The organism is Amycolatopsis sp. NPDC051903 (genome assembly GCF_044452505.1).
Taxonomy (GTDB): domain Bacteria; phylum Actinomycetota; class Actinomycetes; order Mycobacteriales; family Pseudonocardiaceae; genus Amycolatopsis.
This window is the reverse complement of record NZ_JBITBT010000003.1, coordinates 114644-345329: the sequence shown is the minus strand read 5'-3', so window position 1 is coordinate 345329 and position 230686 is coordinate 114644. Positions and strand designations below refer to the sequence as shown.

The 230686-nt window shown below is 70.8% G+C and carries 198 protein-coding genes, 2 tRNA genes, 1 other RNA gene and 4 pseudogenes (1 of these 205 only partly in view); 114 read left to right on the top strand and 91 right to left on the bottom strand.

What is annotated here, in order from left to right; genetic code table 11:
• Positions 1 to 1084 carry the 5' portion of a YgfZ/GcvT domain-containing protein gene (locus ACIA77_RS09190; protein ID WP_395885273.1) on the bottom strand. It extends 59 nt beyond the left edge of the window, so only the first 1084 of its 1143 coding nucleotides appear in the window; the start codon lies at positions 1082 to 1084; its stop codon lies off the left edge, out of view.
• 84 nt (positions 1085 to 1168) lie between these two features.
• On the opposite strand from ACIA77_RS09190, the gene ACIA77_RS09185 reads away from it, so the two are divergent.
• The gene (locus ACIA77_RS09185; RefSeq protein WP_395885272.1) at positions 1169 to 2014 is read left to right on the top strand and encodes an aminodeoxychorismate lyase; all 846 of its coding nucleotides are present in this window, start codon (positions 1169 to 1171) and stop codon (positions 2012 to 2014) included.
• Here the strand turns inward: ACIA77_RS09185 and ACIA77_RS09180 are convergent.
• From ACIA77_RS09180 to ACIA77_RS09135, 10 genes are all read right to left on the bottom strand, one after another.
• Positions 2011 to 2448 carry a hypothetical protein gene (locus ACIA77_RS09180; protein ID WP_395885271.1) on the bottom strand — a complete coding sequence of 146 codons (438 nt, stop codon included), beginning with the start codon at positions 2446 to 2448 and terminating at the stop codon, positions 2011 to 2013. The two genes, ACIA77_RS09185 and ACIA77_RS09180, sit on opposite strands and share 4 nt — an antisense overlap.
• Positions 2448 to 3296 (bottom strand): biotin-dependent carboxyltransferase family protein, encoded by an 849-nt coding sequence (locus ACIA77_RS09175; RefSeq protein WP_395885270.1) that lies wholly within the window; start codon positions 3294 to 3296, stop codon positions 2448 to 2450. The genes ACIA77_RS09180 and ACIA77_RS09175 overlap by 1 nt, the downstream gene beginning before the upstream one ends.
• Positions 3296 to 3904 (bottom strand): 5-oxoprolinase subunit PxpB, encoded by a 609-nt coding sequence (gene pxpB / locus ACIA77_RS09170; protein WP_395885269.1) that lies wholly within the window; start codon positions 3902 to 3904, stop codon positions 3296 to 3298. The genes ACIA77_RS09175 and pxpB overlap by 1 nt, the downstream gene beginning before the upstream one ends.
• A gap of 31 nt (positions 3905 to 3935) precedes the next feature.
• Positions 3936 to 4550, bottom strand: a complete 615-nt coding sequence (locus ACIA77_RS09165) for an FABP family protein (protein WP_395885268.1) — start codon at positions 4548 to 4550, stop codon at positions 3936 to 3938.
• A gap of 315 nt (positions 4551 to 4865) precedes the next feature.
• Positions 4866 to 5174: a DUF1416 domain-containing protein gene (locus ACIA77_RS09160; protein ID WP_395885267.1), complete on the bottom strand. Its 309-nt coding sequence runs from the start codon at positions 5172 to 5174 to the stop codon at positions 4866 to 4868.
• Entirely contained in the window at positions 5175 to 6011 is an 837-nt protein-coding gene (locus ACIA77_RS09155; protein ID WP_395885266.1) for a sulfurtransferase, read from the bottom strand.
• A gap of 33 nt (positions 6012 to 6044) precedes the next feature.
• Positions 6045 to 6476 carry a DUF4395 domain-containing protein gene (locus tag ACIA77_RS09150; RefSeq protein ID WP_395885265.1) on the bottom strand — a complete coding sequence of 144 codons (432 nt, stop codon included), beginning with the start codon at positions 6474 to 6476 and terminating at the stop codon, positions 6045 to 6047.
• 82 nt (positions 6477 to 6558) lie between these two features.
• Entirely contained in the window at positions 6559 to 6657 is a 99-nt protein-coding gene (locus ACIA77_RS09145) for a putative leader peptide (RefSeq protein ID WP_395885264.1), read from the bottom strand.
• A 107-nt stretch (positions 6658 to 6764) separates the two neighbouring features.
• Positions 6765 to 7202 (bottom strand): TlpA family protein disulfide reductase, encoded by a 438-nt coding sequence (locus ACIA77_RS09140; RefSeq protein ID WP_395885263.1) that lies wholly within the window; start codon positions 7200 to 7202, stop codon positions 6765 to 6767.
• Positions 7203 to 7209: 7 nt separating this feature from the next.
• Complete coding sequence (locus ACIA77_RS09135) at positions 7210 to 8109, bottom strand: DUF2993 domain-containing protein (protein WP_395885262.1); 900 nt, start codon at positions 8107 to 8109, stop codon at positions 7210 to 7212.
• 176 nt (positions 8110 to 8285) lie between these two features.
• On the opposite strand from ACIA77_RS09135, the gene ACIA77_RS09130 reads away from it, so the two are divergent.
• The 6 genes from ACIA77_RS09130 to pstB all read left to right on the top strand — a co-directional run bounded on the left by ACIA77_RS09130 (position 8286) and on the right by pstB (position 14129).
• The gene (locus ACIA77_RS09130; RefSeq protein WP_395885261.1) at positions 8286 to 9029 is read left to right on the top strand and encodes a winged-helix domain-containing protein; all 744 of its coding nucleotides are present in this window, start codon (positions 8286 to 8288) and stop codon (positions 9027 to 9029) included.
• A gap of 28 nt (positions 9030 to 9057) precedes the next feature.
• Positions 9058 to 9963 carry a mycothiol synthase gene (gene mshD / locus ACIA77_RS09125; RefSeq protein ID WP_395885260.1) on the top strand — a complete coding sequence of 302 codons (906 nt, stop codon included), beginning with the start codon at positions 9058 to 9060 and terminating at the stop codon, positions 9961 to 9963.
• Between the two features lie 225 nt (positions 9964 to 10188).
• Complete coding sequence (pstS, locus tag ACIA77_RS09120; protein ID WP_395885259.1) at positions 10189 to 11319, top strand: phosphate ABC transporter substrate-binding protein PstS; 1131 nt, start codon at positions 10189 to 10191, stop codon at positions 11317 to 11319.
• Positions 11320 to 11511: 192 nt separating this feature from the next.
• Positions 11512 to 12432, top strand: coding sequence for a phosphate ABC transporter permease subunit PstC (gene pstC, locus ACIA77_RS09115; protein WP_395885633.1), 921 nt, complete (start codon positions 11512 to 11514; stop codon positions 12430 to 12432).
• A 2-nt stretch (positions 12433 to 12434) separates the two neighbouring features.
• Positions 12435 to 13349 carry a phosphate ABC transporter permease PstA gene (gene pstA, locus ACIA77_RS09110; protein ID WP_395885258.1) on the top strand — a complete coding sequence of 305 codons (915 nt, stop codon included), beginning with the start codon at positions 12435 to 12437 and terminating at the stop codon, positions 13347 to 13349.
• Between the two features lie 3 nt (positions 13350 to 13352).
• The gene (gene pstB, locus ACIA77_RS09105) at positions 13353 to 14129 is read left to right on the top strand and encodes a phosphate ABC transporter ATP-binding protein PstB (protein WP_395885257.1); all 777 of its coding nucleotides are present in this window, start codon (positions 13353 to 13355) and stop codon (positions 14127 to 14129) included.
• Positions 14130 to 14707: 578 nt separating this feature from the next.
• Here pstB and phoU read toward each other — a convergent pair.
• The 5 genes from phoU to ACIA77_RS09080 form a co-directional block, all read right to left on the bottom strand.
• Positions 14708 to 15379: a phosphate signaling complex protein PhoU gene (gene phoU / locus ACIA77_RS09100; RefSeq protein ID WP_395885256.1), complete on the bottom strand. Its 672-nt coding sequence runs from the start codon at positions 15377 to 15379 to the stop codon at positions 14708 to 14710.
• Between the two features lie 83 nt (positions 15380 to 15462).
• The gene (locus tag ACIA77_RS09095; RefSeq protein ID WP_395885632.1) at positions 15463 to 16911 is read right to left on the bottom strand and encodes an LCP family protein; all 1449 of its coding nucleotides are present in this window, start codon (positions 16909 to 16911) and stop codon (positions 15463 to 15465) included.
• Between the two features lie 3377 nt (positions 16912 to 20288).
• Positions 20289 to 20981, bottom strand: coding sequence for a GGDEF domain-containing protein (locus tag ACIA77_RS09090; RefSeq protein ID WP_395885254.1), 693 nt, complete (start codon positions 20979 to 20981; stop codon positions 20289 to 20291).
• Positions 20982 to 21092: 111 nt separating this feature from the next.
• Positions 21093 to 21659 carry an isopentenyl-diphosphate Delta-isomerase gene (gene idi, locus ACIA77_RS09085; protein ID WP_395885253.1) on the bottom strand — a complete coding sequence of 189 codons (567 nt, stop codon included), beginning with the start codon at positions 21657 to 21659 and terminating at the stop codon, positions 21093 to 21095.
• 368 nt (positions 21660 to 22027) lie between these two features.
• Entirely contained in the window at positions 22028 to 22861 is an 834-nt protein-coding gene (locus ACIA77_RS09080) for an alpha/beta fold hydrolase (protein ID WP_395885252.1), read from the bottom strand.
• 381 nt (positions 22862 to 23242) lie between these two features.
• Between ACIA77_RS09080 and ACIA77_RS09075 the strand changes: the two genes are divergently transcribed.
• From ACIA77_RS09075 to ACIA77_RS09025, 11 genes are all read left to right on the top strand, one after another.
• Entirely contained in the window at positions 23243 to 23578 is a 336-nt protein-coding gene (locus ACIA77_RS09075) for a WXG100 family type VII secretion target (RefSeq protein WP_395885251.1), read from the top strand.
• Positions 23579 to 23620: 42 nt separating this feature from the next.
• Positions 23621 to 23920: a WXG100 family type VII secretion target gene (locus ACIA77_RS09070; RefSeq protein WP_395885250.1), complete on the top strand. Its 300-nt coding sequence runs from the start codon at positions 23621 to 23623 to the stop codon at positions 23918 to 23920.
• 94 nt (positions 23921 to 24014) lie between these two features.
• A complete protein-coding gene (locus tag ACIA77_RS09065; RefSeq protein ID WP_395885249.1) occupies positions 24015 to 24590 on the top strand; it encodes a hypothetical protein in 576 nt (191 codons plus the stop codon).
• A gap of 48 nt (positions 24591 to 24638) precedes the next feature.
• Positions 24639 to 28025 carry a hypothetical protein gene (locus ACIA77_RS09060; protein WP_395885248.1) on the top strand — a complete coding sequence of 1129 codons (3387 nt, stop codon included), beginning with the start codon at positions 24639 to 24641 and terminating at the stop codon, positions 28023 to 28025.
• A 28-nt stretch (positions 28026 to 28053) separates the two neighbouring features.
• On the top strand, positions 28054 to 32058 hold the full coding sequence (gene eccCa / locus ACIA77_RS09055; RefSeq protein WP_395885247.1) for a type VII secretion protein EccCa: 4005 nt from the start codon (positions 28054 to 28056) through the stop codon (positions 32056 to 32058).
• Positions 32059 to 32113: 55 nt separating this feature from the next.
• Positions 32114 to 33490 (top strand): type VII secretion integral membrane protein EccD, encoded by a 1377-nt coding sequence (eccD, locus tag ACIA77_RS09050; RefSeq protein ID WP_395885631.1) that lies wholly within the window; start codon positions 32114 to 32116, stop codon positions 33488 to 33490.
• A gap of 18 nt (positions 33491 to 33508) precedes the next feature.
• On the top strand, positions 33509 to 33775 hold the full coding sequence (locus ACIA77_RS09045; RefSeq protein WP_395885246.1) for a type VII secretion protein EccB: 267 nt from the start codon (positions 33509 to 33511) through the stop codon (positions 33773 to 33775).
• Positions 33776 to 33832: 57 nt separating this feature from the next.
• On the top strand, positions 33833 to 37567 hold the full coding sequence (locus ACIA77_RS09040) for a hypothetical protein (protein ID WP_395885245.1): 3735 nt from the start codon (positions 33833 to 33835) through the stop codon (positions 37565 to 37567).
• Positions 37568 to 37586: 19 nt separating this feature from the next.
• Positions 37587 to 40892: a right-handed parallel beta-helix repeat-containing protein gene (locus tag ACIA77_RS09035; protein ID WP_395885244.1), complete on the top strand. Its 3306-nt coding sequence runs from the start codon at positions 37587 to 37589 to the stop codon at positions 40890 to 40892.
• A gap of 15 nt (positions 40893 to 40907) precedes the next feature.
• Positions 40908 to 41297 (top strand): YbaB/EbfC family nucleoid-associated protein, encoded by a 390-nt coding sequence (locus tag ACIA77_RS09030; RefSeq protein WP_395885243.1) that lies wholly within the window; start codon positions 40908 to 40910, stop codon positions 41295 to 41297.
• The gene (locus ACIA77_RS09025) at positions 41294 to 41731 is read left to right on the top strand and encodes a hypothetical protein (protein ID WP_395885242.1); all 438 of its coding nucleotides are present in this window, start codon (positions 41294 to 41296) and stop codon (positions 41729 to 41731) included. Before ACIA77_RS09030 ends, ACIA77_RS09025 begins: the two co-directional genes overlap by 4 nt.
• Before the next feature lie 79 nt (positions 41732 to 41810).
• Here ACIA77_RS09025 and ACIA77_RS09020 read toward each other — a convergent pair whose 3' ends face one another.
• The 5 genes from ACIA77_RS09020 to ACIA77_RS09000 all read right to left on the bottom strand — a co-directional run bounded on the left by ACIA77_RS09020 (position 41811) and on the right by ACIA77_RS09000 (position 45563).
• Positions 41811 to 42224 (bottom strand): hypothetical protein, encoded by a 414-nt coding sequence (locus tag ACIA77_RS09020; RefSeq protein ID WP_395885241.1) that lies wholly within the window; start codon positions 42222 to 42224, stop codon positions 41811 to 41813.
• A gap of 942 nt (positions 42225 to 43166) precedes the next feature.
• Positions 43167 to 44063 (bottom strand): hypothetical protein, encoded by an 897-nt coding sequence (locus tag ACIA77_RS09015; RefSeq protein ID WP_395885240.1) that lies wholly within the window; start codon positions 44061 to 44063, stop codon positions 43167 to 43169.
• Between the two features lie 105 nt (positions 44064 to 44168).
• Positions 44169 to 44567, bottom strand: coding sequence for a hypothetical protein (locus ACIA77_RS09010; RefSeq protein WP_395885239.1), 399 nt, complete (start codon positions 44565 to 44567; stop codon positions 44169 to 44171).
• A gap of 27 nt (positions 44568 to 44594) precedes the next feature.
• On the bottom strand, positions 44595 to 45116 hold the full coding sequence (locus ACIA77_RS09005; protein WP_395885238.1) for a hypothetical protein: 522 nt from the start codon (positions 45114 to 45116) through the stop codon (positions 44595 to 44597).
• Entirely contained in the window at positions 45117 to 45563 is a 447-nt protein-coding gene (locus tag ACIA77_RS09000) for a hypothetical protein (RefSeq protein WP_395885237.1), read from the bottom strand.
• A 262-nt stretch (positions 45564 to 45825) separates the two neighbouring features.
• On the opposite strand from ACIA77_RS09000, the gene ACIA77_RS08995 reads away from it, so the two are divergent.
• From ACIA77_RS08995 to ACIA77_RS08980, 4 genes are all read left to right on the top strand, one after another.
• Complete coding sequence (locus ACIA77_RS08995) at positions 45826 to 61173, top strand: hypothetical protein (RefSeq protein ID WP_395885236.1); 15348 nt, start codon at positions 45826 to 45828, stop codon at positions 61171 to 61173.
• Positions 61163 to 61687: a type VII secretion system-associated protein gene (locus tag ACIA77_RS08990; protein WP_395885235.1), complete on the top strand. Its 525-nt coding sequence runs from the start codon at positions 61163 to 61165 to the stop codon at positions 61685 to 61687. Before ACIA77_RS08995 ends, ACIA77_RS08990 begins: the two co-directional genes overlap by 11 nt.
• 38 nt (positions 61688 to 61725) lie before the next feature.
• Positions 61726 to 62619: an SDR family oxidoreductase gene (locus ACIA77_RS08985; protein WP_395885630.1), complete on the top strand. Its 894-nt coding sequence runs from the start codon at positions 61726 to 61728 to the stop codon at positions 62617 to 62619.
• Positions 62620 to 62848: 229 nt separating this feature from the next.
• Entirely contained in the window at positions 62849 to 64288 is a 1440-nt protein-coding gene (locus ACIA77_RS08980) for an amino acid permease (RefSeq protein ID WP_395885234.1), read from the top strand.
• 43 nt (positions 64289 to 64331) lie between these two features.
• On the opposite strand, the gene ACIA77_RS08975 is transcribed toward ACIA77_RS08980, so the two are convergent.
• The 5 genes from ACIA77_RS08975 to ACIA77_RS08955 are packed head-to-tail and all read right to left on the bottom strand — an operon-like array spanning position 64332 to position 68950.
• Complete coding sequence (locus ACIA77_RS08975) at positions 64332 to 64862, bottom strand: cysteine hydrolase family protein (protein WP_395885233.1); 531 nt, start codon at positions 64860 to 64862, stop codon at positions 64332 to 64334.
• Positions 64859 to 66319 (bottom strand): purine-cytosine permease family protein, encoded by a 1461-nt coding sequence (locus ACIA77_RS08970; RefSeq protein WP_395885232.1) that lies wholly within the window; start codon positions 66317 to 66319, stop codon positions 64859 to 64861. The genes ACIA77_RS08975 and ACIA77_RS08970 overlap by 4 nt, the downstream gene beginning before the upstream one ends.
• A 23-nt stretch (positions 66320 to 66342) precedes the next feature.
• Positions 66343 to 67266 (bottom strand): PfkB family carbohydrate kinase, encoded by a 924-nt coding sequence (locus ACIA77_RS08965; RefSeq protein WP_395885231.1) that lies wholly within the window; start codon positions 67264 to 67266, stop codon positions 66343 to 66345.
• A complete protein-coding gene (locus tag ACIA77_RS08960; RefSeq protein WP_395885230.1) occupies positions 67263 to 68252 on the bottom strand; it encodes an ADP-ribosylglycohydrolase family protein in 990 nt (329 codons plus the stop codon). Before ACIA77_RS08960 ends, ACIA77_RS08965 begins: the two co-directional genes overlap by 4 nt.
• Entirely contained in the window at positions 68249 to 68950 is a 702-nt protein-coding gene (locus tag ACIA77_RS08955; protein ID WP_395885629.1) for a GntR family transcriptional regulator, read from the bottom strand. The genes ACIA77_RS08960 and ACIA77_RS08955 overlap by 4 nt, the downstream gene beginning before the upstream one ends.
• A gap of 143 nt (positions 68951 to 69093) precedes the next feature.
• On the opposite strand from ACIA77_RS08955, the gene ACIA77_RS08950 reads away from it, so the two are divergent.
• From ACIA77_RS08950 to ACIA77_RS08940, 3 genes are all read left to right on the top strand, one after another.
• Positions 69094 to 69516 (top strand): Hsp20/alpha crystallin family protein, encoded by a 423-nt coding sequence (locus ACIA77_RS08950; protein WP_395885229.1) that lies wholly within the window; start codon positions 69094 to 69096, stop codon positions 69514 to 69516.
• Between the two features lie 182 nt (positions 69517 to 69698).
• Positions 69699 to 70334 (top strand): hypothetical protein, encoded by a 636-nt coding sequence (locus tag ACIA77_RS08945; protein ID WP_395885228.1) that lies wholly within the window; start codon positions 69699 to 69701, stop codon positions 70332 to 70334.
• Positions 70335 to 70724: 390 nt separating this feature from the next.
• Positions 70725 to 70934, top strand: a complete 210-nt coding sequence (locus ACIA77_RS08940) for a hypothetical protein (RefSeq protein ID WP_395885227.1) — start codon at positions 70725 to 70727, stop codon at positions 70932 to 70934.
• A 270-nt stretch (positions 70935 to 71204) separates the two neighbouring features.
• On the opposite strand, the gene dusB is transcribed toward ACIA77_RS08940, so the two are convergent.
• Both dusB and ACIA77_RS08930 read right to left on the bottom strand, forming a co-directional pair.
• Positions 71205 to 72350, bottom strand: coding sequence for a tRNA dihydrouridine synthase DusB (dusB, locus tag ACIA77_RS08935; RefSeq protein ID WP_395885226.1), 1146 nt, complete (start codon positions 72348 to 72350; stop codon positions 71205 to 71207).
• Positions 72351 to 72368: 18 nt separating this feature from the next.
• Positions 72369 to 73022, bottom strand: coding sequence for a hypothetical protein (locus ACIA77_RS08930; protein WP_395885654.1), 654 nt, complete (start codon positions 73020 to 73022; stop codon positions 72369 to 72371).
• Positions 73023 to 73049: 27 nt separating this feature from the next.
• Here ACIA77_RS08930 and ACIA77_RS08925 point away from each other — a divergent pair.
• Positions 73050 to 73277: pseudogene (locus ACIA77_RS08925) on the top strand (MFS transporter); the annotation flags it as partial.
• Positions 73278 to 73565: 288 nt separating this feature from the next.
• Here the strand turns inward: ACIA77_RS08925 and ACIA77_RS08920 are convergent.
• Positions 73566 to 74606 carry a zinc-binding dehydrogenase gene (locus tag ACIA77_RS08920; RefSeq protein WP_395885225.1) on the bottom strand — a complete coding sequence of 347 codons (1041 nt, stop codon included), beginning with the start codon at positions 74604 to 74606 and terminating at the stop codon, positions 73566 to 73568.
• A gap of 18 nt (positions 74607 to 74624) precedes the next feature.
• Entirely contained in the window at positions 74625 to 75233 is a 609-nt protein-coding gene (locus ACIA77_RS08915; RefSeq protein WP_395885224.1) for a TetR/AcrR family transcriptional regulator, read from the bottom strand.
• 332 nt (positions 75234 to 75565) lie between these two features.
• On the opposite strand from ACIA77_RS08915, the gene ACIA77_RS08910 reads away from it, so the two are divergent.
• Positions 75566 to 76858 carry an MFS transporter gene (locus ACIA77_RS08910; RefSeq protein ID WP_395885223.1) on the top strand — a complete coding sequence of 431 codons (1293 nt, stop codon included), beginning with the start codon at positions 75566 to 75568 and terminating at the stop codon, positions 76856 to 76858.
• 53 nt (positions 76859 to 76911) lie between these two features.
• Here ACIA77_RS08910 and ACIA77_RS08905 read toward each other — a convergent pair whose 3' ends face one another.
• Genes ACIA77_RS08905 through ACIA77_RS08890 form a run of 4 tightly spaced genes read right to left on the bottom strand, consistent with a single transcriptional unit; the run spans position 76912 to position 80559 of the window.
• Positions 76912 to 78156, bottom strand: a complete 1245-nt coding sequence (locus ACIA77_RS08905) for an LLM class flavin-dependent oxidoreductase (protein ID WP_395885222.1) — start codon at positions 78154 to 78156, stop codon at positions 76912 to 76914.
• A 27-nt stretch (positions 78157 to 78183) separates the two neighbouring features.
• Positions 78184 to 78945, bottom strand: coding sequence for an SDR family NAD(P)-dependent oxidoreductase (locus ACIA77_RS08900; RefSeq protein WP_395885221.1), 762 nt, complete (start codon positions 78943 to 78945; stop codon positions 78184 to 78186).
• 22 nt (positions 78946 to 78967) lie between these two features.
• A complete protein-coding gene (locus tag ACIA77_RS08895) occupies positions 78968 to 79741 on the bottom strand; it encodes an alpha/beta fold hydrolase (RefSeq protein ID WP_395885220.1) in 774 nt (257 codons plus the stop codon).
• Between the two features lie 20 nt (positions 79742 to 79761).
• Positions 79762 to 80559 carry an SDR family NAD(P)-dependent oxidoreductase gene (locus tag ACIA77_RS08890; RefSeq protein WP_395885219.1) on the bottom strand — a complete coding sequence of 266 codons (798 nt, stop codon included), beginning with the start codon at positions 80557 to 80559 and terminating at the stop codon, positions 79762 to 79764.
• Between the two features lie 150 nt (positions 80560 to 80709).
• On the opposite strand from ACIA77_RS08890, the gene ACIA77_RS08885 reads away from it, so the two are divergent.
• The 4 genes and pseudogenes from ACIA77_RS08885 (at position 80710) to ACIA77_RS08870 (ending at position 82260) form a co-directional block, all read left to right on the top strand.
• Entirely contained in the window at positions 80710 to 81282 is a 573-nt protein-coding gene (locus ACIA77_RS08885; RefSeq protein ID WP_395885217.1) for an NADPH-dependent FMN reductase, read from the top strand.
• A pseudogene (locus ACIA77_RS08880) lies at positions 81282 to 81488 on the top strand (AMP-binding protein); the annotation flags it as partial. The gene ACIA77_RS08885 and the pseudogene ACIA77_RS08880, both read left to right, overlap by 1 nt.
• Positions 81391 to 81777 (top strand): AMP-binding protein, encoded by a 387-nt coding sequence (locus ACIA77_RS08875; RefSeq protein ID WP_395885628.1) that lies wholly within the window; start codon positions 81391 to 81393, stop codon positions 81775 to 81777. The pseudogene ACIA77_RS08880 and the gene ACIA77_RS08875, both read left to right, overlap by 98 nt.
• A 222-nt stretch (positions 81778 to 81999) precedes the next feature.
• Complete coding sequence (locus ACIA77_RS08870; protein WP_395885216.1) at positions 82000 to 82260, top strand: hypothetical protein; 261 nt, start codon at positions 82000 to 82002, stop codon at positions 82258 to 82260.
• Between the two features lie 53 nt (positions 82261 to 82313).
• On the opposite strand, the gene ACIA77_RS08865 is transcribed toward ACIA77_RS08870, so the two are convergent.
• Both ACIA77_RS08865 and ACIA77_RS08860 read right to left on the bottom strand, forming a co-directional pair.
• Positions 82314 to 84260 carry a helix-turn-helix domain-containing protein gene (locus ACIA77_RS08865; RefSeq protein WP_395885215.1) on the bottom strand — a complete coding sequence of 649 codons (1947 nt, stop codon included), beginning with the start codon at positions 84258 to 84260 and terminating at the stop codon, positions 82314 to 82316.
• A complete protein-coding gene (locus ACIA77_RS08860) occupies positions 84257 to 86173 on the bottom strand; it encodes a helix-turn-helix domain-containing protein (protein WP_395885214.1) in 1917 nt (638 codons plus the stop codon). The genes ACIA77_RS08865 and ACIA77_RS08860 overlap by 4 nt, the downstream gene beginning before the upstream one ends.
• Positions 86174 to 86360: 187 nt before the next feature.
• Between ACIA77_RS08860 and ACIA77_RS08855 the strand changes: the two genes are divergently transcribed.
• Both ACIA77_RS08855 and ACIA77_RS08850 read left to right on the top strand, forming a co-directional pair.
• Complete coding sequence (locus ACIA77_RS08855; protein WP_395885213.1) at positions 86361 to 87152, top strand: alpha/beta fold hydrolase; 792 nt, start codon at positions 86361 to 86363, stop codon at positions 87150 to 87152.
• Positions 87149 to 87658: a 3,4-dihydroxy-2-butanone-4-phosphate synthase gene (locus ACIA77_RS08850; protein WP_395885212.1), complete on the top strand. Its 510-nt coding sequence runs from the start codon at positions 87149 to 87151 to the stop codon at positions 87656 to 87658. Before ACIA77_RS08855 ends, ACIA77_RS08850 begins: the two co-directional genes overlap by 4 nt.
• A gap of 1186 nt (positions 87659 to 88844) precedes the next feature.
• Here ACIA77_RS08850 and ACIA77_RS08845 read toward each other — a convergent pair.
• Positions 88845 to 89399 (bottom strand): isochorismatase family protein, encoded by a 555-nt coding sequence (locus ACIA77_RS08845; RefSeq protein WP_395885211.1) that lies wholly within the window; start codon positions 89397 to 89399, stop codon positions 88845 to 88847.
• 74 nt (positions 89400 to 89473) lie between these two features.
• Between ACIA77_RS08845 and ACIA77_RS08840 the strand changes: the two genes are divergently transcribed.
• The 3 genes from ACIA77_RS08840 (at position 89474) to ACIA77_RS08830 (ending at position 93612) form a co-directional block, all read left to right on the top strand.
• Positions 89474 to 90430: a Gfo/Idh/MocA family protein gene (locus ACIA77_RS08840; RefSeq protein ID WP_395885210.1), complete on the top strand. Its 957-nt coding sequence runs from the start codon at positions 89474 to 89476 to the stop codon at positions 90428 to 90430.
• Positions 90431 to 91470: 1040 nt separating this feature from the next.
• Positions 91471 to 93150, top strand: a complete 1680-nt coding sequence (locus tag ACIA77_RS08835) for a DUF2339 domain-containing protein (protein WP_395885209.1) — start codon at positions 91471 to 91473, stop codon at positions 93148 to 93150.
• Between the two features lie 60 nt (positions 93151 to 93210).
• Positions 93211 to 93612, top strand: coding sequence for a TIGR03667 family PPOX class F420-dependent oxidoreductase (locus ACIA77_RS08830; RefSeq protein WP_395885208.1), 402 nt, complete (start codon positions 93211 to 93213; stop codon positions 93610 to 93612).
• On the opposite strand, the gene ACIA77_RS08825 is transcribed toward ACIA77_RS08830, so the two are convergent.
• Positions 93613 to 94179, bottom strand: a complete 567-nt coding sequence (locus ACIA77_RS08825) for a superoxide dismutase (protein WP_395885207.1) — start codon at positions 94177 to 94179, stop codon at positions 93613 to 93615.
• Positions 94180 to 94404: 225 nt separating this feature from the next.
• On the opposite strand from ACIA77_RS08825, the gene ACIA77_RS08820 reads away from it, so the two are divergent.
• Complete coding sequence (locus tag ACIA77_RS08820) at positions 94405 to 94956, top strand: DUF6328 family protein (protein ID WP_395885627.1); 552 nt, start codon at positions 94405 to 94407, stop codon at positions 94954 to 94956.
• A gap of 470 nt (positions 94957 to 95426) precedes the next feature.
• Here ACIA77_RS08820 and ACIA77_RS08815 read toward each other — a convergent pair whose 3' ends face one another.
• Complete coding sequence (locus tag ACIA77_RS08815; protein WP_395885205.1) at positions 95427 to 95765, bottom strand: hypothetical protein; 339 nt, start codon at positions 95763 to 95765, stop codon at positions 95427 to 95429.
• Between the two features lie 101 nt (positions 95766 to 95866).
• Between ACIA77_RS08815 and ACIA77_RS08810 the strand changes: the two genes are divergently transcribed.
• Both ACIA77_RS08810 and helR read left to right on the top strand, forming a co-directional pair.
• The gene (locus ACIA77_RS08810) at positions 95867 to 96346 is read left to right on the top strand and encodes a LamG-like jellyroll fold domain-containing protein (RefSeq protein ID WP_395885204.1); all 480 of its coding nucleotides are present in this window, start codon (positions 95867 to 95869) and stop codon (positions 96344 to 96346) included.
• A gap of 153 nt (positions 96347 to 96499) precedes the next feature.
• Positions 96500 to 98683, top strand: a complete 2184-nt coding sequence (gene helR / locus ACIA77_RS08805; RefSeq protein WP_395885203.1) for an RNA polymerase recycling motor ATPase HelR — start codon at positions 96500 to 96502, stop codon at positions 98681 to 98683.
• Between the two features lie 738 nt (positions 98684 to 99421).
• Here helR and ACIA77_RS08800 read toward each other — a convergent pair.
• The gene (locus ACIA77_RS08800; RefSeq protein WP_395885202.1) at positions 99422 to 99919 is read right to left on the bottom strand and encodes an Lrp/AsnC family transcriptional regulator; all 498 of its coding nucleotides are present in this window, start codon (positions 99917 to 99919) and stop codon (positions 99422 to 99424) included.
• Positions 99920 to 100300: 381 nt separating this feature from the next.
• Between ACIA77_RS08800 and ACIA77_RS08795 the strand changes: the two genes are divergently transcribed.
• Positions 100301 to 100534, top strand: coding sequence for a hypothetical protein (locus ACIA77_RS08795; protein WP_395885201.1), 234 nt, complete (start codon positions 100301 to 100303; stop codon positions 100532 to 100534).
• Positions 100535 to 100608: 74 nt separating this feature from the next.
• Here the strand turns inward: ACIA77_RS08795 and ACIA77_RS08790 are convergent, their stop codons facing one another.
• Positions 100609 to 101475 carry a GNAT family N-acetyltransferase gene (locus ACIA77_RS08790; protein ID WP_395885200.1) on the bottom strand — a complete coding sequence of 289 codons (867 nt, stop codon included), beginning with the start codon at positions 101473 to 101475 and terminating at the stop codon, positions 100609 to 100611.
• Positions 101476 to 101523: 48 nt separating this feature from the next.
• A complete protein-coding gene (gene lysA / locus ACIA77_RS08785) occupies positions 101524 to 102858 on the bottom strand; it encodes a diaminopimelate decarboxylase (RefSeq protein ID WP_395885199.1) in 1335 nt (444 codons plus the stop codon).
• A gap of 210 nt (positions 102859 to 103068) precedes the next feature.
• Between lysA and ACIA77_RS08780 the strand changes: the two genes are divergently transcribed.
• The 3 genes from ACIA77_RS08780 (at position 103069) to ACIA77_RS08770 (ending at position 105044) form a co-directional block, all read left to right on the top strand.
• A complete protein-coding gene (locus tag ACIA77_RS08780; RefSeq protein ID WP_395885198.1) occupies positions 103069 to 103998 on the top strand; it encodes an RNA polymerase subunit sigma-70 in 930 nt (309 codons plus the stop codon).
• Between the two features lie 56 nt (positions 103999 to 104054).
• The gene (locus ACIA77_RS08775) at positions 104055 to 104528 is read left to right on the top strand and encodes a helix-turn-helix transcriptional regulator (RefSeq protein ID WP_395885197.1); all 474 of its coding nucleotides are present in this window, start codon (positions 104055 to 104057) and stop codon (positions 104526 to 104528) included.
• Positions 104529 to 104603: 75 nt separating this feature from the next.
• Entirely contained in the window at positions 104604 to 105044 is a 441-nt protein-coding gene (locus ACIA77_RS08770) for a VOC family protein (RefSeq protein WP_395885196.1), read from the top strand.
• A 39-nt stretch (positions 105045 to 105083) separates the two neighbouring features.
• Here ACIA77_RS08770 and ACIA77_RS08765 read toward each other — a convergent pair whose 3' ends face one another.
• The 5 genes from ACIA77_RS08765 to ACIA77_RS08745 all read right to left on the bottom strand — a co-directional run bounded on the left by ACIA77_RS08765 (position 105084) and on the right by ACIA77_RS08745 (position 108856).
• Entirely contained in the window at positions 105084 to 106103 is a 1020-nt protein-coding gene (locus ACIA77_RS08765; protein ID WP_395885195.1) for a fatty acid desaturase family protein, read from the bottom strand.
• Between the two features lie 179 nt (positions 106104 to 106282).
• Entirely contained in the window at positions 106283 to 107185 is a 903-nt protein-coding gene (locus ACIA77_RS08760) for a dihydrodipicolinate synthase family protein (protein WP_395885194.1), read from the bottom strand.
• Positions 107186 to 107265: 80 nt separating this feature from the next.
• Positions 107266 to 107847: a dihydrofolate reductase family protein gene (locus ACIA77_RS08755; RefSeq protein WP_395885193.1), complete on the bottom strand. Its 582-nt coding sequence runs from the start codon at positions 107845 to 107847 to the stop codon at positions 107266 to 107268.
• Positions 107844 to 108305: a dihydrofolate reductase family protein gene (locus ACIA77_RS08750; RefSeq protein ID WP_395885192.1), complete on the bottom strand. Its 462-nt coding sequence runs from the start codon at positions 108303 to 108305 to the stop codon at positions 107844 to 107846. Before ACIA77_RS08750 ends, ACIA77_RS08755 begins: the two co-directional genes overlap by 4 nt.
• An 83-nt stretch (positions 108306 to 108388) precedes the next feature.
• Entirely contained in the window at positions 108389 to 108856 is a 468-nt protein-coding gene (locus ACIA77_RS08745) for a heme-degrading domain-containing protein (protein ID WP_395885626.1), read from the bottom strand.
• Between the two features lie 154 nt (positions 108857 to 109010).
• On the opposite strand from ACIA77_RS08745, the gene ACIA77_RS08740 reads away from it, so the two are divergent.
• Complete coding sequence (locus ACIA77_RS08740) at positions 109011 to 111068, top strand: phosphocholine-specific phospholipase C (protein ID WP_395885191.1); 2058 nt, start codon at positions 109011 to 109013, stop codon at positions 111066 to 111068.
• Between the two features lie 1067 nt (positions 111069 to 112135).
• On the opposite strand, the gene ACIA77_RS08735 is transcribed toward ACIA77_RS08740, so the two are convergent.
• Entirely contained in the window at positions 112136 to 113368 is a 1233-nt protein-coding gene (locus tag ACIA77_RS08735; RefSeq protein ID WP_395885190.1) for a M20 family metallopeptidase, read from the bottom strand.
• Positions 113369 to 113445: 77 nt separating this feature from the next.
• On the opposite strand from ACIA77_RS08735, the gene ACIA77_RS08730 reads away from it, so the two are divergent.
• The 3 genes and pseudogenes from ACIA77_RS08730 (at position 113446) to ACIA77_RS08720 (ending at position 114521) form a co-directional block, all read left to right on the top strand.
• Complete coding sequence (locus ACIA77_RS08730; protein ID WP_395885189.1) at positions 113446 to 113928, top strand: tRNA adenosine deaminase-associated protein; 483 nt, start codon at positions 113446 to 113448, stop codon at positions 113926 to 113928.
• 23 nt (positions 113929 to 113951) lie between these two features.
• Positions 113952 to 114377: pseudogene (locus ACIA77_RS08725) on the top strand (nucleoside deaminase); the annotation flags it as partial.
• Between the two features lie 57 nt (positions 114378 to 114434).
• Positions 114435 to 114521 (top strand) — tRNA-Ser (locus tag ACIA77_RS08720).
• Between the two features lie 147 nt (positions 114522 to 114668).
• Here ACIA77_RS08720 and ACIA77_RS08715 read toward each other — a convergent pair.
• A complete protein-coding gene (locus ACIA77_RS08715; protein WP_395885188.1) occupies positions 114669 to 115370 on the bottom strand; it encodes an alpha/beta fold hydrolase in 702 nt (233 codons plus the stop codon).
• A 122-nt stretch (positions 115371 to 115492) separates the two neighbouring features.
• Between ACIA77_RS08715 and ACIA77_RS08710 the strand changes: the two genes are divergently transcribed.
• Together ACIA77_RS08710 and ACIA77_RS08705 are read left to right on the top strand one after the other, a co-directional pair.
• Positions 115493 to 116293 (top strand): SAM-dependent methyltransferase, encoded by an 801-nt coding sequence (locus ACIA77_RS08710; RefSeq protein ID WP_395885187.1) that lies wholly within the window; start codon positions 115493 to 115495, stop codon positions 116291 to 116293.
• Between the two features lie 96 nt (positions 116294 to 116389).
• Positions 116390 to 117139, top strand: a complete 750-nt coding sequence (locus tag ACIA77_RS08705; protein WP_395885186.1) for a class I SAM-dependent methyltransferase — start codon at positions 116390 to 116392, stop codon at positions 117137 to 117139.
• A gap of 12 nt (positions 117140 to 117151) precedes the next feature.
• Here ACIA77_RS08705 and ACIA77_RS08700 read toward each other — a convergent pair whose 3' ends face one another.
• Both ACIA77_RS08700 and ACIA77_RS08695 read right to left on the bottom strand, forming a co-directional pair.
• Positions 117152 to 117724 carry a hypothetical protein gene (locus ACIA77_RS08700; protein ID WP_395885185.1) on the bottom strand — a complete coding sequence of 191 codons (573 nt, stop codon included), beginning with the start codon at positions 117722 to 117724 and terminating at the stop codon, positions 117152 to 117154.
• Positions 117724 to 118023 (bottom strand): hypothetical protein, encoded by a 300-nt coding sequence (locus ACIA77_RS08695; protein WP_395885184.1) that lies wholly within the window; start codon positions 118021 to 118023, stop codon positions 117724 to 117726. Before ACIA77_RS08695 ends, ACIA77_RS08700 begins: the two co-directional genes overlap by 1 nt.
• Positions 118024 to 118338: 315 nt before the next feature.
• Here ACIA77_RS08695 and ACIA77_RS08690 point away from each other — a divergent pair, with 315 nt between their 5' ends.
• Both ACIA77_RS08690 and ACIA77_RS08685 read left to right on the top strand, forming a co-directional pair.
• Entirely contained in the window at positions 118339 to 119283 is a 945-nt protein-coding gene (locus ACIA77_RS08690) for a TauD/TfdA dioxygenase family protein (protein ID WP_395885183.1), read from the top strand.
• Positions 119280 to 119708 carry a limonene-1,2-epoxide hydrolase family protein gene (locus ACIA77_RS08685; RefSeq protein WP_395885182.1) on the top strand — a complete coding sequence of 143 codons (429 nt, stop codon included), beginning with the start codon at positions 119280 to 119282 and terminating at the stop codon, positions 119706 to 119708. Before ACIA77_RS08690 ends, ACIA77_RS08685 begins: the two co-directional genes overlap by 4 nt.
• 331 nt (positions 119709 to 120039) lie before the next feature.
• Here the strand turns inward: ACIA77_RS08685 and ACIA77_RS08680 are convergent, their stop codons facing one another.
• A complete protein-coding gene (locus tag ACIA77_RS08680; protein ID WP_395885181.1) occupies positions 120040 to 121077 on the bottom strand; it encodes a CapA family protein in 1038 nt (345 codons plus the stop codon).
• Between the two features lie 105 nt (positions 121078 to 121182).
• Between ACIA77_RS08680 and ACIA77_RS08675 the strand changes: the two genes are divergently transcribed.
• The 3 genes from ACIA77_RS08675 (at position 121183) to ACIA77_RS08665 (ending at position 125586) form a co-directional block, all read left to right on the top strand.
• Positions 121183 to 123678 carry an endonuclease/exonuclease/phosphatase family protein gene (locus ACIA77_RS08675; RefSeq protein ID WP_395885625.1) on the top strand — a complete coding sequence of 832 codons (2496 nt, stop codon included), beginning with the start codon at positions 121183 to 121185 and terminating at the stop codon, positions 123676 to 123678.
• Positions 123679 to 123762: 84 nt separating this feature from the next.
• Entirely contained in the window at positions 123763 to 124356 is a 594-nt protein-coding gene (locus tag ACIA77_RS08670) for a hypothetical protein (protein WP_395885180.1), read from the top strand.
• A gap of 111 nt (positions 124357 to 124467) precedes the next feature.
• Complete coding sequence (locus ACIA77_RS08665; RefSeq protein ID WP_395885179.1) at positions 124468 to 125586, top strand: S1 family peptidase; 1119 nt, start codon at positions 124468 to 124470, stop codon at positions 125584 to 125586.
• 18 nt (positions 125587 to 125604) lie between these two features.
• Here the strand turns inward: ACIA77_RS08665 and ACIA77_RS08660 are convergent, their stop codons facing one another.
• The 5 genes from ACIA77_RS08660 to ACIA77_RS08640 form a co-directional block, all read right to left on the bottom strand.
• Positions 125605 to 125973 carry a hypothetical protein gene (locus ACIA77_RS08660; protein ID WP_395885178.1) on the bottom strand — a complete coding sequence of 123 codons (369 nt, stop codon included), beginning with the start codon at positions 125971 to 125973 and terminating at the stop codon, positions 125605 to 125607.
• Positions 125970 to 128711, bottom strand: coding sequence for an FtsK/SpoIIIE domain-containing protein (locus tag ACIA77_RS08655; protein ID WP_395885177.1), 2742 nt, complete (start codon positions 128709 to 128711; stop codon positions 125970 to 125972). The genes ACIA77_RS08660 and ACIA77_RS08655 overlap by 4 nt, the downstream gene beginning before the upstream one ends.
• 129 nt (positions 128712 to 128840) lie before the next feature.
• Positions 128841 to 129089, bottom strand: a complete 249-nt coding sequence (locus tag ACIA77_RS08650) for a hypothetical protein (RefSeq protein WP_395885176.1) — start codon at positions 129087 to 129089, stop codon at positions 128841 to 128843.
• Positions 129090 to 129093: 4 nt separating this feature from the next.
• On the bottom strand, positions 129094 to 129354 hold the full coding sequence (locus ACIA77_RS08645) for a hypothetical protein (RefSeq protein WP_204092755.1): 261 nt from the start codon (positions 129352 to 129354) through the stop codon (positions 129094 to 129096).
• A 339-nt stretch (positions 129355 to 129693) separates the two neighbouring features.
• Positions 129694 to 130389 (bottom strand): alpha/beta fold hydrolase, encoded by a 696-nt coding sequence (locus tag ACIA77_RS08640; protein ID WP_395885175.1) that lies wholly within the window; start codon positions 130387 to 130389, stop codon positions 129694 to 129696.
• 509 nt (positions 130390 to 130898) lie between these two features.
• Between ACIA77_RS08640 and ACIA77_RS08635 the strand changes: the two genes are divergently transcribed.
• Entirely contained in the window at positions 130899 to 132104 is a 1206-nt protein-coding gene (locus ACIA77_RS08635; RefSeq protein WP_395885174.1) for an epoxide hydrolase family protein, read from the top strand.
• A 42-nt stretch (positions 132105 to 132146) separates the two neighbouring features.
• Here the strand turns inward: ACIA77_RS08635 and ACIA77_RS08630 are convergent, their stop codons facing one another.
• Positions 132147 to 132821 carry a GAP family protein gene (locus ACIA77_RS08630; RefSeq protein ID WP_395885173.1) on the bottom strand — a complete coding sequence of 225 codons (675 nt, stop codon included), beginning with the start codon at positions 132819 to 132821 and terminating at the stop codon, positions 132147 to 132149.
• Between the two features lie 596 nt (positions 132822 to 133417).
• Between ACIA77_RS08630 and ACIA77_RS08625 the strand changes: the two genes are divergently transcribed.
• Positions 133418 to 134704 carry a hypothetical protein gene (locus ACIA77_RS08625; protein WP_395885172.1) on the top strand — a complete coding sequence of 429 codons (1287 nt, stop codon included), beginning with the start codon at positions 133418 to 133420 and terminating at the stop codon, positions 134702 to 134704.
• 147 nt (positions 134705 to 134851) lie between these two features.
• Here the strand turns inward: ACIA77_RS08625 and ACIA77_RS08620 are convergent, their stop codons facing one another.
• The 4 genes from ACIA77_RS08620 to ACIA77_RS08605 form a co-directional block, all read right to left on the bottom strand.
• Entirely contained in the window at positions 134852 to 136087 is a 1236-nt protein-coding gene (locus tag ACIA77_RS08620; protein ID WP_395885171.1) for a hypothetical protein, read from the bottom strand.
• 193 nt (positions 136088 to 136280) lie between these two features.
• Positions 136281 to 136820, bottom strand: a complete 540-nt coding sequence (locus ACIA77_RS08615) for an rRNA adenine N-6-methyltransferase family protein (protein ID WP_395885170.1) — start codon at positions 136818 to 136820, stop codon at positions 136281 to 136283.
• A gap of 11 nt (positions 136821 to 136831) precedes the next feature.
• Entirely contained in the window at positions 136832 to 137899 is a 1068-nt protein-coding gene (locus tag ACIA77_RS08610; protein ID WP_395885169.1) for an XRE family transcriptional regulator, read from the bottom strand.
• A gap of 327 nt (positions 137900 to 138226) precedes the next feature.
• Positions 138227 to 138625, bottom strand: coding sequence for a winged helix-turn-helix domain-containing protein (locus ACIA77_RS08605; protein ID WP_395885168.1), 399 nt, complete (start codon positions 138623 to 138625; stop codon positions 138227 to 138229).
• 115 nt (positions 138626 to 138740) lie between these two features.
• On the opposite strand from ACIA77_RS08605, the gene ACIA77_RS08600 reads away from it, so the two are divergent.
• The 13 genes from ACIA77_RS08600 to ACIA77_RS08540 all read left to right on the top strand — a co-directional run bounded on the left by ACIA77_RS08600 (position 138741) and on the right by ACIA77_RS08540 (position 149698).
• Positions 138741 to 139031, top strand: coding sequence for a hypothetical protein (locus ACIA77_RS08600; protein WP_395885167.1), 291 nt, complete (start codon positions 138741 to 138743; stop codon positions 139029 to 139031).
• A 97-nt stretch (positions 139032 to 139128) separates the two neighbouring features.
• Positions 139129 to 139593, top strand: a complete 465-nt coding sequence (locus ACIA77_RS08595; protein ID WP_395885166.1) for a Pycsar system effector family protein — start codon at positions 139129 to 139131, stop codon at positions 139591 to 139593.
• A gap of 131 nt (positions 139594 to 139724) precedes the next feature.
• Positions 139725 to 139976: a hypothetical protein gene (locus ACIA77_RS08590; protein WP_395885165.1), complete on the top strand. Its 252-nt coding sequence runs from the start codon at positions 139725 to 139727 to the stop codon at positions 139974 to 139976.
• Positions 139973 to 140407 (top strand): SsgA family sporulation/cell division regulator, encoded by a 435-nt coding sequence (locus ACIA77_RS08585; protein ID WP_395885164.1) that lies wholly within the window; start codon positions 139973 to 139975, stop codon positions 140405 to 140407. The genes ACIA77_RS08590 and ACIA77_RS08585 overlap by 4 nt, the downstream gene beginning before the upstream one ends.
• Entirely contained in the window at positions 140407 to 140961 is a 555-nt protein-coding gene (locus ACIA77_RS08580; protein WP_395885163.1) for an RRQRL motif-containing zinc-binding protein, read from the top strand. The genes ACIA77_RS08585 and ACIA77_RS08580 overlap by 1 nt, the downstream gene beginning before the upstream one ends.
• The gene (locus tag ACIA77_RS08575) at positions 140961 to 141278 is read left to right on the top strand and encodes a hypothetical protein (protein WP_395885162.1); all 318 of its coding nucleotides are present in this window, start codon (positions 140961 to 140963) and stop codon (positions 141276 to 141278) included. The genes ACIA77_RS08580 and ACIA77_RS08575 overlap by 1 nt, the downstream gene beginning before the upstream one ends.
• Positions 141275 to 142219 carry a hypothetical protein gene (locus tag ACIA77_RS08570; protein ID WP_395885161.1) on the top strand — a complete coding sequence of 315 codons (945 nt, stop codon included), beginning with the start codon at positions 141275 to 141277 and terminating at the stop codon, positions 142217 to 142219. Before ACIA77_RS08575 ends, ACIA77_RS08570 begins: the two co-directional genes overlap by 4 nt.
• Entirely contained in the window at positions 142219 to 144603 is a 2385-nt protein-coding gene (locus tag ACIA77_RS08565; protein ID WP_395885160.1) for an FtsK/SpoIIIE domain-containing protein, read from the top strand. The genes ACIA77_RS08570 and ACIA77_RS08565 overlap by 1 nt, the downstream gene beginning before the upstream one ends.
• 244 nt (positions 144604 to 144847) lie before the next feature.
• A complete protein-coding gene (locus tag ACIA77_RS08560; protein WP_395885159.1) occupies positions 144848 to 145513 on the top strand; it encodes an HNH endonuclease family protein in 666 nt (221 codons plus the stop codon).
• A gap of 22 nt (positions 145514 to 145535) precedes the next feature.
• Positions 145536 to 146396, top strand: coding sequence for a bifunctional DNA primase/polymerase (locus ACIA77_RS08555; RefSeq protein ID WP_395885158.1), 861 nt, complete (start codon positions 145536 to 145538; stop codon positions 146394 to 146396).
• Positions 146397 to 146513: 117 nt separating this feature from the next.
• Positions 146514 to 147839, top strand: a complete 1326-nt coding sequence (locus ACIA77_RS08550; RefSeq protein WP_395885157.1) for a DUF3987 domain-containing protein — start codon at positions 146514 to 146516, stop codon at positions 147837 to 147839.
• A gap of 183 nt (positions 147840 to 148022) precedes the next feature.
• Positions 148023 to 148325 carry a helix-turn-helix domain-containing protein gene (locus ACIA77_RS08545; protein ID WP_395885156.1) on the top strand — a complete coding sequence of 101 codons (303 nt, stop codon included), beginning with the start codon at positions 148023 to 148025 and terminating at the stop codon, positions 148323 to 148325.
• A 14-nt stretch (positions 148326 to 148339) separates the two neighbouring features.
• A complete protein-coding gene (locus ACIA77_RS08540; RefSeq protein WP_395885155.1) occupies positions 148340 to 149698 on the top strand; it encodes a tyrosine-type recombinase/integrase in 1359 nt (452 codons plus the stop codon).
• Positions 149699 to 149789: 91 nt separating this feature from the next.
• On the opposite strand, the gene ACIA77_RS08535 is transcribed toward ACIA77_RS08540, so the two are convergent.
• From ACIA77_RS08535 to ACIA77_RS08525, 3 genes are all read right to left on the bottom strand, one after another.
• Positions 149790 to 149874: transfer RNA gene (locus ACIA77_RS08535), tRNA-Ser, on the bottom strand.
• 47 nt (positions 149875 to 149921) lie between these two features.
• Positions 149922 to 150671, bottom strand: a complete 750-nt coding sequence (locus ACIA77_RS08530; RefSeq protein WP_395885154.1) for a PP2C family protein-serine/threonine phosphatase — start codon at positions 150669 to 150671, stop codon at positions 149922 to 149924.
• A 59-nt stretch (positions 150672 to 150730) separates the two neighbouring features.
• Positions 150731 to 151630 (bottom strand): hypothetical protein, encoded by a 900-nt coding sequence (locus ACIA77_RS08525; protein WP_395885153.1) that lies wholly within the window; start codon positions 151628 to 151630, stop codon positions 150731 to 150733.
• Here ACIA77_RS08525 and ACIA77_RS08520 point away from each other — a divergent pair.
• Positions 151586 to 153121: a class I SAM-dependent DNA methyltransferase gene (locus ACIA77_RS08520; protein ID WP_395885152.1), complete on the top strand. Its 1536-nt coding sequence runs from the start codon at positions 151586 to 151588 to the stop codon at positions 153119 to 153121. The genes ACIA77_RS08525 and ACIA77_RS08520 overlap by 45 nt on opposite strands.
• Before the next feature lie 9 nt (positions 153122 to 153130).
• Positions 153131 to 154021: a serine/threonine-protein kinase gene (locus ACIA77_RS08515; RefSeq protein ID WP_395885151.1), complete on the top strand. Its 891-nt coding sequence runs from the start codon at positions 153131 to 153133 to the stop codon at positions 154019 to 154021.
• A 48-nt stretch (positions 154022 to 154069) separates the two neighbouring features.
• On the opposite strand, the gene ACIA77_RS08510 is transcribed toward ACIA77_RS08515, so the two are convergent.
• Positions 154070 to 154582, bottom strand: a complete 513-nt coding sequence (locus ACIA77_RS08510; RefSeq protein ID WP_395885150.1) for a hypothetical protein — start codon at positions 154580 to 154582, stop codon at positions 154070 to 154072.
• Positions 154583 to 154798: 216 nt separating this feature from the next.
• On the opposite strand from ACIA77_RS08510, the gene ACIA77_RS08505 reads away from it, so the two are divergent.
• The 3 genes from ACIA77_RS08505 to ACIA77_RS08495 all read left to right on the top strand — a co-directional run bounded on the left by ACIA77_RS08505 (position 154799) and on the right by ACIA77_RS08495 (position 159196).
• Positions 154799 to 155458, top strand: a complete 660-nt coding sequence (locus ACIA77_RS08505; protein ID WP_395885149.1) for a L,D-transpeptidase — start codon at positions 154799 to 154801, stop codon at positions 155456 to 155458.
• A gap of 157 nt (positions 155459 to 155615) precedes the next feature.
• On the top strand, positions 155616 to 158597 hold the full coding sequence (locus ACIA77_RS08500; RefSeq protein WP_395885148.1) for a PQQ-dependent sugar dehydrogenase: 2982 nt from the start codon (positions 155616 to 155618) through the stop codon (positions 158595 to 158597).
• Between the two features lie 167 nt (positions 158598 to 158764).
• Positions 158765 to 159196, top strand: a complete 432-nt coding sequence (locus tag ACIA77_RS08495) for a cupin domain-containing protein (RefSeq protein WP_395885147.1) — start codon at positions 158765 to 158767, stop codon at positions 159194 to 159196.
• 469 nt (positions 159197 to 159665) lie between these two features.
• Here ACIA77_RS08495 and ACIA77_RS08490 read toward each other — a convergent pair whose 3' ends face one another.
• Positions 159666 to 161186, bottom strand: a complete 1521-nt coding sequence (locus tag ACIA77_RS08490; RefSeq protein WP_395885146.1) for a 3-hydroxyacyl-CoA dehydrogenase — start codon at positions 161184 to 161186, stop codon at positions 159666 to 159668.
• A gap of 81 nt (positions 161187 to 161267) precedes the next feature.
• Positions 161268 to 161945 (bottom strand): TetR/AcrR family transcriptional regulator, encoded by a 678-nt coding sequence (locus ACIA77_RS08485; RefSeq protein ID WP_395885145.1) that lies wholly within the window; start codon positions 161943 to 161945, stop codon positions 161268 to 161270.
• A 125-nt stretch (positions 161946 to 162070) separates the two neighbouring features.
• Between ACIA77_RS08485 and ACIA77_RS08480 the strand changes: the two genes are divergently transcribed.
• Positions 162071 to 162523, top strand: a complete 453-nt coding sequence (locus tag ACIA77_RS08480) for a nitroreductase family deazaflavin-dependent oxidoreductase (protein WP_395885144.1) — start codon at positions 162071 to 162073, stop codon at positions 162521 to 162523.
• A 1-nt stretch (position 162524) separates the two neighbouring features.
• Here ACIA77_RS08480 and ACIA77_RS08475 read toward each other — a convergent pair whose 3' ends face one another.
• The 4 genes from ACIA77_RS08475 to ACIA77_RS08460 all read right to left on the bottom strand — a co-directional run bounded on the left by ACIA77_RS08475 (position 162525) and on the right by ACIA77_RS08460 (position 165822).
• A complete protein-coding gene (locus ACIA77_RS08475) occupies positions 162525 to 162722 on the bottom strand; it encodes a hypothetical protein (protein WP_395885143.1) in 198 nt (65 codons plus the stop codon).
• Entirely contained in the window at positions 162719 to 163387 is a 669-nt protein-coding gene (locus ACIA77_RS08470) for a response regulator (protein WP_395885142.1), read from the bottom strand. The genes ACIA77_RS08475 and ACIA77_RS08470 overlap by 4 nt, the downstream gene beginning before the upstream one ends.
• Complete coding sequence (locus ACIA77_RS08465; protein WP_395885141.1) at positions 163384 to 164541, bottom strand: sensor histidine kinase; 1158 nt, start codon at positions 164539 to 164541, stop codon at positions 163384 to 163386. Before ACIA77_RS08465 ends, ACIA77_RS08470 begins: the two co-directional genes overlap by 4 nt.
• A 645-nt stretch (positions 164542 to 165186) precedes the next feature.
• The gene (locus tag ACIA77_RS08460) at positions 165187 to 165822 is read right to left on the bottom strand and encodes a hypothetical protein (protein ID WP_395885140.1); all 636 of its coding nucleotides are present in this window, start codon (positions 165820 to 165822) and stop codon (positions 165187 to 165189) included.
• A gap of 174 nt (positions 165823 to 165996) precedes the next feature.
• Here ACIA77_RS08460 and ACIA77_RS08455 point away from each other — a divergent pair, with 174 nt between their 5' ends.
• The 3 genes and pseudogenes from ACIA77_RS08455 (at position 165997) to ACIA77_RS08445 (ending at position 170228) form a co-directional block, all read left to right on the top strand.
• A complete protein-coding gene (locus ACIA77_RS08455) occupies positions 165997 to 166746 on the top strand; it encodes a response regulator transcription factor (RefSeq protein ID WP_395885139.1) in 750 nt (249 codons plus the stop codon).
• Complete coding sequence (locus ACIA77_RS08450) at positions 166724 to 168247, top strand: sensor histidine kinase (protein ID WP_395885138.1); 1524 nt, start codon at positions 166724 to 166726, stop codon at positions 168245 to 168247. Before ACIA77_RS08455 ends, ACIA77_RS08450 begins: the two co-directional genes overlap by 23 nt.
• Before the next feature lie 66 nt (positions 168248 to 168313).
• Positions 168314 to 170228: pseudogene (locus tag ACIA77_RS08445) on the top strand (glycosyltransferase family 39 protein).
• On the opposite strand, the gene ACIA77_RS08440 reads toward ACIA77_RS08445, so the two are convergent.
• Positions 170215 to 171138: a serine/threonine dehydratase gene (locus tag ACIA77_RS08440; RefSeq protein ID WP_395885137.1), complete on the bottom strand. Its 924-nt coding sequence runs from the start codon at positions 171136 to 171138 to the stop codon at positions 170215 to 170217. The pseudogene ACIA77_RS08445 and the gene ACIA77_RS08440 overlap by 14 nt on opposite strands.
• A gap of 234 nt (positions 171139 to 171372) precedes the next feature.
• On the opposite strand from ACIA77_RS08440, the gene ACIA77_RS08435 reads away from it, so the two are divergent.
• From ACIA77_RS08435 to ffs, 3 genes are all read left to right on the top strand, one after another.
• Positions 171373 to 173928, top strand: a complete 2556-nt coding sequence (locus tag ACIA77_RS08435; protein ID WP_395885136.1) for a nitrate- and nitrite sensing domain-containing protein — start codon at positions 171373 to 171375, stop codon at positions 173926 to 173928.
• Positions 173925 to 174353, top strand: coding sequence for a roadblock/LC7 domain-containing protein (locus tag ACIA77_RS08430; protein WP_395885135.1), 429 nt, complete (start codon positions 173925 to 173927; stop codon positions 174351 to 174353). The genes ACIA77_RS08435 and ACIA77_RS08430 overlap by 4 nt, the downstream gene beginning before the upstream one ends.
• 28 nt (positions 174354 to 174381) lie before the next feature.
• Positions 174382 to 174476: signal recognition particle sRNA small type (ffs, locus tag ACIA77_RS08425), an RNA gene on the top strand.
• Positions 174477 to 174491: 15 nt separating this feature from the next.
• On the opposite strand, the gene ACIA77_RS08420 is transcribed toward ffs, so the two are convergent.
• Positions 174492 to 175358 (bottom strand): spermidine synthase, encoded by an 867-nt coding sequence (locus ACIA77_RS08420; protein WP_395885134.1) that lies wholly within the window; start codon positions 175356 to 175358, stop codon positions 174492 to 174494.
• 122 nt (positions 175359 to 175480) lie between these two features.
• Between ACIA77_RS08420 and ACIA77_RS08415 the strand changes: the two genes are divergently transcribed.
• Both ACIA77_RS08415 and ACIA77_RS08410 read left to right on the top strand, forming a co-directional pair.
• Entirely contained in the window at positions 175481 to 177070 is a 1590-nt protein-coding gene (locus ACIA77_RS08415; RefSeq protein WP_395885133.1) for an ALF repeat-containing protein, read from the top strand.
• A 45-nt stretch (positions 177071 to 177115) separates the two neighbouring features.
• A complete protein-coding gene (locus tag ACIA77_RS08410; RefSeq protein ID WP_395885132.1) occupies positions 177116 to 179374 on the top strand; it encodes a DNA polymerase III subunit gamma and tau in 2259 nt (752 codons plus the stop codon).
• 876 nt (positions 179375 to 180250) lie between these two features.
• On the opposite strand, the gene ACIA77_RS08405 is transcribed toward ACIA77_RS08410, so the two are convergent.
• Entirely contained in the window at positions 180251 to 181087 is an 837-nt protein-coding gene (locus ACIA77_RS08405; protein WP_395885131.1) for an N-acetylmuramoyl-L-alanine amidase, read from the bottom strand.
• 96 nt (positions 181088 to 181183) lie between these two features.
• Here ACIA77_RS08405 and ACIA77_RS08400 point away from each other — a divergent pair, with 96 nt between their 5' ends.
• Positions 181184 to 181537, top strand: a complete 354-nt coding sequence (locus ACIA77_RS08400; RefSeq protein WP_395885130.1) for a YbaB/EbfC family nucleoid-associated protein — start codon at positions 181184 to 181186, stop codon at positions 181535 to 181537.
• Between the two features lie 3 nt (positions 181538 to 181540).
• A complete protein-coding gene (recR, locus tag ACIA77_RS08395) occupies positions 181541 to 182137 on the top strand; it encodes a recombination mediator RecR (protein WP_204092779.1) in 597 nt (198 codons plus the stop codon).
• Positions 182138 to 182532: 395 nt separating this feature from the next.
• Here the strand turns inward: recR and ACIA77_RS08390 are convergent, their stop codons facing one another.
• A complete protein-coding gene (locus ACIA77_RS08390; RefSeq protein ID WP_395885129.1) occupies positions 182533 to 183642 on the bottom strand; it encodes a UDP-N-acetylglucosamine 2-epimerase in 1110 nt (369 codons plus the stop codon).
• Between the two features lie 71 nt (positions 183643 to 183713).
• Between ACIA77_RS08390 and ACIA77_RS08385 the strand changes: the two genes are divergently transcribed.
• The 11 genes from ACIA77_RS08385 (at position 183714) to ACIA77_RS08335 (ending at position 196033) form a co-directional block, all read left to right on the top strand.
• The gene (locus ACIA77_RS08385) at positions 183714 to 184739 is read left to right on the top strand and encodes a glycosyltransferase family 2 protein (RefSeq protein ID WP_395885128.1); all 1026 of its coding nucleotides are present in this window, start codon (positions 183714 to 183716) and stop codon (positions 184737 to 184739) included.
• Positions 184736 to 186031 (top strand): hypothetical protein, encoded by a 1296-nt coding sequence (locus ACIA77_RS08380; RefSeq protein WP_395885127.1) that lies wholly within the window; start codon positions 184736 to 184738, stop codon positions 186029 to 186031. Before ACIA77_RS08385 ends, ACIA77_RS08380 begins: the two co-directional genes overlap by 4 nt.
• A gap of 72 nt (positions 186032 to 186103) precedes the next feature.
• On the top strand, positions 186104 to 188071 hold the full coding sequence (locus ACIA77_RS08375; RefSeq protein ID WP_395885126.1) for a DUF6541 family protein: 1968 nt from the start codon (positions 186104 to 186106) through the stop codon (positions 188069 to 188071).
• A gap of 60 nt (positions 188072 to 188131) precedes the next feature.
• Positions 188132 to 188836, top strand: coding sequence for a glycosyltransferase family 2 protein (locus ACIA77_RS08370; protein WP_395885624.1), 705 nt, complete (start codon positions 188132 to 188134; stop codon positions 188834 to 188836).
• A gap of 10 nt (positions 188837 to 188846) precedes the next feature.
• On the top strand, positions 188847 to 189284 hold the full coding sequence (locus tag ACIA77_RS08365) for a DUF2304 domain-containing protein (RefSeq protein WP_395885125.1): 438 nt from the start codon (positions 188847 to 188849) through the stop codon (positions 189282 to 189284).
• Positions 189281 to 189808: a uridine kinase gene (locus ACIA77_RS08360; RefSeq protein WP_395885623.1), complete on the top strand. Its 528-nt coding sequence runs from the start codon at positions 189281 to 189283 to the stop codon at positions 189806 to 189808. The genes ACIA77_RS08365 and ACIA77_RS08360 overlap by 4 nt, the downstream gene beginning before the upstream one ends.
• 415 nt (positions 189809 to 190223) lie before the next feature.
• Positions 190224 to 191894: an ABC transporter substrate-binding protein gene (locus ACIA77_RS08355; protein ID WP_395885124.1), complete on the top strand. Its 1671-nt coding sequence runs from the start codon at positions 190224 to 190226 to the stop codon at positions 191892 to 191894.
• Positions 191895 to 191985: 91 nt separating this feature from the next.
• Positions 191986 to 192987, top strand: coding sequence for an ABC transporter permease (locus ACIA77_RS08350; RefSeq protein WP_395885123.1), 1002 nt, complete (start codon positions 191986 to 191988; stop codon positions 192985 to 192987).
• On the top strand, positions 192984 to 193919 hold the full coding sequence (locus tag ACIA77_RS08345; protein ID WP_395885122.1) for an ABC transporter permease: 936 nt from the start codon (positions 192984 to 192986) through the stop codon (positions 193917 to 193919). The genes ACIA77_RS08350 and ACIA77_RS08345 overlap by 4 nt, the downstream gene beginning before the upstream one ends.
• 3 nt (positions 193920 to 193922) lie before the next feature.
• Positions 193923 to 194918 (top strand): ABC transporter ATP-binding protein, encoded by a 996-nt coding sequence (locus tag ACIA77_RS08340; protein WP_395885121.1) that lies wholly within the window; start codon positions 193923 to 193925, stop codon positions 194916 to 194918.
• Positions 194915 to 196033 (top strand): ABC transporter ATP-binding protein, encoded by a 1119-nt coding sequence (locus ACIA77_RS08335; RefSeq protein ID WP_395885120.1) that lies wholly within the window; start codon positions 194915 to 194917, stop codon positions 196031 to 196033. Before ACIA77_RS08340 ends, ACIA77_RS08335 begins: the two co-directional genes overlap by 4 nt.
• 48 nt (positions 196034 to 196081) lie before the next feature.
• On the opposite strand, the gene ACIA77_RS08330 is transcribed toward ACIA77_RS08335, so the two are convergent.
• Complete coding sequence (locus ACIA77_RS08330) at positions 196082 to 196504, bottom strand: YybH family protein (protein WP_395885119.1); 423 nt, start codon at positions 196502 to 196504, stop codon at positions 196082 to 196084.
• Between the two features lie 104 nt (positions 196505 to 196608).
• On the opposite strand from ACIA77_RS08330, the gene ACIA77_RS08325 reads away from it, so the two are divergent.
• From ACIA77_RS08325 to ACIA77_RS08305, 5 genes are all read left to right on the top strand, one after another.
• Positions 196609 to 196989: a YciI family protein gene (locus tag ACIA77_RS08325; protein ID WP_395885118.1), complete on the top strand. Its 381-nt coding sequence runs from the start codon at positions 196609 to 196611 to the stop codon at positions 196987 to 196989.
• Positions 196986 to 198209 (top strand): RNA polymerase sigma factor, encoded by a 1224-nt coding sequence (locus tag ACIA77_RS08320; RefSeq protein WP_395885117.1) that lies wholly within the window; start codon positions 196986 to 196988, stop codon positions 198207 to 198209. The genes ACIA77_RS08325 and ACIA77_RS08320 overlap by 4 nt, the downstream gene beginning before the upstream one ends.
• Before the next feature lie 80 nt (positions 198210 to 198289).
• Positions 198290 to 198934, top strand: coding sequence for a DedA family protein (locus ACIA77_RS08315; RefSeq protein ID WP_395885116.1), 645 nt, complete (start codon positions 198290 to 198292; stop codon positions 198932 to 198934).
• 471 nt (positions 198935 to 199405) lie between these two features.
• Positions 199406 to 200047 carry a hypothetical protein gene (locus tag ACIA77_RS08310; RefSeq protein ID WP_395885115.1) on the top strand — a complete coding sequence of 214 codons (642 nt, stop codon included), beginning with the start codon at positions 199406 to 199408 and terminating at the stop codon, positions 200045 to 200047.
• Between the two features lie 11 nt (positions 200048 to 200058).
• Entirely contained in the window at positions 200059 to 202317 is a 2259-nt protein-coding gene (locus tag ACIA77_RS08305) for an N-6 DNA methylase (RefSeq protein WP_395885114.1), read from the top strand.
• Here the strand turns inward: ACIA77_RS08305 and ACIA77_RS08300 are convergent.
• Entirely contained in the window at positions 202297 to 203205 is a 909-nt protein-coding gene (locus ACIA77_RS08300; RefSeq protein WP_395885113.1) for an EamA family transporter, read from the bottom strand. The two genes, ACIA77_RS08305 and ACIA77_RS08300, sit on opposite strands and share 21 nt — an antisense overlap.
• 88 nt (positions 203206 to 203293) lie before the next feature.
• Here ACIA77_RS08300 and ACIA77_RS08295 point away from each other — a divergent pair, with 88 nt between their 5' ends.
• Entirely contained in the window at positions 203294 to 204205 is a 912-nt protein-coding gene (locus ACIA77_RS08295) for a LysR family transcriptional regulator (protein WP_395885112.1), read from the top strand.
• Here ACIA77_RS08295 and ACIA77_RS08290 read toward each other — a convergent pair.
• Complete coding sequence (locus ACIA77_RS08290; RefSeq protein ID WP_395885111.1) at positions 204202 to 204756, bottom strand: DedA family protein; 555 nt, start codon at positions 204754 to 204756, stop codon at positions 204202 to 204204. The two genes, ACIA77_RS08295 and ACIA77_RS08290, sit on opposite strands and share 4 nt — an antisense overlap.
• A gap of 151 nt (positions 204757 to 204907) precedes the next feature.
• Here ACIA77_RS08290 and ACIA77_RS08285 point away from each other — a divergent pair, with 151 nt between their 5' ends.
• Complete coding sequence (locus tag ACIA77_RS08285; RefSeq protein ID WP_395885110.1) at positions 204908 to 205807, top strand: SDR family oxidoreductase; 900 nt, start codon at positions 204908 to 204910, stop codon at positions 205805 to 205807.
• Here ACIA77_RS08285 and ACIA77_RS08280 read toward each other — a convergent pair.
• Both ACIA77_RS08280 and leuA read right to left on the bottom strand, forming a co-directional pair.
• Positions 205798 to 206769 (bottom strand): helix-turn-helix transcriptional regulator, encoded by a 972-nt coding sequence (locus ACIA77_RS08280; protein ID WP_395885109.1) that lies wholly within the window; start codon positions 206767 to 206769, stop codon positions 205798 to 205800. The genes ACIA77_RS08285 and ACIA77_RS08280 overlap by 10 nt on opposite strands.
• A 64-nt stretch (positions 206770 to 206833) precedes the next feature.
• Complete coding sequence (leuA, locus tag ACIA77_RS08275) at positions 206834 to 208621, bottom strand: 2-isopropylmalate synthase (RefSeq protein ID WP_395885108.1); 1788 nt, start codon at positions 208619 to 208621, stop codon at positions 206834 to 206836.
• A 243-nt stretch (positions 208622 to 208864) separates the two neighbouring features.
• On the opposite strand from leuA, the gene ACIA77_RS08270 reads away from it, so the two are divergent.
• Positions 208865 to 209242 carry a hypothetical protein gene (locus tag ACIA77_RS08270; protein WP_395885107.1) on the top strand — a complete coding sequence of 126 codons (378 nt, stop codon included), beginning with the start codon at positions 208865 to 208867 and terminating at the stop codon, positions 209240 to 209242.
• Positions 209243 to 209291: 49 nt separating this feature from the next.
• On the opposite strand, the gene ACIA77_RS08265 is transcribed toward ACIA77_RS08270, so the two are convergent.
• Together ACIA77_RS08265 and ACIA77_RS08260 are read right to left on the bottom strand one after the other, a co-directional pair.
• A complete protein-coding gene (locus tag ACIA77_RS08265) occupies positions 209292 to 209966 on the bottom strand; it encodes a hypothetical protein (protein WP_395885106.1) in 675 nt (224 codons plus the stop codon).
• A 107-nt stretch (positions 209967 to 210073) separates the two neighbouring features.
• Positions 210074 to 210670, bottom strand: coding sequence for a nitroreductase family protein (locus tag ACIA77_RS08260; protein ID WP_395885105.1), 597 nt, complete (start codon positions 210668 to 210670; stop codon positions 210074 to 210076).
• Positions 210671 to 210904: 234 nt separating this feature from the next.
• Between ACIA77_RS08260 and ACIA77_RS08255 the strand changes: the two genes are divergently transcribed.
• Together ACIA77_RS08255 and ACIA77_RS08250 are read left to right on the top strand one after the other, a co-directional pair.
• A complete protein-coding gene (locus ACIA77_RS08255) occupies positions 210905 to 212170 on the top strand; it encodes an aspartate kinase (RefSeq protein WP_395885104.1) in 1266 nt (421 codons plus the stop codon).
• Positions 212170 to 213210: an aspartate-semialdehyde dehydrogenase gene (locus ACIA77_RS08250; protein ID WP_395885103.1), complete on the top strand. Its 1041-nt coding sequence runs from the start codon at positions 212170 to 212172 to the stop codon at positions 213208 to 213210. The genes ACIA77_RS08255 and ACIA77_RS08250 overlap by 1 nt, the downstream gene beginning before the upstream one ends.
• A gap of 40 nt (positions 213211 to 213250) precedes the next feature.
• Here ACIA77_RS08250 and ACIA77_RS08245 read toward each other — a convergent pair whose 3' ends face one another.
• From ACIA77_RS08245 to ACIA77_RS08225, 5 genes are all read right to left on the bottom strand, one after another.
• Complete coding sequence (locus ACIA77_RS08245) at positions 213251 to 213748, bottom strand: hypothetical protein (protein ID WP_395885102.1); 498 nt, start codon at positions 213746 to 213748, stop codon at positions 213251 to 213253.
• Positions 213749 to 213896: 148 nt separating this feature from the next.
• Entirely contained in the window at positions 213897 to 215120 is a 1224-nt protein-coding gene (locus ACIA77_RS08240) for a hypothetical protein (protein WP_395885101.1), read from the bottom strand.
• A gap of 140 nt (positions 215121 to 215260) precedes the next feature.
• Positions 215261 to 216412 carry a DUF4034 domain-containing protein gene (locus ACIA77_RS08235; RefSeq protein WP_395885100.1) on the bottom strand — a complete coding sequence of 384 codons (1152 nt, stop codon included), beginning with the start codon at positions 216410 to 216412 and terminating at the stop codon, positions 215261 to 215263.
• A 16-nt stretch (positions 216413 to 216428) separates the two neighbouring features.
• Positions 216429 to 217895: a M48 family metalloprotease gene (locus ACIA77_RS08230; RefSeq protein ID WP_395885099.1), complete on the bottom strand. Its 1467-nt coding sequence runs from the start codon at positions 217893 to 217895 to the stop codon at positions 216429 to 216431.
• A gap of 341 nt (positions 217896 to 218236) precedes the next feature.
• On the bottom strand, positions 218237 to 219751 hold the full coding sequence (locus ACIA77_RS08225) for a M48 family metallopeptidase (protein ID WP_395885098.1): 1515 nt from the start codon (positions 219749 to 219751) through the stop codon (positions 218237 to 218239).
• 165 nt (positions 219752 to 219916) lie between these two features.
• Here ACIA77_RS08225 and ACIA77_RS08220 point away from each other — a divergent pair, with 165 nt between their 5' ends.
• Positions 219917 to 221107, top strand: a complete 1191-nt coding sequence (locus tag ACIA77_RS08220; protein ID WP_395885097.1) for an RtcB family protein — start codon at positions 219917 to 219919, stop codon at positions 221105 to 221107.
• Positions 221108 to 221157: 50 nt separating this feature from the next.
• A complete protein-coding gene (locus ACIA77_RS08215) occupies positions 221158 to 221535 on the top strand; it encodes a hypothetical protein (protein ID WP_395885096.1) in 378 nt (125 codons plus the stop codon).
• On the opposite strand, the gene ACIA77_RS08210 is transcribed toward ACIA77_RS08215, so the two are convergent.
• Positions 221532 to 222701, bottom strand: coding sequence for an MFS transporter (locus ACIA77_RS08210; protein WP_395885622.1), 1170 nt, complete (start codon positions 222699 to 222701; stop codon positions 221532 to 221534). The two genes, ACIA77_RS08215 and ACIA77_RS08210, sit on opposite strands and share 4 nt — an antisense overlap.
• Positions 222702 to 223389: 688 nt before the next feature.
• Between ACIA77_RS08210 and ACIA77_RS08205 the strand changes: the two genes are divergently transcribed.
• On the top strand, positions 223390 to 223914 hold the full coding sequence (locus ACIA77_RS08205; protein WP_395885095.1) for a hypothetical protein: 525 nt from the start codon (positions 223390 to 223392) through the stop codon (positions 223912 to 223914).
• 57 nt (positions 223915 to 223971) lie between these two features.
• Here ACIA77_RS08205 and ACIA77_RS08200 read toward each other — a convergent pair whose 3' ends face one another.
• Positions 223972 to 225021, bottom strand: coding sequence for an alpha/beta hydrolase (locus ACIA77_RS08200; protein WP_395885094.1), 1050 nt, complete (start codon positions 225019 to 225021; stop codon positions 223972 to 223974).
• Positions 225022 to 225142: 121 nt separating this feature from the next.
• Here ACIA77_RS08200 and ACIA77_RS08195 point away from each other — a divergent pair, with 121 nt between their 5' ends.
• The 3 genes from ACIA77_RS08195 (at position 225143) to ACIA77_RS08185 (ending at position 226788) form a co-directional block, all read left to right on the top strand.
• On the top strand, positions 225143 to 225709 hold the full coding sequence (locus tag ACIA77_RS08195) for an NADPH-dependent FMN reductase (protein WP_395885093.1): 567 nt from the start codon (positions 225143 to 225145) through the stop codon (positions 225707 to 225709).
• A 130-nt stretch (positions 225710 to 225839) separates the two neighbouring features.
• Positions 225840 to 226262, top strand: coding sequence for an organic hydroperoxide resistance protein (locus tag ACIA77_RS08190; RefSeq protein WP_395885092.1), 423 nt, complete (start codon positions 225840 to 225842; stop codon positions 226260 to 226262).
• Positions 226263 to 226311: 49 nt separating this feature from the next.
• The gene (locus tag ACIA77_RS08185) at positions 226312 to 226788 is read left to right on the top strand and encodes a Dps family protein (protein ID WP_395885091.1); all 477 of its coding nucleotides are present in this window, start codon (positions 226312 to 226314) and stop codon (positions 226786 to 226788) included.
• A gap of 24 nt (positions 226789 to 226812) precedes the next feature.
• On the opposite strand, the gene ACIA77_RS08180 is transcribed toward ACIA77_RS08185, so the two are convergent.
• A complete protein-coding gene (locus tag ACIA77_RS08180) occupies positions 226813 to 227145 on the bottom strand; it encodes a hypothetical protein (protein WP_395885090.1) in 333 nt (110 codons plus the stop codon).
• 219 nt (positions 227146 to 227364) lie between these two features.
• On the opposite strand from ACIA77_RS08180, the gene ACIA77_RS08175 reads away from it, so the two are divergent.
• Positions 227365 to 228852 carry a hypothetical protein gene (locus ACIA77_RS08175; RefSeq protein ID WP_395885089.1) on the top strand — a complete coding sequence of 496 codons (1488 nt, stop codon included), beginning with the start codon at positions 227365 to 227367 and terminating at the stop codon, positions 228850 to 228852.
• Between the two features lie 64 nt (positions 228853 to 228916).
• Positions 228917 to 230308, top strand: a complete 1392-nt coding sequence (locus ACIA77_RS08170) for a glutamate decarboxylase (protein WP_395885088.1) — start codon at positions 228917 to 228919, stop codon at positions 230306 to 230308.
• Positions 230309 to 230686: the final 378 nt, after the last annotated feature.

Genomic DNA, 230686 nt, shown 5'->3' with positions numbered 1-230686 from the left:
AGTCGGGGTCCACCACGGCCTGCACGACCCGGTCGGTCTCCTCGTCCTCCAGGCCGGCCAGCAGTTCCGCGGCCGCCGGTACGGACCGCTTGACCAGGGCGAGCGCGATCGGGCCGAGCTCGTGGTGCTGCACCACGCTCCCGACGCGTCCCACCACCCGCTCGCCCATGCGCACGGGATCACCCGTCTCGGGCGTGATCTCGGGTGACCCGTCGAGGTGCAGCAGCGCGAGGTAGCGCGGCGGACGGCCGACGTTGTGGACCTTCGCGACGGTCTCCTGGCCGCGGTAGCAGCCCTTCGCCACGTGGGCGGCGCTGCCGATCCAGCCGACCTCGTGCGGGATGGTCCGCTCGTCGGTGTCCACCCCGATGCGCGGGTGCCGCGATTCCACGCGCAGCGCGTCGAACGTCCAGCTGCCGGCCGGGCGCGCGCCCGCGTCCGTGAGCTTCTGCCACCAGGTGGCCAGCTCTTCGCGCGGCACGAGAAGGTCCACACTGGACCGCGACGGCCACGGCACCCGGCGCGTGAAACCGCCGCCCGGCAACGCGGTCACGGCGTAGGGCGCGCTGCCGATCTCGACGCCGACCGCGCCCAGCAGCCGGTCGACCTCGGGGCCGAGGAGGGTGAGGACCGCGAGTTCCGTTGTGGCGTCGCGGATCTCGACCTTGGACCAGAACTTCATCGCTTCGAGGTATTCGCGCAGCGTCTGCTTGCCGCCCTTGGGCAGCGCGCTCGTCGCGGTCGGGCCCGGGTCGCTGTCGAGCCAGACGGTGCCGTCGACGTGCGCCAGCAGGAAGTGCGTGTCGACGTGACCCTGGCTGTCGAGCACGAGCGCTTCCGTGCCTTCGCCTTCGGGCAGCTGCGTCACGTGCTGCGAGATCACGAGGTGCAGCCACGAAAGACGTTCTTCCCCCGTGACGGCCAGGACTTCGCGGTGCGAGCGGTCGATCACGACCACACCGCGGGCGGCGGTGCGCTGCTCGGCGAAGGGATCGCCCCAGTGCCACGGCACTCCCGACTCGGGGTGCCCTTCGGGTGGAGCGATCGCGCGAGGCGTTTCCAGCAGCGGCGAGCGGTAGGCCATGACACCAGACTAGCTCTGCCGGCTTCCGCGCCACCGAACAGAAACCCGGTGTCCGCGCCGGAGCTTGTGAGTACGGTGTGGAGCATGCGCGTGCTCGCCTTCCTCGACGGATCACTGGCCGACCCCGACGCCGCCCACTTGCGCGTGGACGATCTCGGGCTGCTGCGAGGAGACGGGGTGTTCGAGACCATCCTGGTAGCAGGCGGAAAACCGCGGGAATTGCGCCCGCACCTTGATCGCCTCGCCCGCTCCGCGGCGATGCTGGATCTCCCGGCTCCGGACCTCGCCGCGTTCGAGCGAGCCGCTCGCGCGGTGATCGACAACTGGGCCGGCGGCGACGAGATCGCGTTGAAACTCGTGTACACGCGCGGGTTAGACGGCGACCCGGCCGGCACGCCGACGGCGTTCGCGCTGGGCATGGAGATCGACGAGAAGGTGCGCCGCGCCCGCGCCGAAGGGGTTGCCGTCGTGGCGCTCGATCGCGGGTTCGGGCCGGACGTCGCCGAACGCGCGCCGTGGCTGCTGCTGGGCGCGAAGACCGTGTCGTACGCGGTGAACATGGCCGCGCTGCGCGAAGCCGCCCGGCGTGGCGCCCAAGACGTGATTTTCACGGCCGCCGATGGTTCGGTCCTCGAGGGCCCGACGTCGACGGTCGTGCTGGCGCGTGATCGAACGCTGTACACGCCGCCCTCGACCGTCGGGATCCTGCCGGGTACCACGCAGGCGGCACTCTTCCGCGGCGCGGAGAAGGCGGGCTGGACCGTGAAGGTGGAGCCGTTCTCGGCCGCCGACCTGGCCGGCGCCGACGGGGTGTTCCTCGCGTCCTCGGTGCGGCTCGTGACGCGCGTGCACACGCTCGACGGCACGGCGCTGAAGGATTCGGCGGAGCTGCACCGCGAGCTGGTCACGGCCTACGAGGGTGAGTACTAGGCCGGCGCTTCGCTGATCAGCACCGCGGACGCGCACACGCCTTCGGCTTCGTACGCGGCGATCTTGTGGTGGCCGTCGAGGATGAGCGGCCGCGCGCCGGACAGCACGACGGCCACCGGGCGGTGGCCCGTGCGGATCGCGGTGCGGTAGTAGGACACGCGGGCCTCGTCGCAAGGCGGCCACTCCGAGGTGGGCACGAGGTGGTGGTCGGCGGGCAGGCGCGCGGGCCCGGCGAGCTGGTACCGGCCGTCGACCAGCAGCGCGAGCACGTCGCGCAGGGTTTCGGCCAGCGGGCGGCGCACCTGGCCCGTGGCCAGCGCGATGCGCAGCGCCTGCGGCAGCTCCACGGTCCCGCCGCCGGGCGGGTCGAAGACGCCGTTCAGCTCCAGGACACCTGTCCCACCCGTCACTGTTACCTCTTCTTCCACACCCATCAGGACGGCTGGAACCGCACGGAGGTTCCGGGGCGTGCCTGCGCGAGTGCGCCGAGTGACACTCGTCTCACCACGGCGGCCACGGGGTAGCCGCCGGTCGTCGGGTGGTCGGCGAGGAACACGACGGGCTTGCCGTTGGGCGGCACCTGGATCGCGCCGGTCAGCAGGCCCTCGCTGGGCAGCTCGGCGGAGTTGGCGCGGCGCAGCGGCCCGCCCTCGAGCCGCAGGCCGACGCGGTTGGAGTCCGGCGTGACCGTCCACCACTGGCCCAGACCGCGTGCGAGGTCGGTGAACCAGTCGTCGCGCGGGCCGAGGACCACGGGCACGACGAGCCGTTCGGCCGGGTTCGGCGCGACCACGACGTCGGCACCCGCCGGCACGCCCGTGACCGGGCCGAGCGGGACGGTTTTCCCCTCTTCGAGTGGTTCGGGTCCGATGCCGGAGAGCACGTCGCGCGAGCGGCTGCCGAGCACGGGCTCGACGGCGATGCCGCCGGAAACCGCCAGGTAGCAGCGCAGCCCGGTGGGAGGGGTGCCGACCGCAAGCGTTTGCGCCACGTTCAGGGACACGGCCGCGTGTGAACCGACGTCACGCCCGTCCACCTGCACCCGCACGAGCGGTCCCGTCACGGCGACGGTGCACGGCGCGGTGGCTTCGACGGTCAGCCCGCCGAGCAGCGCCTCGATCCCGGCCGCGCCCTCGGGGTTGCCGACCAGGCGGTTGCCGAGTTTGAGGGCGTCGACGTCCAGCGCGCCCGACGGCGGCACGCCCAGGCGCGCGTAACCGGGGCGGCCGAGGTCCTGGACCAGCGCGAGCGCGCCGGTCCGCACGATCTCCAGCGCTCGCATCAGACGCTCCGGAACCGCACGCGGTCCCCGGGCGCGAGCAGCGCGGGCCGCTCGGCGGACGGGTCGAACAGCGTCGCGCCGGTGTGGCCCAGCAGCCGCCAGCCGCCGGGCGACTCGCGGGGGTAGACGCCGGTGAACTCGCCGCCGATGCCGACGGACCCGGCGGGGACCTTCGTGCGCGGCGATTCGAGACGCGGCTGCCGCAACGGTCCGGGCAGCCCGGTCAGGTAGCCGAAGCCGGGGGCGAACCCGGTGAACGCCACGGTGTACTCGGCGCCGGTGTGCAGCCCGACCACTTCGTCGGCGGAGAACCCGGCGTCGCGGGCGACGAGCGCGAGGTCTTCGCCGTCGTAGCGGACGTCCAGCGTGACCTCCCGCGGCGAACCGGCGGGCGGGTGCGTGAGGTCCGCGTGGTCGAGCAGCTCGCGGACGGCGCCGAGTGCCGTCGAGCCGGGGGCCGCGACCACGAGCAGGCTGCGGGCCCCGGGCACGAGCTCGGTGATCCCGTCGACGCCCGCGGCCTCCACGGTGGCGCGGGCGGCCGTCATCTGCGCGAGCGAATCGCAGTCGAGCAGGGCGGCGTGCTCGCCGCAGGGCCGCCAGAACATGGTGCCGAGCTTAAGAGTGGCTGCCGCGGGGTCAGCCGACGACGCGGCGGAGCAGCGCCGACGCGTGGGGCTGCATCTCCTGGCCCACCATCGCGCGCTCCTCCACGTAGCCGAGGTCGCCGTTGATGAGGCCGTAGAGCCGCTGCGCCGCGGTGACGTCCTTGGCCGTCGCGGTGCGGATGACCGCGTCCGTGCCGAGTTCCCACGAGGTCTGGTTGCGCGGCTTGCCGTAGTAGAGCTCCACGATGCCCGAACTGTGCGTGAGCAGCAGCTCGATCGTGTCGTCCTCCTGCGGGCGCCAGAAGCCGGTCTCGCGAGCGGCGGGGCGGATGACGTTCCCGTCGTCGTCGAGTAGCCACGCGCGGGCCTCGTGCGTGAGGAACGGCCGGCCGTCGTGCGCGATGGTGAGCTGCTGGGCGAACTTGATCGGCCCGTCGATCGTCGGGTAGTCGACCTCGCCCTCACCGCGCCACACGCCGACGAGCGGCAGCAGCGCGAGGCACGCGTCGTTCAGGTTCGGGCCCTCGCGCAGGTTCGCCGTGTCGTTGGGGATCGGCAAGTCGTCCCACAACGGCAGGTTGCGCGCGCGGGTGCTCGCCGCCCGCTCTTCGGCGGCCGTGATGGCTTCGTCGCCACTGGCGGTCATGGTGCTCAGCGCTGGTCGGCGTACAGGCGGTACACGACGTAGCAGGCGAACCACACGACAGCGACGGCCGCCAGGGCCAGCAGGATCGTAAACAGGGTCTCCACAGCGAGGAGAATAGTCCGCCACCGCCCGTCAGGCCTCGCGCAGGGTCGTAGCGGTGAGGACAGTCACGGCCGCGAGCACCGTCCCGGCCACCGCCATGGCCGTGTCCAGACCTGTCCTTCGCCACGGGCCTGCCCGCACCGGGTGCCGGCCGGAGACGCGTGAAGGGCCCCTCGGCGTGAACCGAGGGGCCCTTCAGCGGGAAAAACCGCGTCAGCCGACCGAAATCGCCAGCTGGTGCAGGCCGGGACCCTCCGCCGTGACGGAGGCTTCGCCGTTGCCGGAGCGGTGCAGGGCGCGCACCGTCCACGCGCCGGGCGCGGCGTAGAAGCGGAAGTCGCCCTCGGGGGACGAGACCACCTCGCCGGTGAAGTCACCGCCGCCGTCGAGGAGGCGCACGAAGGCGCCGCCGACGGGACCTTCGGTGCCCGTCACCTTGCCGGCCAGCACGACCTGGCCGTTGGTGTCGAAGTCAGCGGGGGTGGCCACCTGAACGGGGGCGCCGCAGCCGTCGTCAGCCATTCACTTAGCTCCCAACTCGACCGGCACGCCGACCAGCGAGCCGTATTCGGTCCACGATCCGTCGTAGTTCTTCACGTCCGCGTAGCCGAGCAGCTCGCGCAGGGCGAACCACGCGATGGACGAACGCTCACCGATGCGGCAGTACGCGATGGTGGCCTTCGACTCGTCGAGGCCCGCCTCCTTGTACAGCTCGCGGATCTCGTCCTCGGACTTGAAGGTGCCGTCTTCGTTGGCGACCTTGGCCCACGGCACGTTCAGCGCGCCCGGGATGTGGCCCGGCACCTGCGACTGCTCCTGCGGCAGGTGCGCCGGAGCGAGCAGCTTGCCCGAGAACTCGTCGGGCGAGCGCACGTCGATGTAGTTCTTCGCGCCGATGGAGTCGATGACCTCGGTGCGGAACGCGCGCAGGGACGGGTCCTGGTCCTTCGCCGCGTACGTGGCCGGCTCGCGCTTGACCTCGTCGGCGTTCAGCTCACGGCCGTCGAGCTCCCACTTCTTGCGTCCGCCGTCGAGCAGCTGCACCTTCTCGTGGCCGTACAGCGTGAAGTACCAGTACGCGTAGGCGGCGAACCAGTTGTTGTTGCCGCCGTAGAGGATCACGCGGTCGTCGTTCGAGATCCCCTTCTCCGAGAGGAGTTTCTCGAACCCGGCCTTGTCGACGAAGTCGCGGCGGACCTTGTCCTGGAGGTCGTTGCGCCAGTCGAGCTTCACCGCGCCACGGATGTGCCCGTTGTCGTAAGCGCTGGTGTCTTCGTCAACCTCGACGAACACCACGCCCGGGGTGTCCAGGTTGTCTTCCGCCCACTGGGTGGTGACGAGGGCGTCTTCACGGCTCATGGGAGTGAACTCTCCTTCTGGTGTCGGTACTGCTCAGGAAGCCCGGGCCGGGCTGAAGCGCTTGATCAGCAGGTACATCTCGCACCCGAGGCAGAAGTTGAACGCGGCGTTGAGGAAGGCGGCGAACAGCGCGAACGCCGTCGCGATGATGCCCAGCGGGGTCACGCCCGCGATGAAGCCGATCGTCCCCACGAGGGCGAACACGAAGCCCACGGCCTGCGCGAACCGCAGCGGCGCCGCGTCTTCGCGTTCACTCGACGGGCCGAGCCGCGGCGCGACCAGCGTGCGGTACAGCACCGAATACGGCGCGGGCTTGAGCCCGATGAACGCGCCGATCGCGAACACCACGGTCTGCAACGCCAGCAGTGGCCACCACTGCGTCACGAGCACCACGGCGAGCACCACGGTGGTGACGATCGCGGCAAAGCGCGGGCCACGCGGGTCGACAGCCGGTCCGGCGGGCATGGTTCCTCCTGCTTCGTGAACTGGGGCGTGCGCGCGCACGCGGACACAGGACGGGTCGAACGGGCCCGGCGCGGGACGTGCCTCAGCGCCGGCCGGCGGAACGCGGACACAAGCTGCTGCGCACGCGGCACAGGTCGACTGCGCGGCGCTGCGTCAGGAGGGTGATCGGCAGCTCGTCCACGCTCGGAGGGTACCGAGAGCTCACTGAGGGTGGGAACCACGTTCATACCTTGGGACGAGTCTCAACCGCTGAGAACTATTCGCGAACGTGCAGGTCAGCGGGCTGATTCAGTGGGCGTCGGCTTCGGTGAGGTGGGGCTGGAGGGCGGCCAGCAGCTCCGGCCCCTTCGGCACCCCGCCCACGCGCAGCAACTCGCGGCCGTCCGCGGCCAGCGCCAGCGTGGTCGGCGTGCGCAGCACCGACAGCGCCTGCGCGACCTCCGGCTGGTCGGTCACGTCGAGGTCCACGTGGTGCAGGCCCGGGGTCTTCTCGGCGAGCGACGAGAGGATGGCGCGCGTGTGGCGGCACGGCGCGCAGAACGTCGTGGAGATCTGGACGAGCGTCACGGCCGACGCGGGGTCCAGGGCGTCGGCGACCGGAGCGGGCAGGGCCCGGGAAGCGGCCGCGGGCTTGGCCGTCCGCACGCGGCCGTTGCGCGCGCGAAGCAGCAACCCGACGGCCCCCGCCACGACCAGCGTGGCCAGCAGCACCCAGACTCCGGTCACCGGGCACTCACCCCTTCGACGTCGACAGATCGGCGAAGGTCACGCCGGTCGCTTCCCCCTTGATGGTGACCGAGCCGCTGTCGACGCGCACCGCGGTCGGGGTGACCGAGAGCGGCAGCGTGCTCGTGTCGATCGAGGCGCGGAAGTTCGGCAGGAGCGCCTTCTGCACGGACTGGGGAACGATCGTCGTCTCCTGGTCATTCCCGAACTGCAGCCGGTGGGGCGTGATCGTGATGGTCTTGCCCTTGAGCTCGATCAGCGCGAAGCAGAAGATCTCCACCTTCTGCCCGGCGACCTGGACGTCGCCCGACAGCCGCACGCCGGCGGTGTTGGTGTCCTGCTCGTCGCCGTCCGCGTTGGTGGTGGTCGGGTCCGGCTGCTGGCCCTGCTCGGTGTCGCCGTACTTCACGTACGCCTCGGTGCTCTGGTCGATGCGCAGGTTCTGGATCTTGTCCAGCGGCGAGATGCGCGCGATGTCCGAAGCCTTGATCGTCACGGCTCCGGTGAGCTTGCCGATCTTCACGTTCTTCGTGTTGCCCGCGGTGAGGTCGGACAACGGCGCGGTTACGTCTTCGAGTTCGGCGCTCACGCCGAGGTCGCGCAGTTCACCCCCGACCGGGACGCCGTCGGCCGAGACGCTGATGTGACTGTAGTCACCCGAGAGGGCCTGCGTGAGGAACGGGAACCCGTGGATGTCGACCGACGGGTCGTCGCTGAGGCCGAGCTGCTCGCGGGCCTTCTGGGAGATCGTGTGCTCGGCGAACGCGGCGGCCCCGAAATCGGCTCCGACCAGCAGGATCACGAGGACCCCGAGCACGATCACCCACCGGCGGACCCGCCGTCCGCGACGACGGCCGTCCGGTCGCGGAGAAGGTCGGTCGTTCCGCGTCACGGGCCTGCTCACCATCGCGTCGGTTCTCCTGTTCGTCGGGGGCCGGGGCGCTCCTGGCGGTTCCGCCAGGTGTGATCGATCCAGCACGAGCTAGGTGACGTGTTGTTCACCCGGTATTCTCACTCAGCACCGACCGAGGCCACGTCCGCGCCCGTGTGCGAGGCCATGACTTGTGAAGGCGGTGTGGCTCCATGAGCCTGGACCTTCTGGTACTGACCGCGGAACCCGACCCCACCTCGGTGCTTCCCGCCCTGGATCTGCTGCCCCACACCGTACGCGTCCGCGAGCCCGAGGTGACGGCCCTGCTCGACGCCGGTCACCGCGACGTCATCCTGCTCGACGCGCGCAGCGACCTGGCGTCGGCGAAGAGCCTGTGCCGCCTGCTCAAGGGCGCCGGCGACGACGAGGGCAGCACCCCCGTGATCGCCGTGGTCGGCGAGGGCGGACTGGTGGCCGTCAGCTCCGAGTGGCGGATGGACGACATCCTGCTGCCCACGGCGGGCCCCGCCGAGGTCGACGCGCGCCTGCGCCTGGTCACGACCCGCGACGGCGCCGTCGGGCAGGCCGACGCCGAGCTGCGCGTCGGCGACCTCGTGATCGACGAGGCCACGTACACCGCGCGCCTGCGCCGCCGCACGCTCGAGCTCACGTACAAGGAGTTCGAGCTGCTGAAGTACCTCGCGCAGCACGCCGGTCGCGTCTTCACGCGCGCCCAGCTCCTGCAGGAGGTCTGGGGCTACGACTTCTTCGGCGGCACCCGCACGGTCGACGTCCACGTCCGGCGGCTGCGCGCCAAGCTCGGCCCGGAGCACGAGCAGATGATCGGCACGGTCCGCAACGTCGGTTACAAGTTCGAGCGCCCGGCCAAGTCGGCGTCGAAGCCCGTCGCGCCGGCCGAGGCGCCGGGGGTGCCGCAGCAACTGTCCACCCGCTGACCGCCTCCGCGTGGGTAATGTCGGCTTCGTGGCGGAAACAGAGCTGACCGGGTGGACGACCGACCCCGACGTGGCGGCGGTGCGCGAAGTGCTGCTCGCCGCGAAGGACGCGGATGGGCGGCCCGAGGTGGAGGCGACGGGGCCGTTGCCGCGCGAGTTCGCCGGCGGGCTGCACCTGCTGGCCCGGGTCGGCGGGCGCCCCGCCGGCTACGCGCACCTCGACACCGACGGCGATTCTCACGGCCGCCAGGTCGCGGAGCTCGTGGTGCACCCCGAGTTCCGCCGGCGCGGCGTCGCCACCGCGCTGGCGAAGGAGCTCGTGGCGAAGGCCGCCGACGGAGCCCGCGTCTGGGCGCACGGCGACCACCCCGGCGCGGCGGCGCTGGCGAACGGGTTCCACGTGGGCCGGCAGCGGGAGCTGCTCGTCCTGCACGCCACCGTCGAGGGCGCCGACTGGCCCGAACCCGTTGTGCGCCAAGGCTTTACACTGCGCACGTTCGTCGTCGGCCAGGACGAAGAAGCCGTGATCGGGGTCAACGCGCGGGCGTTCGACTGGCACCCGGAGCAGGGCGCGTTCACCGTCGACGAACTGCGGGCCGAAGAAGCGCAAGCCTGGTTCGACCCCGCGGGGTTCTTCCTCGCCGAAGACGAGAAGGGCGACGTCGTCGGGTTCCACTGGACGAAGGTCCACGAGCCGGTGCCGGGCCGCTTCGGCGGTGAACCGGTCGGGGAGGTCTACGTCGTCGGGGTCGATCCGGCCACGCAGGGTGGTGGCCTCGGCAAGGCGCTGACGCTCGCGGGTCTGCGCTACCTGCGTGAAAAGGGACTACGCCAAGTCATCCTCTACGTCGAAGGGGACAACGCCCCTGCGCTGGCCGTGTACACGAAACTGGGGTTCAAGCGTTTCGAAACCGACGTTCAGTACGGTCGGTAATCACAATCGACGCGATGTGCGACTCGTGTTACTTTCTGCGTACACACAGGTCACGACAGGGACACGGCACCCTTTCGGGCTAGTCGCCCCGGTCACATACCGTGTCTTGTTCACTTCGCGTTCATCTGGCTAAGGGAGGCCGTCCACCGAGGCTGCCTAATGTCCGGATCCGGCGTCGCTGAAACGCGCGCCGTTCCGGCGAAGTCTCCGAGTGGAGGAAATGCAGTGAAGATCATGCGGCCTCTGGGTGCCGTGGGCATCCTGGCGAGCGCCGCTCTGGTGCTCTCCGCCTGTGGAAGTGACCCTGCGGCGAGCAACAGCAGCAACGCGAGCTCGTCCGGCGCCCCCGCCGCCACCGGCACCGCACAGGTCGACTGCGGTGGCAAGAGCCCGCTGTCGGGTGAGGGTTCCACGGCGCAGAACAACGCCGTCGAGGTGTTCAAGCTCGCCTACGGCAAGCAGTGCTCCGGCCAGCAGGTCAACTACACCGCGAGCGGTTCGGGCGCGGGTGTCAAGCAGTTCAACGGCAACCAGGTCGACTTCGGTGGCTCGGACTCCCCGATCACCGGCTCCGACCTCGAAGCCGCCACCAAGCGCTGCGCCTCCCCGGCGTGGAACATCCCGATGGTCGTCGGCCCCGTCGCCGTCGCCTACAAGCTGCAGGGCGTCGACAAGCTCACGCTGACCCCGACCGTGATCGCGAAGATCTTCAACGGCCAGATCAAGAACTGGAACGACCCGCAGATCAAGGCGGTCAAGGGCAACGAGAGCGTCACGTTCCCGGACAAGCCGATCCAGGTCATCTCCCGCTCGGACGAGTCCGGCACCACCGACAACTTCCAGAAGTACCTCGGCGCGGCTGCCAAGGGTGTCTGGACGCAGGGCGCCGGCAAGAAGTTCAACGGCGGCGTGGGCTCCGGTGCGCAGGGCTCGAACGGTGTGGCCACCGCGGTGAAGGGTGCCGACGGCGCCATCACCTACGTCGAGGGCGCGTTCGCCAAGGACGGCATCACGCCGGCCCTGATCGACAGCGGCTCCGGCGGCGTCGAGCTGACCTCGGACAACGTCGCGAAGTCGCTGGACTCCGCGAAGTTCCTGCACGATGGTTCGAACGACCTGGCGATGGACCTGAACGCCATCTACGCGAGCAACGTCCCGGGTGCCTACCCGCTGCTGCTCACGACCTACGAGATCGTCTGCTCGAAGTACTCGAACGCCGACGTCTCCAAGGCGCTGAAGGCGTTCCTGACCGTCGCGGCCACCACCGGTCAGCAGCAGCTGTCGAGCAAGGGCTACGTGCCGATCCCGCAGAGCCTGCAGGACAAGGTGCTGACGGCCGTCAAGGCGATTTCCTGATTATCCTGACCTGACTAGCGAATACAGTCTGGACAAGCCCAGTCGATGAGCGAGTCATCCTCGACGCGAACGCCCACCGGCGGCCCCGGTGGGCGTTCGTCGTCCGCCCGAGAGTTCCCGGAGGATCCGATTTCGGAGACAACGTCCGCGCCGGCGCCCGATCGGCCGCCCGCGCGGGAGAAGCCGAAGAAGGTGCGGGCCGGTGACCGCATCTTCAAGAATCTGACCACCGGAGCCGGCCTCTTCGTCGTGGTGCTGATCGGCCTGATCGGACTCTTCCTGATCATCCAGGCCATCCCGGCGCTGCGGGCGGACAAGGTGAACTTCCTGACCAACCACGGTTGGTCGACGAACGACCCGACGAACATGTCGTTCGGCATCCTCGACCTGCTCGAGGTCACCATCGCCACGTCCGTGGTGGCGCTGATCATCGCGATGCCGGTCTCGCTGGGCATCGCGCTGTTCCTCACGCAGTACGCGCCGAAGCGGCTGGCCCGCGCGTTCGCCTACGTCGTGGACCTGCTCGCCGCGGTGCCGTCGATCATCTTCGGCCTGTGGGGCATCCTCGTGTTCGCGCCGACGATCGAACCGTTCTCCCAGTGGGTGAACTCCACGTTCTCGTGGTTCCCGCTGCTGGCGCCGGGCAACGTGCAGCCGAGCGTGCGCGGCACGATCTTCACCGCCGGGATCGTGCTGGCCGTGATGATCCTGCCGATCATCACGTCGCTCTCGCGCGAGGTCTTCGAGCGCACGCCGACCACGCACATCGAAGGCGCGCTCGCCCTCGGCGCCACGCGCTGGGAGGTCATCCGCACCACGGTGCTGCCGTTCGGCAAGGCGGGTTACGTCGGTGCGTCCATGCTCGGCCTCGGCCGCGCGCTCGGTGAGACCATCGCGCTCGCCGTCATCCTCCTCATCCCGCAGGGTCGGAACTTCGACTGGAGCCTCTTCGACGGTGGCTCGACGTTCGCGTCGAAGATCGCCGCGAACTACAGCGAGTTCAACAACCCGACCTCCGCCGGCGCGTACATCGCCGCCGGTCTGGTGCTCTTCGTGCTCACCTTCCTGGTGAACTTCGCCGCCCGGTCCATCATCGGCCAGAAGGGGGACTGAGCATGACCAGCACGCTCGAACGTCCCGCCACCACTCCGGCTTTCCAGCAGGTCAGCGCCGGCCGCAAGGCCAAGAACGCGCTCGCCACGGTGCTGGTGTGGCTGGCGTTCCTCGTCGCCGTGATCCCGCTGGTGTGGGTGCTGTACACGGTGGTCGTCGACGGCATCAGGCGCATCCCGTACTCGAACTGGTGGTCCGAGGACTTCGGTTCGGTGCTGCCGGACGAGGTCGGTGGTGGCGTGCTGCACGCGATCATCGGCAGCCTGCTGCAGGGTCTCGTGTGCGCCATCATCGCCGTGCCGATCGGTCTGCTGGTGGCGATCTACCTGGTCGAGTACGGCCGCGGCAAGCTCGCCCGCACCACCACGTTCATGGTCGACATCCTCTCGGGTGTCCCCTCGATCGTCGCCGCGCTGTTCATCTACGCGCTGTGGATCACCACGCTCGGCTTGCCGCGCAGCGGTTTCGCCGTGTCGCTGGCCCTGGTGCTGCTGATGATCCCGGTCGTCGTGCGCTCGGCCGAGGAGATGTTGCGGATCGTGCCGGACGACCTGCGCGAGGCGTCCTACGCGCTGGGCGTGCCGAAGTGGAAGACGATCATGAAGATCGTGCTGCCCACGGCCCTGTCCGGCATCATCGGCGGCGTCATGATGGCCCTGGCCCGCGTGATGGGTGAAACGGCTCCGCTGCTGGTGCTCGTGGGTTATTCGTCCTACGTGCACTGGAACATCTTCGAGGGCGAGCAGGCCGCCCTGCCGCTGTTGATGAACAACGAACGCGCGACCAACTCGATCGACCCCGGCAGCGTCGGGTTCGACCGCATCTGGGGCGCCGCGCTCACGCTGGTGCTCATCATCGCGATCATCAACCTGCTCGCCACAGTGATCTCCCGCATCGTCGCCCCGAAGAAGAAGTGAGTCATGGCCAAGCGAATCGACGTCAAGGACCTGGACATCTACTACGGCAAGTTCCACGCCGTGGACAGCGTCACCCTGGCCGTGCCGCCGCGGAACGTCACCGCGTTCATCGGGCCGTCGGGCTGCGGCAAGTCGACCGTGCTGCGCACGCTCAACCGGATGCACGAAGTCATCCCGGGCGCGCGCGTCGACGGCGAGGTGCTGCTCGACGGTGAGGACATCTACGCGTCCGCGGTGGACCCGGTGCAGGTCCGCCGCACGATCGGCATGGTGTTCCAGCGCCCCAACCCGTTCCCCACGATGTCCATCAAGGACAACGTCGTGGCCGGCCTCCGCCTGGGCGGCACCAAGAACCGCAAGCAGCTCGACGAGATCTCCGAGCGCGCGCTGCGGGGCGCCAACCTGTGGAACGAGGTCAAGGACCGCCTCAACAAACCGGGCGGCGGCCTCTCGGGTGGTCAGCAGCAGCGCCTGTGCATCGCGCGCGCCATCGCGGTGCAGCCCGACGTGCTGCTGATGGACGAACCGTGCTCCGCGCTCGACCCGATCTCGACACTGGCGATCGAGGACCTGATCGGCGAACTGAAGAAGGACTACACGATCGTCATCGTCACGCACAACATGCAACAGGCGGCGCGCGTGTCCGACCAGACGGCGTTCTTCAACCTGGCGGGCGTCGGCCAGCCGGGCCGGCTCGTCGAGCTGAACGACACGGAGAAGATCTTCTCCAACCCGGACGAGAAGGCCACCGAGGACTACATCTCGGGCCGCTTCGGCTGATCGGCCGTCGAGAAGAACGGCCCCTTCGTCCGGTGTGGACGGAGGGGCCGTTTCCGTTGGTGGGTAACGGAAAGGGCCGCCTCCCGGTGGGAAGGCGGCCCAGGGGTTGTTGTTGCAACACGACTGGTTGATTGGCTTGGTTGAGGAGTTCAGGCGAGGCGCTCGGCTGGGTTGTCCCAGCCGAGCGTTTGGGTGGGCGTTGGTTGAGTTCGGTGGCGACGAAGGTGCGGTGTGGGTGCGCTCATCCTCGTTGAGGTGGCGGCCCCGCACGCCCGGGGTGCCACCGAGGTGGCTGGTGGTGCCCCGCGATACGACCCCGGGCGACGCTGCCGTTGCGCCACTTGTGACCGGTCCGGACATCGATCCCGACGATCCGGCACGCTTGCTTACTGCTCACGCCCTGCCGCACAAGATCAAAATGTGCAGCACGCTACCGACTCAGCCGCTCACGTCCCTGAGGTGTCCGATCCCCGCGGATCTCGAAGCCCATCGCGTCCCCCGAACTGGAGCGTTGCAACGACTCCTGGAACCCGCAGTGGGAAGGCGGCCCTTCGGCGGAACGTGCCCGAAGTGGACGGTCAGACGTTCAGGTCCTCGTCGGAGTCGTAGCCGGGCATGCGGCCCGTGACCACGAAGATCATGCGCTTGGCGACCGACACCGCGTGGTCGGCGTAGCGCTCGTAGAAGCGGCCGAGCAGGGTGACGTCGACGGCCGCGGCGACGCCGTAGGGCCACTCGCGGTCCATGAGGACCGTGAACAGGTGGCGGTGGATGTCGTCGACCTGGTCGTCCTCGGCCTCGAGGTCCTTGGCGGCGTTGACGTCCTTGGACTTGATGACCTGCTCCGCCTGGCGCGCGAGCTTCACGGCCGCGCGGCCCATCTCGGCGAAGTACGGCTTGACCGACTCCGGCAGCACCGGGTCGGGGTGGCGGCGGCGCGCGGCCTTGGCGACGTGCAGGGCGAGGTCGCCCATGCGCTCGAGGCTTTCGGCGGCGTGGATCGCGGCGAGCACGGTCCGCAGGTCCGTCGCGACGGGGGCCTGGAGGGCGAGCAGCGCGTAGGCCTGCTCCTCGCACTCGGCGCGCGCGTCGTCGACCTTCGCGTCGTCGCTGATCACCTGCTCCGCGAGGGCGAGGTCGACCTCCAGCAGCGACTTGGTCGCGCGCTCCATGGCATCCGCCACCTGAGCCGACATGGCGGCCAGGTTCTCGGCGAGCGAATCGAGTTCGACATGGTAGGCCTCACGCATGGACACACCCTACGACGCGCCTTGTCCGAATGCCTCATCGCCGGGTGAACCGTGCGTGAACCCGGCCTAACGAATCCCGCGGCTCAGCCCGCGGTGCTGGTCTTGGCTTGGCCGGAGCCGGCCTTGGTCGTGTTGCCGGCGTCGGCGGCGGTCGTCGACGGGCCCGCGGCCTTGTCGCCGGGCAGCGGGGTGTTGTCGCGCAGGGCGTCGAAGAGCGAGTCGGTCTTCGACTCGACGAGGACCTCGTTGCCGCGCTTGTTCGCCGTGCCCGTGGTGGGCACGGTCATGAAGTTGATCTTGGACGGGTCGACTCCGCGCATCGACTGGGCGAGCGTCATCATCTGCTGCACACCCAGGTTGTCGCCGAACGTCGCCTTCGCGAACGCCGTGATGAAGTCCGACAGCTTCGCCGGGTCGAGCACCACGTCGGACGACATGACCTTCTTGAGCAGCGCGCCGATGAACGACTGCTGCCGCTTGATGCGGCCGTAGTCCGACGTCGGGTCGCCCTTCACGTGGCGGGCCCGGACGTAGTTGAGGGCCTGGTCGCCGGAGATCGTGACGTCGCCGGTCTGCAGCAGGACCTTGCCGAGCACCTCGTCGTCGATCGGCTGCTCGTTGTTGATGGTCACGCCGTGCACCGCGTCGACCATGTCCTTGAAGCCGTTGAAGTCGATGCCGACGAAGTGGTTGATCCGCAGGCCGGTGATCTTCTGGATCACCTTCGTCACGCACTGCGGGCCGCCCACGGCGTACGCGGTGTTGAGCTTCGCGATCTTCTCGCCGGACACGACCTCGTCGGTGTTCGCGGACTTCGCCGGGTCCCAGCGGTTGCAGTCGGGCCGGTCGATCTCCAGGTCGCGCGGGAACGAGACGACGACCACGCGCTTCCGGTCGGCCGGCACGTGCGCGACCATCACGGTGTCCGAGCGCGCGCCCGGGTTGCTGTCGGCGGTGCCGACGCCTTCCTCGGCCGTCGCGCCGTCGCGGCTGTCGGAGCCGACCATGAGGAAGTTCTCGTCGTTGGCCTGCGCCTCGGCGTTCTGGATGTCGGACGAGTTCTCGTCCAGCGCGGACACCTGCGTGAACTTCGCGTCGAACCAGTTCACCGCACCCCACGCGACGCCCGTGCCGATGAACACGAGGATCGCCAGCACGATGATCGTGATGCGGCCGATGCGGATGGCGCGCTCGTTGTGGCGCTGCTTCTTCTCCTGCAGCCGGGTCTGCGGCGCGCGCTCTTCGGAGTTTTCGTCCTCTTCGAGGTCTTCGGCCTTGATGGCCCGCTGGATCCCCGTGGGCGCCACGACGCGCTGCAACGCGGTACGCGTCTGCTCGAACAGGGCCGCCGGCCGCGCCGTCAGCCGCGTGAGCCGCTCGCGGCGCTTGTCCTCCTCCGCCAGCATCTCGTCGTGAGCGGCCGAGAAGCGGGCCAGGGAGTGGTCGATCTTCCTGCGGTACTGGGTGGCCTCGTCGATGGCCTCCATCTCGTCCGTCATGGTCAACGGATCGAGCTCCGACCGCGCGGGCACCCCGGCGGGCCGCGCGGGCGTGCGCCGCTGTTTCGGCGGCCGGTTGCCGTTGGTGGCGGTGCCGTCGGTGCCGCCGTTCACGGGCGGGGTCAGCTTCGTGCGCTCGCCGCCCTCTTCACCCGCCTCGGCGCCCTCCGCCGCCAGCACAGTCTCGATCGACTTGTTATTCGGCCCCGGCGCACCGTTCGCGGCTTGGCTGCCGTTTTGGCCTGGCACGCGGTCCGAGGTTTGGCTGCCGTTCGGGCCTGGCACCCGGTTCGAGGTTTGGTTGCCGTTCTGGCCCGGCATGCCGTCCGCGCCGCCCGGACCGTTGGGTCCTGGCACGGCATTGGGCCCGGTCTTGCCACTTCGCCCCGGCTTGCCATTCGGCCCGGCAAGCGCGTCCGGCCCCGGCACGCCATGGGCGCCCGTCTTGGGCCCGGGCTTGCCATTGGGGCCCGGCTTGCCGTTCGGCCCCGGAGCACCGTTGGCTCCGGGCACGCCGTTCAACCCCGTCTGACCACCGGACTTGCCATACGGCCCAACCTCGCCATTCGGCCTGGCACCATCCTCGGGCCCCGGCATGCCGTTGCGCGTTGGCACGCCGTGCGGCCCGGTCTTGCCGCTCCGCCCCGGCTTGCCATTCGGCCCGGCAAGCGCGTCCGGCCCGGGCACGCCGTTCAGCCCCGTCCTGGGACCCGGCTTACCGTTCGGACCGGCGTTGCCATGGGGCCCGGCACCGTCGTCAAGTCCTGGCATGCCGTTGCGCACGGGCATGCCACCGGGGCCCGAACTGCCATTCGGGCCGGGGTTGCCATTCGGTCCGGCACCGTCGTCGGGTACCGGCATGCCGTTGCGGGTCGGCATGCCGCCGGGGCCGGGCTTGCCGTTTGCACCGGAGTTGCCATTGGGCCCGGCAGCGTCGTCGAGTGCCGGCATGCCGTTGCGGGTGGGCATGCGGCCGGGGCCTGGGTTGCCATTCGGGCCGGGGTTGCCGTTGGGGTTGGCAACGCCGTCGGGTCCGGGCATGCCGTTGCGGGGTGGCACGCCATGGGGGCCGGTTTTGGGGCCGCGCTTGCCGTTCGGACCGAAGTTGCCATCGGGCCCGACACCGTCGTCGGGTCCGGGCGTGCCGTTGCGCGTGGGCATGCCACCGGGGCCGCGGTTGCCGTTCGGACCGGGGTTGCCATTGGGCCTGGCACCGTCGTCGAGTCCTGGCATGCCGTTGCGGGTGGGCATGCGGCCGGGGCCTGGGTTGCCATTCGGGCCGGGGTTGCCATTGGGCCCGGCATCGTCGTCGGGTCCGGGCATGCCGTTGCGGGTCGGCATGCCGCCGGGGCCGCGGTTGCCGTTCGGACCGGGGTTGCCATTGGGCCTGCCATCGTCGTCAGGTCCTGGCATCCCGTCGCGGGTGGGCATGCCGCCGGGGCCGCGGTTGCCGTTCGGGCCGTTGGGTGTGCGGTTGCCGTTCGGTCCGGCGTCAGGGCCGGGCAGGCCGTTCGGGCGGTCGGCGGGGTCGCCGCCGAGGCGGTCGCTGATCGCGTCGGGCGGGGGGCCTCCGTGGGGGCCGGGCGACGGGCGGAGGCTGTTCGGGCGTGGGCCGTCGCCATTGCCAGGCCTGGAGCCGGTGCCGTTGCGGGGCTGGGGGCCGCCGTTCTGCGGGTCGCCGGAAGGCAGATTGTGGGGGCCGGTGGCGCGGCGGCGGCCGTTCGGCGCCGGGTCGGCTGGGGCCGGGCCCAGGTCGGGGGTGCCGTGGCGGCCGGTGTCGGTGGCCGGGAGGTCGGAGAAGTCCGGGCCTTCGTCGGGGGCGTGACGGCGGCCCGTCGGGAGTGGCTGCGACGACGAATGCCGCTGCGACGGCGGCTCCGGAGCCGCGCGGCGCGGGCCGCGGGGCAGGGGCGGTTCGGGCGGCGCGTCGGCCGCGTGGGAGGCACGTGGCAAGGGGCCGCCCGCCGGCGGTGCGGCGGGCGGATCATCGTCGTCGGGGCGGGCGCGGCGGTTGCGCGGCGGCGGTTGCTGGTCGAGCTGCCGCTGGACCTGCGGCGACAGGCCACCGGGGATCGACGGCCCAGACCCCCCGCGCCGCGACCCGGAGTCGGCCGCCCGGCGGCCCCCACCCGACTCGACATCGGGCCCGGCGGCCCGGCGAGACCCGCGCGCAGCAGGGCCATCGGCTCGGCGGGAGCCAGGCGCCGGAGCGTGCCGCGAGCCGTTGTCAGCAGACAGGTGCGAGCTCGGTTCGGCGCCGAAATCGGGTGCGTCGCCGGTGGCCCGGCGGGAGCCGAAGTCAGATGAGTCCGGAGCGGCACGCCGGGCGCCGCCCGAACCGAAATCGGGTGCATCGCCAGCGGCGCGGCGCGAGCCCGGCGCGGGAGCGTGGCGCGAGCCGTTGTCCGTGGACAGGTGGGGGCTCGGTTCGGCGCCAAAACTAGGTGCATCGCCGTTGGCCCGGCGGGAGCCGGAGTCGGGTGCATCGCCGTCGGCGCGGCGCGAGCCGAAGTCAGGGGAATCCGGAGCCGCACGCCGGGCCGAACCCGAGTTGAAGTCCGGTGCATCCGCGGCGGCGCGGCGGGAGCCGGGTGCGGGAGCGTGGCGCGAGCTGTTGTCCGTGGACAGGTGGGAGCTTGGTTCGGCGCCGAAGTCGGGTGCTTCGCCGTTGGCTCGGCGGGACCCGGGTGCGGGAGCGTGGCGCGAGCCGTTGTCCGTGGACAGGTGGGAGCTTGGTTCGGCGCCGAAATCGGGCGCATCGCCGTTGGCGCGGCGTGAGCCGGGTGCGGGAGCGTGGCGCGAGCTGTTGTCTGCCGACAGGTGGGAGCTTGGTTCGGTGCCGAAATCGGGCGCGTCGCCGTTGGCACGGCGTGAGCCGAAGTCGGGTGCATTGCCAGCGGCGCGGCGGGAGCCGAAGTCGGGTGCATCCGCGGCGGCGCGGCGGGAGCCGGGTGCGGGAGCGTGCCGTGACCCGTTGTCAGCAGACAGGTGGGAGCTTGGTTCGGCACGTCGCGAGCCCGGGTCCGCGTCCTCGGTTTCGAAGACGGGGCGTTCGCCCGTGTGGCGGGCGACGACGTCGGAGACGCTGATGCCGCCTTGGGTGTCGAGGGAGCGGCGGCGGCGGGGGGTACCGCTGTCCGAGTGGCGACCGGTGCCGGGGGTGTAACGCTCGTCGGGCACTCAGTCTCCTTTCGCACTTCAGCCAACGTGTGAACCGGCGGCGGCGCCTTTCGCTCCAGCTCTCCCAGGACACGTCGTTCCCCGGGAGGATTTCGTTATCGTACGGATACCCGCCGTTCGTGACGACACCCTCCCGCGAATTTCTTCACCATGAGTCGACCTGAAAGGGCCTGAAGGGGACGAACAGGTGAAGCTCGGGTTCGGCAATGGGGAGCGCGACGGCCTTTACGTTACTCAGAGTGGGTAATGACGCGCGTCGTTTCGCGGTCGTGATAGGCGACTTTGTTGCGTCCCGCGCGCTTCGCCGCGTAGAGCAGGTTGTCGGCGCGCAGCAGTTGCCGCTGGGCGGAAACGCGGCCCGCCGGGCCGCTGGAAGCGTGCGCCAGCCCGGCGCTGATGGTGACTCTCAGTCCGGGCTGCAGTTCCGACCAGGGGTGACGAGCGACGCGCGTGCGCGCAGCGTCAACGATCCGCACCGCCCTCGACGCGTCGACGCCCGGCAGCACGAGCGCGAACTCCTCGCCGCCGTAACGCGCGCAGAAGCCGTCCGGCGGCAGCTCTTCCTGCAGGAGGTCGGCGACGCGGCACAGCACGCGGTCGCCGAGCAGGTGACCGTACGTGTCGTTCACGTGCTTGAAACGGTCGAGGTCGATGAGCGCGAGGGCGAGGCTGCGCCCCGCCGGCAGCCCGGGCAGCCGCTGGTCGAGGTACCGGCGGTTGTAACTGGAGGTGAGCGGGTCGCGCAGGCTGCCGGCCCGCGCGATGTCGAGCGCCGATCGCAGGTGCTCGTACGCGCGGCGCCAGTCACCCCGCTCGGCGAACATGCGCGCGATGGCCTCGTGCAGGCTCAGCAGATCCGGTCCGGAGGCCGCGGAGGTGCTCGCCGTGAACTCGTCTTCGGCCGCCACACCCACCTCCGCCACCTCTTGGTTGTCGTCGTAAAGGAGTGGCGTCTTGAGTCATCGGTACGCGCGAAAGCGAATATCGCTCAAGTGGACGACGAGCCCGCGGCGTTGTCACGCACCGAAGTCCCGCTATCCCAAGGCGGAAAAGGGCTTCTTGTCCTTGAGCTGCTCGAACTGGTCTTTGGCCCAGTAACTCACGTTCGCCTCATCGTCGGCCAGCAACTGTGCGTAGCCGGGCCACGAGAGCCACCGCCAGCCGCCGACCTCCTCGGGGTTCGGCTCCGGGTCGCCCTCGACCCACGCGACGAACACCGGGCAGAACTCGTTCTCCACGATCCCGTTGAACGGCGGCGTCCGGTACCGGTACTTCGGCAGCACGCACTCCAGGTCTTCGAGTTCCGGCAGCCCGATCTCGTACCGCGCGCGCCGGCGCACGGCGTCGGGCAGCGACTCGTGCGGCGCGGGGTGCCCGCACACGCTGTTCGTCCAGACGCCCGGCCACACTTTCTTGTCCAGCGCCCGTTGCGTGATCAGCAGCGCCTGGTCCGATCGGCGCAGCACGTAACACGAAAACGCGAGGTGCAGTTTCGTGTCCGCGTGGTGGCTCGCGAGCTTCGGTCCGGTCTCGCCCGTCGGTACCCCGTCCTCGGTGACGAAAACGACGTGCTCGGACTCGGGTTCGGTGATGGTGTCCACGCCACCACTGAACACCAGCGCTCCCCGTGAGGGGTACCGCGAGGCGGGTGGCCCGGCCGTTCCTCCCGTTTCGGGTGGTGGAACGGCACGGTCCGTGACGGTCGGGGCGCGCCGCTTCCCGCCTCGGGTGAACCCATCTGTCCAAAGTAGATAGACAGCGCGCCGGGCGCCCGGCGGCGAGCACCGTCCGTCACTGTCGCGCGGCCCGGGTGAACCGGCGGCCGAATCGGACCGGGCGGCCGCACCGTCCGGCGGCCGGGTCCGTGATCAGCAAAACCCGGCCCACCCCGGGTGAACGCTCTTCCGCAACGGTTCTAAATGGACAGATGTCGGCGGACAATCCCCCCGTGCCACCAAAAGCTCCTCGATCAGCGGCTGCCGAGGTGAGCCACGAGCAGCGCGGTGAGGGCCTCGGGGGCTTCTTCGGCGACCCAGTGCGACACGTCTTCGAGCATCTCGAACCGGTACGGCCCGCTCACCCAGTTGCCGGTGTCGAGCGCCGCGGTGGAGCCGAAGGCGACGTCTTCGGTGGACCAGACGTACAGCGTCGGCACGCTGATCTTGCCGATCTTCCCGCCCGGGCGGCCGGCGCGGTACCAGTTCAGCGCGGCGGTGAGCGCACCCGGTTCCGTCAGGCGCTGCACGTATTCGTCGATCCGGCTCGGCGGCACGCGGCGGTCGAAGATGTCGCGCAGCGCACGCGCTCCTTCGGCGAGCATCTTCCGCTCCGTGGCCGGAGTCGACCGCCATTCCGTCATGTACGCCGACCGCAGGTGCTGGTCCTCGTCGGTCTTCAGCGCCGCCGAAAGCGCGGCGGGGTGCGGGGTGGACACCACAGCGAGGCTGCGCAGCCGGTCCGGGTGGGCGTCGGCGGTCCACCACGCGACGGCCCCGCCCCAGTCGTGCCCGACGAGGTCGAACTTCTGCCACCCCAACGCGTCTGCCATTGCCACGGCGTCGTCCACCAGGGTAGAAATACCGTACTCCGCCGGTTGTTCCGGTCGAACGTCCGGCGAGTACCCCCGTTGGTCGGGCGCCACCGCGCGGTAACCGAGCACGCCGAGGGTCGCCACCTGGTGTTCCCACTCCACGGCGGCCTCGGGGAAGCCGTGGAGCAGCAGCACGGGGCGGCCGTCCTCCGGCCCGGAGGCGATCGCGTCGAAAGTGCCTGCTTCGGTCGGGATGCTCAGCTGCTCGATCACGGCTGGCACTCTACGGGGACGCACCGACAGTTCCGGGTCATGGCCTCTCATGCAGACCTCGGCGGAAAAAGAGGCAACGGGCCGGCCGATCCGCTCGGCTGAAGCCCCGTCTTGCTGCCTGACGTCGCGATTGTCCTGTCGATTGTCCGATTGCCCCGGCGTCCGCGACGTCGTGTCCATAAGGGAACAATGCTGCGCGCGCGGTCGGCAGCTCACTTACCGTTACCTCGCCGGCTCCGAATCAGCCTTCTCGAGCTCGGAAGTGTGAAGCGGCGTCACGGCAAATCGCGATGTTCTGTCCTCGCGGACGACTCCGTGTGGGCGGTGCAGCTTCGACTACATGTCGACAAATCGAAACACAACCAACCAGAGGAGAAGAGCATGGCTTCGCGTGACGGTGCCCATGTCGACACAACCGTGATGCGCTCCGGCGCCCAGACCATCACCAGCACCGGCGACGGCATCACGGGCGTCGACGGTCAGGTCAACTCCACCATGGAAAGCCTCTTCGGCACGTGGAGCGCCGACAGCCAGGTCAAGTTCGCCGGCGCCATGCAGGAGTTCCACGGCACGGTCAAGAAGATCGTCGACAAGCTCACCGAGCTGGCCGGGAACGTCAACACCTCGGCGAACGAGTACGACCACCGCGACTCGGACAACACGGCCACGGTCAACTCCGCGGCGGGCGCCATCGGCGGCGGCCTGCCCGGTATGTGATCGTCCCCCTCCCACTTTCGTCCGCAGGAAAGGAAAATCCTCATGGCGCTCGGCCAGTTCACGATCAACTTCACCGAGATGGGCACCACCACGGCGTCCGCGAAGCAGCAGTCGCAGCAGATCACCGAGCTGCTCGACCAGATGAAGAAGACCATCGACTCGCAGCGCGAGAGCTGGACCGGTGTCGCGGCCGACGAGTTCCAGGCCGCCTACACCTACTGCCACCAGCTGGCGCTGTCGCTGCCGCAGGCGCTCGACCACGCCGCCGCGACGCTGCAGAACATCAACGACGGCACCCACACCACCGAGCAGGGCAACGCGCAGCGCTTCGCCGTGCAGTGACGCCGGTGTCGCGGGCTCCTGGGGCGCGGCGGACCGCCTGCCGCGCCCAGGTGTCCCCACCGGGTCCGCAGACCTGAAAGGACAGTGAGCAGTCATGGCATTCGACCCCGTCGTCTTCGAATCCGCGAAGACGGTGACCGACTCCTTGCCGAACGGCACGGGGGACCACGGCCCGGCGACCACGAGCGGCGCGTTCAAGAGCCCCGGTGACCAGAACCCGCCCGACGTCCACGACCAGTGGATCCCCCAGGGCAACGTCACGACGCCGCCCGCGGTGCCCGGTGGTTCGGACCACCCCGGCAAGGGCGTCACCACGGTCAACACCGAGGCGATGAAGGTGTGGGCGAAGAACATGCAGACCCTCGCCGACGGCCCGATCAAGGACCTGCCCAACCAGCTCGACGGCATCACCGTGAAGCCGGGTATCTTCGCCACCGCTCAGAACAAGATCATCAACCCGATCGTCGGTTCGGGTGGCACGCGCGACAAGGTGCGCAGCGCCATCCAGGACCTGATCCCGGCGATGCACGACGCAGCCGAAGCCGCCAACAAGGCCGCGAAGGACTACGAGGACCGGGACGAGTTCAACAACATGGAAGTCGACAAGTACAAGACGTACTTCGGCACCGTGGACAACGAGATCAACAACGCGGGCAATTCGAAGAGCTGACCGGGCCCACGGGGGCGGCGGTCCCAGGTTCTAGGCGGACGAGGGAAGATGGGCGATTCGACCAACCCGAACAACAGCCACGGGTTCCAGGAAGACGATCACGGCATCTGGCCGGACTCCAGCAGCGGTCCGTCGGCCAACACGACCGGCGACCCCGGCAAGGACTTCGACGGGATGACGTGGAAGCAGATCGAGGCCGCGATCCTCGGCGGTGGTGCCATGACCGGCGGCCAGGACAACCTGGACCGGGCCTACGGCAACGTCAACTGGCAGTCGCTCCAGGCGGCCGCCGGCGTTTTCCAGACCACGCAGCTGAACCTCGCCGCCATCTCCCAGGCCATCAAGGACCAGTCCGCCGCCCTCGTCGGTGACGACGGGCCGTGGAAGGGCACCGCCGCCGACAACTTCAAGGTCATGACCGACAACCTGGCCGCGAAGTTCGACGCCCTCGTGCACATGATCAGCGACGGCGGAGGCGGCGCGCGCGACATCCCGACGCAGCTGGTCAACTCCGCCGCGTACCTCCAGTGGGCGCAGAACACCTTGCGCTACATCGACAGCTACTACGCCGCGCAGGTCAACGCCCGCGGCCACACGCTCAACGACGGGCGCGCGCACATCGCGGACTTCCCCGACGCCGTCGACATGATGACCAACGACATGCGCCAGGTCGGCAACACGCTGTCCGGGAAGTACAACACGTTCGCGACCGCGAGCTACGCCCCGCCGCCGCCCGGCCAGCCGCCGACGCCCGACCCGAGCAAGCTCCCGCCGCCGCCCGGTGGTGACGGTGGTGGCGGCGACGGCAACGTGCCGCCCCCGAACATCCCGCCGCCCCCCGGCGGTAGCGGTGGTGGTGACGGCGGTGGCGCCGGCGGCAACGTGCCGCCCCCCAACATCCCCCCGCCGCCCGGCGACACCGGTGGCGGCGCCGGCGGCAACGTGCCGCCCCCGAACATCCCGCCGCCGCCCGGCGACACCGGTGGCTCCGGCGGTGGGGGCACCCCGCCGCCGTTCAAGAACCTCGCCGTGTCGGACCCGAACCTCGATTCGGCCGGTGGCGGTGGCCCCGGTGGCGCGGGCCTCAACAACTTGACTTCGCCGAACCTGCCGCCGCCCCCGGGCGGGGACAACGGCGCAACGGGTGGCAACGGCCCGGGCGGCCAGAACCTCACCCCGCCGTTCAGCTCGCCCAACCTGCCGCCACCACCCGGCTCGAGCGGCGGCGGCACCAACGACCCGAAGGGCGGCGGCACCGGCAACATCAAGCCGCCGGCCTTGACGCCGCCGCCGGGCGACACCGGCGGCAACCTCGGCAACATCAAGCCGCCCGCCCTCACGCCGCCGCCCGGCGACGTCAAGGGCGGGGGCGGCCCCGGCCTGGGCGACACCGGTGGGTCCGGTGGCGACGGCGCCGGTGGCGGGCTCGGCAACATCAAGCCGCCCGCGATCTCGCCGCCGCCCGGCAGCACCGGGCTCGGGGGCAACAACCTGACCAACAACGCGCTGAACCCCGCCGACCTGCCGCCCGCCCTGCAGAACACGGGCGGCGACACCAAAGGCGGCGGGATCACGCCGCCGCCGATGGTGCCGCCGGGTGGCATGGGCGGCACCGGTGGCCTGGGCAACCAGGGCACGGACCGGCCCGACTCGTCGGGCCTGCTCGGTGGCGTGGACAAGCCGTGGCTCTCGAACATCCCGAAGGGCATCGGCGACCCGAACTCGCTCGGCGACACCCCGCCGCTGAGCCACGCTTCGTGGGCGCCGCCGCCTGCCGACGCCGGTGGTGACCCGGGCGGCACGGGTGGCGGCGGTCTCGGCGACACCGGCCTCGGTGGTGCCGGCGGTGACGGTCCCGGCTCGATCAAGGGGCTCGACTCGAGCGCCCTCGTGCCGCCGCCCGACCTGCCGGACGCGCTGACCGACCCCACCGCGAACGCGAACCACGGGCCGGCGACGGCCGGTGGCGGGACGCCGACCACGCCGATGATGCCGCCGGGTGGCACGGGCAGCGGCATGGGCGGCCTGGGCGCCAACCAGGGCACCGACCGGCCGGATTCCTCGGGTCTGCTCGGTGGCGTCGACAAGCCGTGGCTCGCGGACGTCCCGAAGGGCATCGGCGACCCCAACGCGTTTGGGGACACCCCGCCGCTCAAGGCGGCGTCGTGGGCGCCGCCGCCCGGCGCGGGTGGCGACATCGGCGACGGTGCCGGCGACGTCAAGGGCCTGGACTCCACCAACCTCGTGCCGCCGGACCTGCCGGACGCGCTGGCGGACCCGAACACCGCGAACCCGCCGGCGACGAGCGGCGGCGGGACGCCGGGGATGCCGATGATGCCGCCGGGTGGCATGGGCAGCGGGATGGGCGCCGCGAACACGGCGGCGGCTGACCGGCCCGACTCGTCGGGCCTGCTCGGCGGGGTGGACAACGCGTGGCACGCCGGCCCGTCCGCGGGTGTCGGCGACCCGAACTCGGCCGGGGACACCCCACCGTCGAAGGCGGCCGACTGGGCGCCACCGCCACTGTCCACGGTGGACACCCCGGCCGCGCCCGACGGCCCCGGTACCCCCGCGCCGCAGGTGGTCGCGGCGCCGCAGAACGGCGCCGGCCCGCTGCCCGCGGCGACGCCGGCCGGCCGGCCCGAGTCCGCGAGCCTCCTCGACGGCAGCACGCAGCCGTGGACGGGTGACCAGGCGCCGGCCGGCGAACCGGCCGTGGTCACGGACACCCCGGCCGCGACCGCGGCGTCGTGGTCCGCGCCGCCCGCCGAAACCGGGCCCGGCCCGGTGGTTTCCCCCGGTGACCAACCGGCTCCGGCTCCGTCCTCGGGCTGGGCGACGAGCGACGTCCCGGTCGTGGTGCCGCCCGTGCAGGCGGGCTGGGGCGTGGCCGGCTCACCCGCGCCGCAGAGCGGCACGCCCGCGCCGGCTCCGGCCCCGCACGCCAAGCAGGACAAGGAAGTGCCGCAGGGCGGCGTCGGTGGCGGCGAGCCGGACGAGGTGCGCATCGCCGTGGTCCAGGCCGCGGAGGTCGAGGACACCTCGGCGTGGGACACCGGCACGGAGGAGTTCCTGCCGGGCCTGCTGCCCTCGTCGCTGTTCGCGCAGCAGGAGGAGCGCGAAGACGACTTCGTGACCGACCTCGTCGAGCGCTCCGACAAACCGTGGCGCCCGGCCACCGCGGAGGAGGACACACCGCAGCTGGGGACGTACCAGCGCGTGAAGGGTGGCGACGGCGTGCCGTTCTTCGGCGACGAGATGCCCACCTGCGCCCCGGGGCCCGCCACGGAGCCGGGGGAGTCCGAAGAGGACGGTGCCGAAGCAGCTGACGGCGAAGAGGACGAGGAAGCCGAACGGACGATGGCCGACCTGCTGAGCCAGGACGAATCCGCGTGGGGCCGTCCGGCGAGCAAGCCCACGGGCGTGCTCGAGTGATGGGCCGAGCAGGGAAGGAGGTGCACCGGTGAGTACGGAAACGGTGAAGCGCGGCCCGCGGGTCGCGGGTCCGGAGCTGCCCGAGGGGCAGGAGGGCCTGCAGGAACCGCCGGTGCTCGCCGAGCCGGCGGCCCGGGACTTCAACTCGCTGCTCATGATGCTGCCGATGGGCATCGGGTCGATGGTGATGATCCTGGCGTTCTCGGGTGTCGGCGGCAGTTCGCCGATGACGTACGTGCTCGGCGGCGGCATGGGCGTGTCGATGATGGCGATGAGCCTGGGCCAGCTGTCGCGCAGTGCGGGTGAGCGCAAGCGCAAGATGAAGGCCGAGCGCCGCGACTACCTGCGCTACATCGCGCAGGTGCGGGAGCGGGCGCGGTCGACGGCGGAGCAGCAGCGGCGGGCGGTGGCGTGGAACAATCCGTCGCCCGATTCGCTGTGGTCGCTGGCGATGGGGCCGCGCCTGTGGGAGCGGCGCGTGAGCCACGACGACTTCGGGCGTGTGCGCATCGGGCTGGGCTCGCAGCAGTCGGCGCTGGAGCTCGTGCCGCCGGTGACGAAGCCGATCGAGGACCTCGACCCGCTGTCGGCGATCTCGTTGCGCCGCTTCACCGAGACGTACCGGACGCTGTCGGGCATCCCGACGGCGGTGGGACTGCGCAGCTTCACCAGCGTCGAGTTCGACGGCGACCCCGAGGCGGCGGTCGGCCTGGTGCGGGCGATGCTCGCGCAGCTGATCACCTTCCACTCGCCCGACGAGCTGCGCGTCGCCGTGCTCACGACCGAGGCCGCGCAGTCGCAGTGGGACTGGGTGAAGTGGCTGCCCCACAACAACCACCCGGCGCTGCGCGACGCGGCCGGTCCGCTGCGGCTGCTCGCGACCGACCACGACGAGCTGATGGACATCCTCGGCCCCGACGTCGCCGACCGCGACGACCACGACAAGTCGGTGGGCCCGACCACGACCGAACCGCTCGTGGTGATCGTCGCGCACCTGGCGCCGATCCCGGAGTCTTCGCGGCTGGTCGGCGCGGGCCTGCGCAACGTGGTGCTGCTCGACATCACGGGCGCGCTGCCCGGCGGACCTAAGGTGCTGCGACTGTCCACGAAGGACGATCTGGTCGGGTTCCCGGCCGGCACCGGCGTGGGTTCGGCGCTGCGCGACGAGCTGTCCGTGACGCAGGTCGAAGGCCTCGCGCGGCTGCTCGCGCCGAAGCGCACGAGCGGCACGCTGGAGATCGCGGAACAGCCGCTGGAGAGCGACTTCGGCCTCACCGCGCTGCTGAACATCAAGGACGTGCACTCGTTCGACGTTCCGGCGCAGTGGCGGCCCCGCGCCGTGCAGCGCGCGCGGATGTCCGTGCCGATCGGCGTGACCGAAGAGGGCGAGATCGTCGAGCTGGACCTCAAGGAGTCGGCGCAGGGCGGCATGGGCCCGCACGGCATGCTGATCGGCGCGACGGGCTCGGGCAAGTCGGAGCTGCTGCGCACGCTCGTGCTGGGGCTCGCGGCCACGCACTCGTCGGAGATCCTCAACTTCGTGCTGGTGGACTTCAAGGGTGGCGCCACGTTCCTCGGCATGGACCGGCTGCCGCACACCTCGGCGATGATCACCAACCTGGCCGATGAGCTGCCGCTGGTCGACCGCATGCAGGACTCGCTCAACGGCGAGCTGGTGCGCCGCCAGGAACAGCTGCGCGCCAGCGGGTACCCCTCGTTGTACGAGTACGAGAAGGCGCGCGCGGCCGGTGAGCAGCTGGCGCCGATGCCGACGCTGTTCCTCGTGGTGGACGAGTTCTCCGAACTGCTGAGCGCGAAGCCGGAGTTCATGGAGCTGTTCGTGTCCGTCGGCCGGCTGGGCCGAAGCCTCGGCGTGCACCTGCTGCTCGCGTCGCAGCGCCTGGACGAGGGCCGCATCCACCGCGTGGAGGGCCACCTGTCGTACCGGATCGCGCTGCGCACGTTCTCCTCCATGGAGTCCCGCAGTGTGATCGGCGTCGGCAGCGCCTACGAGCTGCCCTCGGAGCCGGGCAACGGTTACCTGAAGATCGACACGACGAACCTCGTGCGGTTCAAGGCCGCGTACGTCTCCGGCCCGGTGCCGGCCGGCAGCGGCGAGGCGCACGCGGACGCCGCGCGCGTGCGCCGCGAGGTGGTCCCGTTCTTCACCCAGGCGCGGCCCAGCCGCTTCATCGTCCGCGACGACGAGCCGGACCCCGCCGAGAAGAAGAAGTCCGATGTGGAGCTTCTCGAAGCGGCGGCACCCAACGGCCCGACGCTGGCGGACGTGTTCGTCGAGCGCCTCACCGGTGCGGGCCCGGCCGCGCGCCAGGTGTGGCTGCCGCCGCTGGCGGAGTCGCCGAGCCTCGACTCGCTGCTGCCCAGCGTGCTGCCCGACCCGGTCCGCGGCATGTCGGTGCAGGACCCGGCCCACTGGGGCCGCCTGCGCGTGCCGATGGGCATGATCGACCGGCCGTTCGAGCAGGTGCGCGAGCTGCTGCTGGCCGACCTGTCCGGCGCGGCCGGGCACGTCGGCGTGGTCGGCGGTCCGAAGACGGGCAAGTCGACCGTGGTGCGCACGCTCGTGCTGGCGCTGGCGATGACGCACACCCCCGAGGAGGTCCAGTTCTACGGGCTGGACTTCGGCGGTGGCGGCATCATGTCGATCAACGGCCTGCCGCACGTCGGATCCGTGGCCACGCGCCTCGAACGCGACCGCGTGGTGCGGACCATCGAGGAGATCTCGCAGGTCATGGAGTTCCGCGAGAACCTGTTCGCCGACCGCGGCGTCGAGTCGATGGAGGCCTACCGGCAGCTGCGCCGGCGCGGCCAGGTCGACGACCCGTTCGGCGACGTGTTCCTCGTGATCGACGGCTGGTACAGCCTCAAGAACGACTACAGCGAGCTGGAGCAGAAGATCGGCGAGCTGGCTTCGCGCGGCCTGTCGTTCGGCATCCACGTGGTGATCGCGTCCACGCGCTGGTCGGAGATCCGCCCGTACCTGCGCGACCTGCTGCAGACGCGGTTCGAGCTGCGCCTCGGTGACCCGATGGAGTCGGAGATCGGCTCGCGCAAGGCGAAGACGGTGCCGAACCAGCCCGGGCGCGGCCTCACGCCGGACGGCCTGCACTTCCTGGCGGCCCTGCCGCGCATGGACGGCAGCTCCGCCACCGACGACCTCGCCGCCGCGACGAAGGCCGTGGCCGAAGAGGTGCACACGTTCTGGCCGGGCCGCAAGGCGCCGGCGGTGCGGATGCTGCCGAACACGCTGCCGATCGGCGAGCTGCCCCGGCCCGACGGCGACCTGCGGATCGCGCTGGGCCAGGACGAGCAGCGACTGCTCCCGGTGTGGCACAACTTCGAGGCCACCCCGCACCTGCTGACGTTCGGCGACTCCGAAACGGGCAAGACCAACCTGCTGCGGCTGGTCCTGCGTTCGCTGCTGGCGCGCTACCAGCCGAGCGAGGCGAAGATCGTGCTCGCCGACCCCAGCCGCACGCTCGACACGGAGGTCCCGGAGGCCTACCGCGTCGGCTACGCCACCACGACGGAAGCGTTGCAGCAGCTGGCGAACCAGGCGAGCGTGTCGATGACCCCGCGCGTGCCCGACCAGTCCATCACCGCCGAGCGGCTCAAGCGCCGCGACTGGTGGACCGGGCCGCGGCTGTTCTTCGTGGTCGACGACTACCAGCTGCTCACCACCGGCCTCGGCTCGCCGCTCGACCCGCTGCTGTCGCTGCTGGCCCAGGGTTCCTACATCAGCTTCCACCTCATCGTGGCGCGCAGCACCTCCGGCGCGATGCGGGCGATGGCCGACCCGGTCATCCGCCGCCTGTGGGAGCTCGGCAGCCCGGGCGTCGTCTTCTCCTACCCCAAGGAGGAGGGCAAGTTCCTCGGCGAGGCCGCGCCGCGCACCCTGCCCGCCGGCCGCGCGCAGCTGGTCACCCGCCGCGGCGTGAAGCTCGTGCAGACCGGTTACGTGCCCCAGGGCGCGGAAGCCGGGCAGCAGCAACTGGTGGGCGGGCTCCGATGAGGACAGTTACCGAGAGGGTTACCGACGCTGCTGGAAGGAGCGGACGTTGACGACCATGCAGGGCGAGCTCTGCCGCATCACGGTGTACGGGCCGCAGGGCCGCGCCGATCTGGCCGTGCCGATGTCGGTGCCGCTCACGAGCCTGCTCCCGGTGCTGCTGCGCCACACCGGCGGCCGCGAGGACCTCGCCGAGACGTGGGTGCTGCAGCGCCTCGGTGAGGCCCCGCTCGACGCGGCGGGCACGCCGGAGTCGCTGGACTGGAAGGAGGGCGAGGAGTTCCACCTGCGCCCGCGCCAGGACCCGCTGCCGGAGCTGGACTTCGACGACATCGCCGACGGCATGGCCACGGCGGTGAGCCGCCGGCCGGGCCGGTGGAAGCCCGAGTTCAACCGCTGGCTGTTCCTCGGCTTCGCGATCTTCGCGCAGGCCGTGCTGGCGTGGGTGCTGCTCATGCCCGGTTCGCTCGGCCTGTCGTCGATCGGGTCCGCGGTCGTCGCGCTCGGCCTGCTCGTGGCCGCGGTGGCGTGCGGGGTCCGGTCGGACGACCAGGCGCTGCTCCTGCTGCTCGGCCTCGGCGGCTGCGGTTTCGCGGGCGTCGCCGGAGCCGTGGGCGTGGCCGGGCTCGACGCGGCGTTCGACCTGCAGGGCGCGCCGGTCCTCGTCGGCTCGCTGACCTTCGCCCTCGCGGGCGGCCTGGCGATCGGCGGGCGCGCCGCGTGGTCACCGGGGCTGCCGTTCGTGCCGTTCGGCACGGTCGTGGCGATCGGCGTCGCCGGCGCGATCGCGATGTGGCTGCACCTCGGCGCCGGGTTCACCACGGTGCAGACGGCCGGGCTCGTCTCGACCGTCCTCATCGGATTCATGGTGTTCGCGCCGCGCGTCGGGATCCGGTTCGCTCGCATCCGCGGGCCGCAGCTGCCGCGCACCGCCACCGAGCTGCAGTACGACATCGAGCCCGCGCCCGCCGAGCAGATGGTGAAGCAGACCGGCTACGCCGACGGGTACCTCACGATCTTCTCGATCGCTTCGGCGGTGGTGTTCACCTGCGCGTTCCCGTTCCTGGCCGAGCAGGACCTGTTCCCGAAACTGCTGGCGTTCCTGGTCTCCGCGGCGGTGCTGATGCGCTCGCGCGCGCTGCTCGGCGCGTGGCAGCGGGTGCCGCTGGCCGCCGCCGGCTCGATCGGGCTGGTGCTGCTCGCGCTGTCGCTGATCGCGCCGCTCGAGCCCAGCTGGCGCGGCACCTCGGCGGCCGGCCTGATCCTGGTGTTCTTCCTGCTGGTGCTGGCGATGCTGCGGCCGCCGCCGCGGCGCCTGCTGCCGATCTGGGGCCACCTCGCCAACTGGACCGAGACGTTGAGCGCGGTGGCGGTGATCCCGATCCTGCTGCAGCTCTACGGGGTCTACGGCTGGGCCGTCGGGCTCACGGCGTGAACGGGGTGAGCTGAAGTGGTGCAGACGCAGAAGGATCACGTCGAGGCGTACTCGTTCCTCATCGGACGGATGACCTCGGCGCTCGTGCTCGGCGACGCGAGCCACCTCGACGTCCCGGCGAAGCGGGCCTGGACGGGCCTGCTGGTCGGGGTCGCGCTGGCCCTGCTGATCGCGGTCGGGTTCTTCGTCTACGGCCTGATCGCGCACCACACCGGCGGCAGCGCGCCGTCCGCACCGGCGGGGGTGCCCGGCGGGCCCCAGCACACCGTGCGCCACGTGACCTGAACCGACCACTGTGGACATGACCGGCAGGCCCGGCGCGGGCCGTCAGGAAGGACGAAGGTGACCATGGACCTCTCGCTCGTGCGTCGCGGGACCGGTGCTTCGGGTGCCACCCTCGACAAGCAGACCGTCGGGAACGCGCTCGTCGTCCACCCCGCGTCCGGGATGACCGACGAGGCCCAGGCGCTGGCGCTGGGCGTCGCGGCCGACACCGAGCACGACCTGGTGGTCGTGGACCTGCCGGTCGATTCGCCGATCGCGCTGTGGGAGTCGGTGGCGAAGGTCCTGCCGCGCCGCCGCCGCGGCGTGCGGCTCGTGATCGGCGGGCGTTCGCGGGAGACGTCGGCGCTGGCCGGGCAGTGGCTGTCGGAGCGGATCAACCGCACCGTCGTCGCGCCCGACGGTTCCGTGATCCCGAGCGCCGGTGGCGCCCTGTTCGTCCACTCCGGACGCGGCAGCGGCTGGGTGAAGTTCCAGCCGGGCCGCCCGCCGAAGTGGGAGGCCAAACGCTTCCCGCGCCCGGCGTGGGACTCCGGCCTCACGGCGGAGCTCACGTCCACCAGCTCCCGCGGCGTCGCCGAACCGCTGCCCGGCGGGCTGTGGGTGCGTCCGGTCGGCTTCGACCAGCAGCAGCGCGCGCACCGCGCCGCGCTGGTCAAGGGCCTGCCCGCGCAGCACGACACGATGGCCATCGTGCTCGGCTGTCCCGGCAGCCCACCCCTGACGCTCGACGATGCGGCCCGCCTGTGGGTGCGCCTGCCCGAGAGCGTCCGCGCGAACGCCCGCTTCGTCCAGTACGGCCCGATGTCCGTGCCCGCCGGCACGACCCTGGGCCAGGCGCTGGCCGACCTGCTGGGTAAGGAGGTCGCGTTCTACAGCGGCCTGCCCGTCGGCTCGGCGCAGCTGCTCGACGTGCGCACCGTACTCTTCGACGGCCGCCTCGGCTGGACCACCTTCGCCCGCGAGATCGGCTACCAGCCGCGCTCGGCGCAGGGCGCGCCCGCCCCGATGCCGCGGCTGATCAGCCACCGGGCGCCGATCCACGGGCTCCAGGAAATCGCGCCCGCCGTGTACTGGTACTCGCCGGACGCCGTGATCGAGGTCGTGCAGTCGGGCCTGCTGGTGCGCTCGCCGTGCGAAGGCCGCGACACCCCGGCCGTGCGCGCGATAACGCTCGACACCTCCGTCAACAACCTCACGTTCGACGCCGAGGGCGACGATTCCGTCGTCCGCATGCGCACGCTGGCCGAAGACCTGCTGGCCCGCCTCGACGAGCACACGCGCCGCATGAGCCGCGTCCTGCCGGCGACCGCGCTGCTCGCCGAACGCTCGCGTAGCCAGGCCCCCACCAAGGCCCTCGCCGAAATCAGCCAGGGCGACCCGGCCCCCGCACTGGCCGAGCCGCGCCCGACGGAGGTCGTCGTCCCGCGCGCCTACCGGCCCGCCGCGGAGCTCGAGGTCGAGGCCACGCCGGAGCCCGCTCTGCTGCGCGCCGAGCCCACGATCACCCAGCGCCTCGACCCGGGCCTCGGCCTGCCGAACGCGCTGGCCACCGTCAACTCGCCGATCACGATCACCTCGGCGCGGCCCCCGCTGGTCCCTCCCCCCGCCGAGCTCGCGGGGACGCCGGCACCGCCGCGCTCCCCCGGCGGTCGCCACGCCGCGCCGGCTGGGCCGGAGAAGAAGGCTGCGGAGACGCCCGCGGACGGGAAGGTCGAAGCGCCGGAGGCTCTCGCGGGTTCTGAGGAGGAGAAGTCCCAGCAGCAGAACGGTTCCGCCGGTTCGGCCGTGCCGGTTCCTCCAGCTGTTTCTCCGGCTGGTGGGGAAGGCCCCGTGGCGGAGAAGTCCGGGCAGAACACGGGCTCGGCCGGCCCGACCACGCCTTCGGCCGGATTCGCCGTCGCCGGGGCCGGCCGGTTTGCCGGTCCCGCGGCGCCGGTTTCTCCGGCTGGTGTGGAAGCGCCCGCAGCGGAGGAGTCCCGGCAGCGGCGCGGTTCGGCCGAGCCGGCCACGGGTTCGGCTGGATCCGGCGTTGCCGGGGTCGGTGGGTTGGCCGGTCCCGCCGCGCCGGTTTCTCCGGCTGGTGTGGATGCCCCCATGGCGGAGAAGTCCCAGCAGCAGAGCGGCTCAGCCGAGCCGGCCACGCCTTCGGCCGGATCCGGCGTCGCTGAAGGCGGCAGGTTCGCTGGCCCGGCCGCACTGGTTCCGCCCTTGCCCGCGCCCGGGGCGGAGGAGTCCCTGCAGCAGAATGGCTCGGCGGGCCCGGCCACGCCTTCGGCCGGATCTGGCGTTGCCGGAGGCGGCGGGTTCGCTGGTCCGGCCGTGCTGGTTCCTCAGGCTGGTGTGGATGCCCCCGCGGCGGAGGAGTCCCGGCAGCGGCGCGGCTCGGCCGAGCCGGCGACGCCTTCGGCGGGATCCGGCGTTGCCGGAGGCGGCGGGTTTGCCGGTCCGGCCGTGCTGGTTCCTCAGGCTGGTGTGGAAGCGCCCGCGGCGGAGGAGTCCCTGCAGGAGAATGGCTCGGCGGGCCCGGCCACGCCTTCTGCCGGATCCGGCGTCGCCGGAGGCGGCGGGTTCGCTGGCCCGGGCGCGCCGGTTCCTCCGGCTGTTCCTCAGGCTGGCGCGGAAGGCCCCGCAGCAGAGAAGCCGGGCGCCGATGCGAAGACACCGAGCGGAGTCGCCGATCCGGGTGCGCCGGTGCCGGCCGCTGTTCCGCCTGCCGGGTTCGCCGGCCCCGCCGCGCCGATTCCGCCCGCCGCGCCGCCGGCCGGGATGCCGTCGCTGCCCGGAGGCGGGCCCGTGACCCCGCCGGCCCTGCCGCCGGTGGCCACGCCGCCCGTGGGGGTGCCGCCCGCCGCGACCCCGCCCGCCGGAGTGTCGCCGGTGTCGTCCACTGTGGAAGCACCGAAGGGCCCGGAACCGGCGGAGAGCGAAAAGCCCGCGCAGCCTGAGGTCGTCGAGCAGCCCGTTGAGCCGGTGCCGAGTGCGAGGGGCGAAGCGCGCCTCCAGCCCACCCCCGGTGCCGAAGCGACGGCGCTGCTCCCGAAGCGCGGCGCCGAGAAGGAGCGCGAGTGGCTGCGCAAGTCCCTCGGCGCCGAGTACGGCCTGATGTCCAACGCCGCCGCGCGGATCCTGTCCCAGCACCCCGGTTTCCAGGGCGCGCTGTCCACTTCGACGGCCGAGGTGCTGACCGACGCGGTGGCCGTGCAGCTGTACCTGTCGGTGAAGGGCGCGGCCATCGACGGCGGCCTGCGGACCGGCGCCAACGGCCCGCACGTGCCGATCGCGCGCTGCGTGGTGGCGGGGTTGAGCCGGCTGCCGTCGCACCGGGGGCCGGCGACGTTCGCGGCGAACCTGGCCCAGGGCGAATGGGAGCTGTACCGGTCGCAGAAGGTTGTGACCGAATGGGGTTTCCTCAACACGCTCACGCAGCCGACGTCCACTCTGGACGGTGACACCGACGTGCTGGTCTGGTCGATCACGGCGCGGCGCACGAAGCTGCTGGAACCCGCCCAGGGCGGGGTGGAGAACCGGGTGCTGTTCGTACCCGGCACGAGTTTCAAGGTGCTGGAGCTGCGCGAGCCCGCCGAGGGCTTGCGCGGGCTGGTGCTGCTGCGGGAACTGACGTCGAGCGAGGTGGACGAGACGGGCAAGGTCGCGTCCGACCGGATCTCGCTCGACGAACTGGCGCTGGTGTCGCTGCGCCGGGAGCTCGAGGTGTGGGCCGAGGCCGACGGCCGCGCGCCGATCGACGAGGTGGCCGCGCCGCGGTTCGGGGCGCTCCCGGGACTGGTCTGAGGGTGGAGAGGCGGATTCGATGAACCGACAGTTGCTCGTGGTCGCCGGTGATCGGGCGGGGGCGTACCCGACCATCGGCGCCGCGCTGGCGCAGGCGCAGCCGGGGGCGACGATCAGCGTGCACCCGGGCCGTTACGAGGAGAACCTCGTGGTGGACCGCATGGTGTCGCTGGTCGCCGAGCGGGGCGCGGGCACCGTCGAGGTCGTGGCGAGCGAGGGCAGCGTGCTCGTCGCCAACGCCGAAGCGGTGCAGCTGAGCGGGTTCACGCTCACCACCACCGACGCGAACCTCGTGGCCGTCGACGTCGTGCGCGGCGAGGCGGCGCTGGACGACTGCCGGATCTCCGGGGCTTCGTGGGCGACGCTGCTCGCGCGGCTGCAGGGCCAGCTGGCGCTGCGCGGCTGCACTGTCACGAGCACGGCGGGGGCCGGCGTGGTCGTCGCGTCGCCGGCGCAGAGCACGATCGAGGACACGGAGATCACCGACGCCGCGTCGTCCGGGATCGTGGTGGCCGAGGTCGGCTCCGTGGTGCTGCGCCGCTGCGTGGTGCGCCGTCCGCAGGGCAACGGGATCTGCGTGAACGGCGAGGCCGTCGCGGTCGTCGAGAACTGCGAGATCACCGGCGCGCAGAAGCCCGCGATGGTCGTGGAGCAGCAGGGCCGCGCCACGATCACCGGACTGACCGTGCGCGAGAGCGCCAACGTCGACCTCTACCTCACCAGCCAGGGCCGCGTGTCCGTGGCGAGCTCGCAGTTCCTGTCCGCGCCGATGCAGGCCGCGCACGTGGCCGCATCGGCAGCGCCGCTGCTGCGCGAGTGCGTGTTCTCCGGCGCGGAGCGCAACGCCGTGCAGGCGACGGCGAACGCGGCACCGCAGTTCGTGGACTGCACGTTCGAGGGCTCGCCCGTCGCGATCCTGGTGGACGGCGAGGCGACGCCGAAGTTCGAACGCGCGACCGTGCGCGGCTCCACCCAGACCGCCGTCGTGGTCAGCGCCGATTCGGCCGTGACGATCAACGGCTTGCGGCTCACCGTCGAAAGCGGGCCTGGCATCGTCCTTTCCGGACAGTCGCGGCTGGAGCTGGCCGACGCGTCGCTCGAGACGGGCCGCGAACTCGGCCTGGACGTCACGGAGTCGGCGGGCCTGACCGTGTCCGACATCCGCGTGGGCTCCAGCGCCGAGCACGCCGTGGTGCTGGGGGCGAGCGCGCCGTCGTCGCTCACCTCCGTGCTCGTGCGCGGCGCGGGCCTGAAGGTCGCGGGCACGGCCGAGAACTCGTTGCAGGACTGCGAAATCGCCGAGCCGGACGCCGACGGGATCACCGTCGCGCCCGGCGCCGTGCTCACGGCTTCCCGCTGCCGGGTGCGCGGGGCCCGGCGCACCGGGGTGGTGCTGCAGGACGGTTCGCGCGCGTCGCTCGTCGAGTGCGAGGTGCTGGGTGCGGGTGAGGACGGGTTCCGCGTGGACACGCGCGAGCCGGTGACGATCCGCGACTGCGTGGTCAACGACGCGGGCGGCGAGTCCGTGCGCCGGCTCGAGGACGACCAGGCGAGCGTCGAGAACGTGAGCACCGACCAGGTGCGCGGTGCTCTGTCCGTCGGGCTGCCCGCGATCCCGGACCAGCCCTCCGAGCAGACCGTGAGCGACGCCGCGGGTGAGGTGCTCGACGGGCCGCTGGGCGAGCTCGAGTCGCTGGTGGGCCTCTCGGGGGTGAAGAAGGAGGTCACGGGCCTCATCAACCTCATCAAGATGTCACAGATGCGCGAGCGCATGGGCCTGCCGATGCCGCCGATGAGCCGCCACCTCGTGTTCGCGGGCCCGCCCGGCACCGGTAAGACGACGGTCGCGCGGCTCTACGGCACCGTGCTCGCGGAGCTGGGCATCCTGTCGAAGGGCCACATGATCGAGGTCGCGCGCCAGGACCTGGTCGGCCAGTACATCGGTTCGACGGCGATCAAGACCACCGAGGTGGTCGAGAAGGCCATCGGCGGGGTGCTGTTCATCGACGAGGCCTACACGCTGGCCGCGGGCACGGGCGGGTCCGGTCCGGACTTCGGCCAGGAAGCCATCGACGCGCTGATGAAGATCATGGAAGACCAGCGCGATTCGCTGGTCGTGATCGTCGCGGGCTACTCCGAGCAGATGGAGCAGTTCCTGCAGTCGAACCCCGGGCTGGCGTCGCGGTTCACGCGCACGATCGAGTTCCCGAACTACAGCGTCGACGAACTCGTCACCATCACCACGGGCCTCACGCGCAAGCACTACTACGAGCTGACCGACGACGCGATCGGTGCGCTGCGCGAGTACTTCGAGCGCGTGCCGAAGGATTCGACGTTCGGCAACGGCCGCGTCGCCCGCAAGCTGTTCGAGGCCATGGTGAACAACCAGGCGTCGCGGCTGGCGCTGCACCCGCCGTCGAAGGATTCGGAGCTCAACCGGCTCACCGCCGACGACCTGGGCGCGGAGCTCTCGCAGCTGCCGGCGGCGGCCGCCTCGGCGATCTCGGTGGGGTCGGACCCCCAGGCGGCGGTCGGTGCGAGCACCGGCTGGAACCGGCTGCGGAACCTCGTCGGCCAGCTGTCGGTGCGGGAGAGCGCGCAGGCCCAGCTGGTTCGGCTGGGTGCGCTCAAGCAGGAGCGCCAGCCGTTGGGGCACTTGGCCAACCTCGTGATCAGCGGCGAACGCGGCTCCGGGCGCGCCGAGTTCGCGAAGCTCTACGCGCTGAGCCTGGCCGAGCTGGGGCTGGTGAGCGTCGGGCAGCTCGTGCGCTGCTCCGTGGCCGCGGATCTGTACCCGCGCTGGCCGGGGCAGGCCGAGCACCTCGTGCGCACGGCGCTGGACGACGCGAGCGGCGGGGTGCTCGTGCTCGATGTGGACGGTGACTGGGAGATCGCTCCGCACAGCTCGGGAGCCGAGGTCGTGGAGGCCGTCGCGGAGGCGGTGACACGGCGTCCGGCCGACCCGGTTGTGGTGCTGACCGGCGAGACGCGGCGTGTGGCGGACCTGCTGGGGCTGGTGCCATCCCTGCGGAGCTCGTTCACCGTCGGCTGGGAGCTCGGTGAGTACACAGTGGACGAACTGGCCGAGGCCGCCGTGCGGCTGCTGGTGCGCCGGGGCCACGACGTGCCCGATGACGTCCGCGACGCGCTGGGACACGAGCTGGCCGCGGCGTCGGAGCACACCGTGTACGCGGCGCACGAACTCGCGCGGACGCTGTCGATCGCGGCGGCTTCGCGCACGCTCGCGGCTGCCGACCTGCGCGGCATCCGCCCGCCCGAGACCGGAGCGCTGGCGCTGGGCCCCGGCCTGGCGTCGGTTGGCTGAGGTAGGAGGTAATCGATGAACGCGCCTTACCAGAAGATGTTGGAAGAAGCACTTGGGGCGTACCAACGGCAACGCGAGCGCTACGACGAGACCCGCAAGCACGTCGAGGCGCTCACCACCACCGTCACGTCGGCGCGGCGCGAGGTGACCGCGACGGTGTCGCGCACCGGCGAGCTGACGGACCTCTCGTTCCCCACCCCCGCGTACAAGCGGATGGCGCCGGCCGAGCTGGCGTCGGTGATCGTGAAGACCGTGGAGGAGGCGCGGCAGAAGTCGATTTCGGCGTCGGCCGAGGCGCTGGCGCCGATGCTGCCGCCGGGGCTGGACGCGCAGGACCTGGTGAACGGCCGCGTGGACGTGCGGTCGTTGTTCTCGGGACGGGTTCCCGGAATGGAGGAGTCGTGAGCGACGAGTTCTTCGTGGACGCCGACGGGCTCACCAGCAGCTCGAGCGGGTTCACCCAGAAGGCGGGCGAGCTGCACAACCTCGCGCAGCGCATCCACGACCTGGCGCAGCCGGGCCGGGTACTGGCCGCGACGGGCGACGACAAGAACGGCAAGAACTTCGCCAACGTGCACCTCGAGGCCGTGGGCAAGATCTTCACCGGGGTCGACGCGTGGGCCAAGGCGGTGGACGGCACGGCGGGCGCGGTGCGGGACACGGCCGACTCGTTCCGCGACGTCGACGAGGCCGCGACTAGGGCGGCTTCGCAGCTGTGGACGGCGTTCTCGCAGCTCAACGTGGACGCCGGTGGTGGCGGAGGTGGTGGGAACGCGCCGTTGGAGCCGGCGACGTTCCACCCGCTGGAGAAGCAGACGCCGCAGAAGCCGGCGAAGTGAGTTCCTAGCTCTTTCGGTGCCGTTGAGGAGGTGAACCCGCGATGAGCCTGATGGTGGATCCGAGCCTGAACTGGATCTTCTACATCATCGCGGGTGACGCCTGGCCGCAGGGCGACGAGGACGCGATGCGCGCGCTGGCCGACGAGTGGGACGACGTCGCCCAGCGCATCGCCGACGCCGGCACCGGCTTCAACCAGCTCGCGGAGCGCGTGGCCGCCAACGTCGGCGGCGACGTGCAGAAGAACTTCCTCGACTTCGCCACGAAGCTGGGCACGATGGGCGAGCAGTTCATCGCGAGCGCGCAGGCCCAGGCGCAGGCGTTGCGGCAGCAGGCGCTGGACGTCGAGAAGTCCAAGTACAGCATGCTGATCGCGATCGCGGTCACGGCGGCCGACATCATCTGGGCGCTGTCGAACCCGTTCACGATGCCGCTCGTGCCGGAGATCTTCGCGATGGGCCGCACGGCGATCGTCGAGATCGAGCGGACGCTCATGCAGCGCCTGATGAACCTCGCCGCGCACCTCGCGATGGCCACCGCGGAGGAAGCGGCGGAGGAGATCGCGGAAGAGATGCTCGCGCAGATCATCCAGATCGCGCAAGGCAACCGCCACGGCCTCGACGGCAAGGACATCTGGCAGTCCGGCGTGCTGGGCGGCATCGGCGGCGCGTTCGCCCACAACTTCCACGGCGCGCTCAACAAGCTCGACGGCAAGTTCGGCACGAAGTTCGGCAAGAACGTCTTCGGCGCCGCCGCCAACGAAGCCACCACCGAGGTCGTCGTCGGCGGCGCCGGCGCGGCCCTGTTCGGCGGCGACACCGACAGCCTCGGCTGGGGCGCCCTCAACGGCGGCCTCTCCGGCGCCGCCACCCACGGCGCCCACCACGCCGGCCAGCACCTCCACGACAAGTTCACCGGCGGCGACGGGCCGACCGCGAAGGGGCCGAATGGTGCTGGTGATCTGGGGGATGTTGGTGGGTTGGGGAATTCGAACATCACTCTGTCGGTACCTCCGCCACCTGCTGCTGGGGGTAGTGGCGGTGCCGGAGGTAGTGGCGGAAGCAGTGGCGCTGGCGGCACCGGCGCTGCCGGCGGTACTGGTGATGGCGGCGAAACCGGTGGTGGTGCCAACGGCGCAGCTGCCAACACCGGCGGCGGTGATACCGGCGGCAGCGCGAACACCGGCACCGGTGCCAACCACGGCACTGGCCCGAGCAACAGCAGCGCCAACAACAACGGCCCCGACAGCTCTGGCGGCGCCACAAACACCAATGGCGTGAACACGGGCGGCGACACCGGCACGAACACCGGCAGTGGTGCGAACTCTGGTACCGCCACAAACACCAATGGCGCGAACACCAACACCGATGCGAGCTCAACCGCCGGAGCGAACACCGGCGCAGGCACCAACACAGACGGCGGCACGAACTCCGGCGGTCACACCGGAGCCTCCAACTCCAACGGCACCAACCCCAACACGGCCTCCACCAACACCGCCACAAACAACTCCAACACCCACAACCCAGGCACCACCGCCGGCGACACCGGTTCGACCGCCAACCCGAACCCAGGCACATCCAACACCGGCTCAACCAGCGGCATCACCAACACCGAGACCACTGACACGAACACCAACACCGGCACTGACAACACCGGCACCACAGCAAACCCGAACACCACCACTGACACCTCCGGCACGAACACCACCGGCGGTGGCAACCCGCACACAGGCGCCGACAACACAAGTTCGACCACCGCGACCAACACCGGCAACACGGGCGCCGGAACCACCGGTACCAACAGTTCGAGCTCGAACACCACGACCGGCCCCGGCTCGAACACCGCGACCAACACCGGCGGACCCAACAACATCAGCACCAACCACCTCGGTGCGAACAACACCAGTCCTGGTAGCAGCGACACCAACATTGGTGCGAATAACACCAGCGTCGGCGACACCGGTGGCAACCACACTGGCGCAAATAACCTCGGCGCGAATAACACCAGTTCTGGCAACATCGGCACCAACACTGGTCCGAATAGCACCAGTCCCGGCGACACTGGTGTCAACCGCACTGGTGCGAACAACATCAGCTCGAACACCACCGGTCCTGGTAGCACCGGAACCAGCACCGGTGCGAATAACACCAGTGCCGGCAACACTGGCGCCAACCACACCGGACTTGGCAACACAGGCAGCAACACCGGTGCGAATAACATCAGCAGTGGCAACAACGATGCCACCACTGGTGCGAATAGCACCGGGCTGAACAACACCGGCACGAACACCGGGAACACTCCGGTTCCGCCACCGCAGGCGAGCTCGGTGAGCACGGGTGGACCCGCCCCCTCGCCGGTCACCAGTGGTAGCGAGGTGACTCCTCCACCAGCCGACGGAGGCAACCACTCGGCCACACCGCCCCCAGTTTCGGTAGGGGATCACTCAGCCACGCCCCCGCCCACCTCGAACTCCCACAGCGACCCCGGTCTCCCGGGCTTCGGCGGGAACCAGAACACCAATACCACCCCGAACACCAGCGCGAACCCCAACACCAGCACCGGCCCGATCATCGGCCCGAATACCACCGGCCCGAACACCACTGCAGGTTCGAATACGAACAGCACCGCGGGGCCGACCACCACCGGGAACCCCAGTACCAACATCACCGCCGGTTCGAACACCACTGCGGGTCCGAATACGAACAGCGCGGTGGGTCCGAGCACCACCGCTGGGCCCAACGGCGCAGCCAACCCGAACACCAATGTCAATTCGGGTTCGAATACGAACACGGGCCCGAACGGCCCCACGAGTCCGAGCACCAACACCAACACCAACACCGGCTCGAACCCGCGGGTGGGTGGGGATCAGAACGCCGGCTCCTCCTCGAACACTGACCCAGGTGCCAAGAACGGCCCTGCCACCACCGCCGGCCCAACGCCGGCGAAGTCGGTGCCGCCGCCGGTGGCGGGGAGTGTCGGCGGCGTCAAGGCGACCTCGGGGCCTGGGTCGAACATCTCGGTCAACCCGAACACCAGCACCAACGCCTCGACCGTAACCCCCACCAACACCCCTGCCTCGACATCACCCGCGCCGAACACCACCCTCGCGCCAGCAAGCAACACCAGCTCGCCGACCTCCGCGCCGACACCGAACATCGGTTCGCCGAACCCGGCGCCGAAAACCAACAGCGCGACAAAGGCCGACACCTCGACGAAGTCGGACCCGGCCACGACCTCCGACACCAACCCGAGCCCGAACGCCTCCCCAACACCAGCACCGAAGCTCAACACCACACCGACGCCCGCCCCCACCACTGCACTCAACACCAAGCCGACGCCCGCACCCGAACCCAAGGCCACCCCCCACCCGACGCCGAACGCGGACACTCAGGCCACTCCCGGCCCGGCAACCAACACGAACCCGGACTCCAAAACCGACGTCGGCAGCGACACGAAGACCAACTCGAACGTCGACCTCAAGACCAGCGCGAACCCCAACACCAACACGGCCGTCGACCCCGAAACCAGCGCCAACACCGGCACGAACATCGATCCCGAGACCACCTCAAAGATCGATTCCAAGGCCAACACGGATCTCAAGATCGGCGCGAACACTGATTCGAAGACCGGCACCGAGCCCGACCTGATCCCGTCTTCGTCTCCCGCGATCAAGACTGGCACCACCACTGACATCGGCAGCGACCCGAACCACGGCGGCAACGTCGGCCCGAAGGGCAGCGCGGACCCCAAGACCAGTTCAGATCGGAAGACCGGCACGAACGCCGACTCGAAGATCGGCACCGACCCCAAGACCACCAACAACACCAACCCCAAGCCCAGCACAAAAACCGGCCCAACCCCGGCTCCCTCGCCCGCAGTAAAGACCCACCGCGGACGCCCAACCCCGCACCCCGACCCCAAGCGAAACACCACCACCAACCCAACCCCCCACGTCCGCCCAGTGCGGTTCTCCGCGTCCCACGCCCCTCCGAAGCCGAAGCCCGACACCCCTGCGAAAGCCCACCAGAACTCGGGCCAGTCGCCGAAACGGTTGCCCGGGCCGGAGGAATGGGGGAACCGGCGCGACACGGCGCCGGTGGCGCGGTTGGTGCTGGAGCGGTTCGATCCGAAGAAGGCGATCGAGCGGCAGTTCGGCGGGGAGGGGCTCAAGGGGGGCCAGCTGGAAGGCGCCGTGACGCACGTGCGGTACGACGTGCGCCGGTTTGAGGTGGCGGCGGGGGTGTGGGTGCGGGAGTTCACCGTGCCGCTCGAGGTCACGTCGTCGACGCGGTCGGTGTCGGGGGACGCGCGCACGCGGCTCGTGCAGGAGCTGCAGGAGCACCTCGACAACACGGTCAACCAGCACTACACGCTGCCCGGTGGCGACCAGCTCCACGTGCGGATCGACGCCCGCGTCACCAACGAGCCGGCCGACGACAGCTGGACGGCCGACCCGTCGCGCGGTGTTCCGGTCAACGTCCACGACGCCACCAAGGACAAGGGCACGCCGCGGACCAACCAGACCAACTGGGACGTCAACGACAACCCCACGGGGCTCACCCACGAGATCATGCACTTCGTCGGCCTCGGTGAGGGATACCGCAACCCCGCGCTGCTGTTCAACCGCACCGATCAGCCCGGCGTCATGGGCCGCGACGCCTGGACGGATTCGTCGCTGACCGACGACAACCTGGCCAAGATCGAGGACCTCTCCAACCAGGCCGTCATCCACGACCACCACCTCGGCGACCCCGCCGCCAAGCCGAACCGCCCGTACCGGCCGCCACCGTCCACTCAGGACCTAACCCCGCGACCGAACCTGCACACGCCGACGGAGGCGCCGAGCCAGCACGTCCAGATCAACGGCAAGGACGTCACCGTCGAGCCGGGGTCCACCGTCGCGCGAGACGTCTTCGAGCCGGCTCAGCACGAGTTGCTCGGCACGCACGGGCTCGAAGGCGTCTACGTCGGCCCGCGCGGCGACGGCAACTTCCACCTCGCCGTGCGCGCCAGCATTTCCGCGGACGCGCCCCGCGAGCACGCGCGCATCACCGCCGACCTCGACAACGCCCGCACGCAGACCGATCCGGATGCCCTCGCCACAGCCGCCAACGTCCGCGTGCACGTGCTCAACCCCGACGGCTCCTGGACCAGCCACGGCCCCGAGACCGGGCGCCCGGTGCACGTCGTCATGTCCACCGTGAACGGCCACGACACCTATTTTGGCACGAAGGAGAACGTCCACATCGGACGCGCCAAGGTCAGCTACCCCGGGCCCACCGCGCTGCTCGACAAGAAGGACGTGAAGCCGGGCCAGCAGTTCGACAAGGACAAGCGCAAGGTCCTGCACCGCGGCGAGTTCGAGGTCGAAACGATCCGCGGCGAGCAGTACGTGCGGATGTACACGGCCGTGCTCAACCCGGCGGCTCCGAACTCCGACCACAAGGACGTGCACCAGGACCCCGACGGCAAAGTCACCCCGTTCTCGGGCGGCAAGGGCGGCATCTTCTGGGTCGGCGGCGGCCGCCCGATGCGCGCGGTGCAATGGACGTCGAAGTACGAGACGGATCCGAACCTCAAGCCGGGGATGCAGCCGGTCCTGCGGTCGTTCCTCGTGCCGATCGACACGTTCACCAAGGTCAGCAAGGAAGCGACGGTCGAGGCGCTGTCGCAGGACAACACGCTCGCCGTGAACGTGGACCAGACCGGTGACGTGAACCAGTTCGGCCTGCGCGGCGAGCACTTCGAGCAGATGCAGCAGAACGCGCTCAAGGGCTCGCTCGTCACGTACGCCGCGAACCCGAACTACGACCTGCCGCACCTGGCCGGGCGCCGCGAGGACCTCGCCGACCTGCACACGCGGCTCGGGCTTCCACCGAACTTCCGGTCCGACGAGCTCGGCAAGGACAACGACCCGTGGTTCGAGTGGACGAAGGACAAGGGCGAGGACCGCAAGTACTTCCGCAACGACCCCGAGAGCCTGCGCGCGCTCGCTAAGAAGCTGTCCGATCTCTACCACACGCACCTCGAGCTGAAGGGTGGGCCGAACCAGGACGCCTACTTCGCGCCGACGGCCGACTCGATCCCGGCCGACAAGGGCGGCAAGAGCAAGCACGCCGAACCGAGCACGCGCGAGCAGCGCGAGCAGGACCTGAACGTCTTCCTCAACACGCGCGGCCCGGCCGGTTCGGTGATCAAGCAGCTCACCGACGGGATCGCCGGCACCCTCGGCGCGGACCTCGACCGCGGGCCGGACACGGTGGCACTGGACGGGAACACCGTGCGCGCCGCGGTCGTGACCGCGACGAAGAACATCGGCGGCACGCTGAAGGACGTCGTCAACAAGGAGTTCCGCGCGCTGCACACCAACCCGGTGACCAACTACGTTTCGGCGGACGCCAAGATCGAAACGATCGAGAAGATGCGTGAGGTGATGGCCGACACGGCCTTGGTCGACGCCATCGCCAAGAACACGGCAGAGCAGGTCGTCAGGTCCACTCTGGACTCGATCGGCGCGAACCGCGGCGTCGAGGGCCCCGGCGGGTTCCGGGAACGGCTGACCACCGCCGTCGAGAAGGCGGTGAAGGACCAGTTCACCGTCACCGACGGGAAGTTCTCCCCCGCGATCGAGGACGGCTTCGAGAAGAACCAAGGAGCGAAGAAGAACTACTTCGCCGGCAACCGGGCCGACGCCGTCGCGGCCGAAGTGTCCAACGCGCTCAAGAACGCCGAGCTCGACAAGCACGTGCAGGAGTCGGGGCTCGGCTTCGACCGGGACACGGTGAAGCGCCGGCTCTCCGAGGGCGTCCTGCCGGAGGCCGTCTCCGACGTCACGACCAAGAACCTCGTCGGTCTCGATCAGAAGCAGCTCCAGCACGAGTTCGAGAACGGCCTGGCCAACGCCGCGGCCAAGGTGCGCGCGAGCCTCGACACCGACCCCGTGCTGAAGTTCACGACCGAGGCCCAGCGCACGAGCCTCGCCGACCAGGCGGGACAGGTGCTCAACCCCGACACCGTCAAGGGGATCACCTTCACCCCCGTGACTCAGCGCGAAGTCGACGACTTCATGGCGAAGGTCCCCGACCACGCCACCCAGGCGGAGATCGGCGCGGCCATCGCGACGGACGAGAAGCGCGTGAAGGTCGACTTCAACACGCGCGAGAACACCTACGACCCCGCGGGCAAAGCGGTCGACTCGAAGACGTTCGACAACGACTACAGCGAGTTCTCCGAGAAGGGACACTTGCAGTGGCACCCGAAGGACCAGTTCGGACGCCACCAGGCCATCGGCGCCGGGCTCGACACCGTGATCGGCGACGAACTCGCCAAACCCGACGACCACCGCGGCGCCGAGCGGATCCTCGACCACCTCCTCAAGGAACTCGACGCGAAGAACCCCGACTACCACGATTCACTCCGGCGCAAGTTCGACGAGGTCGTGGCGGTGGCCGGCAAACACAACCGCTACCGCGTCGACGCGCGAGCGACCAAGCCGAACACCTTCGGCGAGCACGCGCAGATGGTGCTCAACCAGTACCTGCGCCTCACCCGCGGCGAACAGGACGCCGGCCGGTTCGTCTCCCGTGACACGCTCGCCAAGGCGATCCTGTTCCACGACATGGAGAAGCAGAACTCCAAGAACCAGTTCGGCGGCGGACAGGAGCAGCACGACAACGAACCGGAGCACCGCGGCGCGGTCGAGCAGCTGAACCGCCACGAGAGCCTGTGGGAGTCCGAACGCGACTTCCGCATCGCGCGTGCGATGGTCGACGCCGACCCGTTCGGCTTCTACTTCCGCGGCAAGGGCGGCGTCGACGCGAAGGCCGCGTACGACTTCATCACCAAGCTCGCGCACGACGTCGGCGGGCCCGCCGGCAAACCGGTGCGGGCGAAGGACGTGCGCACCCTCTTCACCGAGTTCCACCAGTACTACCAGGCGGATTTCTCGTCGTACTACGCCGACAGCCACTTCGTCCGGAACGGGAACGTCGTCAAGTACGGCGACAAGTCGGGCCTATCGGGGCTCAAGGAGTCGAAGCCACACGGCCCGCTTGTCACGACCGACAACGGTCACCGGTTCGAGTACGGCACCGAGTACGAGGCCAAGTACCAGGAGCTGAAGAAGCTCTTCGACGACGCCGTTGAGAAGGAAGAGGAGCGGGAGCGCACCCCGCTGACCGAAGACACCGACGGCGGCCCGAAAGACGGCGGCCCTAAGGACGGCGAGCAGAAGGACTCCGCCGACAAGGAATCCGACAAGACGGACGAGCCCGACACCCGCCCCCTCACTCAGCGGCTCCCCGAATACGCCCGCGACGGCCAGGCCCTCGGCGCCGTCGTCGCCACCGGTCACCAGGGTGTCCAGGACGTCGGCACCGCCATCACCCGCCTGGTCCACGGCATGGACCGCCGCGCGAACCCGCCGGTGATCGCGGGCCTGGACGCGTTCACCGGGACGCTCGACGGCCCCGGGTTCGAGTCGTTCCTCGGGCCGGGCCGCCGGTCGATGGTGCGGGTCGGCGAGAAGTGGTACGAGGTCCACGTCAAGGCGAACCTCGACGTGGCCGCGGTGACGGCCGACGACATCACGAAGCAGCCGCACCCGACGATCGGTGACGTCAACGACCAGAACCAGGCCACGCACGCCCAGGCGAGCAACGACACGGTCGCCAAGACGATCGGCACGTCCTACTTCGCGCTGATCCCACCCGGCGCGTACGTGTCCGTGGCGCCGACGGTGCAGCTCGCGACCGCCGCGCAGGTGCACACGTCCACGGTCACCGGGACCGAGCAGCGCGTGATCCGCTCGGCCGGCGACGTGGACAAGGCCGACGTCGAGGTCACCTACTCGATCACGGTGACCAACCAGGACGGCAACCTCACCGGCTCCACTGTGGACGGCCAGGTTTCGCTGCTGCTGTCGAAGGACCTGGGCAACCTCGAACCCCACGAAGCCAAGACCCCGGCGAACCCGAAGGCCGAGTGGGCGCAGAACATCGAGCTCCTCACGCCCGAGGCGGTGCTGCTCGACGAGCAGGGGCTGTTCGACAAGGTCAGCAAGCTGCTGCACCCGTCGGTCACGAAGTTCGGGGCGCCGGGGCGCACGGCGTTGCGGGAATTCGTCAGCGGCGGCGGCATCCGGGGTGCGCTGGGCAGCGCGCTGCAGGGCGGCCCGGTCGTGTCGAACGACCTGCTCAGCCCCCACGGCAGCCACCGCGACGCCGTGCAGCTGCAGGCGCGGCCGAAGGACGTCGAGCTCGTCGGCGTGGTGCCGGGCGATTCCGAGCTGCGGTTCAACGATTCGTCGGTCAACGGCGGCAGCACGGCGGTCTCGTCGAAGTCCGGAGCGGACCTCGTCGTGACGGTCGGGGGCGGCGCCTACCTACCGGGCAAGGTCGGCGGGCTGGTCGGCGTCACCGGGTCCCTGTCGTCGAAGGTGACGGAGACCGCGACGGCCGGGACGAGCGTTACCACGAAGAACACGGTCGAGGCGAAGGGCGACATCGGGCTCTACAAGGTGAAGGTCGACGTCGACGTCGTCACCTCCAGCGGTGAGAAGGAAACCGTCGAGGCCATCGCGTACGTCCGCATGGGCCTGCCCGAGGCGAAGGCCCAGGGCCTGCCGGTGCCGGACGGCACCCGCCCGAAGCTCAGCGACGCCGGCAGCACGCGGCACGAGCCGCCGTACCTGGCCGCGGCCGCCGCGGCGGGGCACGTGCGTGCGGGCTCGTTCAGCCCGGCCGCGAAGGTGCAGCCGCAGATCGAAACCGCGCTGCGCGACCGGCCGGGCATGGCGAAGTTCCTGCCCCGCTGGGACAAGTTCCAGAGCGACGAACGCAAGGGCTCGAGCCGCGACATCGGCGAACGGCTGGCGAACCTGCGCAAGCTCACGGCGGGGTTCTCGCCGGCCGCGCTGAAGTCCAAGATGGACAGTCTGCTCGGCCCGGGGGTTTCGGTGCAGCTCAAGCGCCGCGGGTTGTTCACCGACGAGTACCTCAACGTCACGGTGAAGGCGAAGCTCTCGCCGGGCCGCCACCTCGGTCAGGCCACGGGTCGTTCGGTGAAGGGCTCCGTCGCCGCCAGTCCGTCGATGTCCAGCGCGACGGCGGTGGACCGGAGCTGGTCGCTCGGGGTCGAAGGCCGGATGGTCGTCCCGACCGCGTCGCCGCTCACGCAGGTGAGCGTGAGCCCCGCGGTCGTGCCGGTGCAGTACAGCAGCGCGAACACCTGGAAGAACTCCGGCGGCCCCACCGTCACGACGACCTTCGGCACGAGCGGCAGCCCCGATGCGCAGGTGTTCGAGCACGATGTCGAGTTCGAAGTCGAAATCACCAGCTACACCCGCAACCGCCCGTGGGTGAAGCGCCTCACGCCGGGCTCGCCGTTCCGCGTGACGCCCAAGGTGTCCACCGTGGCCAAGACCGGTGACAAGGCGCTGCCGAAGATCTCCGGCAAGGTCGACCTGTGGGTCAACGACGGCTCGGCGCTCAAGAGGGACCCGAAGGACTTCCTTCCCGGCGACCCGGACGTGCGGGACCTGACCGGCACCGTCCCGGCCATCGACGACCTGCTGACCACCAAACCGGCGGCACCGCCGAAGTTCCTGCACGTCGAGGCCTTCACCGGCACCGAGGCCCTGCGCGACGCGGCCCTGCACCAGCTCGAACGCGCGGCCGACGGCGACGGGGTGCTCGGCCTGCCCGGCGGCGAGGCCCGCAAGCGCGTGGACCGCATGTTCTCACCCGAGACGTTCCGCAGCGGCCTGCCCAAGTTCCTGCGGCAGGGCGCGCGCTCGGGCGGCTTCCGCTACGAACGGCGCGTGGCCGACCGCGTCGGCGGCCTCGGCATGGACGTGTCGCTCAGCAACCCGAAGGTCGTCGCCGCGACGGACGCGGGCGGCAGCGAGACGACGTTCGCCGGCGGGGCGAAGGCCGGGTTCGAGCACTCGAACAAGAAGTCGCTCGAGGGCAACGTGCAGCTCGGCGTGACCATCCGCCCCGACGGCAGCAGCGCGCACGGCCAGGGCCAGATCTTCACCACGGCCAAGTGGAGCCCGTGGACGCGCACGTCGGGCAGCTCGAAGGAACTCGGCGCGAGCGTCGACCACGTAAGCCGCGCGAACGCGAAGGGCCGCACCGTGCTGGTGCAGTACGACGCCGACGTGCGGCTGGTCGCCGAGAGCCGCCAGGAGAGCGTGGTCAACGGCTCGACCTCGCGCGCCGGTGCCGACGTGAAGCTGCCGGGCGCGGTCTACGTGCGGATGACCGAGGACCAGGCCCGTGAGCAGGGCCTGCTGCCGAAGGTCGACGCGCGGACCGACCCGCCGGGCACGGTGGCGCCGCCCGCGCTCGTCGGCGGGCACTCCAGCGCGCTCGGTGCCGCGGTCGTCGAGGACGCGCCGGACCTGTCGCAGCTCATCCGCGACGCCCGGGCGAACCTGGGCCGCACCGGCGACAAGCTGCTGCCGAAGTCCGTGCTCGACGACTCGATGACCAACCTGCAGCGCACGCTCGACCTCGCCGCACCCGACAGCGTCACCTCCCTGGTGGACAGTGCGCTCGACGGCGGCGCGCCCCTGCTGCTGCACGACGCCGGCGTGCTGTCCACCGACACCTACCAGGTGCTGCTCAAGGCGACGATCACCAAGACCGGCTTCGCGGGGCTCGTCAACGACGGCGGCGAGGTCGACCACGTCGTGAACGCGACGACGACGGGCAAGCAGAACTCCGGCCACGGTTCGTCCTACGGCGGCCAGTTCCGGGGCGCGGGCCGCGGCCTGTTCCGCGACAACGACCCGGACGTCAGCGGCTACGAAGGCCTGCGGCTCGGCATTTCGGGTTCGAAGTCCAAAACGGACCAGACGGTGTCGTCGGTAGCCACGACCACGGCCATCAAGTCCTCGCAGAGCGGCCCGGCGGTGCGTTTCCGGCACGAGGTGAAGTTCGAACTCGTGGTGCAGCGCGGCGGGAAGACCTACCCGGTCACCGAGCAGACCACGAACGTGACCGTGCGCGCCGCGGCCGATGACCACAAGATCGCGACCGACGGCGGGCCCGCCCCGAAAGCCTTCAGCGCGAAGACCCGAGAGCTCACCGCCGTCGACCGCACGCCCGAGAAGCTCGCCGAGTGGCAAGCGCACGGCGTGGGAGAACTGCCGCCGTCGTCGCTCACCGAGGGGCTGCGCGGCTCCTCGGCCGTGCGCGCCGGCGCCGTCCGCGCCCTGCGGCTCGCGGGCGCGGGCTCCGGGCTCACCGATCCCGGCACCGGTGCGAACAACACGCTCGTCACGTCGCTGACCAACGAGGTGCTGCAAGCGCACCTGCCCGGCATGCTCAACGGCCCGCTCACCGCGCCGGACCTGCACGAAGGGTCGCTGGTCAAGAGCGGCCACGGGTCGGTGAAGGTGTACGCGCGGCTGGTCAGCCCGGACCTCACCGGCTTGAGCGACAGCGTGAAGCTGGAACGTTCGGACCAGAACACCGCGACGTTCACGGGTGAGGCCAAGGAGACGCTCAGCGGCGAGAACCAGTACCAGCCCGGTGTCGGCGGCGTGACGGACCCGAAGGACGCCTCGCACTCCTGGACCGGCGCCGACGTGCGCAACCCGGCTCCGCTGAGCGACCCGGCGGCGAGCGTCGCGGGCGGGCAGCGCTCCACCGTCGCGAAGCCGAAGGGCCGCAGCGGGCTCGTCGGGTTCGACGTCGAGTACCGAGTGGTCGCCGACCTCGGCGGGGGCCGCACGGCCGCGGTCGAGGTCAAGGTGCCGGCGTCGGCCGTGGTCCGCATGTCCGACGCGGACCTGGAGAAGCTGCTCGGCGAGGCGCTGCCAGACGCCATCACCCAGGCTCAGGACGCGGTCAAGGACGCGGCCACGGAGTGGCGCGAGGCCGAAGAAGCCGTCGAGCAGGCGCAGCGCGGCGCCGACGACCGCTGGCTCGACGAGCGCGACAGCGTGAAGACGCTGACCACGGACGCCAACCGGCTCAGCGTGCCGACCAACGCCGACCCGGTCGGTGAGCTGCGTCAGGCGCTCGCGGACGTGGAGAACGACGCGAAGAACGCGGGCCGCGAGCTGCGTGAGGGCAACGCCGAGATCATCCGGCTCAAGGACGTCGCCGAGCAGTCGCGGACGCTGGCCGCGATCACCGAGGCGGGTTCGCCGGAGCGGCAGCGCCTGCTCGACCAGGCGGCGCGCGCCCGGCGGGACGCCCAAGCCATCCGCGACAACCAGCCGGCGCTCGTGCAGCGCCGGCAGGACGCGCAGGACCGCGCGGCGCGGATCGCGAACGTGCTCGACGAGCACCGCCGCGACCACGCCGACTTCACCTCGCTGCGTGAAGATTCGCTGCGGCAGGTTCGGGAAGCCCGGGCGAAGGCCGACGAAGCCCGGCAGAAGTGGTGGCGGGCCAAGGAGGAGGTCGACTGGCGGCTCGCCACGCACCGGTGGCCGACGCCGAAGATCGAGTCCCGCTTCGACCCGCGGTTCGACCCGGGCCAGAAGACTCCGGCTCCGAAGCCTCCCGATTCCAAGGTCCCCGTTTCCCGGTCCACTGTGGACACCACGAACAAGGCGAGCACGTCGAACCAGCGCGACGTCGTCGAAGCGCCGGACGCGGAACCCTCGACCACGATCTCGGGCTGGGACACCGCCGCCGATCGCCCGTACGACTTCGACGTCGCCGAGATCGAACTGCGCCCGGTCACCGACGCGTCGGGCAAGGTCGTCGCCGTGTCGTTCCTGCCCGCGGCGGAGAAGACGTCGAGCGTGGAACACGACTGGCTCGCCCACAACTCCGGTGAGGTCAGCAGCCTCGACGAGGGCGTCACCTCGAAGACGCTCGACCCGGTCGTGGCCGAGGCGCGCGAAAACGGCACCCGGCCGGACCTCGGCGGCCACCGCTTCGGCGAGTGGGCCGGCAAGTCCCCCGCGCCGTGGGACGGCGACTCGTTCTTCGTCTTCGCCCACGGCAAACCGCAGTCGGTGAAGCTGACGCTGCTCGGCGGCCGCACCGTTCGCGTCGACGGGGACACCTTCGCGCGGATCGTGGCGCGGTCGGCGCCGTTCGCGCAGGCCGGACCGAAGTCGTCGGTCACGCTCATCGCGTGCAGCACCGGCCAGGCCGACGAGAACGGCGGCGTCGCCCACGACTTCCAGCGCGCTCTCGCCGGGCTCGGTGGCCCGGCGACCGTGCACGCGCCGACGAAACCCACGCTGTTCGGCCGCGACACCGCGACGCTCGGGCAGGGACTCGGCTCGACCGGCGCGTTCACCGCGGTCACCGACGGCGGGCACTTCCGCACGTTCGGCGGCCGGCCGGAGGACACCGCGCTCGCCGGCCTCGTGCGCGACCTGGCCGGCACCCACCTCGCCGAGCCGCCGGCCGGACCGATCCCACTGGCGGACCCCGAAGCGACGCGGGCGCTCGCGTCCACTGTGGAGCGGCAGCTCGCGGACACCGCCGCGAGGACGGGGGAACTGCGGCTCGTCGACGTGCAGGACCTCGTGGCCCGCCACGAGCGGCCCGACGTCATCCTCTCCGCCGTGCTGACCCGGCTGGCCGAGCGGGGCGTGGCGGTGCACAGCGTGGTCGACGCCCGCCGCGACCCGGACACCGGTGTCTGGACGCGGGTGCCGGCCGCGCGCGGCCTGGTCACCGTGACGGGCAAGGGCACGTGGCACGACGGCGAGCTGTCCCGGTCCGCGCGGCTCAACCCCGCGTGGAGTGCCGGCCCGGCGCGCGAACCCGTTCGCCCGCGGGCGGACGCCGCGCACTACGCCGAGACGCTCGCCGAACACCACCTCGACGGCGAGCCGGCGCCGCCCGTCACCGTCCCCGCGGACCACGTGGACCGGTTCATGGCTGAGGTCACGCAGCACCTGGCCCACCTCGGCTTCGGCGACCTGCGGTTCGACGGCCTGGTGCACGCCGATCACCCGCGCTTGACCGGCGAGGTCGTCGGCGAACCCGGTGTCACGGTCGACTTCGCGCCGAGCGCGGTGACGACCACCGTGCTGACCGACCACACCGGCGCCGCGCGGGGCCTGACGTTCCTCGAACCCGCCGAGGCGGCGAAGGTCCGGACCTGGCTGCGGCAGACCGCCGGGGAGAACCTCCTCGTCGAGGCCGATCCGGACGAGCTGCGCGCGTTCGCCGCCGGACGCAGCGCGGACCTGCGCGGCCGGGGCCCCGGCGAGGGCGGGATCCGCGTGCTCACCCCGTGGGCGAACGAACTGGCCCAGGGCCGCACGTTCCTCGTCACCGGCCACGGCGAGGAGACGCGGGCCAAGGTCCTCGTGCCCGGCCCGGATGGCCGGCCGCGCGCGGTTTACGTCGACGGCGAGACGCTGGCGCGGATCGTCACGGCGGCGCCCGAGTTCGCCGACGCGGACCCGGACTCGGTCACGCTGTTCCAGTGCGGCGCCGCCCGCCGGCTCGCCCCAGGCGGGCTCGCGTACGACTTCCACACCGCGCTCGAAGCGACCGGCGGCCCGGCGATCGTCCACGCGGCCACCGACTCCGTCCTGGCCAACCACCGCGACGACAGCCCGGACGACGAACCGTCGGCCCCGCTCTTCGGCGCCACCGACGACGCCTTCACCGCGGTCGTCCGCGGCGGCCACTGGGAGACGCTCGGCCGCCCGCACGACGCGGACGCCGTGGTCGCCGAACTCACCGACGCGCTGCTCAAGGGCTGGCACTACGCCCCGGCCGACCCCGCCCCCGGCCCGATCCCGCTCAGCGACCGCGCCGCCACGCTCGCCCTGGCCGCCGAGGTCGTCAACGCGGTCTACGACGGGCGGTCGCCGGAAGAACTCGCCGAGGTGGCCGGCCGGCACCAGGAACCCGACCTCGTCACCGCGGTGGCCAACGCGTACTTCACGGCGACCGCCGCGCCCGAGCTGGTCATGCCGGAGCAGGGCCCGCCGTACGAGTCGGCGGAGCGGCTCGCGCAGGACCTGCACGCGGCGGCCGCGGATCGCACACCGCCGGACGGGGAGGCGCCGCTGCTCGGCCCGGACCTGTTCGGGCTGCTCCGCGCGCCGGAACCACCGGACTTCCTGCGCGGCCACGACTACCGGAACCTCACCGCCGCGCAGGGTGTGCTGCTGCTCAACACCCTCGACCTGACCGCCGACGAGCGCCCGACCGCCGAGACCACGGCGCCGGCGAACCTGCCGCACGAGGCTTCGTACGCGCTCGAGCAGGAACGTCCCGACCACCAGCTCACCGCGTGGGCGCCGGGCGAGGTCGACCCGCTGCCGAAGGTCAGCGAGACTCCGCTGCTCCTGCACGCCATCTGGCTCGGCGGCCCGCTGCGCGACGCCGGCACGATGCAGACTTTCCGCGCCAACTTCGGCTCCGCGGCGCAGCGGTTCACGGGCAACGTGCTGTCGGTGCTGTGGACCGACGTCCCGCGGTGGCAGACCGACCTCGCGCGGACGACCGTGCCGCCCGCCGAAGGTCCGGACCCGCTCGCGGACGTGCGCGACTTCGTCGCCTGGGCGCAGCTGCACAACGTGCACCTGGTGAACGTCGACGAGGTCTTCACCAGTGAGCACCCGATGCTGCTGCAGGAGTTCTACAACTCCGAGACCGCCCGCCGGGCCGGCCCCGGCTACGCGGCGGCGAGCGACATCCTGCGCATGGAGCTCATGCACCGCTTCGGCGGGCTCTACACCGACGGCGACAACGTGGTGCAGGGCCTCGACGACCTCGTCACCGCGGCGCACTCGCCGCAGGGTTACGTGACGCACCGGCAGGGCCAGAAGGTCGCCAACTCGGCGTTCGCGATGCCGAAGGGGCACCCGTTCGCGCGCGCCTACCTCGACCAGCAGCGCGAGAACTACGGCAAGACCCAGCGGAACCTGATGCCCGAGGGCGCCCGGACGCTGCCGCAGGCGTTCTTCGCGACGCCCCACGGGCGCGTGCACCGCAACTCGATCATGTACCGCACCGGGCCCGAGGCGCTGAGCCAGACCGCGCGCCGGATCGGCCTGGCGAACGCGCACCAGCTGCCGGAAATGGCGTCGGTGCTCATGAACAGCGACGCCAGCTGGCTCAAGCCGCCGCCCGCCGGCGAGGCGACGCGGCCGCAGCTCGGGCGGGAGGACACGCTGGCGCTCACCCAGCGCGTGGTGCAGACGCTCGTGCGGGGCCTGTACAACCGCAACGGCGACCTGCACCTGACCGCGGTCGAGCCGGCCGTGCGCCGCCACCCGGACCCGGACCTCGTGTGGCACGCGGCGTTGTCGTTCCTGGCGGCGGACCCGGACCTCGCACCGCTCGTGCGCACGGTGACCGACCGGCACACCTACACCGGCGACACCCACGACGTCCAGCTGCCGCCCGCCGCGCGCGCCCTGCTGGACATCGACGCGGACCGCGTGCACCACGCCCTCGGGGAGGTCCAGCACACGGCCACGCTGCGCAGCCCGGACGCCGTGCTCGTGTCCGATGTGGACAACGACGTCGAGCGCGGCGCGCACGACCTGGCCCGGTCGCTGGCCGCGCAGAACGGGTCGCCGCTGCCGCCGATCCACGTCACGGGGTCCGGTCCCGACGGCCGGGCGCGCGCCCGCGAAGCCGCGCGGGAGCTGGCGGCCCACCTCGGCCGGACGCTGGGCGATCGCGACCTGCTGGCGCGCGTGCCGGTGAAGATCCGCGCGGCCGACGGGCCCGCGGCCGGGGTCACCGTGTCGTTCCGCCCCGAGCACGGCGCCGCGGTGGAGTTCACCCTCGGTGCCCCACGGGTGCCGGAACCGCCGGTCGTCCCCGGTCTCGACGGCAAGCCTTACACGGATTCGCCGTCTTCCTTCGACGGTTACCGCGGTGGGGAGTCCACTGTGGTCACCGCGACCTTGCTCGACGGCAGTGGCGAGCTGACGAAGGCGGCCGATCGGCCGCCGACGCTCGTGCTCGCCCGGGGCGCCCTGGCCGACGGCTTCACGCGGCAGCTGCGCTCGCACGGCACCGACCTGCCGGCGTACGCCGAGCCGGTCGCCCTGCCGGATGCGGTCGTCGACACCTACCCCGCCGTGTCGTACCTGGTGGCGGGCGACCTCGCGGTGACGGCCGACGATCGCCGGGCGATCGAGGAGCTCGTCCGCACGGCCGAACTCGACTGGTGGTACCGGCCGGACCCGCCGGCCGGCCCGGTGCGCTTCGACGACCGGGCCGGCACGCTGGCCCTGCTCGGCAACGCGGTGAGCGCGCTGCGCCGCCCGTTCCGCTCCGGCACACCGGCGCTGGACTTCACGGCCGCGGCCGAGAGCGTGCACCGGCACGAACGGCCGGACCTGCTGTGGACGGCGGTGCTGGAGCTGGCGCCGCGCGACGCGCGGTTCGTGCTCGACCGGCGGCTCGTGGCCGGGCGCTGGCAGCACGTCGAGCTGCCGGAGTCCGCGCGCGAGCGGTTCACGGTGACGGGCAAGGGCGTTTGGCGCGACGGTGTCGTGCTGCGGCCGGTGCGCCTCGGCGCGCAACCCGGCCCGGCGGCCGACTACAGCGTCGAGCCCGTGCCCCTGCCGCTCGACGACACCGTCGCGCGGTGGGTCGCGGAGTCCACTGTGGAACGTACGGCGGACGGCCTGCCCGCGCCGCGCGTCGAGGTGAGCGGACCGGCCGAGGAACGGGCGCGGTTCATCGCGCGCGTCCAGGCCGCGCTGGCCGAGCTGACGCCCGCCGGCGTCACCCCGCACGCGGCGGCCGACCTGGTCGTCGCTGGTCGTGGCGACACCGCGGGGGTCACGATCTCGCTGCCGGCCACGCCGGTGCCGCCGACGCTGCCGCCCGCCGCGAAGGCCGCCGCCGTGGGGCTCGAAGAGGAGTTCATGCTGCTACAGCTGCACGGCGTCGCCGACACACTGCTCGCCAAGTCCGGCGTGGGCGCCGACGTGCTGCTGGACCTCGCCACCGAGGTCGCGCACGGCACCGGCGCCGGCGAGGCCGCCGACGCCGTCGAGGTCCTCGACCGCCACGGCGCCCTCGACGCGGCGTTGTCCGCGAAGGGCGGCCGGGCGCTGCTGCGTGAGCAGTTCCGCCGGCTGCTCGGCGCGGCGGACGCCGAGACCTACGCGAGGGACCTCGCCACGGCGCTGCGGGCGTTCGCCGGGGAGAAGGTGCCGCTCGACGTGCTGCGCGAGGCCGTGCGCGGCGCGCTCGAGGGCTGGCGCGGGGCGCCGGGTACGTTCGAGGGGCGCGTGGCGCGGACCCGCGAGACGCTGTGGGTGCTGCGCCGGTTCGGCGTCGTCAACCTGGCGTGGCTGCAGCGGTGGCGTACCGCGGAGCACATCCGGCAGTACGCCGAGCGCATGAAGGACCAGGCGAAGCGGCAGGACGAGCTGCTCACCGAGGTGGCGGAGGCCGAGGACGCGTTCGTCGCGTCGGTCGCCGAAGCGGGAGCCGGACCCCGGAGCGGAGGAGACCACGGCGATGGCGGATGACCAGTGGGTGCTGCTCGTCGACCCGGCTTGGCAGCCCGCGGCGACCGAGGACGGTGCCGAGGTGCCCGCGCCGCCGCTGCCCGCGGTCGTCGGCGGCTGGCTGGCGCGTGAGGACGGGTCCGTCGGCCGGTTCGAGGCGAACCCCGCGTACGAACCGTCGGGCCCGGGTTCGCCGACCGACCCGCTCGACGCCGTGCTGCGCCTCGTCGCTCGCGGCGAGGCCGGTACCGACCAGCTCGCGGCCATCCTGCGCGAGTCGACCGTGGCGCTCGCGCTGGACGTGGACGACGAACCGCTCGTGGCACCGTCGCCGGACAACATCCCGTGCGTGCTGGCCACGACCGCGCCGGCGCACCGCACGCGGGTGCGCGCGGCCGGGTGGCTGCCCGCGGCCGTCACCGATCTGCCCGCGCTGCTCGAGTCGCGCGACGGCGTCGACGTGCTGGTCAACCCCGGTGCGCCCGGCTGCACCCGGCTGCCGGCCGACACGATCCGCGACGCTCTGGGTGGCTGAGCGCTCGATCGGGTGTCACACTCGGACTCGTGCCCGATTTGCGCGATCGCGTTGCGGTGGTGGCCGGGTCGACGCGCGGCGCGGGCCGGGGCATCGCGGCCGCGCTCGGCGAAGCAGGCGCCACGGTGATCTGCACCGGCCGCAGTAGCAGCGAACGCGACGGCCACTCCGACTACGACCGCCCCGAGACCATCGAGGAGACGGCCGCGCTCGTCACCAGCCTCGGCGGGGTCGGTGTCCCGCTGCAGGTCGACCACCTCGAGCACGAACAGGTGCGCGTGCTGGCCGAACGCGTCCGCCGCGACCACGGCCGGCTCGACGTGCTGGTCAACGACATCTGGGGCGCCGAACGCCTCAAGGGCGGGCCCGCCGACTGGAACACGCCGATCTGGGACCACGACCTCGACGACGGCCTGCGCATCCTGCGCCTCGGCGTCGAAACGCACCTGGTGACGTCGCACTACCTGCTGCCGCTGCTCGTCGAGCGCCCCGGTGGCCTGCTCGTGGAGGTCACCGACGGCACGGCCGCCTACAACGCCGACCAGTACCGGATCTCGGTGTTCTACGACCTCGCGAAGGCCTCGGTGAACCGGCTGGCGTTCTCCCAGGGCCACGAGCTCGCGCCGTTCGGCGGTACGGCCGTCGCGGTGACGCCGGGCTGGCTGCGTTCGGAGATGATGCTGGAGAACTACGGCGTCACCGAGGAAACCTGGCGCTCGGCGCTGGAGCCCGACCGGCCGGGCGGCCTGCCGACGGCCCCGCCGCCGTTCGCGGAATCCGAATCGCCGCGTTACGTGGGCCGCGCGGTGGCGGCGCTGGCCGCGGATCCGCAGCGGGCGCGGTGGAACCAGCACTCGGTGACGTCGGCGCAGCTCGCGCGCGAGTACGGCTTCACCGACGTCGACGGGCGGCAGCCGGACAGCTGGGCCTGACCGTCCACTGAAGACTCTTCGCGCCGACGGCGCGAAAGACTCGCCAATTCCGGGAAATTCGGGCACCACCGCCGATTTCCGGGTGGCCCAGCTCAAATCAACCCTAAGTTATCGCCGCTTCCGTTGCGTCGCACTCGCGTTCGCCGACATCATGATCAGGCGCGACACAGCGGTCGGCCGGCCCCTGCGTCACGACCCGCACTTCTTCTTGTCAGAACAGGGGAATCCCATGTCGAACCCGTCGGGGCAGGCCGTCGCGGAGCCGCCGGACACGGCTTTCGCACACGAGGAAACCGGGTACCACAAAGGGCTGAAGAACCGTCAGGTCCAGATGATCGCCATCGGCGGCGCCATCGGGACCGGCCTGTTCCTCGGTGCCGGTTCCCGGTTGCACAGCACCGGACCCGCGCTCGCCGTGGTGTACGCCGTCGCCGGGATCATCGCGTTCTTCGTGGTCCGGGCGATGGGTGAACTGGTGATGCACCGCCCGTCTTCCGGCTCGTTCGTCTCGTATTCGCGCGAATTCCTCGGCGAGAAAGCGGCGTTCTTCGCCGGCTGGATGTACTTCCTGAACTGGGCCACGGCCGGTGTCGCCGACGTGACCGCGGTCGCGAAGTACACGCAGTTCTTCTGGCCCACCCTGCAGCAGTGGATTCCCGCGCTCATCGCGTTGTTCGCGATCCTCGCGGTGAACATGGTGTCGGTGAAGCTGTTCGGGGAACTGGAGTTCTGGTTCGCCGCGATCAAGGTGCTCGCGCTCGTGGTGTTCATGGTCGTCGCGATCGTGGTGCTCGTGACGCGCCACCCGGTCGACGGCGTGGTCACCGGCCCGAGCCTCATCAGCGACAACGGCGGCCTGTTCCCGACCGGGTTCCTGCCCGCGCTGCTGATCCTGCAGGGTGTCGTCTTCGCGTACTCCGGCGTCGAGATGGTCGGCGTCACCGCCGGCGAGACCGCCAACCCGCGCAAGGTGATCCCGAAGGCCGTGAACTCCGTCGCGTGGCGGATCGGCGTCTTCTACGTGGGTTCCGTGCTGCTGCTCGTGATGGTGCTCCCGTGGACGGCCTACAAGAGCGGTGAAAGCCCGTTCGTCACGTTCTTCTCCAAGCTCGGGATCCCCGCCGCCGGCGGCATCATGGACCTGATCGTGCTGACGGCTGCGCTGTCGAGCGTGAACTCGGGCCTCTACTCGACGGGCCGCATCCTGCGTTCGCTCTCGGTCGCCGGTTCGGCGCCGAAGTTCACGGCGAAGATGAGCAAGAGCGGCGTGCCCTACGGCGGCGTGCTGCTGACTGCCGCGGTGTACGTGCTCGGCGTGGTGCTCAACCTCGTGGTGCCGGGTGAGGCGTTCGAGGTCGCCCTGGAGTTCTCGGCGCTGGGCATCATCGGCATGTGGTCGATGATCGTCATCTGCCACCTCGCGATGACGCGCAAGGCCGCGCGCGGCGAGCTCGAACGGCCGAGCTACCGGCTCCCCGGCGCGCCCTACACCAACTACGTGACGCTCGGTTTCCTGTTGCTGGTCCTCACGATGAGCTGGTTCGGCGGCACGACCGGGCAGATCCTCATCTACAGCCTGCCCGTCCTGGCCCTCGTGCTCATCGCGGGCTGGCTGGGCGTCCGCGGCCGCGTGCGGCGCCTGGCGGCGGCGCGGGTCGAGGAGAACTGATTCTTCTGGGCCTCCGGCACCCTCCCCGCCGGAGGCCCAGTCGCTACCCGGCGAGCATCTCGTCGGTGGTGGCGACGTTGACGAGCGGGCCGTAGAGCCGGAGGATTTCGAGCGTTCGCTCGTGGCTCTCGTCGGAAACACCCGCGCACGCGTCCGCCACCACCGTCACCGGCGCGCCCGCATCGGCGGCGGCCAGCGCGGTGGACAGCACGCAGCAGTCGGTGGAGACGCCCGCCAGGACGAGCCCGCCGTCGCCCGCGAGGGCGGCGAGTTCGGGAGTCCACTTGCCGAAAGTATTCGAGTCCACGGTGGACTCGACCGGAAATTCGTCGATCACTGCGTAGGCTCGGGAATCCGCGGGCTGCAAGGCGAACGGCCACTGTTCGTAGTACTTCACCCACGCCCCGGCCGGCTGCTCGGGCGCCAGGAACCGCGTGAACGCCACGCGCGCGCCGAAGGCGCCGACCAGCCGCCGGATCCGCGGCACGATCTCGGCGAACCGCGGGGTGAACCACTCGCTGTCCGGCTCGCCGAAGATGTTCTGCAAGTCGATCACCGTGAGGAGCGGCTTCACGCCGCGGCCTCCTGCGCGCGCACGCGGGAGCGGCCGAGCAGCACCGTCACCACGAAGCCGAGCACGAGTGCCACCAGCACGCCGAGGTTCGCGAACGCCCACGAGCCCTCACGCCCGCCCAGGCCGAACGGTGCCAGCAGGTAGCCCTGCCAGTGCAGCCAGCCCGCCGACGCGTTGGTGACCAGGCCCCAGCCGAGGGCCGTCGCGACGACAACGAGGGCGATCGGGCCCCAGCGGACGTCGCCGTAGCGGCCGCGGCGGTCGTAGAGGTCGGCTTCGGCGTAGTCGCGGCGGCGCAGCAGCACGTCGGCGAGCATCACGCCGCACCAGGCGGCGACGGGGACGCCCAGCGTCGTCAGGAAGCCCTGGAACTGCCCGAGGAACGTGCCGCCGAAGAAGACGAGGTACACGGTGCCGGCGATCATGATCACGCCGTCGACGAGCGCCGCGGCGTAGCGCGGGATGCGCAGGCCCGCGGACAGCAGCGACAGGCCCGACGAGTAGATGTCCAGCACCGCGCCACCGACCAGGCCGAGCACCGCGACAACCGCGAACGGCACGAGGAACCAGACCGGCAGGATCGTCGTCAGCGCGCCGATCGGATCGGCCGCCACGGCCTGGTTCAGCTCGGGCGAAGAACCGGCCAGCAGCAACCCGAACACCAGCAGCACGAGCGGGGCGACGGACGCGCCGAACGTCGTCCACCCGATCACGCCGCGGCTCGACGCCGGGCGCGGCAGGTACCGCGAGTAGTCGGCCGCCGCGTTGACCCAGCCGAGGCCGAAACCCGTCATCAGGAACACGAGCGCGCCGATGAACTCCTGCGCCGAACCGGCGGGCACCGCGCTCACCGCCGTCCAGTGCACGTGGCCGGCGACCAGCACCACGTAGACCACGGTGAGGATCCCCGTGATCCAGGTGATCCACGTCTGCACGCGCATGATGACCTCGAAGCCGAGCACGCCGCTGAGCACGGTCAGCCCGGCGACCACGATCAGCGCGACGACCTTCGTCGTCGGGCCGCCGCCCCAGCCGAGGCGTTCGAACACGGTCGCGGTGGCCATCGTCGCCAGCGCGGTCAGCACCGTTTCCCAGCCGACGGTGAGGATCCACGAGATCGCCGACGGCAGGTGGTTGCCGCGCACGCCGAACGCGGCGCGCGAGAGCGCCATCGTGGGTGCGGAGCCGCGTTTGCCCGCCACGGCGATGAAGCCGCACAGCAGGAACGAGAACACGATCCCGAGCACCCCGGCGATCGTGGCCTGCCAGAACGAGATGCCGAACCCGAGCGCGAACGAGCCGTAGCTGAGCCCGAGGATCGACACGTTCGCGCCGAACCACGGCCAGAACAGGTCCCGCGGCCGGCCGTGGCGGTCGGCGTCGCCGATCACGTTGATGCCGTGCGTTTCGACCTTCAGCTTGCCGCTTTCGGGTGCCCGCGCTTCGGTCCTGGCCATGGCGACCGCCTATCCGGACTTGTTCAGACCTGTTCAGTTCGACCGTAGGAGCCGCCGGAGCCGGCGTCAACGTCCCGCCGGAACCGCGCCAGGTGCTCGCGCGTCGGGGCCGTGGCGGGTCCGCGTTTGGTCACGGAGAACGCGGCGGCGGCGTTGGCGGTGCGAGCCGCCTCCGGCAGATCTCGGCCGCGCAGGAGCTCGGCGGCCAGGACACCGCAGTGGGTGTCACCCGCGCCGTTGGTGTCGACGGCGGTGACGGGGAAGCCGGAGATCCGCCTGGTCTGGCCGCCGTGGTGGAGCACGCAGCCGGCGGGGCCGTCGCGGACGATGACGGTCCTGCGGCGGGCGAGCACGGCGACGTCGAGGGCTTCGGCTTCACGCGCGTTGCAGCTGAGGATGTCCACTGTGGACATCAGCTGTGCGAGGTCTTCGGGGTCGAAGCTCGTCACGAGCGGGCCGGGGTCGAACAGCACGCGCGAGCCCGGCAGGTGGGGCAGCCAGCGCAGGAGGGCGTCGCGGTTGGTGGCGTGCAGGAGGCTGTAGCCGGTGACGTAAACGAGGTCCCCGGGCTGCGCGACGACGCGGGCGAGCTGGTCGGCGCGCAACCGGCCCTCCGCGCCGGTGCCGGTGGCGAACGTCCGCTCGCCGTCCGCGTCGACGAGCGCCACGACGACGCCGGTGTCGCCGCTGGCCGTCGGTTCGTGCGCGACCGTGATGCCTTCGGCTTCGAGCGCCGCCCGCACGAGGTCGCCGAAGCTGCCCGTGCCGTGCGTGCCGGCGTAGACGACGTCGGCGCCGGCACGGGCGGCCGCGGCCATGACGTTGAAACCGCCGCCGGGCAGCAGGTTCGTCGACGTGGCCAGCACGTCGCCCCCGCGCGCGGGCAGGTGCGGCACGCCGAGCACGAGGTCGACCACAACCTGTCCCGTGTGGATCAGGCGGCTCACGGGATGGTCCGGCGCAGGGTGACGAGGCCGTCGACGAGCGGGCCGAGGTCGAGCCGGTTGAGCCGGACGACGGTGTTGCCCAGCTCGGCGGGGATCTCCTCGCCGCACGCGCCGAGCAGGGCCCCGCAGATCGCGGCGACCGTGTCGGTGTCGCCGCCCAGCGCCGCGGCGGTGGGCAGCGCGTCGGCGGGGTCGAGCACTTCGGCGAGCGCGAAGGCGGCGACCACGGATTCCTGCGCGGCCACGGACGTCCCGATCACGTCGGCCACGGCGTCGTCCAGCTCGGAACGGCGCAGGCCGCGCACCCAGTCACGGGCCCAGCGCAGCCGGGCGGAGATGGCCCCGCCCGCGCTCCAGTGCCCATTCGCCGCGCCGAGGGTCGCGGCGTGTTCGGCGAAGTCGAAGGCCTCCATGCGGTTCGCGCCGTCGACCCCCGCCGACACCGCGGCGGCGACGGCGGCCGCGGCCGCGAGGCCGAGGGACGTGTTGTGGGTGACGCGCGCGGTCTCGGCCACGGTGTCGACGAGCGTGGCCAGGTCGTCCGGCGGGGTCGCGATGCCGACGGGCGGCACGCGCATGGCGGCGCCGTTGGTGGTGCCGGTGCGGCCGGCTTCTTCGGGTGGGACGCCTTCTTCCAGGAGCTGGAGCGCTCGTTTCGTCGACGGGCCGAGGAGATCGGCCGAACCGCGGGTGATCAGGTCGGCCTCCCACGCGAGCAACGCGTCGGCGAACACGCGCGGATCGACGTGGCCACCGCCGTCGACGAGCAGGCGCGCGAGCAGCAGGGCCTGTTCGGTGTCGTCGGTGACCGAGCCCGCCGGCAAGCCGGGTGCGATGGGCTGGGCGGCGACGGCCTGGCGGAAGCCGGTGATCTTCCCGTAGGCCGCGCGGATCTCGGCGCGCGACATCGACTGCGTCGGCATGCCGAGCGCGTCGCCGACCGCGAGACCGGTCAGCGCGGCGAGCGCGCGGTCGCGGGGGCTCATGGGCGGCCGAAGGTGAGGTGGAAGCTGAAGCGCCCGGGGTCGAGCAGGCTCACGACGTGCTCGACCAACGCGCCGTCGGGGTCGACGGACGTGCGGGTGGCCTTGAGGAACAGCTCGCCGGCGGGCCGGCCCAGCAGCGCGGCGGCGCCGGCGTCGAGGGGCTGGGCGGTGATCCACTGGTCGCCGCTCGCGGGGTGGCGGCCGGCTTCCTCCAGGGTCGCCGTGAGGGAGCCGTCGACCAGGCCGCGGACCGGCAGGTCGGCGAGGGTGCCGACGGCGGGGACGGTGGCCACTTCCAGCGAGATGCCGCGGGAGTGCTCGTCGCGGCGCAGGCGTTTCACCAGGATGAACTTCGGGACGGCGAAGCGGCGCGTGAGCTCGGCGTCCTCGACCTCGGTCAGGCCCAGCAGCTCGGTGGTGACGGGCGACCCGGTGTCGGCGAGCGCCCGCGCCCAGCCGGCGCGCTGGTCGAGCGGCACCCCGTCGAACGTCACGAACGACCCGACCCCCGCGTGCGTCGCGATGAGCTCCTGCTGCTGCAGGTCGGACAGCGCGCTGCGCACCGTCCCGCGGCTGACCTGGTACTGCTCGGCGAGCTCGTGCTCGCCCGGCAGCTGGGCGCCGTGGACGAGGCGGCCGGAGCGGATCCGGTCGGCGAGGTCGCCGACCAGCTTCTGCTTCTTGCCGCCTACGTACATGTACATACCTGTACACCCCCACGCTACCCTGATTGTGATTTGAGTCATTCGGGAACAACTAAGTTGAGTCAGTCGTTAGCAACTTCGTAAGGTCCGGTCAGCCGCCGAGGAGCTGATCGAGGCCACCTGAAGGAGGAACCAAGATGTTGATCCGGACCGACCCGTTCGCCGAGTTCGACCGCCTGACCCAGCAGTTCTTCCGCGGACAGCCGACCAGCTCGCCGCGGACCATGCCGATGGACGCCTACCGCTCCGGTGACGAGTACGTCGTGCAGTTCGACCTCCCGGGTGTCGCCCGCGAGTCGATCGACGTGAGCGTCGAGCGCAACGTGCTGACCGTGAAGGCCGAGCGCGCCGCCGCTTTCGGTGAGGACGCCCGCGTGCAGGTTTCCGAGCGCTCCCGCGGCAGCGTTTCGCGCCGCCTGGTGCTCGCGGACACCCTCGACACCGACCGCGTCGCCGCGGAGTACGTCGACGGTGTGCTGACCCTGCGCATCCCGGTCGCCGAGAAGGCCCAGCCGCGCAAGATCACCGTGGGGGGCGAGCCGCAGCAGCTCGAGAACTGACGCTCTTCAGGCTCACCGCGGCCCCGCCGGCCCGATCGGACGGCGGGGCCGAACCGTGTCCACAGTGGATTTCTTTGGCGTGATCGGGACCACATTGGGGCCGTGAACCGGCTCCGGGGTGAGCGCCGTGTCGAGGGTGTCCGGCACCGAGTCGCGGAGCCAGCCACCACTCGGAGAATCCCATGCTGCGCAAGACTGTTCTGTCCCTCGCCGCCTTCGGCGCCCTCGCCGGCGCGATCTTCGGCGGTGCCGGCACCGCCCTCGCCGCTCCGGCTTCGTCCGGCGCCAGCGGCATCCTCGACTCGGGCACCCACTTCTCGGAACCGAAGGGCTCCCAGGGCATCAACGGCGACGAAGGCCAGTGCATCACGGTGAACATCCCGGACACCGGCTCCCTGCAGCACTTCGACGGCACCATGACCCTGTGGACCGGCGCCGGCTGCAACACGGGTGAGGCCGCCGTCCTCACCGACAGCGTCGCGGACATCCCGGCCACCTTCGGCGCCCAGTTCGCCCACGTGCAGTCCATTTACCTCGGCGACAACGCCCCGCCGGTTGCGGGCGCGAGCGCCATCCTGGACTCCGGCAAGAACTTCTCGGAACCCCAGGGCTCCCAAGGCATCGGCGGCAACGTCGGCGACGTCGTCAACGTGAACATCCCCGCGTCCGGCTCCATTCAGTTCGTCACGGGCACCCTCACGCTGTACACGGGCCCCGGCGCCACGGGCGACCACCTGGTCGTGACCGAGGACGTCAAAGACCTGGCAGCGCTGGGCTTCGGCCACGTCCAGTCGATCGTGATCGGTGCGGCCGCCTGATTTTGCTTGCGCGGAAAGGCCATCCCGAGTGGTTCGGGGTGGCCTTTCAGTCTTTGGGGGGTGGCCCATCGCGGCACAGGGGAGGACCGTTGGCGCTCGAGCACGACGCCTGCGCTCGTGAACGCACCCTTCCAGCAACCGTTCCCGCCCTACGGTGCGCGGAAGTAGCGACGACGGCAAATACGGCGCTGCACCCCTGCCGAACTGCGACGAGGTCGCGGGCCGGATCGGCGATCTGCCGGCGAAGAGTTATGAGCAGAAGATCGGCCGGGGCTGGGTGTGCCACTTCTCCGATGCGGGAGCGGGCCTCAGCGTCGATCTCGAGGTGGACGTGAGCACCGCGCAGCAGGAACGCACGGGCTTCGACGCCGTCGCCTCAACGGGGCGTACGTGCGCGACCCGGCGCTGCACCTGGGTGAGAGCGCGGCCTGGGAACTGGCTCCCACCGGACGGTCGTGCGGTCTGTTCGTCCTCGATAGCAACGCGAATTTCAAAGTCGGCATCAGCGACTGGTCGGCACCCAAAGACGACGTGGAGGGCTGTAAGGCCAGGGCTGCCCTCGCCGCGCAGGAGTTCTACTTGGCCGCGCAGCCGCACTGAACCAACGCACCAGCCCCCACTTATCCACAACCACCTGTGGACAACCTGGGGATGACTTGTGGACGACCGCCAAACCCGCAGGTCAGGGCTTCCGCCGCGATGATCCGGTGCGCCACGGTCAGCAGCTTCAACGGGGGACCGTCCGGCCACCAGTGCCTGACTTCCGCGATGCCCCACCCCGTCGCCGATGATCCAGCGCGGCTTGACGATGTCTCCCTCGACGTAGCGCGTCGAGCAGCGCAGGGCCGTGCGAGGTGGAGAACGGGCGGATCAGCCGCCCGAATGCATGTCCTCGGCTTCGGGGACGCAGTCGTCGTCGGGGTCGTCGAGCCAGCCGTGGGGCAGCGTGACCTTGCCCGGCGAGCCCTGCCGGCCGCGCGGGCCGGTGGCGGCCTCAGGGAAGGGCGCGTCGTGGTCGAGCTGGGCGATGAGGTCGTCCAGCTGCGCCATGGAGGACAGCATCGCGAAGCCGCGGCGCAGTTCGGAGCCGACGGGGAAACCCATCAGGTACCACGCCATGTGCTTGCGGATGTCGCGCATGGCCTTGTCGTGGCCGTCGTGCTCGACGAGCAGTTCCGTGTGGCGCCGCAGTACGCGCGCGACCTCGCCGAGGTTCGGACCGGCCGGGATCTCGCGCCCCTGGAACGCCGCCTCGAGCTCCCCGAACAGCCACGGCCGCCCGAGGCAGCCACGGCCCACGACGACCCCGTCGCAGCCGGTCTCGGCGACCATGCGCAGGGCGTCGTCGGCGGAGAAGATGTCGCCGTTGCCCAGCACCGGGATGCTGGTCACGGCCTGCTTGAGCTCGGCGATCTTCGACCAGTCGGCCTGGCCGGAGTAGCGCTGCGCCGCCGTGCGCGCGTGGAGGCTGACCGCCGCCGCGCCCTCGGCCTCGGCGATCCGCCCGGCGTCGAGGAACGTGCGGTGGTCGTCGTCGATACCCACGCGGAACTTGACCGTGAACGGCACCCCCGCCTCGGCCGCGGCCTTCGCGGATTCACGCACGATGTCCGCGAAGAGCCGCCGCTTGAACGGCAGCGCCGCCCCGCCGCCCTTGCGCGTCACCTTCGCGACGGGACAGCCGAAGTTCGAGTCGATGTGGTCCGCGAGCCCTTCGCCGACGATGATGCGCACGGCCTCGGCCATCGTCTTCGGGTCCACGCCGTACAGCTGCATCGACCTGGGCTTTTCGTTCTCGCCGAAGGTCATCATGTGCATCGTCCCGGGGTGCCGTTCGACGACGGCCCGCGCGGTGATCATCTCGCACACGTAGATGCCCGCGCCGTACTCCTGGCACAGCTGCCGGAACGCGACGTTCGTGATCCCCGCCATCGGCGCGAGCACGACCGGCGGATCGACCTGGTAGGGGCCGATCTGCAACGCGGGCTTGCTCAAGGTGGCGGTCACGTCCTCCATTGTCGCTTGTGGTGTCGATCACGTCGACTGGGGTCGGCGCGCAGCCGCGTCTTCTTCCTCCAGCTGCTCCGGCGCCGACGTCTCGGCCAGCGGTTTCTCCCGCGGGAACCAGACGAGGACGAAGCTGATCGTCACCACGATCCCGCCGATGAGGAACACCAGGCGCATCGAGGAGGCGAACCCGTCGAGGATCGGGCGCCAGCACGGGGTCGAGGGTGGTGAGGAAGGACGTGTCGTTGACGTCCACCTCCCGGTGCGCCGCCAACGCCGGGTGCCGCGCGAGCGCCGCACGGTAGGCGGGCGGCGCGGCAGCCGAGCCCACGGTGGCGGCGATCCGGTCGCCGACCGTGCTGAACAGGATCGACAGGGACACCGCGCACCGACCCTGCCGCCGATCTGGCGGGAGAACGTGGACGCGGACGTCGCGACGCCGATGTGAAGCACGTCGACGTCATTGGCGGCGGCCAGGGTGAGCGTCTGCATCGACGAGCCGAGCCCGATCACCATGATCACCGTGAGCGGCGTGCCGACGCCGATGGCCGCCAGCGCGAACGTCGCCGCCGTCATCAGGCCCAGCCCGGCGACGGCGAACGGCTTGTAGCGCCCGGTCCGGGTGATCACCCAGCCGCTCACGGTGCCGGCGACCATGATCCCGAACGTCAGCGGCGGCATCTGCCCTCCGGCCGCTGCGGGCGCCTGGCCGGGCGCAAGCCGATGTACCTCGCCGTGATCTCGATCTTCCTCGCCGGTTCGCTCGCGAGCGGGATGGCGGACTCGATGTACGAACTGGCTGCGTTCCGTCGACGGGTTCCTCGCCGGGGTGCGGTCGGTGCGAGCACCACGGGCTGGCGCTGGGTGTTCCTGGTCAACGTGCCGCTGGCGCTCATGGCGCTGGACGTGGTCAGCCACGTGCTGGACCTGGCGCACGGGTGCGTCGGAGAGCTTGCCGTACAACGGAGTCGAGAGCGTCGAGGTGATCAGCTACGCCGTGGTCGCCCGGGCTTGCAGGCTCTGGTCGTGCAGTTCGTCGGGTCCAGCGTCGCGAGCAGCGTGCCGAGCACCAGGCCGGACAGCACGGGCCGGAGCGGTGCTTCGACAGGCGTCCGGCCGGTTGCGCGGTGGTGTCGATGGGCTCTCCCGTGACGTGGTCGGCGTCGTCGTGGTCTGACCGGGCACCACCGTGCTGGACCCGCCAGCACGGTGGTGCGCCGACGGCTACGGGGACACCACCACCTTGATCGACGTCGCCGGGTCGCGCTGGGCTTCGAAGGCCGCCTTGATGTCGGCCAGGGCGAAGCGGTGCGAGATCAGGGGCCGGACGTCCACTCGGCGCGAAACGAGCAGGTCGAAGGCCTCCTGGCAGTCGCGGGCGGTGTAGGCGAAGCTGCCGAGCAGGCGGAGTTCCTTCTGCACCAGGTCGTCGACCGGCAGCGACAACGGGTGGGCCGCGAGGGCGATCGCGGAGATCGGCGCCGCGGCGCGGGCCAGCGAGAACGCCAGCGGCAGCACGGGTGCGGCGCCGGAGCACTCGAAGACGGCGCCCACCGCACCCGACGAGGGCTGGTAGGGCGAGGCCGTGGTGCCCCGCGAGGCGAAGAGTGAGGCGCGGACGTCGGAGTCGGCCGGGTTCAGGCCTTCGTGCGCGCCGGCCGCCAGCGCCGCGGCCAGGCGGCGGGGCGAGGTGTCCACCACGATCACGTCCCGCGCGCCCCGCGCGAGCAGCACCTGGACCACGCACTGGCCGATCGTCCCGAGGCCGAAGACCACGATCGGCTCGTCGAGGGGCGGCTCGGCGTGCTCGACCGCCCGCACCGCCACCGACAGCGGCTCCAGGAAAGCCGCCTCCTCCAACGGAAAATCGGCCGGCAGCACGAACAGGTGCTGCCCGACGACGGCGTCGCGGACCACCACCTGGTCACCGAAACCACCCGAATGGCCGGACCCGGCCGAACACAGGTTGTGCCGGCCCTCGGCGCACCGCGGACACGAACCGCACGGCGCCGCCGGGTTCACCGCGACGCGGTCGCCCACCGACACCCCGGACACCCGCGCACCCGCCGCGGTCACCGTCCCGGCGTACTCGTGGCCCAGCGGCACCCCGGGTGCGATCCACGCGCCCTCGGTGTAGGAGTGCACATCCGAACCGCAGATGCCGCACGCCCCGACGGACACGACCACATCGGACGGTCCGCACCCCGGTGCCGCCACTTCGTCGATGGAAAGGGTTTCGATCGCCTGCCACGTGACCACTCGCACGAGATGCCTCCTTGTGTCCTAAGTGGAACTCTTGATGCCCCTGAGGAACATGTCCCAGAACTGGTACGCGATCTGGCGCGGCTCGAGCGAACCGTCGCTGCGGTACCACTGGTAGGCCCAGTTGCACATGCCGAACACGGCCAGTGCGCCGAGCCGCGGGTCGACCGCGCGGAACGAGCCGTCGGCCGATCCCCGCTCGATCAGCTCGGCCACCTGCGCTTCGTACTCGTCGCGCTTGTGCCGGATGCTGTCGCGCTCGGCGGCGGGCAGTTCGCGGTGGTGCTCGAAGAACACGCGCACGTGCCCGCGGTGCGTTTCCATGAGCTCGAGGACGTCGGTCATCACCTCCAGCAGCTGCTGCTCCGGCGGCAACTGCGCCTGCTGACGCCGCCGGTGCCGGCCGAGCAGCAGGTCGATGAACTCCTCGTGGATCGACGCGAGGATCTCCTCCTTGCTGCCGAAGTAGTGGTACAGCGTGGGTTTCGCGATCCCGACGGCCTGGGCGAGGTCGTCCACCGTGGCGTTGGCGTAGCCGCTGCGGTCGAACAGCTCGGCCGCGGTCGTCACGATCTCCTGGCGGCGCTCGGTGAGCGTCAGGCGGCGTCGGTGAGGGTCCTTTGTGGGCACGGCGAAAACCGTAGCACCAGAAAACCGACCGTTGAGTAGCGAGCGTTGCGCCGCCTGGGTGACAGCTGTGCTCGCTGCGATAACCCTTGGAAAGCAACGACTTCCACCCGATAACGGCGAGTTCGAGAAGTTTCCCAGTGGCGCTTGACACACCACGAAGCCGAGCGCAAGCTGTCTCGAACCGACTAGTCGGTCGGGATCTTTTCGGCTGAGGCACCTCTTCCGCCTCCCTAACCACCACCTGCATCCGCACCCCTGTGTCCGGAGGGTCTGTCATGTCGTTCCCCGCACCGGTTCCCCGCGCGAAACTGTTCACCGGAAGGCGCGGGCTCATGCTCGCGAGCATCCTGATCGTCAACTTCGTGGTCTGGCTGGACAGCGCGAAGTTCAGCCTGCTCAACCCGTTCTGGTCCACCGACCTGCACCTGTCCCCGAGCCAGATCTCGAGCGTGACGGCGAGCTACCTGCTGGGGTACTTCCCCCTGCTCCTGCTCGCCGGGATCCTCGCCGACCGCCTCGGCGCCAAGCAGATGCTGATCATCTGCATCTCCGGCGTCACGGTGCTCTCGGCGACGATGGCGTTCGTCCACACCTACAACGAGATGTGGTGGCGGAACCTGATCTTCGGCGTGTTCTTCGGGTTCTCCTGGGCTCCGTCACAACGGCTCCTCTCCGTGTGGTTCCCGGGCGCGCTCGGCGCCAGGGCGACGTCGACGTGGATGAGCTCCACGCTCATCGCGGGCGTGCTCGCGCCGGCGATCGCGCTGCCGCTGGCGAACCACCTGTCCTGGCGGGACGCGTTCATCGTCGTGGCGGCGCTGGGTGTGCCGGCCTTGGTGATGCTCGTGCTGTTCACGGCCAACAAACCCGAGAAGCTGCGCGGGATCACCCCTCAGGAGGTCGCCGGCATCCAGGCCGAGCACCGCGGGGTCGAGGTCCGCGAGAAGCTGAGCTTCCGCGAACTGCTGCGGGCGCTGAAGAACCGCAGCATCCTCACGATGATCATCGCGACCGCGCTGGCGACCACCCCGACGTGGCTTTCGGGACCGTGGCTGCCCTACGGGCTCATCACCCTCGACAAGGTCAACCCCGACACCGTGGCCTGGGTCAGCCCGCTCATCGCGGTCATCCCGGTCCTCTTCGGACTCGTGAACGGCACGCTCGTGTCCCGGTTCTTCGGCGGCCGCACGAGGCCGTGGCTGATCCTCGGCCCGGCGTGCGGGGCCGTCGGGTTCCTGATGGGCGTGCTGTTGCACGATTCGACGTGGGTGCTGTGGGGCTTCTTCATCGGCGCCTTCGCCTTCCTGTGCGATCCGATGTTCTGGGGCACGGTCAACAGCTACTGGGCCGGCATCTCCCGGCCCGAGGTCACCGGCACGCTCAACGGCGCGTCGGCGGCCATGCAGGTCGCGGTCGGCTGGGTGATCACCGACCAGAGCGGGAAGTGGATCGACACGTCGGTGGCCGGCCGCGGCCAGCTGGACACGATCTGGCTGGTCGGGGCGATCCTGTTCGCCGTGTCGATCATCCCGGTGCTGCTGTCGAAGGAGGTGCGGGTGCACCAGGCGGTGGCGGGCAAGCTCGAACCGACGCTGCCGGCCCGGACCACCGATCCGGTGTCCTGAGCACCGTCCACTGAGGAGGGGCGTCCCCGCGAAGGGACGCCCCTCGTAGGTGTTCAGGCCGTGCGCACCGCGGCGGGGAAGCGCTCCGCGATCCGCTGCTGGGTGACCTTCGGCGTCCAGTGGTCGTCGAGGCCGGCCCAGATGTCGCGCAGCTTCGGGATCACCCGCGTGCCGAACAGGTCGTTGTTCATCGCCGCGACCTCTTCGGACAGGTTGCCCACGTGCATGCACGTGATGAGCTGGCCGATCCGCAGATCCGTCACCAGTTCGCGCACGCGCTGCTCGACGCGTTCTGGCGTGCCCGCGATGATGTAGCCGAGTTCGTCGTACTCCCAGAAGGACAGCTCCCCGGTCTGCGCCTTCATCCGTTCCTCGTTGGACATCGTGCGCGCCCGCGTGAGGTTGGCCTTGAGCGAGGGCAGGGAGTTGTACCCCGGCGGCGTCGCGAACTCCAGCGCCGTCGGGTTCTGCCGGTAGAAGTACTTCACAGCGTCGCCGTAGAGCCGTTCCGCCTCGGTGTCGGAATCCGCGCAGCAGATGATCTGCGTGAACGCCATGCGGTTCGGGTTCGTGTCGGCGCCCTGTTGCTCGGTGTAGTCCCAGAACCCCTTCACGATCGGCTCGGCGCTCTGCTTGCCGGAGAAGGACAGGTAGCCGTAGCAGTAGTTGAAGGCGTTGACCACGTCCCACGTCTCGACGCTGCCGCTGCCCGGGATCCACACGGGGATGTCGTCCTGCACCGGCCGCGGCCACGTGTTCACGTACCGCAGCTTCGTGTACTTCCCGTTGAAGGTGAACGGTTCCTCGGCGCGCCACGCCCGCGTGATGAGATCGCGGGCCTCGTGGAAGCGGTCGCGCAGTTCGATGGGCGGCACACCGTAGGAGAAGCCGGTGTCCATCGGGGTGCCGAAGACCATGCCGGCGATGATGCGCCCGCCCGAGAGGCAGTCGAGCATCGCGATCTCCTCGGCCACGCGCACCGGCGGGTTGTACAGCGCCAGCGAGTTGCCGCACAGCGCGATCGCCGAGTTCTCCGTGGTGCCGGCCAGGATGGCGGCGATCAGGTTGGGCGAGGGGGTCATCGCGAGTGAGGTCTGGTGGTGCTCGTTGAGCAGCAGCGAATCCCAGCCGAGCCGGTCGGCCTGCTGCATGAGCCGCAGGTAGAGGTGGTAGTCGTCGTGGACCTGGCCGGGTTCGGCCACCGACGCCGGCGGCGTGACCCACGAGCTGTGCACGGTGGAGCCGTAGTCCTCGGGGAGCTTCGTGTAGTACTGCTGGGCGAACCAGTGGAACTTCACGGGAACCTGCCTTTCGAAGTCGGGGTTTCAGCCGGCCGCCATGGCGCCGCCGTCGACGCGGTACGTCTCGCCGTTGACGAACGCGGACTCGTCGGAAGCCAGGAACAGCACCATGTTGGCGATGTCCGACGGCAGCCCGGCGCGCGGCGAAGCCGTGGTCTCGAGCGATTTGGCCGGGAGGTCGGGCACGGCGTCGAGCAGCTGCTGCGTCTGGATCACGCCGGGCGCGATCGCGTTGCAGCGGATGCCCTGCCGCCCGTGCTGGGCGGCGAGGTAACGCGTCAGCCCGATCACGGCGGCCTTCGTGCTGCCGTACGCCGTGAGCCCCGCGCTGCCGCGCAGGCCGCCGACCGACGCCATGTTGACGATCGAGCCGCCGCGGCCGGCCTCGACCATGTGCGGCAGCGCGTACTTGCACGTCAAGAAGATGCTCCGCACGTTCGTCGCGAACGCCCGGTCCCACAGCGCGAGGTCGGTGTCGACCACGGTGGTGTCGCCGAACCACGCGTCGGGCCCGACGAGCGCGGCGTTGTTGTGGATGACGTCCACGCGCCCGTACCGGTCGATCACCGCGGCCACCAGGTCCTGAATGGACTGCTGGTCGGTCGCGTCGTAGCGCACGGCGCTCGCGTCGCCGCCGAGCTCGCCCGCCACCTGCTTCGCGCCGGCCTCGTTGATGTCGGCGACCACCACGGTCGCGCCCTCGCGCGCCAGCGTGTACGCGGTCTCGCGGCCGATGCCCGCCGCGCTCCCGGTGACCAGCGCGATCTTGCCGTCTACCCTGCCCATCTGCGGTGTCCTCTCAGGAGACTCAGGAATCCAGGAAAGCGGTGACCACGGACACGAACTCGTCCTCCCGCTCGACCATCGGGTAGTGGCCGGCCTCGTCGATCACGGTGACCTTCGCGTCGGGCACGAGCCGCGCGAACTCCTCGGCGTACGCGGTGGGCACGAGCCCGTCGGACGCGCCGTTGACGACCAGCGTCGGCGCGGAGACCAGCGGCAGCCGGCGCCGCAGGCCGCGGTCGGCGATCGGCCACATGAACTTCGTGGCCGAGCCGAGGTTGCGGGCGGAGAACAGGATGGCCCCGTGCGGGTCTTCGGGGTCCGGCACGAAGTTCGTCGGCTCCTGCTCCGGCGGCCCGGCGTGCCACTTGGCCGCCTTGACCTCGGCGGCGGCGCCGAACGGGTCGAGTGCCGGCTGGTCGTCGAGCCACAGCCCGAACGGGTCCACGAGCACGAGCCGCCGCACGAGCTGCGGCGCGACCGCGGCCAGTTCGGCGGCGAACATCCCGCCGAGCGAGTGCCCGACGACGTCGACCTGGTCCAGACCCCACGACCGGACCAGCTCGCGGTGGAACAGCGTCACGTCGAGCACGTCGCTGAAGTGCTCGAACCCGGTCGAGGTCCCCCAGCCCGGCAGCTCGGGCGCGAGCACACGGCGGACTTCGGCGAGGCGCTTCAGGAACCCGGCTCCGCCGGGGTGGCGCTCGTACCCGTGCAGGTAGAGCAGCGGCGATCCGGTGCCGTCCTCCCAGAGGTCGACCTCGAACCGCCCGATGTTGGCGATGTCCAGCGTTGTCATGCGGGTACCTCCTCCATCCTTCAGTCGGTGAACTGGCCGCCCGCCGGGTGCAGCATCTGGCCGGTGACGAACGAGGACTCGTCGGACGCGAGCCACAGCACCGCGTTCGCCTGCTCTTCGGGGGTGCCGAGGCGGTTCATGGGCGTGATGCTCATGGCCGAGCTGTAGGCCGCCACGTTGTCTTCGAGGCCGGCGATCATCGGCGTCGCCGTGTAGCCGGGGCCGACGGCGTTCACGCGCACGCCGGTGGTGGCGAGCTCGAGGCCGAGGACCTTGGTGAGCATCCACACGCCGGCCTTCGACGTGCAGTACGGCGCCGCGCCGGCCAGCGGGATCTTCGCCGCGCTGGACGCGATGTTGACGATCGAACCACCGTCGCCCTGCGCCAGCATCTGCCGCGCGAGCGCGCGGTCGGTCATCATCACGCCGAGGACGTTGACGTCCAGCACGCGCCGGAACGCGTCCGTCGGCAGGTTCACCAGGTGCGTCGCGTCGCCGCCGTCCGCGCGTGCTTCGGCGTTGCTCATCCCCGCCGCCGTGGCGATCCCGGCGGCCGCGACACCGACGTCGACCCGGCCGAACTCGCTCACGGCCGCGGCGACCAGCGCGTCGCAGTCGGCTTCGCTCGTGGTGTCGGTGTGCACGAACGTCGCCTTGCGGCCCGTTTCCTCGACCAGCCGGACGGTTTCGCCCGCGTCCTGCACGTCGCCGAGCACCACGTGGGCGCCTTCCCGTGCGAAGCGCACCGCGGTGGCCCGCCCGATGCCGCTCGCGCCGCCGGTGACGACGGCGATCTTGTTCTCCAATGCCAAAACCATGCGCTCGACTGTGACCGCCGACACGCGCGCGCGACAACGGAAGTTCGTGCGCCTTGCCGCCCCCCGGCATGTGCGGATTCCCATTGCCGGTGCGCGGTGCTCCCGCTGACGATGGGCAGGGCCAAGACAGCGGATGACGGGTGGTGGGTCGTGAAACAGCTGCACGTCGTGGGGCTCGGGGGAACCGTGCGTCCCGGGTCGTCGAGTGAACAGGCGCTGAGAGTGGCGCTGCGCCACGCGGAAGAGCTGGGGGCGAGCACGCGGGCGTTCGCCGGCGCGGAGCTGGCCCGGCTGCCGATGTACGCGCCGGGCGGCGACGGCGGTGGGGTCGCGCGCGAGCTCGTGGAGCACCTGCGCCGGGCCGACGGCGTGATCATCGCCTCGCCCGGCTACCACGGGTCGATGTCGGGCCTGGTGAAGAACGCCCTGGACTACGTGGAGGACATGCGGGAGGACGCGTTGTCCTACCTCGCCGACCGCGCCGTGGGGCTCGTCGTGGCGGCCCACGGCTGGCAGGCGGGGGTGACGACGCTGGGCGCGTTGCGGTCGGTCGTCCACGCGCTGCGCGGCTGGGCGACGCCGTACGGCGCGGTGGTGAACTCCCTGGAAGCGCGGTTCGCCGACGGGGTGTGCGACCAGCCGCGGGTCACGCAGCAGCTGCACCTGGTGGCCGACGAGGTGGTGCGGTTCGGGAGCCTCGTCGCCGGGGCCCGGGTCGCGTGATGGACGCGCTGTCGTTCGAACCGCTGACGCCACTGTCCTTTCTGGACCGGGCGGCCGCGGCGCACGGGTCGCGGATCGCCGTGGTCGACGGCGCCTCGCGCTGGACGTATGCGGAGCTGCACGACCGGTGCCACCGGCTGGCCGGTGCGCTGGCGCCGTTGGCCGAGGGGCGGCCGGTCGCGGTGCTGGCGCCGAACCCGCACGTGCTGCTGGAGGCGAACTTCGGTGTGGCACCTGTGGACGCTCCCGATGTTCCACTGCAACGGCTGCTGTTTCCCGTGGGCGGTGACCGCCGCGGCGGCGACGCACGTGTGTCTGCCCAAAGTGGACCCGGCCGAGGTGTGGCGGCTGATCCGAGAGGAGGGCATGACGCACCTGAACGGCGCGCGCCGACCGTGCTGTCGATGCTCGCGTACGCACCGGAAGCCGCGCCCGTCACGCCGACGGTGCGTGTCGCGACCGGCGGAGCGCCGCCGTAAGGCGTCGGGAACATGATCGCGTGCGTGGTGCGGGTGGTCGGCGAGGATGGTGCCGACGTGCCCGCCGACGGCGCGACGGTCGGCGAGATCGTGTTGCGCGGCAACAACGTGATGCTCGGCTACTTCAAAGACCCCGCGGCGACGCGCGAAGCGGCACCCGACGGCTGGTTCCGCACCGGCGACCTGGGCGTGCTGCACCCCGACGGCTACGTGGAACTGCGCGACCGCAAGCAAGGACGTGCTCATCTCGGGCGGCGAGAACATCGCGTCCGTCGAGGTGGAGCAGGCCATCGCCGACCACCCGGCGCTGCTGGAGGTGGCCGTGGTCGCGGCGCCGCACGAGCACTGGGGTGAGGTGCCGGCCGCGTGCGTGACCCTGCACGCGGGCGCGTCCGCCACGGAGGAGGAGATCGTCGAGCACGTGCGGTCGCGGCTGGCGCGGTTACCAATCCGGCCAAAAGTAGGCGGACACCAACCGGCGGCTATCCGCGTGTGCTAACGGTTTCCGCCGTGACTGTGGTCGGATTGGTGACAATCGGCACAGTAAGGCGCCTAAGTCGGTGGTGTTCGGTGAGCTGCCGAAGACGTCGACGGGGAAGGTGCAGAAGTTCGTGTTGCGCGAGCGGGCGCGGGAGACGCCGGCATGAGCCGGTAGAGCTGCAGGGCGACCTGGAGGTCGAGCGTGTGCTCGGGTTCGCGCCAGCCGGCGCCGTCGAGCACGCGGTCGATGCGGTCGAGGCGCTGGTAGAGCGTGTTGACGTGGATGCCGAGCGCGCGGGCGGCGGCGGGTGGGCTCTGGCCGCGGTCGAAGTAGCACTCGACGGTGGCCAGCAGGGCCGAGCGGTGCTCGGCGTCGTAGTCGAGCAGCGGCCCGAGCGCGCGGCGGACCACCCGGTGCAGCTGTTCGGGCCCGGCGTGCTCCAGCACCACGCCGACCACTCCGAGCTCGTCGAGGCCCATCCCGTCACCGGCGCGGCCGAGGGCGAGCAGGAGGCGGTGGCAGCGAACGGCTTCGCGGTGCGTGGCGCGCAGGCGTTCGAGATCGTGCGCGGGCCCGGCCGCGCCCGCGGTGACCGAGGTGTTCGTCTTCGCGGTGAGGTCCGCCGCGACCGCGCGCGCGGTGGCGCCGGCGTCGCAGCCGGGCAGGAGCAGCACGACGTGCCCGTCGACTTCGCTCGCGAGGCCGGAGCGCGCGGTGGCCGTGCATTCCGCCGTCGCGGCGAGGTCCGGGGCGTCGCCGGAAACGACCACGGCGACGTGGGGTTCGCCGGGCGTGAGGATGGTGAAGCGGTCCGCGCGCCGCCGCAGTGAGGCCCAGTCGGGTTCGCGGTCGCCGAGCAGGTCTTCGACGAGTTCGTGGCGCAGGTCCTGCTCGACGGTCGCGGTCTGGCGTTCGAGCAGCACCAGCAGCGTCGCGGTCTGCGCGGCGCGTTCGAGCGTGCCGAGTTCCGTTTCGGTGAGCGGCTCGGCGCGGCCGAAGTACAGCCGCCCGTGCGTTTCGCCGCCGGCGCGCAGGGGGACGACGGTGCCGCCGCGGAACACGGCCTCGACCGGGATGCCGCCGGGCGCGGTGGCCGCGACGCGGTCGGTGCCGGTCTCGAGGGCGACGGTGCCGTCGAGCAGCCGCGCCATCGTGTCGGCCACCTCGCCGAGGTCGGCGCCCGCGAGGGCGAGCGGCATGAGCAGTTCGTGGGCGGTGGCGGCGAGTTCGAGCGCGTGGCGCTGCGCGGACAGCTGGGCGTGGGCTTCGCGCAGCTCTTCGGTCGTGCTGCCGACCTGGCCGAACAGCCGGGCGTTGTCGATCACCACGGACGCGTGGTGCGCGAGCGAGGTCAGCAGCGCGATGTCGTGCTGGTCGAAGGTGCGCTCGTGGCGGTCGGCGGCGAACAGCGCGCCGATCACGCGGGAACCGAGTTTCATCGGCACGCCCGCGATGCTGACCACGCCGTCCTCCCCGACGGCGCTCGCGACCTGCGTTTCGCGGTGGATGCGCGGGTCGGCGAGGTAATTGGTGGTGGCGAACGGACGGCCGGTCGCGATCACGCGGCCGCCGACGCCGGAGCCGGGCCGCTGGCGCACCGAGCGGATGGGTTCGGTCACCGTGCCGGCGGTGACGCGCATGTACGCGTCGCCGGTGTCGTCGTCGATCAGGGCGATGTAGGTGGAGTCGGTGGCGAGCAGGCGGCGGACGCGGTCGACGATGGCGCTGAGCACGTCGTCGACGTCCCTCAGTGAGGTCAGATCGCGCGCGGTTTCGTACAGGGCTTGGGTTTCGCGTTCGCGCTGCGCGCGGCGGGCGAGGATGCCGCGGACGGTGCGGGCGTCCCGGACGGCCCGGCGCAGGAGCGTTTTCCGGTCGCCTTCGGGGAGGGTGTGCAGGCTCGTTTCGACGGCGTCGAAGTCGGCTTCGGGGGCTTCTTCGGCGAGCAGGAACGTGAGGTAGGCGAGGACTTCGACGGGTGTGTCCACTGTGGAGGGACGCAGGATCTCGGCGGTCACGACGCCACCGGGATCTGGTCGAGCACGCGGCGCAGCTGCAGCGCGATGCGCAGCGTCAGCGCCCCGGCCGGCTCGCGCCAGCGGCGGTGGCCGAGCACCTGGTCGACGCGGTCGAGGCGCTGGTAGACGGTGTTGGCGTGGACCTGCAGCAGGCGCGCGGCCGCGCGCGGGTTCTCGCCGGCGGCGAAGTAGCCGTCGAGGGTTTCGGCGAGCGGGGAACCGTGTTCGCGGTCGTAGTCGAGGATCGGGCCGGCGGCGGTTTCGACGAGCGTCTTCACGTGGTCGCGGGAGGCGCCGTCGAGCACGAGGCCGAGCACGCCGAGATCCTCCAGGCTGGCGGCCGTGCCGGCGCGGCCGAGCGCGACGAGCAGGCGGTGGCAGCGTTCGGCTTCGCGGTGGAGTTTCCGCACCACGGGGGCCGTCGCGGCGGGACCCGCGACGCCCGCGGTGACGGTGCCGCCGGTGGCGCGTTCGAGGTGGCGGCGCGCTTCGCGGACGGCGGCGGTCGCGTCGGCGCAGGGGAGCAGGAGCACGACGTGGCCGCCGTGTTCGGTCGCGACGCCGGCGTGGGCGCGCACGTAGTCGGCGGCCGCGCGCAGCAGCCGCCGGCGGGTGGTGCCCGTCGCCGAGACGACGAGGACGGTCTGGCGGGCGGCGAAGTCGATGACCCCGGAGACCTTCGCGCGGCGGCGCAGGGCGGCCCAGTCGGGTTCGCGTTCGGCGAGCAACTCGTCCACGAGCTGGCCGCGCACTTGTTGTTCGGCCGCGGACGTCTGGCGTTCGACCAACACCACGAGCGCAGCGGTCTGCGCGGCGCGTTCGAGAATGCGCTTGTCGGTGTCGAGCGGTTCGGCGCGGCCGGCGAAGAGCAGGTGGCCGAAGGTTTCGGCGCCGGCGCGGACGGGGACGGTCCACGCGGGGCCGAGGTCGCGGGCGCGGCCGGGTCCGGGTTCGTCCGGTGGGTTCGCGGGGAGCCGGTCGCGCAGCTCGGGTGGACCGGCTTGGGCGAGGGGAGTGCCGTCGGGTTCGACGGCGAGCACGGCGCCGTCGAGGGTTTCCGCGACGGCCTCGACGAGCTCGGCCAGGTCGGCGCGGCGCAGGACCATGGCCATGAGCTGTTCGTGGGCGGTCGCGGCTTGTTCGAGCGCCTTGTTGTGCCGGGCGAGCTGGTCGTTGGCAGCGAACAGCTCCTCGGCCGTCGCCTTGGTGGCGGCGAACAGCCGTGCGTTTTCCAACACGACCGCCGCGTGATCGGCCAGCGAGCCGAGGAGATCGATCTCGGATTGTGCGAATGTTCGCTCGTCGCGGTTCGCGCCGAACAACACGCCGATCACCTCGTCGCCGACCCGCATCGGCACGCCGAGGATGCTCACGATCCCGTCCTCCGCCACGGCGGAGGCGACGGAGTGCTTGCGCCGGATCCGCTCGTCGCGCAGGTAGTTGGCGGTGGCGAACGGCCGGCCGGTCTGGGCCACCCAGCCGCCCACGCCGTAGCCGGGCGGCTGGCGCAGCGACTCGATGGGCCGGGTGATCGTGCCGAGCGTGACGCGCATGTACGCGTCGCCAGTGCCGGCGTCGACCAGCGCCATGTACGCCGCGTCCGTGCCGAGCAGCCGCCGCACGCGGGCGACGATCGCGTCGAGCGCCGCGTCGACCTCGCGAACCGAAGCGAGGTCACTGGCCGTGTCCAGGAGCGCCTGCATCTCGCGCTCGCGGCGCTTGCGGTCGGCCAGGAGGCCGCGGATGCGCGCCGCCCTGGTCAGCGTGAGGGCGACGAGCTCGCCGTCACCCTCGCCGGCCAGATCCTCGCCGAGCCGGTCGAACTCGCCCGTCGCGCCCGTCTCGTCGGCGAGCAGGTGCAGCAGCCTGGCCAGGTCCCGTTCCGTGGTGGTCACACCGCCGTTGGTGTCCATCTCGTCTCCTCGGTGCCTGTTGACATCTTGACCACAGATGTCCGGCCGAGTCGACCAAAAGCCGCTGGATGGCGCAGTGCGTGTGGATCCGTCCATGGTTTTCGCGCCGGTGGTGTGCGGCTTCCCGTTGTCGGTGCGCGGCCGGTTCGCCGAGAGTGGTCCTGCGTTTCGGCGGAAGGAGCCCGCGTTGGCCACAGCAACCGTGAACGGCGTGTCCCTGCACTACGAGACCGCCGGCGAGGGCCCGCCGCTGCTGCTCATCGCCGGTCTGGGCGCGAACTCGGCCGCGTGGGCCGGCGCGGTGCCCGTGCTGAGCTCCCGCTTCACCGTGATCACCTTCGACAACCGCGGCGTCGGGCGCAGCTCGGTGCCGCCGGGCCCGTACCCGGTCGATCTCCTGGGCGACGACGCGGCGGCCTTGGTGACGTCGCTGGGCCTGGGCCCGGTCGCCGCCGTGGGCTGGTCGCTGGGCGCGTCGGTGCTCCAGTCCATGCTCGTCCGGCACGGCTCGCTGGTGACGAAAGCCGTGCTGCTCAACGGTTTCCCTTCGTACACGCCCATCCAGGACGCCTGGCTGGACGCCGGCCTGGCCCTGCGCCGCGCGGACGCGGACCCGCTGGCCGTCGGCGTGAGCGGCATGGCGTGGGTCTTCACCCCCCGCGTGCTGACCGACCACGAAACCCTGGTGGAACAAGCGAAACTCGCCGCCTCGGACCCGTACCCCACGTCGCTGGCGGGTTTCGAAGCGCAGGCCGCGGGCCTGCGCGGCTACGACTCCCGCGCCCTCTTGCCCACGGCCACCACCCCGACCCTCGTTCTCGCCGGCGCCGAAGACGTGCTGACGCCGGTGTCGCAATCCGCGGAGATGGCCGCGTTGCTCCCGCAGGGCTCCTTGCGGGTCCTGCCGCGCGGCGGCCACGCCATGCTGCTGGAGTACCCGGACGACACGCTCGCGGCGATCACCGCGTTCCTCTCATGACCCTCACCGCCCACCACCCCACCCCGCTGGCCCACGACGCCCCGGTCCTGATCGACGACCACCTCGTCCTGCCGGCCGCGTCGGTCACGACGGCCTCGATGGCGTTCCTCATCCGCCACACCAGCGGCTTCGCCTGCGTCGCGCTGCCCCGCGACCGCCTTCGCGCGCTACGCATCCCCCTGCTCCTGGCCGACGACCCGGACCGCCCCCCGTACGCCGTCTCCGTCGACGCCGCCGCGGGCATCACCACGGGCATCTCGGCACACGACCGCGCCCTGACCGCCCGCGTCCTCGCCACCCCGCGCTCCGACTGGACCGACCTCATCCGGCCCGGCCACGTCGTCCCCGTCCTCGCCCGCCCCGGCTCCACCGGCATCCCCGAGGCAGCGGTGACGCTGTGCCGCCGCACCGGCCTGCCGCCGGCCGCGGTTCTGGCCGCTGTCGCCGACCCCACGGATCCCGCCCTGGCCCACCTCCCACGCCTCTCGGCCGCCGACCTCTGCTGACGCGCTGCTCGCGTCGGCCAACCGCTTCGCCGCGCCCTGGCCCACCTCCCGCGCCTCTCGGCCGCCGACCTCTGCTGACGCGCTGCTCGCGTCGGCCAACCGCTTCGCCACGCCCTGGCGCCGGGTCCTGGCCGCCGTCCGGCGGCTCGGCCAGTCTGCTGCCCGGGTTTTTGTCGTCGGCCGCCGACCCGTGCCGTCGTGCTCGTCGACTGGCCGCTTTACCGGCGGGGGTGCCTGGGTCGCCGGCCACTCCGGTGAGTACCGCCCTGTTCTTGGTCGTCGGCTGGCTGCGGCTCCTCCGCGCCAGACCGCGGTTGCCGACTTGTGCTGGCGGGACTGGCCTGGGTTTTGGTTGCCGCGTTGCTCCGCTCTGCTGTGGGGCTGTTTCGTCGGCTGGTGTGGTTCATCCGCAGCCGGTCAGGGTCGCCGGCTTGTGCTGGCGCGTCGGGCCTGGGTTGTGGGTGGCCTGTAGGTCTGCTCCTCTGTGTGGCAGCTCCGTTGGCTGGCGTGGCTCGTCTACTGCCGGTTGGCGGGCTTGCGGGATTGGCCTGGGTTGTGGTTGGCGCGCGGGTCCGCTCTGCTGCGTGGCCGCTTCGTTGGCGGTCCTGGTTCGTCTGTCGCCGGTCAGGGTCGTCGGCTTGTGCTGGCGGGACTGGCCTGGGTTTTGGTTGCTGGCTAGGTCCGCTCTGCTGTGTGGCGGCTTCGTTGGCTGGCGTGGCTCGTCTACTGCCGGTCGGTGGGCTGGCGGGATTGGCTTGGGTTGTGGTTGGCGCGTGGGTCCGCTCTGCTGCGTGGCCGCTTCGTTGGCTGGCCTGGTTCGTCCGTCGCCGGTCAGGGTCGTCGGCCTGGCCGGGCGGGTGGGCCAGGGCCTTCATTGCCGGGCCGGTCCGCTCTAGCGTCCGGCAGCTGTGCCGGCTGGCGTGGTTCGTCGGCGGCCGGTCAGGGGTGCCGGCTCGTGCCGGCGGGCCGGGCCAGGGTCTTGGTCGCCGGGCAGTTCGGTCCGACTTGTGCAGGCCTCGTCGGCTGGGCTCTTGCGGCCCGGTGGCCCGTCACGCGGGTCCGTCGCTGAGCGGACTCGGCGTCGCGCTTGTGTCACCGCGTGGCGTGGTCTGCACCGCCCACGGTCTGTCCGAACCCCGGTGGCGCCCGCGGTAGGTTCCGGCTCCCCGCGGCCGCGGTTGCCGCCTCAGGCGGTGAAGTCGACGTCTTGCGTGGTCACCGTTCCGGCCGTTCGCCCGGGGGCGCGGTGGTAGTTCCAGTACAGGTTCGTGTGCGCGATGACCTTGTCGGGCGTCGGGGCGCCGTAGGCGGACAGGTCCTCCGTCGTGTGGGCGTCGCCGACCAGGGTGGCGTCGTAGCCGCGCGCGATGGCGCCGTGGAGGGTCGAGCGGATGCACTCGTCGGTCTGCGCGCCCGTGACGAACAGGCGTCCGATGCCGCGCGCCGACAGCACGGACTCGAGGTCGGTGTCCTCGAACGAGTCGCCGTACTCCTTCTGCACGAGCGCTTCCGATTCGCGCCGCTCGAGTTCCGGCACGTACTGCCACTGGGCGCTGTCGCGGGGCATCTCGTCGCTGTTGTGCTGGATCCACACCACGTCGACGCCGGCGGCGCGCGCCTTGTCCACGAGCGCGCCGATGTTGGCGACGACCTTGTCCCGCTCGTGGGCGTGGCCGACCACGCCGTTCTGCACGTCGATCACGAGCAGCCCGGTCTTCGGGCGGTTGACGAGCGTGGTCATGGCGCCTCCTGCACTCGGGTCGCTCGATGGTATGTCTTCGCACCGACAGTTTCGGGCGATTTCAGGGAGGACGCATGACACCGCTGCGCTGGGGGATCATGGGCACGGGCGGCATCGCGCGGTCGTTCGCCGAAGACCTGCGGCTCACCGACTCCGGCGTGGTCGCCGCCGTCGGCTCGCGCACCCGCGCCACCGCCGACGCCTTCGCCGACCGCCTCGGCATCCCCGGCCGCCACGGCAGCTACGAGGCGCTGGCCGCCGATCCGGACGTCGACGTCGTCTACGTCGCCACGCCCCACCCCATGCACCACGACAACGCGATGCTCGCGCTGTCCGCCGGCAAGCCGGTGCTGGTGGAGAAGCCGTTCACCATGAACGCCGACGAAGCCCGCTCACTGGTGAAGTTCGCCCGCGACCGCGGCCTGTTCCTCATGGAAGCCATGTGGACGCGTTTCCTCCCGCACATCCACCACGTCCGCTCCCTGCTCCCGCAGCTCGGCGACATCGTCACCGTCACCGCCGACCACGGCCAGTGGTTCCCCCAGGACGCCACCTCACGCCTCTTCGCCCCCTCCCTCGGCGGCGGCGCGCTCCTCGACCTGGGCATCTACCCGGTTTCGTTCGCCTCGATGATCCTCGGCACCCCCTCGCGCGTGGTGTCCATGACCTCCCCGGCTTTCACCGGCGTCGACGCCCAAACCTCCATGCTCTTCGGCTACGAAACCGGCGCCCACGCCGTCCTCACCTGCACCCTCCGCGCCGCCACCCCCGCCACGGCGTCCATCGTGGGCACCGACGCCCGCCTCGACCTCGCCGGCGCCTTCTACGCCCCGACCACGATCACCCTGACGCCCCGCGGCGGCACCCCCACACCCCACCCCCACCCCGACGCGGGCCGCGGCCTCCGCCACCAAGCCGACGAAATCGCCCGCCTCCTCGCCGCCGGCGAAACCGAAAGCCCCCTCATGCCCCTGGACGAAACCATCTCGATCATGGCGACGATGGACGAGGTCGTCGCTCAGGCCGGCTGACCACCGGGCCTTCGGGCCGCGTCGTGGCCCAGGCCGGCTGGCCGCGGGGCCTTCGGGCTGGGTCGTGGCCCAGGCCGGCTGGCCGCGGGGCCTTCGTGCCGGTTCACCCGGCCCCCACCTGCGCGGCCCGCCTACGCGCCTCCCGCCGTGCCGCCGCTTCCGCCGCACCGCCGCCGGGCCGCCGGGCCGCCGAGCCCCCGCGGCTCGGCGGCGGTGCGGCACCGAATCGGGGCCCCACCCCCACCCCTCCCAGCCTGCCGAGATCGAAACCGTCCCGTGTCCGGGTTTGAGTAGTGCTACGGATCCGATCGTCACCACTCATCCCCGACCCTGTCGGCATGACCACGGACGCCGCCACGCTCCAGCGCCTCGCCGACGAGCTCAACCACCTCGGCCGGCACCTCGCCGACGTCGGCGCAGAGCTCCGCACCGTCGGGTCCACGCTCGCCTCAACGGCCGCGCAACCGCAGGCCGAGCCGGTGAACCCGCTGGTCCAGCCGACGGCACAGCAGTCCCCGCGCCCGGGCGACGTCGCCTGGCAGCGGTCCGCGCCTGCCGTCCAGCCCGATGCCGTCCAGGCCGCCGCCACACCCTCAGCCGACGCCACTCTTCGCCCGACAACGACGCCGCAGTCGGAAACGTCAGCAGACGTGACTCCGCGCCCGACACCGGAAACCCAGCCGGAGACGTCGACGGGCGCCACTTCGCTCCCGTCATCGGCAACGCAGCCGGAGACGGCAACCGACGCCACGCTGCGCCCGGCATCGACCCCGCAGTCGGAGACGTCAGCGGAAGCGACTCCGCTCCAGACACCGGCAGCGCAACCGGAGACATCGAGGCAGTCCGCTTCCCAGCCAGGGCCGCACTTCAGCCAGCAGCCTGTTCCACCGCAAGCCACCCAGCCTTCCCAGCCCGGGGCAGCGCCGACCGCGGCGCAGGCAGCGTCACCGCAACCGTCCCAGCCCGGGGCCCACCCGGGCGTGGCACAAGCAGCACCGCCCCTGACGACTCAACCAGCCCCGCCCGGCGCCCAGCCGCGCATGGCACAAGCGCCACCCCAGCCGACTCAACCAGCCCAGGCACAACCTCAGCCGAGCCACCCGACCACACAGCCACTGCCACCCCACCCCTACTCCGGTTACCAGCCCAACTGGCCCTACGCCGCCGCCCACCAGCCCTACCCGGGCCAGTACGCCTACCCGTACCCGGCCCCGCAGCCGTACCTCCCGCCGCCCACGTTGGGCGAGCGCCTCGGCAAGGAAGGCGCCGGCTCGCGGTGGCTGGCGTGGATCGGCGGCGCGGTGACGTTGCTGGGCATCGTGCTGCTGCTGGTGCTCGCCGTGCAGCGCGGGTGGCTCGGGCCGTTGCCGCGGGTGCTCGTGGGAGCCGCGTTCGGCGCCGTGCTCGTCGGGGCCGGCGCGTGGCTGCACCGCAAACCGGCCGCGCGCACCGGTGCGTTCGCCCTCGCCGCCACGGGGATCGCGACGCTCTACCTCGACGCGATAGCCGCCACCTCCTTGTACGAATTCCTGCCCGTCCCCGCGGGCCTCGCCACCGGCCTCGTGCTCGCGGTGGGCGGTCTGCTGCTCGCCGTCAAGTGGGATTCCCCTCTGCTCGCCAGTTCCGTCGTCATCGCCTGCGGCGTGTGCGCACCCGTGATCACCCGGGGCTTCACGGCCGAGCTCGTGACGTTCCTCCTCATCCTCCAGATCGCCACGACACCCGTCCAGTTGCGACGGTCGTGGTGGTCCCTTTCGCTCGCCTCAGCGATTCCACCCTTGACAACGTCGATGATCGCCACTGCGCTGCACACGCAGCACACCGCCGTTGCCCTCGCCGTCAGCGTCGTGAGCGCCGCGCTCTCGCTGATCTTCTTGCGGCGCAACGAAAACAACCCCTACCTGCTCGCCGTTCTGGCCGCCGCGCCGCTGCCCGTCCTGGTCGCCGCGTTGACGCTGCCGAAGCACCAAGCGGCCCTCTTGGCGGGTGGGGCAGCGGTCGTTCTCGGCGCGACGTGGCCGTTCGTGCGTAACCAATCGGGTGCTGTTGCCGGCGTTGCCGCCCTCGTCGCCGCATTGCAGGCCACCGTCACGGAGTTCGACGGCGGCTCCGTCCTCCTCGGTGAAGCCGTGGCGCTCGCGTTCGCCGCCCGCTACACGAAAAACCGTTATCTGCTCGGCGGTTCACTCTTCTTCGGCGTGCTCGGCGGCTTCCTCGCGATGAGTTCCGACGTCACGCCCGCACTCCTCGTCATCCCGCGCCCCCACACCACAACCGACCTCCTGGCCGCGTTGGCCGCCGCAACGGTGCTGCTCGGCGCCGCGGTTGCGTGGCCGTGGGCAGCCGCGCGCCTCGAAGTCCTCAAGCCCGCCAAGCTCTTGCCGTGGATTCCCGCGGGGCTGGCCGCGCTCTACGGCGCGGCCGGTCTCGTCCTCAGCGCTTCGCTGCTCGCAGTTCCCGGGCGGTCGGGTTTCCTGCTGGGCCACGCGCTGATCACCGTCTCCTGGACGATCGCCGCCCTCGCCCTGTTGCTGCGCGGCATCGCGATCGTCGCGTTGCGCGTGATCGGGCTCGTGCTCGTCGCCGCGGCCCTCGCGAAGCTCGTGCTGTTCGACCTCGCGGCGCTCGACGGGCTCGCCCGAGTGGGTGCATTTCTCGGCGCCGGCGTGGTTCTTTTGGTTGCAGGGACACGATATGCGCGGCTGGTCGCGTCGCGGTAGCGGAAACTGTCGGTGCCTTGTGGTTCTCTGGTTCTCACCACAACCGAGGGGAGACCGACCATGGCCTACACACCCGACCCGAAGCTGATCGACCGCGCCGCCGAGCCGGTGGCGTGGCTGACCACCATCACGCCGAAGGGGCGTCCCGCACCGCGCCCGGTGTGGTTCGTCCTCGACGGCGACGACATCGTGGTGTTCAGCCAGCCCGACACCGCGAAGCTCCGCCACATCGCCGCCAACCCGGAGGTGAGCTTCCACCTCAACAGTGACGAACACGGCGGCAGCATCCTCGTGGTCAACGGCCGCGCCCAGGTCGAGGAGGGCAAGGCCTCCGACGCGCCGGGTTACCTGGACAAGTACCAGTCCCGGTTCGCCGGCATCGGTTTCGCCGACGCGGCCGGGTTCGACGCGTCGTACTCAGTCCGCCTGCGGATCGTCCCGGAGCGCTCCTGGGGATTCTGATCAGAAGCCGACGTCCAGGCAGGCCAGCCGGGCGCCCGCGGTTCCGGCGTGTCCGGGGTCGGTGTGCGTGTGCATTTCGTGGATCACCACGGAGTGTGCGCGCCGAGAGCCGAATGTCCAGTCCACAGTGGACGTCGCGCGCGCCGTGCCGAAGCGGTCGGTGCTGAAGTCGAGCCAGATCTCGTTGCGCGGGTTGGCGTAGGCGGGGTCCACCGACGGCTTGACCGGGTCCGGCGTGTGCTGGAAGTGGGGGCCCGCGTCGTCGCCGGTGGGGCCGCAGGCGTTGACGTGGGCGTGGGCGCCGTACTCATGGCTGGGGAGCAGGCCGGTCACGATGAGCGTGGTGGTGGTACCGGTCCCGCGCGCGGAGGTGCCGAACACGTGCGCCTGGGCGCCGCCGGGCACGAGGTCGGTGCGGTAAGTGACGGCGTGGGCGCCCGGGGCGTACCCGGTGAAGGTGCCGTGCGCCGAGGTGAAGTGGACGGGTGCCGCCTGGGCGGTGGTCGCGGTGAGGCCGGCCAGACCGGCGACGACAGCAGCGGAAAGGAGCGTGGGAACGATTCGCATGGTCATTCTCTAGCCAGAGCACGGGCCGGGCCGCCACGGGCGCCACCCGAAGGTGTGGCCAGGTGTGCCGAGCCGGGCGTCTTTCGGCACGGGCCGCACGGGGTACCCGGCGGGCTAAGTGTTCCCGACGTAACCGATCCGTGCTGGAGCCTCCCGATGACCGACAGCGACGAGCACGACAGGGCCACCTCGCTCCCCACAGCGTGGGCGTACCGCGCACCAGCGGTGGAAGCCGACGAGGTCAACGAGAACACCGACCGTGAGCCCACCGGCGAGACGCGCAACCAGAAGCTGCAGCGCAACATCGGCGAGCTGCTGCAGGAGCTGCGCGTCGCGCAGGCCGGGGTGCAGATCCTGTTCGGGTTCCTGTTGACGGTGGTGTTCACGCCGCGCTTCGAAGACGCCAGCGGCTTCGAGAAGGGGCTGCACATGGCTGCCGTGCTCCTGGCCGTCGCGGCGACGGCGCTGCTCACGGCCCCCGCCGCATGGCACCGGCTGCTCTTCCGCACGGGCCGCCGCGACGAGATCCTGCGCGTCGGCAACCGCGTCGTTCTCGTCGGCTTCGGTTGCCTCGCCGGGGCGGTCACGCTGACCGTCGCGCTCATCGCGAAGGTCGTCTTCGGCACCACGGCTCTCGTCGCCACCGGCGGCTTCGTCGTGCTGCTCTTCGGCCTGCTCTGGTTCGTCCTCCCGTTCCGCCTCCCCCACGACGGCCAGCTCCCGAGACACCCAGCCGACTCGGCCTCGCCACGACGGGGGCTCACCCGGAAACCCTGACGTCGAAAGGGGACGCTCATGCCGAGTCGGCGCGCGAGGGGTCCCTCGAGCCCGTGCCGGCCGTGCGAATGGGCCGTTCACGCGAGGGCCAGGCGTGGCCGTGGGACCGCTCGTTCGGGGAGCCTGTGCGCGGAGCGCCGTTCGTCGCGGAAGCGCTGCCGCGAGCGGATCGCTCGCGCCGCAACAGCGGCGGGGGCCGGGGTGCTGAACCGGGGCACGAGCGGTCCGTTCGCCCTGTGAACCGCGGCGCGAAGGGACCGTTCGCGCCACGCCACCACCACGAAAGGACCGTTCACCCCACACCCGCCAGGTCACCTCACACCCGCCAGGTCACCTCACACCCGCCAGGGCACCCCAAGCCGGCCGCAAACGTGTTGTTCACCGGGGCGTCGCGCGGTGTTGCCGTGGGCGTCGGGCCGTAGGTAGCTTCCGGCGCGTGGCTGATCCGTCCCGCCGGACCACGCTCGTCGTCATGCCCGACACCTACTACGTACCTGTTCGACGAGGACCGCGGGGATGCCGCGCCCGTCGACGCGTCGCTCGAGCACGTGCTCGACCACCAGATTGACAACGTTGTCTCTCTCGCCCACCTCGGCGACATCCAGAACGGCGAGCCCGGCGAGTTCGCGGGCATCAGCAAGTCGTTCCAGGCGCGCGACCGGCGCCGCTTCCCGTACAGCACGCTCGCCGGCAACTACGACATCAACGCGTCCACCGACGACCAGCGCGGCCAGACCCCGTACCTCGACGCGTTCGGCTCCCAGCGGCGGAAGAACTCGCTGACGTTCCGCGAAGCACAGCGCCCGCACCTAGCTGCAGCGCATCGAGGTCGAGCGCAGCACCGACGCCGACTACTTCAGCCTCGAGATCGACTTCGCCCGGCCGCTTCGAGGGCTTCGCGCCGATCCCGGTGCCACCGACCCGCGCGGCGAAGCAGGAGCTCGCGCCGGGCACCGTCGCGTACTGGCGGTTCGACGGCGGCAAGGACGGCGCGCCGGTCACCGACGCGGTCAAGGACCTCACCGGCCACGGGAACGACCTCCGAGTGGACCGGCCGTCACACTGTCCCTTTCGGACAGTGTCGCTGTGGGCCGTCTTCCCGCTCAACCAGAACGGCATCTCCACCAACTGGGGGGGGCATGAACTGCCGCTGGACGAGTGGTGGCACGTCACCGTCGTCAACGACGGCCGGCACACCACGATGTACGTCGACGGCTGCCCGCTGCTGCGCAACCCGAAGATGGCGGCGATCGGCCCGGCCAACCCGGGCGGCGGCTGGTTCGTCGGTGCGTACGCCTACGACAGCAAGGTCGAGCAGGGCTTCTACGGGCTGCTCGGTGACGTGCGCGTGGACCGGCCCCTGGCCGTCTGCGAATTCATGCTCGGCTGAGCCGCGAAAAATGGCGAGCCGTGAATCCGCGGCACCCTTTTCGTGCCCGAAAGATCCGACTTGACAAGGCCGGGAGAATGGAAAATCGGCGTCCAGCTCAATGGTGAGTTCGGAGCGCCGATCGTGCCATTATTCTAAACGCTGCGAGGGAACTTGTCAAATCAGGGGTACGACGAGGAATTGCGAGCGGAACGCGCCTACATCGCGGCGCTGTACGAGCGGCTGGTGGCCGAGCGAGGCCGCGCGACCGCCGCGCACGCCAAGGCGGTGCGGGAACCCGACGATCTGCTGTGGGAGCGCGACGTCCAGGCCGTGCAGCGGGCGGAGGCCGTCACGCAGCTGAGCGTGGCGTACAACGGATTGTGCTTCGGCCGTCTCGACGCGCTTTCCGGCGAACGGACGTACGTCGGCCGGCTCGGCATTTTCGACGAGGAGAACGAGTACGAACCCCTGCTCGTGGATTGGCGCGCGCCCGTCGCGCGCGCGTTCTACTGCGCCACAGGTGCGTCGCCGGAAAGAATCGCGCGGCGGCGCCAGTTCCACACCCGGGGACAGCGCGTCCTCGATTTCACCGACGAATTCCTCGGCGCCAGGGGCGAGGCGCGGGGAGACGCCGCGCTGCTGGCCGCCGTCGCCGCGCCGCGCGGCGAGGGCATGCGCGACATCGTCGCGACGATCCAGGCCGAGCAGGACGAGATCATCCGGCTCGCGCATCCGGGCGTCGTGGTGGTCGAGGGTGGGCCGGGGACGGGCAAGACGGCAGTCGCGCTGCACCGCGTCGCCTACCTGCTGTACGCGAAGCGCGCGACTCTGCAACGGCGCGGCGTGCTCGTCGTCGGGCCGAGCCCCGCGTTCCTCGACCACATCAGCCGCGTGCTGCCGTCGCTCGGCGAGACCGACGTCGTGTTCCGGACGCCCGGCGACCTCGTGCCTGGGCTGGCCGTGACGGCCGAGGACGAGCCGGAACTGCAGCGCGTCAAGGGTTCGCTGGCGATGCTCGACGTGCTGGCGGCTGCCGTCGAGGACCGGCAGGAGCTGCCGGTCGAGCCGGTGCCGCTGGACCTCTCGGACGGTCCCGTCGCGCTCGACGCCGCGCTGGTCCGCGTCGCGCGCGACGAAGCCCAGGCAAGCGGGTTGCCGCACAACGAGGCGCGGCCGGTCTTCCGCGCGGCCGTCCGGCGGCTCCTGGCTGGGCGCGTCGTCGACCGCATCGGGGAGGGCTGGCTGCCGGCGGCGGACGCGCTGCGCGACGACCTGCGCGCGGAGGTTCTCGACGAACTAGCCGACCACGAGCAGCTGGCCGCGGCGCTCGACCTGTTGTGGCCCTTACTGACGCCGCAGCGGTTGCTGGCGCAGCTGTACTCGTCGCGCACGCGCGTCGCGGCGGCCGGCGGCGAACCCGCGCTGTACCGGGAAAACGGCGCGGCCTGGAAGGTGTCGGACGTCCCCTTGCTCGATGAGGCCGTCGAGCTCCTCGGCGACGACGGCTCGGCGCAGCGGGCGGCCGCGCGCCGCGCGCGGGCAGAGGAGGACTACGCGGCGGGTGTGCTCGACGTGCTCGCGGTCGAGGAGCACCTGGACGACGAGGACCACCTTGTCGCGGCGGACCTGCTCGACGCGTCGGCGCTGGCCGACCGCCCGCGCGAACGGGACCACCGCGACCTCGCCGAACGCGCCGGCGCGGACCGCTCGTGGACGTACGGGCACGTCGTCGTCGACGAAGCCCAGGAACTGTCCGAAATGGACTGGCGGGTGCTGATGCGCCGCTGCCCGAGCCGGTCGTTCACGGTGGTGGGCGACCTGGCGCAACGCCGCTCTGCCGCGGGCGCGCGCTCGTGGGCGGCGATGTTGTCACGCTACGTGGCGGACCGGTGGCTGTACCGCCCACTCACGGTCAACTACCGCACGCCGGCGGAGATCATGGCCGTCGCGTCGCGGCTTCTGGCGGAATTCGCACCGGGAGTGCGGCCGCCGGAGTCGGTGCGCGCGTGCGGGACGCGGCCGTGGTCGCGACAGGTCCCTTCGTACGCCGCGGGGATCTCGGCGTTCCTGGCTTCCGAGGCCTCGCGTGAAGGGACTTCGGTGGTGATCGGCCCGCCGGGCGTGCCGGGCACCGTCCCGCCGTCGGCCACGAAGGGCCTTGAGTACGACTCGGTGCTCGTCGTGGACCCCGCCGGCATCCTCTCCGCCAGCCCGCGCGGCGCAGCTGAGCTGTACGTCGCCTTGACGCGCGCCACGCAGCGGCTGGGGTTGCTGCACACGGGGCCGTTGCCGGATGCGTTGTCGGCCGGGGTGCGGTTGGAGGGTGGTTGGGTGAGTCATCGTCGGTACGTGTGATCGGCGGGCTGGGCTGGCTCGGGGTCAGCTCAGCGTGGGCGTGGTGTGGGTTGTGTCGGCGGTGAAGGGCGGCTGGGTAACCAAATTCTGCTTCGGGGGTTGTAGCCGGCTGGTCCTGGGTGCGCTGTGCGATGCGCCGCCGGTGAAGGGCGGATGGGTGGCCATGTCCGGGCACGCGGGGACGGCGGGCACGCGGGGACTGCTGCGCGTTGCGCCAACGGTGAAAGCCAGCTTGCTGGCCATGTTTGGTGCGCGTGGTCGGCGGACTGGTCTGGACACGCTGCGCGTTGAGCCGTCGGTGGAGAGTGGCTCGGCGGGTGTCGTCATCGCAACGTGTGGCTGGCGAAGCTCGGCCCGGCATACCTCACGGGTTCGAGCGGTCTGAACCAGCCGATTTGATCACGCCTGGTTGCCTGCGGGTCGCATCGCTTCCCAGCGGCGATTCATCGGCTTTTGTCAACCCTCGCACCCGAGTTGTCCACATCCCACTCATCCGACACCGCACTTGTCCACAATTTTCGCTTTCCCCACTTTTCGGGGCCCGGTCGCGATAGAATGGGACGGGGACGCCCCCCTGGGAGCGGTGGGGGCTGTCCGGTGAGGTGCAGGGGAGCGCGCAAAGGAGGTGGGAGAGTGGCGTGACCTGCGAAGAGAGCTGAGAAATGTCAGCGAAAGCCCCATCGAGAGAATCGGTGCAGCGGCACTGTGAGGCAGGGACCGGGCCTCACGAAGCCCGACTCAAACCGTCAGATTGCCCCACGCGTAATTCTGCTTGGCCAGCTTCAGGTAAACGAACAACTCGGTCGAAGTGACTCCTGGAATGGGCCGCACCTGGTCACCCAGGACGGCGAGCAGGTGCTCGTCATCCCGGCAGATCAGGGCGGCCAGCAGGTCGAACCGCCCCGCGCAGAGCACCACCTGGTGCACGTCCGGGAGATCCGTGAGGCGGTTCGCGACCTCCCGCGGGTCGCCGTTGACGGTGATGCCGATCATGGCCTGGCGGGTCAGGTCGACGTGCTCGGGGGCTGTCACGGCGACGATCTGCATCATGTCGTCGCGCAGGAGGCGTTGCACGCGTTGGCGTACGGCGCCTTCGGAAAGCCCCACGGCCTTGGCCAACGCGGTGAACGAGGCTCGGCCGTCGTGCTGCAGCAGGGCAATCAAGGTTCTGTCCGTGCCATCCAGCGCCTTCGGCGAGCGCTGGTCCTCTATCTTCGTACGGTTTCCATCAACCATGCCGTCCCTCCCTGTGTTTCGGCATGTGATTCCTTAGGCGCGCAGCGTATCTGCCATCGCGCCGAAACAGGAGTCTCTTTCGGGATTCACGCGATTCTCCGAACGCAACGCTGCCCGCAGCGAAATCAGTGGTCAAGACGCCAGTGGAGTGAGGTTTTCGGGGTCTCGGAGTGCTGTCGCGCACGCGGAGTGTCTCCCTCGCCGCGTCGCCAGGTACCTTCTGGCGGCACAAAACCCCCGAATGCCCTAAAGGAGGACCGAATCGTGACCGAAGCCGTCGCACTGGACGTTCCCGCTGTGCAGGACAGGGGGCCTCCGGTCGGGGACTCGGCGTGGTTTCGGCGAAGGTTCGCAGTCGATCAACGGAGAATCGGCCGACCCGTGGCGAGCCACGGTGCGCTGCCCCGGGCGTTCGGCCTCGTGCACCCGAAGTATCAGACGCCTTCGGTGCCGATCTGGAGGTTCGGCCTCGTCTCGCTCGCCTTGTCCGTGCCGCTCGCGATCTGGTGCGACAACGTGCCGTCGGACGCTGTCGGTCTCACCATCGCGATCGAGTGGGCGAAGGCGGACGCCGGTGAGACCACCGTGTTCGGCTCGGCGTGGTGCCGATCCTGATCGGGATCCCGCTGATGTTCGCCGCGCACCGCGCGGGCCGGTTCGCGCGGCGGCCGGGCGATCGAGAGCCGCGGCTAGGCGTCGCGGCGCCGGTCCCGGATCTCGGCCAGCGGCCGGAAACCGGCCGACGTGTAGGTGGCGACGGCGGCGACGTTGCGGCTCGGGGTGTTGACGAGCGCGCTCGACGAGCCCAGCTCCCGCAGCGCGGCCGCCCCGGCGACGGTGATCGCCCGGCCGTGACCGCGGCCGCGGTGGTCGCGGTGCACGCCCATGGGTTCCACCAATCCGGGCCGGCCCGCGCCGGCCGACCACACCGTCACGGCCGCGACCGCGTTGCCCAGTTCGTCGTACGCGACCAGGCACCGGGCGTCGGCGTAGGGCACTCCGGCGGCCATCGCGTGCCAGGCCTCGACGGACAGGGTCGAGCGGCCGAAGGACGCCCCGTGGACCTCCGTACGAACGTTCGCCCGCTCCGGCCCGACGACCTCGATCCGCAGGCCCGGGTCCTCGACCGGCTCCGCCAGGTCGCGGCGCAGCGGCGTCCACGGCTCGTCGGTGTCCCACCCGGCTTCGGCCAGCAAGTCCTGCAGCAGCGCGGTTTTCGGCGCTTCGACGTAAACCTTCCCCGCCGGCAGCACGCCGCACTCCGGGTTCGCCAGGTCGTGGACGAGCCGGCGCGCCAGCTCCTCGTCCCGCAGCGCGCCGGGCGCGATCGTCATCCGCAGCAGGTCGGCTTCGTCCAGCATCCCGACGGCGACGAGTTCCCCGTCCCGGCTCCAGGTCCGGACGGCGGCGGCCGTCGCCGCCGCCCCGAACCGCCAGAACCAGCCCAGGTCACCCGGATGCAGGTGCATCGGCGCGCCGTCGTGCTGCCACTCCCGCAGCGCGCCCACCGCGTCGCCCAGCCCGTCGATGCCCGGTGTGCCCAGCACGATCGCCATCGGCCGAGCACACACCACCGCGGCGCCGGGCCGCACCTCAGTTTTCGCCTAGCAGCGGCGAAGCAGGTCTTCCTCGGTTTCACGCGGCACCAGCAGCTTCGCGAACCCGTCGCGCACGCCGACGAGCGGCGGCCGGCCCACGAGGTTGTAGTTCGACGCCAGCGAGTGGTGGTACGCACCGGTGCACGGCACGGCCAGCAGGTCACCGGCGTGGACGTCGCCGGGCAGGCAGACGTCGTCGGCCAGCACGTCGCCCGACTCGCAGTGGCGCCCGACCACGGTCATCGGGGTGCGCGCGGACTTCGAGTGGCGCCCGACGAGCCGGGCGGTGTAGCGCGCGCCGTAGAGCGCGGGGCGCGCGTTGTCGCTCATGCCGCCGTCGACGGCGACGAACGTCCGGCTCCCGCGTTTGACGGCGCACACGCGGTACACGGTGATCCCCGCGGGGCCGACGATCGCGCGACCCGGCTCGATCGTCAAGCGGGGCAAGGGGAAACCGTGCGACGAGCATTCGTACGCCAGCGCCACCCGCAGGCGGCGCGCGTACCCGCCGAGGTCGAAGCTTGATTCGCGGTCCAGGTACGGCACGGCGTGGCCACCGCCGAGGTCCAGCTCGCTCAGCGTGACGCCGTACTGGTCGCGCACGCGCACCAGCACCTCCACCATGCGCCGCGCGGCCTCTTCGTAGCGGTCGACGCGCGAGACCTGCGAACCGATGTGGCAGTGCAGCCCGACGAGCCGCAGCCCCGGCTGCGCGAGCACGGCGGCGACGGCGTGGTCCACGTTGTCGCGGACGTCGGCGCGCAGCGAGAAGCCGAACTTCTGGCCTTCCGTGCCGGTGGTGATCGCCGCGTGCGTGTCGCCGGAGACGCCGGGCGTCACGCGGATCATGACCTGCTGCCCGCCGTGCGCGAGCGCGCCGAGCTGCTCGATCTCGTCGAGCGAGTCGAGCACGATGCGGCGCACGCCGTACTCCAGCGCCGCCTTGAGGTCTTCGGGGGTTTTCGCGTTGCCGTGCAACAGGATCCGCTCGGCGGGGAAGCCGACGGACCGCGCGACGGCGATCTCGCCGGCTGAGCACGTGTCGAGCGACAGGCCTTCTTCCGCGATCCAGCGCAGCACCGCGCGGGTGCACAGCGCCTTGCTCGCGAAGGCGACTTCGGCCTCCGGCAGCGCGTGGCGGTAGGCGCGGGCGGTGTCGCGAACTTGCGCCTCGTCGAGGAGGTACGCCGGGGTCCCGAACCGGGCAGCCAGGTGGCTCACCGGAGCACCCGCGAAGATCAGGTCACCGCCTTCGAGGCGGGTGCTCCGCGGCCAGAGCCCCGGCTCGAGATGGTCGGCGGCCTCGCAGCCGAGGCTGGGGAGGAGCTCGCTGAGCGTCACGGTTACCTCCGTGCGGTGCTTCGTAAATCGGACACCGCCAGCACACTGCTGTGGTGCGCTTCACGCGCGCGCCACCAACACCACCCTGACGCTTCCCCCAGCTCCGCTGACGCCTTCTTAACGCACGGGTAACTTCGGCCACACCCGGGTTGACCTGCGAACTGCCGAATTTCCCGGCTGCAGGGAGTCTCATGGGACATGGTTGAAGAGATGACAGACTTCGCGACCTCGGCGGAAGCGCACCGGCGCGAGCTGCGGGTGCACTGCTACCGGCTCCTCGGCTCGTACGACGAAGCAGAGGACCTGGTGCAGGAAACGCTGCTGCGCGCGTGGCGCGGGCGGGCGACCTTCGACGGCCGGGCTTCGCTGCGCGCCTGGCTGTACCGCATCGCGACGAACGCGTGCCTCGACCACCTCGCGGCGCACCCGCGGGAGGTGCCGGTGGTGGGCCTGCCTCCGTCGGCCTCGCCGGACCTGGCGCCGCGGCCGGACGTCGCCGTGCCGTGGGTGCAGCCGGTGCCCGACGAGGTGCTCGGCCGCGAGACGGTGGAGCTGGCGTTCCTCGCGGCGATCCAGCACTTGTCGCCGCGCCGCCGCGCCGCGCTGGTGCTGCGGGACGTGCTGGGCTGGTCGGCGCGGGAGGCGGCGACGGCGCTGGAGACCACCCCGGCGTCGGTGAACAGCGCCGTGCTGCGCGGGCGCGCCGAGCTGAAGGAACACCTGCCCGCGCGGCGCGGCGAGTGGACGGCAGCGGGGAGCGAGGAGGAACGCGCGGTCGTCGCGCGCTACATGGCTGCGCTCACTGCCCACGACGAAGCGGAACTGGCGGCGCTGCTACGCGCCGACGTCCGCTGCAGCCACGCACCCGGCGCCGGCGGCCACACCGGCACGGAACCGACTTGGTACGCCGGGCGCGACGTCGTCCTCGAAGCCTGGGCCCCCGCGTTGCGCGGCGACGGCGCCGTGGCGTTCCACCTCGTGCCGACCCGCGCGAACGGCCTGCCCGCGCTCGCCACGTCCCTCCGAGCGGACGGGGTGCTGCATCCGTTCGGCCTCAACACCCTGCGCATCGCCGACGGCCGGGTCGCCGAGGTGACGACGTTCTCCGCTGACGTGTTCCCGCTGTTCGGGCTCGGCTGACAGCGGACGGCCGGGTCCTAGACTTGCCGTCGCGAGGGGTGACGGGAAGGAGCCGGATGGACGTCGCGATCGCCGGTCCGCACCCCGTGTCCGCGGCCGACGCGCAGCTGGCCCAGCTGCGTCAGGTGCGGCTGGCCAAGGACATGATGGACCGCCACTGGGCCGAGCCGATCGACGTCGCCGCGGTCGCCGCTCGTGCCGGGTATTCGCGGTACCACTTCATCCGCGCCTTCCGGGCGGTGTACGGGCAGACCCCAGGGCAGTACCTGAGCCGCCGGCGGATCGAGCGCGCCGAGGACCTGCTGCGCACCGCGGACCTGTCGGTCACCGAGGTCTGCGTGCTGGTGGGGTTCAGCAGTCTGGGGACGTTCTCGACGAGCTTCAAGAAGTACTCCGGCCTCACCCCGACCCAGTACCGCGCCCGGCACGTCGGAGCCGGGGCGGCGCTGGTGCCCGGGTGCTACGCGCTGCTGTGGCACGGCGGGTTCAAGGCGTTCGAGCGCACTGCGGGAAAGGACCGCAATTCTTGAGAAGCCGCTCGGCCCGGGGCCCGGTTACGGTCCGTGGTGCGGGCGAGCGGCGCCCGAACGAACGCGGGAGGCAACGTGATCAACGGTCTGTCCATCGCCAACGTCTGGGTTCTCGACCAGGACCGGGCGAAGGAGTTCTACACGGAGAAGCTGGGCCTCGAGGTCCGCAGCGACCTGACCATGGGCGAGGGCGGGTTCCGGTGGCTCACCGTCGGCGCCAAGAACCAGCCCGGCCTCGAGCTCACCCTGATGGTCCCGGGCCCGCCCGCGCTGGACCCCGAGTCCGCCGACGCGCTGAAGAAGCTGATCGCCAAGGGCGTGCTCGGCGCCGGCGTGTTCGTCACCGACGACATCCAGGCCGACTACCAGACGCTGACGGCGCGCGGCGTGGAGTTCGTGCAGGAACCCCAGGAACGCCCGTACGGCACCGAAGCCATCTTCCGCGACGACTCCGGCAACTGGTTCTCCTTCACCCAGCGCCTGGTGGACCTGGACTTCAGCAAGGACTGGGCCTGAACAACGCGTTCGCGGTAGCGCTGTCCGGCCCCGCAGACGCTACGGCGCGGCCCGCAGCGGTGCGCCGACGGCGTGCAGGTGCTCGAGGACGTAGCCGTACGAGCGCGCCCAGCTGCACTGCGCGTACGAAATCCCCCGGCGCGCGCAGAAGTCCTGCACGATCGCCTGGGCCCGCTTGAGGTTCGGCCGCGCCATGCCGGGGAACAGGTGGTGCTCGATCTGGTAGTTGAGGCCACCGAGCGCGAAGTCGACGAACGCGCCGCCGCGGATGTTGCGCGACGTCAGCACCTGCTTGCGCACGAAGTCGAGGTCGTGGCCGGGCTCGAGCATGGCCATGCCCTTGTGGTTGGGCGCGAACGAACAGCCCATGTACAGGCCCCAGAGGAACTGGTGGACGACGATGAACACGACACCCGTGAGCGGCGACAGCACCACGAACACCGCCACCAGGTACGCCACGAGGTGCCCGATCAGCAGCGCCGATTCGAGCTTGTGCCGCCGCAGGTCGCCGCGCCAGACGGCCCTCACGCTCGACACGTGCAGGTTGAGGCCTTCCAGCAGCAACAGCGGGAAGAACAGGAACGCCTGGTACTTCGCGACCCACCGCAGGAAGCCGCGTTTGCCGCGGGCCTGCGCGCGCGAGAACGCCAGTGCGGCGATGTCCACGTCGGGGTCTTCGGCCTCGTGGTTGGGGTTCGCGTGGTGCCGGTTGTGGGTGGCGATCCACCAGCCGTAACTGAGCCCGGTGAGCCCGCCGTGGACGAGCCCCGTGAGGTCATTGGCCTTGCGGGTGCGGAAGATCTGCTTGTGCCCGGCGTCGTGGCCGATGAAGGCCAGCTGCGCGAACATCATCGCGAAGAACGCGGCGAGGAACAGCTGCCACCAGGAGTCGCCGAGGAACGCGAAGGCGACCCAGCCGCCCGCGAAGGCCAGCAGGTTGGCACCGATCCGCGCGCTGTAGCGGAACCGGCGGCGGCCCAGCAGGCCGGCGGCTTTGACCAGTCGTGCTAGCTCGGCGAAATCCGTGCCGGTGGTCGAGGGAGTGGGCGACGAGGTCATGAGGTGACCACCGCTCTGGGTCAGGCGGATCGCTCGTCCAGAGACGGTTGCCGGCCACACCGAGGGCGGGTCCGGTTCCGGTCCGAAGAAGGGCGCTGGGGCCTCGCCGCGGTGGCACCGCAACGTGCGTTCACCCTCTCACCCCGGACCCCGCGAGGGCAATTCCCCGCCAGTCAGCTCTACGAAAGTCCCCACGTGGACAACAGACTGGAGAGCTGTTCCCGTTCCGCAGCCGTCAGCAGGCGGCTCGGCGGGCGCACGTCGGGACGGCAGAGGCCGAGCTGGGACAACGCGTCCTTCACGACGCTGACGTTGTTGGCGTTGCCGTCGGCCGAGCGCATCTGTTCGAAGGGGCGGATGCGCTCCCAGATCTCCATGGCACCGCCGAAGTCGTGGTCGCGCAGGCGCGCGAACAGGTCCAGCGAGATCCGCGGGGCGACGTTCACCAGCCCCGACGTGAACCCCTGCGCGCCCACGGCGAAGTAGCCCGGCGCCGACAGCTCGGCCAAGCCCGCGATCCACACGAACCGCTCGAAGCCCGCGTCGCGCGCGACGGTGGCGAAGCGCACGGGGTCGGGCACCGCGTACTTCACGCCGATGACGTTCGGCGCGGCGTCGGCGAGGCGCGCGAGTTCCTCGCCGCCGATGCCGGGGTTGCGCACGTACAGCACCACGCCCAGCTCCGGCACGGCGGTGGCGATCGCGCGGTGGTACTCGACCCAGCCGTCGAGGGCGACGTACGGGTGCACGGGCTGGTGGATCATCACCAGGTCGGCGCCGGTGTCGCGGGCGTGGCGCGCGGCTTTCACGGCCGTGCGCACGTCGTGCCCGACGCCCGCCAGCACGCTCGCGTCGCGCGCCGCCTTCACGGTGACGTCGAGGCACAGCCGGGTCTCGTGGTCGTCGAGCGCGTAGAACTCGCCGGTGTTGCCGTTGGGGGTGACGACCTCGACGCCGCTCGTCACGAGCCGATCCACGAGCCGCCCGTACGTGTCCGCCTCGACGCCGCCGCTGCCGTTGAACGGCGTCACCGGGATCGCGACGACGCCGGCCAGCCGCCGTTTCTGCACTTCGAACGCCACTGGTGTGTCCGATCTGATATATGATGTGTCGCGCCGGAGGGTAGCACGAAGGGTGTGGGCCGGTTGTCCTGATCTTCGGGTCAGGCGGTCCGGTAGACCTGGACCGAGACGCCCTTGCCCGTCTCGCGGTGCTCGGTCAGCCGCAGCGTGCGCGGCGGCGCGCCCGGCGGGAAGAGCCGGCGGCCGCGGCCCAGCACCACGGGGAACACCCACAGCCGGTACTCGTCGACCAGGTCGGCGGCCATCAGCGTCCGCAGCAGGTCGCCACTGCCGTGCACCTGCAGTTCGCGGCCCGGTTCGGCTTTCAGTTCGGCCACCGCTGCCACGACGTCGTCGCGCAGGAACGCTGTGCCCTGCCACGACGAACGCGTGAGCGTCCGCGAAGCGACGTACTTCGGCAGCGTGTTGAGCGGGCCCGCGATCGGATCCGACCCGCCGACGGACGGCCAGTAGTCCGCGAAGATCTCGTACGTCCGGCGGCCGAGCAGGAACGCGTCCGCGCGCGAGAACCAGTCGGCGGTGTACTCGGCCATCACCGCGTCGTAGTGCGGGTACAGCCAGCCACCGAGGTCGAAGCCGTCGCGCGGGTCCTCGGTCGGCGTGCCGGGCCCCTGGACCACGCCGTCGAGGGACACGTACGCGGTGACGGTGAGGGTGGTCATGCCATCGCCCCGAACGTCGGCGCGCCCGCGGCGGCGTACTCGTGGATGACGACGCCGGTGCTCGTCGCGGTCGTCGACAACGGGCTCAGCGCGAGCGGCAGGACGCCGGCGGGGAAGAGCCGGTGGCCCTCGCCGAGGACGACGGGGAAGACGAGCAGGCGGTACTCGTCGACGAGGTCCTCCAGCGCGGCGACCAGGCTGCCGGTGGAGTGCAGTTGCAGCTCGCCGTCGTAGCGGGCCTTGAGCTCCCGGACTTCGGTGGCGAGGTCGCCCGTGACGACGTGCCGCGGCAGGCCGCCCGCGCCGGGACAATCGTCGGCGATGCCCTTGACCTGCAGGAACGCCGACGCGCGGCGGTGCCAGCGGGCGAGCGCCGCGCGCATTTCTTCGTCGATGAGACCCGGTCCGCGCACCACGCCGTCCAGGGTCAGGAACGCCGTGACGGTCAGCTTGCCCATGGGAGACCTCCCTCGTTCGTCGGCCTTCGCAGAACCGTCGAACGAGGGGGCCGCCGAATCGACAAACCGGCGGGGCGGGTTTTTCAGCCGGCCAGGAACGCGGCGAGCTGCTCGACCACGAACGCGTGGTCGTCGGCCTGGGGCAGGCCCGAAACGCCGACGGTGCCGACGGGTCCGACGTCCGCGACCAGCACCGGGAAGACGCCGCCGTGGGCCGCGTACAGGTCGGGATCGAGGCGCGAGTCCTCTTCGAAACTCCCGCCCTTCTCGCGGAACTGCGTGCCGACGAGGAACGAGCTGTGCCCGTAGCGGTCGACGACGCGGCTCTTGCGGTCGATCCACGCGTCGTTGTCGGCCGACGTGCCGGGCAGGGCCGCGTGGAACAGGCGCTGACCGCCCCGGCGCACCGAGATCGTCACGGGCAGGGCGCGTTCGCGGGCCGCCGCGAGCAGGTGCTGGCCCAGGGCGAGGGCGGTCTCGTTGTCGAACCGGGTGAACACCAGCCGGCTCTCCTGCTCGAGGAGCTCCTGGACGAGCTCGGTTTCGGTCATCATGTCCGATATTAAATCAACACTGTTGTTTAATTGCCACCTTGTTCAGCCGCGGTTCACACCCGCCTGCTTGAAGTGGTCGCTGACCTGCGGAAGCCTGCTTCGGTGCGCGTGATCATCCCCAGCGCCGCACATTCCGGACGAGGAGGCACGGATGGGTCAGGCGGAAGGGCGGCTCAGCCGCCGCTCGGTGCTCGGCGGCGCGGCGGCCGCCGGGATGGCCGGCGCGGCGGCGGGTCTGGGCGGGGCGTTCGCCGAAGCGGCGGCCGGCCCGCGGCGGCGCGGCAGCCTCGACGACGTCGAGCACGTCGTGGTGCTCATGCAGGAGAATCGGTCGTTCGACCACTACTACGGCACGATGGCCGGCGTCCGCGGCTACGGCGACCCGGTCGCCAAGCGGGACGTGTTCCGCCAGCCCGACGCCAAGCGCACCGACGGGGGCCACTTGTTGCCGTTCCACGTCGACACCGCGCTCGTCGACGGGCAGGACCTCGGCGACCTCGCGCACGACTGGGGCACGACGCACCAGGCGTGGGCCAACGGCGCCTACGACGCGTGGGTCCCGGCCAAGACCGAGATGACCCTGAGCTACTTCAGCCGCGACGACCTGCCGTTCCACCGGGCGCTGGCGAGCGCGTTCACCTTGTGCGACAACTACTTCTGCTCGCTGCAGGGGCCGACCACGCCCAACCGCCTGTACCACTGGACGGGCACGATCAACCCGGACGGCGACCTCGGCGGACCGGCCACGTGGAACCCGGCGGACTACAACCCGGTGTACCGCTGGACGACCTACCCCGAGCGCCTGCAGGCCGCCGGCATCTCCTGGCAGGTCTACGCCAACGACGAGGTCGGCGACGGCGACGACGGCTTCGTCGGCGACTACGGCGACAACCCGCTGTGGCTGTTCCAGCAGTACCACGACGCGCTGGCCTCGGCCGACCCGAAGAAGCGCCAGCTGGCGGAGCGGGCGAGCCTGCGCGCGCAGTGGAAGCCGGATTCGGGGCAGGGCAAGGACGTCGACCACGTGCTGACGCAGTTCATCGCCGACTGCGAGGCGGGCACGCTGCCCGCCGTGTCGTGGGTCGTGGCGCCCTACGCGTACTGCGAACACCCGGCCGCGCGCCCCGTCGACGGCGCCGCGTACACGCAGCGGGTGCTGAAAGCGTTGTGGGACAACCCGAAACTGTGGGAATCCACCGTCGTGCTCATCAACTACGACGAGAACGACGGGTTCTTCGACCACGTCGTGCCGCCCTGCGCCCCGGCCGGGACGCCAGGTGAACTGCTGCCGGTGAACCAACCCTCGGGTCCCGGTGGCGTCGGCACGGGCGCGCCGGCGCCCATCGGGCTGGGCCCGCGCGTGCCGATGACGGTGATCTCGCCGTGGAGCCGCGGCGGGTGGGTGAACTCGCAGGTGTTCGACCACACGTCGGTGCTGCGGTTCCTGGAGGTCTGGACCGGGGTGCGCGAGCCGAACATCTCCGCGTGGCGCCGGATGATCTGCGGTGACCTCACGAGCTGCTTCGACTTCGGCCAGGCCGACCGGTCGTTCCCCCAGCTGCCGGACGCCTCGGCGCTGCGGGCCGAGGCGGACCGGACGCAGTCGAAACTGCCGAAGCCGGCGCCCCCGCTGCCCGGCCAGCAGTCGATGCCGGCCCAGGAGAAGGGGACGGCTCCGGCGCGGGCGCTGCCTTACCAGCCGGTGGCTTCGCTTTCGGTCGGCGCCGGCGCGCTGGCGCTGACGGCCGCGAACCACGGGTCGGCTGGGCTGCAGCTGTCTTCGTACGCCTACCACGCCGACGGGGCATCTCAGCGGTTCGACGTTCCCGGCGGCGGTTCTTGCTCGGGGAAGATCACTTTCGCCTCTTCGTACGACGTGGCGGTGCATGGACCGAACGGCTTCCTGGTGGAGGCCTCGGGCGATGAGAAGACTTCGGGCTTGGACGTCTCGGCTGCCGTGTCGGGACCCGCGGCGCACCCGGTGTTCGCGGTGACGGTGAAGAACTCGGACACCTCCCCGGCGACCCTGACGGTGAAGGGGCGCCCCGGCTTCGTCGTCGCCGCGCACGGCTCGCACACCCTGACGGTCGACGCCCTCGACGGCGCCGACGGCTGGTACGACGTCACGCTGTCGCTGGTGGGACACCCGGAGTGGCACCGGCGGTTCGCCGGCCACCTCGAAAACGGCAAGCCCAGCCGGACGGCTTGAGGTTCGGGTGAGGGGTCCCTTCGTGCGGCGGTGGTTGTGCGAGGGGACCTTTCGTGCTCGCTTGGTGGCGCGAACGGTCCCTTCGCGCTCGCTTGGTGGCGCGAACGGTCCCTTCGCGCTCGCTTGGTGGCGCGAACGGTCCCTTCGCGCGTGCTGACCTCGCGCGAACGGTCCTCTCGACACCGTCGCACGGTCGCGAGTGGACCGTTCGTGCCTTTGGCGCTGCGCGAGTGGACCGCTCGAACTGCGGCTTGTGTGTGAAGGGACCGTTCGCGCGGTAGTGGTAGTGCGAGTGGACCGTTTGTGCCGTTGCGGATGCGCGAGTGGACCGTTCGTGCCACCGCACCGGCGCCGTGGGACCAGTCGCGCCCTCAAGCGCGAAGGGACCGTTCGCGCGGTTGTCATAGTGCGAATGGACCGTTCGTGCTGTTGCGGATGCGCGTGCGGACTGTTCGTGCCACTACACGGGCGCCGTGGGACCAGTCGCGCCCTCAGGCGCGAAGGGTCCCTTCGCACCTGCCGCCGCGAAGGGACCGTTCGCGCCCTTGTGGATGCGCGAGTGGACCGTTCGTGCTGTTGGCACTGCGCGAGTGGACCGCTCGAACTGCGGGACCGTTCGCGCGGTTGTGGTAGTGCGAGTGGACCGTTTGTGCCGTCGCGGGTGCGCGAGTGGACGGTTCGTGCCGTTGGCGTGGCGCGAGTGGACCGTTCGCGACGCTGAACAGCATGACCTGACCGTTCGTGCGGCGGTGGTTGCGCGAGTGGATCTGTCGTGTCGCTTCGCCGGCATCAACGGTCCGTTCGTGCCAGGCGGCACGAACGGACCTTTCGCGCCCGCGCCGGCGCGCGAGCGGACCGCTCGAACTGCGGCTTGTGCGTGAAGGGACCGTTCGCGCGGTTGTCGTAGTGCGAATGGACCGTTCGTGCCGTTGGCGTGGCGCGAGTGGACCGTTCGCGCCATCGCACGGGCACCGTGGGACCAGTCACGCCCTCCGGTGCGAAGGGACCGTTCGCGCCAATGCAGCACCGCGAGTGGACCGTTCACACCCCAGACACGACCGGTCCCCTCACCGGCCCAAAGCGTCCAAAGCGAACGCCGCGTACATGGCCACCCCGGCGGGCATCGCGGCCTCGTCGAAGATCACGCGGTTCGAGTGGTTCGCGGGGGCCTCCGAGGGAACCAGGTCCGGCGGGCAGGCTCCCAGGAACGCGAACGCCCCCGGAATCCGCTGCAGCACATACGAAAAGTCCTCCGCTCCCATGATCGGGTGGGGGATCGCCTCGACGTTCGCGGCGCCGAGGACCGTCTGGCCGAGGGCGAGGACGTCCTGGGCCAGCGCGTGGTCGTTCACGGTCGGGGGGTAGCCCGGTTCGATGTCCGCCAGGACGCGGCAGCCGTGGGCGGCGCCGACGGACTCGCAGACGCGCGGGAGTTCCTCGCGGATCACCGCGCGCGTCGTTTCGGACAGGGTGCGGATGGTCCCTTCGAGCACGGCCGTCTCGGGGATGATGTTGGTCGTCGTCCCGGCGGCGATGCGGGTCACCGAGATCACGGCCGGGTCGAAGACACCGATGCGGCGCGTCACCATCGTCTGCAGGGCGCCCACCATCGCGGCGGCGGCCGGGACGGGGTCGATGGCTTCCTGCGGGGCGGAGCCGTGGCCGCCGCGGCCGATGACGTCGACGTGGAAGGTGTCGGCGGACGCCATGATGGTGCCGCCGCGGACCTGGAGGCGGCCGCTGGGCGTGTTGGCCATGACGTGGAGGCCGAAGGCGCGCGAGGCGCGCGGGCCGGCGGCGTCCAGCACGCCCTCGTGGATCATGAACCGCGCGCCGTGGTGGCCTTCTTCGCCCGGCTGGAACATGAAGACGACCGAACCGGCCAGCGATTCCACGCGCGAAGCGAGCAGGCGGGCGGCGGACGCGAGCATCGCGACGTGCAGGTCGTGGCCGCACGCGTGCATGGAGTCGGCGACGTCCGACGAGAACTCCAGGCCCGTGTCCTCGTGCAGCGGCAACGCGTCCATGTCGCCGCGCAGCAGGACGGCCGGGCCCGGGCGCGCGCCGCGCAGCACCGCGGTGAGCGACGTCGTGGCGCGGCCCGCCGTGAACTCGAGCGGCAGGTCGGCCAGCGCCGCGCGGATGGTCTGCTGCGTTTCGGGCAGCTGCAGCCCCTGCTCCGGCCGGCGGTGCAGCGCGCGGCGGAGCTCGACGGTGCGGTCCTGCAGCTCCCGCGCGGCGTCGAGCAGCCCGCTGTAGCGGGCGTCCGGGAGAGTCGGCAGGTCGGTGGGTCCGGTCATGGCCTCGATAGTGGCACTCCGGACGCTTCGGGTGCACCGTGCGTGCGTTCGCTTCCGCGGCGGAATACGGTGTGCGCATGGCGGTGCAAGAGCCGGTCACGGGCTTCGCGATGGCAGTGGTCCGAGAAGACGGTCGGTGGCGGTGCAGTGCGTTGGATCCCGCGGCGCTCACGGAGCTCGACGCGGCGATCACCGAGCTGGGGAAACTCCGGTCGACGGGTGCGGCGTTCGGGCTGCTGGCCGTGGACGACGAGTTCTTCGTGATCGTCCGGCCGAGTCCGCGCGGGCCGTCGCTGCTGCTGTCGGACGCGGCGGCGGCGCTGGACTACGACATCGCGGCCGACGTGCTCGACGTCCTGCGCGTCGACCCGCCCGACGAGGACGACGACGCCGTCTGGCCCGAGGGCGACCTCGACATCCTCGCCGATCTCGGGCTGCCGGGCGGCGAGCTTGAAGTTATCGTCGGTGAGGTGGATCTCTACCCCGACGAGCAGCTCCAGATGATCGCCCAGCGCTGCGGCTTTTCGGCCGAGTTCTCGAAACTGCTGGACGAGCTCTGAGACGCCCGGCCGACACCGAAGCCGTGCAGGCAGCGCTCGAAGCCGCCCGCGGCCCAGGCGCCGATGTGCCCATCGGCGCCGTGGTGTTCGGCCCGGACGGACGTCTTCTCGCCGCGGCGCGCAACGCGCGCGTCGAACTCGGTGACCCCACGGCGCACGCGGAGATCCTCGCGCTGCGCGCCGCGGCCCGCGTCCACGGCGACGGGTGGCGGCTGGAGGGCTGCACGCTCGCCGTCACGTTGGAACCCTGCACGATGTGCGCCGGGGCGCTCGTCCTCGCCCGCGTGGCCCGCCTGGTGTTCGGCGCGTGGGAACCCAAGACCGGCGCCGTGTCCTCTCTCTGGGACGTCGTGCGCGACCGCCGCCTGAACCACCGCCCGGAAGTCCACGGCGGCGTGCTGGCCGACGAGTGCGCCGCCCTGCTCGAGGCGTACTTCGCCGCCCGCCGCACCACGGCCGACAGCCCCCGCGACGTCGTCGGCGGGGGGTCCGGTATTGTTCTCGGCGGTGGCGTGTCCGAGCGGCCGAAGGAGCACGACTCGAAATCGTGTGACGGTTAACCCCGTCCGTGGGTTCAAATCCCACCGCCACCGCTCGCGAGTGGGCGAGGTATGTCGGCGGAAAGCGTCGACATACCTCGCTCGCTGTGTTTTCTGGGGGTGCAACCCCCAGACCCCGCCCGGGGGCTTCGCCCCCGGACCCCCGTGGTGGTCGGCCGGGCGGGCGTCAGTGGGAGTCACTCACCGCACGGGCTGGACGGCGTCGACCGCGTTCGCGATGAGGTGCAGCACGTCTTCGGGGTGGGAGACCATCGCCACGTGGTTCGTCGGGACCTCGACGGTCGTGGCGTTCATGCGAGCGGCGAACTGGCGCTGCGCCGCGGGCGGGATCGCCTGGTCGCCGTCGGCCACGAGGAACCACGACGGGTGCGACCGCCAGGCCGGCGCCCCCATCACCTCTTCGAGCGCCGAGCCCGCCAGCGGTTGCTGGACGGCGTACATGACCCGTGCCTTCGTCGGCTCGACGTCGGCCGCGAAGTGGTTCACGAAGTCGTCCTCGGGCAGCCACGCGAACCCCTGCGCGTCGAATTCGAGGTGCGCCAGCGCCGGGGTCGGCGGGCCCTGCGACAGGAGCGCGCCGATCGATTCGCCTTCGTCCAGACCGAACGCGGCGATGTAGACCAAGGCGACGACGTTCGGGGCGTCCTGGCCGAGCGCGGTGACGATCTGACCACCGTAGGAGTGCCCGACGACGACGGTCGGGCCGTCTTGGCGGTTCAGCACCTGCCGCAGCCGGGCGACGTCCGCGGCCAGCGAAGTTTCGGGGAACTGGGGCGCGGTGACCTTGAAGCCATCGGCTTGCAGCCGCTCGATCACGGCGCTCCAGCACGAGCCGTCGGCCCAAGCACCGTGGACGAGGACGATGTTCGGTCGGTGAGCCATGGGTGGTTCCTTCCCGGACAGTCGGTTCTGGACAGCTGAGCGTTCACGGTCGCGCGGGGGCCCGCTTCACCCGCGGGGGACGAACTTCGGCTCGGCGGCCGGGAAATCTCTACGCTGGACGCATGGCTGCCGCACCCGAAGATCTCCCGCCCGTCGGCAAGACCGCCGTCGGCGTCGCGGCGTTGCGGGCGCTGGAGTCGCGGCGACCGGACCGGTTGTTCGAGGATCCGTACGCCGGGGCGTTCTCCGTGGCCGGGCGGGCGGTGCTCGGTGGTTCGGACCGGCCCGACGGCGGGCTCCGGGAGGTGTTCGCGCAGCAGGTGGCGGTGCGCACGCGCTTCTTCGACGACTTCGTGCGCGGCGCGCGCCAGGTGGTGCTGCTCGCGGCCGGACTGGACGCGCGGGCGTTCCGGCTCGAGTGGGCGGCCGGGACGCGGCTGTTCGAGCTCGATCTACCGGATGTGTTGCGGTTCAAGGACGAAGTGCTCGACGGTGCCCAGCCCGCGTGCGAGCGGATCGAGGTGCCGGTCGATCTGCGGGACGACTGGGGCGCGAAGCTCGTCGAGGCCGGGTTCGACGCCGGCGTGCCCACCGCGTGGCTTGCCGAGGGGCTGCTGGTCTACCTCGAACACGCCGAGGCCGCGCGGCTGCTCGAAGAGGTCACCCGGCTGTCGGCGCCCGGGAGCCGCGTGTCGTTCGAACACCGGCCGGAGGGCGACGCCGACGGGCTGCTGCAACGCGCGCGCGAGGTCGGCGGCCGCGTGACCCAGCTGTGGCGCGGCGGGCTCGGCAGCGAAGCACCGGACTGGCTGACCCGGCACGGCTGGCACCCGGAGACGTTCACGATCAAGGCCCTCGCCACCGAATACGGTCGCCGGCCACTGGACACGTCGAACGGCGGCTTCGTCATCGGGACCCGGTAGCTCCACCCCGCGCCGTTCCGCGTGGCGCGGGCGGGACGACTGGCGGTCGAGATGATCTCCTGGCGCCCTGGTTGATCCGTGGGCAGGATCGGAACCATGACTGCCCATCCTGAGACCTCTGGCGGGGACGGCGACGTGGCCGTACAAAACGACTACGACGCCTTCGCCGAGGCGTACACGGCCGAGAACGAGACCAGTCTGATCAACGCCTACTACACCCGGCCCGCGATCGTGGACCTGGCCGGGGATGTGGCCGGCCGGCGGATTCTCGACGCCGGCTGCGGCGCCGGCCCCGTGTCGGCGGCGCTGCGCGACCGGGGCGCCGTCGTGACCGGCTTCGACCGCAGCGCCAAGATGGTGGAGCTGGCCCGGCAGCGGCTCGGCGACGACGCGGACCTGCGGGTCGCCGACCTGGCCGCTCCGCTGCCCTATCCCGACGGCGCGTTCGACGACGTCATCGCGGCCCTGGTGCTGCACTACCTGGAGGACTGGACCGCACCACTGGCCGAGCTACGGCGCGTGCTGAAGCCCGGCGGCCGGCTGATCGTGGTCGTCAACCACCCCATCCTCTTCAAGGTCGAGCATCCCGAAGCCAGCTACTTCGGCACCGCCAAGTGGTCCGAGGAGTACACCTTCAACGGCCAGCAGGCCGTGCTCACCTACTGGCACCGGCCGCTGCACGCGATGACCGACGCCTTCACCGCGGCCGGCTTCCGCACCGCCGTCATCAGCGAACCGCCCCCGGCGCCGGAAGCCCGCGAACTCTTCCCCGACGAGCTTGCGAACTTCCCCTCCGGGGCCTTCCTGAGCTTCCTGTTCTTCGTCCTGGAGGCCGGCCAGGGGTGAGACCCCGGGTGCTCAGTCGAACGGGAGGACCGGCGTGCCGAAGGGCTCCAGGAACGAGATCGTCTCCGCGATCGTCGTCACGCCGGCTTCCACGGCGCGCACCACGGCCGCGCACGCCGCCAGCACCGGCTCCACCACGTCCGTGGACCGGTCGCCGGCTTCGACGGCCACGGCGGCGGCCACGGCGGTGCCGGCGATGCGGGTGACCTCGGTGGCCGTTTCCGACGCCAGGCGGTCGAGTAAATCGGCCAGGTCCAAGCCGACGGCGGCGGTCCGGGCAGCGGCTTCGGCGGCCTGGCGGTAGTGCACGTCGAGCTCGTCCGCGCGGGCCCGGAACAGCGCGGCCGGCTCGCCGCCCCAGCGGCGTTCCGCGCGGTGGGCGCCGCTTTCGAAGGCGAGGCGCGCGGTGACGAGCACGTCGCGGCCGCTGGAGAGGGTGCGGGCGGACTCGCGGATGGCCGGCGGCGAGCAGTCGATCTGCCGGAGCGCGGCGACGGGGTCCGGGGCGCCCAGGCGCTCGCCGGCCGTGCGCAGCGGCCCGAGCGTCGCGGCGGCTTTTTCGAGCGCGGGGTGGAGGAAGGGCATCAGGTGAACAGCGCCGTCGCCACCGCCGGGCGGATCTTCTCCGCGTGACCACCCGCGGCCATGCGCAGGCGGCCGGCCAGGTCGGACGTCGCGTCGCCGAGGACGCGGGCGTCGACGTCGCGCGCGGCGAGCGCGGCTTCCCAGCGCGAGGCCAGCTCGCGCGCCGGCGCGGAGATCCCGAACGGCGTGGACTCCAGCCGCGCCTCCGCGAACCGGCCGGCCGCCTGGTCGGCGTCGGCCGCGGCGTTGTCCAGCGAATCGGCCGCGGCGCGCAGCCGCTCACTCGTCGAGCTCGCCAAAGGGAACCTCCCCGTTTGTGTGAGTGGCCAGGCCCCCACCTCGTCACCCTGTAGGGGGAGATCTAACCTCATCACGTCCTGTGTGGTCACTCGGCCGGGCGTAGGACGGGTCCACATCGTGAAGCGAGTTGCCCCCGGAGGCCCCCGCTCACGATCATCGGGCCCATGCCCGCGCTCCTCCCGCTCCCGTCCGCCGCGACGCCGGCCGGCGAAGGCGTGGCCGCGCTCCTGCTGCGCCGCGGCCGGCTCGGCTCCCCGCCAGCGTAGGCCGGATTCCGCTCAACCAAGCCGAAGCGCCGACCACGGGAGCCGTTCGTGACCCTCGACCTGCCCGCTCGCCCACGCACCGCCACGACCCCCGCCGACGGTCTCCTCGAAGGCCCGCGCGTGCTGCGCCGCCTGCCCGAAGGCGTCGAAGAACGCCCCTACGAGCTGTTCACGCTCCGTCCCCTCGGCCGGGTGATCGGGGCCGAGGTCGAGGGGGTCGACCTCGGAGCGTCATCGACCCCCCGGCTGCGCGCCGAGCTCAACCGCGCCCTCCTGGAGTGGAAGGTGCTGTTCTTCCGCGACCAGGACCTCACCCCGCGGCAGCAGCGAGCGTTCGCCCGCCACTGGGGTGAGCTGGAGACCAACCCGTTCATCGCGCGGGGCGACAGCGACGAGGTCGTCCGCTTCTCGCGCGGCGCCGCCACGCCCGGCTTCGAGAACATCTGGCACACGGACGTGACTTGGCGCCCCGAACCCGCGCTCGGCTCGGTGCTGCGCCTGATCGAGGTCCCGCCCACCGGCGGCGACACGATGTCGGCCGACATGGCCGCCGCCTACGACAACCTGCCCGCTGACGTGCGGGAACGCATCGACGGGCACACCGCCGTCCACGACTTCGTCCCCGGCTTCGCGCGCTTCGCCGACCCGGAGCTGCTGGCCGCGCACCAGGACCGCTTCCCACCGGTCGAGCACCCCGTCGTGCGCGTCCACCCGGAGACGGGCCGCCGGACGCTCTTCGTGAACCAAGCCTTCACGACCCGCATCGTCGGGCTGGAGGAAGCCGAGAGCGACCGGCTCCTGCGGTACCTGTTCCTGCAGGCCCACACACCCGAGTACCAGGTGCGGTTCCACTGGACCCCCGGCGCCGTCGCGTTCTGGGACAACCGCGCCACCCAGCACTACGCCGTGAACGACTACCTTCCCCACGCGCGGGTGGCCGAACGCGTCGCGATCGTCGGAGACCGCCCGTACGGGCTTAACCTGGAGCCATGAGCGAACCCAAGGCCGTGGTCACCGCTTTCCTGCACGCCCTCGAGGACCTGGACATCGACCGGGCGCTGAACCTCGTCGCCGTCGACATCACCTACCAGAACGTGCCGCTGCCGGCCGCGCGCGGGCTCGCGGCCGTGGAGAAGCAGCTGCGGCTGCTGACCCGGTTCGGCACCGGGTTCGAAGCGCGCACGCACCACATCGCCGCCGACGGCAACGTCGTCCTCACGGAGCGCACCGACGTGCTGCGCCGCGGTTCGTTCGAGGCGGAGTTCTGGGTGTGCGGCACGTTCGAGGTCGAGAACGGCCGGATCGTGCTGTGGCGCGACTACTTCGACTGGACCACGTTCTTCGCCGCGAGCGCGAAGGGCGCCGGCCGCGCCGCGGTCGCCGGGGCGAAGACGCTGATCGGCAAGTACCGCTCGTGAGTGGTGCGGCCGGAACCGACCCGGCCACACCACCCCGAGACCCCCGGGGCGAAGCTCCGGACGCCGCGGTCGCGGGAGAAGCGGAAGGATCCCGCGTCCGCGGCGTTCCCCAGCGAGGCGCGGCACCGCGCAAGCCGAGCACGATCAACCCCCATGTGATCGTGTCGCCTCCCCCACGCGGTAGCACCCCGTGAGCTGCCGGGGAAGTGGTCTGGGCCACTTTCTCGTCGGCTCGCGAGTAAAGGTACCCCCGGTGCAAACCACCCGCGCCAAAGCTTGACCTGCATTTAAGGCAGATGGGCCGTCCGGGTGACGACCGGCCCGGACGCCCTCACCGCTTCGGCGAGACGAGCCCTTCGACCGTGCCCATCCCGGCGCCCACCACCACGCGCGTCGACCGTCGCGCCGACAGTTCGGCCACGTGCCGCAGCGCCGTCGCGGCCGCTTCGCCCGCGAGCGGTTTGCACTCGTTGTCCTCACCGCGGCGCACCGGGATCAGCTCGAGCCGCGGCTGCTCGCCGAGCAGGCAGCCGGCGAGCAGGCCGTCGACGTGGCGGCCGTGCATCGCGGGCCAGTCGAACACGAGGTTGCCGAGGCTGTAGAGGATCGGGCGGCCGCGGTAGACCTCCACCGCCTGCACGCTGTGCGGGCCGTGGCCCACGACGAGGTCGGCGCCGGCGTCGATGATCGCGTGGGCGTAGGTCACCTGGTACTCGGTCAGCTCGTCGCCGGGCAGCCCCCAGTGCACGGACACGACCACGTGCTCGGCGCTCGCGCGGGCGCGGTGCACGTCGGCGACCAGGCGCTCCAGGTCCGCGGCGACCGGACTGGTGTGGACGATCGGCGGACGGCCCGGCACGTCGAGCACCCGCGGGTCCGGCTGGTACGACGTATACGCGGCGGCGACCGCGACGCCCGGCGAGTCGGCCTTCGCTTCCTGACCGACCGGCCAGCACAGCGACGTGTACGCGAGGAACGCGACGCGGCGCCCGGCCCGTTCGAGCACGGACGGCGTGTGCGCGGCGGTGAGGTTGGCGCCCGCGCCGCAGTAGGCGATCCCCGCCTGGTCGAGCACCGACAGGCTCGCGAGCGCGGCTCCCGACGGGTACGTCACGTCGTTCGCGACCGACACCACGTCGATCCCGGCCGCGGTGAGCGCGCCGACCATTTCCGGCGCGGAATGGCGCCAATTCGGCTTGTGCGGGATGTCCAGACCGCCGTGCTCGCTCATCGATCCGGACAGCGGTCCTTCGAGGTTGACGAACCGCAGGTCGGCCCCGTTCAGCAACGGGATCAGCGCCCGGAATGCCGTCTTCGGATCCGTTCTGCCTTGTACGTTGACGTCGCCGCCGAGTACGAGAGAGATCATTCTGTCAACCCGTCCCTCGGAGGTAATTCCGCAAACTCGTTACGAATCGTTGCCTCTTAGTCTTCCTTGCCTTCGCTTGTTCGGGGGACGATGCGTCGACCGTTCATGCAAAGGGGACTCAGGGTGACCATATCCGGTCGAAGAAAGGGCGTGCTGACCGCCGCCGCCGTTGCTGGTCTAGTCGTGAGTGGTGCGCCCGCCGCACTGGCCGCACCCAGCGCTGACGCGGTCATCGCCGAGGTGTACGGCGGTGGCGGCAACTCCGGCGCCACGCTCACCAACGACTTCATCGAGCTCGCCAACCGCGGCGGCGCGCCGCTCGCGCTCGACGACTACAGCGTTCAGTACCTGCCGGCTTCGCCCAGTGCGTCGAGCACCTGGCAGGTCACGAAGCTCGCCGGTTCGGTGGCCGCTGGGGGCCGCTACCTCGTCGGCGAGGGCAAGGGCAGCGGCGGCACCGTCGCGCTGCCGACGCCGGACGCGAGCGGGAACATCGCGATGTCCGCGACCGCCGGCACCGTCGCGCTCGTCACCGGAACCACCGCGCTCACCTGCAAGACCGCCGCCGACTGCGCCGCCGACCCCCAGGTCAAGGACCTCGTGGGCTTCGGCTCGGCCGTCGTGCGCGAAGGCTCGGACGCCCCGGCGCTGACGAACACCACGTCGGCTTCGCGCGCCGCTTCGCTCGCCGACACCGACGACAACAGCGCGGACTTCACCGCCGGCGACCCGACGCCGACCAACGCCAAGGGCGAGACCACGGGCGGCGACACCGGCCCCGTCGACCCGGGCACCCCCGCGAAGATCCACGACATCCAGGGCACCACCCGGATCTCCCCGTTCAAGGACAAGAAGGTCAGCGACGTCACGGGCATCGTGACGGCGGTGCGGACCTTCGGCTCGTCGCGCGGGTTCTGGCTCACCGACCCGAACCCCGACAGCGACCCGCGCACCAGCGAGGGCCTGTTCGTGTTCACCGGTTCGACCTCGCCCGCCGTCGCCGTCGGCGACGCGATCACCGCGACCGGCACGGTGAAGGAGTTCTACCCGGACGCCCCGGCGACGTCGAACTACCAGTCGCTCACCGAACTCTCCAGTGCACAGTGGACGGTCGGCTCGCACGAGAACCCCGTGCCCGCGCCGACGAAGATCACGCCGGACATGGTGCCGGACGTGCTCGCGCCCAACGCCGGCGGCAACATCGAGCCGCTGCCGCTGGAGCCGGCGAAGTACTCGCTGGACTTCTGGGAGTCGCACGAGAGCGAGATCATCAGCATCTCCGACGCCCGCGTGGTCGGCCCGAGCAACGACTTCGACGAGCTGTACGTGACCACGAAGCCGCAGCAGAACCCCACGCCGCGCGGCGGCACCGTCTACCTCGGTTACGACAAGATCAACACCGGGGTGCTGAAGGTCCAGTCGATCATCCCGTTCGACCAGCAGCCGTTCCCGAAGGTCAACACCGGTGACGTGCTCACCGGCGTCACCTCCGGCCCGGTGGAGTACAGCAGCTTCGGCGGCTACACGCTCTTCGCGTCGCAGCTGGGTCCGGCCAAGGACAACCACCTGCAGAAGGAAGTGACGGCGCGGCAGCGCCCGGGCCAGCTCGCGGTGGCGACGTACAACGTGGAGAACCTCGCACCGTCCGACCCGGACACGAAGTTCGCGCAGCTCGCGCACGGTGTCGTCGACAACCTGGCGGCCCCGGACGTCGTGAACCTGGAGGAGATCCAGGACAACGACGGCGCCACCGACGACGGTGTGGTCACCGCCGAAGTGACGCTCAAGAAGTTCACCGACGCGATCGTCGCGGCGGGCGGCCCGCACTACCAGTGGCGTGAGATCGACCCGGCCAACGACCAGGACGGCGGCGAACCGGGCGGCAACATCCGCGTGGGCTTCCTGTTCAACCCCGCGCGAGTGTCCTTCGTGGACCGTCCGGGCGGCAGCTCGACGTCGTCGGTCGGCGTCGTGAAGGACCACGGCAAGGTGCACCTGACGCAGTCCCCGGGCCGCGTCGACCCCACCAACGACGCGTGGACCGACAGCCGCAAGCCGCTGGCCGGTGAGTTCGTCTTCCAGGGCCGCACGGTCTTCGTGATCGCCAACCACTTCAACTCGAAGGGCGGCGACCAGCCGACGCACGGGCGGTTCCAGCCGCCGGTGCGCAGCTCGGAGGTCCAGCGCCAGAAGCAGGCGACGGTGCTGCGGGGCTTCGTCTCGCAGCTGCTTTCGGCCGACCGCAACGCGAACGTCGTGGTCGCCGGTGACCTGAACGACTACCAGTTCTCGCCGGCGCTGGCCCAGCTGACGTCCGGCGGGCTGAAGGACCTCATCTCGACGCTGCCGGCCGCCGAGCGGTACAGCTACGTCTTCGAGGGCCAGTCGCAGGTCCTGGACCACATCCTGGCCTCGCCGGCGCTGCGCGGCGTGGACTACGACGTGGTCCACATCAACGCGGAGTTCGCCGACCAGGCGAGCGACCACGACCCGCAGATCGTGCGCTTCCGGCCCTCGGCGGGGAACAAGCTGGAAGACGCGGCGTACGACGTGCTGGACTACCTCGACCAGCTGCTGGGGCGGACCGCTCCGCGCAAGTAGTTCCATCTTTTCCACACTGAAGGCCACCGTTTCCGCGAACGGTGGCCTTCGGCGTGTCCGGGGCTGGCTACAATCGGGCGGCTGGTGACGGATGGGGGCGTGGTGGCGGACGAGGACGAGGCCAAGGCCAAGAAAACCGGCTGGGGCACACTCGGGCACCAGTGGATCACCGCGATCGCCGCGCTGATCACGGCGTTGACCGGAGCCGGGTTCTTCGTCGGCCGGGCCAGCGCACCCAGCACCAGCCCGGCGCCGCCGACCGCGACGGTCACGGTCACGGCAGGCAGTGTCAACCACCCCGCCGCACCGGCGGCGACCACCAAGTCCCAGGCACCCGCGGACCCGGCCGTGTACTCGTCGGGCCCGGTCACGTTCGGCACCGTCAACCTCGACCTGAACCCACCCGCGACCGCGGACCAGAGCGACATCACGTCCATCGGCGTCGGCGACCTGCAGACCGCAGGCGGCACCCGGCTGCGCAACTGGGTCGACCACGGCCTCCCGGGCCGCGACGACTGCCACACCCTGGCCGCTGCCGACGGCGGCGCCGAATTGGGTTCCCTCCACGCCGGCAGCATCGTCTGCGGCCTCACGGCCCAGGGCCGTCCGTTCCGGCTGACCGTGAAGGTCGCGAGTGCCGACGGCTTGGTCACCGACGCGGTGGTGTGGAACAACTAGCCGATCGGCGCGCAACCGCTAGCCGAAAGGCGTACGGCGTGATCATTCCGGCGAGCGTTGTCCGCGGTGGGCCGGGATTCGTACGTTCGGACCAACGACGAAGGAGGTCCGATGCGGAGGATTCTGACCGTGTGCGCCGCGGTCCTGGCGGCCGGCACGGCGCTGGCGGTGCCCGCGCTGGCGGTGTCCGGCGGGGAGCCCGCGCCGAGCGGGGCGGCGCCGTGGATGGCGACGATCACGTTCAAGGGCGACCAGCCGCTGGTGCAGCGCGAGAGCTGCGGCGGCGCCCTGATCGCCCCCGATCGCGTGGCGACGGCGGCGCACTGCCTCGACCACGTGGACCCCACGCACCTCGAGGTGCACGTCGGGGACGGGGCGCTGTCGCAGGACCCCGGGCGGATCGTGCCGATCGCCGGGTGGTCGGTGGATCCGGCGTTCCGGCTGATCCCGTCGCCGCTCGACCCGCAGAGCTTCGAGGAGTCGAGCGCGGCCGACGACGCCGCGGTGATCAAGCTGGCGCACCCCGTGTTCGGCGTGCCGACGCTGCCCGTGGCGCGCACGGCGCCGAAACCCGGGTCCACTGTGGACGTCTACGGTCACGGTCTCACCCAGGCGCCGGACCCGAAGGACCCGACGGCCGCGCTGGGTGACCAGCTCAAGCACGCCCGGCTGAACGTGATCGACGACCGGGCGTGCGCCGCGGGCCTGGCCGACCCGGCGATGCTGGACGGCTCGTCGGTGCTGTGCACGCAGGGCACCGCGACCGTCTGCCCCGGCGACAGCGGTGGGCCGCTGGTCGAGAAGACCCCGCTCGGCGACCGGCTGGCCGGCATCGTCAGCTTCGCCGGCGAGACCGCGGGCAAGAAGTGCGGTGAGCCGACCGTCGACGGGTTCGCCGACGCGGCCGCGATGCGCTCGTTCCTGACGCAACCCCGGCCCCCGCTCGCGCCGATGGCGGACACGGAGCCGGCCATCACGGGCACCAAGGCCGCCGGCGAACAGCTCACTTGCGAGGCTCCGAAGTGGAGCACGCCGCCGGCGAAGGCGGACTACGCCTGGTACTACAACAAAGTCGACCCGTCGAACGGTTTCGAGTTCTACGTCCCGGTCGAGGGCGCGACGAGCCCCACGCTCACCGTCACCCCGGACCTGGCCGGTCACAAGCTCAACTGCGGGATCACCGCGAGCACGGCCGGCGGCACGGTCCTGCTCGACAGCAACATCGTCTGACCGTTCGGCCGCATCTCCTCAGCGCTTCGCTCGCCAGCCCAGAGCCAGCACAGCCTGCACCAGCTCCTGGTAGGACGGCTTCACTTCCTCCAGGTACCGGTCCAGGTACTGCGGCCGCGCGGTCGGCACCGGCTGCGGATCGTCGAGGGCCTCGATGAAGTTCAGGCGCGCGACGTTGTGCAGCGCCATCTTCCACCAGCGCGTCGCGCGCTCGGCGGCCTTCTCCTCGCGTTCCTTCGCGGCGGCGACGGCCGCGTGGGCGTCGGCGAGCTGGTGCTCGATCTCCTCGGCCCGGGCGAGCTCCCAGGCCCGCAGGTTGTCGGCCGAACCCCGGGCCAGTCCGACGATCTCCTTGTAGCGCATGGCCGCGCCGGCGCCGTCCGTCATGTCGTTTCTCCGGAGGTCTCGGGCCGCTGGAACGGGATGATCACCTCGGGCGCACCGTGCGTGGTGCGGTCGAAGAACAACGCGCGCCCCGGCCGGGGCGACCAGTGCACGACTTGCCCGGCGGCGAACGGCGAGAGCTCGTTGCCCTGCACGTCGAGCGCCGCCCAGGTGCCGATGTCGTCGGTGCCGCCGAAGCCGAGGGTGTCCTTGAGCCGCGCGATGCTGCGCCACCAGCCGATGGTGTGCACGCCGTGGCCCGGGCCGGTTTTCAGGACCGTGCGCAGGTGGTCGAGGCCGCTCTTGAGCTGGCCCGGCGCCTTCGCCTCCAACGCGGGCAGGGCCGCGTCCACGCCGTACAGCAGCAGGATTCGTGCCGCGCCGCCGAGCTCGCCGTCCACAATGGACGTCATCAGTGCCGTCGCGTCGTCGACCAGATCCGCCACGTGGCCCTCGGCCCGCAGCCGCTCCGTCAGCTCCAGCACGGCCGGTGCGCACGCTTCGATCGGGCAGTGCAGCACGAACTCGACCTCGCCGATCTCGAACTGACGGGCGAGCGACCGCGCCGCGGAGTCCATGATGGACAGTGCTTCGGCCGACGCGCCGCCCAGCACGGCGACGTTGCGGCCCGGTGCCCGCGGCAGCTCCACCCCCTGCGCCGCCTCCGTGACGTCGATCGACTGGCCCAGCAGCGCGCGCGGCCGCGAGTTCGGCTTGAGCTCGGTGTAGGCCGGGAACTGCTCCAGCACGGGCGAATGCGCGCCGTCGAACAGCCGGGGCCGCGGGAACCGGCCCGAGTAGAGCTCCCACAGCTTGTGCTGGAGCTCCACGAACACGTTGCGGCTGCTCGCGTCGGGGATGTGCGCCAACAGGTTGCCGTGCGCCACACCGGAATCGTGGTTGATCACGGCGTGCCACTTCGGGGCCGACACCGCCGCGTTGTTGGTCTCCGCCAGCACGCGCCGCGCCTTCGGCATCGCGATGCGCAGCGTGCACTGCTCGAACACGGCCGGCTTGCCCCAGAACGCTTCGATGCCGGCGACGTCCTGGCTCGCCAGCACGAGGTGGATGCCCTGCGAACGCCCGCGCCGCGCGATGTCCTCCAGCAGCTGCGTCGCCGTCGCCGTGACCTGGTCGCGGCCGGCGAACAGGTACTGGAACTCGTCGATCACGGCGACGATCCGCGGCCAGTGCCCGCCCGGGTCCTGCTCGCGCAGGTCGGCCAGGTTCGTGACCTCGTGCTCCTTCGCCGCCGCCGACCGGCGGCGCAGTTCGTCGGCCAGGAACCGCAGCAGCGCCAGGCCGAACTCGCGGTCGGTGTTCACGTTGACCCCCACGAGCCGCGCGTGCGGCAGCCAGCTCGCGTCCTTGCGGCCGGGCGCCAGCCCCGCGAACGACACGCCCTCCTTGAAGTCCAGCAGGTACAGCGACAGCTCGTCGGGCGAGTAGCGCGCGGCGAGGCTGCCCAGCAGCGCGTACAGGAAGTTCGTCTTGCCCGAACCGCTCGGGCCGCCGATCAGCGCGTGGGGGCTCGCGTCGCCGATCACGACCTCGATGGCCTCGCCCTCGTAGAACCCGACGGGCGCGCGCAGTTCCCGCGCCGAGCTCTCCCGACCGAACTCCGCGGGCAACAGGTCGGCGAACGACCGCGGCCCGCCCTGCTTGGCGATCAGCGCCTCGGCGATCCGGCCCGCCGCGCGGATCACCTGGCCCGACGGCAGCGGCGGATCGAGGTCCACGACGAGGTCGGTGCCCGTCATGCTGCTGACCGCGCGGCGCTCGTCCACGAGGCTGAGCGATTCGACCGACGCGCTCACGGCCGTCGGCACGTCGATCAGGATGAGGCAGATCCCAGCGGCGAGCGCGCCGCTGGCCACGCGCTTGAGGTCGCGCGCCAGCTCGGGTTCCAGCGTCTCGCCGTTGCCGTAGAGCACCGCGATCCGGTACGGCTCCACGCGCTGGCCGCTGGCCCGGCGCAGCTCGCGCAGCGACGTGTGGCCGGCCTGCATGCCCGTGGCGTGGATGCGGCGGATGTGCCCGGCGAGCTCGTCGAGCAGGTCCTCCAGCCGCGTCGGGTCGTACAGCGACAGTGCGCTGGTGCGGCTGAGCGGGTAGAGGTCGGGCAGGATCGCGGTGAGCTGCCCGACGTCCCACAGGTGGATCTTCACGGCGCCCGGCTCGAACGTCGAAAGCACCCGCATCAGGAGGTTCTGCACGATTCCGTCGATCACCGGCCGGGTCTTCGGCGCCGACGTGATCTGCAGGTGCGATTCGTCGAGCAGGGGCACGGCGACGTCGAACGTCCGCGAGATGTCGCGGCCGGCCGCCGTCGCCGAGCCCACGCGCCACAGCCCCGGCGCGGTGATGCCGGGGTTGGTCCCCACCCGGCCGAGCCACTCGCTCGGCGGCCGCCCCGCGGGCCCCGGGGCGGCCGCCGCCACCAGGTCCCGCAGGGCGCCCGGGCCCGAGCTCCAGTCGGTGTAGAACGCGTTGCGCACCCCGCCGAGCGACGCGAACACCTCGTGCGCGGCCGGGTGGCGCGCCCACTCGGTCTGCTGTTCGGTGTCGGCCTGGTTCATGCCGACCTTGACGATCTCCTGCTCGAGCGCGAGCCGCGCCACCTCGGCCTCGGCCGCTTCGCGGGCGCCGGCGGCAGCACCGAGCACGAGCCCGATCTGGTGCCGGACCCGGTCCAGGGCCGTCTGCACGCGGTTGCGCTGCTCGGCGGACTTACTGGCCATCGGTGTCGCTCATACTGTGCCGTTCGTTACTAGTCCGGCCACAGTCACGGCCGCTTGACTTGCGTAGCAACGGTCACCTCTTCCCGAGGGGCCGGCCTGCTTTTGGCCGGATTAGTAACAGAGTCGTCTCTACAGGCGTGACTGGTATCCGCTCACCAGGTCGTCGGCGGCGGCTAGGTGGGTGAGGAGGTGGTCGAGTCCCTCGTCGGCCTGGTCCAGTTGCGTCGGCAGCCACGGATCGGCTTTCGCCTGCGCTTCGACGAGCGCCCGGCGGGCGTCCCCGAGCAGGGCCTTGGCTCGCTCGGTGTGCGCGCGGCCGTCGGTGAGCCCCGCTTGCGCGGCGGTCAGCAACTGGTGGATCTCGGCGAGTCCCGACATGGAGCTACAGCCGGCTCGAGTAGGAGTCGGCCGACGAGATCGAGGCCTGGATGGTGCTCTGCATCCCGGTGATCCCGTTCAGCGCTTCGGCCAGCAGGCCGTGGGCCTGGTTGACCTCGTGCTGGCTGCTGCCCTGCGTCGCCTGCGACAGCGACAGCTGGGCCTCTTCGAGAGATTGCGCTGCCTGCTGCAAGGCGGCGATGCTCGCGGACGCTTTCTCGTTCGCGAGTGCGATGCCAGCGCGGATCTCTTCCACTCCGGGCATGGGGGCGGACTCCTCGGTGCGTCGGGGCTGGAACGACCACGTACAAACTTAGCGTGATCAGGTGTCTTCGGTAAGTGAGGAAAAGGGGGAGAATCGACAAGGCCCCGGACGCGGGTGACGTCCGGGGCCTCGGGGGCGGGCCTCGCGTGAGTGAGCCTCGAGCCGTGTTCCAGCCTTGGTGACCTGCGGGTTTCGAGGTTCGCGCGCGAGCGGCCGCGCCCAGGTCAGGCCGGTATTCGTGACACCGATGAACCTCTCCGAACTTCTACGATCAAGTCTGCGAAGGAGCGTAGCGGGTCCCTTCGCGACGGCTTCCGCCAGTCCTCGGCTACCCCTTCGCTAGTCCTTCGAAGCGATCAGCAACGCTTCGGCCACGGCGTCGGGATGGGTCAGGAGTGCCTCGTGGGGGCCCGCGCACTCCACCCGCCGCGGGTCGCCGAGCCGGGCCGCCATGGCTTCGAACGAGGCGCGCGGCGCCGACCGGTCGTCGGTGAAAAACACGTAACTGGAAGGTAATTCGGCTTTCCAGAACCGCGGAAGGGTGACGCGGTCGGTGACCCAACGGGCGGGGATCGGCACGAGCGGCGCCGGGGTGGCGGCGCCGTTGGTGAAGAGTTCCGACCACATCCCGGGGTACATCGGAATGGTGCCGTCGGCGTTCTTCGCCGCCTCGCCCTCGGCTACGTTTTCCCGGGGCGCCAGGTCGTTCACGCACTCGCCGTCGCGCAGCACGAACGCGTCGGCGAACACCACGCGCTTGACCTTCTCCGCGAGCCGATCCGCTGCGAACTGCGCGACGGGACCGCCCGCGCTGTGCGCCACGAGCACGAACCGGCCCGGCTCCGCGGCCTGGATGTCCTCGACGAGCCCTTCGCCCATCGCGGCGAGCGTGACGGCCGCGCGCCCGGGGTGATCGGCTTCCGCGCCACGCAGCGTCGGCGCGAACACGCGGTGCCCCGCGTCCCGCAACCGGCCGGCCACTCCGGCCCACGCCCACCCGCCTTGCCACGCACCGTGGACGAGAACGAACTCCATCACGCACTCCTCGGACCGAGACGGTTGACCCACTACCGACAACGGAGGGCAGGAGCTGCCGGTTGCCGGTGTGCGGTGGGCCGGGACGATCGGGCAAGCGGGACGGGCGATCGCGGGCTGCGACGGCGGAGCACGGGACAGCGGCGGTCCGAAAAGCCGGCAGTTCGCCCGCCGGGCCGTGGTGCACCGGTCCGGCTGTTCGATCACCAAGGGGCGAATTTCGATCGGCGCGGTCGGTGAACCGGTTCCGCAGAACTGTGGCCCGCGGTCCACCTGCGCCGGACTCATTCCGTGACAACCGTAATGAGTGCTTTTCAGGTATTCGGTCCGGTCATTTTCAGACCGCGTATCACTCGTTTCGGGTGAGGGAACGCTGGTGGTCTGATGGCATAGTCGCAGGCTTCGCCAAGGGCGCGCGGACTGAGTTCCCGCTCCGCTTCCGGGTCGTTCGGCACCTCCGTCGCTTCCGTCGGCGACTCACCGATAAACCACTTCAACCGAGGAGACGCATGTCTGTCACGACCAAAAGGGCAGCGCACGACCAAGCCATCCGGCCGTTCAAGATCGAGACCCCCGAAGCGGACCTCGCTGATCTGCGGGCGCGTATCTTGGCCACCCGGTGGCCTGAAAAGGAGCCCGTCGCGGATATTTCTCAGGGTGTGCCGCTCGCGACGATGCAGGCGCTCGCGCGCTATTGGGCGAACGAGTACGACTGGCGCAGGTGCGAAGAGAAACTCAAGGCACTGCCCCATTTCATCACCGAGATCGACGGCCTCGACATTCATTTCATCCACGTTCGCTCGAAACACGAAGACGCGTTGCCGCTGCTCGTCGCGCACGGCTGGCCCGGTTCCGTCATCGAGCAGCTGAAGATCATCGCTCCGCTCACCGATCCGACGGCGCACGGCGCGAGCGAAGCGGACGCTTTCCACCTGGTGATCCCGTCGATGCCCGGCTACGGGTACTCGGGCAAGCCGGACACCACCGGCTGGGGCCCCGAGCACATCGCGCGGGCCTGGGCCGAGCTGATGGAGCGCCTGGGCTACGACCGCTACGTCGCCACGGGCGGCGATTGGGGCGGGCAGATCGTCGATCTGATGGGTGCGCAGGCGCCTGCGGGGTTGATCGCCATCCACACCAACTTCCCCGGAGCCGTCCGGCCCGACGTCGCCCGAGCCGTGCAGTCCGGTGGTCCGGCGCCGGCCGATCTGTCCGGCGAGGGAACGCGCCTGTACGAGAAGCTGAAGGAGTTCTTCACCACGGACGTGGCCTACGCCCTCGAGATGGGCACCCACCCGCAGACGCTGTACGGGATCGCGGATTCACCCATCGGCCTCGCCGCCTGGATGCTCGACCACGACTCGGCCAGTCTGGCGCTGATCGCCCGCGTCTTCGACGGACAGGCCGAGGGACTGACCCGAGACGACGTGCTCGACAACATCACCCACTACTGGCTGACGAACACGGGGGTCTCTTCCGGCCGGCTCTACCGGGAGAACAAGCTCGGCTTCTTCGACCCGAAGGGCGTCTCCGTGCCGGTCGCGGTGAGCGTCTTCCCGGACGAGCTGTACCAGGTGCCGCGGAGCTGGGCCGAGGACGCTTATCCCAACCTGATCCACTACAACCGGCTCGACAAGGGCGGCCACTTCGCCGCCTGGGAGCAGCCGAAGCTGTTCGCCTCCGAGGTCCGAGCCGGGCTGCGGCCGGTTCGTTAGACACCCCGAGATGCGGGACGCCGGCCTCGATGGCCGGGCCGTTCAGCCCAGCAGGCCCACCAGTCCCTTGACCGAAAGGTAAATCCCCACCACCCCGAACACCCCGGTGATCACGGGCCGGCTGTGGCGGACGGCCCAGTCGTGGATCGCGTCGATCACCGTGCGCGTGGTTTCGGGCCGCAGGGCGAGCAAGGCGAGCGCGGTGACCGGCACGGCGAACCGCAACAGGTTGAAGACGACGACTTGCACGACGCTGTTCAAGAGGGTGGGTGCGGTTTCCAGGATCGCGGCCAGCCCGGCGATGTAGAACAGGCCGGGCAGGTTCGTCAGCGCGCCGGTCGCCAGCGCGCCGGCGATCGTGGGTTTGCGCAGCCGCTGGGCGACGGCGCCGTCGGGGTTCGTCAGCCCGCGGCTGGGGCGGTCCGCGGAGCCGTTGCCGATCCGGCCGCTCCAGAAACCGCCCGCGTAGGACAGCGCCCCGACCCCGACCACGACGTAGACGACCTCGCGCGCGGTCGACGACCCGGCCGACGCGGCCCGCGCGTCGAGCCAGCCCACCACCGCGATGCCCACGCCGAGGCTGACGATCGCTCCGGCCGCGAGGTAGGCCGCCAGCAACCGCCGCGGGTTGCGCGCCCTCAGCAGTGCGTAGACCACCGCGAGCGGCACCGCCCGTACCGCGCAGAGCAGGCCCAGCACCACCGCTTCAGCACTCACAGCCCTCCCTGCGAACCGCGTGTCGGGATCGTCCCCGCGGTCGCCCATCCCCGGCCGGGTGACTCGAGCGGACTCGAATCACTGTGCCCCGGGCCCCCACGGGGCGCAATCCTCCCCGCGGCTGGGCGGGTTCCGGACCATTCGCACGGCGCCGAAAGACGCCGACTGAGACGGGAAAGGAGACTGAAACGGAAAACGCCGGGCTGCCCGTGAAGGCTGCCCGGCGTTTGCCTGGTAACTCGGCGGAGGATACAGGATTCGAACCTGCGAGGGCGTGAACCCAACACGCTTTCCAAGTCTGCACACGGCCGTACGCGAAGGTTCGGCGAACCATGAGCCGCAGGTCAGAGCCTTGCATGCCGTTCGGTGAACGCCGGTGGACTGGGGCGAATGAGACTAGAACTGAGACTAGCTCGTGGCTCTGCAAGTTGCTCCAATTGGGTGAATTTGGCGGGGTCGGTCGAGCTGTGCTGAGTGTGGAGGGGACGGTCCGGTGAGCGCAGCCTGGGTGACCTGCCGCGCGCCTCGAAACGTTCGGTAGCTGTCCGACGACTACCATCGACACGCGGCGTACTTGATCAGTGAGGACTACCTGGATGTCACTCTGGACGGCGATCGGATACTCGGGTAACCCGTATGGGGTCGAGCCCTTGAAGGCGACAGCCGTTGGAGCCGACCTCATGGTCGGACGCGAGCGTGAGCTTCGCACACTGACGAGCAAGTTGAGGTCGACCGACACGCATCCGACCATCGAGGGCGAGAATGGCGTCGGTAAGACCAGTCTCGTCTCGGTCGCCGCCTACCGTGCGCAAAGTGACTTCGAGGCCGGACGAGAAGGTTATCTGCTTCTGCCGACTGCGAACCCGCTGCAGATCGCCGACAGCGCGGAATCCTTCGAGCGCTCAGCGCTTCTGGAAATCATCGAGTCATACATCGCGCATGAGCAGTTTCTTCAAGAGCATCTAATGCCCACACCCCCGCTGGAAGACTTGAAGCGGTGGTTGACTGAACCGCTCATCAAAGCGGGCGGCATGGGGGCGTCGGTTCTTGGTTTCGGGGTAAACGGGTCAACTTCCGCCAGCGCAAACACGACGGCTGGTTTTGGTACAACTGGTCTTCGAATGCTTGTCAAAAGTTGGCTTGCTGAGACGTTCGATGCTGGCGAGAGCGGCGCTTTCGTTGCTGTCATCGATAACTTGGAGCTTCTTCAGACGTCGGTTGAGGCGCGCCGAGTGCTTGAAGAGATGCGTGATGGCATGTTGAGCATGTCGGGAATACGCTGGGTATTGTGTGGTTCTAAAGGTATCGTAAGGAGCGCTGCTTCGTCTCCTCGGATGTCTGGGAGACTGAGCAGTCCAATCGAACTTTCCCCAGTAGGCGACGACGACGTGCCAGAGCTTATCCGTCGTCGACTTGCACATTTTTCGAGCCGACCAGACCCGGAAGCTCCGGTTAGCCCCAAGAGCTTTAGTCACCTGTATCAGGTGGCAAACAAGAACCTTCGTAATGCCCTGAAGCACGCCCAGGATTTCGCGATATGGCTGGAATCGGAGGATGAACTTCACGCCTCTCAAGAGGACAAAGAAGCTTACTTAGAAGCGTGGATGGCGCAGGTTGCAGATGAATACACGCTAGCTGCAGACCTTCAGCCGGCGCAGTGGAGACTCTTTGACAAGATCGCTGATAAGGGCGGTTCGATTGCGCCCGGGGACTACGAGAGCTTCGGCTTCAACACGCCCCAGGCGATGCGCGCTCACCTTGTGAGGCTTGAGCAGGCCAACTTGATCGACAGTACGGTGGACGAGACGGATCAGCGTCGAAGGACCATCTCTATAACTAGTACTGGCTGGCTGGTCAGGTATCGCCGTCAGGGCTTTCAGTAGCCCGTTCGCGTTAAGTAGGCGGCACGACGAGACAGTGGTGACGTAGGGCTATCAGGTCGGGCTGGGCGGATTTTGAACGCGCTCGGAAAGGTGCCCTCGACCTGGCCTAATGCGCTGAATTCTCTGGCGTGGGGGGTGAATGGGGGGCTACTTGTCAACCTTTCGCATTGGCACGCTGCCAAGCAGCATCAGCCTGACGTTGCCCTTCTCGCCGAAGTCAACGGTGGCAGTTGTCCGCGAGCCTGTGCCCTCGACGATGCGGACCGTGCCGAAGCCGTACTTGGCGTGCTCGACCCTGTCTCCTACGCTCAGCTTGAGACTAGGGCTTGATTGCCACGGGTCCCGGTCCCGTGCGACTTGCGGCCGTTTCCGACGGAGTTCCAGCTCGCGAGCTTTGGAGTTGGTTGTGCGCCCAGATTGCTCGATTGCGTCACTGGTTGGTTGCTCAGGCGCTTCGTCTGCCTGTTCGTCGGTAACTCGATGGGTGACGATCGACTTGGGAATGATCCGCATGGTCCTTCGCCGTAGCAGCCATGTGAAGCCCAACACGGAAAGTACGGCGAGTAGGGCGAACACGTAGACGGTGGGTATTGGGCCAATGGAATCGTTGATTCGGTTTATGGCTCCCGCAAAGTCTTTCTGTCCATCTAAGGTTTGCAGGTTGTATTTACTTACCGGAACCAGGGAGTCTTTTGGCGAATTAACGTAGTTGGCGATGTAGTAAGCAAGCACGGCTGTGATGAACGCGATCTGCGTTGATCCGGAAATTAGGAATCCTACGCCTTGGCGGGAAAACCAGTTCTTGATTCGAGTGATTCGCGACTTCTCCGTCATGTAATCCAAGGTTGCTGCTGTCAACGTGCCATTGCCGATGGATACGAGGCGCGCACCCCGCATTGTGCCTTCCATGGTGGGCTTGTCAGGGCCGGGGTGGATCACTTCTACAATGAAGCCATCACTAGGGTCGAGAAAATCAAAGTCCAGGATGACCTGGTTGGCTTTATGCTGCGCTCCTGTTGTCAGCGTTGCCTTAATCTGCGGGCGGCTGAACGCGACGATTCGAGCCCGTAGCACGATGTCTTTGTCGCCTAGCTGCAGGCGGAGCTTATCTTCGGGTACGACGTCTGTCCCTAGGAGTGTGCTACCGCGACGGTTCCAGACTGCGAAGATTGTGCGGCTGACGGTATTGATATTTCGACCATTGAACTGTAGTTCCAACCCGCGATTTAGCAAGGCATCTTCGGGGCTGATGACGACGTCGAAATCTTCCAGATGGCGAATTTCTGGTCTCTCTCGCCCCCTTTTGGCAAGGAAGAAGGATATAATGATTCCGACAACGCCTAGTGCGGTGCCGATTATGCCAATCAGTCTGTCAAATGGCAATGTAGTCTACCTTGTATGAGGAGTGATATCGAGTTTGACGTTATCGTTGCGGCTTGGCTAGGAGAAGTATTGTCCGGGTGCGGCGACGTTATTGGATTGGCTAAGTAGCCGGTTGGAGCGGCATCTGTTTCATGCGTGGCCGAGTAGTTGACGTCCGTCAATGTCCGTGGCGTCCGTGGCGTCCGTGGCGTCGTCAGGCAGTCGACGCGTTGTCGCGGTGACCACGTGAAGCAACCTTTACGATGCGCGACACACTTGGCTGAGGTGGCGCGAAGTCATCCCCCGAGATGGTCGTCACCTCGCTGACGTCAAACTGCCTTCCAAGCTTGCTCACGTCTGTGTGCTCGCCGACGGCTAGCACGGCCGTCCGGAAGTCGAGGTCCGGTAAGATCGGTAGGAGCTCCTCCGTGATGGTGTTGGGTAGGTTCGCGATCAGGACATCGAATTGCAGATCGCGGATTACATGCAAGGCGTCTCCGTGGATCAACTTGGCGTTCGCTGGGGCATGGCGACGCAGTAGATCCAGCAGGCGGTCGTCTAGCTCGACTACGGTCAAGGATTTCGTTGGGGGCATCTCATGGGAAACTGTCCCTGCGCCAGCGCCGACCTCGACCACCCGATCCTCCGCCGTGATGGCTGCGGCGTCATATATCTTGGAAAGCTTCTCGGGTGACACGAGGAAATACTGATCCATGGCCGCGTCCGCTATCGAGTGCAACTCTTCTCGGCTCACCGGGTGCTTCATCATACCGCCGCCCTGTCCATTTCGAGGCTCAAACGAGTCATGCTGGTCTGTGCGTCGTCTGGTACCGATTTGAGTACTACCACCTTTTCGATTACGTTACGCAAAATCAGCACTGTGCGTGGAGATGCTACTTGGGAAACGAGTGGAATGAGTGAATCGACAGTGCTTACGACATCGACCCACGAGCCGACCTCAACCTGAGCCTGAAGTAGATAAGCGCGGTGGAGGTACTGGCTGCGAGTCTCCGTGTTCGGGGTCGCCTCCACGGAATGCTCAAATTCACTTATCGCGATGTTCTCCTGCTGTAGGTCACGTTTCGCCATCGCCTCGTGCCATGCCAATTCGCGCTCGTCGATCCACCAAGCCCACGCCGGATCGTTGTCCTGTACGCCCTCTAGAAAAAGGGATCGAACCTCATCGAATCGGCCGATCGAAGACGGGTCACCGGCCTGAGCTAGCGCCCGAGATTCGCGGGTTAGGAAAAGTGCTCGTAACCGTGGTGACAATTTCTCGCGGCCGTTGAGAACTGATCGAGCAAGTTGGAGTGCTTCGCGTGGTCTTCCCATTGCACCCGCGTGCATGCTCGCGTTCTGAATGGTGAGTAGTTCGATGGTTCGATCTCCGGCGAGGCGGGTGTAGTAGAGGGACTCCTGATTCATTCGGCGTACCAAGTCATGCTGTTCGGCATCATAAGCGAGCCAGCCCACGACCTCAGCCAGCTCGCCCGCGGCGGCGTTCAGGTCGTTTTCGATGCCTACATCGTATGCGCCAGTGCCGATGAGATCGTGGAGTGAATTGAAGAACCTGACTGACAGCCTCACGAGGTCCGCGCCGCCGAATCGGTTGTCGAGCGAGACCAGATTCTGAATGTAGCCCCGGACTGATTCAAGGTAGGCATCGTCGCCGTACCCGGTCACGGCTGGTGGGGTGGCGGGCAGGATCAGCGGCGATGGCGGTTGTTCGTCGCCGGCGAGCCCCAGCTCTCCGGCGGTCACGCCGAACACTTCACACAGTTCGTCGCGCCAGTCTGTCGGTGCGACCTCGCCTGTCTCCCATGACGTGTACATCCGCTTGAGGCTGGAGTCTTTGGGGGGCATCTTGTTGCGGGCTGCTCGGGCTCGCGTCAAGCGCTGGCGAACTTCCCCCTGGGTTAAGCCTGCCGCCATGCGAACGCGTCGGAGGTCCGTGGTCGGACGCCCCTCTGCTGTCACGGCCAGTACCTCCGCAATCACGTTTTGCCTGGTCAAACCTGGTGAGCCGATCGACTCACCTCCGACTCACCAGCGACTCATCTCCCGGATCAAGGTCATCTCGCCGATTCTTGAAGCACGGGCAGCGAACCGCCGGCCCCACGAGATCGGAAGGGAGGAGAAGCGATGGTGACGGGATGGTTCTCAGGTAGTTTCGCCGGCCACGCGACGACTCAGGTCCGACACGCGCGACTCGAGCGTGCTGATGTCGGTCGCGAGTCGCTGTGCGGATGTTCGCAGTTCGGACAGGTCGTTTTCCATGACTGCCAGTTCAGCGGCGACGTCTGTGTGTTCGGCAGCAGAACGGTCAAGCACGCGGGCTCCGGAGTTGGGCTTGATCGAGACGTAGCCCTCGTCGCGCAGGAGTCGGACGGCAGCCATGGCGGTATTCGGCACGACACCGTAAGCGTTCGCGATCTGGCGATATGGCGGCAGAGGCTCGCCCGGCTGCAGCGTCCCGGCCTGGATCTGCCGTAGGAGCAGGTCGGCGACGCGGCGGCTCGCTCGTCTGCTGTCGGGTTGTGCTTCCTCGATGTCGCTCACAGGCACAGCGTAATCCCAATCGTCTTAAGACGGAGGCTTGACAGGGGTAGCCCTGTCTCATAATGTCTTGAGACACCAGGATGTCTTAAGACATTCCCGACCTGAAGGGCTCTCAATGAATTCCGCACGAATCACGAACCGCGTCGTCCGGACCGCCGTTGACGGCGTTCCTGCTGGTCAGGGCTTCTGCCCGGATGGGCTGGACGAGTCGGCCATTGATGCGTTGCTGGCGGAGGTGGACCAGGAGTTGACCGCCGCAACGGCGGTGGCGGAGGTCCGTACTCGGCACGCGTTCACCGACGCGCAGCACGCCCACCGCACCCGCCGCCGGGCCGACCGAGCCACGTTGCGGGTGCTGCCGACCCGGCTGGACACCACCGCTCCGGCCCGAGGGGAGGCCGCGTGAGCGAGAGCGATTCCGGCGCCTTTCACCGCGAGGTGCAGCGCCAGCAGGAAGAGATCGAGCGAGTACGCCGCGAAGCCGCCGCCAAGGAGGAGAACCGATGACCTACGCCGACGCGATGCCGCATGTGCACATGGCCCACGAACAGGCTCGGAGCGAGCTGGGCAAGGCGGATACGAAGGTGACCACGCTGCTCGGGCTGGTCGGTCTGGCCTTCTCCGGGGTGGTGGCCTTGACGACCCGGCAGATGTCGGTTCCGGCGACGGTCGGGCTGTGGCTCGCCGCTGCGCCGATCTTCGCCTCGGTGCTGGTGCTGCTGTCCGCGGTCCGGCCGCGGCTGACCCAGTTCCCCACGCCGGGCTCGTGGCTGCACGCCGCCTACAACGGCCCGGCCGCGCTGCTGGAAGCCGGCAGCGTCCCCGTTACCGAGACGCTGGCCGACGACACCGCCCACCTGGGTGGCATCGCGGTCCGCAAGTACCGGCAGATCTCCACCGCGATGGGACTGCTGGTGGTTGGGCTGTCGCTGCTGGCCGTGGCGCTGCTGCTGGCGGTGCTGACATGACCGCCCCGCACGGCATCCCCACCGTATCCGCCGTTTCTGACCCCAGCCTGGGCGGCTCGAACCGCCAAGAACGCTCCGACCAGGCCGGGACTCCCCACCACCACGCAGGTAGCAACTCGGAGAGGTTTCCCATGGTAGGCACGACCACCGCGCTCAGCGCGGGACAGTACAAGGACATCACCGCTCTGCTGGCCCAGCGGCCGGGCTCGGTGTCGAGCTTCCGCAACGAGAGCGACTACGTGGCCGCGCGGGTGACGTGGCTGTTCGCGATGGCCGACGCCCTGGACGACGCGTGCCTCAGCGACGACGCGCAGGACGTCCGCGAAGCCGCGCTCACGCTGGTCCGTGAGTCGGTCGAGCTGGTCTCCGGCGGTGTGGCATGACCGCCCGCACGCTGCTGCGCCGGCGGCTGACCGCCGGGACGGTGATCTGCCCGGCCGGCGGACCGGCCCTGGACGGCGGGCATCGTACGGTCACGCTGACCTACCGGGCGTCGGACCCGTTCGCGGTCGAGCTGGACGTGCCGGACGGCGCGATCTCGGTGGTGTGGCTGCTGTCTCGGGACCTCCTGGCCGACGGGCTCAACGCGCCGGCCGGGATCGGGGACGTCGAGGTCACCCCCGCGACGAAGGATGACGCGGTGATCTGGGTGTCGCTGTTCGACCCCAAGGGCTCCGGTTCCTGCAACCTCGCGTTCAAGCGCGCCGAGCTGGAACGGTTCCTGGACGACTCGGACGCGATGGTCCCGGCCGGCACCGAAGCCACCCGGATCAACTGGGACCGGGAACTCGCGCTGTTGGCGGGTGATCGGTGATGGCCCGTCGATTCCCGTGGGTGCTCGCGGCCGTCGCGTGGTCGCAGGACCTGGAGTACACCCGGGGCCGCTGGCACGGCCGGCCGCTGCTTTCCCGCAACACCGCCCCGCGTCACCTTCTCGCGACGCGTCGGCAGTTGCGGGCTCGGGACCTGCGTCCGGGTGGTCAGGACCCGGTGGCGTTCCTGTACTTCCGGTGCCGCAAGGCCGGGAAGCTCGTGTACGCCAACCTCTACCTGATCGCCGATGCGAAGCCGGTCCGGCCGATGACTCCGGCCCGTCAGTCCGCTTTGGACAAGGCGCTGGCCGCGCGCCGGACCTGCCGGCAGTGCGGCGAGATCGGGTGGGCGGAGCTGCCGAAGTTGCACCGCACGTGCGAAGCCTGCCTCTACTCCGTTGGGCTCGCCCCGGATTCCTACCTGCACGAGTACGTGATCGGCGAACCCACCGTGTCGCCGACCGACCTTCCCGTCTACTCCGCCGGGCTGGCCCCGGTGATCCCGCTTCCGACCGCGCACACCGCGCGCGTCGACGTCCCGAAGGTGGTGGCCTGATGCCCGCGACAACCCTCTACGTCCTCGGTGGACTCGCCCTGATCGGCGCGTTCTCGGTGTGGCGCGCCGGCCGCAAGTCCGCCACCAAGAGCCTGCGCGGGGTCCGCGAGGTCACCCGCATGACCGCGAACCTGGTCCGACTGGTGCTGTGCACCGCGGGCATCGCGTTCGTCCAGTGGCTCGTGGTCGTCAAGATCGGCAACACCACGGCCACCTGGATCACGCTCATCGTCCCGGCCCTGCTCGCCGCCAACACGATCGTGCGGCTGATGGCCATCACCGAAATCGTCACGCACCACGGGGGTGGTCGCCGATGACCAGCACGGAACTTGCCACGACGTCGACCGACGCGCGGCACGTGCCGCTCACGCAGGCGGACAAGCTCGCGCAGGACGCCGCCACCGCCGCGCAGGTCCGCCGGCTCTCGAACCACCCGGACGTGGTGGCCCTGCGGGTGGAGAAGGTCCGCACGCAGATCGACGCGGTGATCTGGCTCGGGATCGCCCTCGGGTTGGCGTTCACGATGGTCAACGTCCAGAGCTTTGCTGCTGCCGGCGCGGCCACCTGGTCGGCCGGGTGGGTCGCGGGGTGGCTGCTGGACCCGATGGTCTCGCTGGTCCTGGTCGCGGTGCTGCGGGCAGAGCAGGTGACCGCCCGCTACCAGGTCTCCACCGGGATGTGGGCGCACCGGACGAAGTGGTTCGCGTTCCTGGCCACCTACGTGATGAACACCTGGAAGTCCTGGACGCACTTCGACGTGGCCGGGGTGGTGCTGCACTCGGTTCCGCCGGTGCTTGTGTTCCTCGCCGCGGAGACCGCGCCGGTGCTGCGGGACAAGCTCACCGAGGCGGTCAAGGCCGCCGCCGGCACCGCGTTCACGGGCCAGGCGGACACGGCCGACGACCACCCGGCCACCCCCGCCGCCGAGTCGGCACCCGCCGCGCCCGGCGACACCGAGGCCGCCCCGGTCGTCGAGCCGCCGGCCCCGGCCCGGCCGCCGCGGCGACGCCCGGCCGCACGCAAGGCCACGGCGAAGCCGGTCCGCAAGCTCCGGACCGACTACCTCGCCGAAGCGCGCGCAGCGTGGGGGCCCGGAGTCGAGATCACCCCGGCATGGGTCCGCAGCGTCTGCCCGGACATCTCCCGCGGCACGAGCAAGAACGTCGCCGACGACCTGACCGCCGAAACCGCCACCCGCCCGGCTGTCGCGCCGGTGCCTGCCGACCAGCCCGCCACCACCGAGAGGGAGGCCGCCTGATGTCCACCACCGCCGACCACACGCCCGACCCCGTGAACGACACCAACCCCGAAGGGCTCACTTCCGTGAACACCACACCCAACCCGTCCACGAACACCCCGGCCGGCCCGGCCGTGAACACCCACGCCGACGCGTCCATGAACGGCGACGACACCGCGGCCACCGACACGGCCGTCACCCGCTCCGGCACCGTCGTCCCGATCCGCCCGGACACCGCCCGCACCGCCGACGACATCCCCGCCCAAGACCGCACCGACACCGCCCCGGACGTGGTGGACGGCATCGTGGTCAAGGGGGTCATCGTCGACGACGAGGACCCGGCCGCCCCGGTGAACCCGCTGATGGTCGACCAGCCCGCGCCGAAGGCCGCACCCTCGTGGTGGGCCGGGGCGCGGGAAGCCAAGACCCGCGAGGTGATCCCCGGGTGGGCCCGCTCGCGCAACGAGCTGCTCTCGCGGGCGAAATGGCTGGCCGGCTACGCCGGACACACCTGCGCCTACCACGCCGTCCGGACGCCGCGCTACGTCGGCGTGCTGGTGCTGCACTCGCCGCGCGGTGCGGCGCGGATCGTCGTGAACACCCACCGCTGGGTGTTCGACGCGGAGGCGAAGCCGTTGCGCGCGAACGCGGTGGCCACGGGCAACACCGAGGAGTACCGCAAGCTCGCGGAGATCCGTGAACAGCGGGTGCGCAAGCGCTCCGCCGCGGTGTTCCTCGCGTTCCTGCTCCTGGTGGCCGGGCTGTACCTGTTCGTCGGCGCGGTGACCGGGTGGGGCTGGTACCTCGCCGCGGGCACCACCGCCGCGGCGCTGCTGGGCACCGTCGGCGGCCGGGCGGACAAGCCGATCGTGTCCCGCGCGGTCATCGCCGCCCGGGTGCCGAAGCTGACCTCCGACGTGGTCCTGAACGCGCTCGGGTCACTCGGCATCGCCAAGATCGACCAGGCCATGGCCGGCAAGGGCGAGAAGATCCACTTCCCGGCGCCCATCGTGCGTGACGGCGACGGCTGGCGCGCCGAAGTCGAACTCCCGTACGGCGTCACCGTGGACATGGTGATGGAACGCCGGGACAAGCTCGCCTCCGGTCTGCGCCGTCCGCTCGGGTGCGTGTGGCCCGAGCCGGTCTCCGACGAACACCCCGGGCGGCTGGTGATCTGGGTCGGGGACAAGCCGCTGAACAAGCAGAAGGCCCCGACGTGGCCGCTCGCGCGCCGCGGCCGGGTGAACCTGTTCGAGCCGATCCCGTTCGGCACCGACCAGCGCGGCCGGCCGGTCACAGTAACCCTGATGTTCGTCGCGATGCTGATCGGCGCTATGCCGCGCATGGGCAAGACGTTCGCGCTGCGCATCCTGGTGCTCGCCGCCGCTTTGGACCCGATGGCCGAACTGCTGCTGTTCGAGCTCAAGGGCACCGGTGACCTGGGCATGTGCAAGCCGGTCGCGCACCGCTACGCCTCCGGCGCGGACACCGCCACCCTGGAAGAGGTGATGGACGGGCTGCGGTACTTGGTCAAGGAGATGGACCGCCGCGCCAAGGTGCTCTCCCGCATCGCCGAGTCCGACCCGAAGCTGTGCCCGGAAAACAAGGTCACCCCGCACCTGTCGAGCACCCGTGACCTGGGGCTTCACCCGATCTTCGCGGTGATCGACGAGTGCCAGGAAGTGTTCTCCCACGAGGACTTCAAGGAGGAAGCCAACAAGCTCGCCGAGGCCATCACCAAGCGCGGTCCGGCGATGGGGCTGATGCTGGTTCTCGCGACGCAGCGCCCGGACGCGTCCAGCCTGCCCAAGGGCATCTCCGCCAACGCCGGGCTGCGGTTCTGCCTGCGGGTGATGGCACAACCCGAAAACGACATGATCCTCGGGACCGGCGCGTACAAGCGCGGGATCAACGCGGCGCTGTTCTCGTTCAACGACAAGGGAATCGGCTACCTCGTGGGCGAGAGCGACGACCCGAAGATCACCCGCACCTACCTGATCGACGGCCCGGCCGCTGAAGCGATCGTGCAGCGCGCCCGCGTCGCGCGCGAGGCCGCCGGCACCATCACCGGCTACGCCGCCGGGCAGGTCGAGACGGACGGCGAGGACACCAAGGCCGGGCACGTGCTGATCCTGGACGTGGCCGCGGTGCTCAAGCCCGGCGAGAAGAAGGTCTGGTCCGAGTCCATCGTGGACCGGCTCGCCGCGCTGCGCCCCGACGTCTACGGCGCGTGGGGCACGCTGGACGGCCGCGGCAAGGCCAACCAGCTCGCACAGTCCCTCGCCCCGTGGGGCGTCGACACGATCCAGGTCTACGGCAAGGACGAGACCGGCAAGCCCGCCAACCGGCGCGGCGTCAACCGCGTCGACGTGTTCACCGCGGTCGACAAGCACAACCAGAAGTAGCACAGAGTGTAATCGGCGCGGGGGTTAGCGTTGATCACCGACCTAGCGTCACCCGATGCTAGATCTAGCATCCCCGCTAGCACCCCGCGCCGGCCCTGACCAGGACACTAGCAACCTAGCGCCCACCTGCAGAAACACCCACCGAGCCCTCGAAAACCCGGGATCGAGACAGCTCCGGATTTCTAGGGCTAGGTTCCGCGCACTCCAAAGCTGTCACACAGTGTGACTGACGTGAGGACTCGTCTTGACCACGCACACCACCGTCCGCGCCCTGCTCACTGCCGCACCCATTGCCCTCGCGACCGCCACCACCCCGGCCGCCTGCCACGTTCCCGATCACACCACCGTCACCCCGGCGGCTGGCACCGCGCCGACCGCCACGGCTGTCGACGTCGCCGGCGCGCGGCGACAGCTCGCCGGGCTGCGCGTCGCGCCGGCCGACACCGGAGCGCACTACTCCCGCGCCGACTGGCCACACTGGAGCATCGTCGCCGGCGACTGCGACGCCCGCGAAACCGTCCTGCGCAACCAGGGCCGCGGCGTGACGACCGGTGCGCACTGCACCGTCACCGCCGGCACCTGGACCAGCCCCTACGACGGGACCACCGTCACCCGCCCAGGCGCGCTCGACATCGACCACATGGTCCCCCTTGCCGAAGCCGCCCGCTCCGGCACCCGCGGCTGGACCCGAGCCCAGCGGGAACGCTACCCCAACGACACCCGCCTGGTCCTGGTCGCGGTGACCGCGAAGTCCAACCGCAGCAAGGGCGACCAGGATCCTGCCCACTGGCTCCCGGCTCGGGACCGGTGCGGCTATGTCGCCCACTGGGTCGCGGTCAAAGCCACCTACGGCATGACCGTCGACACCGCCGAACACGACGCCATCGCCTCCGTACTCACCCACTGCTGACCGGCCGGAAGGACTGTCCACTATGGAACGCAACGACTTGCTTGAATGGGCGCTCTACCTCGCCGGGATGGGCTGGCCGATCTTCCCGCTCGCCCCCGGCACCAAGAACCGCCCGATGGTCAAAGACTGGGAGAACCGCGCCCACCGCGACACCGACCGCATCCGCCGATGCTGGAACACCGGACGGTTCAACATCGCCGTGGCGACCGGCCCGGCAGGGCTGGTGGTGCTGGACCCGGACGTGCCCGACGAAGGCAAGCCCGGCCCGGACGGCTGGACCAACCTCACCGCGCTCGCGGCGGAGCGGGGCGGACCGCTGCCGACCACCTACACCGTGGCCACCCCGTCCGGCGGCCGGCACCTGTACTACCTCACCCCGGCCGGCACGAGCCTGCGCAACTCGCAGAGCGCCATCGCGGCCTATGTGGACGTTCGGGCGGGCGGCGGATACGCGGTAGGACCGGGGTCGGTCACCGCCGCCGGCGCGTACGAACTGCTCGACGACACCGACCCGGTGGAGCTGCCGGGATGGTTGGTCCAGGCTGCCGCCGAACGGGCGTCTACGGCCAACTCAGCGCCCGTTCAGATCCGCTCTGTCGACACCACCCGCTACGGGTCGGCCGCACTCGCAGGGGAATGCGACCGCGTCCGTAGGGCCGGACCAGACACCCACAACGCCGTCCTGTCGGCCGCGGCCTACACCATCGGCCGCAAGGTCGGGGCCAACCTGATCGACCACGCCACCGCCCGCGCCGCGCTGATCGACGCGGCCGGACACATGGTCACCGCCGGATGCGACTGCACCGCACGGGAAGTCGCCCGCGTGGTCGACGCCGGGCTGTCCGCCGGCGCCCGCAACCCCGTCGCCCACCGGGCCGCGTGACCACCGCGCCGGCCCTCGCCTGACCGCCCACCGATCGGAAGGGACGCCACGCCGATGACCAGCCCCGCCCGGCCCCTGCGGTCGGTCCCACCCCAACCCGCCTCCGAAGGAGGTGACATGCCCGCGACCGCCGACCTGACCGACCTCGAACGCCGCGAGCGTGAGCAGGTCACCCACGCCCGCAAGGCGTTGCCCGGTCTGGACTCCGTCGTCTACGACACCTATCTGGGGTGGATCACCCACCAGATCGCCCCGACCACCGAGGCGGACCCGATCGGCATCCTCGCGTCGCTGCTCTGCGCCGCGGGTGTCCACTTGGGACGCTCGCCGCACGTGCGGGCCGGGGACGACTCGCACCCACTGTTGGTGTGGCCGCTGATCGTCGGCCGCACCGGGGGCGGGCGGAAAGGGGCCGGGTGGGGCTCGGCACGGCGGGTGCTCACCGCCGCCGATGCCGAGTTCATGACGGTCAACGTCCGCTCCGGGCTCACCTCCGGGGAAGGGCTCGCTGCGATGTTCGCCGCCGACGAAGACGGCCCCGACGACGATGGCAAGCGCGCACCCGGCGCGCTGCCGCCGGGGGACAAGCGGCTGTTGGTGTTCGAAGCGGAGTGGGCCGGGGTCATGCAGCGCATGAAGCGCGAGGGCAACTCGCTCTCCGCCACCCTGCGCAACGCGTGGGACGGCGGGGACCTGTCCACCCTCGCCGTGTCCGCCCGCATCGCTAAGGACACCCACGTCGGCATCCTCGGCCACATCACCCCGAAGGAGTTCCGCGCCAAGGTGTCCGCCTCCGACCTCGCCGGCGGCACCTACAACCGGTTCCTGCCCATCGCCGTCGCCCAATGCCAGTTCCTGCCCTTCTCCCAAGGCGCGGACCCCAACCTGATCGAGCGACTCGGCTCCGAGCTGCGCAAGCGGCTCACCGAAGGGGCGCGGTTCGGGACTCTCGGGTTCACCGACGACGCGATCCAACTGTGGCGACGGCTCTACATCGAACTCGGCGGCGACCACGGCGACGCCGAAGGTGGACCGGTGGAGGAGTTCTCCTCCCGTGCGGCCCCGAACTGCCTGCGCATCGCCGGCATCCACGCCGCTCTCGACGGCACCCCCACGATTGGGGTCGCGCACCTCACCGCGGCCGCCGCGCTGGTCCGCTACTCCATCGCCTCCGCCCGCGCCGTCTTCACCGACACGTCGGCCCTCGCGAAGCTTGCCGCGTGGATCGGCGCGGCCGGCGCGGACGGACGGACCCGGAAGGCGATTACGGCGGAGTACTTCCGCGGCAACACCCCCGCCGCCGAGATCACCACTCTGCTCGACCAGCTCAAAGCCGCCGGGCAGATCACCGTCACGACCCGACCGCCGGCCAGCGGCCGGGGCCGTCCGAGCGAGATCTACACGGCCCGCGCCCCCGACGCGCCGACGAACCAAACGAACTAACGAACAAACTCGCTGACCAGCACAAACGCCCTCGACCCGACCGACTTAGTTCGTTCCGTACGAACTAAGGACCCAGAGAAAACCCAGGTCAGGCACTTCCTTCGTTCCTTCGTTTCCTACGTACAGAGGAGGACTCATGGCCATCGCTGCCACCCGCACCGCGACCCGAAGGGCTCACCACCCATGGCTACCGCCAACGACATCGCCCAACTCGCCGCCGGCCTCGCCCAACTCGCCGAACGCCTCGCAGCCCAGCGCCCCGACGACGCGCAGCCGACACCCCGGCCGCTACCACCGCGCGTTCTCCTGACCGTCGAAGAAGCCGGGGAACGGCTCGGCATCGGCCGCACCACCGCCTACAGCCTGGTCCGCTCCGGAGAACTGCAATCCGTCCGCATCGGCCGACTCCGCCGCATCTCCGTATCCGCCATCGACGAATTCGCCGCCCGCCTGGTCGCCGAGTCCAGCGGCAAGGCTGCCGCCTGAGGGGAGGACATTCAATGGCAAGGAAAAAGCGTCCCGAGGGCACGCGCGCGCCGAACGGCCAGAGCAGCGTCTACTTCAGCGAATCCGACGGTCACTGGCACGGCCGCGTGACGGTCGGCAAGAAGGACAACGGGGACCCGGACCGTCGGCACACCATGTCCAAGGACGAAACCAAGGTCCGGAACCGAGTTCGTGAGTGGGAGAACGAGCGCAATGAAGGACGCGTTCGCACGGCGGGGCAGAACTGGACCGTTGAAAAGTGGCTGAACCACTGGCTGTACGAGATCGTGGCGCCGCCGACGATCACCGAGAATGCATGGGAGGCGTACGAGGTCGCGTGCCGGGTGCACCTGATCCCTGGTGTTGGGGCGCACCGCCTCCAGCGTTCGCACGCCGAAGACAAGCTGGAGCCCGAACACTTGGAGAAGCTCTACCGGAAGATGATCCGGGCGGGCGCCGCGCCCGGGCGAGTGCATCAGGTTCACCGCACGATCCGTACGGCGCTGAAGGAGGCGAAGAAGCGCACGATCATCACGGACAGCCCGGCGGAGCTCGCCCGCGCTCCGAAGGTGGAGGAGCAGGACTACGAGCCGTACGACGTCGATGAGATTCAGCGCATTCTGGAGACCGCCGACTGCAAGCGGAACAGCGCCCGTTGGGCCATCGCTCTCGCCCTGGGGCTCCGCCAGGGCGAGGCGCTCGGCATCCAGTGGGCGGACGTGAACTGGGACCGCTGGGACCGGCCGTGCGAGACGCACGGGTCCCCGTTCTGCGCCAGGTGTTTCGAGCACCACGCACCCGAAATCGGCGTGCGACGGAACCGGCTCCGGCCGAAGTACAAGCACGGATGCGCGAATCCGTGCGGCCGGAAGTTCGCGGGCTACTGCCCGCAGCGCGTTTCGACACGGCGGGAGACCGCGCCCACGAAGTCGCGGGCCGGTAAGCGGTACATCGGGCTCCCCAAGCAACTCGCGCTTCTGCTGGTGCGGCACCAGGCGGCCCAGGCCCAGGAACGCGCCCTGGCGGCCGACCTATGGGAGGAGACCGGCTACGTCTTCACCAAGCCGACCGGTCAACCGCTCGTGCCCAACACGGACTACCACCACTGGAAGGAGCTGCTGCGCGACGCCAAGCTGGGAGAGCGACGCCTGCACGATGCCCGGCACACCGCTGCGACGGTTCTCCTACTTTTGGAGGTCCCGGAGCGGACCGTCATGTCCATCATGGGGTGGTCGAGCACGGCCATGGCCGCGAGGTATCAGCACGTGACCGACCGCATCAGGCGGGGCGTGGCCGGCCGGGTCGACGGGCTGCTCTGGGCACCCCCGAGCGACGCATCGGACGACGGCGACGAGGCGCCAGAGGTGGCCTAACCAGGGGCGAATGAGACTAGAACTGAGACTAAGACGGAAAACGCCGGGTGTCCCGAAGCGGGGCACCCGGCGTTTTGCCTGGTTACTGCGGCGGAGGATACAGGATTCGAACCTGCGAGGGCGTGAACCCAACACGCTTTCCAAGCGTGCGCCTTAGGCCGCTCGGCCAATCCTCCGTGGGGAAGAGTACCGGATGGGGTGCTGTGGCTTCGCAGGTGGGCCGTCAGGCGGGGAGGACGTCGGCGACCACGATGGTGATGTTGTCGGGCCCGCCGCCGTCGTTGGCGAGGGTGATCAGGGCCGGGACGGTTTCCTCGGGGGTGCCGGTGGCGAGCACCTCGGCGATGGCGGGTTCGGCGGCGCCGGCGGTGAGGCCGTCGGAGCAGAGCAGGAGGCGGTCGCCGGCGGCGGGGGTGAACTCCCAGACGTCGGGCTCGCCCGAGCCGGTGCTCTGCAGCGCCTTCATGAGCAGCGAGCGGCGCGGGTGGTCGGCGGCGTCGGCCTGCGAGATGCGGCCGTCTTCGACGAGAGCCTGCACGAGGGTGTGGTCACGCGTGATGCGGTGGAGTTCGCCGTCGCGCAGGAGGTAGCCGCGGGAGTCGCCGATGTGGGCGGCGGCGAAGCGGACGCCGTCGAAGAGCAACGTGGTGAGCGTGGTCCCCATGCCGTGCGTGGCCGGGTCCTGCTCGGCGATCTCGGCGAGGCGCTCGCCGATGCGCCGGACGCCGTCGGCGAGGGTGGCCTGCAGGTCGAGCGACTCGAGGTCGAGCGAGCGCAGTTCCGAGTCGAGGCTCGCGAGCACGCCGACCGCCGTGGCACTGGCCACTTCCCCGTGGGGCTGACCACCGATACCGTCGGCGACGGCGAGCAGCCGCCCGCTGGCGTAGACGGAGTCCTCGTTGATCGAGCGTCGTCGCCCGGTGTCGGAGCCCGCGGCGTACCGCAGGGTGAACCGGGTCTGGTTGGTGACCATGCCACCATGAAACCATTGGTTGACTGAGTTAACAAGCAAAACGATGGAAACCCCAGGCGTCAGCTATCGTGCTGACCATGGACGACTCCGCGACGGTCAACGCCGCCGACATCGCCCGGCTCGCGGGGGTGCGCCGCGCCGCGGTGAGCAACTGGCGCCGCCGCCACGGCGACTTCCCGCGGCCCGTCGGCGGCACCGCGTCCAGCCCGCTGTTCTCGCTGCCCGAGGTGCAGGAGTGGCTCAGCAGCCGCGGCCGGCCCGTCGAACTCGCCCCGGTCGACCGCGCGTGGCAGCGCCTGCGCGCCCTCGGCGACGACCTTGAACTGGGCGAACGGCTCGCCGCCGCCGGCGAGTACCTGGAACGCCTCGCCGCAGCCGGCGGTGGCCGTGGCCCGGGCGGCAACGGGGGTCGCAGCGCTGCCGGCGATGTGCGCGTTGACGACGGCGTCACCTCTGGTCGATACGGCGCCGATGGGGACAACGCCGGAGGTACCGCCGAAGGTGGCGACCGCGGTTCGGCCGGCGGTGGTGCCGGCGGCGCGGACGCTGTCGGCAGTCGCGGCAGGAGCGGCGGTGCTGCCGGTGGTGTGGACCTGGCCCGTGGCACCGCCGGGGCCGGTCGCGGGGTGGGTGGTGGTGTGGACCTCTCCGATGGCACTGCCGGCGATGGCCGCGGTGGTGATGGCCGTACTGCCGGCGATGAGCGCCTCGCCGGTGGCACGGCCGGTGCCGGCCGTGGGGTGGGTGGTCGTGCGGCTGGTGGTGTGGACCCCTCTGATGGCACTGCCGGCGATGGCCGCGGTGGTGATGGCCGTACTGCCGGCGATGAGCGCCTCGCCGGTGGCACCGTCGCCCCCGGCCCGGGGTCGGGTGGCAACGCCGCCGGCGGTGCCGTCGTCAGCAGCGGCCCCGGCGTGGCGAACCGCGGTGACGACTTCGGAGACGCTGGTGACGGCCACCGGCCGGTGGCCGGTGCCGCCGCGGTGTTCGTGCGGGCCGCCGCGGCGCTGGCCGCCGACGCCGAGCTGCGGGCGTTCCTGGCCGAAGCGGCCGAAGACGACGGCGCTGCCACTGTGTTCGAGCAGCTCTGCGAGCGCTTCTTCGAAGCCCACTCCCGCCGCGTCTCGCCGACGGCTCCCGCGCACGCGCGCCTGATGGTCAGCCTCACCGGCGCGAAGGGGACCACCGTGCTCGACCCCGCGTGCGGCTTCGGTTCCCTCCTGCTCGCCAGCGGAGCGGCCCGCGCGCAGGGAGAGGACCGGGACCTCACCACGGCCCGCATCGCCGCGCTTCGGCTGCGGCTGGGCGGCGCCGACACCGAAGTCCACGCCGGGGATTCCCTGCGCGAAGACGCTTTCGCCGGTCAGCAGGCCGACGTCGTCCTCTGCGACCCGCCGTTCAACGCCCGCGCCTGGGGCCACGAAGAGCTCGTCGGCGACGCGCGCTGGGAGTACGGCCTGCCGCCGCGCGGTGAATCGGAGCTCGCGTGGGTGCAGCACTGCCTGGCGCACGCCAAACCCGGCGGCACCGTCGCGATCCTGATGCCCGGTGCGGCCGCCGGACGGCGCAGCGGCAAGCGCATCCGCGCGAACCTCCTGCGCGCCGGTGCCCTGCGCGCCGTCTTCACCCTCGCCCCCGGCGCCGACCTGTGGCTGCTCACCAGACCCGGGCCCGGTGCGCGCCCGCCCGCCACCGTCCTGCTCGCCGAGTCCACCGTGGACGCCGCGGAAGAACTCTGGCGCGAGCACGTCGAAACCGGCGCCGGTGAACGGATCATCGACCTCCTCGACGACGACGTCGACCTCACCCCGGCCCAGCGCCGCACCGCGCGCGAGGACCCCGGTCAGGCTTTCCTGGCCGCACAACGGCTCTTCGGCAGCGTCGGCCTCGACCTCCCGCCGCTGGAACCCACCGGCGAGGAACCCGCGCACACCACCGTCGGTGAGCTCGTGAAGGCGGGCGCGCTCGAGATCCACCACGCGCCCGCGCGCACCGCCGAGGGCGACGAACCCGTTCTCACCCCCGACGACGTCCTCGCCGGCGGCCCGCCCACCGGGCGCGCCGCGCCCGACGACGCGGCGGTGATCGCCGAAGCAGGCGACGTGATCGCGTCCGTCACCGGCGCCGTCGCTGTCCACAGTGGACCACCGGTTCGCCTCGGCTCCGCGCTTTCGCTCTACCGCGTGGATCCCGCCCGGCTCGACGCCGAATTCCTCGCCGGGTGCCTGCGCGCCGCCGACTTCCCGGTGCACTCCGCGTCGACCCGCATCGACGCGCGCCGGCTGAAGGTGCCGCGCTACCCGTTGGCCGAACAACGCGCGTACGGTGCCGCTTTCGCCGCGCTCGCGGAGTTCGACCGGGCCCTGCGGCAGACGGCCGAAATCGGCCGTGACCTGGTCCGGCTAGGCTTTGCCGCGCTCGCCGAAGGACGGCTCCGGCCCGGCGCCTGAAGGGAACCCATGCTGATCGCCGATCGCTACGAGGTCGACGAGCTGCCGCTGGGCCGCGGCGGTATGGGAGCGGTGCACCGCGGGCACGACCGGCTCCTCGGCCGCCGCGTCGCCCTCAAGCTGCTGCGGCTGCCCGGCCGTGACGAAGAGCTCGAAGAGCGCTTCGCCCGCGAAGCCCGCATCCTCGCGACGCTCGATCACGCCGGCGTGCCGACGCTGTACGACTTCGGCACCCACGACGACCGGTTGTTCCAGGTCATGCAGTTCGTCGACGGCGTCACCGTCGCCGACCTGCTCGCCGAGCACGGCCCGCTGCCCGTGCCGTGGGCGGCGGCCATCGCAGCCCAGACGGCGGCCGTGCTCGCCGCGGCCCACGCCCGCGCCATCTGCCACCGCGACCTCAAACCCGCCAACCTCATGCTGTGCCCCGACGGCAGCGTCAAGGTGATGGACTTCGGCCTCGCCGTGCTGCGCGAAGCCGACGTCGCCCGCTTCACCCGTGCCGGCCAGCTGCTCGGCACCCCGTCGTACATGGCGCCGGAGCAGATCCAGCGCGGTCAGTCGGAGCCGCGCAGCGACCTGTACGCGCTGGGGTGCGTGCTGCACGAGATGCTCACCGGTCGTCAGCTGTTCACCGGGCCCACCGCGTACGCCGTGTTCGACAAGCAGGTGAAGGACGCGCCGCCCGCCGTGTTCGGGGTGCCGGCCGCGCTGAACGGAGTGCTCGCCGCCACGCTCGCGAAGGACCCGGCGGCCCGCCCGGCCGGCGCCGACGTGCTCTACGACCAGTTGTGCCCCTTCGTCGGCGACTTGCCGCCGTTGCCCGGGTTCCTCCACCCGTCGCCGGCCCCGAGCCCGGCGCGGATGTACGCCCGCGTCGTCGGACTGGTCCCGGGATGACGAAATCCTCCCGGTCCGAGCGGACCGGGAGGATGGTTGTGAAAACGGTCAGGCGCGCACCGCCGGCCGGCTCTGCTCGGCGAGCGGCAGGCCGCGCTGCTGGATGCGGTAGTAGGTGAGCGCGTTCTGGACGCCGATGCTCAGTCCCAGCGTCAGCATGATCGAGGCCGAGGTCAGGCTGCCGTCGACGCCCAGGTAGCCGCCGAGGAAACCGAAGCCGACGCGGGCGCCGATCGTCGCGAGCCACAGCACGAGGGTGAGCGCCGAGCCCTTCTGGAACGTGGTGTTGCCCTGCTTCGAGAGGGTGGTGCTCGCGCTGCGGCCCAGGCCCAGCACGACCAGCACCGCGATGTCGGCGCCGAGCAGTGCCAGCTCGCCGGTGCTCGCATTCGGCAGCGCGTCGGCGATGGTCACCACGCCGATCGCGGTCAGCAGCAGCGGCAGCGTCACGAGCGACTTGCGGCTCAGCAGCGTGCCGCGCAGTTGCTTGTAGACGACCCGGTACAGGACGAGGGCGGCGAGAGCGACGTAGACGACGAGGGTCAGCGGGCCGAAGTTCATCGGGACTCCTTGTTCGGTGGTGTCTCCAGACTCGCCGGTTCCGCTCCCGATCTCGTCGGCTCCCGGGCGGGTTCCGGGTGGATCCCGGACTCCACCCGGGGGTGGAGGAGCCCGCTCCACCCGAATCGTGACCTTCGGTCCGCAACCACCGCAGGGGGCCGCTCGTCTATCCCGGTGACCGTTCGACCCGACCGATTTCGCTGGGGGTACCTGATCGTGAAGAGGCTTCTCGTGGGCCGGCTCTCGGTGGCCGCGGTGGCGGCCGCCGGCGCGTTCCTGCTGGCCGCGTGCTCCGGCGGTTCGGCCGCCCCCGAACCGGTGACCGGCGGTGGCGCCGTGGCCGCGGGGGCCGAGGCCCCGGTGACGACCACGTCGAGCAGCGCCCCCGCCACGACGTCGACGACCCCGACGACCGCGTCTTCCCCGGCCACCTCGACGTCGAAACCGGCGAGCACCAAGCCGAAGCCGTCGACGACCACCAGCAAGCCCAAGCCGAAGACCACGTCCGCGAACGTGCCGTGCGCGAAGGCCGCCGCGGCGTCCGGCACCGCCGCGTGTGTGGACATCTCCGCGCACAGGGCGTGGCTGCTGCAGGACGGCAAGGTCATCTACGGCCCCGTCTCCATGCTGCCGGGCCGCAAGGGAAACCCGACGCCGACGGGCACCTTCTCCGTCCTCAGCAAGGAGAAGATGCACTACAGCCGCGAGTTCGACAACGCGGAGATGCCGAACTCCGTCTTCTTCTACCCCGGCGACGCCTTCCACACCGGCAGCCTGAAGACGTACTCGCACGGCTGCGTGCACCTGTCGGCGACGTCGTCGCTGCGGTTCTTCAACACCCTCCACGTCGGCGACGTCGTGCAGGTCGTGCCCTGACCCGGGGGTGAGCGCGAAGCGGGGGTGCCGGAGAGCCGGCGCCCCCGCTTTCTGCCCCTTGATCACGGTTTGGTCCGGACTTCACTGGCTTCACCCGGATGAGGTAACGACGTCCCCTTTTCGAGCGATATCCGGTCGCTCACGAGAGGGGGCCTTGATGGCCTGGAAGAAGTTCCGTTCACTGGTCACGGCCGCGATCTTGGCCGTCGCGCTGGCCCCCGTCGCCGCGGTTCCCGCGGTGGCCGACGACGCGGCGCCGACGCTGCCCGCCGGGTTCGTGCTGCGCGACACGCCCACCGGGCTCGCGCCGTACGACTTCACCGACTTCGCCTGGCTCCCCGACGACAGCGTGCTCGCGCTCGGCAAGACCGGGGTCGTCAACTGGGTGCCGGCCGCCGGGTCGGGTGCGCCGGTGAAGATCGCGACCTTCGCGGTCGAGACGCAGGGCGACATGGGACTCACGAGCATCGCGCTCGCCGCGGACTACGCGACGACGCACCAGATCTACCTCAACCGGTCCGTGAGCACGGGTGACGGCAAGTACGTGCTGCGCGCCGCCCGCTTCACCGTGACCTTCGACGGCGCGGGCCACCCCGACGGCCTCACCGGCGAGAAGGTGCTGTTCGACCTGCCGGGCAGCGCGTATTACATCCACGGCCTCGACACCGTGATCCCCGCGCCCGACGGCACGCTGTGGTACTCCGTCGGCGACAACGGCGACGCGGGCAAGACCAACGAGGTCGCCTTCGCGGCGCAAGACCTCGACTCGCCGCACGGCAAGATCCTGCACATCACGCCGGACGGCAAGGGTGTGCCGAGCAACCCGTACTACAACGCCGCGGCGCCGGATTCGACGCGCAGCAAGGTGTTCGCGAGCGGCTTCCGCAACCCGTTCCGCTTCTCGCTCGACCCGAAGAGCGGCTTGCCCGTGGTCGGTGACGTCGGCTGGTACCTCTGGGAGGAGGTCGACGTCGTGCAGCCCGGCGCGAACCTCGCGTGGCCGTGCTTCGAGGGCAACCACCCGACGCCCGGCTACTCGACCGACGCGCGCTGCGCCAGCGTCGTGAACACCCCGCCGCTGTGGGAGTACCAGCACGGCACGGGGCCGGCGAACGGCAACAGCATCACCGGCGGTGTTGTCTACAGTGGAACGTCGTACCCGGCGGAGTACCAGGGCGCGTACTTCTTCGGTGACTACGCGGGCGAGAAGCTGTGGACGCTCAAGTACGACGCGCAGGGCAAGCTCGCGCAGCAGCCGGCGAACCCACCGCCGTTCGCGAACATCGGCGGGGTCACGCGGATCTCGGCGGCGCCGAACGGCGACATCGTCTTCGCCGACCTCAACGGCAGCCGCCTGCGCCGTCTGAGCTACTCCACCGCCAACTCCGCGCCGGTCGCGAAGGCGACGTCGTCGACGGACCCCGGCACGCGCACGGTTTCCTTCGACGCCAGTGATTCCTACGACTTCGACGGCGACGCCCTCACCTACACCTGGGACTTCGGCGACGGCACCACCGCGACCGGCGCCACCGCCGTCCACCAGTACGGCGCCGGCTCGTCGTTCACCGCAACCCTGACCGTGCAGGACCCGTTGGGCGCCAAGGGGACCACGACCGTCGCGGTCGCGCCCGGCAACCACTCGCCGGAGCTGACGCTGTCCACTCCGGACACGACGTTCGCCGTCGGCGAGCCGGTGTCGCTCACCGCAACGGCGACCGACGCCGAGGACGGCACCTTGCCCGTCACGTGGACGTCGCTCATCCGGCACTGCCCGGACCTCGGCACGTGCCACGTGCACCCGGACGACGGCGCGACCGGTCCTTCGATCTCCGTGCCGTTCACCGATCACACCGATTCACGCATGGAGTTCACCGCGACGGTCACCGACAGCGCCGGCGTGCAGGCGAGCAAGACGTACGTCGCGTTGCCGCGCCAGCACCGGCTCACGCTCGTGAGCACGCAGCCCGCCGCGCTCAGCATCCCGAGTGAGGGTGGCGTGAGCAGTGCCCTGGTCACCGAGGGCGCGACGTTCGACGTCGCCGCGGCGCCAGTGGGCAGCGACGGCGCGTCGAAGTTCACCGGCTGGCAGGACGGGCCGGCCGCCGCGTCGTGGTCGATCACCGTGCCCGCGGGCGACGTGACGCTGACCGCGAACTACGCGAGCGCCATCGACCAGCGCTACGCCGCGGAACCCGCGCTGCGGGCGCTGGTGGGCACGGCGACCGGCCCCGAGGTCGTCGACGGCCCGGTGCACTACCGCGGTTACGCCGACGCCCGGCTGTACTGGTCGGCGGCGACCGGCGTGCACGAGATCGGCGGCCCGATCCTGGCCGAGTACCTGGCGATCGGCGGCCACCAGGCGTACGGGACGCCGGTGACCGACGAGACGCGCACCCCCGACGGCGTCGGCCGGTTCAACCACCTGCAGGGCACGCCGGGCACGATGGCGGCGTCGATCTACTGGACGCCGAGCACGGGCGCCCACGAGATCCAGGGCCTGATCCGGGCGAAGTGGGCGGCGCTGGGCTGGGAACGCTCGATCGGCTACCCGACCACCGACGAATCCGGCACCCCGGACGGGACCGGCCGCTACAACCACTTCACCGGCGGCGCTTCGATCTACTACACCGTGGCCACCGGCGTGCACGAGATCGGCGGCGCCATCCGGCAGAAGTGGGCGGCGTACGGCTGGGAACGCGGCCTGGGGTACCCGGCCACGGACGAGTCGACCACGCCCGACGGCGTCGGCCGCTACAACCACTTCACCGGCGGTGCCTCGATCTACTGGACGCCGGGCACGGGCGCGCACGAGATCGGCGGCGCGATCAAGCAGAAGTGGGCCGCGTACGGCTGGGAACGCGGGTTCGGGTACCCGACCACCGACGAATCCGTGACCCCCAACGGGATCGGGCGCTACAACCACTTCACCGGCAACGTGTCGATCTACTGGAGCGCCGCGACGGGCGCGCACAACGTGCAGGGCGAGATCCGCAAGCGCTGGGCCGCGCTCGGGTGGGAGAAGTCGTACCTGGGGCTGCCGACGTCGGACGAGTACCGCTACGGCAGCGGGTACCGCAGTGACTTCCAGGGCGGGTACATCGTCTGGACCACTGCCGGTCCGGTCGACCGGCGCTGGTGACGTGAGCTGAGGGAGCGGGGCGCGGGGGTACCCCGCTCCCTCGGTGTCCACTGTGGCCGAACCGGGGTTCCCGCGTGGTGAGAACTGCCCCGATGATCATGAACTCGGGACCTTTCGTACAGCGGCCGGTGCGGTAGCTTCACGGAAGATCACGAGAGGGGTCTTCCATGCGCAAGCTCGCCCTGGCGGTCGTCGCCGGTGCCGCCACGCTCACCACACTGCTCACCCCGGCCGTCGCGTCGGCTACCCCCGCGCGCGGCGTCAGCGCGACCGTCCTGGCCCAGTGGACGGCCGGCGACACCGACTACGTGCTCCGCGAGATCACCATCGACCCCGGTGGCTCCACCGGCTGGCACTTCCACGAGGGCACCCTCCACGGCTGGGTCCGCTCCGGCACGCTCACGCACTACCGGGCCGACTGCTCCGTCGACGGCGTCTACCACCGCGGCGACAGCATCACCGAACCCCCCGGCGACGACCACATCCACGTCGGCCGCAACGAAGGCCCGACCCCGATGATCCTCGACGTCCTCTACGTGCTGCCCCACGGCGCCCCCCTCGCGGACGACGCACCGAACCCGGGCTGCAGCTTCGACTGACCGAACCGGCGCGTGACGCTGCTCGGCCGAGCCGGCTCTGCCGTCCGCCCGTCAGAGGCGGTCGGCGGGGCGCGTGCCTGCGGCGGTGAGCGGCAGGCCGAGCGCGACGCGCTCCGTCAGCCAGCTGCTCGGCCGGGCCGGGCCGCGAGTGTCGAACTGGCGCGCACGGCTGTGGTTTTCGCGCGGCGCAATGGCCAGGCCCGGGCCGGATCAGTTCGCCCGAGATACCACGCCTGCACCGCTGCGGGCCGGCTTCGGCGCGACACCGGTGAGGTGGCCGCCATGCGTGTCTTCGCACGGGAGCCCGGCTTGGCCCGAACCGGTTCGGGGGGCCTGACCGGACGGGCGACGCCGATGCGCGGTTCCCGTCAGGCTCGCCCTCAACCCGACTGCATCCACGCCACCGCCGATCGGCCGAGCGCGACGCCGCGTGACGCTGCTCGGCCGAGCCGGCCCTGCCGTCCGCCCGTCAGAGGAGGTCGGCGGGGCGCGTGCCCTGAGCCGTGAGCGGCAGGCCGAGCGCGACGCGTTCCGTCAGCCAGCTGCTCGGCCGGTACCGGGGATCGCCGGTGGTGGCGCCGAGGCCGGTGAGGACGCGGAGGATTTTTTCGGGCCCGACGAAGTCGCCCCATTCCAGGGGGCCGCGGGGGTAGCCGAGGCCGAGGCGGACGGCGGTGTCGATGTCGGCGGGGTCGGCGAGGCCCTGGGCGGCGATGGAGCAGGCCGTGTTGACGATGGAGGCCAGGAGGCGCTGCGCGATGGGCGCGGGGCCGTCCTTGACGATCGTCACCGGGCGGCCCGTGGCGGCCAGCGCGCCCCACGCGGCGCGGCCCGCGGCGGGGTCCAGTCCGGGGTGGACGGACAGCGTCAGGCGTCCTTCGTAGCCGCCGAGGGCGTCGACGCCGGCGACGCGGGCGGCGGGCAGGCCCTGGCGTGCGGCGACGTCCACTGTGGACTCTCCGCGGAGTGACACGAGGAGCAGCGCGTCCGGGTACGCGTCGGGGACGATCTGCACCCGCGCGGCCGTCAGGAGGCGCGCGAGGCGTTCGTCGGCGGTGTACACGGGGGTGTCGGGCACGGGTGGCGCGGCGGGTTCCGGCGCCACTTCCTGCTTGCCGTCGACGTAGCGGTAGAAGCCCTCGCCGTTCTTGCGGCCGAACAGCCCGGCCGCCACGCGCGGGCGCGTGAGCCACGACGGGCGCAGCCGCGGCTCGGAGTGGAAGCCGCTCCAGATGCTTTCGAGCACGGCGTGCGACACGTCCAGGCCGGTGAGGTCCAGCAGCTCGAACGGCCCGAGCTTGAGCCCCAGGACGTCGCGCGCGATGCGGTCGACGTCGGCCGGTTCGGCGAGCGATTCGGACAGGATCTGCAGGGCCTCGGTGTTCAGGCCGCGCCCCGCGTGGTTGACGAGGAAACCCGGCGCGTCCTTGGCCAGCACCGGCACGTGGCCCCACCGCCGCACCAGCGCGGCGGCCTCGTCGGGCAGCCACGCCGCCGTGCGGACGCCCGGCACCACCTCGACCAGGCGCATCAGCGGCACGGGGTTGAAGAAGTGCAGTCCGATCACGCGCGTCGGGTCGCTCAGGCCCGCGGCGATCTCCGTGACCGACAGCGAACTCGTGTTCGTCGCGAACACCGTGCCGGGCCGGCAGTGCTGCTCCAGCTTGCCGAACAGCACGCGTTTGGCTTCGAGGTCCTCGCGCACGGCCTCGACCACGAGGTCGACGTCGTCGGCCGGCGCCATCGGCGAGTCGACCATCACGAGCCGCTCCTTGGCGGCGCGGCCGGCGTCGCCGTCGAGCTTGCCCTTGGCCACGAGCTTGTCGACCATGCCGTGGACGTGTTCGAGCGCGGAGCGCACGGCCTCGGCGTCGAGGTCCGCCAGCTCCACCGTGACACCCCCGGTCGCCGCCAGCTGCGCGATTCCGCGCCCCATCACGCCGGTCCCGACCACCCGGATCCTGCTGACCCGCTCGGCCCATCCCGCCACGTCGAACCACCTTCCCCGCGAAGTCGTCACCGGCGAACGTACCGCCTCACCGCCCCGACCGGCCCGGCTCGCACGACTAGTTCACAGCCCCACGAAGTCCGCCATCTGCCCGGTCAGGTGCTCGAAGTACGCGTCGGTGGGGTCGACGCTGCCCACGTACTGCCCGAACAGTTCGAAGCTGATCGCACCGAACAGCTGCGTCCACGCGCCGATCAGGCGCGTCACGATCTCCGGCGGCGTGGTGGCGCCCAGCGCCACGGCGAGCTCTTCGGCCTGCGTGCGCAGCTCGGCCGACATCGGCGCGGTCACCGCCGGCTGGTGCGGATCGGCTTCGAGCAGCACCTTCACCAGCGCCTGCGCGACGCGCGCGGCCGGCACGACGGTGTCCCGCGGCGCTTCGTACCCGGGGATCGGCGAGCCGTAGATCAGTGCGTACTCGTGTGGGTGCGCCTTCGCCCACGCGCGGGTCGCGTGCCACACCTCGCGCCAGCGCACGCGCGGGTCGCCGTTGCCCGGGTCGGCCTTCTCGGCGGCTTCGCCGACGGCGTCGTACGCGTCGATGATCAGCTCGGTGAGCAGGCGGTCGCGGCTGGGGAAGTAGCGGTAGAGCGCCGAGGAGACCATGCCCAGCTCGCGGGCCACCGCGCGCAGCGACAGCCCGTGCGCGCCGACCTCGGCCAGCTGGCGGCGGGCTTCGTCCTTGATCTCCTGGGTCAGCTCGGCCCGGGCTCGTTCGCGGGCGGTCCTCGTGGCGGTCATTGGGTCAGTGTGCCACTTCTGAGAACGCTGCACCAAATAGAGAGCACCGCTCTTGACTCTTCGGGCAAGGAGGTGTTCACTGATCTCAACAGAGAGCACCGCTCTCGAAACCTGGGAGGCAGACCATGAACACCGAACAGCCCCGCTACATCAAGCCCGCCAAGGCCACCAACGCGTTCAACAACCTGGTCCAGCGGCTCACCAAGATGGGCGTCAGCGTGCTGGGCAGCCGCGTGTTGCGGGTCCGCGGCCGCAAGACCGGCGAGATCCGCGAGGTGCCGGTGAACCTGCTGCCGTTCGAAGGCCGGCAGTACCTGGTCGCCCCGCGCGGCGAGACGCAGTGGGTGCGCAACCTGCGCGCCGCCGGCCAGGGCGAGCTGCGCGTCGGCAAGCGCGTGGCGGGATTCACCTACCGCGAGCTGACCGACGACGAGAAGCCGGTGCTGCTGCGCGCGTACCTCAAGCGCTGGAAGTTCGAGGTGGGCGTGTTCTTCGACGGTGTGGACGCGAAGGCGCCGGAGGCGAAGCTGCGCGAGATCGCGCCGGGTTACCCCGTCTTCGAAGTCCTGCCGGCCTGAGTCACTTCCGCCGCGACGTGCGCCGGGCCGTGGCCGCCACGAGCACGACCCCGACGAGGAACGCGACCAGCCCGATCAGGAACCACAGCTTCTGCCCCGTCATGAAGCTGCCGGTGAGCACCCCGGCGCCCTGCAACACCCAGACGGCGCCGACCAGCACCAGCACCGCCCCGACGGCGAGCGAGATCCAGCGTTTCACCGACGTTCCTCCTCCGTTGTCACCAACCCGTTGCGGTACGCGTAGACGACGGCGTGGACGCGGTCGCGCAGGCCGAGCTTGGCCAGCACGCGGGAGACGTGCGTCTTCACAGTCTCCTCGCCGACGTGAAGGTGGCGTGCGATTTCGGCGTTGCTGCGCGCGTCGGCGATGAGGAGCAGCACCTCGCGTTCGCGGGACGTGAGCCGGGCCAGCTCCGGGGGTTCGGCGGCGCGGGGTTCGAGGCTCGTCGCGAAACTGGCGACGAGCCGGCGGGTGACCGACGGGTCGATCAGCGCGTCACCCCTCGCCGCGACGCGCATCGCGGCCACGAGCTCCTCCGGCGCGAGGCTCTTGAGCAGGAAGCCGCTGGCTCCGGCGCGCAGGGCGCGGTAGACGTACTCGTCGGCGTCGTAGGTGGTCAGCACGAGCACGCGGGTGTCGTTGCCGGGGGTGGCGAGGATCGCTTCGGTCGCGGCGAGGCCGTCGAGGCGCGGCATGCGCACGTCGAGCACCGCGACGTCCGGCTTGAGCCGCTTCGTCTCGGCGACGGCTTCGCGGCCGTCGGCTGCTTCGCCGACGCACTCGAAGTCGGGCTGCGTGTCGAGGAGGGCGCGCATGCCGGAGCGGAACATCGCGTGGTCGTCGGCGAGCAGCACGCGGATCATGCGACCTCCAGGGGGAATTGGGCTTTGACGCGCCACTGCTCGCCGTCGGGGAGCTGACCGTATTCGACTTCGCCGCCGAAGAGCGTCACGCGCTGGCGGATCCCGGCCAGACCCCGGTGGGCACCGTCCCGGCGCGGGGCGGGCCGGCCGGTTTCGTTGGTGACGGTGAGGACGATCTCGGTGCGCCGCCGGTTGAGTTCGAGTTCGACGGGGCCGGTGCCGTGGCGCAGCGCGTTGGTGAGGGCTTCCTGCGCGATGCGGTAGAGCGCGATGTCGAGGGAGCCGGGGATTTCGCGGATGTCCCCGTGCACCGTCAGGCGCGCGGGCAGGCCGGCGGCGCGGACGGTGTCGAGCAGCTCGTCGAGGTTGTCCAGACCGGGCTGGGCGGCTTCGTCGCCGCGGGCGTGCAGCAGGTCGAGCAGCCGGCGCAGATCGGCCATCGCCGAGCGGCTCGCCGACTCCACGGCACCGAGCGACTTGTGGACGGCGCCGTCGCCCCCGGGCAACCCGAGCCGCGCCGCGCCCGCGTGGACGCCGATCGCGCTGACGTGGTGGGAGATCACGTCGTGCAGGTCCCGCGCGATCGTCTCGCGCTCTTCGAGCACGGCGCGCCGCACGGCCTCCGCTTCGTGGCGCCGGCGCTCCTCCGCTTCGCGCTCCAGGTCGGCGATGTAGGCGCCCCGGGCCGTCGTGTACCGCCCGACGAGCCACGGCAGGACGCTCGACACACCCACGCTGATCGCGATGAGCGCCGGGTTCGCGCCGCGGCCCCCGCCGAGCAACTCTCCGGTCCCGACGCCCGCCATCGTCGCCACCAGCGCCACCACCCCGGGCCCCGTCCGCAACCACGCCCCGGCCCGATACCCGGCGACGAGGATGCCCGCGTTGTTGGCCACGACGTACCCCGTGCAGGTGCAGAGCAGCAGCGGCGCCACGGTGAAGAGGACCGCGTGCGCGCCCGCCACCCACCCCGCGTACCGCGCCGCCCCCGCGAGCGCCGCGTCGACCAGCACCCCGGCCCCCAGCACCACCCACGCCCGCCACCCACCCTCCGGCACCGGCCCCCGCAACGCGAACAGCGCGGCGTCACAGACCAGACAGACGACCGCGACCAGCAGGGATTGCCGTGCCAGTGATCCGCTGATGTCCCGCACCCGGTCACCTAAGCAGGTGTGGGTGGGTTCGGGGGTGGGTTTCGGGGCGGTGGCACGTTCGGTTGTGTGAGTGGACCTGTGGCGTCGGGTGTTGTGGTGCGCGGGTCCTTTCGTGCCGGACTGGTAGCGCGAGCGGTCCCTTCGTGCCGGGTGTGCGGCGCGAGTGGGCCGATGGTGCCGGGTGCGAGTGGGCCGGTGGTGCCGGGTGTGCGGCGCGAGTGGGCCGATGGTGCCGGGTGCGAGTGGGCCGGTGGTGCCGGGTGCGCGGCGCGAGTGGGCCGATGGTGCCGGGCTCGAGTGGGCCGATGGTGCCGGGCGCGAGTGGGCCGGTGGTGCCGGGTGCGCGGCGCGAGTGGGCCGATGGCGCTGGGCGCGAGTGGGCCGGTGGTGCCGGGTGCGCGGCGCGAATGGACCGAATAGCGCCGGGCGCGAGTGGACCTGTGGTGCCGGGCCGAGGGCGCGAGTGGACCTGTGGCGTCGCGGTTGGTGGCGCGAGTGGACCGACGAAGCCGCACCCGCGGCGCGAGTGGACCGGTCGAGCGCCGACCCACGCACCCGCGGGACCACTCACACCCCGGAAACGACACCGCCGGCTCCCGATCGTGAAGCGGGAGCCGGCGGCGGAGCCAGGCGAGGCGAGCCGGGTCAGTTGCCGTAGTGGCGGCGGCCCTGGCCGGGCTGGCCGGTGCCCCCGAATTGGCCGCCGCGCTGGGTGGCGGCGGTGGCGGATTCGAGGGAGGTGGCGGTGGCGGTGGTGCCGTTGACCTTCGCGATGACCGTGACGTTGTCGCCGGTCTTCGGGGTGGTGGCGGACTTCTGGGTGGACGCGTCGAGGGTGTAGGTCTGCTTGTAGCCGTCCTTGCTGGTGAGCGTGACGGACGTGGCGCTGATCTCCGTGATGGCGCCGGTCTGCAGGCGCTCGGTGACGTAGCCGCCATTGGGGTCGCTGACGACGAAGTCGCCGTGCAGGGCGTCGCGCAAGGCGGCCGCGCCGCCGAAGCCGCCGCGGGCGAAGCCGCCCGGACCGCCCGGGCCTTGGCCGGGGCCGCCGAAACCGCCCGGGCCCTGCTGCTGCGCCGACGCGTTGTTGGAGCTCGTCCCCGCCCAGATCGCGAGCCCGCCGCCCACGGCGATCACCACGGCGACGCCCGCGGCGATCGCGGTCTTGCGGCCCGACCACCCCTTCTTGGGAGCAGGGGCGCCCGGCGTCGCAAGCGAGGGAGCGGGAGCACCCGGCGTCGGCTCGCCCCACGTGGCGCCCTGTGCTGGATCGGTCGTCATGGTTTCCTCCGGGTCTTGACGGACGACCCGAGCGTCGCGGCCGCCGCTGTGCGCGAGCTGTGTCCGTGGTGGGTTCCCGCTGTGCACCCACCCCGATCGGCTGACCGCCGGGCGCACAGGAAACCCACAGCCACCGCACAGCTCGGGCTGAAAGGCGGACCGCAGGATGGCACCATGAGCAGTATGAACGCGACGTCACCCGGCCGGGGCAAGGACGAGCTGCGCCGAGCCGACGGCAGCGCGGTCCGGGTGCTCGTGGTCGACGACGAGGCGACGCTGGCCGAACTCGTCGCCATGGCGCTGCGCATGGAGGGCTGGGAAGTGCGCAGCGCGGGCAACGGCACCGAGGCCGTCCGCGTCGCGCGCGACTTCCGGCCCGACGCGGTGGTGCTCGACGTGATGCTGCCCGACTTCGACGGCCTCGAGGTGCTGCGCCGCATGCGGGCGGAGGCGCCGTACCTGCCCGTGTTGTTCCTGACGGCCAAGGACGCGGTCGAGGACCGCATCGCCGGGCTCACCGCGGGCGGCGACGACTACGTCACCAAACCCTTCAGCCTCGAAGAGGTCGCGCTCCGGCTGCGGGCGCTGCTGCGGCGCGCCAGCGGCGTCACGGGCGCGAGCGGCTCCCAGCTCGTCGTCGGCGACCTGACGCTCGACGAGGACAGCCGCGAGGTCCACCGCGGCGGCGAGCTCGTCTCCCTCACCGCCACGGAGTTCGAGCTGCTGCGCTACCTCATGCGCAACCCGAAGCGCGTGCTGTCGAAGGCCCAGATCCTCGACCGCGTCTGGAGCTACGACTTCGGCGGTCAGGCCAACATCGTCGAGCTCTACATCTCCTACCTGCGCAAGAAGATCGACGCGGACCGCGAGCCGATGATCCACACGATGCGCGGCGCGGGGTATGTCCTCAAGCCCGCCGGCTGATCCGGCCCCGCGGCCGGTGCGACGGCCGTGGTCGCTGCGCCGCCGGCTGATCGTGCAGCTGGCGGCGCTGCTCGCGCTCGTCTGCCTGGTCGTCGGCGTGGTCACGGAGTTCGCGCTCAACGACTTCCTCGTCGGCCAGCTCGACAAGCGCCTCGCCGCGACGACCGACCGCGGGTTCCGCTCCGGCGACCGGCCCCCGTGGATCTACGGCGACAAACCGCCGCCCGACCCGCTGCGAGTGCTCGGCCAGGGCGACGGCACGCTCGCCGTCCAGGTCCACAACGGCACGGTCCGCGCGGCCGTGCTGAACTTCGGTTCGGTGCCGCCGTCGAAGGCGAAGCCGCCGCTGGAGCAGATCAGCACGGCGCAGCAGAAGCTCCTGCTGAGCCTGCCGCCCGACGGGCACCGCCGCACGATCGACCTCGGTGGCGAGCTCGGCGAGTACCGGGTGATCGCGTCGTTCGCGCCGAGCGGGGACTTCTCGGTGGTCGGCCTGCCGCTTTCGGACGTCTCGGACACGTTGTGGCGCTTGGGGTTCATCTTCGGCGGCGTCGCGCTCGGTGGCATCTTCGTGGCCGGGATCGCGGGTGCGGTCACGATCCGCCGCACGATGGCGCCGCTCGACCGGCTGGCCGCCACCGCGTCACGCGTGTCGGAGCTGCAGCTCGACCGCGGCGAAGTCGCGCTGTCCGAACGCGTGCCCGAAGTGGACACCGATCCGCGCACGGAGGTCGGCAAGGTCGGCTTCGCGCTCAACCGCATGCTGGGCCACATCGCCAACGCGCTGAAGGCCCGGCACGCCAGCGAGAGCCGCGTGCGCCAGTTCGTCGCCGACGCGAGCCACGAGCTCCGCACACCGCTGGCCGCGATCCGCGGCTACGCGGAGCTCACGCGGCGCAGCGGCGAGCAGGTGCCGCCCGACGTCGCGTTCGCCATGAGCCGCGTCGAATCCGAGTCGGCGCGCATGACGACGCTGGTGGAGGACCTGCTGCTGCTCGCGCGGCTCGACGCCGGCCGGCCGGTCGTGCCGGAGCCGGTGGACCTCTCGCGCCTGGTGGCCGACGCGGTCGCCGACTCCCACGTCGCCGGACCCGACCACAAGTGGCGCCTCGAGCTGCCGGGCGAGCCGATCAGCGTGCTCGGCGACGCGGGCCAGCTGCACCAGGTGGTGCTCAACCTGCTCGGCAACGCCCGCACCCACACCCCGGCGGGCACCACCGTGACCACCGCACTGTCCACACAGGACGGCTGGGTGCGGCTGTCGGTGCTCGACGACGGCCCCGGCATCCCGCCGGAGATCCTCCCGGACGTCTTCGAACGCTTCGCGCGTGGCGACACCTCACGCTCCCGCGCGGCCGGCAGCACGGGCCTGGGCCTGGCGATCGTCGCCGCCGTGGTGGCCGCGCACCGCGGCCGCGTCTCGGTGTTCAGCGAGCCCGGCCGCACGGAGTTCGTCGCGGTGTTCCCGGAGTACCGAGACCCGGCTCTCACCCGGTCGTGAATTTCTCACAGGCCGCGCACAGCGAGCGCACACCGCGACCACAAACGGCGTCGTGAGCATGGCGCCATGACGAGTGCCGCCACCGCGCCCGGACCGACCACTGTGGACCCCGTGAAGGAGGCGCCACCGGCGCCGGGACCGAGGTGGGTGCGGCCCGCGGTCGCTTTGCTCCTCCTCGCGACGGCCGCTCTGTACGTCACGGATGTCGCGATTTCCGGCTGGGGCAACGACTTCTACGCGATGGCCGTGCAAGCGGGCACGGAGAGCTGGAAGGCGTGGTTCTTCGGGGCACTGGATCCGGGCAACATCGTCACGGTCGACAAACCGCCGTTTTCGCTGTGGGTCATGGGGCTTTCCGGCCGGCTCTTCGGGTTCTCCAGCTGGAGCCTGCTCGTACCGGACGCGCTGGCGGGCGTCGCGTCCGTGGGCCTGCTGTACCTCGCGGTGCGCCGGCTCTCCGGTCCCGGCGCCGGCCTGCTCGCCGGTGCGGCGCTCGCGCTGACGCCCGTCGCCGCGCTGATGTTCCGGTTCGACAACCCCGACGCGTTCCTCGTGCTGCTGCTGGTCGCCGGCGGCTACTGCGTCGTGCGCGCGCTCGAAGCGGCGAGCACGAAGTGGCTGGTGCTCGCGGGCGTCGCGATCGGGTTCGGGTTCCTCGACAAGATGCTGCAGGCGTTCCTGGTGCTGCCCGCGTTCGTGCTCGCGTACGCCGTGGCGGCACCGACGTCGCTCGGCCGCCGCGTGTGGCAGCTGCTCGCCGCCGCGGGTGCGGTGGTCGTGTCGGCGGGCTGGTGGGTGCTCGCCGTCGCGCTCTGGCCCGCCGCGGACCGGCCGTACATCAGCGGCTCGACGGACAACAGCGTGCTGCAGCTGGCCTTCGGCTACAACGGACTCGGCCGGATCTTCGGGCAGGGCCGCGGCGGCGGTGGGGGCGGGCGTCCGGACCTCCCGGCGGGCCTCGACCTGCCCGCGCGCACCGGCGGAGGCGGCGGGTTCCGCGGCTTCGGTGGCGGCACCGGCCTGACGCGGCTGTTCACCGAGCAGTTCGGCGGCGAGGCGTCGTGGCTGCTGCCCGCCGCGCTGATCGGGCTCGTCGCCGGGCTCTGGTTCACCCGCCGCGCGCCGCGCACCGATCGCACGCGCGCCGCACTGCTGTTGTGGGGCGGCTGGACCGTGGTGACGGTCGTGGTCTTCAGCTACATGAGCGGGATCATCCACCCGTACTACACGGTGGCGCTCGCCCCCGGCGTCGCCGCGACGCTCGGTATCGCGACCCGCGAGCTGTGGCGCGGCCGAGTCCACCTCGGCCCGCGCGCGGTGCTCTCGCTGATGCTCGCGGCCACGGCCGTGTGGGCGTTCATCCTGCTCTCCCGCACGCCCGAGTTGGCAGCCGTGGCTGCGCTTCCTCGTGCTCGCGCTGGGGGCGATCGGCACCGCGGCGCTGCTCTTCGGCGCCGACGCGCTGCGGGGCGCGGCTCCGGTCGTGGCCGTGTTCACGCTGGTCGCGGCGCTGCTGGGCACGGCGTCGTTCACGATCGTCACGGCCGCGTCGGCGCACACGGGCGGCCAGCCGTCGTCGGGTCCGGCCAGCCAGCGCGGTGCCGGCCGTGGCGGGTTCGGTGGGCTCGGTGGGTTCGGAGGCGACACAGAATCCACAATGGAGCTCGATCACCTGCTCCAGGCGACCACCACGAAGTGGGCCGCGGCGCAGACCGGTGCCATGCAGTCCGCCGGCCTCGCGCTCGCCAGCGGCAAGCCGGTCATGGCCATCGGCGGGTTCAGCGGCAGCGACCCGGCGCCGACGCTCGCGCAGTTCCAGCAGTACGTGAGCGCCGGCGACATCCACTATTTCGTCGCGGGCGGCCGCGGCGGCTTCGGCGGTAACCGCGGCACAGCCGGCCAGATCACCACCTGGGTCGAGCAGCACTTCCCGGCGACGACCGTCGGCGGGACGACCGTCTACGACCTCACGCGAAACTGACGGTGGTGTTCGCTCCACAGAGGACGAAACAGGGCCGCGCGGCCGGCACCCGCCCGGCGAGCCACGCCGCAAGCGGGACAGCCGCGGCCGGCTCCACGGCCAGCCGGAACTCGGCCCACAGCCAGTCGCGCGCGGCGAGCAGCTCGGTGTCGCTGACCAGCACGGACGTGACGTTCGGGGCCGTCAGGATCCGGAAGGGCACGTCGCCCACGCGGGTCGCGCCGAGCGCCGACGCGGCGACCGAGTCGAGCTCGACGTCCACCGGCTGCCCGGCCTCGAGCGCGGCGTGCAGGGCCTGGCAGCGCTCTGGCTCGACGGCGAACACCCGCCGGCCGCCGGCGGCGAGCGTGGTGCCCGCGGCGAGCCCGCCGCCGCCGACGGCGACCACCACGGCGTCGACGTCCGGGTCGTCGGCGACGATCTCCGCGGTGACCGTGCCCTGGCCGGCCACGACGTCGGGGTCGTCGTAGGCGGAGAGGTAGCGCGTGCCCGGTTCGTCGCCGACGGCCAGTGCCGCGGCCGCCGCTTCCGCGTACGTCGCGCCGTGGCGGATCAGCTTCGCGCCCGCGGCCTCGATGCCGGCCGCCTTCGCCTCCGGGACGGACTCGGGCACGTACACGACCGCGGGCAGGCCCAGCGCGTGCGCGGCCGTGGCGACACCGAGCCCGTGGTTGCCGCCGGACGCCGTGACGACGCGGCGCGGAGCCGGGCCGGCGAGCAGTGCGTTGACCGCGCCGCGCAGCTTGAACGAGCCGCTGCGCTGGAGGTGCTCGAGCTTGAGCACCACGGGACGGCCGTCGATTTCGGTCCGTAGCTGCGGCGTCCTCCGAACGTGTGGCCGGATGCGGTTCGCGGCCGCGGCCACGTCGGCGGGCTTCGGAGTGCGCGGTGGTGTGGTCATGCCGTCCATCTTCGTCCGGGGACACGCGGTCTTGAAGCGTTGTCGGGATCTTGTGCCAGTCGCTAAGCTCTCGCGCGGAAGAGCCAGGGTCCGGCCAACCTCGTGCACAACGGTACGGGTCTCACTGTTCGTGTTGGGTTCCGTGCACTGTCCTCCTTCCTGATGTCCACCGTTCGGTGAGCTCCTTTGTGTACAGAGCGCGCCCGCGGTGCCGTGAGCGGACTGGAACGGAAGGTGACGCTGATGCGGCACGGCAGGACCCGGCCCTCGTGGGCCGGTGCGCGGGTGCTGGCCAAGCTGGGCATCCGGGGCAAGCTCAACCTGCTGCTCGTGCCGCCGCTCGCCGCGGTGCTGCTCGTGTCCGTGCCGTTCGTGATCAAACAGGCCGAAAGCGCCTCGGGCGCGGCGGACACCGCGCAGGCCGCGCGCAACACGCAGGCCGTCGGCGGGCTGATCTCCCAGGTGCAGCGCGAAGGCCTGCTCGCCGCCGCGTTCGTCGCGGCGCCGGGTTCGTCCGACGCGGACCTGGTCCGCCAGCAGCAGACCGTCGACGCGACCGCGGACCGGGTGCGCGCCCAGCTCGGCCCGGCCGCGCCCGACGAGCTGACGACGGCGCTCGCGCGCGTCGCCTCGCTGCGCGACGAGCGGCAGAACACCCTGCACCGCAGCATTTCCGCCGAACGCGTCGCGCGCACGTACGACACGGTGGTGAGCTCCGTGATCGACGCGCTGCGGCTCGTGCCGCGCAGCACCGACGACGCCGAGGGCGTCCGCCAGCTCACCGCGCTCGAAGCGCTGCTGCGCGCGGACGAGGAGGAGTCACTGCGGGTCACGGCGCTGGTCGTGGCCGCCCAGTCGCAGCCGGCCGGCCAGAGCCTGCTGGCCGAAACCACCCAGCGCGCAGAAGTCCACACCGACCGCTTCACGCGGCTGGCCGAGGACGACCAGGCCGCGCTCGTCGTCAACGTCGACTCCGGCGCCGCCGCGCACCGCGTCGACCAGCTCGCCACGCAGCTGCCCGGACCGGACCAGGCCGACGCGTTCGTGCGCGACGTGCTCGCGGCCGGGCAGCGGCAGGCGGACGAACGCCGCACCGTGCAGGACCGGGTGACCGGCGAGATCACCGACGCCGCCGGCGGCCGGGCGGCCGCGGGAGCCCGGCTGGCGTGGCTCGTGGGGACCGGCGCGGCCGTCCTCTTCGGACTCGTCGCGTTCCTGGCGATCGCCGTCAGCCGCTCGATCGCCGACCCGCTGCGCCGCCTGACGTCCGCGGCCACGTCGGTCGCCGACCTCGCCGACGCCGAGCTCGTGCGCGTCGGCGACACCGAAGCCGTCGATGACCACACGCCGCGCCTGGCGACCATCGACGTCGCGTCCGACGACGAGCTCGGCGCGCTCGCCACCGCGTTCAACCGGGTCCAGACCACTGCCGCCGCGCTGGTCGAGCGCCAGATGCTGACGCGGCGCAACACCAGCCTGATGTTCGCGAACGTCGCGAAGCGCACGCAGAACCTCGTCGGCCGCCAGCTCGCGCTCGTCGACGAACTCGAGCGCCACGAACAGGACGAGGGTGCGCTCACCGGCTTGTTCCGGCTCGACCACCTGTCCGCCCAGCTGCGCCGCACGGCCGACAACCTCCTCGTCGTCTCCGGCATCCGTGACGACAACCCGATCGGCGGCCCGATCCACCTGACCACGGCCGTGCGCGCGGCGCTGGCGGAGATCGAGGACTTCCCGCGCGTGCAGCTGGGGGAGATCCCCGACGTGCAGCTCGCTTCGTCGCTCGGTGCCGATCTCGTGCGGCTGTTCGCGGAGCTGCTGGAGAACGCGACGTCGTTCTCCGCGCCGACCACGACCGTCGAGGTCGAGACGGCCTTCCTCGACGACGGCGACCTCGTGGTGAGCGTCGTCGACCACGGCATCGGCATGGCGGCGGAAACGCTCGGGCAGGAGAACCGGCGCCTGGTGGAGCGCGAACGCCTCGAGCTGGCGCCGACGAGCGCGCTCGGCCTGTTCGTCGCCGGCCGGCTCGCCCGGCGGCACTCGCTGCGCGTCGAGCTGACCACGACGGAGGACACCGGCGGCGTCACCGCGCGGGTCACGGTGCCGCGGGAGTTCTTCAGCCGCACGGACGCGCCGGCCAAACCGGCGCCGGTCGAGACCGCGCCCGCCGCGGAAGCCGCGGGCCTGTTCGACTCCGCGCGGCAGCCGGAGCCCCTCCCGGCGCCCGCGATCGCCGCCCTCGTCGTGACGGCGGAGGGCGAATTCACGTGGTTCAGGGACCCGGAGCCCGAACCGGAGTGGCCGGCCGCGGAACCGGCGAATCCCGCGAAGCCGGCGGACTCGGCCGAACTGGAAGAGGCTGCGGAAGCGGCTGAGCCGGAGGCTCGGCCCAAGCCGGCCGAGCCCGCGGAGTCGTTCAGCGGCAGCCTCGACGGTGACGACCTGGCCACCGAACTGTTCGCCGACCCGTCGCAGGCCGTGCCGGAGCAGCAGACGGTGGAGCAGGTCGTCGCCCGCGCCAAGGCGCTGGCCGAGCGGCTGGGCCGGGGGAAACCGGACGCCGCGACGCAGCAGTTCGCGCCCGTCCGCCGCGTTCCCGGCGCCCAGCTGGCGCCCGGGCTGCGCGCCCAGCAGACGATCCGCATGCCGGTCCGGGCACTCACCCGGCGCGGTTTGCGTGATCCGGCCGCGGAACGGGCAGTCTTCGATTCGTACAGCGACGGCGTGGCCAAAGCGGACGCGATCGCCGGTGCTGGTGTCGCCTGTGTCGACCAAAGAGGAGAGAACTCAGCATGACGGTTCCCGCAGTCAGCGCCGAGGCGCAGAACTTCAACTGGCTGGTCAACCGCTTCGCGCTCCACACCGCCGGCGCGATCGCCGCGCTCGCGGTGTCGTCCGACGGGCTGCTGATCGCCATGTCGCAGGAGCTCGAACGCGCCAACGCCGACCGCCTCGCCGCCATCTCCTCCGCGATGCTCGGCCTCGCCCAGGGAGTTGCCGACAGCCACCCGCTGGGCGCCCCGGACAAGGTCGTCGTCGAGCTCGAGCGCGGGTACCTGCTGGTCTGCACCATCAGCATCGGCTGCTCGCTGGGCGTGCTGGCGAACAAGCAGGCGAGCCTGGGCACGATCGCGTACGAGATGGCCATGTTCGCCAACCGCGCGACCGAGGTGCTGACCCCGAGCCTCATCGAGGAGCTCAAGAACGTGGTCGGCAGCTAGCGGCCGGACCGCCTCCGGTACACTCGACGACGGACCCCGCGCGGCGTCCACCCTGTGAACTTCCCCAGGGCCGGAAGGCAGCAAGGATAAGCAGGCTCTGACGGGTGCGCGGGGTCCCCTTCTTTTCCCGGGCTGTCCTCAGAAGAGCCCGAGCAGGTCCTCCGGCGGCTGCGGCACCGCGACCTCTTCGCCGTCGCGGATCGGCGCGGCCTTGCCGCGGAGCTTCTCCACGTCGGCGCCGGCCACGCAGCGGGCCGGGTAAGCCGCCGAAGCCGCTTTGCGCGTCAGCACGTCCACCGGCAGCTCGACCTTCGCCGCGGCCACCACGAGGTTCCCGAACCGCCGGCCCCGCAGCACGCCGGGTTCGGCCAGCAGCACGACCTGGGGGAAGACCTCCGCCACCGTCGCCAGGAACCGCCGGACGAACGGCAGCCCCCGGCCGTCCGTCACGTTCGCCAGCAGCACGCCGCCGCCGCGCAGCACCCGGGCCACGTCCGTGATGAACTCGACCGAAGCCAGCCCGCCCGCGAACGACGCCCGCTCGAACGCGTCGAGCACGACCAGGTCCGCCGACGCGTCGCGGCGGGACCGCACGCCCTCGCGGCCGCCCTCGATCCGCACCTTCAGCCGCGGCACGCTGCGCAGGTCGAGCTGTTCGCGCACGAGGTCGATCAGCGGGCCGTCCGCGTCGAACACCAGCTGCCGCGAGCCGGGCCGCGTCGCCGCGACGTACCGGGCGAGCGTGCAGCCGGCGCCGCCGACGTGCAGCGCGTCGAGCGGACCGGCCGGCAGGGAGTCGACGACGTCGCCCAGCCGCCGGACGTAGTCGAACTCCAGGTTGGTCGGGTCGTCGAGGTCGACGTACGACTGCGCGACCCCGTCGACGGAGATCAGCCACGCGTTCGGCCGGTCGGCGTCGGCGAGCAGCTCGGCGGTGCCGAAGCGCACGGGGTACTGCCCGGGCCTCGGCCCGCCCTTGTCGCGGCCTCGGGCGGAGCGGCTCACGGGCGTCCTTTCGTCAGGGGTCCGTTCGAGCGTACTTGCGCGGAATCGGCGAAGGCGCGAAACGGTCGTTTCCCCCGATCGATACCTCTTCGGAAGATCCTTTACCGAAGTGGGGGAACCCTGTGAACGGGACAAGACTGCTCGTCGCCGGAGCCGTGCTCGCGCTCGGCCTGGGCGTCGCGGTGCCGGCGAGCGCCGACGTGCCGAGCGACCGCGCCCAGGCCGTCTCGCTGTACGAAACCGGCGGCCCGGTGGTGTCGGCCGCGGCGGGCAAGGCACTGCTCGGCACCGCCGGCGAGCTGCGGGAGTTCCTGGCCACCGGACGGCAGAGCGCGCAGGAAACGGACGAGCGGCTGCTGGTCGACCAGGCCATGGCGGCCGGCGGACCGGTGGTGAAGCAGGAAGCGCAGCGGGCCCTCGACGGCACCCCCGACGACATCCGCGCGTTCCTGGCCACCGGTCTGCGGAAGGCCCGCGAGATCGACGAGAACCTCCTGGTCAACCAGGCCATGTCGGCGGGCGGCCCGGGCGTGAAGCGGGCCGCGCAGATCGCGCTCGACGGCACCCCGGCCGACGTCCACGAGTTCTTGCAGACCGGCCTCGCCCAGGCGCAGGCCGACGACGACCGCGTGCGTGCCACCCAGGTCATGTCCGCCGGCGGGCCCGAGGTGCGGGCCGCGGGGCAGCAGGCGCTGAACGGCACGATCGAGGACGTCCGTTACTACCTGTCGGTCTGGAGCGGCGTCGCCGCGGCGGGGGACACCGAACTCACGGCCGTCACGCACCAGCGCGACCTCGCGCTCCAGGCGTTCGTGCACCGGGGCAAGGCCGAGGCGCTGGCGGCGGCGGACGCGGCGGCGAAGCTCGCGCGCGACGCCCGCCAGGCCAACGCCGATCGGCTCACCACCCAGCTGGCGGCGGGCCAGACCGCCGGGCAGGCCGCGTCGGCGGCCGACGCCAAGGCGAAGGCGGACGCACAGGCCAAGGCCGACGAAGCCGCCCGGCTGCTGGCCGAGAAGGACCGGCAGCTGGCCGAGGCCGTGGCGCCGCGCACCGACCCCGCCCTCTCGCTGACCGACGGCCGCTCGGCCGCGCTGTACCTGCTGCGAAACGGCGGCACGGCCGTGCGCACCGCCGCCCGCGCGGCGCTGAGCGGCACCGATGGGGACGTCACCGCGTTCGTCCGCACCGGGCTGGACACCTCGCAGGAGGCCGACGACCGCGCCGCCGTCACGGCCATCGCCAACGGGGACGGCAAGCCCGCGCTGAAGCAGGCCGCGGCCGACGCGCTGGCCGGGACCTGGGCCGACGTCAAGGAGTTCCTGCGCACCGAGCAGTACCCGGGCAAGGACACCGACGACCGCGTCGCGGTCGACCAGATCATGGCCGCCGGTGGCCCGGCCACGCGCGACGCGGCGCAGCGCGCGCTCGACGGCACGCCCGAGGACATCCGCGAGTTCTTGGCGACCGGGCAGTACGCCGCGAAGCTGATCGACCAGCGCATCGCGGTCGACCAGGCCATCTCGGCGGGCGGGCCGGAGGTCAACGCCGTCGCGCAGGGCGTGCTCGACGGGCCCGACTCGGGTCTCGCGCCGTTCCTGGTGGGCGAGCTGCCGCGCGCGCAGCAGCGGGACGCGTTCACCACTGACCACGTGACGAAGGTGAACGCGCTGGTCGCGGACGCGGCGCGGATCGCGGCCGCGGTGCGCTGAGCTGGCCCGGCGAAGGTTGTCGGCCGGTGCCGGTAGTCTCGCGGGGTGGCTCTCGCGCTGTACCGCAAGTACCGTCCGGCGACCTTCGCCGAGGTCGTCGGCCAGGAGCATGTGACCGAACCGCTGCGGACCGCGCTCAAAGCGGGCCGCATCAACCACGCGTACCTGTTCTCCGGTCCGCGCGGCTGCGGCAAGACGTCGAGCGCGCGCATCATGGCGCGATCGCTCAACTGCGTCGAAGGGCCCACGCCGGACCCGTGCGGCAAGTGCAACTCGTGCCGCGCGCTGGCGCCCGAGGGCCCCGGCAGCGTCGACGTCACCGAGCTCGACGCCGCCAGCCACGGTGGTGTCGACGACGCCCGCGAGCTGCGGGACAAGGCGTTCTACGCGCCCGCCGAATCGCGCTACCGCGTGTTCATCATCGACGAGGCGCACATGGTCACCACGCAGGGCTTCAACGCTCTGCTGAAGATCGTGGAAGAGCCGCCCGAGCACCTGATCTTCATCTTCGCGACGACCGAGCCGGACAAGGTGCTCACCACCATCCGCTCGCGCACGCACCACTACCCGTTCCGCCTCATCCCGCCGAGCTCGATGCGGGAGCTGCTGGAGCGCAACGTCGCGGCCGAAGGCGCACAGGTCGAGCCCGCCGTCTACCCGCTGGTGATCCGCGCGGGCGGCGGCTCCGCCCGCGACACGCAGTCGGTGCTCGACCAGCTGCTGGCGGGGGCGGGGCCGGAGGGCGTCACGTACCAGCGGGCGGTGTCGCTGCTGGGCGTCACCGACGTCGCGCTGATCGACGACATGGTCGACGCGCTGTCGGCCGAGGATTCGGCCACGGTGTTCAGCACGGTCGAAAAGCTGGCCGAAGCGGGCCACGACCCGCGCCGGTTCGCGACGGACCTGCTCGACCGGCTGCGCGACCTCGTGCTGATGCGGTCGGTGCCCGAAGCCGGCGAACGCGGCCTGGTGTCCGCGCCCGCCGAAGAGCTGGCGCGCATGGTCGCGCAGGCCGAGCGCATCGGGCTGGCCACGCTGTCGCGCTACGCGGACATCGTCCACAACGGACTCCTGGAGATGCGCGGCGCCACCTCGCCCCGGCTCGTGCTCGAGCTGCTGTGCGCGCGGATGCTGCTGCCGTCGGTCACGGAGGCCGAAAAGGCTTTGCTGGCAAGGATCGAACGTCTCGAACGCCGCGCCGTGGTGACCGGCGGCGGGGGCGAGGCGGGGGTCGAACCGCCGGTGCGTCCGGCGGCGGAGCGGGAGTTCCAGCGACCTTCGCAGCGGGCTGCCGTGCCGGAACCGGCTGCTGCTGCTTCGCCGGTTCGGGAGCAGGCGCCGGTTCGGGAGCAGGCGCCTGCTCGGGACCAAGCGCCGGTTCGGGACCAGGCGCTGACTCGGGAGCAGGCGCCGGTTCGGGACCAGGCGCCGGTTCGGGCTCAGGCGGCCGCCGCGCCGCCGACGACTGAGGCTGCTGCGCCGGCCGCCCGTCAGGCCGGCGTGCCGGCCGGTCAGGCGCCGGCCGCGAGCCAGTCCGGTGCCCCGCAAGGACAACCGGCGAGCCGGCCCGCACCGGCGGCCCAGACGCCGGCCGACGACGGCTGGAGCACCCCGCGGACCCCGGGCGGTGGCGAGCCTTCCGGTGGCGCGGCCCAGCCCGAACAGTCCCCGGAGCCGGCAGCCGCGGTCGGTGGCATCGACGCAGCCGGGATCCGCAACGTCTGGCCCCAGCTGCTCACCGCGTTGCGCAAGTTCACCGGCGGCCGCAGCCTCGAAGCCATGCTCACGCAGGCGACCGTCGCCGAGGTCGACGGCTCGCACGTGACGCTCACACACAAGTCCGAGCCCCTCGCCCGGCGCCTCTCCGACCAGGACAACGCCCGCAAGATCGCCGGCGCCCTCACCGACGTGCTCGGGGGCGAGTGGCAGGTCCGCTGCGTGCACGGCACCGGCGCCGCCGCGGCCCCGGCCCGCTCGGCTCCGCAGCGCCAGCAAGCCGCGCCCGCGCCCGAGCGGTCCTTCACGCGCCCGTCCGCGGCCCCGGCCCAGCAGCCGCCCGCCGCGGCCCCGCAGCCGGCCGCCCCAGAGCCCCCGCGCGCGCCGGAGCCGCCCGCGCGCCCCAAGGTCACCACGTCCGAGCCGGACATCCCGCTCCCGCCGGAACCCACCGACGAGGACGACGACATCTACTCGGAGGACTCGAGCCCGGTCCCGCCGCCCCCTCCGCCCGCCCCGGAGGAAGACCCGGACGAGATCGCCCGCAAGCTCATCTCCGACCACCTGGGCGCCCGCCCGCTCGACTGACCCCGCGCCGCCGCCGGGACGATGACGGGTCGCCGCCACCGGGCCCGCCGCCCCGTGCGCCGCGCCGTCGCGGCGGGGCCGGCCAGGACGGCGTCCTGCCCTCGCCGCCGCGCCGCGGGCGCCCACCCGCCGGACGACTTCACCTCGCGAAGGCCCCGCTGTGGTGATCTGCCGCCGCTACCGGGCCCACCGCCCTGTGCGTCGCGGGCGCCCGCTCGCCGGGCTACTTCACGCCGCGAGGGCCCAGTACGGTGATCAGCCCCGCCACCTTGCCCGCCGCCCAGTGCGTCGCGCCGTCGCGGCGGGGCCGACCAGAGCGGCGTCCTGCCCTCGCCGCCGCACCTCGGGCGCCCACCCGCCGGACGACTTCACCCGCGAGGGCCCCGCTGGGGTGATCTGCCGTCGCCACCGGGCTCGCCGCGCCGTCGCCGCCGGGCCGACCAGGACGGCGTCCCGTCCTCGCCGCTGCGCTGCGGGTGCCCGCTCGCCGGGCTGCTTCACCTGCGAAGGCCCCGCTGTGGTGATCTGCCGCTGCCACCGGGCTCGCCTCGCCGCCAGGCCGACCCGGGCGACATCCCGCCGCGCCGCTGTCCGCGCCCGGGCATCGTTGACGTCCCGATGCCCGAACCCAGGCCCGTGTCGGCAGGGCAGATCGCCGCACGAATGGCCCGTTCGCGCGGCGAACAGACCCGGCCGCGCCTGAGTCGTGTCGCGGTTCCGGGGTGCCGATCGAAACCCGGTCTCGGGCCGTTCGATGCCCGGACATCTGCCCGCCGCATCGGCCGACCGGCATCCTTTTCCCGTCGTGGGAACGAGTTACCGGCCGGGTCAGGCTTGTGCGTGAATGGTTCCCGGCCCCTCGGCCGGACAGACGCGTCAGCCGAGGTAGGTCTCGATCGCCTCCGCGATGGCGGCCGCGTACTTCGCGCGGCCCGCGGCGGACGTCATCAGCGCCGCTTCGGCCGAGTTGCGCATGTTGCCGCACTCGACGAGGACGGTGGGGCGGGTCGAGAGGTTCAGGCCGGCCAGGTCGGAGCGCGGTGAGAGGCCCGCGCTGCCGATGTAGGTCGACGTGGTGAAGCCGGCGGAGCGGAGGCCGTCGCGGAGGGCGTGGGCGAGTTGCGTGGACGGGGCACCCTGGGCGGCGTTCAGGGGCGGCGACGAGTAGGCGACGTGGAAGCCGTGCGCGCCCGCGGACGTGGCGCCGTCGGCGTGGATGGACACGACCGCGTCGGCGTGGGCGTCGTTGCCGATTTCGGCGCGGCGGTCGACGCAGGGGCCCACGCCGGTGTCGTTCGTGCGCGTGTAGACGACCTTGATCCCCTTGGCGGCCAGCGCGGTTCCGACCTCCTGGGCCACCGTGAAGGTGAACGTGTGCTCGGCGTAACCGGCGTTGGTGGCCGTGCCGGTGGTGTTGCACGGCTTCGTCTCGCCGCGGCCGGCCGGGACCTTGCGGTTGATCTCGGCCGGGTGCGCCGCGTTGCCGCCGTTGTGGCCCGGGTCCAGGACCACGACCTTGCCGGTCGCGGCGGGAGCGACGGACGACGCGGACGTCGAAGGCACCGGCGGCGGAGCCGGCACCGGTGACGACGTGGCCGGGGCGGTGGACGACGGCGGGGCCGGAGCGGCCGCCGGTGTCCCGCCGGCCGAGCACGCCGTGAGCAGCAGGACGCCGGCCAGCAGCGGGAGGGGGTTCGCGCGCACGGCGACCACCGTGCCACAGCGAAGCGCGTGGCGCCTGAGCAGGCAACCGGACAACGCGGCTACGCTGGGGAGGAACACCCAGTGGCGGAAGGATCGAGAGCGATCATGGTGCAACCCGGCGGCGGCTTCGACCTGTCGCAGATCATGCAGCAGGCGCAGCAGATGCAGCAGAAGCTCGTCCAGGCGCAGGAAGAGCTCGCGAGCACGGAGGTCACGGGCACGGCGGGCGGCGGCATGGTCACGGCGACCGTGTCCGGCGACAGCCAGCTGAAGAGCCTCGTCATCGACCCGAAGGTGGTCGACCCCGACGACGTCGAGACGCTGGCCGATCTCGTGGTCGCCGCGGTGCGCGACGCGAGCGCGAACGCGCAGAAGCTCACCGAGCAGAAGCTCGGCCCCCTGGCCGGCGGCCTCGGCGGCGGGATGCCGGACCTCGGCAGCCTCGGGTTCGGCGGCTGACCCTTGTACGAGGGTGTGGTCCAGGACCTGATCGACGAACTCGGGCGGCTGCCCGGGGTCGGGCCGAAGAGCGCGCAGCGCATCGCTTTCCACCTGCTGGCAACGGATCCCGCGGACATCGGGCGCCTGCAGGACGTGCTCGGCAAGGTCAAGGAAGGCGTGCAGTTCTGCGAGATCTGCGGCAACGTCTCCGAGCAGCAGACCTGCCGCATCTGCCGGGACGAGCGCCGCGACCTCACGGTGATCTGCGTGGTCGAGGAGCCGAAGGACGTCCTGGCCGTCGAGCGCACCCGCGAGTTCAAAGGCCGCTACCACGTCCTGGGCGGCGCGCTCGACCCGCTGTCGGGCATCGGGCCGGAGCAGCTGCGCATGCGTGAGCTGCTCAAGCGCATCGGCGAGGCCGACGTGCGCGAGATCATCATCGCCACCGACCCCAACACCGAGGGCGAAGCCACGGCCACCTACCTGGTCCGCATGCTGCGCGACTTCCCCGGCCTCACCGTCACCCGCCTCGCCTCGGGCCTGCCCATGGGCGGCGACCTGGAGTTCGCGGACGAACTGACGCTGGGCCGCGCCCTCTCGGGCCGCCGCGCCCTCTGACCCACAACGACAACGGCCCCGCCGCCCGACCGACGGTGGCGGGGCCGTCGTGGGTCCCGCGGTGGCGCCACGCCAAGACGGCTGGTCACGTTTACCCAGCACGGCTCACCACGTTGGCGCACGAGCCCTGTCCGCCAACCACCCCGGCGGTGACAGCGCCGCTGGCCCACTGTGGCGGGGCTGCTGGGTCCGGTTTCCGGGAATTTCCGGTGGGGCTCCGCCAAGGCGGCCTGCCACACCGCAGCTACTCGCCGGCGCACCTCGCCCTCTCGGGCCGCCGCGCCCTCTGACCCACCACGGCCCGAACTACAACGGCCCTGAAAACGACAACGGCCCTGAAAACGACAACGGCCCCGCCACCCGAACCCGGGTGACGGGGCCGTTTCGGCGTGCGGTCAGCAGTAACCCAGCTGCGCCAACGTGTCCACGATGATGTCGGACGGGTGGTACTTGTCCATCCAGGACTCGCCGCGGCGGTTCTGGTACGTGTCCAGGAAGTTCTGCAGCTTGTCGCCGCGCATTTCGGTGAGGACGACGGTTTCGCCGAGGTGCTGGGGGGTTTCCGTGCGCTCGCGGTGGACCGCGCAGGGCAGGCCGAGGTAGTAGCACTCGGCGGACAGGCCGCCCGAGTCGGTGACGACGTACTCGGCGCGCGCGACCAGCGGCAGGAACTTCAGGTAACGCATCTTCGGCTGGGCGATGAACTTGTCGTCGAACAGGTTGTCCAGGCCCAGTGACCGGATCTTCTCGCGCTCGGGCGCGCCGGCCATGTACAGGATCGGCATCGTGCGGCTCTGCTCGCGCAGGATCTCCAGCGCCTCGCGGTACTTGTCCGCCCGCGACACCAGTTCGAAGCGGTGCAGCGTGGCGAGCCCGAAGCGCTCCGGCAGGTTCGGCACGTCCAGCGGCTGGCCGATCGCCAGGCGCATCGCGTCGATGGCCGTGTTCGCCTCGGTGTCGACGACGACGCCGCGCGCGTGGCGCAGGTTGTTCACCTCGCGCGCGCTCGGCGCGAAGTGGATGTCGACGATCTTCGCCGCGATCTTGCGGTTCAGCTCCTCCGGCAGCGGCGACAGGATGCTGCCCGACCGCGCGCCCGCCTCCACGTGCCCGACGCGCGACTTCAGGATGCGCTTGCCGATCAGCGAACCGTACGGCGTGGTGAACGTGTCGCCGTGCACCAGCACGAGCGGGGGACGCCCGTCCTCGGTCAGCGCGGCGCGCAGTTCGGCGCGGCGGCTCCACGCGGTGCGCAGCACCTGCGCGGCCCAGCCCGGCACCTGCGCCGGCGACTCCAGGTTGTGGGCCTTGTCCTCCGGGACGAGCCACACGTCGGGCTCGGGCAGGTTCAGGTCTGCCAGCACGTCGGCGACCTCGTCCACGTGCTGCGCGGTGAACCAGATCTTCGGCCTCATGCCGCGTTCGGCGATCCCGTGGTAGACCGGCGCGATCTTGATCAGTTCCGCGGTGGTGCCGAGAATGAAGGAAATCACCGTGAGGCCCATTTCTGGTCGGTTTGCGGTGCCCGAAGGATACTGGGCACGTCCGGCCGGGCGGCACAGGGTAGCCTCGCCCCGTGAGTGCGAACCCGCTCCTCCCCTCGCTCAGCGTCGTGATTCCCGTCTACAACGAGCAGGACTGGATCGAACGCAGCGTCGGCGCACTGGTCACGGCCGCGGGCGCCGCGGGGTGGCCGGTGGAGATCGTCGTGGTCGACGACGGCAGCACCGACGCGACCCCCGAGAAGCTGGCCGCACTCCAGCGGCGCCACGGCATCACCGTGCTGGTCCAGCCCAACAGCGGCCGGTTCGAAGCCCGGCGCGCGGGGCTGGCCAAGGCGTCCGGGCAGCAGGTCTTGCTGGTCGACAGCCGCGTGATCGTGGACGAGACCTCGCTCGCCTTCTTGCGCGACCAGCTCGTGGCGCACCCGGAGCGCACGGTCTGGAACGGGCACATCAACGTCGAGTCCGCCCACAATCCGTACGCGGGCTTCCTCGCCGGCATGGTGAAGATTCCGTGGCGGCGCTACTGCGCGAATCCGAGACTGATGTCGTTCGGCATCGAGGAATTCGACGTGTTCCCCAAGGGCACCGGATTCTTTTCCGCGCCGCGTGAAGTTCTGGAGAACGCGAGCGCCGCATTCGAATCGCTGTTCGACGATTCCCGCCTCGCGAGCGACGACACGGGCGTGCTGCGCTGGATCGCCGAGCGCCACCGCATCTTCCTCGCCCCGCAGCTGTCGGCGACCTACCACGGGCGCGACTCCTTCAAGAAGTTCGCCGCCCAGTCGTACTTCCGCGGTACCACTTTCGTGGACTCCTACCTCGCTTCCCCCGGCCCGGCCCGCAACGGCCTGTTCGCCGCGCTCGCCGTCGGCGTCCTCGGCCTGGGGCTGGCCGCGCGCCGCCCCAAGACGGCCGCCGCGCTGGCCGCCGCCGGTTCCGCCGCCGCGGGCGCCGCGGTGACCCGCTTCGGCGCCACGAAGTCCGAAGCGCGCGCCGTGGCGCTGCTCGCCCCGGTCTTCGGCGCCGGCTTCGGCGCGGGCGCCGTGCGCGGCCTGGTCCTGGCGCTGCGCACCCGCCTCGGCCGGTCCGCCCGATGAGCACGCCGGTGACCGACGAGGACCAGCGCGAGCTCGCGAAGGAGACCGGCAAGTCGGCGGGGAAGATCGGCATCTCCCTGCTGGTCGCCATCGCCCTCGGCTATGTGCTGACCCTGCTGGTCGGTCGCTGGCTGGGCCCGGTCAACAGCAAGGTCTTCCTGTCGTTCTGGGGCATCCTGATGGGGCTCGGCAGCGCGCTGTCGCCCCTGGAGCAGGAGCTCTCCCGGCAATCGGCGGTCGCCCGGCTGGCGGGCGCCAAACCCGGTAAGGCGGCGCTGCGCGCGCTCACCGTCGGCGCCGTGATCGTCGCGGTCATCGCCGCGCTGACGCTCGTCGTTCCGGTGCTCACCGACCGGCTCTACGACGGCCGCACCGAGCTCGGCTTCATCGTGCTGCTCGGCGCGCTGTCGTTCGCCTGCCAGTTCTCGGCCCGCGGCCTGCTGGTCGGCGCGCAGCGGATCGGCGAGTACTCATGGCTGGTGCTCGCCGAGGCCGCCGTCCGCGTGCTCGTGCTCCTCGGAGTGTTCCTCGCCGGCCTCACCGGGGTCGTGTCGTTCGCGATCGCCGCCGCGGTGGGCTCGTTCGCCTGGCTGCTGTTCGTGCGGCCGGTCAGCGGTCTGGTCGACCCGCACGTCGAGGGTGAGGCGTGGCGGCCCATCACGGCGCGGATCGTGCTGCTCCTGATCGGCGCGGGCCTCACCGCGAGCGTGATCACGGGGTACCCGGCGATGGTCAGCCTGCTCGCGCCCGGCGGCGACCCGGCCCAGGTCGGCGTGCTGTTCAACACGCTCACGGTCTCGCGGGTGCCGCTGCTGCTCCTCTCGCCGCTGCAGGCGCTGGCCGTGCCGACCGTGGTGCGGCTCTCGGGTTCCGCGGCGGGCATGCACCGCCTTCGCCGGCTGCTGGCCCTCGGCACGCTCGGCACGCTCGTCGTCGCCGCCGTCGGCTTCGTGGTCGGGTGGCTGATCGGGCCGTGGCTCGTGAAGCTGCTCTACGGCGCCGCCTTCGTGGCGCAGGGCTGGTGGGTGGCCGGCATGGTCTGGGGCGCGGTACTGCTGACCGCGCTGCAGCTCATGACGGCGGTGCTCGTCGCGCGCACGCAGGCGAACAAGGTGCTCGTCACCTGGGCCGTGGTCGCTGTTTCGACGGCGTTGGTGCTCCTGTTGCTGCCGGGTGACACGATCTTGCGCGCGGTGGTCGGACTGGCCGCCGGGCCGACGGTCGGGCTCGTGGTCGCCGCCGCGTTCGTTCTGCGTCGTCCGGGCAACGTGCGGGCCGGTTCGGACGTCTGAGTATCGTGCAGGCGTCTCGGGCCGATGGCGAAGTCGGTGTGAAGTGCCGGTAAGGGTTGGACAGCGAATCCGATGAACGTAGTACTGATCTTGCTCGCCTTCTGGGTGCCCGGACTGGTCTTCGGCGCCGCGATCGGCCTGCGTGGCTGGACGCTGGCCGCGGCCGGCCCGCTGCTGACGTTCGGCGTCGTCGCGCTCGGCGTGCCGGTCCTCGGTGACCTCGGGATCCGCTGGAACCTGCTCGACGTGGCACTGTGGACGGTGCTGCTCGCGATCGTCGGCTTCGCGCTCGGGTTCGCCGTGCGCCGCTGGACCGCCCGCCGGCACCCGGACCGCGAGCCCCAGGCCCCGGAACGGGTCTACTCCCTCCGCGACCACGTGCTGATGGGCCTCGGCGTCGCCGTCGGCATGGCCGTCGGCACCGCGGTGTTCTTCCGGGGCACCAACGGCATCGACCGGGTGCAGCAGGGCTGGGACGCGCCGTTCCACGGGAACCTGGTGCGCTGGATCGCCGAGCACGGCGACGCGCGGCCGTCCACTGTGGGCACCATCGCCAACCTGCCGAACCAGGCGAACTACTTCTACCCCGACACCTACCACGCGCTGCTCGCCCTCGTGTTCGGCAAGGGCGGCCTCACGATGATGCCGACGCTGAACCTCGCGGTGCTCGCCGTGATCCTCAGCGTGCCGCTCGGCGTCGCCGCGATGTGCCGCGCCTGGAACATGCCCGCGCTGGGCGTCGCCGCCGCGGCGGCCGTCACCACGTGGTTCACCGCCTTCCCGTACGACTCGCTGTGGCGCGGTCCGCTGTGGCCGTACGTGGCGGGCGTCGCGATGATCCCCGCGATGCTCGCGATCGCGAAGCTGCTGCTTCGGCCGCGCGGCATCGCCGGTCCCGTCGCGATCGGCGTCGGCGTGGCGGGGCTGACGGGCCTGCACACGAGCATCGTGTTCGTGATCGCCGTCTACTTCATCCTGATCCTCGTCGCGGTGCTGCTGCGCTGGGAGAAGATCGAGTGGCGGCGCTCGGCGCCCTCGCTCATCGCGACCGTCGTGCTCGCCGCGGTGCTGGGTGTGCCGCTCGTGCTGCCGTCCCTGTACAACGCGGGCGGCGTGACGAGCGCCACTTGGGCCTCGGAGGCCACGGTCACCGGTGGTCTGGGCGAGACCATCACCTTCTCGCCGATGGCCGATTTCCCGCAGTGGTGGATCGGCATCCCGGCCATCATCGGCATCTTCTTCATGGTGCGCCACCGCCGGATGATGTGGATGGTCGGCGCGTACATCGTGTTCGGCGGGCTGTTCGCGGCCACCGTCTCCCTCGAAACGCCGCTGATCCACACGCTCACGGGCATCTTCTACAACGACCACTGGCGCATCGCGGCGCTCGTGCCGCTGGCCGGCAGCGTCGCGTTCGGCGAGTTCGTCCACACCTTCGGGAGCTGGTTCGCCCGCAAGCTCGGCACCCGCGTGAAGCTGCAGCCGGCCACGCTCGCCCTGCTCGGCGCGGTCCTGGTGGCGGTCGTGGTGGGTGGTCTGAGCCGCGGTGGCTACATCGGGCGCAACACCGCGCGCCTGGAGATCAACTACAGCGACGGGCCCACCGTGTCCAAGGCCGAAGAAGCCGCCTACCAGTGGCTCGCCCAGCACACCGCGCCCGGTGAGCGCGTGATGAACGACAAGGCCGATGGTTCCGTGTGGATGTACGCACTGGCCGGGGTCACCCCGGTGGAGTGGACTTTCTACGGCGCCGAACCGAACACCGAAGCCGGGTACCTGTCGGTGTGGCTGGACGACATCGAAAAGTACCCGCAGGTGCGCAAGGACCTCACCGACCTGCACGTGCGCTACGTCATCGTCGGCAAGGGCAAAGCGACGCCCACCGCCGAGGAGTCGGTGGGCGTCGCCGACATCGTCGCCGGTCCGGACTTCCACGAGGTGTTCCACAACGACGGCGCCACCATCTACCAGATCGAAGGCCAGCAGGGCGTCATCGCCGCCGGCGCGTCACCCGGGTCCGCCGACCCTCACGGTCAGTGAGAAGTTAAGGTGATCTCCGTGTCCACCACGCCCGTGAGCACTCGACGCGTTCTGATCGTGATGCCCGCCCTCAACGAGCAGGCCAGCGTCGGCTCCGTCATCACCCAGGTCAAGTCCTCGCTCCCGGGCATGGACGTGCTGGTCGTCGACGACGGATCGGTGGACGCCACGGCCCAGCTGGCCCGCGCCGCGGGCGCCGAAGTCGCGCGCCTCGCCGTGAACCTCGGGGTCGGCGGCGCGATGCGCACCGGCTTCCGCTACGCCGCCGCGCGCCGCTACGACGTCGTGGTGCAAGTGGACGCCGACGGGCAGCACGACCCCGAAGAGGTCGGCGCGCTGCTCGCCGCCATCGACGAGGGCGCCGACATCGCGATCGGCTCCCGGTTCGCGGGCAAGGGGGCCTACCGGGCCGTCGGCCCGCGCAAGTACGCGATGGTCGCGCTCTCGCTGGTCTTCTCGCGCCTGGCCGGGCGCAAGCTCACCGACGTCACGTCGGGCTTCAAGGCCATGGGGCCGCGCGCGATCGCGATGTTCGCCAACTACTACCCGGCCGAGTACCTGGGCGACACCGTCGAATCGCTCGTGATGGCGATCCGGGCGAAGCTCACCATCGCCGAGGTGCCGGTCGTGATGCGCGAACGCGCGGGCGGCACACCCAGCCATTCGCCGGTGAAATCGGCGGTCTACCTCTCCCGGGCCGGGCTCGCGCTGCTGCTGGCGCTCGTCCGGCGCCGTCCGTCCCTCGACTCGTCCGACGCAGCGTAAAGGGGATTTCATGGCCGGCTGGCGCGTACTCAGCATCGTCGTCGCGTGCCTCGTGCTGTTCGTCGTCGTCGAGATGATGCGACGGCGGAAGCTGCGCGAGAAGTACGCGGGCGTGTGGCTCGTCGTCGCCGTCGGTGTCGTGGTGCTCGCGGTGATCCCCCAGGCCGCGGAGTTCCTGGCGAAGATCACGGGCGTGCAGACGCCGTCCAACTTCGTGTTCCTCCTGGCCGGTGTCGTGCTGGCACTGGTCGCGCTGCACCTGTCCACCGAGGTCGGGCACCTGGAGGAAGAGGTCCGGACCGCTGTCGAGGAGACGGCGCTGTTGCGCTGCGAGCTCGAAGACAGCAAGACGGAACTCGAGGCCCGCATCGCGGCGCTCGAGGCCAAGATCGGTGCGCCGGACGACGTCGAGGGCCTGCCCGAAGTGAGTCCCGCACGCGTTCGCTGATCTCCGCGCTGCTCGCCGCCCCGCCTCGGCTGGGCGGCGTTCGCGTTCTCGCGGTCGACGGGCCCTCCGGGGCCGGCAAGTCGACCTTCGCCGCCCGGGTGGTCGCCGAGCTCGGCGCGCGCACGGCCCTGGTGAGCACGGACGCGTTCGCCACGTGGGAGTGTCCTGTCGCGTGGTGGCCGCAGCTGGAGCGCGGGGTGCTGGAGCCGTTGGCGCACGGGCGCTCCGGGGAGTACCGGAAGGTGGACTGGACCTCCGGGGCACCGCGGCCCGGCGAAGTGGTGCGCCTGCCCGTGCCGGACGTTCTGGTGCTGGAAGGCGTCTCCAGCGGCCGCCGCTCGATCCGGTCGCGGTTGTCGCACCTGTGCTGGCTCGACGGCGGCACGGAGGCCGAACGCCTCGAGCGCGCCGTCGCCCGCGACGGTGAAGCGGCGCGCGAAGAGCTCCGCCGCTGGCAGGCCTTCGAGCGCGGCTGGTTCGCCGTCGACGAGACCCGCGAAGCAGCGCAAACGCGCTTGCCGTAAGGGAAAGACCCACTTCCCGGTTCGGTCTCCCACCTCGGTGGAACTGCTGCTCGAAAGCGGTTTCACCGGATCCGCGGAATGGACTGGACCGCGCTCACCCGACTTCGAGAACCTGGGCAAATCGGGCTGTCGTGATCGTCACCCGGCGTCCGGTACGACCCGAAAACCACCTTCAGGACTAGGCCATTGGAGTGGCGATAGTGCCACTCTCCGTACCAAAGCGACAAAATTCGTCACGTTCAGTGCACATTTCTCAACACATTGCGGTGAGTTTGGCCCTTACGTAGTGCGATCGTAACCTCACGTGCTTAAGTGCGGGCCGAGTTCCCGCTAGTGTCGGCGAGCACACCGATCGTCCGAGTTGTTCCTGACCGACCGGACGGTTTAGACCAGAACATCTCCCAAGGGGTGCCAGATGCAGCAATTGCGCCTGACCCGAACACGTCGAGCGGCCCTGATCGGGTTCGCCGGTGTGCTCGCGGTCTCGCTCACCGCGTGCGCGGAGTCGAAGCGCGACGAGGCCGGAGGCGGTGGCACCGGCGGCACGATGGTCTTCGGCGACACCGGCAACCCGAAGATGTTCGACCCCGCCTTCAACGACGACGGCGAAACGTTCCGGATCACCCGGCAGATGCTCGACACGCTGATCCAGAACAAGGCCGGCACCGCCGAGCTCGAACCGTCGCTCGCCACGAAGTGGGAGCCGAGCAACGACGGCAAGACCTGGACCTTCACCCTCAAGCAGGGCGTGAAGTTCAGCGACGGCACGGCCTTCGACGCCAGCGCGGTCTGCTTCAACTTCGACCGCTGGTACAACATGAAGGGCGCCGCGGCCCAGAGCCAGATGATCTACTACGGCGACGTCTTCGAGGGCTTCGCGCACAACGAGGGCGATGCGGGCGGCGACCCCGTCTACAAGAGCTGCGAGGCGAAGGACCCGTCGACCGCGGTCATCAACCTGAACAAGGCCAAGGGTGCGTTCCCCGCCGCGTTCACGCTGCCGTCGTTCGCGATCCAGAGCCCGACCGCGCTGAAGCAGTACGACGCGGACAAGGTCACGCAGTCCGGTGATTCCTTCACCTACAGCGACTACGCGTACAAGCACGTGACCGGCACCGGCCCGTTCAAGTTCTCCAGCTGGGACCAGGGCAAGGGCGAGATCACGCTGGTGCGCAACGACACCAGCTACGCGCCGGCGAAGCTCGACAAGCTCGTCTTCAAGGTCATCCCCGACGAGAACGCCCGCAAGCAGGCCCTGAAGGCCGGCGACATCCAGGGTTACGACTTCCCGGCCCCGGCCGACTACGGGCTGCTGCGCAACGAGGGTGAGCAGGTCCTCATCCGCCCGTCGTTCAACGTGCTGTACCTGGGCATCAACCAGTCCGGCAACCCGAAGCTCAAGGACCCGCGCGTGCGCCAGGCGCTGGCCTACGGCATCAACCGCGAGCAGTTCGTGAAGTCGAAGCTGGCCGAGGGTTCCGAGGTCGCCACCGAGTTCGTGCCGAAGGCCATCTCGGGCTACACCGACGACGTCACCAAGTACCCGTACGACCCGAACAAGGCCAAGCAGCTCCTGCAGCAGGCCGGCGCCACGGGTCTGACGCTGAAGTTCTACTACCCGACCGAGGTCACCCGGCCCTACATGCCGAACCCGGCCGACACGTTCACCTCGATCTCCGAGGACCTGAAGAACATCGGCATCACCATCCAGCCGGTCGCCGAGCCGTGGAACGGTGGCTACAAGGACGACGTGCAGAAGTTCGGCAAGCAGGACCTGCACCTGCTGGGCTGGACCGGTGACTACAACGACGCCGGCAACTTCGTCGGCACGTTCTTCGGCCGGGAGAAGAAGGAGTTCGGCTTCAACAACCCCGACCTGTTCAACGCTCTCGCGCAGGCGGACGGTTCGCCGGCCGGTGACGCGCACGCCAAGGCGTACCAGAACGTGAACAAGATGATCATGGACTACCTGCCCGCCATCCCGATCGCCTACCCGACGCCGGCGATCGTGGTCGGTCCGAAGATCAAGGGTGTGGTGGCCAGCCCGCTCACCGACGAACGCTTCAACAACGTCACGATCGGCTGACGTGGACTTCTGAGCAGCCGGGCTGGGGGGCAGGTGCTACCGCGCCTGCCCCCTTTGCCCACGTTCCCGGGCTGTACACAAAGGACTACAAGTGCTCCGTTTCCTCGTGCGTCGGGTGCTACAAGCGATTCCGACGCTTCTCATCCTGTCCATCCTGGTCTTCGCGTGGTTGCGCTCGCTGCCCGGTGGCCCGGCCGCCGCGCTGCTGGGTGACAAGGCGACCCCGGAGAAGATCGCCAGCCTCAACCACGTGCTCGGGCTGGACCAGCCGATCATCTTGCAGTACTTCAAGTTCCTCGGCCGCGCCGCGACCGGGGACTTCGGCAACTCGCTCGTCTCCGCGCAGCCGGTGATGTCGGAGATCGGCACGTTCCTGCCGGCCACCATCGAACTCGGCCTGTCGGCGATGATCATCGCGGTCGTCCTCGGCGTGCCCTTCGGCTACCTCGCCGCCCGCTTCCGCGGCGGCATCCCGGACAACATCATCATCGTGCTGACGCTGATCGGCGTCGCCGTGCCGGTGTTCTTCCTCGGCTACATGATGCAGGACCTGCTCGCCGCCCCGCTCGGGCTGCCGTCGCAGGGCCGCCAGGCGCCCGGCATCGACGCCACCAGCATCACCAACTTCGCCATCCTCGACGGCATCATGACGAGCGAGTGGGACGCCGTCTGGGACGCGATCAAGCACCTGATCCTGCCGGCGTTCGCGCTGGCGACCATCCCGCTCGCGGTGATCACGCGCATCACGCGTGCCTCGGTGCTCGAGGTGTTCAACGAAGACTTCCTCCGCACGGCCAACTCCAAGGGCCTCACGCAGCCGGTGATCCGGCGGCGGCACGTGCTGCGCAACGCGTTGCTCCCGGTGGTCACGACCATCGGCCTGCAGACGGGCGCGCTGCTCGGCGGCGCGGTGCTGACCGAGCGGGTCTTCAACTTCCGCGGCCTCGGGTTCCTGCTGGCCGAAGGCATCGAACGGCGTGACTACCCCCGGCTGCAGGCGCTGCTGCTGTTCGGGGCTCTGGTGTACGTGCTGGTGAACATGCTGGTCGACATCTCGTACGGGATCATCGACCCGAGGGTGCGTGTGCGATGAACACTTTGCTTGCCAAGAAGAAAGAGCCGATCGACAAGCTCGCGAAGTCGTCGGCGAGCGGCCGGAGCCTCGGCGCTGAAGCGCTGCGGCGCATGCTGCGCAGCCCGGTCGCGATCACCGGTGGCGTGATCACGCTGCTGTTCCTGCTGCTGGCGATCTTCGCGCCGCTGCTCGCGCCGAAGGACCCGCAGGTGCGTTACCTGCAGGACCAGGTCGAGCTCGGCCGCGGCATCATCCCGGGCCCGCAGCCCGGGTTCCCGCTGGGTGTCGACGACTTCGGCCGCGACTTCCTGTCGCGGCTCATCGTCGGAGCGCAGCAGACGCTGATCGTCGGTGTGCTCGCGACCGTGATCGGTGTGCTGATCGGGGTGCTCATCGGCGGTCTCGCCGGTGCGTTCGGCGGCTGGGTCGACACCGTCCTCATGCGACTGGTCGACGTGCTGCTGTCGTTCCCCTCGCTGCTGCTGGCGATCTCCATCGCGGCCCTGTTCGCGAAGCCGAGCCAGTGGACGGTGATCCTCGCCGTGTCGATCATCGGGGTGCCGATCTTCGCCCGGCTGCTGCGCGGATCCATGCTGGCGCAACGGGAAGCGGACCACGTGCTGGCCGCGACGTCCCTGGGCGTCAGGCGCACGACGATCGTGTTCCGCCACATGCTGCCGAACTCGGTCGGCCCCGTGATCGTGCAGGCCACGCTGACGCTGGCCACCGCGATCCTGGAAGCCGCCGCGCTGTCGTTCCTCGGCCTGGGTGATCCGGACCCGACGCGGGCGGAGTGGGGGCTGATGCTGGGCAACGCCTCGCGCCAGTTCCTCGACATCCGCCCGGAGCTCGCGTACTACCCGGCCATCGCGATCATCGTGGTGGCACTCGGGTTCACGCTGCTCGGCGAGTCCCTGCGCGAAGCCCTCGACCCGAAGAACCGGCGGTAAACCATGGCACTCCTCGAAGTCCGCGACCTCTCGGTCGTGTTCCAGCGCCGCGGTGAGCAGCCGTTCACCGCGGTCGACGGCGTCAGCTTCGACGTCGAACCGGGCCAGACGGTCGGGCTCGTCGGCGAATCCGGCTGCGGCAAGTCCGTGACGTCGCTGGCGATCATGCGGCTGCTCGCCAAGCGCGGCAACAAGGTCAGCGGCTCGGTGTCGTTCGAGGGCACCGACCTGCTGAAGATCTCCGACCGCGAGATGCGCGACCGGCGCGGGCGCGACCTGGGCATGGTGTTCCAGGACCCGCTGTCCTCGCTCAACCCCGTGATCTCGATCGGCCTGCAGATCACCGAGGTGCTCGAACGCCACCGCGGGCTTTCGCGCAACAAGGCCCGGCTCGAGGCCGTGGACCTGCTCGACAAGGTCGGCATCCCCGACCCGAACCGGCGGCTTTCCGAGTACCCGCACCAGCTTTCGGGCGGGATGCGCCAGCGCGCGCTGATCGCGATCGCGCTCGCGTGCCGGCCGCGGCTGCTCATCGCCGACGAGCCGACCACCGCGCTCGACGTGACCATCCAGGCGCAGATCCTCGCGCTGCTGCGGGAACTCGTGCAGGACACGGGCACCGCGCTGATCATGATCACCCACGACCTCGGGGTCGTCGCCGGCCTGTGCGACGAGGTCAACGTGCTCTACGGCGGCAAGATCGTGGAGCGCAACGAACGGCACGCGCTGTTCGCCGAGCCCCGGCACCCGTACACCCACGGGCTGCTGGCCTCGATCCCGCGCCTCGACGAGGGCCGGGGCGAGAAGCTCGTGCCGATCCGCGGCTCCGTGGCCGACAACATCCCGTGGGAGGGCGGGTGCGCGTTCGCGCCCCGCTGCCCGAACGCGCTGCAGGTCTGCCTGGAGCGCGCGCCGCAGCTGGTTCCCGATCGGACCGGGCTGCTGCGCTGCCACAACCCGGTGCAGCCCGCCGTGGCCGCCGCAGGAGGGACGCGATGACCGAGGTGACCACCGAGGACACCCCCGACGTGCTGCTCGAGGTCACCGGCCTCAAGGTGCACTTCCCGATCAAGCGCGGCATCGTCGTCGACCGCACCATCGGGCACGTGTACGCCGTCGACGGGGTCGACCTGTCGATCCGCCGCGGCGAGACCTACGGCCTGGTCGGCGAATCGGGCTGCGGCAAGTCGACGCTGGGCCGCGCGATCCTGCGACTCAACCAGCCGACGGCGGGCAAGGTCGTGTTCGACGGCACCGACGTGGCCCACCTCAAGGGCGAGAAGCTGCGCAAGGCCCGCCGCCGGATGCAGATGATCTTCCAGGACCCGATGTCGAGCCTGGACCCGCGCCAGTCGGTGGAGTCGATCCTGCTCGAAGGCATGCGCGCGCACGGCCTCGACCAGGACAAGGCGGCCACCGGCCAGCGGCTGCGTGAGCTGCTGGGTGCCGTCGGCCTGCCGGAGACGGCGCTGCGCAAGTACCCGCACGAGTTCTCGGGCGGGCAGCGCCAGCGCATCGGCATCGCGCGGGCGCTGGCCGTGGAGCCGGACCTGATCGTGGCCGACGAGCCGGTGTCGGCGCTCGACGTGTCGGTGCAGGCGCAGGTCGTGAACCTGCTGGAGGACCTGCAGAACGAGCTGGGCCTCACGTACGTGGTGATCGCCCACGACCTCGCCGTCGTCCGGCACATCTCCGACCGCATCGGCGTGATGTACCTGGGCGCGCTGGTCGAGGAGACGACGTCGGCCGAGCTGTACGAGAACCCGCTGCACCCGTACACGCGGGCGCTGCTCTCGGCGATCCCGGTCCCGGACCCGGTCGTGGAGGACACCCGCGAGCAGATCCTGCTGGCGGGCGACCTGCCCTCGCCGGCCAACCCGCCGACGGGCTGCCGGTTCCACACGCGCTGCCCGTGGCGGCAGGCGAGCCTGTGCGACACCGATCGCCCGGAGCTGCGGGAGATCGGCGCCGGGCACCGCGTGGCCTGCCACTACGCCGAGGACATCCGCGACGGCCGCATCCAGCCGCACGACGTGGAGCCCGAGCTCGTGGAGCTCACGCTGAGCGCCGACGCGGGTGCCCCGGACGTCGGCTCGGTGACGGAGATCCTGTAACCCCCGATCGGCGGCGAGTCCACTTCGGACTCGCCGCCGATCGCTTTTTCAGGGCTGCAGGTCGATCGCGGCGCGGAAGCCGCCGTCCATGTGGAACGGTGTGGAGTTGTGCTCGTGCACGATCCGCCACGCATCGCCGGCGCGGCGCAGGCACAGCGTCGAGCGGAACCACAACGTGAACGGCTCGCTCATCCCGGCGGGCACGGCCGACATCTTGGTGAGGCTGGTGACGAAGGCCAGGTCGCCGGACACCGTCACCTCCGGGTCGCGGTACTCGTAGGTCACGGGGCTGGTGAACCCGCCGAACCACTTCGTCAGGAACTCCGCCGACGCGCCGGTGGTGCGCAGCGGCGGGGCGAGGTCGAACTTCACGGCGCCCTCGGCGTAGCCCGCCACCAGCCGCTCGGGGTCCTTGGCGTGCATCGCGGACGTGCGTTCGGCCAGCAGGTCGCGGATCTCGGTTTCGGACATTTTGTGCTCTCCTTGTGTTCGCCGTGGTTGCGTTCACTGGGGACGTCGAAGCCCGGCCGGCGGCTTCGACATCCGGGGTGAAGACGATTTCGAGGAGGCACCCGATGAAGTACCTGGTCCTGATCTACGGCAACCCGGCGTCGCGCTCGGTGTGGGCGAGCATGAGCGACGAGCAGAAGGCCGCGGGCCTGCGCGCGTACGTCGAGTTCAACGAAGAGCTCGACAGCTCCGGCGAACGCATCGTGTCCGAGCGGCTGGCCGCGCCCGAGCTCACGAAGCAGGTCATCGTGCGCGACGAGCAGGTCAGCACCACCGACGGGCCGTTCGCGGAGATCAAGGAGCAACTGGCGGGGTTCTACCTGCTGGAGTGCGAGACGGAGGAACGCGCGCTCGCGATCGCGGCGCGCATCCCGGAAGCGCCGTACGCGACGATCGAGGTCCGGCCCGTGATGGGCTTGACCGGCGACGTGGACTTCGAGCTGTGATCGAGGGCCTCCTGCGCGAGCTGGCGCCGCAGGTCCTCACCGCGCTCGTACGCCGCTACGGCGGGTTCGACACGTGTGAGGACGCCGTGCAGGAGGCCCTGCTCGCGGCCGCGCTGCAGTGGCCCCGCGACGGCGTGCCGGACAAACCCAAGGCGTGGCTCATCACCACGGCCTCGCGTCGGCGGATCGAGCTGTTCCGGAGTGAAACCGCACGGCAGCGGCGTGAGGAAACGGTGGCCGCGCTGGCACCCTCCGTTCCGGACCCGGCGCCGGCCGTGGACGACACGCTCACGTTGCTGCTGCTGTGCTGCCACCCGGCGCTGACGCGGCCTTCGCAGGTCGCGTTGACGCTGCGGGCCGTCGGTGGCCTGACGACGGCCGAGATCGCGCGGGAGTTCCTCGTGCCGGAGGCGACGATCGGCCAGCGCATCAGCCGCGCGAAGCAGAAGGTGAAGGGCACGTCGTTCAGCCTGCCGCCGGCGGACGAGCGGCCCGCTCGCGTCGCGGCCGTGCTGCAGGTGCTGTACCTGATCTTCACCGAGGGCCACACGGCGAGCGCGGGCACCGCCGTCGACCGCGTGGAGCTCACGGCCGAGGCGATCCGGCTCACGCGGCAGCTGCACGCCGAGCTGCCCGAAGACGGCGAGGTCACGGGTCTGCTGGCCCTCATGCTGCTCACCGGCGCGCGACGGGCCGCCCGGCTCGGTCCGGACGGCACGATGGTCCCGCTCGCGGAGCAGGACCGGACGCGGTGGGACGCGGCCGCCGTCGCCGAGGGCACCGCACTCATCACCCACGCGCTCGCGACCGCGCCCGTCGGCCCGTACCAGTTGCAGGCCGCGATCGCCGCCGTCCACGACGAGGCGCCGGCCGCCGAGGACACGGACTGGCCGCAGATCCTGCTGCTCTACGACCTGCTGGGCCAGGTCGCGCCCGGCCCGATGGTCACGCTCAATCGGCTCGTCGCGCTGGCGATGGTCGAGGGCCCGGCCGTCGCGCTCGCCGAACTCGACTCGGCGGAGCAGCCGGACCACTACCGCGTGGACGTCGTCCGCGCGCACCTGCTCGAGCTGTCCGGCGACGCCGAGGGCGCCCGCGAGCACTACGCCGCGGCCGCGCGCCGGACGTTGAGCCTGCCCGAGCGCCGCCACCTCGAGTCGCGTGCTTTGCGTGATATGTCCGGGAAACCCCGACTCAAGTCGGGCCCCACCCCCGACTGAAGGCTGACGCCGGTGCACGACGGCCCCGGTACGCTGCGAGGAAGGCGTACGAATCCGGCAAGCTGCAGGGGGTAGGGGTAGTGAACATCGACCACGTGCTGGAGGCGATCCCTCCGCTGTCGGTCTACCTCCTCGTGGGGCTCGTCGTGATGGTCGAAAGCCTCGGCATTCCGCTGCCGGGCGAGATCGTGCTCGTCAGCGCGGCCCTGCTCGCCTCGTCGCACGACGGTCTCAACCCGCTGTGGATCGGCATCCTGGCCAGCGCGGGCGCCATCATCGGCGACAGCATCGGCTACCTCATCGGCCGCAAGGGCGGCAAACGGCTCTTCGATTGGGCCGGCCGGAAGTTCCCCAAGCACTTCGGCCCCCAGCACATCGCGAACGCCGAGCGGATGTTCCACAAACGCGGCATGTGGGCCGTGTTCTTCGGCCGGTTCGTCGCCGTGCTGCGCATCCTGGCCGGCCCGCTCGCGGGCTCGCTCAACATGCACTACCCGCGCTTCCTGCTGGCCAACGCCCTCGGCGGCATCGTCTGGGCCGGCGGCACGACCGCGCTCATCTACTACCTGGGCGTCGTCGCGGACAAGTGGCTCAAGGGCTTCCAGTGGGCGGGCCTCGGCGCCGCGCTGGTGATCGGCGTGGTCGTCACGCTGGTGCTGAAGAAGCGGATGGCCCGCAACCACGAAACCCACGCGGTGGAGCAGAAGGACGACGCCGTCGCCTGAGCGCTACAGCTAGGCGCCGGCGGGCAGCATGTCCTCGTCCGGCAGCACCTTCGCGTCGGTGTGTCGCCTGGAGCCAGAACCGATCAGCGGCTGCCCAATCGATGACGTCGTCTCTGCGGGTTGTTCACATTTTGTGAACGTCGGTTATAGCCGCACTGGTGAGCTACGCCCTCTGTCGGGATGACACATCGCTCTGAACTGGGTATTTTCTGGAGTTGAGCACGGAGCGGTGGCTCAAGCCGGCCCTCGCGCGGCTAGTTCACAAAATTTGAGTACCTGAAGTACTTGCGTGGGGTCAGGCTTGCCCTTAAGCTGACGGCAGAGCGGTGCGGAAGGCTTTGCGCATGTTGCCGGCGCTTGGCGAAGAAAAAGCGATGCCCCGGGCGGCGTGCCGAAGCAGGGGCGACCCGGGGCGTACCCACGCAATGTAGCACATCTTTGTGCTGCCCATCAGCAGACGGAGACACAGAGATGAGTACCGAGCCCGCTTGGATCCGTGACACGTTGTCTGCGCCACGGTTCGCCCCTTATCAGGCCAGGACCGGTGACCTAATCGAGGCGATCCGGCTGTACTGGTGGAACGTCGATGTCTCCGGTGCGTTCTACACCTCGCTGCATTGTCTCGAGCTGGCGTTGCGCAACAGCCTTCACTCTCGGCTGACCATCGCCTACGGACGACCCGACTGGTGGACGGTGGCACCGTTGAGCAAGCACGGGCTCCAGAAGGTGGGCGCGGCTTTGGACAAGCTCAAATTCCGGCCCCGGCAAATCACCGCCGACGACATCGTAGCCGAACTGACCTTCGGGTTTTGGGTGTCACTGGTCAGTGGCGCCCATGCCCGAGGTCTCTGGGAGCCCTTCCTGCACAAGGCATTCCCGTTCTTTCGCGGCAAGCGCCGGGACCTGCACAACGACCTGCACACTGTTCTGCTGTTCCGTAACCGGATCATGCACCATGAGCCGATCCACCATCGACACCTGGAGGCTGACCACGCGACGATCCTCCGCTTACTCGGCTACCTGTCGTCCGACATGGTCAGCCAGTTGACGGCATACGACCGGGCCGACGCGGTGCTCAAGCAGCGTCCCGGACGCCGGCCGGCGCTGAGTTGAGGAGCGGGATCGTGACGGACCGAGACCCTCATGTGTCGCTGTCGGACATCGCGAGTGCAGTGGAAGTAAGGCTGAGCGCGGTCAGCAACTGGCGGTCCCGGCATGACGACTTCCCGCGCCCGGTGGTCGTTGATGGCCACGAGCGGTTCGACGCTGGGGAAATCGCGGCGTGGCTGCAGAGACGGAAGATCCCCCGGAACAGGCTCAGGCCCGCCGAGTCGGCCGGCGCGAGTTACGGCGAGCGCTTCGTGGCGATAGTCGACTTCGCGATCCCACACGTCGCGGTTGACGTGCCGGCTCCCCCCGTCCACCAGGAAAGTCCTTGGGCGCGGCAGCTCTGGGATGCCGTCAGCCGTTTGCGTGACACGCAGGATGTCGGTATCGCACGCGACTACGTGTTCAGACTGCTTTACCTGCGGGTTAGCTTGCCTGCCGTGTGGGCCGAACTGATGGCCGCATCGGATTGGGCCGAAGCCCGGCAGCGGATCACCAAACTCACTGTCCCCCGCGACGATGGGACGGACGTACCGCTGTTCGATCTGGTTGCGCGCACTGACGACTCACAGCTGCTTGAGGCCGCTCGGCTCCTCGACCGGATCGATTTCGGGGAAGGCGGCATCGAATCCGGCGCGCCGCTGCTGGGTGACAGTCTCCTGGACAACACCGAGCGTGCTCTGGGACGAAGCGGGGGATTCTTCACTCCGGTCGACGTCGCTCGTTGCCTGATCGAACTGCTGAACCCGAACGTGACGGACCACATATACGACCCGTTCACCGGATCCGGCGAGCTGCTGGTTGCTGCTGCTGCGTACGTGCATCGTCGAGGGGAATCGCCGTCGGGTTGGACGGTCTTCGGCCAGACGGCCCATGAGTCGTCATGGCTGACGGCCAAAATGAACCTGACGTTGCACCGCGTAAACGCTGAAATCCGCCTGGCGCGCAACGTTTTCGAGGACGATGCCTTTCCCGACCGGACGTTCGACTGCGTAGTTGCGAATCCTCCGTTCAACGTTCACGTGCACCTCCCGCCGGGCAAGACCTGGCGGTTCGGCGAACCACCGGAACGCAGCGCGAACTTCGCCTGGTTGCAGCACGCGGTATCCAAGCTGGCCCCCGGCGGTCGAGCGGCTGTGATCATGCCCGACGGTGCAGGCTTCAGCGAGGAGAAGCGTGCACAGGCCATTCGTGCGGAGATGGTGAATGCCGGTGTCGTCGAGTGTGTGATCGGATTGCCCGCTCAGCTGTTTCGTTTCACTGGAATTCGGACCACGATCTGGATCCTGCGTCGAAGGGGCGCTGAGCCACCTGCCGGTGAGGTTCTGTTCATCGACGCTCTCGACCTGGGTGCGATGGTCGATCGCAGTAGGCGCCAGCTGAGTACCGACGAGACCGGCCGGATAGCCGCCGAGTACCACCGGTGGCTGAGCTCCCGGGCTTCTGGCGAGTTCGGCGACTCAGTGGGGTTCTCACGAGCTGTCGCTTACCAGGACATCGTGAGGGACGGCTCGATTCTCCAACCGTCGCGATACGTTCGAGCGGCTGCTGCCGCCGACGCCGCGAGAGATGCGGCCCGACTAGCTCAACTGCGAGACGAGCTCGCAGACCTCGACAGGCAGGCTGACCAAGCACGTGGCGCACTCGCTCGGCAATGGGCGGCGATTGCCGAGCACCAACCGAGCGCTGGAGGGTGCATCGTCGCGCTCTCAGACGTGTGTCAAGTTCTTCCGGGGCCCGGAAGCATCGAACGGAGTGGCCAGAATCAAATCGGGACACCGTTGGTGCTGCCGCGCAACATCAGGGACGACCGTGTCGGGCATCAGGACCTCGACATCGTCTCTCGGGACATCGCTGCCGGGCTGGCCAGGTATCGCCTGCAGGCAGGTGACATCGTCAGTGCTCGCGTCGGAACCCTCGGGCGGTACGGGTTGATCACTAATGATCAGTCCGGATGGCTGCTCGGACCAGGTTGTGTGTGCTTCCGGCCAAGAGGTCAGATTGTTCCGGGCTACTTGACTTTCTACCTCAACAGCCCTCAGGCCTACCGATGGCTTGTCGACCACGCGAGGGGTTCGGCCATTCAGCACGTCACCGCCGCCACCCTTCGGGAGCTGCCGATATGGCTTCCCTCGATCGAAGAACAGCTCGCGGTCGCCGAAACGCTGGACCTGTTCCGGTCCGCGGCGATGACTCATGCCGAGATCAGCTCGACGACGAAGGAGCTGGGCGGACTGCTGGCTTCAATGCTGACGTCAGGTCCTGGCCGGCAGTAGGTCCTCGTCCGGCAGCTCGGCGGGCTTGCGGCGCAGCGAACCGAGCAGCACCCCGCCGATGACGACGGCCGCGGCGACGATCTCGAGCACCGAGGGCACCTCGTCGAGCACGAAGTACGACGCGGTGAGCCCGACCACCGGCACGAGCAGCGAGAACGGCGCGACGACACCCGCGGGGTGGTGCTTCATGAGCGTCGTCCAGATGCCGGAGCCGACGAGGGTGCCGAAGATGATCACGTAGGCCATACCGGCGACGCCGATGAGGCCGGTGCTGGTGCCCAGCGTCGTGAGTGAGGTCCAGCCGGCCGCGGGGCCTTCGAAGACGAACGACAGCGCGAGCATCGGCAGCGGCGGCACCACCGACATCCACAGCATGAGGTGCATCGGGGTGTCCGGCGTCGCGCGGCGCACCGCGAGGTTGCCGAACGCCCAGCTCAGCGCGGCCAGCAGCGTCAGGATCACCGGCAGCAGCGCGGCGTGGCCCGACTGCTGCCACGCGATCGCCGTCATGCCCGCGACCGCGAGCAGGATGCCGGCGAGCTGCCGTCCGGAGACGCGCTCGCGCAGGAAGAGCGCGCCCAGCAGCACGGTGAACGGCGCGGACGCCTGCAGCACCAGCGACGCCAGGCCCGTCGGCATGCCGAGATCCATCGCCACGAACAGGAACGCGAACTGGCCCGTGCCGAAGCCCAGGCCGTAGCCGATGAGGTAGCGCAGCTTCACCTTCGGCCACGGCACGAACAGCATCGTCGGGATCGCGATCAGCCCGAAGCGCAGCGCACCGGCGAACATCGGCGGGAACTGGCCCAGCGCGGCGTGGATGGCGAGGAAGTTGCAGCCCCACAGGACGGCGACGAGCACAGCGAGCAGACGGTCACGGGCGGGCATGACCTCCACTGTGCATTCGGCGACCGTGAAGGACCAGCGAGAAAAACTGCACCGACCTTGTAGCCGTACTTCACATAAGGTGGACATCGTGGACCTCGGAAGACTCCGGACGTTGCGGGAGTTCGCGGACCGCGGCAGCGTCACGGCCGCCGCGACGGCGCTGCACTGCACCCCTTCGGCCGTTTCGCAGCAGCTGCGCGCGCTGCAGGCGGAAGTCGGCTTGCCGCTGACGGAACCCGACGGCCGCGGGCTGCGGCTCACGGACGCGGGCCGGGCGCTCGTCACGCGCGCCGACGAGGTGCTCGCGGCGCTCGACCGCGCCGAATCCGAGCTGGACACGTACCGCAGCGCCCCGCGCGGGCGGGTGCGGATCGCGATCTTCCAGTCGGCGGGCCTGATGCTGCTGCCGGGCCTGCTGACCCGCGTCGCGCAGTTCGACGGCCTTGAGGTGGACGTCCGCGACGTCGACATGACGCCTTCGGACGTGCCGTCGCTCGTCGCGGACTACGACGTGGTCGTGGCCCACCGCGACGAGCACGCGCCGGAGTTCTCGTCCGACCGGCTCGAGATCGTGCCGCTGCTGCGCGAGCCGCTCGACGTCGCGCTGCCCGCGGGCCACGTCCTCGCGCGCCGCCGCCGCGTGGACCTCGCCGATCTCGCGGACGAGCGCTGGATCTCCGTCGACCACGGCTTCCCCGTCGACGACGTGCTGCGCTCGCTCACCGTCCGCACGGGCGTGCGGCCGCAGATCGTCCAGCGCATCAACGACTTCCGCATCACCGAACGGCTCGTCGCCGCCGGTCACGGCATCGCCCTGCTGCCCCGCTACACGATGGACACGCGCCGGGGCAGTGGTCTGGTCGGCCGTCCGCTCGCCGGTATCCGCGCGGCGCGGCTGGTCGAGGTCGTGTGCCGGCGCGGCGCGTTGTCGCGTCCGGCGGTGTCGACGGTGATCGCGGAGCTGCGGGCGGAAGTCGCGGTGCTGACGGATCAGGGTTAGCTCTCGCTGCGCGCGCCCCGGCGGATGCCGAACGTGATGGCGATGCCGAGCAACGTCGCGACGACGAACGACAGCAGCATGCTGACCAGCGGTTCGTCGATGAGCTCGCCGCCGGCGTAGCCGAGGAAGGCGACGTACGACACCCACAGCGCGCCGCCGATCGCGGACGCGGAGAAAAACTCGCCCATCGGCCAGCGCAACGAACCGGCGAGCAGGGCACCGACCGTGCCGCCGGACGGCAGCCAGCGCGCGAGGACCAGGATGGGGCGCGGGTGGCGTTGCAGGCGGCCGTCGAGCCAGGCCAGGCCGGCCGCCATCTTGCGGCGGCGGCCCAGTCGCTCCAGCATGCGCGCGCCGCCGAAGCGGCCCAGTGCGTAGAGGACCTGGTCGGACAGGAGGCAGCCGGCGGTGGCGACCGCGATCACCACGGCCAGCGACGTCCCGCCCTGCGCCGCGGCGATGCCCATGCCGAGGATCGTCACCTCGGTGGGCAGCATGGGCACCAGCGAGACGACGAAGAGCACCACGAGTCCTGCCGTCGTTGCGTCCACTCCTCCATTAACCGTCCCGCGGGCGCGGATGTGGCCCGTTCACCGGGTACTCACAGCAAGGCACAGGAAGGGCACAGGATGCCCGAACCTTCCTCGAACCTCATCCGAACGTTGACAGGTGTTGTCATGGTTTCGCGTGACCGTGGTCCACATGAACCTTTCGGGAAAGATCGCACTGGTCGCCGGCGGAACGCGCGGGGCGAGCCGGGCCATCGCGGTGGAGCTGGGGCGCGCGGGTGCGTTCGTTTACGTGACGGGGCGCAGCAGCCGGGCAGGACGGTCCGAAGTGGACCGTCCGGAGACGATCGAGGAGACCGTGTCGCTCATCGAGCGGGCGGGCGGCCGGGGCGAGGCGGTCCGGGTCGACCACCTGGAGCCCGGCGAGGTGGCCGCGCTGGCCGAGCGGATCGACCGGCTCGACGTCCTCGTTGACGGCCTCTGGGGCGGTGACCGGCACCTCGAGTGGGGCAAACCGGTGTGGGAGCACTCGCTGGAGGCGGGCCTGCGCATGATCCGCCTGGCGATCGACGCGCACCTGATCACCAGCCACCACCTGCTGCCGCTGCTGATCCGGCGGCGGGGCGGCCTGCTCGTCGAACTCACCGACGGCACGGCCGAGTACAACGCGAAGTACCGCGCGGGCACGTCGTTGCCCTTCTACGTCGCGAAGGCCTCGGCGCACCTGCTGGCCATCGGTGAAGCCGCCGAACTCGAGCCGCACGGGTGCACGGCCGTCGCGTTCACCCCGGGTTACCTGCGGTCGGAGGCGATGCTGGAGAGCTACGGCGTCACCGAGGACAACTGGCGCGACGCGTGCGAACGCGTGCCGCACTTCGAGATCTCCGAGACGCCCACGTTCTGCGGCCGCACGATCGCCGCGCTGGCCGCGGACCCGGACCGGCACCGCTGGTCGGGGCAGACGGTGAGCAGCGGGCAGCTCGCGCGGGCCTACGAGGTCGACGACGTCGACGGCAGCCGGCCCGACGCGTGGCGCTACCTCGTGGAAGTGGCCGACGCCGGCAAGCCCGCGGACCCCACCGGCTACCGCTGACCGTTGCGGGCGGCGAGCTCGGCCCCGATCTTCGCCAGCTCCGCGCGCAGTTCCGGCGGGTCCAGCACTTCGACGCCGGGGCTGAGCGCGACGAGCTGGCCGAGGCCGATCTCGCCGCCTTCCAGCGCCAGCTCGGCCTCGGCCCAGCCGTCGGCGCCGGGTTCGCCCAGTGCCACCACCGTGTCCGCCAAGTGCTCACCGCCGAACACCCGGCGCAGCTCTCGCACGGCGAGGCGGCTCAGCCGCGCCTTCACGCGCAACGACCGGTCCACCTGCTCGAACGTCGCCGACGACGCCCGCCACCACTGCGCCAGGTCGAAGCCGGCGGGGCGCTCGAAGACCTCGGCCGACTCGGCGACGCGCAGGATCCGGGACACGCGGTACGTGCGGAAACTGCCGTCGACGCGGGCCACGACGTACCAGACCCCGGCCTTGAGCACGAGCCCCAGCGGGTCCAGCTCACGCTCGAACTCCTTGTCGCGACGCCGGTACGTGATCGCGAGCCGTCGCTGCGCCCACACCGCGCGGGCCGCCGCACTCAACGCCGGCGGCTCGTCCGCCGTACCCCACCAGCCCGGCGCGTCGAGGTGGAACCGGCCCGCGACGAGGGCGGCGTGCTCCCGCAGCTCCGCCGGCATCCCGGCGGACACCTTCGCGCGCGCCGCGCTGCCGGCGGTGTCGAGCCCGAGCCCGGCGAGCGCGTCGGGCACCCCGAGCGCGAACAGCGCCACGGCTTCGCGCGCGGTGAGGCCGTCGAGCCCCGCCCGCCAGCCGTCGATGAGCCGGAAGCCGCCGTACCGGCCCTGCTCCGTCCACAGTGGAACGCCGGCGTCGCGCAACGCCGCCAGGTCGCGGTGCATCGTGCGCTCGGACACGCCCAGCTCTTCGGCGAGCTCGGCCGCGGTCGCGCTGCGGCGCCGCTGCAACGTGAACAGCAGCGCGACCAGCCTCTCCGCCTTCATGTCCCCAGAATGCCGTGAAGGCCACCTCCCGCGCGGGAGGTGGCCTTCACCGGAACTCGTCGGCTCAGCGCTGGGCCCGGTTCACCGCGCTCACCACCGCGCGCAGCGAAGACGTCACGATCGACGGGTCGATGCCCACGCCCCAGTACACGCGGTCGGAGATCGCGCACTCGATGTACGCCGCGGCGCGCGAGTCGTCGCCCGGGGTCAGGGTGTGCTCGCTGTAGTCCAGGAGCCGCAGGTCGAACCCGACGGTGGACAGCGCGTCGAAGAACGCCGCGATGGGACCGTTGCCGCGGCCGGTGATGTCGTGCTCGTCGCCCTCGACAGTCACGGTGGCCTCGATGTCGTACTCGCCGCCGCCGTTGTCGGTCACGCGCTGGCGCACCAGCTCCAGCGGCGTGCGCTGCTCCAGGTACTCCTTGGCGAACGCGTTCCACATCGTCGCCGGGTCGACCTCGCCGCCCTCGGTGTCGGTGTAGGCCTGGACCACCTTCGAGAACTCGATCTGCAGGCGCCGCGGCAGGTCGAGCTGGTGCTCGGCCTTCATGATGTAGGCGACGCCGCCCTTGCCCGACTGCGAGTTCACGCGGATCACGGCCTCGTACGTGCGGCCGACGTCCTTCGGGTCGATCGGCAGGTACGGGACCTCCCACGGGTACTCCTCGACCGGCACGCCCGCCTTGTCGGCGGCGTCCTTCAGCGCGTCGAGGCCCTTGTTGATCGCGTCCTGGTGGCTGCCGGAGAACGCGGTGAACACCAGGTCGCCGCCCCACGGCGTGCGCTCGGCCACGGGCAGCTGGTTGCAGTACTCGACGGTGCGCTTGATCTCGTCGATGTCGGAGAAGTCGATCTGCGGGTCGATGCCCTGGCTGAACAGGTTCATGCCCAGCGCGACGAGGTCGACGTTGCCGGTGCGCTCGCCGTTGCCGAACAGGCAGCCCTCGATGCGGTCGGCGCCGGCCTGGTAGCCCAGCTCGGCGGCGGCGATGCCGGTGCCGCGGTCGTTGTGCGGGTGCAGCGACAGGATCACCGAGTCGCGGCGTTCGAGGTTGCGGCTCATCCACTCGATCGAGTCGGCGTAGACGTTCGGGGTCGCCATCTCGACGGTCGCCGGCAGGTTCAGGATCACCGGCTTCTCGGGCGTCGGCTGCCAGATCTGGGTGACGGCGTTGCACACCTCGAGCGCGTACGACAGCTCGGTGCCGGTGTAGGACTCGGGCGAGTACTGGAAGCGGAACTCCGTGTCGGGCTGCTTCGCGGCCAGGTCGACGACCATCTCCGCGCCCTGCGTCGCGATCTTCTTGATGCCCTCGCGCTCCTCGCGGAACACCACGCGCCGCTGCAGGATCGACGTCGAGTTGTAGATGTGCACGATCGCGCGCGGCGCGCCCTCCAGCGCCTTGAACGTGCGCTCGATGAGCTCGGGCCGGCACTGCGTCAGCACCTGGATGTGCACGTCGTCGGGGATCGCGCCCTCTTCGATGATCTCGCGCACGAAATCGAAGTCGGTCTGCGACGCGGCGGGGAAGCCGACCTCGATCTCCTTGTAGCCCATGCGGACGAGCAGGTCGAAGAACTTGCGCTTGCGCGCCGGCGACATCGGGTCGATCAGGGCCTGGTTGCCGTCACGCAGGTCCACGGCGCACCACAGCGGCGCGCGGTCGATGCGCTTGCCGGGCCAGGTGCGGTCGGGCAGGTCGATGTTCTCGACCAGCTGGTACCAGGGCTTGTAGCGGTGGACGGGCATCGACGTGCCGCGTTGGGGGTTCCACACGGGCTGGCCCTCGGGCGCCGGACGAGACGGGGTGCGGACGCGGGATGAGGCCGTGCGGGGGTCGGTTGTGCTCATGGGTGAAGACGTCTCCTGACGAGGTGGGTGCGAAGACCGGCACCACGAAGCCCCGCGACGAGGAGCCGGTCCGGTCAGGCCCCGTCGCGGCAGCGAAGCAGGAGAGCACGCGCCACGCAGCCACCTTAACCGCGGACCGCGGCGGTTGTGAAGTCACCTCCGCGATCGAACTGTTACGTGCGGTGCGCACTACGTGTTACCAGCGGGTAGCGGCCAGGGGTGTGACGTGCCAGACTGCCGAACATGGCCGAGCACGCCGAACAAGCCTCCGAGAAGGACACCGAGCCGCGGCCCAAGCGCGCCGAGGTCGACTGGCGGCGCGTCCGTGAGCAGGGGTTTTCGTTCGTGGCCACGGTCGTGCGGTGGATCGGGCTGCTCTTCGCAGCGATCCTCGTGCTGCACGTGATCTTCGTCGTCGGCGAGGCGAATCCGGCCAACGGGATCGTCTCGTTCGTCCGGAACTGGGCCGATTGGCTGTCCCTCGGCTTCAAGGACCTGTTCACCCCGAGTGACGCAAAACTCAGGGTCCTCGTGAACTACGGCATCGCCGCGATCTTCTGGCTCGTGGTGTCCGCGATCGTCGCGAAGATCCTGCGCCGCGTCGGTGGTGCGGTCTCCTGACCCGGTGGCGGGCCGCCTCGCGGACGGCCCGCGCACTCGCCGGGTTCGGTCAGGACTGCCAGGTGATCGGCTTGTCGCCGTAATCCGTGTCCGGCGCCTGGTCCTGGTACGAGCTCTCGTCGTACTCGGCGCCGGTCACCGAAGTGCCCGGGCCGGCGAGCGCCAGGACGCAGCTCTTGAAGGTCGAGCCCTTCGTGGTGAAGTCCTTGCCCGCGTCGCCGCTGTCGCACTTGTCGAACGTGCCGATCACGGACACGCCCTGCGCCTGGGAACCGTCGGGCAGCAACGCGTTCATCAGGCCGAGCGAGGTGTACGAGAAGTCCGCGCCGCTCTCGTTCGAGACGGTGACGCGCACGTAGTACGGCGTCATGCCCTTGGCCTTGTCGCCGAGGTCGAGCGGTGCGAGGTCCGCCTCAGTGCCCTTGTCGATCGACGTGACCGTGACGCCGAGCGAGCCCGGGTGCCCCTCGGACTTGAACGGCACGACGGCTTTCTGGCCCAGCTTGAGCTTGGTGCCCTGCTGCGTGAACCCGCCGGTCGACGTGGTGTCCGCCGTTCCGGCCGTGCTGCTCTCGGGCGCGCTGCTGCTGGTGTTGCTGCTGCTCGCGCTCGGCGCCGCGGCGCCGGCCACGGCCGAAGGCGTGCCGCTCGTCTCTCCCGAGCAGCCGGCCAGAGCCAGCGCTGCCGCGGAGACCCCCAGGACCGCCAGCACACGACTACGCATTTCGTTCTCTCCTCGTGTCCACCCAGTGTGTGCCGGCTTCGATGCGGCCTTTCGACCAGCGGTTCCGTAGTCCGGCGACGTTACTCAGCGACGCGAAGTGAGCGCAGTCAGTCGTCCAGCGCGGGTGTGCCCCATTCGCCGCTGAAGGCGAACTCGGCCAACGGGATGCGGTGGCGCGGTTTGTGCTCGCGTTCGATGCGCTGTTCGTCTTCGAGCACGTTCGCGTCGGTCGCGTGCCCGACGGCGATGGCCACCCGGGCCACCGCGTTGTCCGGCAGCCCGAACGACGAGCGCACAGCTTCGGCGGAGAAGCCGGCCATCTGGTGCGCGATCAGGCCGAGCTCGACGGCCTGCAGCACGAGGTTTTCACTCGCCAGCCCGAGGCCGTAGTCGGCGTAGGGCACTTCGCCCTTCTCGTTCTCGACCACCGTCACGCCGATCAGCAGCGCGCCCGCGCGGAACGCCCACGCCTGGTTGCCGGTGTTGAGCGTCGCGAGGATGCGGGCGAACGTCGGGTCGCCACGCCGCCCGACGAGGTAGCGCGCCGGCTGCGTGTTGCCGAACGACGGCGCCCAGCGCGCGGCTTCGAGGAGGGTTACCAGTTGGTGGGACGTGACTTCCGCGGCGGCGTCGTAGGCGCGGGGGCTCCAGCGCTCGGCGATGGCCGGCAGGACGGGTACACGGGTCTCGGCGGGTTTGCGCACGTTCCGCACCGTAGTACGGGGGAAGTGCTCTCCATCACTCCGGCGGAAGGGCTTCGAACATTTCCGTGGTGTTAAGGAAAATTTACTTCGAGCACACCCCCGATCGGTGTGCGCCGCCACTCGATTGAGTGGCGAGCGCTGCCCGCCCCGGTAGAGTTTCGCCCAAGTGAAGGGACGCGGGGGCTCCTCGGTGCCCACCAGGAGCAGACCCGGCCCGTCAAGGAGGTTCGGGCTGTGGCCCTCGTGGTCCAGAAGTACGGCGGTTCGTCGCTGGAAAGTGCCGACCGGATCAAGCGTGTCGCCGAGCGGATCGTCGCCACCAAGAAGGCCGGCAACGATGTCGTGGTCGTGTGCTCGGCGATGGGTGACACCACCGACGAGCTGCTCGACCTGGCGCAGCAGGTGAACCCGGCGCCGCCGGAGCGCGAGATGGACATGCTGCTCACGGCCGGTGAGCGCATTTCGAACGCGCTCGTGGCCATGGCGATCTCGGCGCACGGCGCGGAGGCGTGGTCGTTCACCGGTTCGCAGGCCGGTGTCGTCACGACGTCGGTGCACGGCAACGCGCGCATCATCGACGTGACGCCGAGCCGCGTGACGGAAGCGCTGGAACAGGGCTACGTCGCGCTGGTCGCCGGTTTCCAGGGCGTGTCGCAGGACACCAAGGACATCACGACGCTCGGCCGCGGTGGTTCGGACACCACCGCCGTCGCGCTCGCCGCGGCGCTGGGCGCCGACGTGTGCGAGATCTACTCCGATGTGGACGGTGTGTACTCCGCCGACCCGCGGATCGTGCCGGACGCCAGGAAACTCGACACCATCCCGTACGAGGAGATGCTGGAGCTCGCCGCGAGCGGCTCGAAGATCCTGCACCTGCGTTCGGTCGAGTACGCGCGCCGCTACGGCGTGCCGATCCGAGTCCGCTCTTCCTACAGTGACAAGCCGGGCACCACCGTGACCGGCTCAATCGAGGAGATCCCCGTGGAACAAGCGCTGATCACCGGTGTGGCACACGACCGCTCGGAGGCCAAGATCACGGTCACGGGCGTGCCGGACCACGCCGGGGCCGCCGCCCGGATCTTCCGCGTGATCGCCGACGCGGAGATCGACATCGACATGGTGCTGCAGAACGTGTCCAGCACCGTTTCGGGTCGCACCGACATCACGTTCACGCTGTCGAAGGCCAACGGCGCCAAGGCCGTGCAGGAACTCGAGAAGGTCAAGACCGAGATCGGGTTCGAGACCGTGCTCTACGACGACCACGTCGGCAAGGTCTCGCTCGTCGGCGCGGGGATGCGCTCGCACCCCGGAGTCACGGCGACGTTCTGCGAGGCGCTCGCGCAGTCGGGTGTCAACATCGAAATCATCAACACCTCGGAGATCCGCATTTCGGTGCTGATTCGCGACGCGCAGCTCGACGACGCCGTGCGCGCGATCCACGAGGCGTTCGAACTCGGCGGCGACGAAGAAGCCGTCGTCTACGCGGGGAGTGGTCGCTGATGGGCAACGGTCTGCGCGTCGGGGTGGTCGGGGCGACCGGCCAGGTCGGCGCTGTGATGCGGAAGCTGCTGGAGGAGCGCAACTTCCCGGTCGACGAGATCCGCTACTTCGCGTCGTCGCGTTCGGCCGGCTCCAAGTTGCCTTGGCGCGGCGCGGAGATCACGGTCGAGGACGCCGCGACGGCGGATCCGTCCGGTTTGGACGTCGCGCTGTTTTCCGCGGGCGCCACGACTTCGCGTGAGCAGTCGCCGCGGTTCTCCGCCGCGGGGGTGACCGTGATCGACAACTCGTCGGCGTTCCGCCGCGACCCGGACGTGCCGCTGGTCGTCAGCGAGGTCAACCCGGAAGCCATCAAGGAAGCGCGCAAGGGGATCATCGCGAACCCCAACTGCACCACCATGGCGGCCATGCCGGTGCTCAAGCCGCTGCACGACGAGGCGGGCCTCACGCGCCTGGTCGTGAGCACCTACCAGGCGGTGTCCGGCAGCGGGCTCGCCGGCGTGGACGAACTGGCGGCCCAGGTGAGCGCCGTCGCGTCGCGCGCCGCGGCGCTGACGCACGACGGGTCCGCAGTGGACTTCCCGGCGCCGGCCAAGTACGTCGCGCCCATCGCGTTCAACGTCCTGCCGATGGCCGGGTCCGTTGTGAACGACGGTTCGGCCGAGACGGACGAGGAACAGAAGCTGCGCAACGAAAGCCGGAAGATCCTCTCGCTGCCTTCGCTGCTGGTGTCGGGAACCTGCGTCCGGGTGCCCGTGTTCTCGGGCCACGCGTTGTCGATCAACGCCGAGTTCTCGTCGCCGCTCTCGGCTGCCCGCGCCACGGAACTGCTTTCCGGCGCGCCCGGCGTGCAGCTGTCGGACGTGCCGACGCCGCTGCAGGCCGCGGGCAAGGACCCGAGCTTCGTGGGCCGCATCCGCGCCGACCAGAGCGCCCCGGAGGGCCACGGGCTCGCGCTGTTCGTGGCGACGGACAACCTGCGCAAGGGCGCCGCGCTGAACGCGGTCCAGATCGCGGAGCTGGTGGCCGCGAACCGCTGAGCTCCCGCCCGGCCCCCACGTTCCGGGGGCCGGGCGGTGATCACTTCTTGACCCGCGCGGTGATCACGGGGAGCCCGAACGCCACCCTCAGCTCGGGCTTCTGCAACGGCCGCAGCACCGCCTGGATCAGGAACCCCCACACGAACACGGCCGGCACACCCACCGTCCCGCTCGAACTCGACGTGAACGCGACGATCAGGCCGATCAAGAGCACCGCCGCGAACGCGCACTCGAGGCCCAGGATCGCCTTCACCACCCCACCCCGCCGCTGTCCGAGGCGCACGGCGCACCCGACGAGCGCGACGGTCAGCGCCGCGTTGACGGACACCAGCACCAGCGGCCAGACGAGGTCACCGGCGCCCCCGTGGCCCGCGACGAGGAACCACACGAAGCCCGCGAGCACCAGGTAGAGCGCCGCCTGCCCGGCGATCGCCCAGCGCACCGAGCGGATCCCCTTCCGCACCTCCTCCTCGGCATTGGCCCCCGTCATGGGCACCGGCCGGTACGGCCCGGGATTCGGGTTGAACACGGCGTCCACCACCTCTCGTCGCTCGCTCGCCGCCGTGGCAGGTCAAGACCACCACGGAGGGGCCGGGACCGGTCCCCGGGTGGGTGCGCGCTGGGCCGTCACGAAGATCGCAAACGAACGTCGCCGCCGGCAGCAGCAGCCCGGCCGAAGCCAGGCCTCAACCACGCACCGCAGCTCTCGGCACCGGCCGGTACTCCGGTGACACCCCCGCGACCACCAGCACCATCCGCAGCGGCAGCACTTCCGGCGACGCGGCCGCCGCGGCGTCGAGGGCCGCGGTGATCTCCTCGGCGCCCGGGTCGCCGACCACCATCTCCGGAGGGCCGGGCCAGGCCATGCGCCAGTGGACCACGCGGGCGTCCGCGAGGGCCGCCGTCACCACGAGGGACAGGCGCTGGCGGACGGAGGCCACGACGTCGGCCGCGCCGCGTTTGGCGAGGGAGGCGAGGTCGCCGGAGGCGAGGCGGTCCAGGGCGTCGCCCAGGGAGAGGCCGCCGAGGACTTCCCGGGCGGACCGCGTGACGGCGTGGCGCTGCGACAGGTCGGCGAGGGTGTCCCAGTCGGCGCGGGGCATGGCGCGCTGCTCGTCGGTGAGCAGGTCCGAGAAGGCCTGGTCGAGCGTCGATTCGGCGGCCAGCAGGGCGCTGGCCCGGGGTTCGTCGCCCAGGGGCAGTTCGGCGTCGAGCAGCCGGCGGAAACCGGCCATGGGCCGCGACGGCAGGTAGCCCGCGCGCAGGCCGAGCGCGGCGTAGCGGCGGAGGAACCGTTCCCACAGCTCCTCGAGCACCTCGCGCTCCCACTGCACGTCCACGGGATCCCGCGAAGCCCACACCCGCTCCGCGAGCCGCACGTAGTACCCGGTGAACGCCCGCACCGCCGGCCGCGGCAATGCGCCGAGGCCACGCGCGCGGGCCAGCTCGTCCCGCGCCCGCGAGAGCACGCGCACGCCCCACGCGATCACGCGCCCGAAGCGGATGTCCTGCAGGAACGCGGTGCGCAGCAGCGCCCGCAGCTGGTCCGGGTTCACCGCGGCCAGCAGCGGGACACCGATCACGAGCCGCCGCCGCGACAGCAGCCGCACGGCGACGCCCGCGTCGAGGTGCACCGACGTCGGCTCGCGGGCCCCGGCGTCGGCGGCCACCGAGCGCACGAGCGCCCACACCTTCGCCGACGACGCGTCGAGGCTGACCTTCGGCGCGCGGTCGTCGTCCGAGCAGAGCGCCTTGACCAGTACGGCGAGCCCCGGCGCGACGAGCAGCGGCAGCAACGAGAACGGCGACACCGCGGCGATCAGCAGCACCTCCACCGCGACGAACCCGCCGACGGCGACGAACACCGCCAGCGCGAACGCACCCAGGAGACCCACCGCGAGCAGCGCCACCCGACCTCCCTCGTGCGCAGCAATCGTCGTGCCGGATATCGCTGGAGGGACCGATCACGTTTCTGCGATGCCCGCGACCAGTGTGGCGGAGCAGACCACTCGCCACACCGGTACTCACCACCGGCCCGCGCGGACCGGGGTCAGGCCTTGGTCGCCTGGTAGCAGGCGAGGTACCGGATCTTGCGGAACTCCACGATCCGTCCCTTGCCGCTGTACGCCCACACCGCGGCGTCCGCGTGCACACCGAGGTGCCGGAACTGCTCCACGGCCTCGCGGCCGCGCCCGAGCTCCACGAGCGCCCGCGCCGCGTACGCCCGGCTGTTCGGCGTTCCCGGCGCGTTGCGGCCTTCGCCTTCGAGCCACGGCAGCAGCCGGTCGACGGCCGGCCCGATCCGCGGGTCCTGCCACGCCCCGGCGACCCCGGCGAACTCCGCCTCGTGCGCCGCCACCAGCAGCAGGAAGGCCAGCTTCGGGTGCTTCGCCGCGCCTTCCTCGGCGAACGCCCACATCAGCTCGTGCGAGCCGCCCCACTTCTCGCACCAGTACTGCAGCGCCGAGTCGTGCGCGGGGAGGTTCACCGGGTCGCGGGCGACCAGCTGGGCCCACACGTCGCGGAACGCGTTGTTGTCGTACTGCCGGCCGCGCGCGACCGTCAGCATCGTCACCCACGGCGTGGGATCGGCGGGCGCCAGCGCGGCCGCTTCACGGACCGCCGGCTCGGCGGACTCGAGGATCGCGAAGAACCGCTGGAACTGCTCCCGGGACACGTGCTGGGCCTGCAACCCGCTGCGCACCTGCCAGGCCAGCTGCAGCAGGCCGCGGGCGTTGACGGCGGCGGCGTCCGGATCGCCCGGCCGCTCGGCCCGCCAGCGCTCGAGCCCGGTCTCGTCGTTCGCGACGACCTCACCGAGCAGGCTGATGAGGACAGCGCGCCGGTCCCAGTGGGTACCGATCGTGGGCAGCAGGTGCGCCGCCGGCCGCCAGTCGTCGTTCGCGAACGCCTGCCGCGCCGCGTCGAGTTCGGGGTCGGGCACGAAGTCGGCCGCCGTGACCTCGGCGTCCGGCGGCAGGCCGAACTGCGCCACGTCCGGCATCACGACCTTCGGGCCGTTCTCGGCCTCCGGCTTGTTCTTGGCCTTGTTCTTGGCCGGCGGCACGTACCGCGCGAGTTCCTCGCGGCTGAGCGACGAGGCGAACTGCTCGACGGTCATCCCGCGTTCGCGGGCGGCCTTGGCCAGGGCGATCGCCGTTTTCCGGCGTCTCGAATCGAACAGCACGCTGAGGATTCCCACGGTGGCACGGTTCCTTTCAGGACAGAACGGGGTTGGTGACGGCCAGCAGCGCCCGCAGCGCGCCGGTGTTCCCGGCGACGGCGGCGTCGAGTGCCGGGGTGAGCGACGTGGCGAACGGTTCGGCGAGCAGCAGCTCGGCGGGCCCGGACCACGACAGCTGCCAGCGCGCGGCACCCGAGCCGGCGAGCGCCGACGTGACCACAGTGGACAGCCGGGCGTGCGCGGAGGCCCCGAGCAGCTCGCGGCGGGCCCGCGGTCCGGCGCCGGCCGGAACCTTGACAGCGGGGTCGGCGAGCTCCTCGAGCCTCCCGGCGTCGAGTGCGTCGAGCAAGGACGAAATCGACCGGCCATGCGCGATCTTTCCGGCGTTTTCGAAGAATTCATTTCGCATGGAGACGTCGACGAGCGTCTGCCAGTCCGTGCGCTGCTTCTTCCGGGCCTCGTCGGACAGGCCGGTGAGCATCGCCGCGTCGAGCACGGCTTCGGCGTTGCGCAGGATCGCGGCGGCCGGCCGGGCGCCGCCCGGCAGCACCGGCACCCTCGGAGCGGCCTCGAGGACCGCGATGCGCTCGGGTGTGGCGGGGTGGCTGTCGTACCGGGAAACCTCGTGCTGGGGCGGGTTGCGCCGCACCTCGGCCAGCTCCTCGGCCCGGTGCTCGTCGGCCAGCAGCTGCCGGTAGCCCTCGGCCAGCCGGGCGGGCACGTAGCCGGCTCGCCAGCCCATGGTCGCGTACGTGGTGAGGAAGAACCGCCACAGGACCGCGAGCGCTTCGATCTCGCGCAACGCGCTCGTTGCCGCGGTAGTGCCCGCGACCCGCGCGGCCGCGGCGTCGGCGGCGAGCTCCTGATCGCGGCTCACGCGCATGGACACCGTGAAGTACAGCTTCGCGTAGCCGTTGAGCAGCGGATGCAGGTACCGGCCGAGGCCACCGGTGTTGGTCAGTCCGCTCACGACCCGGCCGATCGCCTGGCGGCCGCGGTAGGTCGCGCCACCGAAGCGGGTGTCGCGGTTGCTGTAGTGGCCCAGTTCGTGGCCGAGCACCGAGCGGAGCTGGTCCGCCCGCAGTCCGGCGAACAGTTGCGCGCCGATGAACATCCGGCGACGTTTCACCCGCAGCCCGAGCCAGCGCGTCTGCTCCTGGACGGCGGCGTTCACCTCCGGCACCAGGTAGATCTCGTCGGGCGGCCGGGTGCCGACGGCGTCGGCGAGTTCGCGGACGACCGCCCACAACTCGGGTTGCGCTTCGGGCGTGAGCGGCAGGCCGGAGACGTCGTCGTCACGGGCGCGTTCGATGGTGAACAGCGCCTGCAGCAGCACGTAGACCGCGGGCACGGCGAAGATCGCCAGGCGCAGCCCGGTTGCCGGCCGGTCCTGGACCGCGTAGATCTCCAGCGCCACGATCGCCGCGACGATCACCAGCACCAACACGGGAAAACCGGCCAGCAGCACGACAGAGAGCAAAGCTCGTGAAGAGTTCTTCATGGAAAAGCGAAATCCTCCCAGGCGGCGCGTCGAGCGCCGGGCTCGATCATCCTGCCGGATATCGACGGGTGCCTCGATTTCGTTTCGCTCACGAAGTCGCTTTTGATGCGAAGATCGGGCAAAAGTGTACTATTCGGACGGTCGGTTTTACCGTCGGCTAATCCACTGTGGACTGTGGCCGGTCCTGTTCGGCCAGTTCGCGGGCCTGGCGTTGGGTCTTGAGAAGAAATCGACCGGTCCGTGGACGGGAATTTTCCCCCGCGGTCGCGAAAGCAGTCGGCTACTCTCCGCGCCCGGCACCTGACGAACCGCGCTGCCGGAACAAGACCACGACCTCCGGCTCACTCACGAGCGGCGCGGGCGTGCGGCGGCGCAGGATCCCCACAGTCGTCCCCTCCAGACGGCACGCCGCTGGTTTCAGGCAGCAGCGCGCGCAGCGACGTGGTCTCCCCGGCCGCCGCGGCCTTGAGCGCCGGGAAGAGCTCGTCGGTGTACCGCGGGGTGAGCAGCAGCTCCGTCGATTTCGACCACGAGATCCTCCACTGCGCACGTCCTTCGGTGGCGAGGTGCGCCAGGACCACAATGGACAGTCGGGTCCGGGCGGACTCACGGAGCGGCTCCCGGCGGGCCGCCGGATCGGCGTCCGCCGGAACCCGCAGGTCAGGGTCGGCCAGGTCCTCGGGGCGGCCCGCGTCCAGTGCGTCGAGCAGCTCACCCATCGATCGGCCCCGGGCGATCTTCGCCGCCGTCTCGTTGAAGTCGTGGCGCATCGACACCTCGGCGAGCGTCTGCCAGTCCGTCCGCTCCTTCGCGAGCGCCTCGTCCGGCAGGAGGCTGAGCCACGCGGCGTCGAGGACGGCGTCGGCGTCGCGCAGGAGCTCGGTCGCCGGCCGATCGCCGCCGTCGGCCGTGAGCACGACGGGAGCCGCTTCGAGGAGCCGGATGCGGTCGGGTGTGGCGGGGTGGCTGTCGAACGGTGACGTCTCGCGCTCGCGGGGGTTCCGCCGCAGCTCCGCCAGCTCCCGGGCCCGGCTTTCGTCGGCCAGCAGCAGCCGGTACCCCTCGGCCGGGTGTTCGGGCAGGTAACCGGCGCCCCAGCCCAGCATCAGGTAGTCGGCGACGAAGGACCGCCACCCGGCCGACAGCGCCGCGATCTGGCGCAGCGCACCGGTCGCCGCAGCGGTCCCGCCGACGCGCGCGGACGCGGCGTCGGCGGCAAGCTCCTGAGCCCGGCTGATCCGCGCCGACACGGAGAAGTACAGCCAGCCGTACGCCTGGAAGAGCGGATGCGCCAGCCGGCCGAACCACGAAGCTCCGTCGAGTCCACTCAGGACCCGCATGATCACGACCCGCCCGCGGTAGGTGGCGACCGCGAAGCGGGTGTCGCGATTGCTGTAGTGCGCGAGTTCGTGGCCGAGCACGGCCCGGAACTCGTCGACGCGCAGCCCCGCGAACAGCGGCGCGCCGATGGCCAGCCGGCGCCCGGCGACCCGCAGCCCGAACCACCGCGTCCGCTCGAGCACGCCCGCGTTCACCCGCGCCACGACGCGGACCTCGTCGGGCGGCGCGGTGCCGACGGCTTCGGCCAGTTCGTGGACCAGCGCCCACAACTCGGGTTGTGCTTCTGCGGTGACCGGCACGCCCTCGTCGTCGCGCAAGCGGCCGAAGGTGAGCAGCGCCCGCAGCAACACGAACGCCGCGGGCGCGGCGAAGACGGCGAACTCGAGCCCGTGGGAGAGCCGGCTGCGGAACGCGATCACCTCGACGACCACGATCGCGGCGACGAGCGCCAGCACCAGCACCGGGAACCCGGCCGGCAAACCGACGGCGAGCAGCGCTCGAGCGGAGTTCTTCACGGATCCTCCAGCGGGCAGCGGCCGGGCTCGCACATCCCGCCCGACGCCCGGCCGAAGCTCGATCGCGATTCGCTCACGAATCGGCGGCAGTCGAAAACCCGTTGTCCTCTCCCCGTCGCGCGGGGATGCTGAACCGGAGAAAATCCAGTCAGGAAAGGGAAAGTCATGTACACGGCGGTTGACGGTGCTCGGGTTCCGATCCGGATGTGGGCGGACCCCACTTCGGTCGAGGAGCAAGCGATGCGCCAGCTGCACAACGTCGCCAACCTGCCGTGGGTGCACGGCGTCGCGGTCATGCCCGACGTCCACTACGGCAAGGGCGCCACGGTGGGCAGCGTGATCGCCATGCGTGACGCGGTGTCGCCGGCCGCGGTGGGGGTCGACATCGGGTGCGGGATGAGCGCGGTGCGCACCTCGCTCACCGCGGCGGAGCTGCCCGACGACCTCGGCCGGTTGCGGCGGCGCATCGAATCGGCCGTGCCAGTGGGTTTCGGGCTGCACAAGACGCCCGTGAACCCGGCGAAGGTCCACGGAGTGGGCGGCTGGGACGCGTTCTGGAAGTCGTTCGGCGACCTCCACGAGGGCGTGCAGGGCCTGCACGACCGCGCGGCGCGTCAGATCGGCAGCCTCGGCGGCGGGAACCACTTCATCGAGGTGTGCCTCGAGCAGGGTGGCGCCGACGAGGGCCGCGTGTGGCTGATGCTGCATTCGGGGTCGCGCAACATCGGCAAGGAGCTCGCGGAGCGGCACATGGCCGTGGCGCGAAAGCTCCCGCACAACGCCGGCCTGCCCGACCGCGACCTCGCGGTGTTCGTGGCGGGCACGCCGCAGATGGCGGCGTACCGGCGCGACCTGTTCTGGGCGCAGGACTACGCGGCGCGCAACCGCGCGACGATGGTCGCCCTGATCAAGCTCGCCGTCGCCGAGGTGATCCCGGGGACGACGTTCGACGACGCCATCAGTTGCCACCACAACTACGTCGCCGAGGAGACCTACGACGGCGTCGACCTGCTCGTGACCCGAAAGGGCGCGATCCGGGCCGGCGCGGGTGACCTCGGGATCATCCCGGGCAGCATGGGTACCGGCTCGTACATCGTGCGTGGGCTCGGCAACCGGGATTCGTTCGAATCGGCTTCGCACGGCGCGGGGCGGCGGATGTCGCGGACGAAGGCGCGCAAGACCTTCACCGCCGCGGACCTCGCCGTGCAGACCGACGGCGTCGAATGCCGCAAGGACTCGGGCGTCGTGGACGAGATCCCGGCCGCGTACAAGGACATCGACGCGGTGCTGCGGGCGCAGACCGACCTCGTGCAGGTCGTCGCGCACCTCAAGCAGGTCGTTTGCGTGAAGGGGTGAACGTGCTCGCGGGGCGGTTTTCCGCCCCGCGAGCCCGCTACCCTGGCGCCATGACGAGGTGGGGAGCGGTGGCCGCGCTGGCGGCCGCCGGAGTGCTGCTGGCCGGGTGCGACCAGGTCAACTCGGCCGTGGACACGGCGAACTCGACGGCCGACAAGGTCAGCGCGTGCACGCAAGCGCTGGGCCTGGCGGACCTCAATCCGCTGGTCGACCCGGACAAGCTGAAGGCGCGTGCGCAGGACAAGGAACAGCGGCTGCGCGCGCTGGCGGCCGACGTGCAGGAGCAGGACGTGAAGAACGCCCTGCTCGGCATGGCCGACTCCTACGTCGAGGTCCAGAAGGAGCACATCCAGGACGCCGGCGTGGTCGCCGCGTGGGCCAAGCGCAACGTCGCGAAGCTCGACGCGCTGCGCAAGGCCTGCAGCTAGCGCCGCGCCCGTACGGCGGCGGCCAGCGAGGGCTGCGTGGACCCCGCCACGCCGGTCCGGCGCCGCAGCGTCCAGAGCAGCCCGAGGCTCGCGAGGACCAGACCACCGGCCCCGGCGGCGGCGAAGCCCCAGGCCGGAGCCGAGTGGTCGATCACGAAGCCGACCACGGGGCTGCCCACGGCCAGCCCGAGGCGCGCCGACGCGTCCTGCAGGCCCATCGCCTCCCCGCGCACGGCGGGCGGCGCGAGCGTGCTCACCGTCTCCGTGGTGGCCGCCAGGGTCGGCGCGCACAGCAGGTTCGTCGGGATCAGCAGGAGCATCAGCAGCCACCACGGCTGGACCGCGAGGCCGACGGGCAGCACGAGCGCCGCCAGCAGCAGCATCAGCACCCCCTGCGGCAACGACCGCTTCACGGCGCCGTGCACGATCCCGCCGAGCATCGACGCCGCGCACATCACCGCGATGACCAGGCCCGTCCAGCCGACGTCGCCGTGGGCGCGCAGCGCCGCGAGCGTCGCGACCTCCGTGCCGACCAGGCAGAACAGCGCGCTCGCGGCCACCAGCAGCGTCGCGAGCAGCCTGCCGGTGAGCCACGACCGCAGCGGCGGCCGCACGGACCCGACGGGTGCGAGCTCGTCCTCGTTGCGGATCGGCGGGTTGAACAGGAAGGTCAGCAGCGCCGTGCTCCCGAACAGCAGGCCGATGCCGGTGAGCGTCGGCGTCGCCGACAGCGAGGTGAGCGCCGCGATGCCGGCCGCCGGGCCGATCATGAACGACGCCTCGACGAGGATCGTGTCGAGGGAGAACGCCGCGCGCCGGTGCTCGGCGGGCACGAGCGCGGCCAGGATCTGGCGCGCCAGCGAACCCGCGGGCACGGACAGGAACCCGGCCGGCAGCGCGCACGCCACCAGCACGGGGTAGGACAGGTGCGGCGCGGTCACCCAGAACGCCGTGGACGCGGTCCCGCACACGGCGACCACCGGGCGCAGGCCGTAGCGGTCGATCGTCCGGCCGAGCAGCGGCGCGCCCAGCGCCATGCCCAGCGTGGTGGCGGCGCCGACGATCCCCGCGGCGCCGTAGCCGTGGCCGAGGTCGGCGACCACGTACAGGGTGAGCGTGACGCCGGTCATCGTCATCGGCACGCGCGCGAAGAACATCAGCGCCATGGACGGTCGGACTCGGGGCAGGGTCAGCACCTGGCGGTACGGCTCGAAAGGCACGTACCCGATGAGAGCAAATCCTGGTACGCGCGTGCAACTTCTTTTGGGGCGACGTCGGTGACACCCGCCGGGGCCGGCCTCGTCCACGGGTGGGTTTCGCGGGCGCGTTCGTCCATCTCGAAGACGGTTTCCGGTCCTGGTTCTCCTCGATTCCGAAAGGCGTTCACGAACCTTTTCCGCGTTCGGCCGGCCTGCGGTGCGGTGCGCATTCGAGCGCGAGCCCGGGTTTCCTATTTCGGCGCTCTTTCACGCCCAGGTCGGGGCGGAAAACGGGGTTCCCGGGGACTACTCCACCTGTGGCGGTGCGTGCGTGGGGGACACCCCGTCCGGAGCAGTGGCGACACGCGGTCCGACGGAGTGATGAGGGTAAACGATCACGAACTACGCCCGTGTGGGTGAGCGACGTGGCCATTCGTGGAGTACTGCTACTCCGAGTCTGGTTCACGATCGATCAGGATGATCTTCAGGGGGATGGGCAAGCCGCCCACGTTAATCAATTGCGGGCATGTTCACCTCGGACGGATTCGGCACGTAAGGGTTAGAAAACGTCCCTATCCGGTGATCGGCTGGTGCTGGGTCGACACGGCGGGTATCGATTTAACGCGTCAGGTCCCCAGAGGCCAGGAGGTAAGGAATGAAAGGCAAGATTGGGCGGATCATCGCCTTGGTAGCCGCCGGCAGTCTGCTGGCCGTCGGCACCTCGGGGATGGCCTCGGCGAGCCCGGCGGGTGGCAAGGGCTCGTCGGCAACCGAAGCCGTGGGTGCGCAGGTGCTCCAGATGCGGGACGACCTGACCAAGGCCGCCTACGCGGGCAACGTCAACGTGACGCGCGCCGATCTGGGCAAGCTCAGCCCGGTGCTCGGAGACCTCGCCGCGGGCAAGCGCTACCAGATCCAGTCGGAGACGCAGCAGCTCTCGGGTGCGGCCAAGACCCGGGCGGACGAGTCCAGCCGGCTGCTCGCCGACCCGACCGCCACGCCGCGCCAGCTGCCGCCGCTGCCGCTGCCGCCCATCCCGGACCTGCCCGGTCCGCTGAAGATCGTGAGCGACCTGCTCAAGGCCCTGCTGGGCGCGGTGACCGGCATCCTCGGCGGCCTGCTGGGCGCCGTGCCGGTACCGCCACTGCCGGTGCCGCCACTGCCTGCCCCGGGGGCGTAACACACCCGGAACAGGGGGGATCCGAGGCCTGGTGCGGTTCGCCGCACCAGGCCTCGGTCATTTCCGCGCCAGTCCGAGCCGCAACGCCCCGGCCAGTTCGGCCACGGCCTCGCGGAACCGGCTGCCCACGCCGGTGAAGTTCAGGAACCCGTGGATGAGGTCCGGCTGGCGGCTCACCGCCACGGCAACACCCGCCTCGCGAAGCTTCTGCGCGTAGGCCTCGCCTTCGTCGCGCAGCGGGTCGAAGCCCGCGGTCATGATGAACGCCGGCGGGAGTCCACTGTGGTCGGTCGCGACGAGCGGCGACAGGCGCGGGTCGGCCTTGTCGGTGCCCGCGGGCACGTAGTGGCCTTCGAACCAGTTCATCGACGCGTCGGTGAGGAACAGCTTCTCGCCGAAGATCTCCCGCGAGCGCCGCCGGACCGTGAAGTCGACGGCGGGGTAGATCAGCAGCTGGAACGCCGGTTTCGCGCCGCCGCGCCGCGTCGTCTCCAGTGCGACGACGGCGGAGAGGTTGCCGCCCGCGCTGTCGCCGCCGACGGCGATGCGGTCCGGGTCCGCGCCGAGTTCGGCGGCCTTGGCGTGGGCGTAGTCGAACGCGGCGAGCGCGTCGTCGACCGGCGTCGGGAACGGGTGTTCCGGCGCCATCCGGTACTCCACCGAAAGCACGCGCACGCCGGCGTGCTTCGCGAGGTAGCGCGCGGCGTTGTCGTGCGTCGCGCGGGAGCCGACGACCCACCCGCCGCCGTGGAAGAACACGAGCAGCCCGGACGGCTCGGGCAGTCCGGCCGGCGTGTAGAGCGTGGCGTCGAGCGACGCGTCGCCGGAGGGGATCACGACGTCGCGCACCGACACCGGCTCGATCGACTTGCCGCTGACCAGGTGCCGGCCCAGCTCGAGCCCGAGGCGCGAACCCTCGACGGTGTCGCCGACGAGCGCGGTGCCCGTGAGCTGCTGCAACCGCAGGAGCAGCTGGGCGTCGAGGGCGAGCTCCTGGCCGTCGCGGCGCAGGGGCGGGCCGGCGATGAGCCGCCGGACCGGCCGGGGCAGCCAGAACACGAGCTGCGCGGCGGCGGCCTGCGCGCGGACCTGGAGCGGGATCGCCATCGTTCCTCCTCGGCTGAGGGCCCCGACGTTACCCGTGAGTAGGTAGTGGGTCCAGATGTGAGCGAGGACTCCGTCCCAAATCCTGGTCCTCCAGTTAAGTGGAGGGGCTAGCCTCGAATGCGTGACTTCAGCCAAGACGGTCAGGGTGCTCGGGATCGGCGGATCGCTCCGCGAGGGGTCGCAGTCCGAGCGGGCCCTGAAGATCGCACTCGCCGCCGCGGCCGAGCTCGGGGTCAGCACCGAGCTGATCCCCGGACCGGAGCTGGTCCTGCCGTTCTACGACACGGCGGCCCGCGAGCGCGACGACCGCGCGAAGCGGCTGATCGAGAGCATCCGCCGCGCCGACGGGCTGATCGTCGTCTCGCCCGGTTACCACGGGGCCCTGTCCGGGCTGGTCAAGAACGCCCTGGACTACGTCGAAGACCTGCGCGAGGACACCCGCCCCTACCTCGACGGCCGCGCGGTCGGCCTCGCCGCCGTCGCCTACGGGTGGCAGGCCGCCGTCACCACGCTCGACCAGCTGCGCACGATCACGCACGCGCTGCGCGGCTGGGCCACTCCGCTGGGTGGTTCGATCAACTCCGCCGAGACGAAGTTCGACGAAGCCGGCGGCGCGTCCGACGAGAAGAGCGTGCGCACGTTGCGCCTGATCGGCCGCCAGGTGGCCGAGTTCACCCTTTCGCGCTGAGGTTTCATCGGCTGTTCGCCGGGTATACCGGCCGTGATGCCTGCCATGCGGTGGCAAGGTTCCGCTGATGTGGAACGTTGTTATCGATGAGACGCTGAGCCAGGCGTCCCGACAGGAGGTAGGCAGAGGAATGGCTGATCCGATCTACACCGCGACCGCGACCTCACGCGGCGAGGGCCGCAACGGCGAAGTGACCTCGTCCGACGGGGTCATCGACGAATCGCTGGCGATTCCCAAGGAGATGGGGGGCCCTGGCGGCGACAAGACCAACCCCGAGCAGCTGTTCGCCGCCGGCTACTCCGCGTGCTTCCACAGCGCGCTGCAGGCCGTCGCCCGCGGGGCGAAGGTGACTCTGCCGGAGTCGACCGTGACGGCCGACGTGAGCCTCTACAAGCAGGAAGTGGGCTTCCAGCTCGGCGTCGCGCTGCACGTGACGCTGCCCGGCCTGGACCAGGCGCAGGCCGACCAGCTGGTCGAACAGGCTCATCAGGTGTGCCCCTACTCCAACGCGACCCGAGGCAACATCGAGGTCACGCTCTCGGCCGCGGTCTGACCCGAACCCGCCTGGTTCCGCTCACCACGCACAGGAAGGACACCTCGAGATGGCCAACTCACCCATCAAGAGCCCGCTGAGCGAGGCCGACAAGGAGATCACGGGCAACGCCCTCCAGGCGACGCTCGTCGATCTCGTGGACCTGTCGCTGATCGCGAAGCAGGCGCACTGGAACGTCGTGGGCAAGAACTTCCGCAGCGCCCACCTGCAGCTCGACGAGCTCACCGCCACGGCCCGCCAATACGTCGACGAGGTCGCCGAGCGCGCCAACGCGATCGGCGTCTCCCCGAACGGCAAGGCGAAGACCGTGGTGGAGTCCTCGGGCGCCCCGGAGTACCCCGACAACTGGCAGTCGGTGGAAGCCACGGTCGCCGCCATCGTCGACATCCTCGCGTCGCTCATCGAGCGCCTCCGCAAGCGCATCGACGAGACCGACAAGAGCGACCTCGTCACGCAGGACCTGCTGATCGAGATCACGCGGGCGCTGGAAGAGGCGCACTGGATGTGGCAGGCGCAGCAAGCCTGACGCGTTCCGCTTCGGCCGGGCCGCTCACCTCCGGGTGGGCGGCCCGTTCGTTTCCGGTCGGATGCGGGCCTGCGGGGCGCACCACCCGGTCAGCCGGTCCATGATCTCCAGCACCCGCTCGCCGGCCGGATCTTCGTCCGCCTCGCCAGTTTCGACTTCGAGCTCGGCGAGGGCTGCGTAACAGGTGCGCAGCACGTCGTCGCGGTCGGTGCCGGCGGCGACCGCCGTGGTGGCGACCTCCTCGAGCTCGTTCGCATCGCCGCGGCGGGTCGCGGCGAGGACGGCCGCGGCCAGCTCCGGGTCCGCGCCTCGGGCCGGTTCCCGGTAGCGGTTGTCTGGTGGATCGGTTTCGGTCATCAGGCGGATTGCCACGGATGCGGGCCGTGGACCGCGCGGTGTTTTCGGGCGGCTGCCCTGGTTCTCGGCGGGCTCGGGGTTTTCCGTTGTGCGCTTCGCAGCACGCGCGTCGCTTCGCGCCCCTGCACGACTGGCCCGTTCGTGCGTTTTCCGCACGAGGGGACCGTTCGCACCACCGAGCACGGGCTTTTCGCACCGCTTCCGTGTTCACTTGAACGCATGGCAGCACTCCGCCCGCCGATGGACCGGCTCCAGCTCGGCCACCTGAGGCACTTCGACAACCTCTCGCGCCAGTTCCGCAACGACTGGTCCCTCATGCAGGGCAAGGGAACCGGCCAGGACGACTTCGGCGGTTACCGCTTCCAGCTCGCGTACATGGCCTACGCGCTGGCCCTCACGCACCGGCACCGGCTGCCCGCCGCGCCCGGGCTGTTCCGGCCGATCCTGCGGCGGCTCATCGACAAGATCCTGATGCCCGAGGTGTGGCTGTACTGGCGCGACGTCAGCCGCGGCGGCGCGGTGTTCAACGCGCACCTGGCGGAGCTCCACGAGGAGTGGGATCCCGTCGTGCGCGACAACATCATGTACAGCGCGTACGTCCAGTCCATGGCGCTGCTGCACGACTACCTGTTCGCCACCGACGAATTCAGCCGGCCGGGTTCGCTGACGTTCCAGCACTGGTCGTACTTCTGGGGCGGTGAGGAGAAGCGCTTCGAGTACGACCGCGAGTCGCTCAACGAGCACATCTACTGGCAGATGGTGGAAAACGGCTACCTGGGTGTCGCGTGTGAACCCAACTGCGTGTTCCAGATCTGCAACCAGCCCGCCATCCTCGGCTTCCGCCTCCACGACCTGATCACCGGCGGCAACCGCGCCGAGGAGGTGGTGGCCGGGTACGAACGCGCGTGGGCCGACTTCGGCCGGCTCGACGAAACGGGCCACTACAACATGATGATCCTGTCCGATTCGAAACGCGTGCGGCCGAACGAAGCGCCGTCGCCGTGGGTGGACGCGTGGTGCGGCGCGCTGATGAACATGTGGAACCGCGACTTCGTCCACGCGGGCTACCCGGAGCAGGTGCGCAAGTTCCTCGTGGCCGGCCCGGACGGCACGCGGTCCGTCCGCTCGGCGCCCACGCGCCAGGTGATGGGCCAGCCCGTCATCACCGACACGTGCGACTTCGGCTGGGTTTCGGTGTGGGCGTCCGAAATGGGCGACACCGACACGCTCGACAGCCTGCTCGCCCACGCCGACCGCTTCATGAACCCGACTTGGCGGGACGGCGGCCTCTTCTACCCGCGCAACGACGTCCCCGCCGACGCCGACGGCAACCGCACCGACATCGAACCCATGAGCGGCAACGTTTTGCTCGGCTACGCGCGGCTCAACACCCCGGACGGTTTGTGGGGTCTCTACAACGACCCGTGGCCGGCGAGTCACTTCGAGGAACCGGCGCTCACGGTCGTCGACCGCGACGTCGAGGTGAGCCAGGCCGAGGTCGTCGACGGCGTGCTGCGCACCCGGCTGCGCCGCACCCCGGACGTCCCGGGCGAGGGCACGGTGACGATCGGCCGCGTGCCCGGCCGGTGGCGCGCCTGCCTCGACGGAGCGGATCTCGATGAGAACGCGCTCGAGCGGACGGAAGAGGGTCTCGTCTTCCGGTGCGGTCCCGAAGCTCAGGTCCTGGAGGTGACGCCGCTGAAATAGAGGGGCCCACCGGGCGGGTGGCATGCGCTGTCGCGGGCGGGGGCGCGGCAGTACGGTCGCAGACATGGTGCTGCATCAGGGGACACAGGACGCGTCAAAGCGGCAATCGGGCACGAATCCCATGTACGCCGGGGCGGATCCGGCGGTGGCGGCGGATTTCGTGATGCCGCACGTGCGGCTGCGCGACACTTCGCTGCCGCCCGATGCGGCGTTGCAGCTCGTGCGCGACGAGCTGATGCTCGACGGCAACGCGCGGCTCAACCTGGCCACGTTCGTCACCACGTGGATGGAACCGCAGGCGCGTGACCTGATGGCCGAGTGCGTCGACAAGAACATGATCGACAAGGACGAGTACCCGCAGACGGCGGAGCTGGAGCGCCGCTGCGTGAACATCCTCGCGGACCTGTGGCACGCGCCCGACCCCACGGACATCATGGGCTGCTCGACCACCGGTTCGTCCGAGGCCTGCATGCTCGCCGGCATGGCGCTCAAGCGACGCTGGTCGAAGCTCGGCCGCACCGGGAAGCCGAACCTGGTGATGGGCGTGAACGTGCAGGTGTGCTGGGAAAAGTTCTGCGAGTACTGGGAAGTCGAACCGCGCCTGGTGCCGATGGACGGCGACCGCTACCACCTCTCCGCCGAAGAGGCGGTGAAGCGGTGCGACGAGAACACCATCGGCGTCGTCGCGATCCTCGGGTCCACTTTCGACGGCAGCTACGAGCCGGTGGCCGAGATCGCCGCGGCGCTCGACGAGCTGCAGTCGCGCACCGGGTGGGACATCCCCGTGCACGTCGACGGCGCGTCGGGCGCGATGATCGCGCCGTTCCTCGACGAGGACGTGGTGTGGGACTTCCGGCTGCCGCGGGTCGCGTCGATCAACACGTCCGGGCACAAGTACGGCTTGGTGTACCCCGGCGTGGGCTGGGTCGTGTGGCGCAACCGCGCGGCGCTGCCCTCGGAGCTGGTGTTCAACGTCAACTACCTCGGCGGCGACATGCCGACGTTCGCGCTGAACTTCTCGCGCCCGGGCGCCGAAGTGGCCGCGCAGTACTACACGTTCGTGCGCCTCGGCCGGGAAGGCTTCCGCGCCGTGCAGCAGGCCTCGCGCGACGTGGCCCTGCACCTGTCCGACGCGATCGCCGAGCTGGGCCCGTTCCAGCTGCTCACGCGCGGCGACCAGCTGCCGGTCTTCGCCTTCACGACGAAGCCCGACATCACCGCCTACGACGTCTTCGACGTCTCCCGCCGACTCCGCGAACGCGGCTGGCTCGTCCCGGCCTACACCTTCCCGGACAACCGGACGGACCTGGCGGTGCTCCGGGTCGTCATCCGCAACGGCTTCACCCACGACCTGGCCGACCTCCTGCTCGACGACCTCCGGCGCACCCTCCCCGAACTGGAACGCCAACCCGCCCCCCAACACGAAGCCTCGACCTCGACCGCCTTCCACCACTGACCCTGGCTTCGCCGCACACGGGCCGGACTCCGCGATGCGGCGCCTCGTCCGACTCCAGCCCCGCGCTTGCGATCCGGCGGCTTCGGTCTGCCGGCGCGTTCGCGTGCGCGGATCTGTTGGCCGATCTTTGGGGCCGAGGGGCAGGCGTTGGATGGGCGCGCCTCCCGATTCGGCCCGACTTCGCCAGCCCACGGACTGCGTTGCGGCCGGCAGGAACCCGGCCGCCTGCGTCGATTTCGGTAACCAAGAGATTCCGCGGGTAGAGGACAAGGCGTCATGGTCGCCGGGCCGGGTGTCCCAGCGTTGGCTGGTCCAGGCTTCGCGGACGAGGCGTCGGATCACGATGATCGCGGTCATCAACGCGAGCAGTGCGTTGAT

Excerpts from the sequence above, each read along its gene's own strand:
- ACIA77_RS09185 (WP_395885272.1), top strand. The coding sequence starts at position 1,169 with ATGCGCGTGCTCGCCTTCCTCGACGGATCACTGGCCGACCCCGACGCC.
- ACIA77_RS09180 (WP_395885271.1), bottom strand. The coding sequence starts at position 2,448 with ATGGGTGTGGAAGAAGAGGTAACAGTGACGGGTGGGACAGGTGTCCTG.
- ACIA77_RS09175 (WP_395885270.1), bottom strand. The coding sequence starts at position 3,296 with ATGCGAGCGCTGGAGATCGTGCGGACCGGCGCGCTCGCGCTGGTCCAG.
- pxpB (WP_395885269.1), bottom strand. The coding sequence starts at position 3,904 with ATGTTCTGGCGGCCCTGCGGCGAGCACGCCGCCCTGCTCGACTGCGAT.
- ACIA77_RS09165 (WP_395885268.1), bottom strand. The coding sequence starts at position 4,550 with ATGACCGCCAGTGGCGACGAAGCCATCACGGCCGCCGAAGAGCGGGCG.
- ACIA77_RS09160 (WP_395885267.1), bottom strand. The coding sequence starts at position 5,174 with ATGGCTGACGACGGCTGCGGCGCCCCCGTTCAGGTGGCCACCCCCGCT.
- ACIA77_RS09155 (WP_395885266.1), bottom strand. The coding sequence starts at position 6,011 with ATGAGCCGTGAAGACGCCCTCGTCACCACCCAGTGGGCGGAAGACAAC.
- ACIA77_RS09150 (WP_395885265.1), bottom strand. The coding sequence starts at position 6,476 with ATGCCCGCCGGACCGGCTGTCGACCCGCGTGGCCCGCGCTTTGCCGCG.
- ACIA77_RS09135 (WP_395885262.1), bottom strand. The coding sequence starts at position 8,109 with ATGGTGAGCAGGCCCGTGACGCGGAACGACCGACCTTCTCCGCGACCG.
- ACIA77_RS09130 (WP_395885261.1), top strand. The coding sequence starts at position 8,286 with ATGAGCCTGGACCTTCTGGTACTGACCGCGGAACCCGACCCCACCTCG.
- pstA (WP_395885258.1), top strand. The coding sequence starts at position 12,435 with ATGACCAGCACGCTCGAACGTCCCGCCACCACTCCGGCTTTCCAGCAG.
- pstB (WP_395885257.1), top strand. The coding sequence starts at position 13,353 with ATGGCCAAGCGAATCGACGTCAAGGACCTGGACATCTACTACGGCAAG.
- phoU (WP_395885256.1), bottom strand. The coding sequence starts at position 15,379 with ATGCGTGAGGCCTACCATGTCGAACTCGATTCGCTCGCCGAGAACCTG.
- ACIA77_RS09075 (WP_395885251.1), top strand. The coding sequence starts at position 23,243 with ATGGCTTCGCGTGACGGTGCCCATGTCGACACAACCGTGATGCGCTCC.
- ACIA77_RS09070 (WP_395885250.1), top strand. The coding sequence starts at position 23,621 with ATGGCGCTCGGCCAGTTCACGATCAACTTCACCGAGATGGGCACCACC.
- ACIA77_RS09065 (WP_395885249.1), top strand. The coding sequence starts at position 24,015 with ATGGCATTCGACCCCGTCGTCTTCGAATCCGCGAAGACGGTGACCGAC.
- ACIA77_RS09060 (WP_395885248.1), top strand. The coding sequence starts at position 24,639 with ATGGGCGATTCGACCAACCCGAACAACAGCCACGGGTTCCAGGAAGAC.
- eccD (WP_395885631.1), top strand. The coding sequence starts at position 32,114 with ATGCAGGGCGAGCTCTGCCGCATCACGGTGTACGGGCCGCAGGGCCGC.
- ACIA77_RS09035 (WP_395885244.1), top strand. The coding sequence starts at position 37,587 with ATGAACCGACAGTTGCTCGTGGTCGCCGGTGATCGGGCGGGGGCGTAC.
- ACIA77_RS09030 (WP_395885243.1), top strand. The coding sequence starts at position 40,908 with ATGAACGCGCCTTACCAGAAGATGTTGGAAGAAGCACTTGGGGCGTAC.
- ACIA77_RS09020 (WP_395885241.1), bottom strand. The coding sequence starts at position 42,224 with ATGAGCGTCCGCTCGATCTCGACGATCGCCGTGCGGCCCATCGCGAAG.
- ACIA77_RS08990 (WP_395885235.1), top strand. The coding sequence starts at position 61,163 with ATGGCGGATGACCAGTGGGTGCTGCTCGTCGACCCGGCTTGGCAGCCC.
- ACIA77_RS08980 (WP_395885234.1), top strand. The coding sequence starts at position 62,849 with ATGTCGAACCCGTCGGGGCAGGCCGTCGCGGAGCCGCCGGACACGGCT.
- ACIA77_RS08970 (WP_395885232.1), bottom strand. The coding sequence starts at position 66,319 with ATGGCCAGGACCGAAGCGCGGGCACCCGAAAGCGGCAAGCTGAAGGTC.
- ACIA77_RS08960 (WP_395885230.1), bottom strand. The coding sequence starts at position 68,252 with ATGAGCCCCCGCGACCGCGCGCTCGCCGCGCTGACCGGTCTCGCGGTC.
- ACIA77_RS08955 (WP_395885629.1), bottom strand. The coding sequence starts at position 68,950 with ATGTACGTAGGCGGCAAGAAGCAGAAGCTGGTCGGCGACCTCGCCGAC.
- ACIA77_RS08950 (WP_395885229.1), top strand. The coding sequence starts at position 69,094 with ATGTTGATCCGGACCGACCCGTTCGCCGAGTTCGACCGCCTGACCCAG.
- ACIA77_RS08945 (WP_395885228.1), top strand. The coding sequence starts at position 69,699 with ATGCTGCGCAAGACTGTTCTGTCCCTCGCCGCCTTCGGCGCCCTCGCC.
- dusB (WP_395885226.1), bottom strand. The coding sequence starts at position 72,350 with ATGGAGGACGTGACCGCCACCTTGAGCAAGCCCGCGTTGCAGATCGGC.
- ACIA77_RS08930 (WP_395885654.1), bottom strand. The coding sequence starts at position 73,022 with ATGCCGCCGCTGACGTTCGGGATCATGGTCGCCGGCACCGTGAGCGGC.
- ACIA77_RS08910 (WP_395885223.1), top strand. The coding sequence starts at position 75,566 with ATGCTCGCGAGCATCCTGATCGTCAACTTCGTGGTCTGGCTGGACAGC.
- ACIA77_RS08900 (WP_395885221.1), bottom strand. The coding sequence starts at position 78,945 with ATGGGCAGGGTAGACGGCAAGATCGCGCTGGTCACCGGGAGCGCGGCG.
- ACIA77_RS08895 (WP_395885220.1), bottom strand. The coding sequence starts at position 79,741 with ATGACAACGCTGGACATCGCCAACATCGGGCGGTTCGAGGTCGACCTC.
- ACIA77_RS08890 (WP_395885219.1), bottom strand. The coding sequence starts at position 80,559 with ATGGTTTTGGCATTGGAGAACAAGATCGCCGTCGTCACCGGCGGCGCG.
- ACIA77_RS08875 (WP_395885628.1), top strand. The coding sequence starts at position 81,391 with ATGCGGAGCTGCACGACCGGTGCCACCGGCTGGCCGGTGCGCTGGCGC.
- ACIA77_RS08860 (WP_395885214.1), bottom strand. The coding sequence starts at position 86,173 with ATGGACACCAACGGCGGTGTGACCACCACGGAACGGGACCTGGCCAGG.
- ACIA77_RS08850 (WP_395885212.1), top strand. The coding sequence starts at position 87,149 with ATGACCCTCACCGCCCACCACCCCACCCCGCTGGCCCACGACGCCCCG.
- ACIA77_RS08845 (WP_395885211.1), bottom strand. The coding sequence starts at position 89,399 with ATGACCACGCTCGTCAACCGCCCGAAGACCGGGCTGCTCGTGATCGAC.
- ACIA77_RS08840 (WP_395885210.1), top strand. The coding sequence starts at position 89,474 with ATGACACCGCTGCGCTGGGGGATCATGGGCACGGGCGGCATCGCGCGG.
- ACIA77_RS08835 (WP_395885209.1), top strand. The coding sequence starts at position 91,471 with ATGGCACAAGCGCCACCCCAGCCGACTCAACCAGCCCAGGCACAACCT.
- ACIA77_RS08830 (WP_395885208.1), top strand. The coding sequence starts at position 93,211 with ATGGCCTACACACCCGACCCGAAGCTGATCGACCGCGCCGCCGAGCCG.
- ACIA77_RS08825 (WP_395885207.1), bottom strand. The coding sequence starts at position 94,179 with ATGCGAATCGTTCCCACGCTCCTTTCCGCTGCTGTCGTCGCCGGTCTG.
- ACIA77_RS08800 (WP_395885202.1), bottom strand. The coding sequence starts at position 99,919 with ATGGTTGATGGAAACCGTACGAAGATAGAGGACCAGCGCTCGCCGAAG.
- ACIA77_RS08790 (WP_395885200.1), bottom strand. The coding sequence starts at position 101,475 with ATGGCGATCGTGCTGGGCACACCGGGCATCGACGGGCTGGGCGACGCG.
- ACIA77_RS08780 (WP_395885198.1), top strand. The coding sequence starts at position 103,069 with ATGACAGACTTCGCGACCTCGGCGGAAGCGCACCGGCGCGAGCTGCGG.
- ACIA77_RS08775 (WP_395885197.1), top strand. The coding sequence starts at position 104,055 with ATGGACGTCGCGATCGCCGGTCCGCACCCCGTGTCCGCGGCCGACGCG.
- ACIA77_RS08765 (WP_395885195.1), bottom strand. The coding sequence starts at position 106,103 with ATGACCTCGTCGCCCACTCCCTCGACCACCGGCACGGATTTCGCCGAG.
- ACIA77_RS08755 (WP_395885193.1), bottom strand. The coding sequence starts at position 107,847 with ATGACCACCCTCACCGTCACCGCGTACGTGTCCCTCGACGGCGTGGTC.
- ACIA77_RS08750 (WP_395885192.1), bottom strand. The coding sequence starts at position 108,305 with ATGGGCAAGCTGACCGTCACGGCGTTCCTGACCCTGGACGGCGTGGTG.
- ACIA77_RS08745 (WP_395885626.1), bottom strand. The coding sequence starts at position 108,856 with ATGACCGAAACCGAGCTCGTCCAGGAGCTCCTCGAGCAGGAGAGCCGG.
- ACIA77_RS08740 (WP_395885191.1), top strand. The coding sequence starts at position 109,011 with ATGGGTCAGGCGGAAGGGCGGCTCAGCCGCCGCTCGGTGCTCGGCGGC.
- ACIA77_RS08735 (WP_395885190.1), bottom strand. The coding sequence starts at position 113,368 with ATGACCGGACCCACCGACCTGCCGACTCTCCCGGACGCCCGCTACAGC.
- ACIA77_RS08730 (WP_395885189.1), top strand. The coding sequence starts at position 113,446 with ATGGCGGTGCAAGAGCCGGTCACGGGCTTCGCGATGGCAGTGGTCCGA.
- ACIA77_RS08715 (WP_395885188.1), bottom strand. The coding sequence starts at position 115,370 with ATGGCTCACCGACCGAACATCGTCCTCGTCCACGGTGCTTGGGCCGAC.
- ACIA77_RS08710 (WP_395885187.1), top strand. The coding sequence starts at position 115,493 with ATGGCTGCCGCACCCGAAGATCTCCCGCCCGTCGGCAAGACCGCCGTC.
- ACIA77_RS08705 (WP_395885186.1), top strand. The coding sequence starts at position 116,390 with ATGACTGCCCATCCTGAGACCTCTGGCGGGGACGGCGACGTGGCCGTA.
- ACIA77_RS08700 (WP_395885185.1), bottom strand. The coding sequence starts at position 117,724 with ATGCCCTTCCTCCACCCCGCGCTCGAAAAAGCCGCCGCGACGCTCGGG.
- ACIA77_RS08685 (WP_395885182.1), top strand. The coding sequence starts at position 119,280 with ATGAGCGAACCCAAGGCCGTGGTCACCGCTTTCCTGCACGCCCTCGAG.
- ACIA77_RS08680 (WP_395885181.1), bottom strand. The coding sequence starts at position 121,077 with ATGATCTCTCTCGTACTCGGCGGCGACGTCAACGTACAAGGCAGAACG.
- ACIA77_RS08675 (WP_395885625.1), top strand. The coding sequence starts at position 121,183 with ATGCAAAGGGGACTCAGGGTGACCATATCCGGTCGAAGAAAGGGCGTG.
- ACIA77_RS08665 (WP_395885179.1), top strand. The coding sequence starts at position 124,468 with ATGCGGAGGATTCTGACCGTGTGCGCCGCGGTCCTGGCGGCCGGCACG.
- ACIA77_RS08660 (WP_395885178.1), bottom strand. The coding sequence starts at position 125,973 with ATGACGGACGGCGCCGGCGCGGCCATGCGCTACAAGGAGATCGTCGGA.
- ACIA77_RS08655 (WP_395885177.1), bottom strand. The coding sequence starts at position 128,711 with ATGGCCAGTAAGTCCGCCGAGCAGCGCAACCGCGTGCAGACGGCCCTG.
- ACIA77_RS08650 (WP_395885176.1), bottom strand. The coding sequence starts at position 129,089 with ATGTCGGGACTCGCCGAGATCCACCAGTTGCTGACCGCCGCGCAAGCG.
- ACIA77_RS08645 (WP_204092755.1), bottom strand. The coding sequence starts at position 129,354 with ATGCCCGGAGTGGAAGAGATCCGCGCTGGCATCGCACTCGCGAACGAG.
- ACIA77_RS08640 (WP_395885175.1), bottom strand. The coding sequence starts at position 130,389 with ATGGAGTTCGTTCTCGTCCACGGTGCGTGGCAAGGCGGGTGGGCGTGG.
- ACIA77_RS08635 (WP_395885174.1), top strand. The coding sequence starts at position 130,899 with ATGTCTGTCACGACCAAAAGGGCAGCGCACGACCAAGCCATCCGGCCG.
- ACIA77_RS08625 (WP_395885172.1), top strand. The coding sequence starts at position 133,418 with ATGTCACTCTGGACGGCGATCGGATACTCGGGTAACCCGTATGGGGTC.
- ACIA77_RS08610 (WP_395885169.1), bottom strand. The coding sequence starts at position 137,899 with ATGTACACGTCATGGGAGACAGGCGAGGTCGCACCGACAGACTGGCGC.
- ACIA77_RS08600 (WP_395885167.1), top strand. The coding sequence starts at position 138,741 with ATGAATTCCGCACGAATCACGAACCGCGTCGTCCGGACCGCCGTTGAC.
- ACIA77_RS08595 (WP_395885166.1), top strand. The coding sequence starts at position 139,129 with ATGACCTACGCCGACGCGATGCCGCATGTGCACATGGCCCACGAACAG.
- ACIA77_RS08590 (WP_395885165.1), top strand. The coding sequence starts at position 139,725 with ATGGTAGGCACGACCACCGCGCTCAGCGCGGGACAGTACAAGGACATC.
- ACIA77_RS08585 (WP_395885164.1), top strand. The coding sequence starts at position 139,973 with ATGACCGCCCGCACGCTGCTGCGCCGGCGGCTGACCGCCGGGACGGTG.
- ACIA77_RS08580 (WP_395885163.1), top strand. The coding sequence starts at position 140,407 with ATGGCCCGTCGATTCCCGTGGGTGCTCGCGGCCGTCGCGTGGTCGCAG.
- ACIA77_RS08575 (WP_395885162.1), top strand. The coding sequence starts at position 140,961 with ATGCCCGCGACAACCCTCTACGTCCTCGGTGGACTCGCCCTGATCGGC.
- ACIA77_RS08570 (WP_395885161.1), top strand. The coding sequence starts at position 141,275 with ATGACCAGCACGGAACTTGCCACGACGTCGACCGACGCGCGGCACGTG.
- ACIA77_RS08565 (WP_395885160.1), top strand. The coding sequence starts at position 142,219 with ATGTCCACCACCGCCGACCACACGCCCGACCCCGTGAACGACACCAAC.
- ACIA77_RS08555 (WP_395885158.1), top strand. The coding sequence starts at position 145,536 with ATGGAACGCAACGACTTGCTTGAATGGGCGCTCTACCTCGCCGGGATG.
- ACIA77_RS08550 (WP_395885157.1), top strand. The coding sequence starts at position 146,514 with ATGCCCGCGACCGCCGACCTGACCGACCTCGAACGCCGCGAGCGTGAG.
- ACIA77_RS08545 (WP_395885156.1), top strand. The coding sequence starts at position 148,023 with ATGGCTACCGCCAACGACATCGCCCAACTCGCCGCCGGCCTCGCCCAA.
- ACIA77_RS08540 (WP_395885155.1), top strand. The coding sequence starts at position 148,340 with ATGGCAAGGAAAAAGCGTCCCGAGGGCACGCGCGCGCCGAACGGCCAG.
- ACIA77_RS08530 (WP_395885154.1), bottom strand. The coding sequence starts at position 150,671 with ATGGTCACCAACCAGACCCGGTTCACCCTGCGGTACGCCGCGGGCTCC.
- ACIA77_RS08515 (WP_395885151.1), top strand. The coding sequence starts at position 153,131 with ATGCTGATCGCCGATCGCTACGAGGTCGACGAGCTGCCGCTGGGCCGC.
- ACIA77_RS08510 (WP_395885150.1), bottom strand. The coding sequence starts at position 154,582 with ATGAACTTCGGCCCGCTGACCCTCGTCGTCTACGTCGCTCTCGCCGCC.
- ACIA77_RS08500 (WP_395885148.1), top strand. The coding sequence starts at position 155,616 with ATGGCCTGGAAGAAGTTCCGTTCACTGGTCACGGCCGCGATCTTGGCC.
- ACIA77_RS08495 (WP_395885147.1), top strand. The coding sequence starts at position 158,765 with ATGCGCAAGCTCGCCCTGGCGGTCGTCGCCGGTGCCGCCACGCTCACC.
- ACIA77_RS08485 (WP_395885145.1), bottom strand. The coding sequence starts at position 161,945 with ATGACCGCCACGAGGACCGCCCGCGAACGAGCCCGGGCCGAGCTGACC.
- ACIA77_RS08480 (WP_395885144.1), top strand. The coding sequence starts at position 162,071 with ATGAACACCGAACAGCCCCGCTACATCAAGCCCGCCAAGGCCACCAAC.
- ACIA77_RS08470 (WP_395885142.1), bottom strand. The coding sequence starts at position 163,387 with ATGATCCGCGTGCTGCTCGCCGACGACCACGCGATGTTCCGCTCCGGC.
- ACIA77_RS08460 (WP_395885140.1), bottom strand. The coding sequence starts at position 165,822 with ATGACGACCGATCCAGCACAGGGCGCCACGTGGGGCGAGCCGACGCCG.
- ACIA77_RS08455 (WP_395885139.1), top strand. The coding sequence starts at position 165,997 with ATGAGCAGTATGAACGCGACGTCACCCGGCCGGGGCAAGGACGAGCTG.
- ACIA77_RS08450 (WP_395885138.1), top strand. The coding sequence starts at position 166,724 with ATGTCCTCAAGCCCGCCGGCTGATCCGGCCCCGCGGCCGGTGCGACGG.
- ACIA77_RS08440 (WP_395885137.1), bottom strand. The coding sequence starts at position 171,138 with ATGGACGGCATGACCACACCACCGCGCACTCCGAAGCCCGCCGACGTG.
- ACIA77_RS08435 (WP_395885136.1), top strand. The coding sequence starts at position 171,373 with ATGCGGCACGGCAGGACCCGGCCCTCGTGGGCCGGTGCGCGGGTGCTG.
- ACIA77_RS08430 (WP_395885135.1), top strand. The coding sequence starts at position 173,925 with ATGACGGTTCCCGCAGTCAGCGCCGAGGCGCAGAACTTCAACTGGCTG.
- ACIA77_RS08400 (WP_395885130.1), top strand. The coding sequence starts at position 181,184 with ATGGTGCAACCCGGCGGCGGCTTCGACCTGTCGCAGATCATGCAGCAG.
- ACIA77_RS08390 (WP_395885129.1), bottom strand. The coding sequence starts at position 183,642 with ATGGGCCTCACGGTGATTTCCTTCATTCTCGGCACCACCGCGGAACTG.
- ACIA77_RS08380 (WP_395885127.1), top strand. The coding sequence starts at position 184,736 with ATGAGCACGCCGGTGACCGACGAGGACCAGCGCGAGCTCGCGAAGGAG.
- ACIA77_RS08375 (WP_395885126.1), top strand. The coding sequence starts at position 186,104 with ATGAACGTAGTACTGATCTTGCTCGCCTTCTGGGTGCCCGGACTGGTC.
- ACIA77_RS08370 (WP_395885624.1), top strand. The coding sequence starts at position 188,132 with ATGCCCGCCCTCAACGAGCAGGCCAGCGTCGGCTCCGTCATCACCCAG.
- ACIA77_RS08365 (WP_395885125.1), top strand. The coding sequence starts at position 188,847 with ATGGCCGGCTGGCGCGTACTCAGCATCGTCGTCGCGTGCCTCGTGCTG.
- ACIA77_RS08355 (WP_395885124.1), top strand. The coding sequence starts at position 190,224 with ATGCAGCAATTGCGCCTGACCCGAACACGTCGAGCGGCCCTGATCGGG.
- ACIA77_RS08345 (WP_395885122.1), top strand. The coding sequence starts at position 192,984 with ATGAACACTTTGCTTGCCAAGAAGAAAGAGCCGATCGACAAGCTCGCG.
- ACIA77_RS08340 (WP_395885121.1), top strand. The coding sequence starts at position 193,923 with ATGGCACTCCTCGAAGTCCGCGACCTCTCGGTCGTGTTCCAGCGCCGC.
- ACIA77_RS08335 (WP_395885120.1), top strand. The coding sequence starts at position 194,915 with ATGACCGAGGTGACCACCGAGGACACCCCCGACGTGCTGCTCGAGGTC.
- ACIA77_RS08330 (WP_395885119.1), bottom strand. The coding sequence starts at position 196,504 with ATGTCCGAAACCGAGATCCGCGACCTGCTGGCCGAACGCACGTCCGCG.
- ACIA77_RS08325 (WP_395885118.1), top strand. The coding sequence starts at position 196,609 with ATGAAGTACCTGGTCCTGATCTACGGCAACCCGGCGTCGCGCTCGGTG.
- ACIA77_RS08310 (WP_395885115.1), top strand. The coding sequence starts at position 199,406 with ATGAGTACCGAGCCCGCTTGGATCCGTGACACGTTGTCTGCGCCACGG.
- ACIA77_RS08300 (WP_395885113.1), bottom strand. The coding sequence starts at position 203,205 with ATGCCCGCCCGTGACCGTCTGCTCGCTGTGCTCGTCGCCGTCCTGTGG.
- ACIA77_RS08285 (WP_395885110.1), top strand. The coding sequence starts at position 204,908 with ATGAACCTTTCGGGAAAGATCGCACTGGTCGCCGGCGGAACGCGCGGG.
- ACIA77_RS08280 (WP_395885109.1), bottom strand. The coding sequence starts at position 206,769 with ATGAAGGCGGAGAGGCTGGTCGCGCTGCTGTTCACGTTGCAGCGGCGC.
- leuA (WP_395885108.1), bottom strand. The coding sequence starts at position 208,621 with ATGAGCACAACCGACCCCCGCACGGCCTCATCCCGCGTCCGCACCCCG.
- ACIA77_RS08270 (WP_395885107.1), top strand. The coding sequence starts at position 208,865 with ATGGCCGAGCACGCCGAACAAGCCTCCGAGAAGGACACCGAGCCGCGG.
- ACIA77_RS08265 (WP_395885106.1), bottom strand. The coding sequence starts at position 209,966 with ATGCGTAGTCGTGTGCTGGCGGTCCTGGGGGTCTCCGCGGCAGCGCTG.
- ACIA77_RS08250 (WP_395885103.1), top strand. The coding sequence starts at position 212,170 with ATGGGCAACGGTCTGCGCGTCGGGGTGGTCGGGGCGACCGGCCAGGTC.
- ACIA77_RS08230 (WP_395885099.1), bottom strand. The coding sequence starts at position 217,895 with ATGAAGAACTCTTCACGAGCTTTGCTCTCTGTCGTGCTGCTGGCCGGT.
- ACIA77_RS08220 (WP_395885097.1), top strand. The coding sequence starts at position 219,917 with ATGTACACGGCGGTTGACGGTGCTCGGGTTCCGATCCGGATGTGGGCG.
- ACIA77_RS08215 (WP_395885096.1), top strand. The coding sequence starts at position 221,158 with ATGACGAGGTGGGGAGCGGTGGCCGCGCTGGCGGCCGCCGGAGTGCTG.
- ACIA77_RS08210 (WP_395885622.1), bottom strand. The coding sequence starts at position 222,701 with ATGGCGCTGATGTTCTTCGCGCGCGTGCCGATGACGATGACCGGCGTC.
- ACIA77_RS08205 (WP_395885095.1), top strand. The coding sequence starts at position 223,390 with ATGAAAGGCAAGATTGGGCGGATCATCGCCTTGGTAGCCGCCGGCAGT.
- ACIA77_RS08200 (WP_395885094.1), bottom strand. The coding sequence starts at position 225,021 with ATGGCGATCCCGCTCCAGGTCCGCGCGCAGGCCGCCGCCGCGCAGCTC.
- ACIA77_RS08190 (WP_395885092.1), top strand. The coding sequence starts at position 225,840 with ATGGCTGATCCGATCTACACCGCGACCGCGACCTCACGCGGCGAGGGC.
- ACIA77_RS08185 (WP_395885091.1), top strand. The coding sequence starts at position 226,312 with ATGGCCAACTCACCCATCAAGAGCCCGCTGAGCGAGGCCGACAAGGAG.
- ACIA77_RS08180 (WP_395885090.1), bottom strand. The coding sequence starts at position 227,145 with ATGACCGAAACCGATCCACCAGACAACCGCTACCGGGAACCGGCCCGA.
- ACIA77_RS08175 (WP_395885089.1), top strand. The coding sequence starts at position 227,365 with ATGGCAGCACTCCGCCCGCCGATGGACCGGCTCCAGCTCGGCCACCTG.
- ACIA77_RS08170 (WP_395885088.1), top strand. The coding sequence starts at position 228,917 with ATGGTGCTGCATCAGGGGACACAGGACGCGTCAAAGCGGCAATCGGGC.